Below are 169164 nucleotides of genomic sequence, written 5' to 3' on the forward strand. Positions count from 1 at the left end.
GTTTTGCCAGAATTATTTTTGAAGGTTGAGATAAAAAACAGAATAAAGGGTTAAGGAACGATTAATTATTAATCAGTTTTGAACAAAAGATAGATCTACCCTATAGTGAGTTTTTATTGCCACCGCAAACGTGCCAATTCATCGTGACGAGCCATAAGCTCTTTAAGCTTCAATCCAAAATTCATTCCTGCGAAGAGTAATTCTTTCCCGCATAAGAGACAAGCCAGTGGATCGACTTTAAAGACATGTCGATACATGTTTCGAAAGGTGATTTTTTTAGCGGATTTTTTATCCTACACGAGTTTCGCAATCTCCAAAAAAGAAGTATAAATTTAAAAACAAGAAAAAATCAGGGTGTTCATATTTTGTCGGGTTATCCATGTATTAAAGATATCTATAAAACATTCTTACAAGTAAGCAGTTTAAGATACTCTGGTTTAGCGTTATCAGAAGTAAGCCCATCGCCTTTATCTCATGACACTGTTAGCCGATGGCTAAAAAGTAGATGTTTTAGACCTAAAGACCTATGGCGATTAGTTGAACCTTCTATACATGAGTTTCGCACAGTCATATAAAGTTCTAGAAATGGCTTAAAATCAATGGTTAATCTGTAAGTTACTAAAACACATAAATTTTATTAAATTACAATAACTTGTATTTAATTTATAAGGTTTTGTCTATTTATATATCATGCTGAATTAAACTTAAAAATAGCGCGTTTTTTTATTGGTGCGAAACTCGTGCTATAGACAAAAAAAGCCCTTGCGTACTAATTGCCGATGATACATTGATTGCCAAAACACGTAGTAAAAAAATAGAGATGGTCCATTATCAATATTCAGGTAATGAACATGAGGTTATTGCTGGCATAGGTTTAGTTAATTTGCTTTGGCATGATCTGACGAAGGTTGAATCAATTCCTATCAATTATCGTATTTATGATAAAGATTCTGATGGAAAAACAAAAAACACGCACTTTTCCGAAATGCTCACTCTTGCTAAAAAAAGAGGGATCATGCCAGAAGCCGTAGTGATGGATGCTTGGTATTCTAGCCTGGATAACCTGAAATCAATTCGCTCTCATGGTTGGATCTGGGTAACCACGCTGAGGAAAAATAGGATTGTTAACCATAACAAACAACTGAACAAGTTAGACATCTCAGAAGAAGGAACGTCAATACACTTGCGAGGATATGGTTGGGTAACCGTTTTCAAATTTACAGCCAAAAACGGCCGTATTGATTACATAGTAACAAACAAAGAGAATCCCACCCGTCAATACCTCAAATCTATCATGGATGCCCGTTGGTCTGTTGAAGTTTATCATCGAGAAGTCAAACAAAACTGTGGTATTGAACGCTGTCAGGCTCGCACGAGGCGAGCGCAAAGAAATCATATTTTTCTCGCTATTTCTGCGTGGTTTGAACAACATAAACGTCGTATATCTGAAAAAATAACCCTTTATCAACAAAATTGGGACGTAATCAAAAGTGCTATTACTGAGCAAATCCGTGGTTTTATTAGCGTACCCAAATTAGTTTTGTGCGAAACTCGTGAACCATAAAAAAAAGAGAGGTGAAACTCTCTTTTTTTTGCCTATTTTTACTTGTTTAGGAAAAGGTGCGGTCAAAGGTGCGGTACTTTATTTATAAAAATCATGAAGTTAAATTAAAAACGCACAAACGCACCTAAAAAAACACCATATACGTAAGAAAAAAAAACAGAAAATGAAACGAACAAAAAATAAACAAAAAAAACATCGTATATATATTTTTTTTTAGGTGCGTTTGTGCGTTTTTATATATAAATATCTATAAGTATATAAAAATAAAATAAAAAAAGATAAAAAAAACGCACCTTTGACCGCACCTTTTTAAAAAAACGCACCAATAGATGAAATATTAAGGAAACAAAGCAGCGGTCAAGGGAGCGTGGAATACCGGAGGGAGCGGAGCGACTGAGGATATGCCGCGAAAGCCCTTGACGGCTGCGGAGTGACCCTAGCCTTGGCTTGGGGGTTAGGGAGCTGTCGCTTGCGACTGCGTGCCTGACCCTCGAGCCATCGGCGGCAAGAGCGGAGTTTGAGGCAGCGCCTCAAGGTGTTGATTTTGAAGTTGGTTTTGATTTTTATTTTTTTACTTCAATTTTTCTATTTTTCGATCAGATTGGAAAGTTTGTCAGAGGTTACCTCAAAAATACCATCTAAAAAGCCCTGTAATCCATCCTAAACTATTATTTTTAAAAATAGGCACAAAGGTAGCGCTTTTTAATTTCATGGCCTTAAAATGGCTTATATTGCGTTTTTGCTATTTGATGATTTGGAGTGGATTTAGAAGTTGGTTTTAAGGTGATTAATAAATTTCATAAAGTGATTTTTTCAATGTTAATTCATGTGAAGGTTAATGTTGAGTTCAAACGCCTGACAAAGGCTTATAGGTGTTATATTTATGGTATAGTTCGTTAAGTAAATAAATTAGATGTATAGAGATATTGAATGACTGAACAAAAACGCCCTATTTTGATAATCAAAGGTAAACGAGGTTCAAAGGTTTCAACGCTTGAATCGGCGGTTAAACCTACTTTAAAACCAAACAATAAGGCTTTTGTTACGCCTAAAACTGACAAAAAACAGAAGGCTGAAAAAACACCTAAACCACCAAAGGTTAAACAGGAGCCAACAAAGCCAATTACCAAGGAAGAAAAGGCTGCCAGACACGCAGCTAAACTTAAAGCTGCTGTTGATATATTAGTAATTTTGTTCCCTAAAGTTTTTAATCTTGAATCACCAAAACCGCTAAAGGTGGGGATAGGTAAAGGTATTAGAAAAATGATATCTGAAAAGGGGCTAGATATTCCAAATAGTCAGATAAGTGCGGGTTTGATGGCTTATACTCAAACTGAGGCTTATCAGAAATCTTTAGTTGAATTTGGTTCTCGTTTTAATCTAGATGGTTTGGTTGATGGAGAGGTTACCGATAAGCAAAGAGAAAGAGCCAAGAAAAAACTTGATGAATTACAGGCTTCAAAGTAATTGATATGCCTATTTTATTTTTATTTTTCGCGGTGATAAAAATTTAATTAAGTGAGGATTTCTTAAAGTAATACTGGTAACTATTAAGTGCCTCTTACTACATTTAAAAAATATAGGTACAAAAATAAAGCTGTACCTATAAATTAGATATCGAAAGTTAAAAAATCAGGAGGTGACTGACAATATCTATTTTAAATTTAAGAATAGCCGATTATTTATTTGTACTTATATCATCTTTAATGCAATAGGCACTTCCATCAAGATATTTCAAAGCATTATTCTCTAGATTATTTTTAAATTCTTTTACTGCAAACTGACACGCCTCTTCTGTTTTAAATTTTTGAGAATGAATACTGGCAAAGTTATTTGTTGAGTAGGGAGTTGAAAACATAGTAAGAATTAATATCCAGATATTATTCTCCTCTATTTATAATAATGACTATTTATATTTAAAATAGAAATATGAAGGTATTAAAATACGATACTTCAATATTTTCTCTGGTGTTGGAACTTAATATTTAATTATTATCTGAATATCTTTAATTTAACTTAAGTATAAAAAATAAAATCAATAAAAAACCCCTATTATTAGGGGTAATTAAATAGGTGTAATTTTCATGAAAAATTTATAAAATAAAAAAGGTTGAAAGAAATGTTTATAAATTAAAATATAAAACTATGAGATAAGTTGTACCCCTTTACGAATAAAGTTAGAAGGAATATATGCATCAAGACCTTTATGTTTACAGTATTCAATAAGTTGAGCATTGCTATTAACATCAGCTTTTCTATAGATACTCTTTATGTGTGAATCTATCGTTGAAGGGCAAATATCTAGTCTTTTAGCTATTTCTTTAGCCGTGAGCCGTTGTTGTGCCCAGAAAATAACTTCAAGTTCTCTTTTTGTAAAAGTATCATTAGGCGCATCAAATTGAATTTTTTTTCTGTTTAATCGGTTCATGTAATGCAGCAATGTAGGAGTCTCGATAGCTCTTCCATGACAAACAAGACCAATTATTTGATTTTTATTATCATAAAGAGGGCTTTTATTGCAAAGATGGGGGACCTTATTATTACTCTTTCCATAATAATGAATTTCTATGGCTGATAACATTTTGTTTTTTTCAATAACATTTTTATCATGCTCAACAAGCTCAGGCCAAAGCTCTTGACTTGATTCTAATGGAACTTCGTTATCTAACCTACCCTCCATACTAAATCCACTAGGTACATTAAAATAACTTAATGCAGCATTATTCATGTAAATATATCGTGATTCAGTATCCTTTATGAACCAATGTTCTTCGCTATGTTCCATAAAAGATATAAGCGATTGAGGCGATGATGAATATTGTTTAATGCTATTTTGGATGTTAGTCATAATATTGATTCTCCATTTCACTTATTTTAACTTAAGAATAGTTAATTAAATAAGGATAACACCCCTAAAATTTAGGTGTATTTGTCAGAATTTTCTCACTAATATTAAATTTTCAAATGTTTTCGTATTCTCAATAAAAATAAGTTTTCTGATACAACCATATAACCAAGGATGAAGAAAAATGATAAAAAGAAAAATATCGGAGGATACTTACTCTCTTGATAGAGTTCCAAAGGAAGCAAGAGTTAGTTTAGTTAATGTAACTTTGGTGCGTATGGGAATGGCAACAGCTTTATCACAGTTTATGTTAGGTGCCACTTTAGGTCATGGAATGACATTTTGGAACGCTCTACTTGCAACATGTTTAGGCAGTTTACTTTTGGAATTTGTTGCCCTTGGCCTTGGTCTTGCAGGGATGAAAGAAGGAGTATCAATTAGTCTTCTTGCAAGATGGACTGGATTTGGGCGTTTAGGGTCAGCATTAATCGGGTTGGCAATAGCCATTAGTCTTCTTGGCTGGTTTGGCGTGCAAAATTCAGTTCTTGCGGAAGGACTATCTTACTCATTAGATTACAAAATTAACTTTGTATGGATAGCTGCTTTTTCAGGGATACTCTTAACAGTATTAGTGGCTTTCGGTTTTCGGGCATTGAGTTGGACTGCAAAAATTTCAGTTCCTTTGTTTTGTCTGGTTGTCGGATGGATTATTTTTTACTTATTTAAAGATGGAAGCTATTTAGATTTAATGAATTCTTCACCAAAAGGTAATCTACTGACACTTGGAGAAGGAACCACTATCATATCAGGAGTAGTTATTATTGGCGCATTAATTACGCCCGATATAAGCAGATACTGTAAAAATAATAATCATGTGTTTTGGATGATAACATTATCAGTTATTGTTGGTGAATTTATTATTAATGCTATTGCCATATTAATGGCGCATGCATTAGAGGCAGCTGATATTGTAACTATAATGACACATAGCGCTGGATGGATAGGGCTATTATCGGTAATATTATCCGCAATAAAAGTAAATGATATTAATTTATATTCTTCATCACTTGGATTATCTAATACAATAAAAATAATTAGCAATAAAAAAACAAATTACGTTTTTTTGACAGTATCTTTAGGAATAATAGGAACATTATTGTCGGTATTTGGTATTTTAAACTATTTCGTTGATTTCCTTTCCATGCTTGGCGTTATTTTCCCACCTATCGCTGGAGTGATGCTGGTTGATTACTACATTCTGAAAACAAGCAGAAAAATATTAGACGAAACTAGAGAAGAAGGTTTACTCCCTGACGATTCCTCTACGCCACTCATTGGCTGGTCTGCTATTTTTGCTTGTATTGTTGGTACACTTGTAGGCGTATACTTCAACTTCGGCATTCCTTCTTTGAATTCTATTCTTGTGGCTGGAGTGGCTTATTGGCTTTTGATGAAAATGAAAATTTATATAGAAATTTAAATACGATTTCATTTATGAATTAAATAAAAAACCAGCCATGAAGAAGATGGTTTGAATTTCCCTGGTGCTAGCATGATGGGGAGGAAATTTTATAATTTAAAATTTGCAGCATTACGTATTGAGTGATTGATACTAATCAGTAGTTATATTTTTTGTACTCTCTATTATGGAGATAGATATTCTTGTCTTAGTGTGTTAAGGCTCAAAGAATATTGAGCCTTTGAAGTGATTTACTCGTTAATTTTTTCGATACTCAACCTTGCATTTTTCTAGAGCAAAAATAAACAAACGTACTTGAAACATCGCAAGCAAGTTATTGAGTGAGTAAAAATCCAACTTAATTTTTATATCTTCCAAGGTTTGTTTTATTGCTGGATAGCTAACAGAACGTAGATGAGCAATTTTCCCTTGAGATAATCCAAGACAAAACAGTATTGTCGTTTCAAATTGTGCTGGCGTTAGCTCTGGAAACACGTCATGTAATTCAGTAATGTTGGTTAAATTGAACATTTTCATGCTATTTCCTCCATCACTGGCTTACGTCTAGCCCATATAAGCCGATCTTCTTTGAATAGCACGTTGAATATACGACGGTCATTACGGGTGAATGAGACTTTGCTAGAAGGTGTGTTGGAGTTTCTAGGAATGATCCAGTAGGTATCAATGAGTTTAGAGCAAGGTTTGGTAATAGCCATAGTTTTGGCCTCTTGTACAAGTTATAAAACCTCACCAATCCGAGATCAAACGGGGTGGTGAGACGTAACAAGGTTGATCTACCGGCGTACAAGAAACCAGCGAGCCTTACGGCTCCCTCATTACGTCCCACCATTATCAGGATGTAATTTAGGTTTTCAGACATAAAAAAACCGCATTAAGCGGTAGTCCGCTTGTACATTTAGGAGATCAAACCCGATGCTAGATTTTTCTAGCTAATTGCTACTATAACTAATGTTCTAATTCATAATCAATATGTTTTTAGTGGTTAAATTTTATTTTTGAAGTTTATCAAGTTCATCATCAGATAAACCCGTAGAAAGTTTTACTATGTTAAGATCTACGCCATTAGCTAAAAATTGTTTAGCTAACTCAATCTTTGTTTTTTGTATACCTTTTTGTAATCCCTCTTGGATCCCTTCCTGTCTACCTTCTTGTCTTAATGTTTGAGCAATGGTCATAAGTGCTCCTTCGTGTTTCTCTGATTGTCTGGCTATCTCTGTGATAAATTCCATTGGTTTTTGAGCATTCCCTTCTTGAATGAGATAATTAAACATAGTGATAACTTGATTATCGGTATAATAATTATACGACAACAGTTTAACAATGCTATCCAGTAGCTCGGTCATATCCCGTCTTCGAATGTGTTTTTGGAGTAACTCAAGCAACGCTATTCGCCTATGCTGCATAATATCACCATCATCAAGTGTGGTGACATCCGCTAACTTAAAGGGATTGGTGTAGATATGCTCTGCCAGTTTTCTGTTATGAAAACAGTCCAGCCAATTCGTGCTATAGGGGTGAGGGCTTTGCTCACCACAATAAAACAGGATAGGGAAAACTAACGGTAATTGCTTATTTCCCTGTTCTAAATGTTTCTGCATGGCAGCAAGACTATAGCGCATGAGTCGCCATGCAATGAGCTTATCAGGGGTGGATTGGTGTTCAATCAAAACATAGATATATCCGCTTCCCTTTGAGGTATTGACTGATTTGAGGTATTGACTGAATAGAGAATATCACTCTGGTAATTTTTCATCTCACTATCGATAAATGAGCCAGATTCCACCTTAAGCGAATCCAAGTCACACAAGGCTTTAATATCATCCGGTAGCCAGATATCGAAGAAATCTTTTGCCGTCTCTTTCTCACTTAAAAACTGCTTGAATACGGCATCGTGTGGGGTTGGGGTAAATTTTTTAGTCATTAAGATTAATGCCTTGTGTTACCTAACAGTGTGGTATTTAACAAGTTATCACAATTGCGTAAAATTTTATTGTTAAGGTAATTATTTCTTCTTCCAGATTTCTTTAACGTAAAAACTATATGAAATTGCTGTATTCAATGCGCTGTCGTCATTTGCAGCGCATTTTTACTTTTACCCATTGCGACTAGTATCATAAATCAAATTTAAGCGCCCTAGAACGCGCTGTGCGGCGTTTTTGTCATTTCAGTCATAATTTTGTATTAACTCAATATCCAAATCGCTTGTAGAGGCTGACATTGAGTTTTGAGCTTGACACAAGTATCAGGTACGCACTGGTAACTGCGTACCAACCATGCGTACTTCGTTGCGTACCAAATATTAGAACTTAGCAAAACTCTACATGAACATTAGGTTTTATAAGGCTCTATTCTTAGTTTTGCCTATAATTTTTTCCTCGCGTAGTGACCCCAATAAAATCTTCGCTGTCATTATAAAAATTGCATTCCTAACGTGCCCGAAAAGTACGTTAAGAGATAACAGGCATAAAATTTCTTACGATGTCCGAAAAATATTTTAAATATGAGGTTTTGTGAGGTTCTAATGACAACTTTTGACAATCTCTTAATTTTAAATGTGGGGTTTTGATGGGTTACAATGACAACTTTTGACAAGTTATTTTTATATTGAGTGTCTGGTTTTGTAACGTTTTGATTGCTCAATTTTCAAGAAAGCTAATAAAAAATATTTAATACCAAAACTGAAGTTTTCTAAAGTCGTTGCCTTACCATCTTACCTTACTCAGTGATGATAGAAAAACCTGCAATGTGTTTAAATTCTTTTTTCAACCTTAACATTTGCTAACAAGTGTTAGATGTTATCAATGATATTTAGATATAGCTTGGCGGTATTAGCATTAATATTTTTGCCGCCCACTCTACAATATCGCCTGATATAAGTTGGGGTCAGTTCATTTAGCGTTAAACCTAAGTTAGCTTTATTTTTAGCCCATTCATGGATTGTTTTTAGGGTAGGGGCTCTGGCTGAGCGCTTCTCAATAATAGCGTTAACGTTTTCTAATTTAGCCATGAGTTCTTCACTAGGAATATAGTTTTTTCTTGTTCCGGTAGTGGTTTTAATTTTTTCTGTTTTTTCTGAGAGTTCAATGGCTGCATAATGCTTGACGGCTTCTGAGATGCTGTCTTTTGAGTAACATAATATTCTTGTTGTCATACTGTCATAAGTTTCAGAACTGGTGTCTTTTTCACGCTCCCATACCATTTTTGTATAAATTGCTCTGAGCGATTTTATTTCGATATCACCGGATTCAAGCAGTTTTTAAGTGAGAAAGAGACGGCAAAAGATTTCTTCGATATCTGGCTACCGGATGATATTAAAGCCTTGTGTGACTTGGATTCGCTTAAGGTGGAATCTGGCTCATTTATCGATAGTGAGATGAAAAATTACCAGAGTGATATTCTCTATTCAGTCAATACCTCAAAGGGAAGCGGATATATCTATGTTTTGATTGAACACCAATCCACCCCTGATAAGCTCATTGCATGGCGACTCATGCGCTATAGTCTTGCTGCCATGCAGAAACATTTAGAACAGGGAAATAAGCAATTACCGTTAGTTTTCCCTATCCTGTTTTATTGTGGTGAGCAAAGCCCTCACCCCTATAGCACGAATTGGCTGGACTGTTTTCATAACAGAAAACTGGCAGAGCATATCTACACCAATCCCTTTAAGTTAGCGGATGTCACCACACTTGATGATGGTGATATTATGCAGCATAGGCGAATAGCGTTGCTTGAGTTACTCCAAAAACACATTCGAAGACGGGATATGACCGAGCTACTGGATAGCATTGTTAAACTGTTGTCGTATAATTATTATACCGATAATCAAGTTATCACTATGTTTAATTATCTCATTCAAGAAGGGAATGCTCAAAAACCAATGGAATTTATCACAGAGATAGCCAGACAATCAGAGAAACACGAAGGAGCACTTATGACCATTGCTCAAACATTAAGACAAGAAGGTAGACAGGAAGGGATCCAAGAGGGATTACAAAAAGGTATACAAAAAACAAAGATTGAGTTAGCTAAACAATTTTTAGCTAATGGCGTAGATCTTAACATAGTAAAACTTTCTACGGGTTTATCTGATGATGAACTTGATAAACTTCAAAAATAAAATTTAACCACTAAAAACATATTGATTATGAATTAGAACATTAGTTATAGTAGCAATTAGCTAGAAAAATCTAGCATCGGGTTTGATCTCCTAAATGTACAAGCGGACTACCGCTTAATGCGGTTTTTTTATGTCTGAAAACCTAAATTACATCCTGATAATGGTGGGACGTAATGAGGGAGCCGTAAGGCTCGCTGGTTTCTTGTACGCCGGTAGATCAACCTTGTTACGTCTCACCACCCCGTTTGATCTCGGATTGGTGAGGTTTTATAACTTGTACAAGAGGCCAAAACTATGGCTATTACCAAACCTTGCTCTAAACTCATTGATACCTACTGGATCATTCCTAGAAACTCCAACACACCTTCTAGCAAAGTCTCATTCACCCGTAATGACCGTCGTATATTCAACGTGCTATTCAAAGAAGATCGGCTTATATGGGCTAGACGTAAGCCAGTGATGGAGGAAATAGCATGAAAATGTTCAATTTAACCAACATTACTGAATTACATGACGTGTTTCCAGAGCTAACGCCAGCACAATTTGAAACGACAATACTGTTTTGTCTTGGATTATCTCAAGGGAAAATTGCTCATCTACGTTCTGTTAGCTATCCAGCAATAAAACAAACCTTGGAAGATATAAAAATTAAGTTGGATTTTTACTCACTCAATAACTTGCTTGCGATGTTTCAAGTACGTTTGTTTATTTTTGCTCTAGAAAAATGCAAGGTTGAGTATCGAAAAAATTAACGAGTAAATCACTTCAAAGGCTCAATATTCTTTGAGCCTTAACACACTAAGACAAGAATATCTATCTCCATAATAGAGAGTACAAAAAATATAACTACTGATTAGTATCAATCACTCAATACGTAATGCTGCAAATTTTAAATTATAAAATTTCCTCCCCATCATGCTAGCACCAGGGAAATTCAAACCATCTTCTTCATGGCTGGTTTTTTATTTAATTCATAAATGAAATCGTATTTAAATTTCTATATAAATTTTCATTTTCATCAAAAGCCAATAAGCCACTCCAGCCACAAGAATAGAATTCAAAGAAGGAATGCCGAAGTTGAAGTATACGCCTACAAGTGTACCAACAATACAAGCAAAAATAGCAGACCAGCCAATGAGTGGCGTAGAGGAATCGTCAGGGAGTAAACCTTCTTCTCTAGTTTCGTCTAATATTTTTCTGCTTGTTTTCAGAATGTAGTAATCAACCAGCATCACTCCAGCGATAGGTGGGAAAATAACGCCAAGCATGGAAAGGAAATCAACGAAATAGTTTAAAATACCAAATACCGACAATAATGTTCCTATTATTCCTAAAGATACTGTCAAAAAAACGTAATTTGTTTTTTTATTGCTAATTATTTTTATTGTATTAGATAATCCAAGTGATGAAGAATATAAATTAATATCATTTACTTTTATTGCGGATAATATTACCGATAATAGCCCTATCCATCCAGCGCTATGTGTCATTATAGTTACAATATCAGCTGCCTCTAATGCATGCGCCATTAATATGGCAATAGCATTAATAATAAATTCACCAACAATAACTGATAATGTTATCATCCAAAACACATGATTATTATTTTTACAGTATCTGCTTATATCGGGCGTAATTAATGCGCCAATAATAACTACTCCTGATATGATAGTGGTTCCTTCTCCAAGTGTCAGTAGATTACCTTTTGGTGAAGAATTCATTAAATCTAAATAGCTTCCATCTTTAAATAAGTAAAAAATAATCCATCCGACAACCAGACAAAACAAAGGAACTGAAATTTTTGCAGTCCAACTCAATGCCCGAAAACCGAAAGCCACTAATACTGTTAAGAGTATCCCTGAAAAAGCAGCTATCCATACAAAGTTAATTTTGTAATCTAATGAGTAAGATAGTCCTTCCGCAAGAACTGAATTTTGCACGCCAAACCAGCCAAGAAGACTAATGGCTATTGCCAACCCGATTAATGCTGACCCTAAACGCCCAAATCCAGTCCATCTTGCAAGAAGACTAATTGATACTCCTTCTTTCATCCCTGCAAGACCAAGGCCAAGGGCAACAAATTCCAAAAGTAAACTGCCTAAACATGTTGCAAGTAGAGCGTTCCAAAATGTCATTCCATGACCTAAAGTGGCACCTAACATAACCTGAGTTCGGGATAAGCATTATCAATTATACTTGAAGATACGTACCTGCAACAGGTATCTTTGGTTTAGATGGCATTAAACAATATGCAACCAGTCCGCCTAATAAATTCACTACAAAGTTAGCCGGAGAGCGATGTCGCGTATGCTCTATTTGACAAAGATTTTTTAACTCATCAAATACCGTTTCAATGACAGAACGATGACGCAAGATGGCTTTGTCGAAACAAGTCTGTTTAATAGGCTTCATTTTCTTCTTGATATTCGTTATAAGGCTAATTCCCATCGTTTTGAGTTGCTGTTTCAGTGAAGCCGATAAATACCCTTTATCTGCGTACAAACAACCAGAAAGATCCTTTGTCAGCTCAGGCAATGGTTTCCGATCATCGGTGTTTCCTGGTGTGAGTCGAAAACTGAGTATTTCCCCCAAATGATTGATAATTACATGAAGCTTGAAACCAAAGAACCAACCTGTTGAATTTTTTCCCCGTTCAGCTATCCCATTGAAGACTTTATGTCTGCGGATCCGTAAGTTATCACACACCGCTATCGGAGTAGAATCGGCAACCGATAGCCCCGTGCATTTTCCCTTAATTGACTCAAACAGTGCCGTTAACGCTAAGGCACTACGCGGAAGTAACTCTACACAGCGTGAATAGGATGGCAAGTTAGGAAATTCCTTCCGGAGATATAAGCGGACATAATAGAGATAAAATACCTTGAATTGCCTGAATCGGAGTTGATGAAACAACACAACCAGTGTCATCATTTCCGCCAACGAAAGCTGAGTAGACCGTCTACGACGCTTAGTACCGTTAGTCAGCAAATATTCATGCATTTTTGGCTCGAAGTCTTTGCAAAAATCATCCATCAGGCAATAAAGTTCAGTAAGATTTTCCATAATTGTTTAACAATGCTCTACTCTTTAACCAGACTGTTAGAGTATTTTAACAAAACAGGCTCATTCAACTATTTGAATATCAAGACTTTCTCTTTATTTCTTATCCCGAACTCAGGTTAACATAAACTGTGATAAAGCTGTTGCCATTCCCATACGCACCAAAGTTACATTAACTAAACTAACTCTTGCTTCCTTTGGAACTCTATCAAGAGAGTAAGTATCCTCCGATATTTTTCTTTTTATCATTTTTCTTCATCCTTGGTTATATGGTTGTATCAGAAAACTTATTTTTATTGAGAATACGAAAACATTTGAAAATTTAATATTAGTGAGAAAATTCTGACAAATACACCTAAATTTTAGGGGTGTTATCCTTATTTAATTAACTATTCTTAAGTTAAAATAAGTGAAATGGAGAATCAATATTATGACTAACATCCAAAATAGCATTAAACAATATTCATCATCGCCTCAATCGCTTATATCTTTTATGGAACATAGCGAAGAACATTGGTTCATAAAGGATACTGAATCACGATATATTTAACCTGAGTTCGGGATAAGCATTATCAATTATACTTGAAGATACGTACCTGCAACAGGTATCTTTGGTTTAGATGGCATTAAACAATATGCAACCAGTCCGCCTAATAAATTCACTACAAAGTTAGCCGGAGAGCGATGTCGCGTATGCTCTATTTGACAAAGATTTTTTAACTCATCAAATACCGTTTCAATGACAGAACGATGACGCAAGATGGCTTTGTCGAAACAAGTCTGTTTAATAGGCTTCATTTTCTTCTTGATATTCGTTATAAGGCTAATTCCCATCGTTTTGAGTTGCTGTTTCAGTGAAGCCGATAAATACCCTTTATCTGCGTACAAACAACCAGAAAGATCCTTTGTCAGCTCAGGCAATGGTTTCCGATCATCGGTGTTTCCTGGTGTGAGTCGAAAACTGAGTATTTCCCCCAAATGATTGATAATTACATGAAGCTTGAAACCAAAGAACCAACCTGTTGAATTTTTTCCCCGTTCAGCTATCCCATTGAAGACTTTATGTCTGCGGATCCGTAAGTTATCACACACCGCTATCGGAGTAGAATCGGCAACCGATAGCCCCGTGCATTTTCCCTTAATTGACTCAAACAGTGCCGTTAACGCTAAGGCACTACGCGGAAGTAACTCTACACAGCGTGAATAGGATGGCAAGTTAGGAAATTCCTTCCGGAGATATAAGCGGACATAATAGAGATAAAATACCTTGAATTGCCTGAATCGGAGTTGATGAAACAACACAACCAGTGTCATCATTTCCGCCAACGAAAGCTGAGTAGACCGTCTACGACGCTTAGTACCGTTAGTCAGCAAATATTCATGCATTTTTGGCTCGAAGTCTTTGCAAAAATCATCCATCAGGCAATAAAGTTCAGTAAGATTTTCCATAATTGTTTAACAATGCTCTACTCTTTAACCAGACTGTTAGAGTATTTTAACAAAACAGGCTCATTCAACTATTTGAATATCAAGACTTTCTCTTTATTTCTTATCCCGAACTCAGGTTATTTACATGAATAATGCTGCATTAAGTTATTTTAATGTACCTAGTGGATTTAGTATGGAGGGTAGGTTAGATAACGAAGTTCCATTAGAATCAAGTCAAGAGCTTTGGCCTGAGCTTGTTGAGCATGATAAAAATGTTATTGAAAAAAACAAAATGTTATCAGCCATAGAAATTCATTATTATGGAAAGAGTAATAATAAGGTCCCCCATCTTTGCAATAAAAGCCCTCTTTATGATAATAAAAATCAAATAATTGGTCTTGTTTGTCATGGAAGAGCTATCGAGACTCCTACATTGCTGCATTACATGAACCGATTAAACAGAAAAAAAATTCAATTTGATGCGCCTAATGATACTTTTACAAAAAGAGAACTTGAAGTTATTTTCTGGGCACAACAACGGCTCACGGCTAAAGAAATAGCTAAAAGACTAGATATTTGCCCTTCAACGATAGATTCACACATAAAGAGTATCTATAGAAAAGCTGATGTTAATAGCAATGCTCAACTTATTGAATACTGTAAACATAAAGGTCTTGATGCATATATTCCTTCTAACTTTATTCGTAAAGGGGTACAACTTATCTCATAGTTTTATATTTTAATTTATAAACATTTCTTTCAACCTTTTTTATTTTATAAATTTTTCATGAAAATTACACCTATTTAATTACCCCTAATAATAGGGGTTTTTTATTGATTTTATTTTTTATACTTAAGTTAAATTAAAGATATTCAGATAATAATTAAATATTAAGTTCCAACACCAGAGAAAATATTGAAGTATCGTATTTTAATACCTTCATATTTCTATTTTAAATATAAATAGTCATTATTATAAATAGAGGAGAATAATATCTGGATATTAATTCTTACTATGTTTTCAACTCCCTACTCAACAAATAACTTTGCCAGTATTCATTCTCAAAAATTTAAAACAGAAGAGGCGTGTCAGTTTGCAGTAAAAGAATTTAAAAATAATCTAGAGAATAATGCTTTGAAATATCTTGATGGAAGTGCCTATTGCATTAAAGATGATATAAGTACAAATAAATAATCGGCTATTCTTAAATTTAAAATAGATATTGTCAGTCACCTCCTGATTTTTTAACTTTCGATATCTAATTTATAGGTACAGCTTTATTTTTGTACCTATATTTTTTAAATGTAGTAAGAGGCACTTAATAGTTACCAGTATTACTTTAAGAAATCCTCACTTAATTAAATTTTTATCACCGCGAAAAATAAAAATAAAATAGGCATATCAATTACTTTGAAGCCTGTAATTCATCAAGTTTTTTCTTGGCTCTTTCTCTTTGCTTATCGGTAACCTCTCCATCAACCAAACCATCTAGATTAAAACGAGAACCAAATTCAACTAAAGATTTCTGATAAGCCTCAGTTTGAGTATAAGCCATCAAACCCGCACTTATCTGACTATTTGGAATATCTAGCCCCTTTTCAGATATCATTTTTCTAATACCTTTACCTATCCCCACCTTTAGCGGTTTTGGTGATTCAAGATTAAAAACTTTAGGGAACAAAATTACTAATATATCAACAGCAGCTTTAAGTTTAGCTGCGTGTCTGGCAGCCTTTTCTTCCTTGGTAATTGGCTTTGTTGGCTCCTGTTTAACCTTTGGTGGTTTAGGTGTTTTTTCAGCCTTCTGTTTTTTGTCAGTTTTAGGCGTAACAAAAGCCTTATTGTTTGGTTTTAAAGTAGGTTTAACCGCCGATTCAAGCGTTGAAACCTTTGAACCTCGTTTACCTTTGATTATCAAAATAGGGCGTTTTTGTTCAGTCATTCAATATCTCTATACATCTAATTTATTTACTTAACGAACTATACCATAAATATAACACCTATAAGCCTTTGTCAGGCGTTTGAACTCAACATTAACCTTCACATGAATTAACATTGAAAAAATCACTTTATGAAATTTATTAATCACCTTAAAACCAACTTCTAAATCCACTCCAAATCATCAAATAGCAAAAACGCAATATAAGCCATTTTAAGGCCATGAAATTAAAAAGCGCTACCTTTGTGCCTATTTTTAAAAATAATAGTTTAGGATGGATTACAGGGCTTTTTAGATGGTATTTTTGAGGTAACCTCTGACAAACTTTCCAATCTGATCGAAAAATAGAAAAATTGAAGTAAAAAAATAAAAATCAAAACCAACTTCAAAATCAACACCTTGAGGCGCTGCCTCAAACTCCGCTCTTGCCGCCGATGGCTCGAGGGTCAGGCACGCAGTCGCAAGCGACAGCTCCCTAACCCCCAAGCCAAGGCTAGGGTCACTCCGCAGCCGTCAAGGGCTTTCGCGGCATATCCTCAGTCGCTCCGCTCCCTCCGGTATTCCACGCTCCCTTGACCGCTGCTTTGTTTCCTTAATATTTCATCTATTGGTGCGTTTTTTTAAAAAGGTGCGGTCAAAGGTGCGTTTTTTTTATCTTTTTTTATTTTATTTTTATATACTTATAGATATTTATATATAAAAACGCACAAACGCACCTAAAAAAAAATATATATACGATGTTTTTTTTGTTTATTTTTTGTTCGTTTCATTTTCTGTTTTTTTTTCTTACGTATATGGTGTTTTTTTAGGTGCGTTTGTGCGTTTTTAATTTAACTTCATGATTTTTATAAATAAAGTACCGCACCTTTGACCGCACCTTTTCCTAAACAAGTAAAAATAGGCAAAAAAAAGAGAGTTTCACCTCTCTTTTTTTTATGGTTATGAGTATTTTTTATAGCTATAAGAATTCAATCATTTTTTTAGAATGTTCTGTTGGATAAATTTTGCTTTTCGGTTTTGCCCATCAATAAAAATAGTTTTTGGCACTGATTCTCCTACTCTTGAACTATGTTGTTTCCAATTTTGAGAAGGTGTACCAGCTAATGCTTTACTCATCGCTTCGCTGCTATTAGCTATGTAGATCCCCTCTCCTACACAGCCATATAGAGATACTGTACCGTCTTGGTAGATTATCCCTAGCTTTCTAAGCGCCTTTTCAACCTCTATCTTTCCTCTTAATGCTGCTCTTTCAAGTTGTTCTTGGCCTATTTTTCCACCGCCTGAATGCTCGTAACCTACAATCCTAGCCAACTCCTCAATATTTTTTTGTTGTAGCATCTCTATCCCTTCGCCTACGGTGACATTGCTACGGCTATCTCTGAATGTTAGCTTTACCGCGCTCATTTTAGTCCAGCACATATCCCATCCAGTGGCGTTTGTGTCTCTGTTTTCTTCTACAACCTCTGTTAACTTCAACTTTTCCACATAGGCTTTAGCGGTTGCTAAGTCTATAGGTTTGTTCTGAGCTAGAGTGGCGAATCCAGCCAACAATGAACCGTATTGTTTTCCGTCTCTTGAGTGGCCTAAGTGATCTCCTGCTACTTCAACGAAAACCGCCAGGTTTTTTTCAAGGGTGGGAAGTCTTGAGATAATGAGATTATTTAATTGAGTAGAAAAGTCTTCTCTTTCTAGCTTCAAATAGGCTTTTTTGATAAAATTAAATGTATCTTTGGAGTCGGCAGTTTGAGGTTTTTTTACTATTTCCAGTATAGATATACGGCTTTGATCTGCTAATTCCAATTCTCTAGGATTGATAGACGCAAAACAGAACATGCTTCGATTGCGATAATACATTGATGTTCCGCTTACTGTACCTTTGATGGCTGTAGCTTCATCATCACTTGAGGAGTTTCTAGCTAAGGTTAAAATTGCGTCTATCCGTGAACAGTCTTTGTTAGTGTTAGGTTCTGCTTCATCAAGAACAAAGCAACTGTCTTGAACAGTATATTTATGGAGCAACGTTATGATACGACTCATCCCATTCTTGGTTCTTTCTGAGAATCGCATTCAGGATAGTCAGCAGTTTGCGCATACAGGCAACCAGCGCCACTTTTTTGGCTTTTCCTGCTGCAACCAGCCGTGTGTAAAATGCTTTTATCACCGGATTGAAACGAGTTGCAACCAGTGCAGCCATGTACAAAGAGGTTCGAACTCCGGCCCTACCGCCAAAAATGGTTCGTCGGCCACGCATGGTTCCCGAGTCTCTATTAACAGGAGCTACCCCAACCAGTGCACTGATCTCCCTGCGCGAGAGTTTCCCTAACTCAGGGACTTCTGCCAGCAATGTAGCAGCAGTCATCATACCAATGCCTTTGATAGTACTTAGCCGCTCTGCAAGCTCGTTGAAATGATCCGTAATATGCTTATGCATATCCTCGTCAATCCGTTTAAGTTCATTTTCTAGTGCATTGATGATGTTACTGATGCTTTTTCTGTTTTGCGGGTGAGATGGATGCATCCGGTTTCTTTCAGCTACAAGCATTGCAATCAGCTGGCGTCTGCGCACCACCATAGCAGCAAGAATCTGACGCTCTGCATCGGGAATAGCCTGGATAAAACGTGACCGCTCAGGATGGCGGTTAATGACATCAGCCATCTGAGCTAAAACTCTGGCATCTATTCTATCAGTCTTTGCCAGATAGCCCATGGATCGAGCAAAGTCTCTGGCTTGCCTGGGATTGATAACGGCAACATCAAAACCTTCAGCCTGAAGAGCGCATGCAATCGCTGCCTCGAGACCACCTGTAGCTTCCATCAGAATCAAGGCTATGTTGTTCTTTTTCAGTTGATAAATGATGGTATCGAACCCGTCAGGGTTATTGCTGACTCTGAACTGCTCAATGTTATTGGTGCCTGCAATATCCAATGAAGCTTTAGAAACATCAATTCCTACACAAATTGGATTTAGCTGACTCATATTACCCATCCTTGCAAATACGTTATGAATTACGGACAACTGTTCGGGTTTCAGATGAGTGGCTAAGTGTATGCATCATTCGCTTTGCTACGGGCTATAAACCCCAGGGACAATCGGATTACATACACCTTGCCAAATCTAATCGCTATTATTATAACCAAATTTCAAGATACAAGGGACTGGAATGGGACATTGTTGAAATCAATAATGACTTTCCGAATAATCTCTTTGAGCCTAATATGGACAAAGCAGCCTTTAGAGATGAAATCAATTTGCTGTATGTCTCAGCGACCCGAGCGAAGAAGACACTTATCATCAATAAACTGTTGGTAAATATTCTTGCCAAAGTTGCTGAGAATGAAAAAACGGCACAGGCCTGATTCATGAATACCTCTAGAAGAGCCTGTAATCGATTTTTAGCCATTTTCTTGTGATTAGCTATTAAAATAAACCAGTAACAATAAATAAACGCACCTGATAAGATAGGGTGCGTTTTTGTATGGCTGGATTATGATGTTTGATAGGTAATGAATAAATAGCGTATTTAATATAGCGGGTTTGTTTGCCATAATTCAATCTGACGCGAGCAATTATTAAAGATATCGGATGAGTAAAAAATTCACACCAACGCCACACGACAGTGTATTCAAGCAGTTTTTAAGTGAAAAAGAGACGGCTAAAGACTTCTTTGATGTCTGGCTACCGGATGAGATTAAAGCCCTGTGTGACTTAGATAGCCTCAAAGTGGAATCTGGCTCATTTGTCGATAGTGAGATGAAAAATTACCAGAGTGATATCCTGTATTCAGTCAGCACCTCAAAGGGAAGTGGCTATATCTATGTTTTAATTGAAGCACAATCCACTCCAGATAAACTCATTGCATGGCGATTGATGCGTTATAGTATGGCAGCGATGCAGAAAGTGCGACAGGAAGTTGTCTGACATATTGTTTTGACAAAGGAATGGACAAAACCAGTCATCCCATTGACTGTAACCTACCGTGACAGGCGTGGCGGGCAACTGCGGGGTCTGAAGCTCACGGGACAATGAAACCTTGCGTTGTAAAACGCGATAACGAAACCGTGAGGGAATAGTTATTACCTGCAAGCATCATGCGGATGAGGTGCTAGGTTTATCGGTATGGTTAACGTATGTGAACTGTTAATAAAGACCGTGATCGCTAACAGGCCAAAGATGCTGATAGGCCTGAACCAAAAGGTATGAGGTAGGTTATCTGTGGTTTTTGTGCGGATACATGGGCAATAACCCTCCGGTCGAGAGATAGAACCTAACCCGATAGTTTGTATGTCAGGTGAAACCTGGTAAGCCCGTACCGCCGCCGTAAGGCTAGAGATATCGTAAGATAGATTGATAACGGTGCGGGTAAAGGATGATGAAAAAAGCGAATGCCGGCCTGTAATGGGACGGATAGAGGTTCAAACTTTGCCTTACCACGAAAGTGAGCAGACTTTCATCGGGTCTTTAATCGTGAGAAGACGAGTAAAACTTTCAAGAGGAGGAAAGCAAGTTGAGTGCAGCCAACATGTGTGCATCTGCATCCTTCCACCCAACAAGCTGGCATTCTATTAACTGGAAAACCAGTCATGTACGGGTGCGAAAGTTACAAGTACGTATTGCGAAAGCAGCGAAGAACGAGCAATGGCGCAGAGTAAAAGCGTTGCAACGTTTATTAACACGGTCATTCACCGCTAAAGTGATGGCGATAAAACGTGTGACCGACAATACAGGCAAGAAAACGCCTGGTGTCGATGGTGTTATGTGGAATACACCCGAAAAGAAGTGGAACGCAATAGGGGCTATGAAACGTACAGGGTATAGACCAAAACCTTTACGCCGAATATATATCCCGAAAGCAAACGGAAAACTGCGACCTCTTGGTATACCGACCATGCTTGACAGAGCGATGCAAGCGCTACATTTGCTAGCCCTAGAGCCTGTATCGGAAATCACAGCGGATAAGAACAGTTACGGATTCCGGTCACTTAGAAGTACCGCTGATGCGATAGAGCAAATATTTTGTAATTGTGCAAAATCTAAATCAGCAAAATGGGTGTTAGAAGCGGATATTGCAGGATGCTTTGATAACATTAGTCATGATTTCTTAATCAACACAATTCCTATGGATAAAGTGATATTAAGTAAGTGGCTAAAATCAGGTTTATTAGATCGTGGAGCCTTTTACACCACCAATGGTGGGACACCGCAAGGCGGTATTATTTCCCCAACATTGGCTAATATGGCACTGGATGGTCTTGAAGCTGAACTCCGACAAGTATTTGGATATTCAGGTACGGCTAAAGGTAATAAGCATAAAGTCCATTATGTGCGATATGCGGATGATTTTGTGATAACAGGTATCTCACATGAACTCCTTAAATCAAGGGTCAAACCACTGGTTGAAGGATTTATGGCAAAAAGAGGCTTGCGTCTATCACAAGAAAAAACGAGAATTATCCATATTAGTGAAGGGTTTAATTTCTTAGGACAGAATGTTAGATCTTTTAACGGAAAATTTTTAATATCACCCGCAAAAAAAAATCTCACAAACTTTTTGAAGAAAATTAGAACCACGATAAAGCAGGAAAGGTCAAGCAGCGCATGGAAACTGATAACTAAACTCAACCCGATAATTAGAGGGTGGGTAAATTACCACCGACATGTTGTTGCGAAAAAAAAAGCCTTTTCTAAAATCGATCATCTGATTTGGCAAGTTTTGTGGAAATGGTGTTTAAGACGTCACCCAAAGAAAGGTAAGTATTGGGTAAGAAAAAAATACTTTACCGTTCAAGGGAATAATCAATGGGTGTTTAGTGGAAAAGCGCCGGAAGGCAAGAATTTTACACTGTACAAAGCATCTTCCACACCTATAAAGCGCCATATAAAAATCAGAAGTGAAGCCTGCCCATTCGATAAAAAATGGGAAATGTATTTCGAAAAAAGGCTAGAAAATACCTGGAAACAAAAAACCGTAGGAAGTAAGAAAGTAAGAGTACTATGGATAAGACAAGATAAACGCTGTTTATGCTGCAACCAATTAATTACTCAAGAAACTGGCTGGAACATACACCATAAAGTCGAAAGAGTGAAAGGAGGCGGAAATGAACTGGGTAATCTTGAACTCTTACATCCTAATTGCCATCGCCAAAAACATAGTCGGGCTGCTGGTTGCGATCATACTGTATCGTGACTTATAAAGGCTTGAGCGGTATGCGGGGAAACTTGCACGTACCGTTCTTAGGGGGCGGCGTGACAGAGATGTCACGTTGCTACCCGACCATTTAGAACAGGGAAATAAGCAATTACCGCTCGTTTTCCCAATACTCTTTTATTGCGGTGAACAAAGCCCTCACCCCTATAGCACGAATTGGTTGGACTGTTTTTATGACAAAAAACTCGCCGAGAGTATCTATACGCAACCGTTTAAGTTAGCTGATGTCACCACGCTTGATGATGGTGAGATTATGCAGCACAAGCGAATGGCTCTATTAACTTTGATACAGAAGCACATCCGCAGACGGGATATGACAGAATTACTGGATAGTATTGTTAAACTGTTGTCGTATAATTATTATACCGATAATCAGGTTATTACACTGTTTAACTATCTCATCCAAGAAGGTAATGCTAAAAAACCCATGGAATTTATCACCGAGATAGCCAAACAAGCAGAGAAACACGAAGGAGCACTTATGACTATTGCTCAAGCATTAAAACAAGAAGGATTACAAGAAGGATTACAAAGAGGAAAGCTGGAAGGCTACCAATTAGGCAAAAATGATGGCGTTCAAGAAGGTAAACTTGAAGGCGAAAAACAGGCTTCGATGAAGATAGCGGGCCAAATGCTAGAAAGTGGTATGGATAGGCAATCTGTGATGAAATTTACGGGCTTGACTGATACTGAAATGAGCACCCTGTTTAAAGATTAAATGATGACGGAACGAAAGAAATTAACCCTCAATCGCCCTAGAAAGGCTTCACCAGAAGAACAGACCTCAAGTGCCCCTGTTCACGGTAAAAAAGTATGGGTGAATGCTGCGCCCAAAAAACGGGCAAAAAAACCGAAACCCCAAAAGGTAGCAAAACAACAGCCCAAGAAGCTGGTTGAAAAACTTAAACAGGCAGTGAAGGTTAAAATTCCAAAACCACCGACACCGCCCAAAAAGCGATTGCCGTTAGATGAGGCTATTTCACAAATCAGCACGTTTTGGCCTTATCTTTTCCCTGAAGGCAAGTTATGCCCAATGAAAATTGGCATCCAGCAGGATATGTGGCAAGAGGTGAAGGAAAAGGACTTACCAATAGCCAGAAGGCGTTTGAGAGCCTGTTTAGGGAGTATTGGTCATCATACTGATTATCGCGCACTTATCCAGTTAGGCGCGTTTCGTTATGACAAAGACGGTCAGATAGTCGGAGAGGTTACCCAAGCTGATGTTGAGGATAATCTGCAACGTTTAGCACGGCGAAATAAATCCAACCCATAACCATAATGAAAATTCTTAAATTTTCTTCATATATCACCTATTTTTGTTTTAGGATTTCTTATTGTCTCTTTAATGTCAATAAGTGAGAATTAAAAATAACAATTAGTTAAATATTAGATAATATATTTACATTAATCTCTTATTTATATTATTATGAGAATATAAGATTTTTTTTTAATAAATTAATTTAAATAAGTGAGATTTATTATGCTCAGTATAATGTGCGATGATGGTTCTACCTGTGTGAAATTAGCCTGGCTAGAAAATGGGAATATTAAAACCCATATTTCACCTAATGCTTTTAGAGAAGGATGGAAATAAGAGGCGTTTAAAAAAGGGTATGCCAACAACAACCAGCCCAGACTAACTTAAAGCTACTTTTTCATCAAAACACCTAAGCTTAGGTTAAAAATTGATAAACAGTTCCATTTGAGAAGTGCAGTGAAAAAACCTTTTTTCAAAATAAAGCACTCCTTTCCTTGAGATGCATCACTTATTTAATGTCTAAAAATTTCAAAACTTTTTTAACAAAAAATTAACCTATTTTGGGGTAGAATAACGCGGTGAAAAAAAATGATTTTTCCATTTTTTATAGTATAAAATTACTTATTACAGGTGATAAAAATGCCGGGGACTCTGTCTCCTGAACATCCCCGATAAAATAGATAAAAAAATGGTACCGATGACCAATAAAACTAAACAGCTGTCCTCAATCTTATCACTGAACGAGAGACTGTTATTCGATAATGCTACTCTAACAACACCACTGTCACCCACCTACAAACGGCATTGTCGCCTTGACCCTTACTCCCTGCACAATATTATTCCGCTAATAACTGTTATCGGCGCAGATATGATCGGAATGGGATACCGTGTATAAGCACTGGTGAAATTCAATTTAAATTGTAATAGTAGATAACCAGGAAAACGTTATGACAACCCTGTTGAAACCCTCAATTATTCGACCTGAACACAAAGTGACACAAAACGAGATGATCCAAGCGCTGCAAACCTTGTTTCCTGAACACCCTGATTGGAAACAAGCGAAAGCCATGATCCAAAATAGTCAAGTACAACAACGTTACATTGTCCGCCCCCTGGCAGAATGTGTTGTCAACTCTGGATTTGAGTCAAGGAGTTTAATCTATAGCAAAGAGGCCCAACGCTTGGGTATCATCGCCGCCCGCGATGCATTGGAATTTGCTGAAGTTCGAGCAGAAGATATAGATATGATCATTGTTGTCTCATGTACCGGCTTTATGATGCCCTCATTGACCGCCTTTTTAATCAACGCTCTTCCATTTTCCCCAAAAACCAAACAGCTGCCAATCTCCCAGCTGGGATGTGTTGCGGGGGCCTCAGCTATCAATCGAGCATTCGAATACTGCACAGCTTTTCCTGATGCAAATGTGCTAATTGTAAGCTGCGAATTCTCCTCTCTGTGTTTTCAGCCCACAGCAAACACACTATCAGACATAATCAGCTCGGCACTATTCGGTGATACGGTTGCTGCCTGTGTGATGCGAGGTAAAGACAGCAATTTAGGCGGTTATCGGATCACGAATAGCGAATCCTTCATCCTGAAGAATAGCGAAAATTACATCAAGTACGACATAAAGGACACGGGATTTCAATTTTCTCTTAATAAGAAAGTGATTGGTACCATCGAAAAAGTGGCTCCAGTAATGAAATCTTTTGTTGATCAATTCAGTAAACAGACCATTGATAACTTGGATTTTTATATATTTCACACGGGAGGTCGCCGAATTCTTGACGAGCTGGTGAACCATCTCGGCCTGCATAGGGAAGCCGTGGCTTTAAGCAGACAAAGTTTGCAAGAGTGCGGGAACATAGCGAGTGTTGCCGTGTTTGATGTTCTAGCACGAGTGTTTAACAATGGTGGCCTCGCGAAAGGCAGCGAGGGAATGCTGGCTGCCTTTGGACCAGGATTTACCAGCGAAATGAATACAGGAGTGTGGACCCTCTAACTATCTCTGTTTAACATCTACACGAGTTTCGCACAAAACTAATTTGGGTACGCTAATAAAACACGGATTTGCTCAGTAATAGCACTTTTGATTACGTCCCAATTTTGTTGATAAAGGGTTATTTTTTCAGATATACGACGTTTATGTTGTTCAAACCACGCAGAAATAGCGAGAAAAATATGATTTCTTTGCGCTCGGCTCGTGCGAGCCTGACAGCGTTCAATACCACAGTTTTGTTTAACTTCTCGATGATAAACTTCAACAGACCAACGGGCATCCATGATAGATTTGACGTATTGACGGGTGGGATTCTCTTTGTTTGTTACTATGTAATCAATACGGCCGTTTTTGGCTGTAAATTTGAAAACGGTTACCCAACCATATCCTCGCAAGTGTATTGACGTTCCTTCTTCTGAGATGTCTAACTTGTTCAGTTGTTTGTTATGGTTAACAATCCTATTTTTCCTCAGCGTGGTTACCCAGGTCCAACCATGAGAGCGAATTGATTTCAGGTTATCCAGGCTAGAATACCAAGCATCCATCACTACCGCTTCTGGCATGATCCCTCTTTTTTTAGCAAGAGTGAGCATTTCGGAAAAGTGCGTGTTTTTTGTTTTTCCATCAGAATCTTTATCATAAATACGATAATCGATAGGAATTGATTCAACCTTCGTCAGATCATGCCAAAGCAAATTAACTAAACCTATGCCAGCAATAACATCATGTTCATTACCTGAATATTGATAATGGACCATCTCTATTTTTTTACTACGTGTTTTGGCAATCAATGTATCATCGGCAATTAGTACGCAAGGGCTTTTTTTGTCTATAGAAGGTTCAACTAATCGCCATAGGTCTTTAGGTCTAAAACATCTACTTTTTAGCCATCGGCTAACAGTGTCATGAGATAAAGGCGATGGGCTTACTTCTGATAACGCTAAACCAGAGTATCTTAAACTGCTTACTTGTAAGAATGTTTTATAGATATCTTTAATAAATGGATAACCCGACAAAATATGAACACCCTGATTTTTTCTTGTTTTTAAATTTATACTTCTTTTTTGGAGATTGCGAAACTCGTGATCTATTATGATCGTATAGGAGTAAGAGCATGCAAAAACAAATATCCAAAAATAATTCTGAGCTTGACTCATCAGAGTTAAACGCGTCCGAGAAAATTATGTCAATGGTATTCGGGTTTATGGTGTCCCAGGCTATTTCCGTTATTGCCAGACTGGGTATTGCCGAATTACTGCAGGAGGGTTCCAGGAGTGCTGCGGATTTAGCAGAAGCGACCCACTCTCACCCCCATTCGCTCTATCGGGTAATGCGAGCATTGGCCAGTAAGGGTATTTTTCACGAACACGAAGATAAGACATTCAGCTTGACCCCCATGGGTAACCTTCTGAAGAAAAACCCGCTTGACGGAATCGGGGGCTTTTCTGCGTTCTTTTGTTCAGACTGGCATTGGCCAGTCTGGGGGAGTCTAGACTACAGCGTGCGTACCGGAAAGCCGGCGTTTGAAAAGGTCTACAACCAGCCGTTTTTTAGCTATCTGGAAGAATGCCCACGTGCATCACAGATATTCAATGAGGGAATGACCAGTTTTAGTGCCGCTACCGGTGCAGCTGTGCTTGATGCCTACGACTATTCCGGTATAAAGCGATTAATCGACGTGGGAGGCGGTCACGGCTATTTGCTCGCTTCAATTGTAAAACGCTATCCGGAAATAACAGGGATCTTGTTTGATGCCCCCTCAGTTATCAACGGTGCCCAGCCGATACTGAATGCTTGTAATGCGGATACCCAATTCGAGTTGGTGGGGGGAGATTTTTTTGAAAAAATTGATGCCAAAGGCGACGCCATTATCATGAAGCACGTTCTTCACGATTGGGATGAGGAGAGTTGTTTGAAGATCCTTCATAACTGCCACACTGCTCTACCTAAAAACGGTAAGTTATTGGTAGTCGAGATGGTTATTCCTGGGCCCAATCAACCGGCAATTGGAAAGTGGTTGGATCTTCAGATGCTACTCATGCTGCATAGCCATGAACGCACTGAAGAAGAGTATTCAACTCTGTTTGCCAAAGCCGGATTTAGGTTAACTCGTATTTTTCCCAGTATGTCGCCATTCAGTATAATCGAAGCGGTACGGATGTGAAAATATGCTGAAAAGATAATGCAGATGTATAAGACAAAGGAGATATCTACTATTATGAGCACGTTTGATAAATGTGATTTAAGGGGTTTTATCGGTAAACATCGCCTGCGCGGCCAGTGAATTACCCGCAGATTTCCCCAAAAATCTTATCTGATACGACAATGAAACGGGCAGCGGCGTTACCCGTTTTCCTTGTCTCAACAAACGGCCGTTTGTTGAGACATAAAAATCCCTTGCCAGAATCCCCTGTTCACTGTATCTTATACTCATCTCATAAAACAACATGCCATAAACGCATTTTTTTAAAGCTATCTGAGAAACTATGCCAAAACTAGTCGGTTATGTCAGGGTCAGTACGCGCGAGCAGGAAGTCTACCTTCAGATTGATGCGCTTGAACAAGCCGGCTGTACAAAAACCAATATTTTTACCGATAAAATATCCGGCGCTAAATCGGCGCGCTCCGGCCTAGATGGTTAGGAAATTGAATCGCTTTTAAAGTGAGGAGCAAAAGCCATCCCTTATTGCAAAAAGGAGAGGGAATCGATTTATTGTGTTTGGTGCCAGTTAACATTTCCTCAGAGAGTGTAATTTATAACCTGATTTTAGACACATTGATCCTGCGTTTAGCTGCGTAACCCTCGTTTTTTTTTCCATGTTATGCAGTCTTTCTGACAACAATTCCGTTGCTTTTTTACCCATTTGCGCACCGGTGAAAAGCAGCCTGTCGCCACACAGAATACATTTGTACGGATCAGTGCGCAGAAATCCTTTCATCAGCACAGAAAAACCGGGGTTCTCCGGTTTTTTACGTGCCGTCATCTCAAGTGCCTTATACACTTTCGGCAATAGTTTCCCCCGTTTACGATTCGACAAAAAACCATAGTAACGCACCATTTTAAAATGCCTGGACGGAATATGGCTGATATAGCGCCTAATCATCTCTTCCTGCGGCAGAGTCTGCTGCCGGTACTGCCCACAGTCCGGTGGTCATAGTAGTGATGGACAACGGCTCCCCCTCGGTAATGCCGCAGTTTTGACGCAGATACCGGTGGGCGTTTAAGGTAGCGGCCGAGGTACTTAACACTATGCCAGGCCCCTTTCGTTTTTTTAGCAAAGTGCACTTTCCAGTAACGTCCGTACTGCACCCTCAAGTAACGCCGCCAATGTTTTTTGTCACGGATATGGCCAAGACCGGGAAGACGGCCAGGATTAATCAGTTCATAACTGTGACGCAGTAGTCGGATGACAGCACCTCGCCAGATTTCTTCGACCGCCCTTTTTTTGAAGAACAGTGCTCGCCATACACCATGTTTACTATCCAAACCCCCTCGGGTGACGGAAACATGAACATGCGGATGTTGATTGAGTTGCCGGCCATAAGTGTGCAAGGCACAGAAAATACCAATTTCGATACCCTGTTCGCTCGCCCACTGCAGCATTGCTCGGGTAGCGGCTCGAAACAGGGTATTAAGTAACCTGAGTTCGGGATAAGCAGTAGTTATGGGAAAATAAAAATAGCTCACTTATTAATAAAAACCTTTTAAAATCAATAAAATGATAAAAAACGGAAAAATTTTTAATGATCGTAAGTTAAAAAAATAAGCTATTTTCTCTGCTAAAATCATGAAAAAGCCAAAATTAAGCACTACTTTATGTAATTATTTTAAGTTAACTAATTGAATATATAATGAAAAATTTTATATTCCTTATCCCGAACTCAGGTTACAATTAACAAAAAATGAGGAAGATCACTTATGGGCCAAGTTGCATTTGATACACAAGAGTTCGTCGAGACATTAGAGAACGCAGGCATTACGAAAGAACATGCTAGGGCTATCTCTCTTGCTGTACGGAAATCTCACGAGGTAGTCGATGTAGCAACGAAAGCTGATATCGTTGAGTTGAAACATGAAATTGCAGAAGTAAATCGGAATGTTGCAGATGTTCGCAAAGATTTATCTGTTGAAATTGCAGATGTACGCAAGGACATGGAGCATCGCTTTGAGAAAGTTGAAGCACAAATAACTGATGCAAGGAAGGAAGCCGCGGCTCGTGCTGATAAAACTGATGCAAAGATAGCCCTGTTGCACAAAGATATTGAAAGTATATCAAACAAACTAATCATTAAAATGGCTAGTATTATGGCTGCGATTGTCGGGCTTGCAACAGCTATCATTAAACTGGTTTAAATTGATTAATACTAAAACCGCCTGTAAGACTTTAACAGACTCTAACCAACAATCCTAACAAATCTAGGAGTGAGGCTGTGCATGATCATACAAAAAAAATAGGAAAACGCAATTTGAAGACATTACGTCCACAATTACATAAGCAACTAGAATTTTTTATTGCTGATGAGGTTGATATTTCTATCTTTAGGGATGAATTAGCAAGTATGGAGCATCCTTTTTTTGCTTTAAAAGGTGGTGATACGAAAGTTAGGGAATATAAAAATGGTAATATCACTGTCATTGCAAGATCATTAGCTGGTATAGGGTTAGCTACGATCTTTGATAAAGATATTTGGATATATGTTATCTCAAAACTACAAGAAGCAATTAATAATAACCAGCCTATTAGTCGTACAATTGCTTTTACTCCTTATGACTTTTTTATTACTACCAATAGAGCTAAAGGTGGCGTCGCATATAAAGAACTGGAGAAAGCCCTTGATAGATTAAAAGGGACAACGCTCAAAACTAATATTTTTTATTCCGAAGAGAAACAAGAAACGATTAGTTTCGGGTTAATTGATAGTTGGCGAATTCTGGAGGAACACAAAGGTAAACTTGAAATTGGGATGGTAGAAGTAACTTTACCAGACTGGCTTTATCAAGCAATAACAAAGACAAAAGTATTACAAATTAGTCCTGATTATTTCCGAATCCGGAAAGCTATTGATAGACGGCTTTATGAGATTGCTCGCAAGCATTGTGGTAGTCAGGCCGAATTTACAATTTGTTTAGAAAAATTGTATTCAAAAACAGGTAGTACGGCGGCATTATCTAAGTTCAAATTCAATATTAAGCAATTAGCTAAAACTAATGATCTTCCTGATTATGAAATTCTATTTGATTCAATGAAAAACAAAGTAACTTTCAAAAATCGTAAACAAAATACCCCTGAAGCCGAAGCATCGCGTAAGCAAGAAAAAGGGAAAAAAGAAGTTCATAAATTAAAGAAACGACTTTTCCAAAATAATTGATGGTCATTTAAGTATATATAACTGTATATACTTTATTTTTTGACACGAATCGTTTTTTTATATATAATGTATATATCTAAGTATATACATTAATGTTGGATTTTATATGAAAAATCCTTTTATTATTAGCTTTGCCAACAGTAAAGGTGGGGTAGGTAAGACAACTAGTTGTATAGCTGTTGGCTGTTGTCTAGCACAACAAGGGTATAAAACATTGCTTATTGATTTAGATCATCAAGGAAATCTTAGTGATGATTTAGGTAGAGGGGATGAAGATTATACGATTACAGATCTTTTTGAAAACCCTAAATTTGATATTAATAAAATAATATATTCAGCCCTTGATTCAAATGATGAAATAAAAAACTTATCTATTATTCCAGCGGATATAACATTAGCTGTTGAAGCTAGAAGTGCTGAAAGATTCAGGCATAGGTTAACTATTTTAGATGATGCACTTAAACGCTTGAATGCTAAATTTGATTTTATTTTGTTTGATTTGCGCCCTGCAATTGATTTAAGCATAGAAAATGCTCTTTTAATTACAGATTTAATTGTTATTCCTGTTGATATGGATCGAAGAGCTATTAAAGGCATTAATGATTTACTACAAGTAGCAAAAGAAGTAAAACGTCAAGAGAATATTGTATATACTCTTGTAAAGACAAAAGTAAACAAATCTCATTCTAAAATGCAAAAAGCTATAAATGAGTATGTCAAAAAGTTAGGCTATCATATAGCTACAACAGAAATAAGGGTTAGTGAGCTTTATAAGCAAGCTACAGAAAACCATAGACCCTCTCCTCTTTATGCTTTTAATGAAAGACCACATGAAGATTATTTATCATTGACAAATGAACTTATTAAAAGAGTTGAGGAGATTTCTTAAGTGAGTAGAAGTGATAGAATAACAAAAGGTGTAACGCGAGTTGTAGAAAAGAGAAATATTACAACTGGTAAGCAAATGAATTTGCGTATGACTAATTTAGATGAAGATGCACTTTCTATTATGATAGATAAAATACAAGAAATTGTGCCACAAAAAAATATATCAAAGTCACGAGTTTTACGTGCTGTTGGTTATTTAAATTATGATATGAATTTAGTTAAAAAATTAGCTAAATCAGTTATTAATAATACATAGTGTATATACTCTTATATATTCATTTTTATATACTTAAGTAAGCGGTACTTGAAGGGACTAACGATCCCGACAAGTACCTAATCCAAACCCTAAATGACCTAGGAGTCGGACTATGCGAAATAGTACGCATATTGCACGCATAATGAAAGTGTGCAACATATCAATCGAGCAGCTTTTGAGCTTTGCTCACACGTCAAAACACCTTACAACCCGTCAGCGTCAGTACCTTCGTAGTATCGGAGGTGCTGCATGAAACCTGAGATGATTAAACTTTCTTTGAGCGCAAATGTTCCTTGTGGGTTTAGCAATAGCAAGGGAAAAATTCAGACCGATGCCGAAATGACAGATTTACTTTTTAGGTTAATCCGTACTCCTGAAATGAAAACATTGATAGAAAAAGTACAAACTGAAAGATCCCCGTTTTTCGTAATATGCCATTTGCCATCTGATTACAACAAAGCGCACAAAGTTTGGCAATTCCATTTTTTACCCCTTTTTTGTAGTGAAAATGGCTACCTAGGCACTTTCTTCCACGCTCACGCGTTCCTGTTTTTGTCGCCGTTGGAGTATGTCGATGGCATGCAGCCTTATGCCGTAACCACAGAAAAACCTAACAAGCTGTTTACTGATAAAGAGTGGGAAGTTTTGTTTTTAGCGGTGCATCGCTTGAATAGCAAGGAAATCGCCAGACGGTTAAATATTGGGACGAGAACAACTGATAATCATTTGAACATTATCTATGAAAAAGCGGGCGTTCATTCAGCTTGCCAGTTAAGAGCATTGGGTAAAGCCAAAGGCTTAGAGCGCTATATTCCATTAGATTTTATTGAGAAATCTAAATCTATATCAACTGGCTGTTATTCAAAGGTTGGGAGAGATTATGATATTTACAGCTAATAATTTTTCATATTATTACCCCATATTTCCTGAACTAACGTCTTCTCAATTAAAGGTTTTTGTATTGTATAATAATATCCTTAAAGTTGATCAAATAGCTCTTGAGCTTGATATTAGCGTGAATACGGTGTGTGAGTATTTAAAACGGATAAAAGAGAAGTATCAGGTCAACTCAATGGTTGAATTAAAACTATTATTCCATAATAGAATGCAGTCATATATCCTATACAAGATTGAGAAAATTAGGTAGTAAAATTGATAACTATCCGCATATTAAAATATGCGGATAGTTTTTTGTTAATTAAATTTATAATTTTTGTTTTATTTTAATTAAAATCCAATAAGTCATTCCAGCTATCAGAATAGAGTTTAAAGACGGAATACCAAAATTAAATACTACTCCAACAACAGTACCTATAATACAGGCAATAATAGCCAACCAGCCAATGAGTGGCGTAGAGGCATCGTCAGGTAATAACCCTTTTTCTCTGGTTTCATCTAGTATTTTTCGACTCGTTTTCAAAATATAATAATCAACCAGCATCACGCCAGCGATGGGTGGGAAAATAACGCCAAGCATAGAGAGGAAATCAACGAAATGATTTAAAATGCCAGCCATTGATAACGCTGTACCAGCCAACCCAATACAAATCGTTAGTTTAAAATAGTCCCATTTTTTACCAGTAAAAACTTCTAGTGCGTTAGCTAATCCGAGTGATGATGTGTACAGGTTAATATCATTGACTTTAACAACAGACAAAATAACTGAAATTAATCCAATAATCCCAGCATTAACGGTAACAATATCGACTATATCAGCAGTATTTAATGCTTGAGCAATTAATATTGATATGGCATTTATAATAAATTCGCCGACAATAATACATAATGTTATCATCCAAAATAGATGGTTTTTATTTTTACAGTAACGGCTAATATCAGGCGTTGTTAATGCAGCTAAACTTTGACATCGATGGGAAAAAGTACGCTTTTGACAAGGGACATAATGCAATTCTTTCTACAACAAATATAGCATTTCAATACAGCGATCTTGATTTGTTGGCGATTCATAAAGCGTTATTAACATCTACTCTATCTCCACAGGAAATAGAAATAACTGTCACATTGCCTATTAATGAATTTTTTCATCAGGATGGGCAAAAGAACATGGCTAACATTGAACGAAAAAGAAATAATGTTTTAAGGAAAGTAAAAGTAAATAATAATCAATCATTTGAAATAAAAAGTGTTTTTGTAATGCCAGAGTCAGTTTCTGCCGTTGCAGAAGAATTGAAAAAAGATGATGTTTCTCCATTGGAAAAAAGCATCATCGTCGATCTGGGTGGCACTACTATGGATTGTGGTATCATAACAGGTGGTGAACTGGACGTATCTGAGGTTTATGGTAATCCTTCAATTGGTACTCGTAGTGTTGCTATTGCCATTATTAAAGCGATGGGTATCGCTGATAGTGATATTAATGAATATGAAGCTAATGCTATTTTAAGTTCTGAAGATAAGAGAAAAGAGATAAGTGCAATTATTAATAACCGTAGCATGATTGATCATGTCATGACCGAAATTAATAATGCGATTGAGAACTACGCTAAAAGTGTGATTAGTCAAATAGAACAACTTCAAAAAGTCAATCGCATTTATTTAGCGGGGGGTGGTGCTGAATTGATTGATAATTACGTAACTGCTCATTTTCGTAATAAAAAAGTTAGAAAATTGGATGATGCTCAACTTGCTCTCGTTAAAACACTCGTTTACGTATAAGGCAGATGTATGAAAGATAGACGAAAAATACAATCTTATCTGCGTCCTGACATATATCCTCAAGATGATGAGGCGTGTAATTTCATGGATAAATTACCATTAAAAATGCGAGGGGAATTTATTAGGCAAGCAGTGGTTTGTGGTGTTGCTTTAGCTGAAGTAGATACACGTTTACCCGCAATTATTTCTAGCCTTTATCGACAAGGAATAACAGGAAATGAACTTATCGCATTGATAAAACAGGTTACGGGTGTTTTTGAAAAGACTCCTAACGAAAAAAAGGAGCAAGAATTAACGCCCATTAAAGATAACCAGGTTGGTAATAATAAAATCATAGATAATTTAAAAGGCATGAAGTCTTAACAATAAGGATGTCGCCGCTAATGGCGGCTCCGCTTATGTTTCCCTACAGGGTGTTAAAAAGCACAGTGAAAAAAAGCGTATCGCTTAAATAGATTGAATTCCCGCACAGAAATCAGATTTATCAATCGAATTAATTTCAAATTTGAAGGATTTCCCTTACTGCCCGATGCCAGCTTGCCATACGCCCATTTTTAGGGGACGGTAAGCCTTCAAGTGGCTTTCGCGGCATATCCTCGCCACACGTGGCTCCGGTATTCCACGTTCCACTTGACCCCAAATGGTCAATGGCTTCGTGACATCGGGCAGTAAGGGAATGGTGACAAGGGGTCACCTCCTGCTGTCCCACTAAATAGGAGACACTGCAAATGTCCAGATTTATACAAGACGACAGCCTGAAAATTATGTCAACTTTTCCTGATAATGCAATCGATTTTATTCTCACCGATCCGCCTTATCTGGTTGATTACACGGATCGCTCAGGGCGTTCCATTGCCAACGATAACAATGACGAATGGCTAAAGCCTGCCTGTCAACAAATGTTTCGTGTGTTGAAACCCAACAGTCTGATGGTCAGTTTTTACGGCTGGAATCGGGTGGATAAATTTGTTGATGCCTGGAAAAAATCCGGCTTCCGAATTGTTGGTCATCTCGTTTTCAAGAAACGTTATGCATCAAAAACTGGGTTTTTAGAGCACAGCCACGAAAACGCTTATCTGCTGGCAAAAGGTCGTCCCGTGATGCCCGTTAAGCCAATGAGAGACGTACAGTCATGGCAATATACAGGTAATCTTTATCACCCAACTCAAAAGCCCATTAGTAGCTTACAACCGCTGATAGAGTCTTTTACGCAACCTAATGCTATTGTACTCGATCCGTTTGCGGGTTCTGGCTCTACCTGTATTGCTGCTGCGCTTTCAGGACGGCGTTATATTGGTATAGAGCTTCTTGCTGAATATCATGCTATTGGTCAACAACGTATTGCTGCTTTGCGTACTCGTCTTGTTGCTTAAAGAGAAAATAAAGGGCGGTCTATCCGCCCAGTTATTTTATTATTTATCTTTTCGTGGTTTATTTCTTTTAAAATCCGCAGTCACTTGGCGTAATTAATCGTTAAATGAATTCTGTTATGGTTTTATTTTTGTATTTTCAGCTATTTCTTTAAGTTTGGCGTAAATGTTAAATAATAAAATAATTAATTCACAAGAAACCCGCACACCAATAAGGCCAATAACCATTGTGCTTAATCCACCTATAAAACCTGAGAAAAAACCACCTAAATGACTACCAGTAAAAATAGCAGCAATGCCAGAAAATAAAACAGCAATTATTCCAAGCCAATAAAAAATTATTATAATCTTAGGGGTTATCATTTTATCTAAATTTAATAAAGATTTTAACATGGTTATTTCCTCTTTTTTATTTCTCTGAGTTGGTTAATAAATTTTGTTCTCATTCATTTTTCCAAATTTTATTTTCAGATAATGTTGGTAAATTTTATTTGCATAGTGGTAACGATTTTTAATTGATGTATTGGTATTTCTCATTCCCGCGTTATACATGCCAACAGCTAACCAATTTTTGCCGTAGAGAGCAAAGTTACGACTTAAAATCATGGCACCAATATGAATATTTAAACAAGGATGATTGATTAAGTCATTTTCAGATAATTTAGGATATTCTTTTTTTATGGCGTTAAAGGTTTTGCTATTAATTTTCATCACGTAGCTCTTTATTTAAAAAACATAACAATTCGGCATATTGTCGCCCCTATAGAGCAAAAGGATTTTTTAAGGATATCCCAATAATCATTTTCAATTTTACCTCCCTCAATCCGCTTTTTCTACCACTAACTTACACACCACGCGCAAAATAAATTTTTCCTAATTTTATATTTAAAATTCAGTTATTTATATAAATATAGACTGTTTTATGATCAATAAAAACGATAAGGAAAAAATATTTTTTAAATAAGTTATGACTATTTATGTTATAACTATATGTTATTTAATAAAAAAATACAAAAATAAAGTTTATATTAATTTTTTATTAAGTTTTAGATTAATTTATAAATAGTTTTAAAATGTGATATAAGTTAAAATATATTGCAATAAATAATTTTTAATTAATTTTAATATAGTTATAACTTAATTATATAATACAAAATTAAGTGTAAATTTAATTCATTTTTTTTGAGGTTTGAAATGAAAGGCGAAAAAAATCATCCTGTTCTGTTGAAGATTCCTTTTAGTATTATGGATTTTATCGATGAAATGGTCGATGAAAAATTAAAAGATGGTGAAAATAAATCTACGGCAAACCGGACGGCGGTTGCATTGGAAATACTAAAAATAGGGGTCAGAGTTTTAAAGAAAAAAAATGAACAAATGGGCAATAAGGATATTAGTTTAGATGAAAAACTCGCTTTAATCGCTGATGCCGTGCTTAAATCAGAATTGAAGTTAGATTCTATGTTTGAATTTGCTCATAAGCGCCCACAGGATATTGATGATAACATGATTAAAGCATTTGGTTATCAAGCTGTGAAAGAAAGAATTAACGAAGTGGATTACAAAGTTAGTCATTTTTTTAGACAAAAATAAAATAACGCTTTTTTATTAAAAAGCCCCTGAAATTAGGGGCTTTAAAAGTTATTTTTTGTGCTCAATCACTTCTGGCTGAGATTTCTGCCCAATAGTGATTTTTTGTGGTTTTTCTTCTTCCGGTATTTCGTAATTAAAGGTTAATGTTAGCAAACCATCGGCTAAGTTGGCATTTTGGATTCTGATGCGATGCTCAAGGTCGAAGCTCATCGAAAAGCCTTTTTTCTCAATACCTTTATGTAGCGATTTCTTTGTTTTGCTCTCATCGTTACCTTCTTCTTTCTCTGTTTGATTTTTTCCGCTGATGGTCAGCTTATTATTCAGCACCGATATATCTAATTCGTGTTGTTTATAACCCGCAACCGCTACTGAGAGTTCCAGATTTTCTTTATCTTTTTGGTATAAATTATAAGATGGAATGTCTGATAAAGGTTTTTCGCCGGTTATTCTGCTAAACAATTTATCCATTTGAGTAAATCTATCAGATAACAGGTTATCACTGAGCATTGGAATAAGAGAAAAAGAACGATAAGCCATATTGTCCTCCTTTTTGCGCTTATTAACGTTACTTTTTAAATAAGAACTCGCCTCTTTATTTTCAAGTGTCTAATAACTATTTTTTTACGAAAATAATTGTTGCATTAAATAAAAAAGTATGACTTGATTAAGTTCTTTATCGAGACTAACAATCTCTTTTTATTAGTAAAAAATTTTAAGTAACTCAAAATTTAGCAATATCATAATACCTCATTCATTAATGAGCTCCTTCTGATTAAATACCACTAGTAAAAATCATGTTAATTGTTAATCTTTGAGATTTTTGATTAATTAACAAAATTAAGGAAGTTATTATGTCAAACATCAATACAGGTATTGATAAGTGGTTTAACGCGGATAAAGGTTTTGGATTTATTTCACCTAAAAATGGCAGTCAGGATGTGTTTGTTCATTATTCTGCGATTCAGAGTAATGATTATAAAACGCTCTATGAAGGTCAGGAAGTGAATTTTTCTATCGAAAGCGGGTTATAAAGGACCTTCAGCAACTAATGTAATAGCGTTATCGTAGAATTGATTGATATCATCGCGTGGTCATCTTTGTACTACTCGATAATTTCATTTAGTTAGTAACAAATATCCGCTTGCCACTTTCACCTATCAGAATTCCGTTACCACCCTCAATATCAAAATAGTAAAGTAAGCCTTTATCTGTTAGTTTACGTTCTCGTAATCTTATTATTTTGACAACTTCTTCGTTGTAGGAAACGGACATACCAGGTTGGAGCTTTCGAAATGTTGTTCTGTGTTTGTTGGGTTGAATCATGATAATTTCCCCCTGATTGAGATGTAACCAAGAAAAACGAAAAAGCGATTTATTGTTGGGGTTCTAAATTAACCTGAGTTCGGGATAAGGAATATAAAGTTTTTCATTATATATTCAATTACTTAAATTAAAATTATTACATAAAACAGTGCTAAATTTTGGCTTTTTTCATGATTTTAGCAGAGAAAATAGCTTATTTTTTAACCTACAACTAACTAAAAATATTCCCTTTTTTTATCATTTTATTGATTTTAAAAGGTTTTTATTGATAAATGAGCTATTTTTATTTTCTCATAACTAACGCTTATCCTGAACTCAGGTTAAATTAGAACCCCTTATTATTTATTTTTTGGAGAGTTTTCCCTGATGTGAACACTATTTATAATAATTAACAATTCTAATTAATCACCTTGCTATAGGGGTATTTTTTACTACCTATTGGTTTGTTTATGTATTATCATGAGGAAAATCACTGGATTTAAATATGAAATTTAAAAAAAATTTGAATTATTATTACGACAAATTGCCAGCGAAAATTGATCCATACATTGATTATTTTTTAACTGAAATAATGTATTTATGTGAAATCTGATAATGTTAAATTTTATTGATGTTAAATACTCAGAAATATCTAACTGTCAATTAAATGATTTATTTTTCCTCAGGAAGAAATCATTCAAAGACAGGCTTAACTGGTTAGTTAAATGTAAAAATAATAAAGAATTTGATGAGTATGATAACAAAGACGCTAATTATATTTTAGGGTTCTATAAAGATAGAATTATCTGTGGGGTTAGACTTATTGATATGATGAATGCTAATATGATTGAAGGAGAATTTAATAAATATTTTAAAAAAATAGATTTACCTAATGGAAATTATATTGATGCCAGTAGATTATTTGTGGATAAAGACAGAACAAGGCAATATAAAATAAGTAAATACGCTATAAGCTCAATGCTTTTTTTGTCAATGATTTATTATACAAGAAGCTATGGTTATGATGGTTTGTGTGCAATCATTAGTCATCAGATGCTAATTATTTTTAAGCGCTCTGGATGGAATGTTTTTGTTATTAATAATGGCATTTCGGAAAAAAAAGAGATTATTTATTTAATTATTATGCCAATTGATTTAGGTAATACTATTTTTTTAAAGAAAAAAATTTTATCTGAATATAAATTTGATGATCGCTGGCCTTTAACATTTTATCCAGATGGCATGTGAATAATTTTTAATTCTGTGGCTAGCTTTATAGCATGTTTGGCATTATAAACTCCTAGTTTTTTAACTATATTGCTCATGTGAAATTTTATGGTTCCAGGTTTAATATCAAGTATCTTGGCAATATCTTGGTATGATCTCCCCATGCTAACCCAATATAAAATTTCATTTTCCCTACGAGAAAGCAATGAGTATTTAAATTGACTACGATTTTTTTCTATCTCTTTATAAAGAGATAGAAATTTTTGATGTGTTTTAATAAGTAATTGTTGTAATCTTTCTTTATTATCGTGTATGAGTTGTGTAATATTATTGTCTGATTTAGTATGAAATATAGATAATACTGCTAAATTATCATTGTAATCATGAAGTATGAATGTGTGCCCTTTTTTGATATTATATTTTTCTGATTTTTTGAAAATTTTTGGTAGTTTCATTTCTGAATATATCATGATTTTATCATCCCACTCGAAATCATCAACTCTTTCCATTGCATTTATAATTACAGGGTCGATAAGGTGGTAATTACCTTTTATATAAAATTCAAACCAATCAGTGTGGTTGTTAATTATGATTACATTCATTGGATTGGATTTATTCATAATTAAATAAGCATATTTAATATCGCCATATTTTTTAATTTCTTCTTCTAAAGAATTTTTAATCTTTTGATTTATTAGTTTATTTCCGAAAAATTTAGTTTTCATTTTTATCTCTTAATTAAGATTTTATGATTAGAGAAGATTATTTTAATCTCCATATTCCTTTTCTTTAATTTTTGAGTTTTTCTCTTCTTCATGATGATATGAAATATTTATTTCATCATTTTCTTTTTCCAGTTTTTGAGGTTCTTCTTCGAGTTGAAGATCCGGTATTTTCTCATCATCATGCAGTAGTGCCGATTCTAGTGTTATGTCCAACTTCTCATTAATTTTTTCTATTTCTCTATCTTGCGGTAAACTTTCAGGGATTTCATTTCTAGGGACGTTATCCAGTTCAATCACAATCGAATGGTCTTTTTTATCATTTTTTAAGGCTTCATCAAATTGTGATAGTGAATAGAGGTTAACGCTGTTCTCATCATTGCCTTTGTTCAGTACAATATAGACGCCATCGGATGCGCCTTTGTAAGTGGCTTCTTCAATGTTTGTGTTCCCTGTATAAACGCCCACCGGAATATGAAGATTTCCCCGCTGGATGCCGTGTTCGTTGGTGACGGGTAATAACAATTCAGGTCGGTCATGATGGGAAAATCTGGCCACTTCAAGTAGTGATGGTTCTATCTTTTGTGCCAGTTTTGTGTTACCAATTTCTTTGCTGTTATCCCAAATTCTGATTTCATTTCTAGCCAGTTGGTCTTCCTGTTTATTCAGGATGTCATGCGCGGTTAATCTGTCACCGGAATTTTTTGTCAGGTTTTTCATCCAAGCATTGCCATCTGATAAATAAAGCTGAACGTGTTCTTTTGCACGGGATAATTCCACATAGGTATTATCCATTGCCGCGAGGGTATGCGCGCCTTCATAGACGATAACATAGGAATAAGAAGCGCCTTGTGAAGCATAGCTTGTGATGGCATAGGTGTAATCCAGATGTCTGTCGGCATATTCTTTTGTGGGTTGATAGGTGACGAGCTTGCCGTTTAACTCAATATGGAGCTTATCGTCCTCAATCCGCTTTATCATGCCCCTGTCGTTATTGGCAATATTGCGGTCTTTATCGGTTGTGGTGAGCCGGATTTTTTCACCTTCTGAGACCTCAATGGTTTTGTCTTCAAAAAGTGCGACGACGGCAGGATTTACTTCAAGCGGTGACAGGTATTTCTCCTGATTATTTTCCCGATTTACCAGACTAACAATGCCTTCTTTTGAAACTCCTGTTATTTCAAAATAATGTTGATTGATTTTTGCGATGTGACCCAACTGGTTTTGCCAAAACTGGCTATCTTTTAAATCTGCTTCCTGATGGTTGATACGTTGTAAAACAGGAATACGGACTGATTTACCCAGCATCTGTTGACTTTGCATCACCGCATGAATGTTTTCATTTAACTGATTTCGAGCTGCATTCAATGGTGTGATAATCACCGTGTTATCACGCGCTTCTTTCGTTCTACCTACATAGTCATCAATCACCATTTTTATCATTTGATTGTCGTTTTCCTGTGGTTTACCTGATGAAGCGCCCTTCATGATTGCGCTTTCGGGAATAAAAGCACCATTATCCCTTGCTACTCGGTCAGGAGAAACCTGGCAAATAATATCGAGTGATTTTTTGGTGTTTCCGGCAATTATTGCTTCAATAGCCGGTTTTAATTCAGGTGTCTGTCTGACGATTTCCTCCATCACCACTTTATCGGCGGCACTTCGTTGCCAGGCGAGGGCAAAAGGGGCGCCCCGTTCGAAGGCTTTTAGCTGTTTTGCATCCCCTGAGAGGACGACTCTCCCTGCATTATCCGTGATGTTAAGTAGTAATTCTGCCAGGGTTTTATTGCCAATCATCGAGCTTTCATCAATCACAAACAGGGTATTTTTATACGATGTTTTGAGGTTGCTCTGGTGCTTTTCCATTAGAAAGCTGGCGATAGTTTGGGATTTTATGCCCGCTGCATGTAATTCATTGACGGCTTTATGGGTGGGTGCGAGGCCGACGATATTCACATCGGGTCGGTTATCGTTAAGGGCTTGAGCCACTGTTTTAAACTGGGTGGTTTTCCCGACACCCGCATAGCCTTGTATCATTATCGTCTGGTCTTTTGAGGTTAAAACGAGTATGGCGGCTTTTTGTTGGCCTTGGGTTAATCCGGTAAAATGCAGTTTTTCGTTATTTTGGATTAACGGCAGTTGACTGTTTTTACCTTGTAAAATCTGCGTGAGGATTTTGACCTCATTATCAAAATCTTCTTTGCGAATAAAGCGACCATAAAACTCGTGCGTTGTTTCATCCACGCATTTCACTTCACCTTTTTTGAGGCGCTGTTTAAAAGCGTTAATGCAATCATTAAACGAAAAATTACTGGATTTTGCTGCATCGGTAATCACATCGAGGCTATTAAAAACCATACTTGATTTTGTCCGCCGGTCAATGGCGATGTTTAGCTGTTTTTGGATATCAGGGGTGACATTATGTTTAGCAACATCGGCGGCTTTTAAGAATGATTCATCACCTTGCTGGATATCAGAAAGCACAGTGGTGCTAATTTCAGTTTGTTGTAACCGTTTTTGGATACTATCCCTATCCAACCCGGTAAGCCCGATAATGTTTTTTCCGCTGTGCCTTATCTGATTGATGGTTGAATTATTAACCTCTTTTTCGTTAAACACCGCAATCACGGTTTGATTTTTATTGAGACTGTTTCCAAATGCTTCACAGTAGTGGTATTCCAGTTTGCAATCGGCTTTTGGGGTAAATGACGCTTTTTTACCGTGCTCATCTTCCATGATGATTTTATCGGTAAATAAAAAATTGCCTTTTTTTAACTCCGTCACCGTAAAGGTTTTGCCTGCCTGGATATTTTGGCCAAATACGCCGGTTGCTTTGACGCTATCGCCTTCTCGCAGTTCCATCTCTTGCACCTTAAAGAGATGGTAGTGACTATCTATTTTATTTATTGAAAGGGCAGACGTGTTACCTGCATTATCCTGTAATAGAAGTTTATTACTTTGTTTGCTAATACTTTTTATCTGATACTGCTGCCGTTCATTTTCTGTTGTGCGCTCAAGTATCATGCCGATGTTATAGGTGTTACGCTGATTGCGGTTAGCGGCATCTAAAAATATCGATTTTTTGGTGGTCACTACCATCTTATTTTCAGACAGCAATCCTTTTTTGATTAAAATATCACGGGTTTTGGCTGTTAACGCTTCTTTTGTTGGGGTATTTCCTGCCTGAATGATGACCTCTTTATTTAAAGCATAAAAGTTAGCAAAATGATTAGCGGCGGTCTGTATTCTGCTGGCTTTGTCCTGTTCAGGGATAAAATAGAGATGTTTATCGGCATTGGATTCATAGGCATTAATCGGTTCAGCGCCGAGTGCGCGAGCGATTTCACTGGTCAGTCCTTTATTTTTACGGCTGGCACTATCCAATGCAATAATCGTGTCGCCCTCAGCATAAGAACGACTAAGTAATGCCGCGACTTTGTTAAGGGGGAGATGTTCAGACTGGTAAATCCCGATTAATTGCCGTTTGTGGTTATTTTTCTGGTTATCATTTAAATAATCATCAATGCTGATGGTTTTTACTTTCTTATTGACCTGTTCCTGTAATTTATTGCTGATTTTTTTATTTGGCGTAATGATAACGGTATTTAATTTATTTTCTTTGGCAAGGACATGGATTTCGTCTATTACCTGAATTTCATGGGCAAACCCGCCTTTAAGATTAACCAGATTAAACTGGACATTGTTTAGCGTGATATTTTTGGCTAATGCGCTTTCTTGTTTTGTTGTCAATTCATGTTTACTGTACCGCAACTGATGAATGAGTGTGCTAACCTCATTTTCCTGTTTAAGATGGGTTTGGGTGGTCAAAAGCGTGCTTTCTGAATTAAGTGGTACGAGATTCCCTTGTTTAATCGCCTGGTTAATTTCCTTGCGTAATGTTTCTAATGCTTTTGTCTGGCAAGGGATGCGATTAATAACATGCATTAATAATGCATCATAGGAAAATCGGGTGTTTTTGTCCGATAGTACCTTAATGGATTGTGAGATGGCATTTTTAAGGTCGATTTCAGGTGTTGATGGGGTGACGGTTTCTGCTTTTTTCACGTTATCCGCCGAATAACCGGTTTTCGCCAGCGTTTCTTGCCATTCTTTATGCAGTGTTTCGACATTGGTAAAAGTTTTTGCCTTACGGGTTGCTAACACGGCAGCACTTTTTTGTTTAGCAGAAGCGGTTTCGCCTACCGCCTCAACAACCTCTTTGCGTCTGGATGAAAACGGTTCGGTGGGTACGCCTTCTATTTCCCATAACCCATTTTTACCCGTTGAAACAAAAGAAAATCCCTGCTTTTGCAAACTTTCTTTTAAGTGCTGGCGATAAATAGACCCAAAGGTGATCTGTAAATCGCGGATAATTTCGTTAAAGCCATTGCGATTGATGGTATCCGATGACAGCGTTTTCCAGCCCCTTTTATCTGACCATGTGGCATTAATTAATAAGGCATGCGTGTGTAAATTAGGATCGAGATTGCGGTTAGTCGTGTGAAGGAAAAGGGCAGCAATCGTATTGCCGGTGATTTCCGTTTGCGTGACCCCTTTTGTCATTGAACGGGTTGAGGCTACGCTTTCAATCTCTTTGAGTGCTGACACTACCGCCTGTTTATGTGCATCTAACACCGCGGTATTGCCTTCAACCAAAGCTAATACCGACACACTTTTAGGGGCAGAAAATGTTAAGTCATAGCCTGGTCGATGTTTATTTTTTCCATTAACATTAAAACTTAAATCGGTGCCGTCCGGTAATTTTCCTTCCAGCACCTGCTCAAAGGTATTTCTATCCACCGCGCCGGTTAATCCTAACCGTTCAGCGCCTTTACCAAACCACCAAGTCCCTTCTTCACCGACGAAGTAATAGTTATCCTTTTCTTCATAATAGTTGGCACTGGCAGAAGCACCTCCACTGGTGAGATTTTTAACCGAGAGCATAGGCTAAATCTCCTTTTCTGTGCTTTTTTCATGTTTTAGGTTGTTGTTTGTCTCTTGTACTGGGTTATCCAAGTTGTTCTCTTCTGCTTCTAATACCGGTTTGCCGGTTTTTGCGGTGCCATAATAATTAACCGGCTCAACATAATGGGTCTGTTCAGCGGGAGGTATTTCCATCGTCTGCGGGTTGTTGGTCTGGTTTTGATTATTTTGGTCTGATTGCGTGCGTCGACCGGTGACCAATTTGTCCACTTTATTTTCAATCCCCGATTTATTTAGTTTCTGCTCAATCTGATTATCAAAAATGGCTGAAACATCGCGCTCAATTTTCCCTGCGGCAATCGTTTTATATGTTTTATGTTCCAAGGTAAGTTTGACAATAGGTACATTCCCGCGGAGCGAGACAAAGCACTCCAAATCATCCAGATTCTGAATATCGGAAAAACTGACAATTTTTTCGCGGGTATCTTCTTTGGAAAAGTTCACCCCATCCCGAATAGTATCCACACCGTAGCTATACTGGTCACGGAATTTCAGTAAACGGGTCTCACCCAACTCTTTTTGTACCCACTCGGCGACACTGCCACTGGGGGCACGGAAATACAAGGTGGTATTCGACAAATCCCAGATATTGCGAGCGTCATGAGCGCCATAGTTCGCTTCCAGTTGCGAAAAGTTTTGAATACCGATAAGGGTTGCCCCACCAAATTTACGGGCTTCGGAGAGATAATCGCTAATGACCGGCAGCTTATGAAGACTGGGTAACTCATCTAACACTGTCCAGATACGACTTTCCCTGCTGGGTGTTAACGCCAGTACCGATTGCATGGTGATATTAAGCCAGGTGCTGATTAACGGCTTTAAGGCAGTATGTAAGCGACCATCGCTGGAGATAAAAATCCAGGCATCTTCATCGGCATTTTGCACCCATTCCCGAATGGAGAAAGGCGGCTTGCCTTCTTTTTCCAATCCCTGACAGTAGCGTAAGGCTTTGACATAAGCACTTAACACGGTACGAATGGTCATGGCGGTTTTTTCTATACTGCCATCAACCAGATTAGCGGCATCGGTGCCCTGCACAAAATCATGCAACTCGGCCAGCGAAATCGACAATAACCTCTGCAATAATTTTTTAATCGAACGGTCAGGATGTGAGCGCATATACTCAGCGGTCGCCACAAACAAAAGACGAGCAGACATCAGCCAGAACGGGTCACCACTTTTGGCATCGGGGAATAAGGGCAGCGCAAACGTTTCAAAATCAGCACGGTCTTGGCATTCGCGCCATAAATCCCAGTTCGGGCAGCGTGCTTCCATTGGGTTTAAGATAATATCTTTGCCTTCGCGATAAAAAAGCGGGATAAAGTTATTGCCTTTATCGTAGATAATAGCTCTTTTCCCCTGTTGTCTTACCTGACTCAACAGGTCATTTATGACGGTGCTTTTTCCTGTTCCCACCGTGCCATGCAGCCCAATATTTTGTTGTTCGCTGTTTTCAACCAGGTGCAAATCCCCAACCTTAAGCGATGAGAGTTTACTGTTGGCTTTTAAGAAGCGGTTAATCTCTTTTACCGAACTGGCCAGATAGCGACCGCCAATAATCTCATTTTTTCTCTGCTGTGCACCTTTTTTACCTAACCACCAGAACACCGCCACAATCAAGCCAACAAAGGTAAAGGAGGCGACTCCCCACGCCCAAAATGCCGCGTCTTTCAAGAAGACATAGCAATGAATAAAATACCTGTCGATACGAACCTCGCGGGCGGTTTTTTCAAATTCAACCACCTGACCGGTTCGGGGGTTTAACCAGTGAAAGGTGAAAGTGCCGCCTTCGCGGGTGCCAATTGCTTCCTGTAGCGGGATGACCAGTGTATCCATCGCCCAGTACGCTAATCCGTGTATCATCTTCTCAAGCGGGATTTGAAAGGCAATGGTGGCAAAAAAGACAAGAATGGTAGCCAGAATTACCCAGAACGCCACGATATTGGCTATCTGCATAAACATGGCCACCATATATTTGATTACCTGACCGCCCTGGGTCATGTTTCTGGCATCAAGACTCATAATCAAACATTCCTTTACGAGAGAAGCCCAATTCGTTATCGAAAAGCGTGAAATTAACTGGGCTTTATTTTGTGAGAAATTAAAGAATATTGGCGATGCTGTTGGCTAACTGGTTTTCGAGTTCCGGTTTCGCTTCTTTAAATTTCAGATTGACCTTGTTGGCATTAGACACAATGCGCGTCTGGTATTTATGACGGTTGGTGGTTTCGGTGCTGGTTTGAAGTTTAGCGCCTGAGGTGCCCTGTTTTAAGCGCGCAGTATCATTTACCGTCACATTAACGCCTTTGCTTAAGGCGCTAATTTGCAAGTCGGTTATCATCGTATAATTCACATCCTCTACCATCGCATCGACCGCGGCGCCAACCAGCCCTGCGGCTAATCCAACGCCTAATGCGCCGCCGGTGGAATCGATGTTATAAGCCATGGCACTTGCGCCCACTGCTGCGCCAAGGGCAGCGCCTTCATAACCTTGCGATAAAAAGCGTTGGGCATCTCTTAAGTCCATCTTATCGGCCTTTAACACGTTGGCCTGTATCCAGTAATAGGCGGCATTGGGGTTATTCACCACGGTATAGCCTTTCGCTTCCACCGCTTTTCTAATCAAGCTCGCCAAATCCGACATATCTTTGTCAGAGGTGTTTTTAATTTGCAAGTAAACGGTTTTCTGAGAAGCCGGATCTAACCAAATCGTTTCACTCATTTGGGTTTTTACTTCGAGGTTGCGTTTTTTCACTGCTGTGCTGACTGCACTACAGCCGGTAAGGGCTAGTGAAGTCGAGATGAAACTGACCAAAATTAAATGCTTAAAAGGATGTGCCATTTTTAAAAACTCCTTGAATTAAGGTATAAGAAGTCACTTGAACATTAAATTGAACAAGTGAAATGAAGTTATTTGGTTTTTAGATAAAACGATTAATCATCGCTGACGCCGTAGGGATTACCACCTGCATCAAGACCACCACACATAGGAAGTCCTGTAGCGGGGTTATAATCTAGGTCTTCATTCAATATATTGTGTGAGTTATTATTAGCATTGAATTTGATAAAAAAAACAGCCATAACTAATAAAATAAAACAGAAGGTAATAGATAAAACATAGAGCTCATCGGTCACCGAATCAGTACTCTGTGGTGTTATATTTAGGTGTTCCTTTAAGAATATCAGCATTATTCCAAAACAAAATATTCCAACCACCCCCTTTTTTATTACTTTGTTATAGGTTTTCCAGTTTTTTGCAGTAAAACAAAGAAAACCACAAACTGTTATGATTGACATACTAATCATAGAAAATGTCTGTTTAAAGAAAAACAAACATAATGATTCAAGCGTTACTATCATGATGATAAAGGTTAAAAATTTCATTTGCCCCCCTTCTCTTCATATCTATTAATATTAGCCGATTTTTCCTTATTTATCGCCTTTTCATTGGCAATTATTTTATCCTGAGTCGGTGCCACGTGGTGCCCAAAATCGGTTTTTTCTGCTCTCATCGCTTTCGCATATTCACCGGTATTGGCCTCGGCAGATTCAAGTAGGCTGACCTTATTGCTTTCACCGGTTTCAGGATTAACAATGGTCTGGTGTTGCCGGATTTGGCCTTTGTTGGCTTGCTTTTCCAATTGTGCGTCATTTTGATTAAAGCCAGCTGGATTATATTGGCTGGCATCATGAGGTACCTGCATACCCTGATAATGACTGGCCACCACTGCTTGATTGGCAAAGTGATTATGCCGAATATCATCGGCTATCCGATCACTGAACTCGCTCACCAGCGCTTCACGCTGCGCCCTGATCGCAGGTGTTCCGGAATCAGTTAACACATGACTTGCTTCGGCTTCACCTAAACGCGAATACGCAAACAGGGTAAACTCCTGCTCCAGGCGATGTGAAGCACTTAGGCGTTGGGTTTCGGTTAAATTGGCTTGTTCAGAGATCGTTTGTTCTTTGGTTTGACTTGCGGTAAATCCGGCGAAGTTTTCGCTGGTATTTTGCAGTGAGGCTCGTAAATCTCTCACTAAAGATCGTGTTTCCGCGTTGGAAATCCGGCTAACCTCATTATCGGTCATGTTTCTTATGAACGATGCGGATTGACTGGCAGAAAAATCCCTTGCTACCTGCAGATCTTCTGATGTTTTATTGCTTTTTGATGCAGATTCTGTGTTCTTGTCTGTCCATGTATGTCTATAAGAGGCTTCTCCTTTCCCTGATAAAGCACCTTTACTACCACTAAGACTGCCTGATATACCCAAAGAAACATTATCTATTCTGTCCGTGGAAGTTGTATCTTCTCTTGATGTACTGTTATTTGATGAAAGAGAAGATTTTGCCTGTTGGGATTGTCTCTGAATATCCTCTATCGCTTGACGCTGTTCACCGGTTAACCCGCTTTCAAATGACCCTTGCTTGTTAAACTGGTTACTTAACGCGGTCGAGATATTGTAGGTATCCGAAATCGCACTTTTTAAGCCCTGATGGTAGCTTTCGGTCTCGCGGTGTTGACTACTTAACGCTTTACTGAAGCTGGTATCGAGCATCGAACTGGTGTCTAAACTAAACGGCAATTTCGAGATGGCTTGGGTGGTATCGACAATATGCTGACCACTTTGAGTGGTGCTAATCACCGCCCCGTTATCGATTTGCTGACTGGAGAGTCCCGCTTTGAAACTCCGATTTAAATCGGTCTTAAAGCCATTGATATTCTCCACCTGCATATTGGCCATGTTGTAATTGCCGCTCGCCACCGCTGACGCATCGGCGGTCGTTGCCCCTGCCAGGGCATTACCCAGATAGGAGCCGGCACTGGCAATCTGTTGTCCGAGGGCGGTGAAGAGCTTAAAACTTAAAAACGGAATCGACATCATCATCCAGCCGGCAATACCCGCCGTCGTGCTGCCGGTCTGGGTGAGTCTGTCCAGATTGGAAAATGTCACGCTCTCCCCATTCAAGGTGGTCGCCATCATAAAATTATAAATATGATTAAAGATAGCAAACATCACTGGCCACAACATCAGGCTACCCATGATATTCAGGTAATTAATGATGACCTTGTACGTAATTTCTCTGACAAAGAGCGCTAACGCCATAATCGGAAAGAGCGAAATACATAAAAGCATCAACACGGTATTCAGTTGCGGTAGCATTTCACTGGCTAGATGATAACTGGCCTGATGGGATAAGCGCATTTTGGCCAGCGATTGCTCGGTGGTAATGAGATTTAACCCTGCGGGGTCATTCATGGCTGCGGCGTAGGCGTTAAAGCCTTTTCTTAAGCCCGCTATCATGATGTTCTGTTTTAAAATATCGGCGGCAGATTGGCTGGCTTTCATAAAGTAGTTGTAGCTGCCTTCGAGCATATGTGGTAATACCACTGACGCATCGTGGCGACCTGGAAAGAGCTTTCGTGCATAAAACATCAGTGTGCTGCCGGAGCCTGTGGTATCCAGATTAAGCAGCGCTTTAAGTTTCACGGTGGCTTGCTGGCAGGTCATAAACTGACTGCGTGCGCCTTCAGTATTTTCAGACCCCCACCCCTGATAATAAATGCCTCTTAAGGGACTGGGTTTGGAGAAAATCAGGCTGTAGATATCACGGGTATTGAGTAGCTGGCTTAAGCTGTATTTGTGGTTAAGCTGAATATCGGGTATCACACAGTTTTTGACGTATTCACTGAAATTAGCGTTAATCTCAGGACTGTGGCTGTGAAAAGTCAGGGATTCCTGCATCAGTTTTTGCCCAAACATTAAGCCCGTTTTGCTGTAGGCAACACTGTCGGGGAGATGGAAAAAGTCATCATAAAATGTCGCTACTGAATGGCCGATACCGGTGAGCAACCAAAGTGGGGTGGCTAATCCTACTGGCACATTATCCACCCGATTGATTTTGTCTGGCCTTGTCAGGTCGTTGACCACCACCGTGACTTTCGGTGTAAGCAATAATGCCGTCACACAAACGAAGGTGAATCCCCAGGCAAAAAGCCCTTTTAAGTCATGGGTTTTAACGTACGTCATGACGCAGGTTAAAATGCCGAGCGTTTCGGCCAGATAAAGCAGCCCACCCCAGGTGCGGTGATTAACCATCGCCGCCACCGCATTTAAGGTTTGGGTCACCATATCACCCCCGCTGATAAACCAGGTATCTAACACCATCTTTATCCTCCAAACTGATAGTTGCTCATCAATCGGTCAGACAACCCTGATGAGAGTTGCTGGCGCAAATAGTGCAAATTGCGCTCAAGCTCCAGCAGATGACTTTGATTAATGCGCATTTTGGTTAAGCGCAGCGCCATTTTCTCGCGCACGGTTTTAAGGCTGTTTTGAAACTGTTTGTTTTCTTCTTCGGTATTCAGACTCCCTGCGCCTGCCACCTCCACTAAATCAATCAGGCCGTCGATATAGCTCACCACCATATCGCTGGCGATGTATTCAGCCAGCGATGTGACTATCGATTCATCGAGACTGAGTGAGGCGCTGTCAATCACATAGCGCAGGATTTGGACGCGGGTACTGCCAATCAAGGCCGTCTCCTTGTCGGTTAATGCCGCATCGGTGGTGGATTTTTTAAACAGGCTTGACAACAACTTTTGGATTTGTGCTATCATGCCATGGCTGGCGGTCACTGTGATTTTGCTCTTCGTGGGCTTCAAGCATTGCGTGACATCGTCACAACGATACACCTCCGTTGTGCCACCTTTTAAAATTGCGTCCATCACACTGTCACTTGCCCCTAGCCCTGGCAATATCGATAACTCTCCGAGATTGCCATAAATCACGGTGCCGACCAGCGACATCATCAGCTCCTTTAATTCCCTGTCACTACTTATAAACTGATTAATTTTCTCAAAGGCACTCCAGGTTAAGTTGCGATTGCGCGGTATCCGCTTTTTCTCTTCGTCATTGGCATGGTTAAACACCTTACTGGTTTCATTGCCCACGCCACAGCCCTGACGGGACGCTGCCCAATCAGCAAAAACGCTGTGGTTACCCGCGATATCCTGACAAATATGTTGGGTGTTGGCCTGATTTTTTGGCCCCAGTCCACCGATAATCCCTTGTGCCGCCTGACAGGTGGAGATATTGGTATTGTTAATATCGGTCGCCAGCTTCTGTAGATAGTCCTTAACCGCTTTCACTTGCGGTAGTGCGGTTTCCAATGCTAGGTCAAAGGCGTAACCGGCGGCATTACTTAAAATCTGTTTGGCCATCACTTTTATCTGGTCGGAGTTAATAAAGCTAAATGATCCCAGATAGGCATCAATGCCACCGCAACCGGATTTCACTTCGGGTAAGGTGACCGAGATAAGCTGGATTTGCCTGACGGGATTACGCAGAAACAGCGACCCACCCGTGAGATAACCGGCAGCCTGTCCCTGCCAGGCCGCCGCTTGCGTGACATTCCCGCCACTGCCGCTGTCGAGTTGTTGGAAAAACTTGTTTAAATCTTCATTGATACCGGCATGCGTTGTGGCAGCAAACAGCATTAGGGCGATGAGGTTATTGCGTTTTTTCATTGCAATACCCCCAGTTTTTCAGCCAGTAGAAAAGACTGTTCCAGTCGGTTAACGAAGGCCGTTGCACTCAACATGCCTTGCGAAACCGGAATGGCGACCAGTGTTTGGGTGTTAACAATGAAATTCGTTGGGGTCACCTGCGGTAATTCAGGGAAAAACTCACCAATCACATCAGGGGTTACCGGTAATACGTTGGTAAAGGTGCTATCGCCCAGCCCGTCAAAACTGTACACAAAGATTGGAATGCCCAGTTGCTGCACGGTGGCATGCAGGATGGGATTAAACTGCTGACAATACTGACAATCGGATTTCATAAAATGCACGATTTGCCAATGGGTGATGTTAAGTGCCTGACCGGTCGATAAGTGAAAAGACTGGGGCTTCGCTTTGGGCACTGTGCGCGGTTGCGTTGGGGTATCTCCTGCCGCTGTCTTGTGTTTTTCGAGTGCAGCGATTTTGTCAATCACATCCGCGTTAGCGGGGATGACGAAAAGCAGTATAAAAAAAGCAAATAGTGTTTTCATCGTTAATCCCTCGGCGCAAAATCAGTGACGCGATTGAGCAGCCGCTTGGCTAAATCATCCTGGCTGATAAAGCCATAGGCCAGTGGATGGTAGCTGCCCGTGCTCGGGTCAACCAAAAAGAGTGCAGGGAAATAGCGAATCTGCATTTTTGCCGCCTGTCCTCGGTCTTTCTGGCTGTTGGGTAATTCAGGGTTGATGACGCCATCGACACTAATTGGCATCACCGCCATCTGGTATTGCTGGGCAAATTCCCGCACCACCTGGGCGAGCTTGTTGTCTAGGGGCGCATTCCCGCGATAGAAGAAAAAGACCCCATAACGTTCATTGACGGCTTTGATGGCAGCAGTTTGTGCTTTACGCTCGTTCGCGTAAGACAGGGTTGCCGTGGCGTTATAATGGGAATGCCGGTTGTTGTAATCGAGTTCCGGTTTGAGCAATAGTACCTTCTGCCAGGTAGCTGAAAACTGGCTGGCGTTATCCGACCAGTAGTTTTGAAATGCCATCCAGCACGCCAATTTTTCCGGCGATTTCGGGTCGAGCACCGCAGCATTGCGTAATTCATCGCCCAGGGCTTTAATTTTTTGCATGGTTTCCACGGCTGACAGTGTTTTTTGCGGTGATGACGGTGCTTCCAGCGTTTCCTGTTGCGGTGCCGGTTCGTTATACCAATGCCAACCGACCGCAGGGGAATAGTGATAGCCATCGTCCGGCTTTGCGGTAACCATCGCCGATACCAGCACGCCACTTAACAAAAGGCGTTTCATGATTTGCGCCCCCGTAATTCGTTTTTAATCTGCTGACTGATTTTTTCAGTGAGCTTCTGACTATCAGGTAGTTTCGTTTGGCTATTGAGTTCGTCATAAAATTCGGTGAAATCCAGCGCATCAAATTTCACCCGCTGCAATTCGTCAATCGTCAGTCCGCGACAGTCGGGATGTTTAGCACTGCCAAACCCCATGCCCAGTTGACCATCTCGACCTTGGGCTTGCACAATCTGCGCGAGCTTACTGTCAAACACGCAATAGCTGTGCTTTTTGCGTAAACACACACCTAACACGTCTTCGGCGCAAAATTCCCCCACATCGACCACCAACCCTTTTTCTTTGGCTTTACCAATCGCTTTTTCTTCACTGTCACAACTGGCCAGCCCAATATCCTGTCCCCAACCGCTGCTTTTACAGCAATTGCTAAAACCAATCGCCGTTTTACGGCACGCCATCGGTTTACCGGTAAAGGCACTGATATTTTTGCCATCTCCACTGATATCTTTACCGGCTTTAGCGAGTGCGGCTAATTGTGATACTGCTTCGCCAAAGTCATTGTTTTTACCCGAAGCAATGGCGGCACACTTGCCGTCTGAGCAGTAGAATTTACCGCCACAGAGAAACCCTTCCCCCTGCGTGGTTTGCTGGCACTGGAAATTGACCGATTCTTTAACGCATAAATTGCCGATTTTCTGCAAACACTGGCGTGTCCCTTCACTGCAATTTGGGTCTTTTTCCCAACGACCACAGGTATTGTCATCGTTTTCAGAGACCACCCACTGTTCGGATTCTTGCCAGCAAGGGAGTGTGACAGGATAACGTTTGCCGTCTTTAACGACATAACGAGTTTCTCCTTTTTGACTGCCCCCCGCTTTGGTTTTGACCGCGTTGGCCTTATCAACGGGGCAGTTCGCTGTCCAAACGACTTTTGGATGCCAGATTGTTTCATTGACTTTTACGGTAAAGTGCAACGTTAATTTGGCGGGGCTATTAAAGCGATATCTTTTGGCGCTATCTCGATCGTTGTGTGAGAATCGGATGGGTCGACTTTGACTGAATGTTCGGTCAGTTATATTCAGTTCTCCACTCAGCGTCTGTCTTGAACCTATCCAATAAAAGAAATCACCGCCAAGCCCTGAAACTTCCACACCGCCATAGCAACGATGGCAACCTGGGTGAGCATAAGTTACTTTTTCTATCGTGCCATCCACATCTGGCGTGATAACCGCAACAATCTGCCTTCCTTCCTTATGGAAAGGCAGGTTTTGTAATTGATAAACGCGGGTGACGGTTTTGGTTTGGGTTTCACTTGTCCATTCAACGCTTGCTGTGTTGGTACAGGTACTGACTATCGTTTTTCCCCGCTCGCAAACATGCGCTTTAAAGCTTGACTGGCTAATACTTTTTTTGCTGCACTTATCAAAACTTCCTGCCGTAATGCCTTCGGCATTTTCCTGAATGGTTTGGCTGTTTTTTACCATATCCGATTGCCAGTCGATTTTATCCTTGGGATTGTTGATATAGGTTTCACGGGCGAGCTTGCCTAACTCACTGTCATTTAGGGACTGATTGGCGGCATTGCCTATTTTTGATGCATCTTGATAAAAATCCGCCTCATTGGGGCTAGCGGTAAAATTAGGCAGTTCTTTTTGCGGCTGAAAATCCTTTAGCGCAGATTCTGTCTGCTTTTGCGTTTGTTCAGCGAGGTCATAACCTTCTTTCGCGGCATTATCCATATCGTTGGCAAAAGCCGATATCGCAAACATAAAGAGTGGCACGGTCAGTATTTTATTCATCACGGCACGCTCCATGACGACTGATTTGCGTTAATCCTTCCTCCAGCGCCAATGACCCATACACGACATCAAATGTCTTGCCACAGCGTTTAACCAGTGCAGGAACCTGGGTAATGCCATAATAGTCAAAGCGCAGCGGGTCAATCTGGATACCCGCTACCTGATATTTTTGCATCAGATTGAGCAAGTAACGGGCGGTTTTTTCCATGCTGTTGTCAATCAGTCCATTAAAATAGACTGGAATTACTTTTGTCTGTGCTGATTTTAATAGCGGCACTAACGTTTTTTCGGGGATGCTGGATGATAAAAAATAGGCGGTTTCTTGCTGTACACTTGCTAACGGCGCGCCCTCTTCTGCCTGTGTGGTGGCTGAAGGGAGTAAAATTAATAGAAATAGTAATGGTAGTTTCCGCATCGTTATCCTCCTAAAGCACCACACAGTTGCGTTTTTTCCACACTAGATAGCCGTAATTCTTTTTGGTGTTGGGCATTTCTTTACCCGTTTGCCAGCGAATAATACTGCGACCGGTCGGATGGCACTGATTGGCATCCGGCACGGGATTGACCATCTGATAGCGATAACGGCTTTTCGGCATAATGACGGTCGGGTATTCCTGACATACCGCCTTGTTTTCGCCAATCGTGTCCCAAATCATGCCTTGGCGATGTAATTTAAAATTCATCCGCTCAGTGAGTAATAACGCACTATTAATGCCACTGCTTTCGGAATAAACCGTCCCCGTGAATGGATACATCGAGCCGTGAGAACCCGCGCACCAAAAGAGCGCATCGAGTGGCAAACGGGCTTCACTGGCAATCGCATCGGCGGCACAGGCTAACTGCGCGATGCTATTGCCAAATAGCAGCGCCTCTGGATTAGTAAAGAGTGCTAGATTGTCGTCCATCCACATCGGGTCAAGTTCAGAGAGATAACCAATGTCATATTCCCCGCCTTGCATACAGCCAATGGTGGTCAAGATATTAAGCCAGCTAATCAGCGGATATTTATACCAGTGAACGTGGTACATCCCGCCTGGATTTTCATTCGCGCCTTTGGTGCCTTTTCCCATGCCAATTTGTCCTATCGGAATGGTGAAACCGCCCATATTGACCATGCACATCGGCGCGCGGGTAACATCGGTCATGGCAAACGGCTCCCAGAAACCTATCGCAAGACCAATGCGCTGAAATAACGGGGGGGGCGCTGGGCATAACTGAATCGGGGAAGAGGGATTACGCGTATCCGGCAGGCTACTGTTATTTAAACTGATATCACCAAGGCTAATTGGAAACAAACAGCGCCAGCAGATATCGGTAATGGGATTGACCCAGCGACCCTCACACAATGACGCTTTTGCCGACAGCATCGGAGTTAGTAGCAAAAAAGCGAACAATACGTGCAAGCGTCGCGTTTTCATTATGCACCTCGCTTCGCTTTTTGGACGGCAGCTAATAACGTTTTTTCATCGACCACACCGGTTAACATTGTGGTGCTGTTCACGTCTGGATTTTTGGTGGCAGTAACAATGAAAGCGGGTGTGGTTTTAATATTTAACTCTTCCAGGAAGTATTTGGTTTGCTTGGCTATCTTGTCGCTCGTGACATCCCATCCCAAAAGTTCCTCTTTCGTGCCAGCAAACGCAATTCCTACGCCAAACATCGCATCCTTTACGGATTGCCCCTTAAATAGCTGGCTAAAATAGTGCATAAAGGCCTTCTCTCCCTGTAATATCCAGACCTTTTTTTCAGCCTGCGCCGCTAATTGGGCATTCGGTAATTCACCTTGCGTATTTCGAAATATCACGCGAATATCGGGGTGGTTTTTTGCCAGCGTTAACAACATCGGTGCCATTTTTTTACAGTCGGCACACGCATAATCATAAGCCGCGACAAGCGTGACGCTTCCTTTTGCATTAATGACCGGATGCATGCCACCAAAATTTGTGCTGATATTTTCAATGGCGCTTTTTTGGATTTCTTCCGCGTTCAGCACTTTACAATCTGCTAATTCAATAATCGTGACGCCCTCGGTACGTTTTGGTGTACAGCGTGTTGTTTCGGCTAATACCGCAGCCGGCAACAGTAATGCGCTCATGAATAAACCCACTGTGATACGACTTTTCATAAACTCACCTGTTTTTGTATTCTGATTTCAGTGCCTTTTTTCAAGCTCATCAACCGATTGAATAATTCATCACCAATGTCGGCATCCGTTTTTGTTTCATCAAAAACGTAAACTTTGTCGTCAGGCAAAAATTCAGCGGCTACTTGATGACTGAATTCAATTAAAACGTCAAAATGTTCAATTTCTGGGTCTGAGTGATCGAATAAACAAATACACATATCAGGAATACCGACATTCATCATCGCTCTCAGCTCTTCCCCTATTTCCTGTTCAAGCGTCCCACTGGCAGGATAAAGATAAATACAGTGGTGATAGGGTTTTTCGGGACTGACTTCTAAATCTTCAAACTGACTCATTTTAACGCCACCTCAGTTATCCGTAGTAAGGGTTGATTCGGCATTTCATCCACGACACTGGGTAATCGCTCAATGCCAAACCGGTTCACTAAAACGCCACCTTGGTCAAAGTAAATACGCTGATTTAAGGTCTCGGCCGTTGTTTTTATATTCTCGTTCACTAAAATGATTTTTTTGATGGCGGTCGTCGGTTTTTGCGCGGCGATCCAGGCCAGCTGTTTTTCGTCATCACCATCGATGAAATAAAGTGTTTCATTAAAGGGGGTAATATCAAACGGATTCACCTTCTGCCCTTTGCGCGCAAAGACGGTACCATTGTGGTCACGAATATCTTTGGTGACCGTAAAGCTGGGGTCAAACGTCCGCGTGGTATTTTTCACCGCTTTGGTGAGTCCCTGTACCGGTTCAGGACGCTCGGCATTTTTTGTTACCCGGTCACGCCATTCCTGGTGAATTTTCTCCTCATTGCCTAAAAAGGCACTCTCCACCTGCCCCTCAATTACCGTCAGCAGGTTTTGTTCCGCTATCTCCCACACGTCACCAAACGTGCCGATTTCAGTTGCCAAACTTCCTGCACTGAAATTCATCAAAATACCGATGCAAGGCAGCCACTTATTCATGGTTTTTCATCGCCTCGGCAATTTGTTGCTGGATATCAGCCGTTTTATCTACTGCCCCTGCCATCACCGCACCACTCACTAATATTAACGTGTTACCTTTCGCGTTTTTTTCTAAAACAGCCTTCAGGCTGTTGTTGTATTTCGCAATGAGTTGGTCTTTTTGCGCCTCCGTTAAGTCCAGTTTGCTCACTTGCACTAAAAAGCGGTCAGTGGTTTTTTTCATATCAAAGGTGACAATGTTCGTCCGAGGAAAGAACCCGTGTTGTGCGGAAATCATCAGCAGAGCACTTAATAAGCTGCCGGTGATAAAATTGATGATGGCGGTCGTTTTCATGCGTTATGCCTTTTTGACAGGCTTTTTCAGGGCAAGTATGTTAGTCGTCACGCCCAATATGGCAAACAAACCTGAAGACACTAATGCCGCCTGCCCTAAAGAAAGGAAAAATATCAGCGGCGAGGGCAGATTCGCGTTAACGGCGAACAGCTGAATTTGACTGACATCCAGCCCGAGATTGCGAGCAGTGAATGCCACCATCAGCAAAATTATCGCTTTTAAATAGGCGTTTGGCTTTAACACGGCGTTGACCCATCGAGGTTTGGTTGTTTTTTGGCTGAAATACTCAACGATTGCCAAACCCAAACAAAAAATCCCTAAAATCCAGAGTATTTTTTGCATTTATTTTCTCCAATTCTGTATCTTTACAATCCCACCCCATGAGGCAAGTAAGAAATTGCCTCAAGCTTGTCACCGATCATGCAAAACTGATCCACTTTGCCAATTTAAGAGACTCAATCCTCAAAAAAAATGTTCAGAGGAATCCTCTCCCTTTTATGGTTTTACTTGCTTTAATTTCGCCAATAACGCGGGGTCTTTCTGTTGCGCCATTTCAAAAATAATGTCATTGATATTTGCCCCTTCCTTTAGGCGTTTCTCCCGATAGGTGAAGTCATCACCTCGAGAGGAAAAAAGCTCATTACTTAACGGGTCGAGCATCAATCGGTGAAAGCTGCTATAACCGCCCACACTTAAATGCACGGCGCTAAATCCGGCACGGCTGGCTGGGGGGAACTTTTGAATTAATGCCCATTCCATCTCGTTAAAGGCGGAAGGTTCTTCTTTTTGAAAAGAATTAAAGGCTTTTGCATCCTGCATCAGCGTAAATTTAAAACTGCTATTGTCATAAGCGGCCAATGCTGCCGTACTTAAATTTTTATCACGGATGCTTTGTGTTACGGTGCCAAAGGAGCCATTATGCCGACGGGCAGTACGGTAACCTTCTTCGATGAAATCGCGGACTTTAGGGCTTTTGGCATCCAGCAGTTTCCAGCCTTCATCAATGATGTTCATCTTGCGTAAACTGCGTGGCGTGTTGTACATCAGGTTTTCTGACCAGAGCATTAGCGTAAATAAAACTGCCATTAACAAATCCCGATTGGCTTTTAAGCCACCGAGTTCGGTGACCACAAAGCGCATATCGGGCTTTAAGGTCGGCTCGCTGCTGTTAAAATATTTGCCATATATCCCTTGTATCTTGAAATTTGGTTATAATAATAGCGATTAGATTTGGCAAGGTGTATGTAATCCGATTGTCCCTTGTATCTTGAAATTTGGTTATAATAATAGCGATTAGATTTGGCAAGGTGTATGTAATCCGATTGTCCCTGGGGTTTATAGCCCGTAGCAAAGCGAATGATGCATACACTTAGCCACTCATCTGAAACCCGAACAGTTGTCCGTAATTCATAACGTATTTGCAAGGATGGGTAATATGAGTCAGCTAAATCCAATTTGTGTAGGAATTGATGTTTCTAAAGCTTCATTGGATATTGCAGGCACCAATAACATTGAGCAGTTCAGAGTCAGCAATAACCCTGACGGGTTCGATACCATCATTTATCAACTGAAAAAGAACAACATAGCCTTGATTCTGATGGAAGCTACAGGTGGTCTCGAGGCAGCGATTGCATGCGCTCTTCAGGCTGAAGGTTTTGATGTTGCCGTTATCAATCCCAGGCAAGCCAGAGACTTTGCTCGATCCATGGGCTATCTGGCAAAGACTGATAGAATAGATGCCAGAGTTTTAGCTCAGATGGCTGATGTCATTAACCGCCATCCTGAGCGGTCACGTTTTATCCAGGCTATTCCTGATGCAGAGCGTCAGATTCTTGCTGCTATGGTGGTGCGCAGACGCCAGCTGATTGCAATGCTTGTAGCTGAAAGAAACCGGATGCATCCATCTCACCCGCAAAACAGAAAAAGCATCAGTAACATCATCAATGCACTAGAAAATGAACTTAAACGGATTGACGAGGATATGCATAAGCATATTACGGATCATTTCAACGAGCTTGCAGAGCGGCTAAGTACTATCAAAGGCATTGGTATGATGACTGCTGCTACATTGCTGGCAGAAGTCCCTGAGTTAGGGAAACTCTCGCGCAGGGAGATCAGTGCACTGGTTGGGGTAGCTCCTGTTAATAGAGACTCGGGAACCATGCGTGGCCGACGAACCATTTTTGGCGGTCGGGCCGGAGTTCGAACCTCTTTGTACATGGCTGCACTGGTTGCAACTCGTTTCAATCCGGTGATAAAAGCATTTTACACACGGCTGGTTGCAGCAGGAAAAGCCAAAAAAGTGGCGCTGGTTGCCTGTATGCGCAAACTGCTGACTATCCTGAATGCGATTCTCAGAAAGAACCAAGAATGGGATGAGTCGTATCATAACGTTGCTCCATAAATATACTGTTCAAGACAGTTGCTTTGGTGGTGTATTTGTTTAGCAGTACCAGAATTTCATCAATGCGACCGGTGATGCGGCTAGCTTCCTGGATTTTACCGCGATGTTTTTTTAGATAGTTAACGACATCATCGATACGCATATCCTGTTTTTTGTCAGGCCAGGATTCCGTAATCGCTTCCAGTATCAGTGATTCATGCACTTCATCCATCAAGCCATTAGGACTGGCCAGAATGCATAACTGGTCACGAATGCGCTCAGCGCTCAAGGTGATATCGGTAATGTTGGCAAACGGATTAAAGCGCAAGGTTTCCCCGTTAATGTAGGTGCCACCCACACTCTGGCAAAAGGCTTTGTAGCTATCCCCGATATCAAAGATGGACAGATAACCCCCACTATCCAAAACCTGTCTGGCAATCGTTTGTGCCAACACCGATTTCCCCGCGCCGGAGGTGCCGGATTCAAACCAGTTAAAATTCGTGTTAGGGAGACTTGCGTCAAAAATATCGAGAAACGCCAGTTGATGGCGGTAACTCGGGAAGACTATCCCTGCCTGACTGAGCTTGTTATCGGCGATAATCGGCATGAGATTGACCGCCTGAAAAGACTCCGCACGCTGTATGGCCCCGGTTTTTAAAAAGTCTTTCCAGAGCTTCGGATTATCGCCAACCGCAAAAGGTAGATGACCCAGGAAATTGCGCATCTGCATTAAATCGGCTCTGACCATATTAAGCCCTTGCATAGAAAATGCTTTTTTGGTGCGCTCCGCTTCTTTAGCCGCTTCCTCTTCATCATCACGACAAAAGAGCGTAACCCCGAAGTAATAACCGGACAGTGACGTCGCGGTGGACAGCAAGCCTTCGCGCAAACTCTTCCATTCCGCGTGCTGGCGTTTGGTTGAGGGGATATATTTGGCATAAGACGAGGAGACTTTCCGCTCCAAATCCAGAAACTGCTTATTGGCTTCACCCTGACTACGGGACTGGTCTTCGGTTTGTATGATAAAACTCATCACAAATGGGCAACGGATGCCGTTTTGCGGATTGAGCAGGTTAGAAATGATGTTGCCGTTTTGCCAGAGATAGTGCTCTCTGGGATTACTGTCGAGATTAAAATGCATGGCACGGGTCGAAAATAGTTCATCTTCTTCATTGCGTCCGGTAATTTCCACATACCCCGGTTTAAACCAGTAGCAGGTATTGTTTTGCACAATCTGCTGATTAATGTCTTTGTCTTCTATCCATTCTGATGAGTACGGTTTTAATCTTTCTGTGTCGGGGTTAATCATTTCGCGCATCATTTGCAAAAAGCGGGTAATTGATGCATTGTCCGCATGAATATCCGAGGCATTGAGTGCGCTTAACAGATTACGGCGGATTTCACGTATTTTGATGATTTCACTTTCCGTTATCCGCTTGCACGGCTGGCAGAAAGCAAAAAACAGATGATAGTCTCTCAGCGTCAGTGGTAAATTTTGGGGATTGGCAAACTGATGACGCGCGGCATCCAGATAAAAACCCTGCGTAATCTGATTGCACTCATCGGCACGATTGCCATGCCAGCTAAAATCACGCAATCCGGTGGTTAATTTCTCATACACCGTTTGACTGGACAGTAAAATCACCTGCAGCGGAATATCACGCGGTAAATTATTCTTAACCAGTTCTTCCAGTGATTCCACCAGTTTTTCATTGGCACCGATTAAGGGTTGCGCTTCCAACAAAAAGCCCAGTGAATGCTGATTAATAAACAGCTGATGGTCGCCGTCATAATCCCGATAGGGCAACAAGTCACGTAAATGCGGATAATCCATCGACTCGAGCTTTTTCGCTGTTTCACGGGTGGTGTCTTTTTCCATCAAGGCGTTGCCTACCAGTTCAATGATTTTAAGTGGATTGACGTGTTTTAACATCACAGCTTCTCCACATTTGCCCAGCTGGACGGGGTGGTCACGAAATAAACCACTTCGCCGGTATGAACGACTTCATCCGGTGAAACATAAGGCGCAATCCACGCGCGCGTGATGCGCTCAGACTGTCGAGACGGGGCGCTGATTTCACCCAGACAAGGACTTGCCGGACAGACGGCACTGGATTGTGCGGTAACGTTATTCGTTAACCAGCGTGAAGAAAGATTTTTAGCGGGTGACCGTAATGGGTTGTTTATGTTCTGAGGTCGCTCAGTTAACAATGTTACCGCTGTTTGCATCGGGTTTAACTGAATCAAACGGTAAGCCGATAGGTTAAATCCTTTAGCGGACTTAACGACCTCGACTTTATGTTGGGCGGTTGAATGACTGGCTGTATCCGTCATCTCATCGGCTTCACTCATCCAGTAACCGGAGTCTTTAGCAGGTTTGCCAAATTCAAACTCACTATTCATACCCGCGCAACCGGAGAGCAACACAATGCTAGTAATAATCCATACCCGACAATTCAACATTATGTTGACTCCTTATTGTTAGAGTTTTTCCGGAAAATCCCAATTGCCAACCTCAAAAAACAAAGTATTAAGGTGATAGCTAGGGACAGACGAAAAACGGAGGCAAGCAGCTCGGCAACGTTATTAAACGTTAAGTACATCGCATCCGGTTCAATTGGATAACTGATTGCCAGATTTCCACTTAACGCAAAAGCGACCGTGAACCAAATAAACGTTATGGGAAAATAAAGACAGAGATTGGTTATCAGTTGTAAGCCATGTATTGTTATTTTTTTAACGATTGACGCCTTTTGTTTAATCGGCAACATCGCGGTGTTTTTTGCCCTCACTACATTAAGGGATGGATGTTTGATGATGGGCTTCTGCACTAACGTATTCATCACTTTATTCCTCTTTGGTTAATGGCGTACGGGCGGCATTTCGACAAAAAAGACGGATAGCAAACTGCAAAACGCAAAGTATCAGCGTGATACAAAGCGACAAGCGAAAAACCGGTTCAAGCAGTTGCCAGCCCGCATCCATTACCTGGCTCACTTTGCTAAATTTAAATCCCTCATCCGTGGATAAATGACCCGCAGAAAAAAACATCATCGTTAACCAGAAAAAGATAACCGGTAAGTAAAAAAAGCCGTTTTTAATCAGTTTTAACGTGTGTTCAGCGCCTTGATGGATGGCGACGAGGATGTTTGTTGCAAATCGACTCATGGCTTCACGCCTCCGTTATTTGACGGTGGTTTTGTGGGGGTGACAAAATCCGATAAATCCATTGATGCCGCACTGCCTAACTGATTGAGCAACTCCGGAGGCAGATTGGTTTTTACGCTGTTGGTGACGTTTTTCGCCAGTTGGGTGGGTAATTCACTGGCCTTCTTCGCTGCCAGGTCTTCAATAAATTCAGCTTTAAATCCTTTTTGGAAAACCACTTCGACACGATTCGCAGCGCCTATCGGGATAACCGGATGATATTGCTCCGCACGCTCAATGTAATAATCCGCCAATTTATTGGCTGCGGTTGATGCCCCACTGCCTAACGCTTGTCTGGCGACTTCCTGAGTTGTAGCCTGATGGGTTGCCCCCATGCCGACGGTGGTATTGCCAATTTGCGAGAAGGCGTTACCCAAACCGCCTAATGCGCCTGCGCCAAAGGCCAGTCCGAGCATCGCGCCATTGCGCATCACCGGTATCCCTTTAATGCCGTTTTTGCCATAAAAACCCACATGTCCTTCAACCACCTGGTCAATATGTTTGTTGTTGATGACACACGACAGACGCTCGAGTCTCACCTCTGCCCGTTCGCTGGAAATTTCACCCCAGGCTGACGCGGTGACAAAGCAGTGGGTTAATTTATCCAGTTTTTGATTACCAGGCAGGTGGGCAAGGCCGGTTAATTTAAACTGCATGGCGACTTTTTTAGTTTCGCCTTTAACAGACGCATTGGCATCCGCCCCTTCCAGTACAATGGCGGTTGAAAACGTCCCCGAGGGGACATAAAAACCGGATGAGGCCGCGTTTTCTTTTTTTGGATAACTAAAACGGCTGCTTTCAAGTTGGCCTTTCGGTGGCAGGATAGCGATTTGCGAGGAATACGCTGTTTGACTTGCCCTTGGTGTTGGCCGGCTTTCCATCGCTTTTTGATTACTCTGAATTTCAGCTTGAAGCTGACCCACATTGGCCTTTAACTGGCTATTTTCGTTTTTAACCGCATCAAAATCGCGCTTGATGCCCTGAATTTCTTTTAGCAGCATGTCCATTGCCTGCCGGTTTTCTTTTTCGCTTAGCTGCGCATCAGTAACCACATTGCCTTGCACCTTATTGTCAAAGGTATTGGTGATGGCGCCGGTTAAATCCGGCTCTTGAGTGGTGGCATTACCTGATTGTACGGTGCTGTCAGCGGCGGTTAATTCAACGCCTGAGGCTTGCCTGTTTATCCACCAAAGCAGCGTGAAAATCGCCACCACACCGAGGCCAATTGCACTGAATACCACCTGTTGATTTTTGCGGATAAAATGATTGATGTTCATTCCGGTTTCTCCTTAATCAGAAGAAACAGCGTGACCTGCTCATGCGGTCGTAAGGTGTTAACGGTCGGATTAAACGCAATAGCCATCGTTTGGGGTACCCAGAAGACCCGCTCATTTAACTGAATGGGCTGGGTTGTTTTATTCTCAATGTTCACCCGTAATAGACGTATATTTTTGCCCTGAAAACTGACACCGTTCCGAAAACGGAAGCTGTTTAACGCAGCGTCTTGCCAATTGACATTTACGCGACCATTTTTAACAAAACCGGTGGGGATGTTGTCGTTCATCGCTGCCATGAAAGTCCGCGTGATAAACTGACTGTAAGAATCACTGGTTTTTTCCCAATCCTCGGCACTTGCGTCAGCTTTCGCCTCGGTATTCATCACACTGATATTGATGCCCTGGGATTTTTTAGCAGGAATCGCATTGACCGTAAAACCAAACCCCTTTTCGGTTTCGATGTAGAGCGAAAATGGTGTTGTTTCCTCGGTGGTGAAAATCAATGCCCCGCTGTCAGTGGCTTTTTTATCGGCGAGCTTGCCGGCGGCGCTATTGGCTTCCACAATCCGGTCGTTCATCACCGCAATCACATTCGGTTCACGATTACTCACCATTAGGCGCACCACGCTGTGGGGGGGAACGGTCAGGGTTTCTGCCCAAACGGATGTGGAAATCAAAATAAAACTTAGGCAAAAAAGCAGTTTGTTCATACCGGCAACTCCACAAAATCCGTCAGTTTCAATGCCCCGTCGCGGGTCTCGAGGCGCAAGCGATAGTGCTTCTCGACCGGCTCCACCGCTTTAATGCCGTAGAAAAAGTGCAATTCGCCGGTAATATCCACCACACCGCTATCGGGACTCACCTTGACCTCCTTCAGATAAAAGGTAGAGCTGGCTTCATTGATAGCCATCCGCTGACGCTCCTGCGCTAACACTTCAATCAGTTTTTCGCGTAAATGCGTATCACTGTAGGTCAGCAACAAATCATGACTGTCTTTGATGGTTTGCGCCGAAACGTTAAGACGCAGATTCAACAGACTTAAGGCCATCAGGCGAAGATACCGCGCATCACCGCGCGTGCCGTAAAAACTAAAGCCTTCATGGTCAACCATCGGGGTCACAATCGTTTGATGATTGTTAAGAAGCTGAGAAGTCAATTCCCTGTTTTGCATCAGTAGCCGATAACAAACTCCCAGACTTAAAATGGTTATCACCACACAGGTCACGACCCCGATGGCTAATTGCTTTTGTGATGATTTTCGCAGTTGATAATCCATGCACGCGCCTCACGCTATCCAGTACCGTTTGAAACTTTCGGGTAATACGGTGATAAAAAAACGCATAATGGAAGTCGGTAGACACCAGTACGCCAGCCCCAACAGATAACTTGACCCTTTGCCCTGCTTAAGCCTGCGAAGCCCAACAAAGGCCACGGCTAATGCCGGCGCAAATATCCACATATTGACGAAAATCGCACAGACAATAAGGGGCAAATAAACCACCCCCTCATCCATCGTCAGCCCACAGAAACGACGCTGATGGGTGAGCGTGGTCGGAAACTGATAGCGAGAAGCAGCATTCATTTAAATCAACCCGAAGACCACGTTAACAAACACAATCACGGCAGCAATCCCACCAAAGACCGCTAGATTCTTGGTTTTTACATAAGCAAAAATCGCTGCCAAAATTTCCAGTACGTACAAAATCCAGACAACCGTTGAGCCTTTACCGAAGGTGCTTTTCACCACCTCCTTGCCACCACTGAATAAATCCCCCGTTGTCGGTGGATCTGCATAGACCTGCATGGCAGGAACAAACATTAACAATCCCAAAAACGTCAGAGTGAATAATGATTTCTGTTGCTTTAACACCTTACGGATAGCTACCGCACCCACAGTGAAAGGGTTTTTTAGGCATGAAGTGACCTTGCCGTTCATTTAAGTCTCCTTAAAACGGTTAATGATTAAATTGAGTAAAAACTGAGCGTTGTGCTGTGCTAACCCTTAGTAACGGTTGGAATTTAGGTAATTGCAAATGTATGAAGAAAACATTTGGTTGATGAAAACCTAGTAAAACCAACATTAATTTCCTTCATCACCTCCTCATTCATGATTTACGTGTTAGAATTATGATTATTTATTACAAATAAAGTCTATTAAAAATCCTTTTTAGATTATATATTATCAGGTAATTTAAATTATGCAAAATAAAAATAGTAAAATATCAAAAGAGGATGATTTGTTAATAAAGACGATTGCCAAAAACTTAACCAGATTGATGAATGAGAAAAATATTGAATCTCAACAGTTAAGTGATATAACAGGCTTAGGTATAGCAACGGTTAATTCTTTAAAACGTGGCGTGGGGAATCCAACACTTACCACATTGGAAGTGCTAGCTAAATTTTTTAACACCAGTGTTAGTGAGCTTATAGAGAAAAAAGAGAAAGGGGTTTTATCAAAAGTCATTGTTGAACCTATGCCTTTAATATCCCTATCTCGTATTGATGATTACATCGATAATCAGTTATTTGAAGACACATTCATTGCTGAAATAGGAAATTATTCATCTTCATCACTGTTTGCTATCAAAATCGATAATGATACTTTAAATCCTCATATTCCAATAGGAACTATCTGCATAGTATCAAAGGAAGCAAAAATTAAAGATGGGGATATAACGCTTGTTAAAATTAATCATCATACTCCTTTCTTCAGGAGGGTTTATATTGAATCAAAATATTTAGCTTTTTCTCCTATCATGATAGAATCAAACCCTACTGTTTATGAAAATTATGAGTTATTAGGTGTGGTTATCAAAAAAATAAGAAGCTTCTAATGATGAAAAAAACGATTTACCTTAAAAATATTTTTTCTTTTTTAAAAAAATCATACAATCCTCGTTATCAATTTGAATTAGTTGATAAAAAAAGGAAAGAAAGTCAATTTTTATATATATTTAAATGTTACGGAAGCCATGAATGCATTGAATTAAATTACGACGAGATCATAAACAATGAATGTTTCTTAACGCTTATTCATCCTAAAGAACTCATTTTTATGGAAAAAGAAAATTACTCGTTGCGATTAGAAAATAAAAAATTATTTATTTATTCAGAAAACGGAAACAATGAGTATGAAATAAAGAATAAATATAGCAAGCATACTTATACTGGTAATTATATTTTAAAAAATATCGATTACTTTCCTGATCTTAATATAAGAGATGCAACTTTAATCGCATATAATACAGGTCTTAATGAAGGAAGGAGCTTGTCAAAAAAAATAAACGAAGAAGTTAAGCTTCACAATAAACCAAAGAACAAAAATATCGAAAATAATATTATTAATTTCAATCGATTAAAACATGATAGTTTTAGCTGAATAACTTTCTTTGAAAAAAGAAAATTTACGGTAGCCACTTATATTCTCTATACTTGGTGTTTTTGTTCCTTTCTTCCACTGAAAACAAATAGCAGGACAAACCTCCAAAGTGAAGTTATTATATTTTAGCTTATAATTTCCATGTGCATGTCCACACATAATGAGCTTTATTTTATTTTCTCCAGCAATAAATCTCAGCAATTGATTATTATTTAACAACATACAATCATCAATAAGTGGAGTTCCAAGTTTCAAACAATGATGATGCATCACTAATGCTATATTATTTTCTTTACTTTCGCTTATTTTCTTCTTCAACAAGCTAAATTCATTATCTGATATAAAACCGCTATCTTTTCCATATTCAACAGTGTCTACTGATATAAAATCCCAATAAGGTATAGATAGATTTTCTACTGGATTATGGATATTAAAAATCAAGTCTAAATTAGACTTATAATCATGATTACCATGAATGTAATGAATTGGCTTATTAAGCCTCATTAGCATTTCATTTGCTAATTGATAAGATTCTATTGTTTCATCCTGAGAAATATCACCAGTCAAAATAATTGCATCATAATCACCTTCATTACTCAGAAGGTGATCAATAATTTTATTAAGTGAATCGTAAGTGACAATACCAAATAATTTTTGGCTTCTATCAGAAAATAAATGTAAATCAGTCAGTTGTATTATTTTCATTTTTACTGTTTTGTTTAAAAACTTTAAATGGATTATAACTAATATTGTAATCAAAGGTATCTATATTCTCTATTTTTTTCACCTCTTTCGCTAAAATAATACCTACTGGTAGTAATATTGTAGACATGATTACCTTGTAGCTCCATGTTGTTGAAATAATATTAATTAACTCTAAAAAAGAGTACTTTGAAGACAAACTAATAGGGTAAGCAGTTATTAAAAGAACCCCTTGCGCAATCATGGCTGATAACATGTATCTAATTAAAAATAATCTTCCTTTGAAATAAATTTTCAATCTACTAATAATATAACCATTGCAGAAATAAGAAGCGGGAACAGAAATCCAAGTACCCAGCATAACACGCCAGAACTCACCAAAAAGTGACTGATAGGTTTCTGATATATGATTATTATCGGCTTGATAGATTGAACATATATTAACCTGAGTTCGGGATAAGGAATGTAAATTTTTTCATTATATATTCAATTACTTAAATTAAAATTATTACATAAAACAGTGCTAAATTTTGGCTTTTTTCATGATTTTAGCAGAAAAAATAGCTTATTTTTTAACCTACAACCAACTAAAAATATTCCCTTTTTTTATCATTTTATTGATTTTAAAAGGTTTTTATTGATAAATCAGCTATTTTTATTTTCTCATAACTAACGCTTATCCCGAACTCAGGTTATATTAACCAAAATAACGAAGAGACTTTGGCAAAGTACAATAATCCAAACTATTCTCGTTCCTAGCTTATAACCATAAACTTCGGTTGTGATAGCCGAAAGCAAATAACAAAGAGAAAAAATTATCCCACTTGCCGTTATTTTCACAGAATAAAAATCAAACGTCTTATACACAAGTGTGTCACAGGTAATCATAATGGTTACCGTTAACCCTACAAATAACTCGTACAATTTAAAGTCATTTTTTAAAATTAATTTATTCATATCAAACCTTATTTACATTAACTATCTTACTTAATATAAAAAAATATTTAATACTGTAGGTTAAAAAGCAAAAATGCGAACTTTTCGAGTAGAGTTATTAGCTACACCATAAAAAAAACCAGCTAACGAAAGCTGGCTCCCCTGATATAGGCCGAAATTTAAACAATTTAAATAAAATATTCATATTATGAACCCCTCATATTACTGAAATATAATAATAGCCATACCCCCTAAAATAGAGGGTATAATTGATGATGATTTTTTGTTTATTTCGACGATTTCTTCAAAATGCAATTTTTCAAACAAAATAAAACTAACCGTACCTGAAAAATTGAAAGTAATTGATTCAATGAATAAATCCCCATCCTTTTTTTTATATCGTCAAGAGTTTCTTTAACAACTGAATAGGATACCGAACGTAACATTCCAATCTCTTTTTTAGTAATACCCATAGAGTAAAGCATTCCAGTTTCAAACTGTGCCTGAGTTAATTCAGGAAACACATCTCTAAAATCAGAAAGCTGATTCAAATCAAATTCTCTCATGTCCTCCCCCCAACTCTCTTGAGAATTCTGGCACGCTGGCGAAGGGTTAAATTGCGGGATTTTTCAACAAACTGCTTAATTGTGTAATTCGGTGCTTCACAGACAAGCACACGGAAGGTAGACTTTTTCATAGCCTTACTCCTATCTACGGTAGGTTTATGGTCAGCTGGCTGTTTGGGTTGCCTCCCGTTCAGTCAGCGCAAAAATTATTCTTGGTTAATTTTTACTTTATCTAATATACCATTTCTGCTGTAAACTGATGTCCATTCAATCGACTGAACTCTTGTCCAATCAACTTTCACAGCATATTTCTTGTTTACTCTAAATTCACCTCGGCTAATTCGTTCTATTAAGCCAGCAGAAATCAAAAAATTAATATTATTATTGAAAGTTTGTAACTTAAGATCGTTTTCCTTCAAAAAAGCAGCTTTAGTTTTCGAACCGTAAGCAACAACATTTTCATAGTTCATGTTTAATAACATGAAGTTGAAAATTTTATATTGAGTGACATTTATCCCTTTAACACGACAGAGATCACGTATATAAACCTTAACAAATTCAGGTTCTGTTAAAATCTCTCCAGTTAGATGATCTATATACGTTGAAGCCATTAAACTCTCCATTAAATACCGATTTATAAGTATCATAGTAATAAAATAGAAATTTGTAAATACTTTTTTTTAAGCATTAAAGATACCTTTTAATTTACAAAATACTGCTTAACGGTAACTTAAATACTTATCAACGGTAATGTAAATACCCAGCACAATGATTTTAAATACCGTTTAGCGGTATTAATATTGGCTTTAAGCCTTGAAAACACTAAACCCGCTGTTCATTATCTTCAAATCTTTCAATAAGCAGTTTCAGACAACTCCATAGCCACAGATTAATTTCCACTTCCTCGTCGCCGCTGTTCGTTGCTAGCAAGCGAAAGTCAGAAAACAGAATCAAAAAAACAATCCAAAAAATCCTTAAAATTAAAACGTGCACCGCTCGCCAAAGCCAAGTGACCGAGCAACGCGAGGGAACGGGCGAGGAAGCGGAAGATAACCGGAAGTTACAGGGAGCTAGGTCACTCGAAAATAACAGAGATTTCCCAATAGGTTTTACCAGCACTCACCCAGTGAAGCACCTCGTTTTCACGCTTGGTTAATCTTCTAAATAATTTCATTTCGGTGTTCATGCTGCACCTCCAACAGGCTGAATAGCTTTAACACACGAACGAGGAAGCAAATTCACAGGAATATAGCGCTCAAAGCCTTTGGATTTTCCAAATGCCCTTAACTGGCAAGCTGAATGAACGCCCGCTTTTTCATAGATAATGTTCAAATGATTATCAGTTGTTCTCGTCCCAATATTTAACCGTCTGGCGATTTCCTTGCTATTCAAGCGATGCAACGCTAAAAACAAAACTTCCCACTCTTTATCAGTAAACAGCTTGTTAGGTTTTTCTGTGGTTACGGCATAAGGCTGCATGCCATCGACATACTCCAACGGCGACAAAAACAGGAACGCGTGAGCGTGGAAGAAAGTGCCTAGGTAGCCATTTTCACTACAAAAAAGGGGTAAAAAATGGAATTGCCAAACTTTGTGCGCTTTGTTGTAATCAGATGGCAAATGGCATATTACGAAAAACGGGGATCTTTCAGTTTGTACTTTTTCTATCAATGTTTTCATTTCAGGAGTACGGATTAACTTAAAAAGTAAATCTGTCATTTTGGCATCAGTCTGAATTTTTCCCTCACTATTGCTAAAACCACAGGGAACATTAGCGCTCAAAGAAAGTTTAATCATCTCAGGTTTCATGCAGCACCTCCAATACTACGAAGGTACTGACGCTGACGGGTTGTAAGGTGTTTTGACGTGTGAGCAAAGCTCAAAAGCTGCTCGATTGATATGTTGCACACTTTCATTATGCGTGCAATATGCGTACTATTTCGCATAGTCCGACTCCTACTTGCTTTAGGTTTTGGATTAGCTCTGCGTTAGTGTTGTCTCACTGGCGTAGAGCGGTTATTAATTATCGGATTTTATTTTTTTATCCATTCTCTGATAAATTCCAATATTACTTCTTTCATTGTTACACCCTCAGAAACACAACGTAATTTAAATTCTGTGTGAATGTTTTCAGGAATATTCATTATAAATTTTTTCGATGGAATGTTCGGCTCGCAAATTTCAGCTATAACTTTATCTTTATTTCTATGGCTCTTACTTAATCTCATATTGGACATTTAAGCACCTCTAAAATTTCTTTGGTCAGCAAATCTATTTCGCCTCTAGCTTTTGTATCTTTACTGTCATAAATTGTTGACCCTTCATTATTAAGTGAACGTATGTAAGATTGTCTTTGAGATATTTGTGTTTTAAAAGCTTCGATACCAGATTCTGATATCCCATCTTTTAATATAGAAGTCATTACAGCGCTAGATATTGTTTTGTTAATAACCCATCTAGCAATAACTTTATTGGGTTGTGTATCATTTCTTGCTTCTATAGCTTCAACCAATGACCCACTAGCTCGAAAGTCTAAAGCAGAAGGTGTAATAGGCATTATTACAAGGTTACTCATGAATACGGCAGCCGAGGAGATACTGTTTAATGATCCTGCTCCATCTATGATTATAAAATCATAAGAATCAAAGTTTTTTTTAACTTTATAAACTTCTTTTTCTGAGTCCGCTTCTGCTAAATCAAACGGCATTTTTTTGTGATAAAAATCACTTAAACTAGACTGTGGATCTGTATCAATTGCTATAACTGTTAAACCTTTATTACCAAGAGCCGTTGCTACATTCAGTGTCAATGTTGTTTTTCCTACTCCACCCTTACCATTAAGAAAAGAAACTATCTTGGCCATTTAAAACCTCATATAAATTAATAAGGCATATCAATACATATTACCATACATACATATTACCATATATACCTTATTTCTTTAAAATTTTATTTTTGATCTTAAAAATCTCTTTTTTACCTTTCTCTTGTTTACGCGAAGCTTCTGCTTGAGGAGTATTTTGATTGCGATTTTTGAATGTAACTTTGTCTGTAGTCGGATCAAACAGAATTTCATAATCAGGAAGATCATTAACTTGAGTAAGTCGTTTTATATCAAATCTAAACTTCCTTAGCTCTCTCGAAGAACCACTCTTTCGATGAAGCTTATCAAGACAAATAGTAAATTCATGCTGATTGCCACAGTGTTTACGGGCTATTTCATATAAACGCCTATCAATAGCTTTCCGGATCCGGAAATAATCAGGGCTAATTTGTAATACCTTAGTTTTTGTGATTGCTTGAAATAACCAATCAGGTAAGGTTACTTCAACCATACCTATTTCTAACTTTCCTTTTTGTTCTTCTAGAATCCGCCAACTATCAATCAATCCAAAACTAATCGTTTCTTGTTTCTCTTCGGAATAAAAAATATTAGTTTTGAGCGTTGTCCCTTTTAATCTATCAAGGGCTTTCTCCAGTTCTTTATATGCGACGCCACCTTTAGCTCTATTGGTAGTAATAAAAAAGTCATAAGGAGTAAAAGCAATTGTACGACTAATCGGCTGATTGCTATTAATGGCCTCTTGCAATTTTGAAATAGCATAAATCCAAATATCTTTATCAAAAACATTAGCAATTCCATAAGCATTAGGAGTAACTGTTACAGTTACATTACCATTTTTATATTCCCTGACTCTCGTATCCCCACCTTTTAATGCAAAAAATGGATGCTCCATACTTGCTAGCTCATCCCGAAAACTAGAAATGTCCACATCATCAGCAATAAAAAATTCCAATTCGTTTTTACGAGGGCGTAAAGTCTTCAAATTGCGTTTTCCTATTTTCTTTGTATGATCAACCACAGTCTCTCTCCTAGATTCATTAGGATTGTTGATTAGAGCCGTTTAAATATTCGCGTATTTAAACGGCTTGCATTTTTCGTTATTTACGGACGCTACATTATATCGTTATTCATGGACATGTGCAAATTACAAACAAAAAATTTGTGAATAACTTATATTTCAACTCGTTATTTACGGACAAACTATCGTTATTTACGGACAAACTTATTTTTTTATATTTATTAATCAATAAGTTAGCAATGATTTTTTTCCTTTAACTCTTTTAACTTATACATAACTAAATATAACTACGCGCGCGAGGCTTGCCTGTGGATAACTTTTCTTCTAACAAAACCCTAAACCGAAAAATATGTTACTACTGAGTGACCGTATTTCTTTTTGACTAATGTGACATTACGCTTCCTCGTCTGCTCACTCGCTATGCTCGGTCACAGACTTGCGGCGAGCGTAGGCGTTTTAATTAAAAAAATTTTTTTGAATTAATTAACCTGAAACATTGCACTATTTAGTTGCTACAGCTAGCATCACTAGGATTAACGTATCCATGAATTCAGGCACACCATGAACAAAACAGAAGTCATTAATCAAATTGCTGAAAAAGCCGACTTAACCAAAAAAGATTCCGAGAAGGCACTGAACGCATTCATTGAAACCATGACAGAAACGCTAAAGGCTGGAGATGAAGTACAACTCGTTGGCTTTGGTAGCTTTCAAGTTAAGCAAAGAGCAGCAAGGGAAGGACGCAATCCACAAACAGGCAAGGTTATTCAAATTGCTGCTACCAACGTCCCCAGTTTTAAAGCGGGTAAAACGTTGAAAGAAGCGGTCAAATAACTGACCGAAAAAGATGTACGAATTAAAAGACCTGTACGAAACGTAATTTAACCTATTTTTGTACAGGTATATTGTAGGGTGTCCGAAACCGAACGATTCTGAACAGAAAAAATAACCTATCACAAACTAAAAATCGTTAAATCTAATCATTTTTGAAAATCAAAACAGAAATACCAGTCATAACCTATCACTAAAACGCGCTGTAATCGATTCTGAGCGATTTTCTCGATAAAAACGTAAATTCGTACAGCCGAAAATTTATCGTCGCTCACAATACGTTCTCTGTCGCTTTAACTTTAGCATTAACCTGAGTTCGGGATAAGCGTTAGTTATGAGAAAATAAAAATAGCTCATTTATCAATAAAAACCTTTTAAAATCAATAAAATGATAAAAAAGGGAATATTTTTAGTTGGTTGTAGGTTAAAAAATAAGCTATTTTCTCTGCTAAAATCATGAAAAAAGCCAAAACTTAGCACTGTTTTATGTAAAAATTTTAATTTAAGTAATTGAATATATAATGAAAAACTTTATATTCCTTATCCCGAACTCAGGTTAGCATTAAAGTCAAACGCAATATCAAAAACGCCCTAGATTTCCCTAAAACACCTATTCAATCAATTTCTGGTAAACTCATAGCATTGAGTAATACTGGAGAAAATTTTGATAAATCCAACGCCAGAACAACAAGCCGTTATTGACTGGCAGGGCGATAAGCTCGTTGTTAATGCTTTTGCCGGAACAGGAAAAACCTCAACCTTAGTGAAATATGCCGAAAATCATCCCGAACTCCGGATGCTCTACATTGCGTTTAATCGCTCAGTGAGGGAAGAGGCAGATGAGAAATTTCCCGCTAATGTGCTTTGCAAAACATCCCATCAACAGATTTATCGTTTTCGAGGCGCGGTCGATGCATTAAATGCGCCTTCGCTTAGTAATGCTGACCGTCTCTGGTTAACTCACAGCTTTCGCTTTGGTGCCTGTATTGCCGATATGGCGAATGCATTACTGGCCATGAACGGTGAAACGCATCAAGTGGTTGGCAGAGGGGAAAAAGATGACATTCTCTTTGATATTCCTAAGCAAGGTTTTCCTCACCGAGCCATCCTCAGTCGAACGGTAGCAGGGGTGATTGGTTCAGCGCTGGAAGCGAGTAGCAAAAAAGCGACTATCTACTGGGTCAACGGGATAGGTGCTTATCGTATCGATGAATTAATTAACCTTCACGAACGGTAGATACTGAAGAGGAAGCCAGTATTACCGTTACCACTGCCCACCGAGCAAGCAACTGTCTTGAACAGTATATTTATGGAGCAACGTTATGATACGACTCATCCCATTCTTGGTTCTTTCTGAGAATCGCATTCAGGATAGTCAGCAGTTTGCGCATACAGGCAACCAGCGCCACTTTTTTGGCTTTTCCTGCTGCAACCAGCCGTGTGTAAAATGCTTTTATCACCGGATTGAAACGAGTTGCAACCAGTGCAGCCATGTACAAAGAGGTTCGAACTCCGGCCCGACCGCCAAAAATGGTTCGTCGGCCACGCATGGTTCCCGAGTCTCTATTAACAGGAGCTACCCCAACCAGTGCACTGATCTCCCTGCGCGAGAGTTTCCCTAACTCAGGGACTTCTGCCAGCAATGTAGCAGCAGTCATCATACCAATGCCTTTGATAGTACTTAGCCGCTCTGCAAGCTCGTTGAAATGATCCGTAATATGCTTATGCATATCCTCGTCAATCCGTTTAAGTTCATTTTCTAGTGCATTGATGATGTTACTGATGCTTTTTCTGTTTTGCGGGTGAGATGGATGCATCCGGTTTCTTTCAGCTACAAGCATTGCAATCAGCTGGCGTCTGCGCACCACCATAGCAGCAAGAATCTGACGCTCTGCATCAGGAATAGCCTGGATAAAACGTGACCGCTCAGGATGGCGGTTAATGACATCAGCCATCTGAGCTAAAACTCTGGCATCTATTCTATCAGTCTTTGCCAGATAGCCCATGGATCGAGCAAAGTCTCTGGCTTGCCTGGGATTGATAACGGCAACATCAAAACCTTCAGCCTGAAGAGCGCATGCAATCGCTGCCTCGAGACCACCTGTAGCTTCCATCAGAATCAAGGCTATGTTGTTCTTTTTCAGTTGATAAATGATGGTATCGAACCCGTCAGGGTTATTGCTGACTCTGAACTGCTCAATGTTATTGGTGCCTGCAATATCCAATGAAGCTTTAGAAACATCAATTCCTACACAAATTGGATTTAGCTGACTCATATTACCTATCCTTGCAAATACGTTATGAATTACGGACAACTGTTCGGGTTTCAGATGAGTGGCTAAGTGTATGCATCATTCGCTTTGCTACGGGCTATAAACCCCAGGGACAATCGGATTACATACACCTTGCCAAATCTAATCGCTATTATTATAACCAAATTTCAAGATACAAGGGACTCACCTTCTGCCCTTTGCGCGCAAAAACCGTGCCGTTGTGGTCACGAATATCTTTGGTGACCGTAAAACTGGGGTCAAACGTCCGCGTGGTATTTTTCACCGCTTTGGTCAATCCCTGTACCGGCTCAGGTCGCTCAGCATTTTTTGTTACCCGCTCACGCCATTCCTGGTGAATTTTTTCCTCATTGCCTAAAAAAGCACTTTCGACCTGCCCTTCAATCGCCGTCAGCAAATTTTGTTCGGCTATCTCCCACACATCGCCAAACGTGCCAATTTCAGTAGCCAGACTTCCCGCACTAAAGCTCATCAACATACCGATGCAAGGCAGCCATTTATTCATGGTTTTTCATCGCCTCGGCAATCTGTTGCTGGATATCAGCCGTTTTATCCACTGCCCCTGCCATCACTGCACTATTGACCAGTATCACGGTGTTACTTTTACTGTTTTTTTCTAGCACCCGCTTTAAGGTAGTGTTATATCGTTCTATCAGCTGGTCTTTTTTCTCATCTGACAAGTCCAGTTTGCTCACCTGCACCAAAAAGCGATCGGTGGTCTTTTTCATATCAAACGTGACAATGTTCGTCGGCGGAAAAAGCCAGTGGTGTACGGAAACAATCAGCAGCGCACTTAATAAACTTCCTATGATGAAATTAATGATGATGGTCTTTTTCATGCGGTCAGGCCTTGGTGACTGGCTTTTTTAGGGTAGACAGGTTAGTCACTACGCCTAATAGGGCAAGTAAACCTGAAGACATTAATGCCGCTTGCCCTAAAGAAAGGAAAAATATCAGCGGCGAGGGCAGATTCGCGTTAACGGCGAACAGCTGAATTTGACTGACATCTAGTCCGAGATTGCGAGCAGTGAATCCCACCATCAGCAAAATTATCGCTGACCAATACAGCATTTCCACCATCCACTTTAAATAGGCGTTTGGCTTTAACACGGCGTTGACCCATCGAGGCTGGGTTGTTTTTTGGCTGAAATACTCAACGATTGCCAAACCCAAACAAAAAATCCCTAAAATCCAGAGTGTCTGGGTCATCCCCCAAAAAAGCGCCAGGATTTCAAGGTTAGGGTTTTGTTTTATTAGTTGGGTGACGGCGTTGAACGATATCCCGCCTGCCCCTACCCCAACGGTATAAAAACAAGACACCAACAGAATGAAAAACGACGCAAAAGTGAACGTGATTGCTTTCCTTATTGCCTGCGTTTTCGTTAATCCTGTGAGTAATGCCACTATTTTTTGCATTTATTGTCTCCAAAAAAGTTAATTGCAAGGTCTTCCTTTTCTGTATCTTTACAATCCCACCCCATGAGGCAAGTAAGAAATTGCCTCAAGCTGATTTAATCACGACATGAAAAGGCCAGTCATCATGGCAAGGATTGACGCACTATTAAGCACAATTTGCCTTTTCCTCGTTTTGGTGATGAACTGAAAAAGACTGCACATCAATGCAATCACAATCAGGAACGTCACTACCATAGTGTTCAATTCACACCTCCTTTTCTCACGGTTTCACCTGCTTTAATTTCGCCAATAACGCAGGGTCTTTCTTTTGCACCATTTCAAAAATAATGTCACGAGTTTCGCACAGGCATATAAAATTCTAGAAATGGCTTAAAAGCAATGATCAATCTGCAAGTTACTAAAACACATGAATTTTCTTAAATTACAATAAGTTGTATTTGATTTATAAGGTTTTATCTATTTATATATTATGCTGAATTAAACTTAAAAATAGAGCGTTTTTTTATTGGTGCGAAACTCGTGAATGTCATTGATGTTCGTGCCTTCTTTTAGGCGTTTCTCCCGATAGGTGAAGTCGTCACCTCGGGAAGAGAAAAGCTCATTACTTAACGGGTCTAGCATCAATCGGTGAAAACTGCTGTAACCGCCGACGCTCAAATGCACCGCACTAAATCCGGCACGGCTGGCAGGTGGAAACTTTTGAATTAACGCCCACTCCATCTCGTTAAAGGTGGAAGGCTCTTCTTTCTGAAAGGTGGTAAAGGCTTTGACGTCTTGCATCAGCGTGAATTTAAAACTGCTGTTGTCATAAGCGGCCAGCGCTGCCGTGCTTAAATTTTTATCGCGGATGCTTTGTGTCACGGTGCCAAAGGAGCCATTATGCCGACGGGCGGTACGGTAACCTTCTTCGATGAAATCGCGGACTTTAGGACTTTTGGCATCCAGCAGTTTCCAGCCTTCATCAATGATGTTCATCTTGCGTAAGCTACGCGGCGTGTTGTACATCAGGTTTTCTGACCAGAGCATGAGCGTAAATAACACCGCCATTAACAAATCGCGATTGGCTTTCAAGCCGCCCAGTTCGGTGACCACAAAGCGCATATCGGGCTTTAAGGTCGGCTCACTGCTGTTAAAGTATTTACCGTATATCCCTTGTATCTTGAAATTTGGTTATAATAATAGCGATTAGATTTGGCAAGGTGTATGTAATCCGATTGTCCCTGGGGTTTATAGCCCGTAGCAAAGCGAATGATGCATACACTTAGCCACTCATCTGAAACCCGAACAGTTGTCCGTAATTCATAACGTATTTGCAAGGATGGGTAATATGAGTCAGCTAAATCCAATTTGTGTAGGAATTGATGTTTCTAAAGCTTCATTGGATATTGCAGGCACCAATAACATTGAGCAGTTCAGAGTCAGCAATAACCCTGACGGGTTCGATACCATCATTTATCAACTGAAAAAGAACAACATAGCCTTGATTCTGATGGAAGCTACAGGTGGTCTCGAGGCAGCGATTGCATGCGCTCTTCAGGCTGAAGGTTTTGATGTTGCCGTTATCAATCCCAGGCAAGCCAGAGACTTTGCTCGATCCATGGGCTATCTGGCAAAGACTGATAGAATAGATGCCAGAGTTTTAGCTCAGATGGCTGATGTCATTAACCGCCATCCTGAGCGGTCACGTTTTATCCAGGCTATTCCCGATGCAGAGCGTCAGATTCTTGCTGCTATGGTGGTGCGCAGACGCCAGCTGATTGCAATGCTTGTAGCTGAAAGAAACCGGATGCATCCATCTCACCCGCAAAACAGAAAAAGCATCAGTAACATCATCAATGCACTAGAAAATGAACTTAAACGGATTGACGAGGATATGCATAAGCATATTACGGATCATTTCAACGAGCTTGCAGAGCGGCTAAGTACTATCAAAGGCATTGGTATGATGACTGCTGCTACATTGCTGGCAGAAGTCCCTGAGTTAGGGAAACTCTCGCGCAGGGAGATCAGTGCACTGGTTGGGGTAGCTCCTGTTAATAGAGACTCGGGAACCATGCGTGGCCGACGAACCATTTTTGGCGGTCGGGCCGGAGTTCGAACCTCTTTGTACATGGCTGCACTGGTTGCAACTCGTTTCAATCCGGTGATAAAAGCATTTTACACACGGCTGGTTGCAGCAGGAAAAGCCAAAAAAGTGGCGCTGGTTGCCTGTATGCGCAAACTGCTGACTATCCTGAATGCGATTCTCAGAAAGAACCAAGAATGGGATGAGTCGTATCATAACGTTGCTCCATAAATATACTGTTCAAGACAGTTGCTTGCTCACTTCCTCAAAATCATCAACATCAATCACATAGATTGTTGATGAATTTTTTGGCACAAAATAAAAATTAACGGGAGAAAGGGAAATCTCATTAGGATTATTGTAACTCACTTCACCGACTTCCGGAAATGTTGATAATCCCTTATCAATACAGTAATCAGCGGCTTCATCGTAAGTATCAAAAAATTGTGAAGAATGCTGATTCTTAACATCAAATACTAAAAACGGTTTAGCTACAAAGACATGGTCTTTGCGTTTGATGTTTAACTTTTTCAAACTGCGGTTTTTACTCATACGATATTTTCAATGGTGTTAATGTCTAAAGAGGGAGCCAACTATCATCTTCCCAAATTTTCTCTATCGCTTTCATTACTTGTTTTTTTCTTCACCTTTAACTCCAGATATATTTATCCCCTGAGATGAGCTTTTTCTAACCCTCAATATCATATCAGAATAACGAATACCTATTTTTTTTATAATTTCTTTTTCCAGCGCTGACATCGAACCCTTTGGCATTCCCTGGATGTCTCTTTCTGTGAATTTAACACGAGTTTCGCACCAATAAAAAAACGCTCTATTTTTAAGTTTAATTCAGCATAATATATAAATAGATAAAACCTTATAAATCAAATGCAACTTATTGTAATTTAAGAAAATTCATGTGTTTTAGTAACTTGCAGATTGCTCATTGCTTTTAAGCCATTTCTAGAATTTTATATGCCTGTGCGAAACTCGTGTTTAATATCAATATTTAACATAACACCCTCAATGCTGTTTGTTTATACAGTATAGATAAATCGTAATGCTTGTCAAAATTTCCTTTAAAGCGATAAAAAAAATAAGTGCATGGATTTGCATAAAAGTGCACAAATTTGCACAAGTTTTTACCCACCTAAAATCACCGAAAATGCCAGTACTGGCCTACTTTGAACGGCATTGTGCAACTGCATAAAAAACGCCACTTTTGGTGGGCAGGCGCGGCGGGGCATCTACTGCAATTTTTGGGGTAAAATCAGATTTTTTCTATCTGAAAACACCCGAAAAATCGATTACAGGGAATTTTAGAGAAATCTGAAAATTTTTTGATATTGCAGTTCATATCTAGTTCAGAAATCAATTTTAAGCCTCCTAAAACGCTCTGTACGGCGTTTTTGGGATTTAACTCATAAAACGTATTGCCAATAATTTTGCGTGGCGTGGAATCGCTTATAGTGGTTTTTTGATGCCGTTAGGCACGTAAAGCGATATTCAATAACCTGAGTTCGGGATAAGCATTATCAATTATACTTGAAGATACGTACCTGCAACAGGTATCTTTGGTTTAGATGGCATTAAACAATATGCAACCAGTCCGCCTAATAAATTCACTACAAAGTTAGCCGGAGAGCGATGTCGCGTATGCTCTATTTGACAAAGATTTTTTAACTCATCAAATACCGTTTCAATGACAGAACGATGACGCAAGATGGCTTTGTCGAAACAAGTCTGTTTAATAGGCTTCATTTTCTTCTTGATATTCGTTATAAGGCTAATTCCCATCGTTTTGAGTTGCTGTTTCAGTGAAGCCGATAAATACCCTTTATCTGCGTACAAACAACCAGAAAGATCCTTTGTCAGCTCAGGCAATGGTTTCCGATCATCGGTGTTTCCTGGTGTGAGTCGAAAACTGAGTATTTCCCCCAAATGATTGATAATTACATGAAGCTTGAAACCAAAGAACCAACCTGTTGAATTTTTTCCCCGTTCAGCTATCCCATTGAAGACTTTATGTCTGCGGATCCGTAAGTTATCACACACCGCTATCGGAGTAGAATCGGCAACCGATAGCCCCGTGCATTTTCCCTTAATTGACTCAAACAGTGCCGTTAACGCTAAGGCACTACGCGGAAGTAACTCTACACAGCGTGAATAGGATGGCAAGTTAGGAAATTCCTTCCGGAGATATAAGCGGACATAATAGAGATAAAATACCTTGAATTGCCTGAATCGGAGTTGATGAAACAACACAACCAGTGTCATCATTTCCGCCAACGAAAGCTGAGTAGACCGTCTACGACGCTTAGTACCGTTAGTCAGCAAATATTCATGCATTTTTGGCTCGAAGTCTTTGCAAAAATCATCCATCAGGCAATAAAGTTCAGTAAGATTTTCCATAATTGTTTAACAATGCTCTACTCTTTAACCAGACTGTTAGAGTATTTTAACAAAACAGGCTCATTCAACTATTTGAATATCAAGACTTTCTCTTTATTTCTTATCCCGAACTCAGGTTCAATAGTGATAGAGAATGCCAATAGTTTAATCACGGAAGCCCGGGAAGCGGTGAGAAACGAATATATTATATGGAATACTGCGTTAGCGTTCTTGCTAAGCTGTGAACGAAGCGAACTAAAGACACCGGATTAACAGCGATGATGATGTTAATTGTCGAAGATGAGGTATTGAAGCATAGTTGTTGATAATTATTATCAATTGTAATACTATATGTTATCTTATTACATAAAGAGTTTTACTCATTGTTTCTAGCCAACACCAGCCTATTGGCTATTTTTTTGCCTGAATTTTTAATTAATAGCTTCTTTCAAAGTTTTACCCGCTTTAAAACTTGGGACGTTGGTAGCAGCAATTTTAAGTGCCTCGCCCGTTTTTGGGTTTCGTCCATCTCTAGCTGCTCTTGGCCTAACTTGAAAGCTACCAAAGCCAATCAGCTGTACGTCACTGCCGGATTTCAAAGATTCTGTCACCGTTTCGATGAAAGCGTTCAGTGCCTTCTCTGAATCTTCACGAGTTTCTCACCAATAAAAAAACGCTCTATTTTTAAGTTTAATTCAGCATAATATATAAATAGATAAAACCTTATAAATCAAATACAACTTATTGTAATTTAAGAAAATTCATGTGTTTTAGTAACTTGCAGATTGATCATTGCTTTTAAGCCATTTCTAGAATTTTATATGCCTGTGCGAAACTCGTGAGAATGTTTTATAGATATCTTTAATACATGGATAACCCGACAAAATATGAACACCCTGATTTTTTCTTGTTTTTAAATTTATACTTCTTTTTTGGAGATTGCGAAACTCGTGTAACTATTACATCAAACGCGCTGGACAATATCACCCGATTATCCCTATCGGCGCAGGCAATGAAGTGACGGTGGTTTTCTAGGAAGGGTTTCAGCTAAAAATCATTGAAGAAATGCAAGCAGAAGCAGGTAACAGGGAAAGGACGGATAAACGGACTGTGCCCCAAGGCAGTAACTTAAACGGGTTTAATACCGACAACATGCTTAGTCAGCTAGGGGAATTCGACCCACGTCAGTTTATTAATCAACACCAGGAAAAAGGCGTCTCACCATGAAATCAAACACAGTGTCAACGATCACCGAAAACTGATCCACTTTTTAGCTAAATACGATCAATCAAAATTGATCCACTGTTTTACTCGGTTATTGCTCCTGATCGCCGCTTATCTTTCAATCGATAGCTTTCACCGCTCAATTGCAGTACATGCGAATGATGAAGTAAACGATCAAGCATAGCGGCGGTTAATGTTGCGTCATCAGCAAAAGCACCAGGCCATTGTCCAAATGATAAGTTACTCGTCAATATGACACTGCCTGCTCATAACGCTTGGCAATCACATTGAAAAATAGGTTTGCTTCCTCTCGCCCAAATGGCAGGTATCCAATCTCATCTATGATCAACAACTTCGGGGCCATTACCGAACGTGATAGATACACGAGTTTCGCACCGGCATATAAAATTCTAGAAATGGCTTCAGAACAATAATTAATCTGTAACTTGCTAAGACGTATAAATTTACTTAAATTACAATAAGTTATTTTTAATTTATGAGATTTTTTCTATTTATATATTATGCTGAATTAAACTTAAAAATAGAGCGTTTTTTTATTGGTGCGAAACTCGTGAGATATTGTTTGAGCTTATTTTGTCGTTTAGCAGTTGAGAGTTGCAACATCAGTTCAGCCGCTGTTGTAAAGCGAGTTTTCTTCCTGGCCTGTACTGCTTTTAATCCTAATCCAATAGCTAAATGCGTTTTGCCTACACCGCTTGGGCCAAGCAACACGACATTTTCATTACGTTCAATAAAAGTTAATGCACTTAATTCTTGTATTTGTTGCTTAGGAACACCCGTTGCAAACTTAAAATCGAACGAACTAAGTTCTTTGTGCGTTGGGAATCCTGCCATCCGACTAAAGAGATGGAGAGTTCGTTCATCTCGTTGTTGTTGCTCACATTTTAATAGGGACAATAAAAACTCTCCGTAGCTTTTGTCTTGGGCAATGCACTGTTGGGCAAGTGATGACCAATGAGTCGGAACAGAATTTAATTTCAATGACTCACACAGGTGTTCAATTTGTTCATGCAATAACATGTTCACCTCCCAGCAATGCTTCATATACGCTGATTGAGTGTTGCAAATTGACAGATTCAAGCGGCGGTACGATACGGATATTAAGCGCATTAGTCTGCGGGATAGATTGGCAAATCCTTGTTGGCAAAGGAAGAAGATACTTAATTTCCTTAGCTAATCTATCTGCTGGCTTCTCTAACGTTGTTCCGTGAATCCGCTGATGAGCGACTTGTTGTAACCAGGGCCCCACTTTTGCATTGGCTATCTCCATGTCCAGTTCAAGATTATGAGCACGAAGGTCGTTATTTAATGGTACGATAAAGCTGTTTTTTAAGTAGTGGTTAAAGCGCTCTACTTTCCCTTTTGTTTTTGCCCTGTAGGGCTTACAAGCACTCAATTTAAATCCGTAATCTTTCGACATCTGAAGCATTTCGACATTTAATTATGTTCACCTTCTGCATAAGCATCCCGTTCGATGATGAGAGCTTTTGCGTTATCACACCATACTTCCTGTGGTACACCACCAAAATAGTCGAAAGCGTCTTTTAAACCTTGTTGCCAGGATTCTGCTCGCTCATTATCAAAGAATTTTACATAACTCGCAGGCGAGTAGCCGAGCGTTGCAACAAACGCTTTTAGGGGTTGTTTTCCTCGCCGGATGGTGGTGAAGTCGATTTGCATTTGTTGACCTGGCTGTGTTTCAAAACGGACGACAGCTTCGGGAACGATGCTTGGTTTAAATTGACAAACAAATCGGCGTAATTGAGCAATACCGCCTTGATAACCTCTTTCAACTACCTCATCAAATAAGACTGTTGCAGGGATCCAATCAGGTTTAGCCAATTCAATTCGCTGAAGCAAATAAGGTTTAAAGGGTGCCAGTTTACTCGGTTGTTTACTTTTTTTAGCATAAGTTGGCATTCCCTGCTGTTGTAAATGATGTTTTACGGTGTTACGGGAAATGCCCAATTCACGGGCAATTTTTCGAAGGCTTTGTCCTTGTGCAACGCGAACATGAATATCCACAAATATCTCCTTGGTTAACATAAATTACCCGTACAAAAATGTACGAATAATACCAAGTGGATCAGTTTTAGATGATCGTTAGTGGATCAGTTTTGCATGATCGCTGACATCGGTAAGACCCACCTTGCTACTGCCATCAGCTATAGGGCTGCGATGCAGGGATTAAGCATCCGTTTTCTAACTGCGGCGGACATGATGTTGCAGCTGCTTACCTCTCATCGACAAGGTGACCTTAAAGGATATCTTACCCGAGTTATCAGTAAACCTAGACTATTGATTATCGATGAAGTTGGCTATTTACCTTTTGGCAAGGAAGAAGCAAACCTGTTCTTCCAGGTGGTGGCAAAGCGATATGAAGCGGGTAGTGTGCTCTTAACTAGTAATCTGTCTTTTGCTCAGTGGTCAAGTACATTTGGTGACGATGAGACGCTAACAGCGGCTATGCTGGATAGATTGCTGCACCATGCTCATATTGTACAGATTAGTGGACAAAGTTATAAATTTTTAGACAGGGAAAAATATCTGCTCTAAAATGTCTATTAAATCGTTTCATAAAAATAAAAGACATTCTGTGTCTTTAAATCGATTAAGGAGACATTTAATGCGGCTTTTTGGCTATGCCAGAGTTTCAATCAGTCAACAATCGCTCGATATTCAAGTTAAAGCGCTTAAACAAGCCGGTGTAAGAGCAAATCGAATTTTTACTGATAAGGTCTCAGGCAGCCATACTAATCGGGATGGACTCAATCTATTGAGTTTGAAGGTCGAAGAGGGCGATATTATTTTGATTAAAAAACTGGATCGCCTGGGCCGTGATACCGCTGATATGATCCAATTGATAAAAGAGTTTGACCAAGAAGGGGTGGCGATACGATTTTTAGATGATGGTATCAGCACCGAAGGTACGATGGGCAAAATGATAGTCACCATCTTATCAGCAGTTGCTCAGGCAGAACGCCAACGTATTTTAGAACGAACAAACGAAGGCCGCCTGGAAGCGAAATTAAAAGGCGTTCAATTTGGACGTAAGCGCAGTGTTGATCGAGAAAAAATTAAACAACTATGCTCCCAGGGAATAGGAGCGACAGCAATTGCCCGTCAATTAAAGATTGCGCGCTCAACAGTTTATAAAGCACTTAATGATTAATATTTAATTTAAATAACCCATAACACAAATTTTATTAATTTTTTGGCACTGTTGGTTAAATTGTCAGAGAAGATTATCAGTGACCCGATCTTTGCAACAGTGCCTTTTTGTCTTAGTCTTTGATAGCTACTTCTTTCAGAGTCTGACTAGGTCTATCTAGTAGCTCCCAAAGATCAGTATAGAAAAAATGGTCAATTGTTTTTATATGCTGTGAAAGTAATGGATCACTGACCATATTTGGACGAATATCGCAGTAATAAACTCCGTCTAATGGGTTTAATTTGACTGTGTATGCTTTGAAATGCCCTGGTAAAAACGTACCATTGACTCCATACTTATTTTTGTGCTTTGTCTTTTTTCGCTGTACATCATTCAAGAAAATAGCGATATGAGGTAGAGCAGTATCAGTGAGACGGTTATAAAGAAATTTATCCATGAAAATCTTATCAATTCGGTCTTTACTGGACGTTTTTACCGAGCCAATAATTTTTAACTCATTATCTTTATTCAACAGCAAATCATGCTGATAGCTGGATTTGAAAAGCTCAATATCATCACTATCTTTTACTGGAACTTGCATCGTTCCAGATACTTAGCAAGCGAATAAGTCGCTCAAATAAATCACCATTCACCTTTCTAGCTTGGTTTGATTTCCCTGCAGGAAAGCATCGAGCGCGGCACCAATGGATTGTTGAATAGTGTAGATAGTGCGAATCAAATTTTCACGCAGGTCGTCGGATGGCATTTGACCATCTCGCCATTGCCTAAAAGCCATGCGGAACTGATTTTCAGCTTTGGCGAAACCTTCAGCATCATACATCAAGCTAGAATTCAGTTGCCGAGTGATATTGAAACTTCCATCTTCTCGGTACTGGAAAAATTGATAGTGGACTTCGTTTTGCGACACTATCCGCGCTTGCAATCCTGTATCAACGAATTCTAAGTAACTGGTACAAAAATCAATATATTGCTCGATGGTGTGAAATCGTTCTTTATTTATTACGTGACTTACTAAATCAGAAAGACTCATCGGATAGATTCCCTTTGTTTTGCTATTTTTTGGTCGTGCGCTATCCATTCATATTTTGTCATACGTCGAACACTTTTAAGCCTGTCTATAGCCCACTGATTATATTGTGGATCGAGATCACAAGCCATCCACTTACGGTTAAGCTGCTCGGCAACAACAGAGGTTGTACCAGATCCGGAAAATGGGTCTATAACTAGATCGCCCTCATTCGAGGATGCTAGAACAAACTTACGCACCAATTCTTCAGGCTTTTGTGTTGGATGAGGTGTTTTTTCGCCCATCCCATTGCAGGTGGTCGGAATATCTATCACGTCCTTTGGCTTTGCCCCTCTTGGGTGAGGAGTCGAATTGTCTCGTGATTTATTTGTACTCTTGCCATAAGCGCTTGTCTCCGCCTGCGGGTGAGATGGATATTTCAGTGTGTGTGCACCGTAAGGTATTCTTACATCGTCAATATTGATTTTTGATGCATCAGACTTACGAAAGTGAATTATGCTTTCATGTGAACGTCCCTAATCACTTCCTAAATTGGCTTTATTTTTGTAGTGCCAAATAAGCCATCTACAATGCTTGAAATACTTTGATGCCGGGTGCTTCAAATCAGCAAGGATTTCCGAAAAACCACATACATACAAAGACCCTGTAGGTTTCAAGACTCGTGATGATTGCTTGATCCATTTGATAGATCATTCAATGTATTTTTCTTGGCTATCGAAATTGTCCCAATTGGCTTTTTTTATATTATATGGTGGATCAGCAAAAACTAGGTCGACACTCGCATCATCAAGAGACTCAAGCCAGTCAAATGAATTACCTTGATATAAGCGCCCATTAAGATTTTCATACTGTAGTTGGAAACCTTGTTTTACAGGTTCAAAAAAGGACATAGCTTCATGTTTCTTAGCCTCCAACGAAGACATATTTAGAACTAGGTTTTCCTTAACAGTTGGAAATAAAACCTGTTTATTTTTACTCATTTTGCACACTCTCACTTCCTCAATGACTGGTCTTTGACATCCTCCCCGTCCTAAAGGCCGAGGATTTCTACTACATTCAGACTTCAGTCTGAATCATTTCAGTGGGTTTCTGCTTCAACGAGCCGCATGACTAACACACGAATTTGCTTTGTGATAAGTGGTTTTCTTTCACTATATAACCACAGGAGGCACATCGCTGACTTGTATATGCAGGTGGATAAACTTGACCACTACGCCATAGCTGCTTGTATTCAAGCTGACGCCGCATTTCGTACCAGCGCTGTCGAGTATCGAGCGATTTACCCCTGATTTTGCGCGTAGATTGCGTCCATGTTGTTCCGCCGTACCTTTCGCCGATTTCGACATTTTGCTGACCTTCAAATCCTCAATGATTATCATCGCCTGGTTTTTGCTGATTTCCGTTGTAGTTTTATGGAGGTAATCTTTACGAATATTGGCTATGTGAGAATACAAGCACTGTATTTTACGTTTTTGCTTTTTCCAATTTACGCTAAATTTTATTTTACGGCTTAACTGGCGCTGAAGCTTCGCCATCTTACGCCGATTGGCTTTAAAACTTGTTAACAGGTTTATAATTGTACCATCAGAGAACGTAGCACGCTATGGCGTGAGCGGCACAGCTACGCTACTTCGGAGCTGTTCATGGGGTGTTTTGACTTAAAGAACGGTTTGTACGACTCATTGCTTCAATCCCTTGTATCCCAATGGCTTAAGACGAAATATTGATTTTATTATTACTATGAATCTCTGCGTAATTTATTTAATTTTAGTAACTTTTATTTTTGTTAAAATTCATGATCTAAATGAGATTATTGTATATCTATTAAGGGGGTAGCGATACGATTTTTAGATGATGGTATCAACATCGAAGGTACCATGGGCAAAATGATAGTCACTATCTTATCAGCAATTGCTCAAGCCGAACGTGAACATATTCTAGAGCGTACAAACGAAAGTTTATTGGAAGCGAAAGTAAATAATATTTAGTTTTTGGGCATAAGCACAGTGTTTATAAGAAGAAATAAGACAACTGTGTTCTTATGGAATGGGGGTAAGAGTAATTGTCGGTCAATTAAAGATTTCGAATTCAACAGTTTATAAAGTGTTTTATAATTTAATTTTAGCTTAAAAACTGAAAAAATAAGATACGACAAATTCTTTTTAATATCTAGAGCAACCCTATTTTATGTACTTTATTTAATATTGCTTTTTAATAAAAAACTTTAATTAAAGTAATCCAAAACGGCCAATTTTGGGAGTGCTGGTGAATAAGGTAATCATAAAATTTCACTTTTAAATCTGTACATTGTAAGGCAAAGTCATCTTTACCCTCTGGTTTATAGTAAGCAAGTAGAGGGGAATCTAGAACCAAAAAGCCAGGATGTGGTAATTCATTTTCCTGACAAAATTCAAGTAGTGCTATACTGACCGCTGCATGACTAATGGCCCGTAGCCCCTTACCTTGGTTTCCTCTAGGTTTTCCATCAATCACAAAATCAGAATCCTTTTTTTCATAATACACATGGCAATCACCGGGAAAATCCCAAGCTTTAAGAATAGAGGATATTTTTAACGAAAGTTTATGAGTTATAGAGTTGGACATATCTACTAGTGAATTTTTGTTCTCTTTTTTTATGGGTACATTTCTCTGTAATGTGGTTTTTTTACTTTCTAGTCGATCCAATTGTGAGAACAAATCGACGGACTTTTGAACTTCTGCACGTTTGTCAATTAATTCAGTATAAGAGCTTCTATAACCATCAATTTTAGGAGCAATAATTTCACGAATATTTTTATCTAAATTCTGGTAAATTGTTTCAGAATTTCTGTAATGGATTTTAAGTCCGTCTGCTTCATTGAGAAGATCAGAGATAGTACCATTTAGCTCTATCAAAAGTTGCTCAATTTTTTCTATTTCAGCTGTTGCTGAAGTGACGATTGAATCTACATCCCCGTTACATGTTTGTTCTGAATTTTGGTGAGCTGGATTTGCTCCACAATGCGGACAAGGCATCACATCGATATATTTGAAAATAATTCCACTTTCCTGGATGGATTTCAGGCGATCAATATCTACAACATAATGTTTACGTAAAAGAGTAAATCTGGCAAGTAATTCAGATATTTGATCAAGACGTTCTTGAATTCTATTTTGTTCTTCAAAAGCTTGTTTTCTTTGTTGCAGTAGTAGATCCAGTTGCTGTTGTGCACAGATAAGAGTTTGGCGTTGATGCTCAATTGAATCTTCAAGATAGGTAGATTGAGAGGTTAATTCCTTACGATCTTTAGCCATATTTTCAATAAACAGTTCTGCTAGTAATTCATCAATCAGCTCAATTTGAGCTGTATTGTTAGAACTTTTTTCATTCACTACGTTGACCGCAGAATCATCAATACCCGTCAGTAAAAGTTTTATGGTTGCCAACTCAGAGGTTTTTGTAGTGTATTGTCCACTACAAAAAGGTGAGTCTTTTTTTTGAATTTCGTTTTCTTGGATCAGAATAAATCGTGCCAGGTTACGAAAACTAAGTCTTATACACGAGTTTCGCAATCTCCAAAAAAGAAGTATAAATCACGAGTTTCGCACAGGCCTATAAAATTCTAGAAATGGCTTAAAAGTAATGATTAATCTGCAAGTTACTGAAATGCATAAATTTACTTAATTTACAATAAGTTATATTTAATTTATAAGGTTTTATCTATTTATATATTATGCTGAATTAAACTTAAAAATAGAGCGTTTTTTTATTGGTGCGAAACTCGTGTAAATTTAAAAACAAGAAAAAATCAGGGTGTTCATATTTTGTCGGGTTATCCATGTATTAAAGATATCTATAAAACATTCTTACAAGTAAGCAGTTTAAGATACTCTGGTTTAGCGTTATCAGAAGTAAGCCCATCGCCTTTATCTCATGACACTGTTAGCCGATGGCTAAAAAGTAGATGTTTTAGACCTAAAGACCTATGGCGATTAGTTGAACCTTCTATAGACAAAAAAAGCCCTTGCGTACTAATTGCCGATGATACATTGATTGCCAAAACACGTAGTAAAAAAATAGAGATGGTCCATTATCAATATTCAGGTAATGAACATGATGTTATTGCTGGCATAGGTTTAGTTAATTTGCTTTAGCATGATCTGACGAAGGTTGAATCAATTCCTATCAATTATCGTATTTATGATAAAGATTCTGATGGAAAAACAAAAAACACGCACTTTTCCGAAATGCTCACTCTTGCTAAAAAAAGAGGGATCATGCCAGAAGCGGTAGTGATGGATGCTTGGTATTCTAGCCTGGATAACCTGAAATCAATTCGCTCTCATGGTTGGATCTGGGTAACCACGCTGAGGAAAAATAGGATTGTTAACCATAACAAACAACTGAACAAGTTAGACATCTCAGAAGAAGGAACGTCAATACACTTGCGAGGATATGGTTGGGTAACCGTTTTCAAATTTACAGCCAAAAACGGCCGTATTGATTACATAGTAACAAACAAAGAGAATCCCACCCGTCAATACGTCCAATCTATCATGGATGCCCGTTGGTCTGTTGAAGTTTATCATCGAGAAGTTAAACAAAACTGTGGTATTGAACGCTGTCAGGCTCGCACGAGCCGAGCGCAAAGAAATCATATTTTTCTCGCTATTTCTGCGTGGTTTGAACAACATAAACGTCGTATATCTGAAAAAATAACCCTTTATCAACAAAATTGGGACGTAATCAAAAGTGCTATTACTGAGCAAATCCGTGTTTTATTAGCGTACCCAAATTAGTTTTGTGCGAACCTCGTGTTATAGTCTGCGGTTTAGTACTATTTTTCAAAATTTTCTTATTAGGTAGTCCTATTTGTTCAAGTAAAAAACCAGATAAAGCGTTCTCTTTACCTTTGACATACTTTTCGTTAAGAACGATGTTTTCAGAGCGGGGATCATCTAAATCAATTAACTTGAAATTTCCACCATTAATTGAGGGATGAAGGCGCCAATTTTTTTCATTGCTAGAAACCAGATCGAGTTCTATTTCGCCATACTCTTTCAGTTCTGTAATGTTCCGGATCTTCGAACCGCCTAGCATGAAATTAATGGATTCCGCGAGGAATGATTTACCAGTATCAGAAGCGCCACAAATTACATTAATTCCAGAGCGAAAAGACAAAGTAGTTTCTTTTCCTGTTCCCCTAAACAATATTTTACGAAGCTGTAAATAGTTATTACCCATGATTATTCTCCAGATGATTGAATAATCTGGAATTGACTTGACCATTGTTGAAACAAGCGATGTGTAATATTTCGTAATTCCTGTGTTGACAAGTCTTTAAATTGCTTAATCGCCCATTCCGCACATACTTTCAGTCTACATGAATATTCAGTTGTAAGAGAAGCTATAAAAGGTGCTGCAATTTCTCCGGCTAGATAGCTAAATCCATCGTTAGCTGTGATTCTTTGGAGCCTGTACATAAATTTGTGTAATTGCCTGATTTTGATATGTTCAATCCAGCATCAAATGAAGGTTAATTTATGGACGAAAAACAATTGCAGGCTCTGGCTAATAAATTGGCCAAAAATCTCAAAACCCCTGACGATCTCAGCCAGTTCGATCGTCTGCTGAAGAAAATCAGCGTTGAGGCGGCTCTCAACGCCGAAATGTCCCACCATCTGGGCTACAAAATCAGCCCAAACCGGGTGCCAACTCCCGCAACGGCTATTCCACAAAGATCGTTACCACCGGCGATGGTCCTCTGGAACTACGCCCTCCGCGCGATCGTGACGGTTCTTTCGAACCGCAACTGGTGAAGAAAAACCAGACCCGGATCTCCGGGATGGATAACCAGATTTTATCGTTGTACGCCAAAGGGATGACCACCCGCGAGATAGCGGCTGCGTTCAAAGAACTGTATGACGCGGATGTCTCACCGGCGCTGGTCTCGAAGGTCACCGATTCCGTGATGGAGCAGGTTACCGAATGGCAAAATCGCCCACTGGATGCAGTCTATCCTATTGTTTATCTTGACTGTATCGTCCTGAAGGTCCGGCAGGACAGTCGCGTCATCAATAAATCCGTGTTTCTGGCCCTGGGTATCAACATCGAAGGTCAGAAAGAACTGTTGGGTATGTGGCTGGCCGAAAACGAGGGCGCGAAGTTCTGGCTCAGTGTGCTGACAGAACTAAAAAACCGTGGTCTGAACGATATCCTCATCGCCTGTGTCGACGGTCTGAAAGGCTTTCCGGACGCCATCAACAGAAGCAGGCCAGCAGGCGCTGGAAGCGTTCGCCAGCGCATGGGACAGCCGCTACCCGCAGATAAGCCGGAGCTGGCAGACAAACTGGGCCAACCTGGCGACGTTCTTCGCTTACCCGGCAGACATCCGCAAGGTGATCTACACAACGAATGCCATAGAGTCGCTGAACAGCGTGATCCGGCATGCCATCAAAAAGCGTAAGGTGTTCCCGACGGATGACGCAGTGAAAAAGGTGGTGTGGCTGGCAATCCAGGCGGCGTCACAGAAATGGACAATGCCGCTGAGGGACTGGCGTATGGCGATGAACCGCTTTATTATCGAGTTCGGTGACCGCCTGGACGGTCACTACTGAGAAAAGGCATTTACACAGAATCGTGTACAGGGTCGTGACCTTCAGGTCTGACGCAGGCGATTATAGAAGCGGGAAAAATAAATAAAACGTTGTATTTACTTAACTATACACGAGTTTCGCAATCTCCAAAAAAGAAGTATAAATTTAAAAACAAGAAAAAATCAGGGTGTTCATATTTTGTCGGGTTATCCATGTATTAAAGATATCTATAAAACATTCTTACAAGTAAGCAGTTTAAGATACTCTGGTTTAGCGTTATCAGAAGTAAGCCCATCGCCTTTATCTCATGACACTGTTAGCCGATGGCTAAAAAGTAGATGTTTTAGACCTAAAGACCTATGGCGATTAGTTGAACCTTCTATAGACAAAAAAAGCCCTTGCGTACTAATTGCCGATGATACATTGATTGCCAAAACACGTAGTAAAAAAATAGAGATGGTCCATTATCAATATTCAGGTAATGAACATGATGTTATTGCTGGCATAGGTTTAGTTAATTTGCTTTGGCATGATCTGACGAAGGTTGAATCAATTCCTATCAATTATCGTATTTATGATAAAGATTCTGATGGAAAAACAAAAAACACGCACTTTTCCGAAATGCTCACTCTTGCTAAAAAAAGAGGGATCATGCCAGAAGCCGTAGTGATGGATGCTTGGTATTCTAGCCTGGATAACCTGAAATCAATTCGCTCTCATGGTTGGATCTGGGTAACCCCGCTGAGGAAAAATAGGATTGTTAACCATAACAAACAACTGAACAAGTTAGACATCTCAGAAGAAGGAATGTCAATACACTTGCGAGGATATGGTTGGGTAACCGTTTTCAAATTTACAGCCAAAAACGGCCGTATTGATTACATAGTAACAAACAAAGAGAATCCCACCCGTCAATACGTCAAATCTATCATGGATGCCCGTTGGTCTGTTGAAGTTTATCATCGAGAAGTTAAACAAAACTGTGGTATTGAACGCTGTCAGGCTCGCACGAGCCGAGCGCAAAGAAATCATATTTTTCTCGCTATTTCTGCGTGGTTTGAACAACATAAACGTCGTATATCTGAAAAAATAACCCTTTATCAACAAAATTGGGACGTAATCAAAAGTGCTATTACTGAGCAAATCCGTGTTTTATTAGCGTACCCAAATTAGTTTTGTGCGAAACTCGTGCTATATTGATGATGAAGATTATCGCCGCCGTATTCTGACTCAACTCAACAGGGGAGAAAGCCGACACGCCGTCGCCAGAGCCATCTGTCATGGACAAAAAGGTGAAATCAGAAAACGCTATCAGGACGGGCAGGAGGATCAGCTGGGTGCGCTGGGGTTGGTGACCAATGCAGTTGTTCTCTGGAATACCATCTACATGCAAGCTGCGCTAGATCATTTGCGCAATGAAGGTAAAACCATCAATGAAGAGGAAGAAGCCAGACTTTCGCCACTGAGACATGCGCATATAAACATGCTGGGGCACTACACATTCATGCTTGTAGAGCAGGTAACAAAAGGTCAACTTAGACCACTGAAGCAAGCGGAAGAAACGGATGAATGGCCGCTGTGACGGTCATATTTGTGTGGGGCCATAATTCGCAATTGTATAAAAAATGTACTTAACGTACGTTTTCGTACGATTGGGCTTCAGACCCCTTATATGGCTTGTAAAATATCCTCACGTCTGTGAAAACTAACATTATCTATAAAGAGCACCGATTTTTGTGGAAGGACAGATATGAAGCATTGCGTAATTCATGAATAAAACACATTATTACATATTGAGTTAATCAAGTATAAATTACTGAGAAAAATTATGGATAATATTTTTAATAAAAAGAGTAACTCCAATGATGAAATTGATAAATTTCTTAATTCAAATATGCGGGGAAGTGGATTAATTAAAAATGGGAAAAAATCTTTTAGTGTTGATACAGCTGCGGAATACCTTAAAGCTGATAATCACACCGCCTGGGAGAGTCAGCATAAAAGTACCCAACCTTTAGTAATCAACTATTCTTTTCCTAATTTTGGCGGAGACAAAACATTTACCCCATTACAAAAAAAACAAGCAGAAGAAAGTTTACAATCATGGGAAGATGTAGCTAATATTAAATTTAATAAAGTTGATTCTGTTGATGAATCTGATATTACTTTTTCTAATCAGTATTCAGGACGAAGTTATGATGCAATAACTAACTATAGATATAGAGATAATTATACTCATTCTGATATTTTAGTTAATCTTAATGGTGATTCTCATAATCCCGCAATTGGAAATTATCCTCGACAAGCCATAGTCCATGAATTAGGGCACGCATTAGGTCTTAGACATCCTGGCGACTATAATAGCTATTACAGTTATGATTCACAAGCCGAGTATGCTGAAGGTTCAAAACAATATACCGTTATGAGTTATTTTGATGCATCCGAGACTGGGGCTAATCATGGCGGTCTGTATAGTGCTGCACCTCTTCTTGATGACATTGCATCTGCACAAAAAACTCATGGAGCAAATACTAAAACTAGAATTGATGACTCTATTTATGGATTTAACTCAAATACAAACAGAAAATTTTATACAATAACAGAAAAAGAACAAAAAAATATTTTCTGCATATGGGATGCTGGGGGCGATGATACATTAGATTTGTCGGGCTATGATGATGACCAACGTATTAATTTGAATGAAAACTCATTTTCTGATGTAGGTGGATTAACATCAAATATTAGCATAGCTAAAGGAACAGTTATTGAGAATGTAATTAGCGGATCAGGAAACGATTTAATCGTAGGCAATAAAGAAGATAATATTATAAAAGGGGGGAGGGGTAACGATGTTATTTATGGTGGCGAAGGACAAGACCAATTATGGGTCAGACATAATCATAACAAGATAATAGCTAACAAAAATACTCAAGACATAAAAAAAGTATATGAAGAAATAAATAGTAATTCAATATTAGATTTTGAAGATATCGATTCTCCTGAGAAAAAACAGTTAAACCAGAGTTCTTTACAGAAAATAAGTGGAAAAAATATTAAAAATCAAGTCATTAATTTAGAGGGAAAATATGAAAAAAATGAAGCAGAAAATAGCAAATTAGAATATGAGAATCGCACGAAAGAATATAATGCAGCTATGAATGAATATGTTGCAAATAATATTATGACAGTAGAAGATAAAAGCAGTAATGAACAATTTATCAAAGGTATGAAATTAACTTATTTCCTCGATGAAAAATTGGAAAATGTATCTGAAAAGCAGAAAATTATAAAAGAATCTATTGAAAAGTACGCAAAAGTTACCGATATTACTTTTGAACTAGTTGATAATCCATCAAAGGCAAAGATAATTTTTGGTTCTTATAATTATAATACTGATAACGAAAAACGAGATGGACAGCACTTCATTAATATTCGTGATGACAACTCGACAAGTATTATGCATCAGTTAGGTCACGTAATGGGACTGAATGATCTGGTTGTACCTTCAAACAGAACTGATGTATATAAATACACTATTATGTCGCCTTTAAGTTCTAAATATGAACAAGAACTACAAGATGCTGATCTCCTCGCTTTAAAAACACTGTATGATTCTAACATTAGTAAACAAGACCTTAATGTAGAAGAACAAGTCAAAAAGGTCACTGAAGAAAACGATTATAATTTAGAGTATGACAATAGTGTGAAAAAATATAATGCGGCTATGAATGAATATGTTGCAAATAATATTACAACAACCTCTTATAAAATGGGTGAAGATATATTTGTTAGAGGTATGAAATTAACTTATTTCCTCGATGAAAAATTGGAAAATGTATCTGAAAAGCAGAAAATTATAAAAGAATCTATTGAAAAGTACGCAAAAGTTACCGATATTACTTTTGAACTAGTTGATAATCCATCAAAGGCAAAGATAATTTTTGGTTCTTATAATTATAATACTGATAACGAAAAACGAGATGGACAGCACTTCATTAATATTCGTGATGACAACTCGACAAGTATTACGCATCAGTTAGGTCACGTAATGGGACTAAATGATCTGGTTGTGCCTTCAAACAGAACTGATGTACATAAATACACTATTATGTCGCCTTTAAGTTCTAAATATGAACAAGAACTACAAGATGCTGATCTCCTCGCTTTACAAAGTCTATATGGTTCTAAAATACATAAGCCAGATAAAGAAGAACAATCCAGAGTAGTAATAGTTGAAGAAAAAAAGGATATTTTTAGTCATGAAAATACTATAGAAGTAGATCCTTTTGATTTAGAGTTTTCCGAATATATAGCGGAAAAGATAACCAAAGAAATGAGTCAAATAAATAATAAACCAGTTAAATTGAAATATTTAATTGACGAAAAAATCGGCAGTATATCTGAAAAACAAGAAAAAATAATAAAAGAAGCTATAAAGGAATGCAGGCAAGTTGTGAATGTTACCCTTGAGCTTGTTAACAACTCCTCAGAGGCGAAAATAGTTTTCGTCTCTGACGACCATTATATTGAACACGAATACCATGATGGTAAATATTTTCTTAATATTAATGACAACGGTTTGAAAAAAATCATGCATCAATTTGGTCATATTTTACAATTAGCGGATCTAAAGATGTCTCACGAGATAAACGATATACATAAATATACTATCATGTCTCCTTCTAGTTCTGAACATCCACAAAAATTACAAATTGCGGATGGCATTGCTTTACAAAAATTATATGGCTCTAAAAATGAGCAAAACATAAATGTGGAAGAACAGTTTAAAGTGTTTGACAGTATTGAAGAACCAAAAATCAATATTACTAGTGTAGAACAAGATTTATCAAATGACCTTCTTGAGATTTACGGTCCCAATAATAATTCGATGGAAACTAATCATTGCATACAAAATAACCCTTGGATGCAAAATATTACTTGTATTAATCCATGTGTTCCAATTCGACCATGTATTCCAACTAACGTTACAAATCCCATTTATCCTGATACTTCAAATGATTTAGAAAAACCTATTTATCCTGATACTTCAGATGATTTAGAAAAACCTATTTATCCTCGTAATTCAACCCCTTCTGAAGAATCAAATACTTTTGTGTTTAAGAGCATTAAAGATTCAGAATATGGTAAAGCTGATAAAATTATGGATTTCAAGACAGGATTTGACAAAATTGATATCTCATTGATTAATCAAGAGTTATCTAATGAAAAAATTCATTTTGTAGATGTTTTTCGACATAATTCAGGAGAAGCTATTTTGAAATATGATGAAAAAAACAATATAAGTGACTTCTTATTAAAAAAAGATATAGACGATACTCCCGACTTTGAACTTCAAATTGCAGGACAAGTTAGTCAATCAGATTTCTTAAGTGCATAAAATTTAAAGAAAGCATATTTGTAGTAGTTCAGACTAGATCTGACAGTTACAGATTATTTATACAGTATCTGTCAGGCTAAATGTGATTTAAATCTTTTTCTCTCTAAAATTGTTTTCCTTCGTATAAAGTTGCCATTGATTAGGTAAGCAGGCCGCAAGTGCCCACTTCCTCAAGAACTGTAGTGGTCAACTAAATTTGGCCACTACAATCTGGAAATGGTGGCTAATGGATTACGAGCCAAGGGGTATACCGTCGATGATGAGTTATTACAACATCTGTCGCGGCTAGGCTGGGCACATTAACCTCACAGGGGATTACCTGTGGCGCAATAGTGTCAAGATCGGTGCAGGTAAGTTCAGGCCGCTACGACCACTACAACTAGCTTAGCGTGCTTTATGTTCCGTTTTCTGAGGAGACCCCGGCTTAATAATATTTGTTGATTTTATGTTAAATTACTTTTCAAATTCTTAGACGTCAAGTGGAACGTGGAATACCGGAGCCACATGTGGCGAGGATATGCCTAGAAAGCCACTTGAAGGCTTGCCGTCCCAGCAAAATTGGCGTATGGCAAGCTGGCATCGGGCGGTGAGGTAGTCCTTCAAAAAACTTAATGAAATTGATAAATCTTATTTCTGTGCGGAATTCAATCTATTTGGCCCAGTGGAAGCGAAGCTACAATTTGAGGCCATTTGATTTTTAAACAAATTTCTCGCATGAAAAAATCACCCGCTCATCTCCCAAAACCTATCTCAATACTGATATTATACATCCATATAAAACAGTCCAAGGGGATAGTTGGTGTCTTCATACTATGATCAAACCATTCGAGATTTTTGGACACTCACTGCGGAAGAAAGCACATTATTGCCTGGCATGACAGATAAAGGTCGTTTGGGTTTTGCCACACAACTTAAATTCATTGATATTCATGGACGTTTCCCTGAACACCACAATGAGATTGATCCACAGGCCGTTCAATGGTTAGCAACACAGATAAAAGTTACACCTGACTACTGGTTTCGTATTATTTTCACGGTCGTCAGAGCAGGCGACATAGACGCACTATCCGTGTTTTTTTGAGATTTCACCCTATAACAGCGGTTGATCTTAAACGGTTGGCTACATGGTTAACTGATGATGTATTGCCTTTTGATCCGCAGGCACGTCATGGTCGCGAGCTTGCTTTTGATTGGTGTGCAACTCAGCGAATGGGACCCCCGGCAAGCGCTCATCTTGATGTAAATGTCAATGCCAACTGAATTCTGATCCACTTTGCTAAAGTAAAACTGATCCACCCCCTTTAATTTACTCGTTAAGTTCCGGTTTCAATTTTTTATGTAGCTGACCGCTTTTTAGCTTGTCTTTTAACCGATAACTTTGTCCACTAATCTGTACAATATGTGCATGGTGCAGCAATCTATCCAGCATAGCCGCTGTTAGCGTCTCATCGTCACCAAATGTACTTGACCACTGAGCAAAAGACAGATTACTAGTTAAGAGCACACTACCCGCTTCATATCGCTTTGCCACCACCTGGAAGAACAGGTTTGCTTCTTCCTTGCCAAAAGGTAAATAGCCAACTTCATCGATAATCAATAGTCTAGGTTTACTGATAACTCGGGTAAGATATCCTTTAAGGTCACCTTGTCGATGAGAGCTAAGCAGCTGCAACATCATGTCCGCCGCAGTTAGAAAACGGATGCTTAATCCCTGCATCGCAGCCCTATAGCTGATGGCAGTAGCAAGGTGGGTCTTACCGACACCAGACGGACCTAGGCAACACGATATTCTCCTGGCGCTCAATAAAAGCCAGTCCAGCCAGTTCCTGTATTTGGTTACGGGGAACACCGCTGGCATATTTGTAATCAAACTGCTCCAACGTCTTTATCACTGGCAGCCCAGATAAACGGAGTATTGTTTGACGCCGACGTTCAGTAAGTCCTTCATACTGGAGTCGAAAAACAGACTCTAGAAAGTCAGCGAGTGTGCCGTTCTTGTCGACAGTTCCTTGCGCTACAGCTGGCCACTCTGTGCTTAGTCTGTCCAGTTTAAGCTGCTGGCAGAATTTTTCGATGCGTTCATACTGAAGACTCATATCGGCATCTCCAGAATCGACTGATAGACGGACAAAGGATGTTGTAGGCTCTCGATAGGAATGGGGCGAGTCTGATGTATCGGTAAAGGAAATGCTTGCATGACTTTCGGCAGCGGCAACAGTGCCAAGGGTTCTTGTAGCATGCGCTCTTCTGTGTCGTTCGGGATGTGCTTGAAATGTTTCCCTCGCTCATCCGCCCAACGTTTGAATTCATCGGCTTCATAAACCACATCAACAAAAATACTGGAGACCTGACCCGATTGACAGGCACATTTGATAACGCCGTCCACCATCGGCATGTAGACGGCTTTTTTCACAAACTGATTATTCACTTTGGTACTGCGAACAACCAAGGCTGCTTCTCTCCCGTCAGGCATCAGTCCGTCTTTGGCGCAGCGGGTTAAGGCGAGCACCAGCGATTGCTTGTCGGCTTTTTGCAACTCCGCATTTTCAATCAACGCGGTAGCTGCGGTTCGGGTGAACTGCTCAGGGGTAACCTGAGCAGGTAACAGGGCGGCGATTCCTTACTGCATAATGACCGATTGTAGATTTGTATAGACGTTATTCATCGTTTGTAATTCGGTATTCATGACACACCCCCTTCCAACATCAACGCTTCTCTGCGTTTTCTGTCCGCCTGTTTTGCCCAGAAAGGACGGGATATTTTGACTATTGGGTAGGTTTCTATGACACTTTCTAGCATATCAATCACCCGATTTACTTCGTATACGCCCTGTTCGCTATCTTCGTCGTCTGGCTCACAAAGTATCACCGGAAAACGCCCACAAACTGTTTTTTTCCAATCGCGCAGAAAGTGAAAGTCATCGCTTGACCAAAAACCCAATAGGCAACCAGACGGTAAAATTCCGCCTGTATGTGATAGCTATATTTGTTAACGGAATTGCCAAAATCAAAAACATCTTCTGTTGTTTTCACATCCAACAAGGAGGGTTTGTCGGAATATATGCCGAAAAAATCAGGGCGGATTTTCAAGAGTGTTCCCTTTTCCGTACGATAGAAAATTGAAACCTCTGGTTCGCCGTTTTCAAGCAACTCCTCAACCATGGGGTAAGCCAGTGCAGAATCTCGCATCATTTCAACTTGCTCAAAGTCGTCTTTTTTGAGCACGATTTGATTTTTGGCCACGGCTTGCGCCTCAAAATCCGCCAATGTTTGCCTGCCGTCCTTTGCTCTCAAATCAACATCTGGCGCACAAGTGTACTGTTCACCGAAGCGCTCCGGCTCAAGAATAGCGGCATGTACAGCCGTACCAATCACAAATGCACCGTTTTTAGTCTCTTTGTAGGGAGCGTCCTTGTTTGAATTTACGACAGCTATTGTTTTTGCCTTTTGAACCAATCGTATTTGCGTACTCGAATAGCCGTTTGCCGCATGATAGGTGCCGTTTGACAGACGGCGAACAATCAAGCTCTCTGTTGATTTTAATGCATCAATACAGCCGTTCAACATCTCAAGCGTGATACCTTCACCGCTCATGATTTTCCCGTTAACGGGTGGGAAAGCAGAGAAGATAGAGTTATTGTCAATGTTTTTGATGACTGAGCCCATTAGCTCTTTTTCTTCTGTGCAATTATTAATCAATTCTTCAAGTGCGACATTCGTCACGCTTTTTTCGACTTCTCCCACGTTTTCCACAGGGATAACGACAGATTCAGTGGATAACTCTGTTGATTGCGTTAATAACTGATTATCTTTTCCACAATCAAAAAGTTGAATCGCTATTCCCTTGATTTCGCTTAAAGAGATGGTTTTGTATGTTTCCTCAATTTTTGAGGTTACCGCGTCACGTAATTCAGTATATTTCTCAAAAATCTCAGGCTCTTCTGACGGATTGGCTAGCAAATCATCCGCGTCTCGAATCTCGCCTTCGTCGTATTCTTCCTGAACACCAAAAATCGTTAGCAAAGCGCAGAACTGGTCTATTTCCTGTTCTTCGGTAATATCCGTCTGTTTTTCGGTATGAGCGAGATATTCATCAACACTGATTTCTTCCAATCGCGGCGATTTGTAAAAACAGCAATTTGCGCCGTCAGTTTTAAATATATGCCCAGAAGCCTTTTTTTTAGCGGCAATTTTTGTCTCAGACGCAAGATAGATGAAATTTGTTGTCTTGCCCTTCTCGTGGTCAACGGTTGTGATGATGGTTGCCTTGAAGTATTTCATTATTTCGCCCCCTCTATGCGGTTATTCGCCTGTTGTTCCAATCTCCGTAAAATGCTGCCTCTGGCTTTGGGTAATGCCTGTTCTCGCTGCTCATCAAAGCAGTGACAGCAAGCACTCGAACACGCTTTCATCGTTGAGGGTTTGTAAAAAAGCAGCTTGAATTGTTTACGGTTAATTTTTTCAACAAACTCAGTACACGCTTCTTCAAGATAAACGCAGGAGCGGTTATCCAGTCTTGCACGCCAGAAAAAACTCACGAGATTTAAGGAAAGTTTGCCACAGTGACAACAGGTGAAACGCACATCAGGGCGCCCCTGAAAGGTTCGCCGAAATCCATTGAGGGTATAGGTATATTTCATGCTGCACCTCCAACGCTTTTGCTAAATTCCAACTCAACACTGGCTCTTATCGCCTGTTTTGCGCTGCATACATCCAGCTTACGTACCACGTTGCCCATGTGGAATTTGACCGTGCCTTCCTTGATTCCCAATATTACTGAGATTTCCCAATACGTTTTGCCCGCACTCACCCAATGAAGTACCTCGTTTTCACGCTTGGTTAATCTTCTGAATAATTTCAAATCAGAGTTCATACCCCACCTCCAACTCTATTCAGAATTCGTGCACGCTGACGTAGGGTTAAATTGCGGGATTTTTCAACAAACTGCTTAATTGTGTAATTCGGTGCTTCACAGACAAGCACACGGAAGGTAGACTTTTTCATAGCCTTACTCCTAGTATCGTAGGTTTAGGGTTAGCTCTGCGTTAGTGCTGGAACACTGGCGTAGAGCGCTGTATTTATTTGCTGACTGCTATCTTTTTTGCTTTTTCAATAAAACTTGGACTGTAAATAATATTCAATTCATCAATTAAGGATAAGAAAACTGAGGCTTCAGATGACGAACTCTCATTTGCTTCTATTTTTTCAGATAAATAATCAACAAACTTATAACGTTCATCAATTTTATTTTCTATTACATCAGAAGCTTTGTTAACTGACTGTGTAAAACAAGCCATCTTAAAAGTTAATTTATCTTCTGGTTGATAACTTCTGCCCTTTTTGCTAATAATAAATCCATATCTAAAACCTTCTTTTACTTTCCAAACTCCATTAGAGTTTTTTACTATATTTTTTATAGGCTTAATTAATACGGTATTTTTGAATACATCAAATCTTTTGAACTTCCTAAAGTCTGTACCTAACATAAAGCAAAGTTCGCTTAAGGAAGTGGAATAATCTATAGTCTTAAATCTACTGATAAGTTCTAAAATCCTTTTTTCGTAGCCACCTTTAAAAGACAACAACAATTTAAGATCTATTTCACCAAATCCTTTAGAATAATCAAGCATGTAATGAGCAGCTTCTTCTGTCACAGAAAGTCTTAAAACTCCATTTTTAAACTCTGCATAACTGCATAATGATACTTTTTCAAATGATTGAATTTCATCATTTTTAATCTCAGAAAATCGTCCCATAACTGAACTAGTTGCATCATCAAGGGTTTTATATAAACCCTGTCTAGTCATAGAGAAATGCTCACATAACTCGTTTGTATGAAAAATGAATGAAGTTGGTATTTTTTCATTAGCTTTTGTGAACTTTATTTTATCTGCTTCTTTTTTTAATCCTAAAATCATAAGACTAAGTAAATCTTGCTCTCTTGGTGAAAGACTCATTCTTGCTGAAATAAAGTGATGCGATTTTTTTATGGATGTCATTCATCCCACCCTAATAATAACAACATAACATCTATTATAAAATAAAAAGGTGGCATGTCAAGGTGGCTAATATAGCTTTTAAATTCATTTTTAATTGCTCTAGAATATGAAAAAGTAAGATACAGCCTGTGTAACCTGCAGAGACTAGTTGACTATGTTGATATTAGTAAAAACTAGGTGGGGTATCAGTAAACTTTAAGGTGTGATATTAGCAAAAACTAGGTGGTATTTGTTGCTCTAACGTTCTGTTTAAAATAAAAAATGTCCCACCCCTTTACCTTCTTTTGACCTTTACCTAAAAATATACCTTTATTTACCGCAATTCACCTGTGGATAAATTTGTTTCTAACAAAAACCCTGAATCGAAAAATATGTTACTACAGAGTGACCAAATTTCTTTTTGACTACAGATGACATTCCGCTTCCTCGTCTGCTCATTCGCTCCGCTCGGTCACAGACTGTGGCGAGCGGCGGGATTTTAATAAAAAAGATTTTTTTGAGTTAATTAACCCGAAACATTGCACTATTCAGTTGCTCCAGCTAGCATCACTAGGATTAACGTATCCATTAATTCAGGCACACCATGAACAAAACAGAACTCATCAATCAAATTGCTGAAAAAGCCGACTTAACCAAAAAAGATTCAGAGAAGGTGCTGAATGCTTTCATTGAAACCGTGACAGAAGCGCTAAAGGCTGGAAATGACGTACAACTTATTGGCTTTGGTAGCTTTCAAGTTAAGCATCGAGCAGCTAGAGATGGACGCAATCCAAAAACGGGCGAGACACTTAAAATTGCTGCTGCAAACGTACCGAGTTTTAAAGCGGGTCAAAGACTCAAAGAGGCAGTGAAGTAATTCATGACCTACGACGCAAAGTCAATTCGCATTCTACGTGAAGACGAAATCAAACAGTTTGACTGGCATTGGGCTGAGGAATTAGCCCACGAACACATTTTGCCCCTAGATTGGGTCAAACGCGGATTTGAAGGGTCAAGGCGACTCGGTATTGAACCAGAATTCTTCGTCAGCAAATATCTCCTCAAACAAGACCTACCCAAAAATGACGAATTCGAACAAGTCTTCATTGAAGTGCTAAAGGAAGACAGAAAGAAGAGTCAAAATACCTTTTAAAAGCTCCTGTAATCAATTTATGAGCAACTTTCTCGATAAAAACGTAATTCGTACAGCCAAAAATTTATCGCCGCTCATAATGAGTTTGATGAATTTTTTAGTTTTCAGATTTCAGAAAAGAAAAAAGCCAACCCCGAAAGTTGGCAAAAAGATGTAATCATGTTTGAGCTAAAAATCCTAACTACTCGTTTAGTGTGGCGCTTAATCTGAAAATTTCAAATCGTCACTAATTACCAAAAATATTTTTGGCGTTTTTTCGGGTTTCAAATGCCCTCAAATCGTCGATTGAATTCAATGGCTCCAATTCAACATACTCATCATTAAAATCAGACATTTTGTTTTTTAACACGGTTTCCATCACTGTCGTGATTTCTTCTAGTGTGGTTTTATCTGTCAAAAGCTCGCTGAGCATATAAATCACGAGTTTCGCACCAATAAAAAAACGCTCTATTTTTAAGTTTAATTCAGCATAATATATAAATAGAAAAAATCTCATAAATTAAAAATAACTTATTGTAATTTAAGTAAATTTATACGTCTTAGCAAGTTACAGATTAATTATTGTTCTGAAGCCATTTCTAGAATTTTATATGCCCGTGCGAAACTCGTGTAAATTAATCTAGGCTCTTGTTTGAACAGTGCCACACCGGATAAAAATGCTCCAGGCATAAACTTACCTCTCTCTCCCTGAGGCATTTTTTCCAATACTTCACCTACGTACTTGTCAGCGCTATGTCTATCAGGATTGATATAAAATTGAATTTTTCTACGTGTGTCCATATCGATTTCACCCTATAGAAAACATGCCATTAACCAAGTCAAACTGAGGATTTTCGCTTTTAAAAAACCTGTCTTCCCTCGTTACACAGAGGGATTTAATTGCATCAGCGATAATTTCTGCACCTCCACCTATCACCATCACATGGGTATACCCACTGAATGTATTGACAGCGTCCAGTACACGATTAATCAGTCGATGTCTTGATTCCTTGAGTGCAGCAAGAACCTGATTTATTTGGCTTGCATCGTTGATACGGCGTTTTAGATAATTCATATCGTGACTGTTGATGATAATATCATCCGCCAAATAGTTGCTACCATTGGTTTTTGCCAAACTAAGTGCTTCTTTGACAGATTGCGTAATCATTGATACACCTAGATGAGAGTTTCCGTATATTTTTGATACACCCCTCATTTTTCCCATCACTTGAGCTATATCCAGCGTTGTGCCACCTAAATCCACAATCAAAAGCGAGTCTAGGTCATCAAGCTCTTTTGCTATTGAAAAACCAGCAGGGATTGATTCCGGCATTACTTCAACATTTATGATGTTAAAAGCTCGTCCACCTTTAACTTCAACCGATTTTTTAAAATTGTCTTTTTTTCTCTGTATGTTTGCAAAATTCGGCTGATTTTTGGTATCGAAATATTCAGCAATCGGCAAAGAGACGATGATTTCCACATCTTGAGGTGTTAATTTTGACTGGAGTAAGGCATGATGCACTGCAATCACATTCACATCGCTATACTGATAACCCACATTGGTTGTCGTAACGGCAATAGGACTTATCGCATCGAAAGAGTACATTTCGCCATTGATGGTGTAATTTGAACTATTGCTGTCACCAAAAGAAACTGACCAATCACGCTTAAAGCTATTTGGGCTAATGAAGTGCTTCTGAATTCCTTCCTCACTCCATGATAATTTGATATTTGTCGAACCATCATCGATATATATTTTCATGAGTCACCTTTGAGAAAAATAAGAGATAATTAAAGTCTTAAACTGAGAATTATATAGTAGATTAAGGTTTAAAATTACCTTTTTTCTCAAATTAATCTCAATATAATCTCTTAAATGATAACTTTAAGAGAAAACATGAATTTATTCCGGTAAGTTGAGATAAATATGAGAACTTGTTGAGATATTCTATTTAATAGCGAAAAAAACGCCAGATATCCAATACCCGGCGTACAGAGCTAGAAGAGATTCAAAAGATTAATATCAGCAATTTAATTTAAGTATAGCGCAGCTTAAACTGCATCAACACCCAATAAGCCACTCCAGCCGCAAGAATAGAATTCAAAGAAGGGATGCCGAATGTGAAGAATACGCCGACAAGTGTACCTACAATACAGGCAAAAATAGCAGACCAGCCAATGAGTGGCGTAGCTGAGTCATCCGGCAATAATCCTTTCTCTCTCGTTTCGTCTAGAATTTTTCTGCTCGTTTTCAGAATGTAGTAATCAACCAGCATTACGCCAGCGATAGGAGGGAAAATGACGCCAAGCAGCAATAGAAATGAAACTAAATGTTCTAAAATACCCAATGATGCCAACAACGTTCCGAATAACCCCAAAGAAACAGTTATTGCTGCATAATTAAATTTTCGATTTGAGAGAGTTTCTAAAAATCCTAAAATATGAAGAGATGAAGAATAAAGATTTATGTCGTTAACCTTTATTGCAGACAAAATAATGGTAAGAATGCCAATAAACCCCGCACTATGTAACATTATTTTCACTACATCATCAGTACCTACTGCATGAACAACTAATATAGCAATACCATTAATAAAAAATTCACCGATAATAATAGAACTGAATATCATCCAAAAAACATGTTTACCATTTTTACAATAGCGACTTATATCGGGCGTTAATAAAGCGAAAATAATAAATAATCCGGCAACCATTGTAGCGCCATCACCAACAGAGAGTAATTCACCATTATGATGTGAAAAACTAAAACTATTAATTGGTTTTAAAAATATTTCATTTAAACTAACAAATAGTATTACCATCAAAAATAAAGGCACTGCTACCTTAGCTGTAATACTTAATGCTTTAAATCCAAACGCAACAAGTAAAGAAAAACAGAAACCAGTAATAACGGTAATCCAAATCACATTAACATTTGGAATAATTGTATTAACGAAACCTTGAGAAATAAGGGAAACATTAATACCAAACCACCCTAAAAGACTTACAGAAATAACAACACCTATTAACATTGACCCTATTTTTCCAAACCCACAAAATTTTGCTAAAATACTAGTGGATACCCCTTCTTTCATGCCAGCATAACCCAAACCAAAACTAACAAAAGTCAAAGCTAAACTACCTAAAAAAGTAGCTATCATTGCTTCAATAAATGTCATTCTATGTCCTAATGTCGCTCCCAACATGAATTGAGCTAAGGAAGTAGCCATACCCATACGGACGACTGTCACGTTAAATAAACTAGTTTTCTTTTCTTTTGGTAATCGTCTAAATGCGTATTCATCTTTGGAAACATTCATAAATTTCCCTTCATTTATATCCATTGTAAGTTTACTATTAAGTTATCTAATTAATTTTAAAATTAGAAGGTAAAAAACATGAACAATAGTCGAGACAAGATACAATCATATGTGTCATCACCTCAATCATTAATATCCTTTATCAGGAAAAGTTCAGACCATTGGCTTATAAAAGACCTAGAAGCTAGATATATTTTTGTAAATGACCCTGCATTTGAATTTTTCAGATTTCCTAAAAAATTCAATCCGGAAGGAAAATCTGATAAAGAAGTTCCAACTGAGATATGTGAAGAACTCTGGCCAGAGTTTATTAAAACTGATCAAAAAGCAATTAAAGAAAATAAAAAAGTAACTTCTATAGCAATTCATCATTACGGAAAAGGAAATACAGGTGTTCTAGTTCCGCATTATTTGGAAAGAACACCGCTTTACGACGGAGAAAATAAATTAATTGGTATTGTCAGTCATGGTAGGCGTATTGATGCACCAGCATTATTATTTTATATAAATAAACTTAATAGAAAGACGATACAAATCGATGCCCCTAATGACATTTTCACCAAAAGAGAATTGGAAGTTATATTTTGGGCTCAGCAAAGACTGAGTGCTAAGGAAATTGCCAGAAGGTTAGATATTGCTACACAAACGGTGGTAATGCATTTTAAGCATATCTATAAAAAAGCAGATGTTCATAGTGTTATTCAACTGAATGAATATTGTAAACATACAGGACTTGATAGATATATTCCTGCTAATTTTATTCGCAAAGGTGTACAGCTTATAGCTTAAATTTATACCCATAAAATATGGTATATACTATTAGATGTATTTATCTATACTTAAGTCATATTAAGAATAATTAAAATAAAAATTTCATTTCAACACCAGAGAAATACTTAAATAGTAATTAAATTACCTACCCATTATTTATTTCATAGTAATAAATATAGAAAAATAAGAAGTTGCGTTTTTTTATTTGAATTTTTATAAGTATAAGTGGTTTATATTGCTATCTATAATTTTTAATTTTTTTATTTGATGTTTTTTATTTTACAGTGAAATTTCTTACAGAAGATACTTTAGATTATTTTAAATAAAAATAACGTGAATTTTATAATGAAAAACCCCGAATAAATGGGGCTTTGAGAGTTAGTTTTGGCTGGCAAACTGGCCAATATCAGGGAAATACAATAATAACTATATTTGTTTGAAATTTTGTTTTTAATAGTCCAACTCGCAATTGGACATCATGCCAACACCAGGTAAACCCAAAAGGGAATATGTAGCATCGGCAAAGCATATTCCCTTTTTTTCAATAAAGCAAAAAATTTCTGATATTTCTATTTTTTCATTCGAAAACAAGGGGAAATACTCATGATTCAGCCAAAAAAATACAGAACAACCTTTCGACATTTAAAGGCTGGCATGTCGGTTTTTCACAACGACGAAACGTTAAAAATCGTGAAATTGAGAAAGCACGAAATGACCGAAAAAGGGTTGATGTACCACTTTGATGTCATCGGTGGCAACGGCGTTTTGATAGGAGAAAGCGGCACCCGAATATACGCGCCAAAAAATTGCTAAATTAGCGAAAAATTCAACTCATCCCACCAAAAAATACGATTATTTTTTGAGTCGCAACCTATTGATTTTGATCGTTTTATTTTTTATCTAAATTATTGACTTTGATCAACTATTTGACATAGTGAAATTTCTGGTTACAATTTAAAAGTCGATTTTTAGCTGTTTTTTGTACGGCTTTCGCTCTTTATAAAATTTGGTTTTCTTCCAGTGTGTCTGGAAGACAGAACACAGAAGTTTGAGTGTTCTGTTTTGATGTTTTTTACTTCTGTGCTATGCGTGGATAACTCATACAAAAAGTATCAACACAAGACATTTGAGGAGGAACCATTTTGAAAAAGCAGAGCAAAACAGTAGAAATTATTTTTTTGCAGAAAAAAAGTAATGCGAAATCTAGAGACTATGAACGTTTTGGAGAGATTTTAAAGAGAAAAGACGCTGAACGTGAATTTAACCAAAAGCTCAAAAAAGCCTTTTGGCGACACGAAAATCCACGCCAGCAGTTACGGGATTTTCAACGAAAGATAGTAGTTTACGCCACTCTGTTCATGAATCACCGAAAAAAAACAGCAAAAACAAAAAATCATCGAACAGAAAGCGCATATTGACGTGCTCTTTTTAAATTAAAGCCTTTCTTTGTCATTTTTTCAACCACATCAGGGAAATCACACGTGAAATGACCGTCAATTAATTTGATGGCGAACTTCTTTTTGAAAAAATTTTGGAGGATAGCGATAGTGAGTATGCTGCTAATGGTAGAAGCCATGAATACCCAAGTAGGAAATCCCGCTCGAAAACTCGTTTTACTTAAACTTGCTGACCACGCTAATGATGAAGGTATCTGTTGGCCTTCGTATGAATCTATTGCCAAGCAGTGTGAAATTTCAAAAAGAACCGTCATTCGGCATATTACCGAACTGGAAAAACAAGGACTCGTTCAGGTTTTTCAAAGAGAGCGAAATGGGCATCACCATAATCAATCAAACAAGTATGTTTTGCGATTAAATAATAGCCAATCTTTGGCACCTAATCCAGAAACGAAAAAACTAAAAAATGATGGTGACAATTTGGCAAGTGATGGTAACAAAAACGACAACCTCATGGTGACACAGTGTCACCCGAATCTGTCATATAGAACCAGTCATAAAATAGAACCTAATAATATTAGTGACCAACGCCCAAAATTTTTTCAGCCTCCAAGTCAAAACATTTGGCAAGATTATCTTGAGCATCGAAAAAACAAAAAAGCCAAACTGACCGAAACGGCACTTAACCGACTTGTGCAAAAAATTAATGCCGCCAACAAATTGGGCTATGCAACCGATGACATACTGGCTGAATGTATGCTCAGAAACTGGCAAGGCTTTGAGGTTTCTTGGCTTGAGCAGAAAAACTATCAGCGAAACAGTCTCATCAATGAAATAGCTACTCGTCCCAGCAATCCTGAGGGGTTTGTGGTTATCAACGGTTAATTTTTTTGGAACAAAACTATGGATATTATTCAACGGCTACAAAAAATCATGCCCGAAAATATCAAGCCAATTGCGTGTAGTTGGGAAGAACATTTAGCCAAAATGCAAAAAATATCCGAGGAAGCCAGCTTGCAAGATACCATTTTTCGCAAGCAACATCGGATAGAAAACCTATTTGGTCGCTCGGGTATTGCTCCACTGCATGCACATTGCCGATTTGAAAACTATCGCATTTTCAACGTGGGTCAGAAAAATGCGTTGAATCAATCTGTCGCATTTGCAAAGAGTTTTGGTACAGGATTTGGCGGATTTGTTTTCAGTGGTGGGTGCGGAACGGGCAAAAATCATCTTGCGGCATCGATAGGGTATTATCTCATGAGCAAAGGTCGTTCCGTATTGTGTATCACTGTAGCCGATTTGATGATGCGCTTTCGGGCAACCTACGAAAAAAACACAAAAGTGACCGAACAACAACTACTCGATGAACTTTGCAAAGTTGATTTGTTGATTCTAGACGAGATAGGTACACGAGTTTCGCACCAATAAAAAAACGCTCTATTTTTAAGTTTAATTCAGCATAATATATAAATAGATAAAACCTTATAAATCAAATACAACTTATTGTAATTTAAGAAAATTCATGTATTTTAGTAACTTGCAGATTGATCATTGCTTTTAAGCCATTTCTAGAATTTTATATGCCTGTGCGAAACTCGTGAGGTATTCAGTATCAGCATAGCGAAAACACGAAGATTATTGTAAATCAACTGGTTGATAGGCGAACTTCCCACAAAAAAACGCTTGGCATGCTCACGAATCTGAGCAGTGAACAAATTCGACAAGTCTTGGGCGATAGAGTTATCGACAGAATGATGATGAGCAATGGGATTTGGCTCAATTTCAACTGGTCAAGCTACCGCCGGAAAATTCAATAACAAACACGAGGTCAAACATGAATAAAAAACCTTATTTTTTCAATCCAAACTTAAGCAGTGAAGAGCTTGAGGATTGGTTGGCTGAGCAAAAAACCGCCTTATCGCATTACAATAATTTAAAACGAGAAAAAGCTGCCTTGAGCAAGCAGCTATCAGAGGTAGAAAGGATGTTGGAGAGTGCTAATAATTTCTTTACATCAGATAAACTGAGTTTTCCTTGGGATCCCAGTCCGCTTCTAAAAGCGAATAAGCCATAATCGGATTTTCAGGAATTTCAAACTGTTCGATAAATGACTTTGCGTCTTCTGGCAGTTTGTCAATTTGGAGTTCTTCATCAATAACAAATAAGCTATCCGCAAGTGATAAGCTACGTATTTCTGCGGGTTTCCAACGGGTTTGGATAAAAATCATGTGGTTAAGCGCTTCTTTACCAATTAAAGGCTGAAATATAGTTGAGTATTTCTTCCGGTGCTCATAAAGAATTATTTCGAGAATAAATAGTCGATTGGTACAAATTTTCATAAAGATATCTTGAGGGCTTCCAGGATAACACGAGTTTCGCAATCTCCAAAAAAGAAGTATAAATTTAAAAACAAGAAAAAATCAGGGTGTTCATATTTTGTCGGGTTATCCATGTATTAAAGATATCTATAAAACATTCTTACAAGTAAGCAGTTTAAGATACTCTGGTTTAGCGTTATCAGAAGTAAGCCCATCGCCTTTATCTCATGACACTGTTAGCCGATGGCTAAAAAGTAGATGTTTTAGACCTAAAGACCTATGGCGATTAGTTGAACCTTCTATAGACAAAAAAAGCCCTTGCGTACTAATTGCCGATGATACATTGATTGCCAAAACACGTAGTAAAAAAATAGAGATGGTCCATTATCAATATTCAGGTAATGAACATGATGTTATTGCTGGCATAGGTTTAGTTAATTTGCTTTGGCATGATCTGACGAAGGTTGAATCAATTCCTATCAATTATCTTATTTATGATAAAGATTCTGATGGAAAAACAAAAAACACGCACTTTTCCGAAATGCTCACTCTTGCTAAAAAAAGAGGGATCATGCCAGAAGTCGTAGTGATGGATGCTTGGTATTCTAGCCTGGATAACCTGAAATCAATTCGCTCTCATGGTTGGATCTGGGTAACCACGCTGAGGAAAAATAGGATTGTTAACCATAACAAACAACTGAACAAGTTAGACATCTCAGAAGAAGGAACGTCAATACACTTGCGAGGATATGGTTGGGTAACCGTTTTCAAATTTACAGCCAAAAACGGCCGTATTGATTACATAGTAACAAACAAAGAGAATCCCACCCGTCAATACCTCAAATCTATCATGGATGCCCGTTGGTCTGTTGAAGTTTATCATCGAGAAGTTAAACAAAACTGTGGTATTGAACGCTGTCAGGCTCGCACGAGCCGAGCGCAAAGAAATCATATTTTTCTCGCTATTTCTGCGTGGTTTGAACAACATAAACGTCGTATATCTGAAAAAATAACCCTTTATCAACAAAATTGGGACGTAATCAAAAGTGCTATTACTGAGCAAATCCGTGTTTTATTAGCGTACCCAAATTAGTTTTGTGCGAAACTCGTGGATAATAAAATGGTTCGAAAAAGTGGAGCCCGCTATTTTTGAGGTGGTGACACATTTGGTCAAAGAACGGTGCGAAAAAGCGGAGGTCATCGAAGCAGCAAGAACGACCGCCGAGGCGATAGTTGAAGGGATGACGTCTATTTTTCGTCGTTAAGAGTATTGAGGAAGTTACAAGAATTATTACTCATTTTTTCAAGACAGATTTTGTAAGTTTCTTCAAATTTCAAAATCTCATTAATATATTCTTCCGGCGTAAATTCTTTATCGCTGCGTTTTAAATATTCAACAGCCAAAGCACGAGCGTCGTATGGATAAAATCCGATTTTTTCATATTTTTTAGACATAAAAAATTCCTTATAAGTTGAAGAGTGATAAGGATACCACCGAGCCTGACGTGGTGAAAAGACAGGCGTTTTTAAACAAAAATTCACACCTCACCACCTCAAAATCTCACCGGAAGTAAGAAATCTTTGTCGACATAAGGTTAAATAGTTTTTGGTTTGATCCTTATTTGATATTGTTAAATCGATAAAAATTAACGATTCAAATAAGGAAAATACAATGAGTAAGAAAAGTACAAATTTAGGTGACAGCATGCCTACTAGTCTTGCAAGAGAGATATATGAGAAGGCAAAACAAATTTCACAAAATAAACAAGAAAAGCAATCCACGTATTCCGGTGGAGGAAACCGTAAAAAGCAGTGAGGAACTATGAATCGGGAACAATTGTTGTATCAAATTTATTATTCATATCAATTAAACAGTATGTTTAGTGTTTTACTTGGACGAGTCGATAAATTTTTATCATTTTTGCTGCTTCTGCTCAGTTCATCTGTCATTGGTAATTTAGGAAATCATATTTTTGTGGGTATTTGTATTGCTGTTATTACCGCCGTCAGAATGGCATTTTCATTTGAAAAAATAGCAGAGTCAGCCAGAAAGCAAGCGGTCAATTATCTTAATCTCTATACATCCCAAGCATTGACCGCCCCTGAATCCCAGCTAACAGAAGATTTGATGTGTATCCAAAAAGAAGACCCTAATATCTGACTCTCTTTGAGTAACGTAGCAGACCTTCGAACAAGGCAAATACTGGGTGAGCCTGTCAAAAACGAGCTTAGCAATTGGGAAAAATTAATGGCGTTTTTGTCGGGTCATTTGCAGTAAATAAAAACTCAACTTTCACTACCTCCCAAAAACCTCACCGGAAAAAATCACATGATGGAAAAGTATTCCAGCCCCTTGTCGTACCTATGGGCTGGGGCGACAACCGCTATTGGCATTCTCACGCTTGAGCAGTGGGTAGCCGTAGTGGGTATTGTCTGCACGATAGGGACATTTTTTGTTAATTGGTATTACCGCAAAAAGGAATTTGAACTCAAGGAACATCACCATGAAGATACCGAAAAAAATATTGATGGCAACGGGCGGTAGTGCGTTGTTTTTAGCCTCAGCGATGATAACGCATTTTGAGGGATTGAAATTTAAACCCTATTTCGATGGGGGCGGTATTCTCTCTGTTTGCTACGGGCACACAGGCAGCGATATTGAACGTAACCTGACGTACACGGAAGAAGATTGTGATAAGTGGCTTAATGACGATTTAAACACAGTTAAACGCTATGTTGACCCGCTGGTTAAGGTCAATATCAATACACTGACTCAAGCAGCGCTTTACTCATTTGCTTACAACGTGGGCGTGGGGAATTTTGCGAAATCCACATTACTCAAAAAGCTCAACGCCAATGACCGAAAGGGCGTTTGTGATGAGATGAAAAGGTGGGTTTATGTAAAAGGCGAAGTTTGGAAAGGACTAATGACCCGTCGAGAGATAGAGAGCCTAATATGTTATGGCGACCTTACATATTTATCGTAGTGATTATTGCAGGATTAATCTTATGTGCATCTTGGTTGTTGACATCCTTAAACGAAGTCAGGGCATTGAATAAAAAACTCACCGTTGACCTCAATAAACAGATAGCCATCACCACTAATGCTTTTCAGTCAATGAGGGTAATCAATGATATTGCACGAATTAATAGTTGAAACCCGCCAACGTAAAGTGGTTGACTCTGAGGCAACACAAGCAGCAATTAAAACGCATGTCGTCAATCAGGATTGCGCCAATCGCATTATCCCTCATGGTGCTGTTGTCGAGTTGCAGCAGCACACGAGCCGAATACGTTCAGACACCTCGCATTCCGATACCCTCTCACCTACTCGCTGACTGCTTACCGCCAGCAATCACGAGTATGATGACATGGCGTGATAGTCTGATACTCAATGAGCAGTTACTGACAGTGATTCACGAGTTTCGCACCAATAAAAAAACGCTCTATTTTTAAGTTTAATTCAGCATAATATATAAATAGAAAAAATCTCATAAATTAAAAATAACTTATTGTAATTTAATTAAATTTATACGTCTTAGCAAGTTACAGATTAATTATTGTTCTGAAGCCATTTCTAGAATTTTATATGCCCGTGCGAAACTCGTGTCATTAAGAAAACACCGGACGGCGAAACGACCACGATAGAAGAAGGATTGCCTAGCCACAATGATATTGCCGTTTACAAAAAAATGGGGGTAAGCGAAGTCTTCTTTGACGAAGAAAAGCAGCAACAAAAAGAATATTTAAGATCGATACTTGAGCGCAAAAAAGCGGGTGAAATGACTTCACTGGAAGCAGCGCAATTTATGGAGATAGAAGGTATACCCGTCCCTAACACGCTATTGCTAGAAATTAAACAAGCATCGGGACTTGATGAATCACAAGATATTTTCCCTTCTGTTATTCAAGTCATCGGCGGAAAATTCAAAAATGATGAAAGTAGCAACCGTTAAAGTTCCTCCAAAACTTGTTAAGGTTTTTAACCGTTGTGCCCGTTATCGCTGTGGTTACGGTGGGCGCGGAAGTGGCAAAACACGCCCCTTTGCGTTGATGTTGGCGGTTAACGCTTTCAATGCCGCAAGGATCGGTAAAAAAGGCGTGATACTTTGCGCCCGTGAATTCATGAACTCACTTGAAGACTCCAGTATGCAGGAAGTCAAACAGGCAATACAAAGCGTCAACTGGCTCAATGCCTTTTTTGATATTGGTGAAAGATATATTCGTACCAAAGACAAGTGGGTTTTTTTTGTATTTTGTGGATTAAGGCATAACTTGGATAGCCTAAAATCAAAATCCTCAATTTTGTTCTGCTGGATAGATGAGGCTGAAAACGTACCAGAGTATGCATGGCAAAAATTAATTCCCACGGTACGAGAAGAAGGCTCTGAAATTTGGGTGACGTGGAATCCAGAGCGAAAAGGGAGCGCAACCGATGTTCGCTTTAGACAAAAAAAGCCAAGTAACTGTATTTCGGTTGAACTTAACTACAATGACAACCCGTGGTTTCCTGATGTTTTGGAGGAAGACCGGAAAAACGACCGGATCAGGCTTGATGCCCATACCTATGCGTGGATTTGGGAAGGGGATTATTTGGAAAATGCCAATAAGCAAGTATTGAACGGTAAATATGATGTTGTTGAGTTTGATGATGATCTCTGGAAAAAAGCAGACAGACTTTTGTTTGGCGCCGATTTTGGATTTTCAAATGACCCTAGCACCCTGATCCGTAGTTTCATCCTTGGTGACTGTCTGTACGTCGAATACGAAGCCTACAAAGTAGGTGTGGAATTGGACGCACTACCTCATTTCTATCAAGCAATACTGGAAGCAAAACGTTGGCCAATTAAAGCAGACCAGAGACTATTAGCTACTTAAAACGACAGGGCTTTAATATTGCTCCGGCATCAAAATGGAATGGTAGCGTAGAAGATGGTATAGCGCACCTTCGAGGCTTCAAAAAAATCATTATTCACCCACGTTGCAGACATACGATTGATGAGGCGCGTTTGTACTCGTACAAAGTTGACCGCAATACGGGTGACGTGCTCCCTGTTATCGTTGATGCTCACAATCACTGTTGGGATGCAGTGCGTTATTCACTTGATGGATATATCAAAGGTTCAGTCTCTTTTTTGGATACATTGTAGCCGATTTTGTGTGTCATATTGGGGTATACCCTCAATGGATTTCGGCGAACCTTTCAGGGGCGCCCTGATGTGCGTTTCACCTGTTGTCACTGTGGCAAACTTTCCTTAAATCTCGTGAGTTTTTTCTGGCGTGCAAGACTGGATAACCGCTCCTGCGTTTATCTTGAAGAAGCGTGTACTGAGTTTGTTGAAAAAATTAACCGTAAACAATTCAAGCTGCTTTTTTACAAACCCTCAACGATGAAAGCGTGTTCGAGTGCTTGCTGTCACTGCTTTGATGAGCAGCGAGAACAGGCATTACCCAAAGCCAGAGGCAGCATTTTACGGAGATTGGAACAACAGGCGAATAACCGCATAGAGGGGGCGAAATAATGAAATACTTCAAGGCAACCATCATCACAACCGTTGACCACGAGAAGGGCAAGACAACAAATTTCATCTATCTTGCGTCTGAGACAAAAATTGCCGCTAAAAAAAAGGCTTCTGGGCATATATTTAAAACTGACGGCGCAAATTGCTGTTTTTACAAATCGCCGCGATTGGAAGAAATCAGTGTTGATGAATATCTCGCTCATACCGAAAAACAGACGGATATTACCGAAGAACAGGAAATAGACCAGTTCTGCGCTTTGCTAACGATTTTTGGTGTTCAGGAAGAATACGACGAAGGCGAGATTCGAGACGCGGATGATTTGCTAGCCAATCCGTCAGAAGAGCCTGAGATTTTTGAGAAATATACTGAATTACGTGACGCGGTAACCTCAAAAATTGAGGAAACATACAAAACCATCTCTTTAAGCGAAATCAAGGGAATAGCGATTCAACTTTTTGATTGTGGAAAAGATAATCAGTTATTAACGCAATCAACAGAGTTATCCACTGAATCTGTCGTTATCCCTGTGGAAAACGTGGGAGAAGTCGAAAAAAGCGTGACGAATGTCGCACTTGAAGAATTGATTAATAATTGCACAGAAGAAAAAGAGCTAATGGGCTCAGTCATCAAAAACATTGACAATAACTCTATCTTCTCTGCTTTCCCACCCGTTAACGGGAAAATCATGAGCGGTGAAGGTATCACGCTTGAGATGTTGAACGGCTGTATTGATGCATTAAAATCAACAGAGAGCTTGATTGTTCGCCGTCTGTCAAACGGCACCTATCATGCGGCAAACGGCTATTCGAGTACGCAAATACGATTGGTTCAAAAGGCAAAAACAATAGCTGTCGTAAATTCAAACAAGGACGCTCCCTACAAAGAGACTAAAAACGGTGCATTTGTGATTGGTACGGCTGTACATGCCGCTATTCTTGAGCCGGAGCGCTTCGGTGAACAGTACACTTGTGCGCCAGATGTTGATTTGAGAGCAAAGGACGGCAGGCAAACATTGGCGGATTTTGAGGCGCAAGCCGTGGCCAAAAATCAAATCGTGCTCAAAAAAGACGACTTTGAGCAAGTTGAAATGATGCGAGATTCTGCACTGGCTTACCCCATGGTTGAGGAGTTGCTTGAAAACGGCGAACCAGAGGTTTCAATTTTCTATCGTACGGAAAAGGGAACACTCTTGAAAATCCGCCCTGATTTTTTCGGCATATATTCCGACAAACCCTCCTTGTTGGATGTGAAAACAACAGAAGATGTTTTTGATTTTGGCAATTCCGTTAACAAATATAGCTATCACATACAGGCGGAATTTTACCGTCTGGTTGCCTATTGGGTTTTTGGTCAAGCGATGACTTTCACTTTCTGCGCGATTGGAAAAAAACAGTTTGTGGGCGTTTTCCGGTGATACTTTGTGAGCCAGACGACGAAGATAGCGAACAGGGCGTATACGAAGTAAATCGGGTGATTGATATGCTAGAAAGTGTCATAGAAACCTACCCAATAGTCAAAATATCCCGTCCTTTCTGGGCAAAACAGGCGGACAGAAAACGCAGAGAAGCGTTGATGTTGGAAGGGGGTGTGTCATGAATACCGAATTACAAACGATGAATAACGTCTATACAAATCTACAATCGGTCATTATGCAGTAAGGAATCGCCGCCCTGTTACCTGCTCAGGTTACCCCTGAGCAGTTCACCCGAACCGCAGCTACCGCGTTGATTGAAAATGCGGAGTTGCAAAAAGCCGACAAGCAATCGCTGGTGCTCGCCTTAACCCGCTGCGCCAAAGACGGACTGATGCCTGACGGGAGAGAAGCAGCCTTGGTTGTTCGCAGTACCAAAGTGAATAATCAGTTTGTGAAAAAAGCCGTCTACATGCCGATGGTGGACGGCGTTATCAAATGTGCCTGTCAATCGGGTCAGGTCTCCAGTATTTTTGTTGATGTGGTTTATGAAGCCGATGAATTCAAACGTTGGGCGGATGAGCGAGGGAAACATTTCAAGCACATCTCGAACGACACAGAAGAGCGCGGTGAAATTCGACTGGTTTATGCTGTTGCTAAACTGAAAAATGGCGAATTTTTAATGGAAGTGATGAGTCGGGCTGACGTGGAAAAGATACGGGATACGGTACAAAGCGCAAAATACGATTCTAGCCCGTGGGTGAAGTGGTTTGACAGAATGGCACTCAAAACAGTGATTCATCGCCTTGCTAGACGGCTTCCTTGCGCCTCTGAGCTATTTTCGATGTTTGAGATATACAGAAGATGCAAATTTAACGGAAAAACCGCTCAAAATGGCTCCTGCTTCGTTTAAACGGCTATCACTGAGGGATGTCATCCGTGAACGCAATGAAAAAATGCGTGAAAAAGCAGAAACAGTGACAACGTCACCACCAGAAAAACAACCAGCAACCCATCCAAAACTGGAAGCGGCATTAATCGCCCTCGACGATGCCACCGACGAAAAAAGCCTTGCTGAAATCGTTGAGCATTGTACCCTATTGTCCGCCGAGTTGTCTGAGGATGAAAAAATACAACTCCGTGAAAAGATTAAGGCTAGCAAAAAGCGGTTAATGCCACCCAATAAAGATAGCGAAGTGTGGATGGCAAGACTGGTGAACGGCACAGGCGATGCTTGGCGATTTCGAAACGGTGAAATCGTTCACGGTTTTTTTGAGGCTGAGAAAAAAGCTAAAGAGATAGGCGCGGTGCTTGAAAAGCAGAAACAATACCGATTTAGTCCGAGTCATTAAAAAAATGCCCCGATGTAAATAGGGGCGCGTATGTTAACGTTGGGTTATAAATGAGTATCACATTTAATATAATTTACTTATTTCTAATAACTCAATACCTTATTAACAATTATTGAAGATATCGGATGAGTAAAAAATTTACCCCAACGCCCCATGATGCCATATTCAAGCAATTTTTAAGTGAAAAAGAGACGGCAAAAGATTTCTTTGACATCTGGCTACCGGATGAGATTAAAGCCTTGTGTGATTTGGATAGCCTAAAAGTGGAATCAGGCTCATTCGTCGATAGTGAAATGAAAAACTATCAGAGCGATATTCTCTATTCTGTCAAAACAGAAAAGGGAAGCGGTTATTTCTATCTGCTGATTGAACACCAGTCAACGCCTGATAAATTGATGGCTTGGCGACTCATGCGTTACTGTATGGCTGCCATGCAGAAGCATCTGGAAGCGGGACACAAAGAGCTGCCACTCGTTTTCCCCATCCTGTTTTATTGTGGTGAAAAAAGCCCACACCCATACAGTACTGACTGGCTTGATTGCTTTAGTGGGCGAGATATTGCAGAAGAAATATATACCAAACCGTTTAAGCTGGTTGATGTCACCACGCTTGATGATGGTGACATCATGCAACACAAGCGAATAGCGTTGCTTGAGTTACTTCAAAAGCACATTCGAAGACGGGATATGACCGAGCTACTGGATAGTATTGTTAAACTGTTGTCGTATAATTATTATACCGATAATCAGGTTATCACGATGTTTAACTATCTCATCCAAGAAGGTAACACCACAAAGCCAATGGAATTTATCAATGAGATAGCGAAACAATCAGAAAAACACGAGGGGGCATTTATGACTATTGCTCAACAGATTGAAGAAATTGGAATCAAGAAAGGCATACAACAAGGGAAAATTGAGGGCATCCAAGAGGGCGAAAAACAGGCTTCAATGAAGATAGCGCGCCAAATGCTAGAAAGTGGTATGGACAGACAATCTGTGATGAAATTTACGGGGTTAACTGATGCCGAAATGAGTAACCTGTTTAAAGATTAAATTATGACGAAACGCCAGAAATTAAGCCTCAATCGCCCTAGAAAGGCTTCACAAGAAGAGCAGCCCCAAAGTAACCCTGTTTACGGTAAAAAGGTCTGGGTGAATGCTACGCCTAAAAAACATGCAAAAAAGCCTCATCCTCCGAAAGTAGCAAAACAGCAGCCCAAGAAATCGGTTGTTAAACCTAAACAGGCAGTGAAGGTTAAAATCCCAAAACCACCCACACCGCCTAAAAAGCGATTGCTGTTAGATGAGGCAATTTCCCAGATAAGCACCTTTTGGCCTTATCTTTTTCCCGATGGCAAGTTGTGCCCAATGAAAATTGGCATCCAGCAGGATATGTGGCAAGAGGTGAAGGAAAGAAGTTTCCCAATAACGAGAAGGCGGTTGAGAGCCTGTTTAGGCAGTATTGGTTATCATGCTGATTATCGCGCCCTTATCCAGTTAGGCGCGTTTCGTTATGATAAAGATGGTCAGATAGTTGGCGAGGTCATCCAAGCCGATGTTGACGATAATCTGCAACGTTTGGCGCACCGAAATCGATAATGTTGCTTATTTCCGGTTTTTTCGGCCAATCAATATCCGGTGCTGTCGAAATATCCTTACGATGAAGGTTTAACCTATAGAGTTTCCAATTCCTGAGTTGTTTGATTTCGTCCGCTGTTGCCAAATCCAAATCAACCGCATCTTGCAACGGCTGTATAATCTCTGATGCTCTATTAATGCGAGATTGTTTTTCATACCCCGCATTCTGGAGAGCGTCTTGTTTCTGAGCTTCTTTATCGGTGATCCACTTTTCTCCGTCCCAATAATCAAAAGGCGTTTTTGGCGCTAAAAAAGTGAAACCCGTTTTTATTTCGCCTGGGTAATCAATAGTGTATTGATAGCGATCATCAGTTTTGTATACTGTTTTTCCTCTATGATCTGGCACATATAACCAACTTTTGTGATCTTCACTACGAATAAGCGCATATTCGTCATTATCTGGTATCACAGGTGTATCTAGGGCATAGCCGTAACCCGGCCTTGTATTCTGACTGACGTACCTATACCTTGCTCCAAAGTATTCTCTCGTCGAATCAGCCAAATATTCATAAACCAACATATATCCATCCGATATAGCAAAACCGCTTTCGCCAAGTTTCGTAATCGAACTTTCAGTAATGTCATTCTTATTTGTTATTTCTAAGCTGTATTTCATTATGCTGCACTCACGATGTATAAAAACGCGATATTTCGCGGTCGGTTTTCATTTGCGGTAGGAACAACTCTTGAAGCATCAAAAGAAGAAATTGACCCCCAATTATCACGATTGCCTTGTGCGACTTGCACGTTGTAGTTCCCGTCTACTTTAAAGGCGCCATCCGCTGCAATAGGCGGAATCGCCTCGCCTTGTCGAACATACCCAATACGCCCCTTGATATTGCGACTAGCATCACCTTGTTCGCTCAATACGGTTCTTCCTACGTCAACATCTTTTCTACCTGCGGAAAGTCCTCGAATAAATTCACCACGTAACTCAGGTAGTCTTCCTGATGGGTAAGCTAAAGCTAATTTTGGACATTTAACCTTATCAAAACCTGAGTTCGGGATAAGCATTATCAATTATACTTGAAGATACGTACCTGCAACAGGTATCTTTGGTTTAGATGGCATTAAACAATATGCAACCAGTCCGCCTAATAAATTCACTACAAAGTTAGCCGGAGAGCGATGTCGCGTATGCTCTATTTGACAAAGATTTTTTAACTCATCAAATACCGTTTCAATGACAGAACGATGACGCAAGATGGCTTTGTCGAAACAAGTCTGTTTAATAGGCTTCATTTTCTTCTTGATATTCGTTATAAGGCTAATTCCCATCGTTTTGAGTTGCTGTTTCAGTGAAGCCGATAAATACCCTTTATCTGCGTACAAACAACCAGAAAGATCCTTTGTCAGCTCAGGCAATGGTTTCCGATCATCGGTGTTTCCTGGTGTGAGTCGAAAACTGAGTATTTCCCCCAAATGATTGATAATTACATGAAGCTTGAAACCAAAGAACCAACCTGTTGAATTTTTTCCCCGTTCAGCTATCCCATTGAAGACTTTATGTCTGCGGATCCGTAAGTTATCACACACCGCTATCGGAGTAGAATCGGCAACCGATAGCCCCGTGCATTTTCCCTTAATTGACTCAAACAGTGCCGTTAACGCTAAGGCACTACGCGGAAGTAACTCTACACAGCGTGAATAGGATGGCAAGTTAGGAAATTCCTTCCGGAGATATAAGCGGACATAATAGAGATAAAATACCTTGAATTGCCTGAATCGGAGTTGATGAAACAACACAACCAGTGTCATCATTTCCGCCAACGAAAGCTGAGTAGACCGTCTACGACGCTTAGTACCGTTAGTCAGCAAATATTCATGCATTTTTGGCTCGAAGTCTTTGCAAAAATCATCCATCAGGCAATAAAGTTCAGTAAGATTTTCCATAATTGTTTAACAATGCTCTACTCTTTAACCAGACTGTTAGAGTATTTTAACAAAACAGGCTCATTCAACTATTTGAATATCAAGACTTTCTCTTTATTTCTTATCCCGAACTCAGGTTATCAAACGGTTGACCGTCACAAATTAAATAACCTTTTGGTGGTGCAGCTTGAGGCCAAGGAATAGGCGCGCCAACCGGATAATTATCGATTGCTTCAACATCGGAGGTTAATGCGAGCGTGCCTGATTTTGGAGGAAACAAAACCGTTGTTTTTGTGTTTGTATCGTGAACCTGGGTTCTTTTGGAATTTCTGACATAAGCAAACTCAGCACCACTGGAACCGTTAGTGCCACCTAAATTGAAAATCGTATCACCCGTTGTCAACGATCACCGAAAACTGATCCACTTTTTAGCTAAATCCGATCAATCAAAATTGATCCACTTTTACTCAGTCATTGCTCCTGAGCGCCGCTTATCTTTCAATCGATAGCTTTCACCGCTTAATTGCAGTACATGCGAATGATGAAGTAAACGATCAAGCATAGCGGCAGTTAATGTTGCGTCATCAGCAAAAGCATTTGGCCATTGCCCAAATGATAAGTTACTCGTCAATATGACACTGCCATACTCATAACGCTTGACAATCACATTGAAAAACAGGTTTGCTTCTTCTCGCCCAAACGGCAGGTATCCAATCTCATCGATAATCAACAATTTCGGGGCCATCACCGAACGTGATAGATATTGTTTGAGCTTATTTTGTCGTTTGGCAGTTGAGAGTTGCAACATCAGTTCAGCTGCCGTGGTAAAGCGGGTTTTCTTCTTGGCCTGTACTGCTTTTAATCCTAACCCAATAGCTAAATGCGTTTTGCCTACACCGCTTGGGCCAAGCAACACGACATTTTCATTACGTTCAATAAACGTTAATGCGCTTAATTCCTGTATGTCACGAGTTTCGCACAAAACTAATTTGGGTACGCTAATAAAACACGGATTTGCTCAGTAATAGCACTTTTGATTACGTCCCAATTTTGTTGATAAAGGGTTATTTTTTCAGATATACGACGTTTATGTTGTTCAAACCACGCAGAAATAGCGAGAAAAATATGATTTCTTTGCGCTCGGCTCGTGCGAGCCTGACAGCGTTCAATACCACAGTTTTGTTTAACTTCTCGATGATAAACTTCAACAGACCAACGGGCATCCATGATAGATTTGAGGTATTGACGGGTGTGATTCTCTTTGTTTGTTACTATGTAATCAATACGGCCGTTTTTGGCTGTAAATTTGAAAACGGTTACCCAACCATATCCTCGCAAGTGTATTGACGTTCCTTCTTCTGAGATGTCTAACTTGTTCAGTTGTTTGTTATGGTTAACAATCCTATTTTTCCTCAGCGTGGTTACCCAGATCCAACCATGAGAGCGAATTGATTTCAGGTTATCCAGGCTAGAATACCAAGCATCCATCACTACGGCTTCTGGCATGATCCCTCTTTTTTTAGCAAGAGTGAGCATTTCGGAAAAGTGCGTGTTTTTTGTTTTTCCATCAGAATCTTTATCATAAATCCGATAATTGATAGGAATTGATTCAACCTTCGTCAGATCATGCCAAAGCAAATTAACTAAACCTATGCCAGCAATAACCTCATGTTCATTACCTGAATATTGATAATGGACCATCTCTATTTTTTTACTACCACGAGTTTCGCACCAATAAAAAAACGCGCTATTTTTAAGTTTAATTCAGCATGATATATAAATAGACAAAACCTTATAAATTAAATACAAATTATTGTAATTTAATAAAATTTATGTGTTTTAGTAACTTACAGATTAACCATTGCTTTTAAGCCATTTCTAGAACTTTATATGCCTGTGCGAAACTCGTGACTACGTGTTTTGGCAATCAATGTATCATCGGCAATTAGTACGCAAGGGCTTTTTTTGTCTATAGAAGGTTCAACTAATCGCCATAGGTCTTTAGGTCTAAAACATCTACTTTTTAGCCATCGGCTAACAGTGTCATGAGATAAAGGCGATGGGCTTACTTCTGATAATGCTAAACCAGAGTATCTTAAACTGCTTACTTGTAAGAATGTTTTATAGATATCTTTAATACATGGATAACCCGACAAAATATGAACACCCTGATTTTTTCTTGTTTTTAAATTTATACTTCTTTTTTGGAGATTGCGAAACTCGTGTATGTGTTGTTTGGGGATCCCCGTTGCAAACTTAAAATCGAACGTATTAAGTTCTTTATGTGCTGGGAATCCTGCCATCCGACTCAAAAGATTACGGGTTCGTTCATCTCGTTGTTGTTGCTCACATTTTAATAGGGACAGTAAAAACTCTCCGTAGCTTTTGTCTTGGGCAATGCATTGTTCGGCAAGTGATGACCAATGAGTCGGAATAGAATTTAATTTCAATGACTCACACAGGTGTTCAATTTGTTCATGCAATAACATGTTCACCTCCCAGCAATGCTTCGTATACGCTGATTGAGTGTTGCAAACTGACAGATTCAAGGGGCGGTACGATACGGATATTAAGCGTATCAGTCTGCGGGATAGATTGGCAAACCCTTGCTGGTAAGGGTAGAAGATACTTAACTTCCTTAGCTAGTCTATCTGCTGGCTTCTCTAACGTTGTTCCATGAATCCGCTGATGGGCAACGCGTTGTAACCAGGGCCCCACTCTTGCATTAGCTATCTCAATATCCAGTTCAAGATTATGAGCACGAAGGTCGGTATTTAATGGTACGATAAAGCTGTTTTTTAAATAGAGGTTAAAGCGCTCTACTTTCCCTTTAGTTTTTGCCCTGTAGGGCTTGCAAGCACACAATTTAAACCCGTAATCTTTCGACATGTAATTTATGTTCACATTCTGCATAAGCATCCCGTTCGATGATGAGGAATTTTGCGTTATCACACAATATTTCCTGTGGTACACCACCAAAATAGTCGAAAGCTTCTCGTAAACCTTGTTGCCAGGATTCTGCTCGTTCATTATCAAAGAACTTTACATAACTCGCACGCGAATAGCCTAGCGTTGCAACAAACGCTTTTAGTGATTTTTTACCTCGCCGGATGCTGGTGAAGTCGATTTGCATTTGTTGACCTGGCTGTGTTTCAAAACGGACGACAGCTTCGGGAACAATGCTTGGTTTAAATTGACAAACAAATCGGCGTAATTGAGCAATACCGCCTTGATAGCCGCTTTCAACTACTTCATCAAATAAGACTGTTGCAGGGATCCAATCAGGTTTAGCCAGTTCAATTCGCTGAAGCAAATAAGGTTTAAAGGGTGCTAATTTAGTCGGTTGTTGACTTCTTTTAGCATAAGTTGGCATTGTCTGTTGTTGTAAATGATGTTTTACGGTGTTACGGGATATGCCCAATTCACGGGCAATTTTTCGAAGGCTTTGTCCTTGTGCAAAGCGAACATGAATATCCACAAATATCTCCTTGGTTAACATAAATTATCCGTACAAAAATGTGCGAATAATACCAAGTGGATCAGTTTTAGATGATCGTTAGTGGATCAGTTTTGCATGATCGGTGACAACGTTGGTGATTCAACGTTAAGCCTGCCTACTTTTAGGGGCTCTTCTGAATTCTTTTTGGCATAATTGTCGTTAGAAGCTTTTTGGCTTAGCACGTCGGTTGTCGAATTACCCGTTGTTTGTTTTACAGCGGAACTGTTGAGCTTGGTATTGAGTCCTTGGGTTAATTCTGTTTTTGTAGCGTAGTCTCCGTTTGGCTGCTTGCTGTTTAATGCATCTGTCACCGATTTCTGGCTCATTACTTTATCAGTGGCGTTACCTGTTTGCTGCACGATATTTGCGGATAAAATAGCGTCTTTTAGCGACTGCCACTGGGTGGTATCGGTTAAGGGATTGCCGGCGTTGTTTTCGGTCTTTGAGAGATAGATATTACCGTCAGACAGGCATGCCGCCCCTTTGTTGTAAATCTGCTTTTCGGCATATTCAGCAATCCCGTTTTGGTAAAGGTGGGTCACAAGGGCGCTAACGGTAAATCCCACCGCATTAAAATCCTGCATGGTGGGCAATTCTGACACGGGCAAAATGCCCCATCCACGCTCAAAATCGGCATTGAGATTTTTCTCAAGATTGTCGGTGATTTCTTTCGAACCAAACGCGGTTCTTTCTTCCGTTTTGCTGCCCCCTGCAAACGGTTGAATATCAATATTCGGTCTGTCTATTTTCAAAGTTATCTCCTGTTATTCAAAAAAGTTTTCTTGGCAAAGTAACCAATGCTTGCTTCTGGGTTAACGTCAAAACGGCTGTACCACGAAATGGCATTTTGATGTCCCTTAAAGCCAAACGTGCCTTTCGGTTCCTGAGTTACATAATTAATTTGCACGCCCTGCGGACGGGGCAGTAAATCAAGCCGTAAGATGAATTCCAGCCACTCCCTATCGGCTCTTTGTGTAATAACGATGGTGAGGCTCATGTTCTGGCGGTCAATTAAATAGCCTTCGCCTTCTATGGCAAAATTGACCGCCTGTTGCAGTGATAACAGGCTCACATCACCGGTTTGGGTGGCGGTAGCAAGGGCGGTATTTTTGATGATTTTGAGCTTAATCAGGCTGCGATATTGCTTATCGGGTAATTTCAATGGCAAAAAATCCTGTGCAAATTTGGAGCGAAAGCCCCCTTGTTTTTTCCGCTCTTTTGACCAAACGGCAACGCTTTGGCGTGATTTTTAAAGCCAAAAAAGCCTTTGCGCTCACCACTGGGTTGAAAGCGACTGATTCCTACCCAACTGCCGATGATATCCAGCGGGTCACCTTGCGCCGTTTCGAGATTAAACGCTTCCCGAAAGGCATTAACGGTATCAAAACAATCCGCATACCCATTAAAAAGGGCGGAAATCTCCGCCCTTGCCTTGGGTTTGGTGTAATACTGCTTGATTAGCAGTTTTTGATATTCTTCTTTGAGACTCATGTGACTACCTCATTAACGATGATGTTGTCACTGACGATGTTGAATTTCTCATCAACATCGGCTTTTAAAATGGCACTCGTCCACGTGTTGCCGTCCTTTGATATTTGAAGGTCAGAGACATAGTAAGTACGTGCAATGCGGTTCAAAATGCAATAAAGCGCAGTCACTTTGATGTTTTCGCCAATGCGATAAGGGATTTAACCAGTTCGTCTTTAATCTCCTGTATCGGCACAGGCTCATTGGCTTTTTCACGCGTGGCGGTGAGCTTAATTGAAATTGTGGTGATTTTAGGACGGTCAAATCGGTATTCATGCACTACCTCAAAAAACGTGTCGTCTGCTTGGGCTATCTTGTCAATGTATTTTCCCGTGATAGTGCCTTTAAGTCCCGTCCCCCCTGTTTTGTTGCGGGCGATACAATCAATAATTGCCTGATTTTCACCCCCTTCTGCTATTACCCAAATCGAATGAGGCGGAATATTCAGCGCATCAGTCTCATTGGTGGTGTTTTCGTATACCACTGCATCATTAACGCCTTTAACCAGATTCAAACGGGCAGCCATACCGCCAATCGTGCTTTGGCTGGCATTCGCAAAGGTTTTTAACCGTCTCGCCGTAAATGACTATCACTTTCGTTTTCCTTACGTAACAGCCCGTTGATTCTGGCTAGATAATCAAGGTGGAGTCCTTCGGCTTGCTCCGGCTTCAAGTTCTCACGAGTTTCGCACCAATAAAAAAACGCTCTATTTTTAAGTTTAATTCAGCATAATATATAAATAGATAAAACCTTATAAATCAAATGCAACTTATTGTAATTTAAGAAAATTAATGTGTTTTAGTAACTTGCAGGTTGATCATTGCTTTTAAGCCATTTCTAGAATTTTATATGCCTGTGCGAAACTCGTGGTTCTGATAGAGCTTTTTGACCAATACCAAACATTCATGGGCAATTCGGTTATAAATAGCAATGCGCTGCCCGTCAGGCGTATCTTGTGAAAGATTAATATCACTGCCGTAAATTGTCTTAAACTCGGCAATGAATATTTCAATCAGTTCAGGTAATGTCGCAATCGTGATACCGTTTTCATCAAGTTTGATATTCACTGGCTGACCTCCTGATTAAGGGGGCGTGTTCGGTTAAAGACATCGGTATAATCCATCTCGATGTGTGCGGTGAAGTCCTTAACGGTGATATTGAGCTTATCGACACGCACGACGCCCTCCGTCCCTAATGCCACCTTGTAGATTTCACGGCGCAACGTTTCGCCCGTACCACGACTACCGAGTAGTTGCAGCCAGTCCATGCCAAATTCAACATCTAGCCACCAATCGGATTTGAAACACTGCAAACGGGTTTTGATATTCTGGTGAATTGCCTCGCTGTCAACGAGGTAATCATCAAGCGATTGACCAAATCGCCAATCGTTGTGCTCTGTCAACTGGCTGGTTTTCATAAAAATCACCTTCGGGTTATTTTGGTTTTCCGGTGCTGTCATTGCCTGTTTCTACGCCTTCGTGCGTATGGTTGCCGACATCGATATTGCCAACCGTTAACGATTGCTGTGCGGTGATTTGTGGAGCAGTGATAATGCCTTTCACCTCAAGGTTGCCGTCAATCGTGACGTTGAGTTTGACGTGAATATTGTGAGTAAAAATGTGGTCACCGACGGTGGTTGCCACCTTCGGTATCGAAAAGGCGCCGTCACGATTGCAAAGTCCAAAAAGGGCGACACAATCACTATAATCATGCAACCGATTTTCTGCTCCGCGCACGTTGTCGTTGCCTATCCACCAATTATCGATACAACTATCAAAGGTGAGCAAAATGCAGTAATCGCACACGGCGACCGGATAGGCGGTGTAGCTGCCGCCACCTTGTGACCAAGAGACAGGTACATTGGGGAAAACCGGAAATTCGATTGCGTGAATTTCATCGTTAATCACCACGTTTTTTTTAGTGACAGGCTGGCAATCTACCGTGGTTTGGTTCACCTTGACCACTTTGGCAATCAAGGCACAGCCCATCTCAGATTTGATATGATTGGCAATGGTTTTCATCAGTTCGATATTCACGCCTTACTCTCCTTCACCACCACGTAGTTTTTTTCCTGCTGGCATTTGCACGTCATCGTCCACTCGCCTGTGTCACTTTCGCCCGCGTAGTCAATCGCGCAAATGCGATAAACGCCGTTAAGATGCGGGGCAACCTTGCTGTCAATTGGCACCTGATAGCCAATTGAGACATTGGGATTGAGGACGCTTTTAAAGGTCAGTACGTTTTTATCGTCAAGCGTGGGCGTTTCCATCAATCCGGTATTCACACTGATTAACTCTGTTTTCCCATTTTGCACCTCGTTTCGTCTCAAAATATGCAACTGCCCGTTGTCGATAAAAAGCTGTTCTTTTTCATCTTTGAGCTTACGTAATTCATCAAACGAAAACCCCGTCATGATTTTGGGGCGAATCAACGGTGATTGCGTGGTGACTTTGCCTTTTTTCACGCCTGTCATGGTACTCACAGTAGCATCAACCGCCTCAGATTTTGACGTCACGGCTTTGCTGATGGTTGCCGTGCGAAAAGCAAACCCGCCGTCGGCAATTTCCAGCGTGGTGACAATCTCAGTGCCTTGCTTTGATAGTGTGACTTTACTGACGGAGCCAGAAAACAGCAGTTTCAAGTCCGTGGTCAGATAACCTATGGAAAGTTGAGCGGCAATATGCTGCTTGCGATATTGAAAATCAGCCAGCGAATGACGACGCGACGGCGACAAATTAAACAGTGAAATTTGCCCGATATTGGGGCGGTCACGGGTTAAATCCTTCGAAAACGAAAAAGTGATTTTAAACGGCGGGACTATCTTTATTGCCTTTTTCCCTTGACCTATTAACAACTCGAAATCACGAAAAAACGGCGTTTGACGGTTCAATAGACGGCCTCCTTCTCTTCTTCACCAACCAGCAGATAGAGCACTACCCTGCCACTGGCAAAATCATCCAGCAAGGAAGGCTCAATATCGCGATTATCACGGGCGACAGCCACTATCGTAAACGGCAATCGGCTATCGTGTAGCAGCGGTACGTTAAGCGAAACCGCCACCCCGTTAATTGCGATATTCCGATAAGTAATATCCATATTCCACGCTGAAATACTTGGATGAAACGTCAATGTCAGTTCAATATCGTCAATGTCGGTTAACAGCGTATGTGTTTGCACCGGATCGCTTGATAGGTTTTCAATCTGGCACGAGTTTCGCACAAAACTAATTTGGGTACGCTAATAAAACACGGATTTGCTCAGTAATAGCACTTTTGATTACATCCCAATTTTGTTGATAAAGGGTTATTTTTTCAGATATACGACGTTTATGTTGTTCAAACCACGCAGAAATAGCGAGAAAAATATGGTTTCTTTGCGCTCGGCTCGTGCGAGCCTGACAGCGTTCAATACCACAGTTTTGTTTAACTTCTCGATGATAAACTTCAACAGACCAACGGGCATCCATGATAGATTTGAGGTATTGACGGGTGGGATTCTCTTTGTTTGTTACTATGTAATCAATACGGCCGTTTTTGGCTGTAAATTTGAAAACGGTTACCCAACCATATCCTCGCAAGTGTATTGACGTTCCTTCTTCTGAGATGTCTAACTTGTTCAGTTGTTTGTTATGGTTAACAATCCTATTTTTCCTCAGCGTGGTTACCCAGATCCAACCATGAGAGCGAATTGATTTCAGGTTATCCAGGCTAGAATACCAAGCATCCATCACTACGGCTTCTGGCATGATCCCTCTTTTTTTAGCAAGAGTGAGCATTTCGGAAAAGTGCGTGTTTTTTGTTTTTCCATCAGAATCTTTATCATACACGAGTTTCGCACGGGCATATAAAATTCTAGAAATGGCTTCAAAACAATGATTAACCTGTAACTTACTAAGACGTATAAATTTACTTAAATTACAATAAGTTGTTTTTAATTTATGAGATTTTTTCTATTTATATATTATGCTGAATTAAACTTAAAAATAGAGCGTTTTTTTATTGGTGCAAAACTCGTGTTATTATAACTAATTGAAATAAAGGGGTTATTAATGAATTTAGATATTTGACCCTGTACACGATTCTGTGTAAATGCCTTTTCTCAGTAGTGACCGTCCAGGCGGTCACCGAACTCGATAATAAAGCGGCTCATCGCCATACGCCAGTCCCTAAGCGGCATTGTCCATTTCTGTGACGCCGCCTGGATTGCCAGCCACACCACCTTTTTCACTGCGTCATCCGTCGGGAACACCTTACGCTTTTTGATGGCATGCCGGATCACGCTGTTCAGCGACTCTATGGCATTCGTTGTGTAGATCACCTTGCGGATGTATGCCGGGTAAGCGAAGAACGTCGCCAGGTTGGCCCAGTTTGTCTGCCAGCTCCGGCTTATCTGCGGGTAGCGGCTGTCCCATGCGCTGGCGAACGCTTCCAGCGCCTGCTGGCCTGCTTCTGTTGATGGCGTCCGGAAAGCCTTTCAGACCGTCGACACAGGCGATGAGGATATCGTTCAGACCACGGTTTTTTAGTTCTGTCAGCACACTGAGCCAGAACTTCGCGCCCTCGTTTTCGGCCAGCCACATACCCAACAGTTCTTTCTGACCTTCGATGTTGATACCCAGGGCCAGAAACACGGATTTATTGATGACGCGACTGTCCTGCCGGACCTTCAGGACGATACAGTCAAGATAAACAATAGGATAGACTGCATCCAGTGGGCGATTTTGCCATTCGGTAACCTGCTCCATCACGGAATCGGTGACCTTCGAGACCAGCGCCGGTGAGACATCCGCGTCATACAGTTCTTTGAACGCAGCCGCTATCTCGCGGGTGGTCATCCCTTTGGCGTACAACGATAAAATCTGGTTATCCATCCCGGAGATCCGGGTCTGGTTTTTCTTCACCAGTTGCGGTTCGAAAGAACCGTCACGATCGCGCGGAGGGCGTAGTTCCAGAGGACCATCGCCGGTGGTAACGATCTTTGTGGAATAGCCGTTGCGGGAGTTGGCACCCGGTTTGGGCTGATTTTGTAGCCCAGATGGTGGGACATTTCGGCGTTGAGAGCCGCCTCAACGCTGATTTTCTTCAGCAGACGATCGAACTGGCTGAGATCGTCAGGGGTTTTGAGATTTTTGGCCAATTTATTAGCCAGAGCCTGCAATTGTTTTTCGTCCATAAATTAACCTTCATTTGATGCTGGATTGAACATATCAAAATCAGGCAATTACACAAATTTATGTACAGGCTCTACAGTCACGTATTCTGCTGATAGAACAAGCAGTAAGGTCATTGGTCTTACTGCCCTACATTTTCAAGTTAATTCTGCATCTACTGGAATACTGGATTGGTTGTTTTTAGTAAATTGATAAAACGGTCTCTTTTCTTTGACCATCAATTACTGTCTGGTCTATTGAACTCTGCAAGGGATAACTATAGCTAGTCCCATCCATATAAAAACAACGATACGTACCCGTTGTGACTTTATAGTCATAGTCGATGATTATAGATAAAATTTCATCTCCATTTTTGTCCTTAATATAGAAACTATTATCCTCAAAATATTTCACTCTGTTCAGAAAATTACCTTCCCATTTGGGATGGGCTAATTCACTAAGCCTTTTAAAAATATTTTCTACATCATCCGGTGTTGTTCCGATTGGAGGATGGCAAAGTTTATAAATGCATTCTTGTGCTTCAGCCTGATGTGTTGAACAAAAAAAATCCTTTATTTTCTCCCATAAACTCATGTGAGGAGGCGTATTTTTCTCTAAAATATCGTTAATTTTTTCATTACTGATGTAGGTGTGAAAATAACCTGAACCGATACTAATAGACATAATTAACTCCTTCTAAAAAATCAAAGTTAATAGGTTTATTCTTAAGTAAACCTTTTAAAGTGATAGTCTACAATATTTTAACTCGCTTTATTTGTTGAATATCTCACGAGATTTCAAACAAATTTGAAACCTCTTCCTCATTTTTATTGAAAAATAGCTAAGAAACATTCTTAGCCTATTAACAGTATAAACGCAGGTTCGCACAATGGCCTTATGTGTAAATGGCCGCCGTCTGCGAGGAGATATTTTCGCAGACGGCTATTCAACATAACGGCGTTGTATATTGTGCGAACCTTGATGGTATATTATGGAATATTAATCTAGGAATAATCATTTTATTGATTTGGTGTGAAATTAAAAAACAAACAAAATATCACTAAACGATTCGCTTGTCTTCGACCCTCAAACTACTCAGTCGCTTTATTTATCGTAAAAAGATGGCTTAGCAGGAGCGCTAACGCGGGGGTTCCTTGCTACCCGATAAGTCCCCCCTGGCTTCGGCGGTTTTGCAGTCGGTTATCTTTGTGATTTCAATCTGCCGCCTTCCATGTCCTGACGGACATTTTAAAAATATCTGCTATAATTTTAAGGCTGGATGCCCCAATATCTGACCTTGCCATATTTAGGGGAACACACATCCAGCATCTCCAAGCATAAAAAAAGCCCGCTAATAAACTAGCGGGTTTCCCTGATATTGGTGTGATGCGACTCTAAATCAGAAGTGGCGGTATTTCATAATTGATTTTAGAAGTTATGACCTAATACCCAGTCAATATAAAAAATGACAATCAAAGATTGTACCCTACAAAATGTAGGGTACTTTGCAGAGAAAAACGGCTATTTTCTATTTGGCAAGGTGCATTGATAAAACGCGAACAAAACCAAACGGATATGAAACGTCGAAATAAGGTTGCTCAAAGAATAAAACTGAAATTTATTCTTAGTGTCTTGTAACGTATCTCTTACCACCGGATAAGGCACATCACGCGCCCAAGCAATCTCTTTTTTGGTTAATCCTAAAGCATATAACAATGCCGTTTCAAACTGCACAGGGGTTAATTCAGGAAAAAGATTGCGTAACTCAGGATATTGAGTAGGATCGAACACAGTCATATAGACCTCCAACGTAGGTTTATGTGATAGCTGTATAGTCAGATAGACGTCTGGCTATGCAGCGCTAAAAAACAACTTAACGCATAACAAACAACATTTAACAACTGACTCCAACCATACCCCATCAGGCTGCGCCTGCTAGGGTATGGCCTTCCGTCAGTTAAACAACATTCAATACCCGTGCTCTAATCAGAATATACATTACCGTATTATCCTTCGTATCTGACCGAGCATCGAGCATCGAACAACCAACCTATCAACGGAATGGCAGAAATAAAAGGAACCGAAGAAGTAGAGTTAACCGCATTATGCTGGATTAATCCCCCAATCAACAACGTATCGCCATTTTTCAACTGAACCGTCGTATCAATTGAGCGTTGATTAAAAACAATATCCGTTGCATTGGAAATATTTGAAACACTGTCCGCTTTGGATTTCACCGTTAACATCACACTGTCACCGTTTAACACTACGGGTGTTACATCAAGCGAAATCCCTACATCACGTCGCTCAATGGTCTGAAAAGGATTTTTAACATCAACACCCTGACCAATAATTTTACCCGTCACAATCGGCACATTTTGACCGGATGAAATCAATCCGCGTTTACCGGATAACGTCAAAATACGCGGCACAGATAATAACTTACTGTGCTTATCACCCTGCACCGCCGTTAATGCCAAGCCTAAAACATTGCCTGAAAAAATGCCAAATGACCCACCGCTACTGGATAAAATATCGCCGAGCGTGGCCGTATTTACACCTCCTACCACCATTGACCCCGATTTTTTCCCTGCGCCAAAAGAAAAATCAAAATTACTGCCGTCAGTGGTTTCAAACATAATGCTTTCAATTAACACCTGCGTTCGTTGTATATCAATAGACGGCACAAAAGATTGTATCTGCTTATGATTCTCTGGCGTTGTCGTCACAATCAAACGATTATTGCCCTCATCAATCGCCACCTGTCCGCCTGAGTAAGGTGACGATTTCAAAAAGATATCAATAACAGAAAAAATATCTTTAACCAAAACATGATGAAACGAATAGGTTTGCGTTTTTTGCGTGAAAAAATGACCCCGTTGTGGCCTAGGATAATCCGGCAAATAATTCAGACTTGACCCTTCCGGTAATTGATTTTCTAACGCCTTATCCAAAGGTGAAATGACATGATTGCCTTGATGACTTTTGGCAATAATCACCGGATTGCCAGGACTGACTTCATAACCTCTAGACGCCATCACCGACACAAAGAAAGCAGGTAAATTTTCAGGCGAAATATCGGAATTATAAACGGTAATTTTTTCAGTAAAATCATTGGGTACAATCACCCCTTTACCCGTTTTTCTGGAATACCAATCCACAAATTCAGAGATTGGCACATTGGTCATGGCAATTTTTTCAGCAAACACATTTAATGAAAATATCAGGATAAAACTAACAAGACACCAACGCATTTTTTCCCCTCCCATATATTCTCATTTTACAGGCACTCATCACTTCAATATTGTAACCTTGTTGAATAAGCTCACCGGATTCAATCATTTCATTATCCATTAAAAATAAAATCCGCGTTTCATCACCTAATAATTTAAATGACACGAGTTTCGCACCAATAAAAAAACGCTCTATTTTTAAGTTTAATTCAGCATAATATATAAATAGAAAAAATCTCATAAATTAAAAATAACTTATTGTAATTTAAGTAAATTTATACGTCTTAGCAAGTTACAGATTAATTATTGTTCTGAAGCCATTTCTAGAATTTTATATGCCGGTGCGAAACTCGTGAATGATTTTATTTTTAATTTATTTATTTCTAATTGGTTAACGACCTGTGTTTCTAATATTTCTTTTTGAGGATGCTGAATAAAAAAATAACCTATAAAAATACCCAATAAACAGCCTAAAATTAATAATCTTAATTTTGAAAAGCGTTTTAAATAAAGACGAGTTAACCGCATAATTTTGCTTAACGTTAAGGGTTGTTGATAACGACCATAAATAGAATAAGGCGGTAAAAGACAATAAACGCCCTTATTATAAAAAGAAGAAAACTGTTGTTTGGTATCATAGGCATCATATAAATCAGTCCCACGATATATCCAACGTTCAACGACGGGCGATTAAATGTTATCGCCATATTTAACTATCCCTAAATGAATTTTTGGCGCGGATATTTTGGCTCCAAAAATAATACTCAATAATGAGCCAATCAATGGAATGGCAAAGCGGTCAAGCCGTCGGCAATAAACCACATGCTCTGCTAACGCTTCTCTGGCCTGTTTATCGACCAATGAAATATTTTGCACTAAAAAAATAATATCCCAGCCTAATTTACGCGCATGTAAAAACCAGTCTAAAACAGGCTGGCGGCTTTTATCATTCCAGCTTCGGGTATTTAACCAAGTGCCACATTCATCAAGCACTAATAACCCATTTAATTTTTCATCATACGTTTTATTACCACGACCAATAGCATTTAAATCAAATAAACACGAGTTTCGCACCAATAAAAAAACGCTCTATTTTTAAGTTTAATTCAGCATAATATGTAAATAGATAAAACCTTATAAATTAAATATAACTTATTGTAAATTAAGTAAATTTATGCATTTCAGTAACTTGCAGATTAATCATTACTTTTAAGCCATTTCTAGAATTTTATAGGCCTGTGCGAAACTCGTGCTGAATATTGATAATGGACCATCACTATTTTTTTACTACGTGTTTTGGCAATCAATGTATCATCGGCAATTAGTACGCAAGGGCTTTTTTTGTCTATAGAAGGTTCAACTAATCGCCATAGGTCTTTAGGTCTAAAACATCTACTTTTTAGCCATCGGCTAACAGTGTCATGAGATAAAGGCGATGGGCTTACTTCTGATAACGCTAAACCAGAGTATCTTAAACTGCTTACTTGTAAGAATGTTTTATAGATATCTTTAATACATGGATAACCCGACAAAATATGAACACCCTGATTTTTTCTTGTTTTTAAATTTATACTTCTTTTTTGGAGATTGCGAAACTCGTGTCTGGTACATACTGTTTAACCTCCAAACAAAGATTTCAGGGCGCTTTTTTGTGGCGTCTGAGCGCCTTTGTTTTTCGCCACACTCATTTGTGCTGCCCCTGTTTTGCTCATCCCTGTAGCGGATTTGTTGGCAACAGGGGTGATGTTCACCTGCTCAAAGGTGACAAAGCGCACTTACTTAAGCGTCAAGGTGAAAAGCAAAAAACTATCTTCATTGCTTTGCGAGGTGGCGAAACTTTCCAGCGCCATGTTATCGAGCACCTGATAACCCATATCGACTGTGATAAATTCCCTGCGCCGTGTTTTCGACCTGCGATTTTAAATCCAGAATTTGCTGCGCTTTGCTGTTCATTTCCGCAATTTTTTGCCTGACCGCCTGTGTCCGATTGCCTACATAGCTATCAATAAAACCAATTTGCCGATTGAAAGACTCAAAGACGGTATTTTCACTACTCAAACTTAAAAACGAATCGGAAATCACGCCGCCTATCGAAATTTGCACAGGGGTAGGGTTAATGTGATCGGCAATCACAACGCCTGTTTCCAGTGGGATATCGGTGACGGTAGCACTGCGTTGCGTGGTTTTATCCGTCCAGACATAAGCGGTGAATCCAGCGATGCCGATTTTTTGCGTGGGCGTATTGGAAATGTGATTTGAGATCACTTGAGAGAGAAAACTCAAAAGGCGCCTCCTCGTACCAACTGGTCTTGGCTCAGCATAGGGATATGGTTGTGAACCTCCCTGCCAATCTGTGGACCGATTGCCTTATTGCCGCTTGCCACATTCACATTGATGTTGTTGGTCTGTGAGGCAGCATTGCTGATAACTTTCTGGCTGTTTGTTGAGATGTGATTAATCGTCTGACTGGCTTGTTGCAGCCTGTTATTGGCGAATTCCACGTTTTTGGTGGCGTTGTCGAGTTCTTTATCGGAATCCGAGAAAATACTTTTGATGGCATTCCACGTACCCGTAAAGATTTTCTTCACGCCGTCCGCCACTTTTTTAAATTTGTCACTGATGATGTTACCGATATCACCAAAATTGCCGGAAAAAAGCGCTTTAACAATCTTAAGCGGTGCGGTGAATATCGTTTCAAGAATATCACCCACGGCGTGCAAGCTAGCGGTCATCTCCTCAGTAGTCTCAGCAATACCGCCCGTGAAAAGGTCTTTTACCCAATTCCACGCAGCCACAAACGGTGCTTTGATATCTTCCCACATCTTAATGAAACCTGAGTTCGGGATAAGAAATAAAGAGAAAGTCTTGATATTCAAATAGTTGAATGAGCCTGTTTTGTTAAAATACTCTAACAGTCTGGTTAAAGAGTAGAGCATTGTTAAACAATTATGGAAAATCTTACTGAACTTTATTGCCTGATGGATGATTTTTGCAAAGACTTCGAGCCAAAAATGCATGAATATTTGCTGACTAACGGTACTAAGCGTCGTAGACGGTCTACTCAGCTTTCGTTGGCGGAAATGATGACACTGGTTGTGTTGTTTCATCAACTCCGATTCAGGCAATTCAAGGTATTTTATCTCTATTATGTCCGCTTATATCTCCGGAAGGAATTTCCTAACTTGCCATCCTATTCACGCTGTGTAGAGTTACTTCCGCGTAGTGCCTTAGCGTTAACGGCACTGTTTGAGTCAATTAAGGGAAAATGCACGGGGCTATCGGTTGCCGATTCTACTCCGATAGCGGTGTGTGATAACTTACGGATCCGCAGACATAAAGTCTTCAATGGGATAGCTGAACGGGGAAAATATTCAACAGGTTGGTTCTTTGGTTTCAAGCTTCATGTAATTATCAATCATTTGGGGGAAATACTCAGTTTTCGACTCACACCAGGAAACACCGATGATCGGAAACCATTGCCTGAGCTGACAAAGGATCTTTCTGGTTGTTTGTACGCAGATAAAGGGTATTTATCGGCTTCACTGAAACAGCAACTCAAAACGATGGGAATTAGCCTTATAACGAATATCAAGAAGAAAATGAAGCCTATTAAACAGACTTGTTTCGACAAAGCCATCTTGCGTCATCGTTCTGTCATTGAAACGGTATTTGATGAGTTAAAAAATCTTTGTCAAATAGAGCATACGCGACATCGCTCTCCGGCTAACTTTGTAGTGAATTTATTAGGCGGACTGGTTGCATATTGTTTAATGCCATCTAAACCAAAGATACCTGTTGCAGGTACGTATCTTCAAGTATAATTGATAATGCTTATCCCGAACTCAGGTTAAATACCGCCAATTCTGATTTTGAGTCGCATCACACCAACATCAGGGAAACCCGCTTCTTCTTGGCGGGCTTTTTTTATGCTTGGAGAGGCTGGATGTGTGTTCCCCTAAATATGGCAAGGTTAGATATTGGGGCATCCAGCCTTAAAATTATAGCGGATATTTTTAAAATGTCCGTCAGGACATGGAAGGCGGCAGATTGAAATCACAAAGATAACCGAATGGAAAACCGCCGAAGCCAGGGGGGGACTTATCGGGTAGCAGAAAACCACGCGCTTGCCCATCCTGCCAAGCTATCTTTTTATGATAAATAAAGCGACTGAGTGGCTGAGGGTCGAAGACAAAAAGTCGTTTAGCTATTTTTAATATATTTTCTGATATATTCCGAAGTTGATGGATATTTTTCGCTATTTTGTAGTATATGATTATCTATTTCTTCTATTAAATTAAATTTTTCACTATATTTATTATTTACTATTTCATTTGTTCCGTTACTTAATGCTTTACTATTACTAATCATTTTGAGAACACGTGATATATTTTGCCAATTTTGAATTTTTAACTCATCTTGATTGGAAAGAATCTTATTGTTGCTATCGAGTTTTTTATCCATAACGTCAAACATATAACTTTCGTGAATATCTGTGTTTAATAAAATTCTTTGTAATTCTTGATCACTTTCAAGGAAAAAATGAATCATGGGAATTAAATCATCCATTCCAAAATTACGTGTTTCTATTTTATTTTCTATGTATTCTTTAAAAGAACGTGATGTTTTTTCTAGTTTTTTCTTTAATTCAAAGTTGTCTGGATTATTCAAATAGTTAGAGTTATTTTCTATCGTATAACGAATAGCTACTTCTTTGAGATTATCTAATATATTGATATTAAAATATTTTAATTCACTTATGATTTTGTAATGGGTATCTACTATTTTTTTATAGCTATCATGTTCTTTAATTTCTGAGAATTTTTTTTTGAAGTTTTCAAAATATTCTCTTTTACTAAGGTTAGCCAGTTCGATACGTGAATCAATAATTTCATCACCGTTTCTGTCTAACTTACTAATATATATATTATACTCACATTGATATATCTTATATTTTCTACAAGGAGAAAAATACATGTCTCTCTGATAATCTTTTTTTATATCACTAAAAGAAAGGTGCATCGCTTTAAATATAGAAAAGGCCATATTAAATAATTCTTTTTTTTCTTCTGCTCTTACTTCAAACAAAGACCTTTTTAATCCAAGGGTTATTATTTGATAGAAAAAGTTTTTTATATAGAGTAACTTACTATTTTTATCATTTTCTTTTAAATTAATAACGTTATTATTGATGAATATGTTGGTTGCATCATTTATTTTGATAGACATAGGTAGGCTCCTTATATTTTGAGTATTTCTGTAGGTTGATAGCTTAAAATTTAAGTATAATTTATTTCTTTATGCTATTCACTTCTCTATCACAATTCCTCAAAGAACGTTTAGCTTCCGTACCAATATAGACGATTCGAATTTGAAATCACTCATTTACCATTAAGGTTCGCACAATATACAACGCCGTTATGTTGAATAGCCGTCTGCGAAAATAGCTCCTCGCAGACGGCGGTCATTTACACATAACGCCATTGTGCGAACCTGCGGTTATTTACCTTTTGTATTTGATATCATTCTCATTTTTAGCGGATATTTTGCGCGATTGATTTGTTCATTTCTCCTAACATAGTTTGCATACTATTGAGTAAACTAACGGTAACATTGTAAGTTTGCATGACTTTTTGAATTTGTAATTGTGATTGAGAAACAAAATCAGAAGCTCTGTCTGATACGGTTTTGATTGCGGCTTTTACTGCCTGTAATTGACCTTGATCTAAAGCTTGACCTTTTGGCGCGTAATCGTTGATGTTTTTTCCGTCAACAGTGATATTATTTTTTTCCATAAATATTCTGACATCGTCAGGAATTTCTGCTTTTGCTTTATCGCCTTCCTTCGCTACCTTAGCGATGATTTCATCAACTCGATTAGCCATTTCTTGAGAATCTCTTGAAAAATCGACTCTTTTTCTCATTTCAAGATATTTTGCATTGGCTAAATCTGAGAGTAAGTTCATGAAAATATATAATATTTCTATACCTTGAGATAATATAGGATCTTCTTTATAGCCACGTGTAACACTATAGGATCCTGAAATAGCATTACTGCTGAATGAATCCACTGATGAAGTAATCATAATTTATCCTCTTAAATTTATGATGGTTCTTTTGTTTTTTTCATATCTTAAAAAATACATACAGTGAGTTTATTAACTTTAATTGTTAAAACGAATTTTAATGGCGAATGGCCGAATTTATTCGACTATGTAACTCAACTAAATCTTTCGTAAAAGCTCTCATTTGCTCAGAAACTTGCCGAATTTTGTCTGCTAAATCATTAGTATTTTTTGCGTAATTTTGCGAATTAGTTGTTTGAAGTTCTCCTGTCAATTTATCTAGTTCTGCTAATTTTGTGTCGTTAGCCGATTGTATTTGAGTAATGCCTTGTGTGCCGTGACCTAAACCTGTTCCAATCTGTCCTCCGACTGTTAAACTTGTTTGCATTGCCTGATTGGCTTTATCAACTGTATTTGCAGCTACCGCGGTGGAACGACCATATAATGCTCCAGCCCCTGTTCCAGCTAGGCCAATCCCGCCTGCAGCTATTTGTCCCCATGCTGCCCATTTTGCCGCAGAATTTGCGTTATCTATGCCTTCACGTTTTTTATCCATTGAAGCAACCTGGATATTCCATCCGAGTTCTTGTTGTTTCTGGTTAAATTCTTGCAAGGTATTACGGAGTTTTTTTAGCATTTCAGTTAGCATCATCATCAGTTCGTTGATTTGAGAAATGCTCTCCATACCATCACTATATGATGATGTATTATATTGAGTTACTGAATTTGTAGCCGGTAAAGTTGATTGAATATCATTCATCATTTTTTCCTTTTTCATAAGAAGCATTGAAGCAAAATATAGGATAATTTTGCGTATACATGGTTAACCTAAACTCCTTTATCTTCCAATATTCAAAAGCGATCAATCAGTTAAATACTGGAGTTGTTTGTTGTAAACATTCTTTATTAATCTAGATAGCCTGACTTGACGGTAAGCCCAAATAAGGGATTTTCGATTAACGGTATTAAACAGGGTATAACCGATGACGTCAGGGTTATTTTTTCTAAATTCAATTTCTAGTTCTTTTAGTTGTTTTTTTCTTTTCCATTTACATCAGCTATTTGTTAATTAAATGTTACATAATCAAGAGTACATGACTCTTAATTATGTACTAATTATGTACTCTTATGCGGAACCCGCATTATTTTACATATTTTATTATTTTTATTTAACATTTCTTCAGCTTGATTTATCAGACTCATACCTTTACTTATTTTTTTGATTACTTCTTGATCTTCTAATGGCAAGTTATTTATTACTTTTATTAAATAATTAGTGTCAGTTGATTTTTTATTATAGATAAGCTCATCAACTGAACAATTTAAAGCGGTGCTGATTGCGATAATTGACTGAATAGTTGGATTTTTTTGTTCATTTCTTTCTATCTTTGATAATTGAGAGAATGATATTTGTGTTTTTTCGGCTAACTCTTCTCTAGTCATTCCTAAAGCTTCTCTCCTTGTTCGTATATTATCACCTATAGCCATAAAAATTCTCTCTTGGGAGTCATTTATAGAAATAATAACTTATTTATGAATAGTAAGTTGACTATTTAAAGATATTTGACTATATATAATCACTATTAGTATTCATAGAGTGGTTATTATGATTGATCTTCTTGAGCTTCAGATTCCATTTAAAGATGAGTATGTGATGAGAACATCTCGTGATAGGGAGCATGGAGGAGGCTCTATCGATTTTATGCAGATTGCTAAATTAAGTGGGGTTCGGTTGTCTGCTCGTGATGTGGAATTTGAGATAAAAGGGGATTTATCTGTTCAGGGATTAACCCATCCTTTTGAATCATTACCAACCCATTTTGCCAGTCTGGGAATGAAGATTTATCAGGGAACCCATTTGATCTTCCCCCGTGTCAATCTTAAGGCTTCACCTGCCAAGCTCTTACAGGGGCATAATGTATTTGGTTCAACCAATATTGCATTATGTGGCTTGGAGTTAATGACTAATTTAGCGGTTTCCATGCCACATCTTTTTAATTTGTTAGATGTGGCAAATACTGAAGTTTCTGAACTTCATACAACGTTATCAGTGAGATTACCGACGGAAAGTATTTGTAAACAGGTCATTGCTTATTTTAAGAATATCAGTCATGGACAAACCAAAGCCACGAAATCAAACGATCATGAATCCACCGTTTATTTTAACCGTGGCTCTAAACTCAGGGAACTGTGCATTTATTACAAAGCGCTTGAACTGGCAAAACGTTTGGGTGAAATACAAAGAAAATTACGCGTTAATCCCAATGATGAGGTGTTGCTTAATCAGTTTGCCATTTTAAATGATAAACGCCTGACGGATTTTGCCAATAACCTGTTGAGGTTAGAAGGGCGATTGAAAAAACGGTTTTTAAAAGATAATCAGATTCCGGTTAATTTTTCGGCGCTTTGTCTTTATCAACAACACTATGAACGTGATGGGGCTAATTTAATTTACGATCTGTGGATGAAAAGTTTTGATGATTTGCTGACGGCACTGAGGGGAATGGAAATGAATATTTATGATGACGAACATATTTTTGAACAATTAAAATCTCATTATTACACGAGTTTCGCACAAAACTAATTTGGGTACGCTAATAAAACACGGATTTGCTCAGTAATAGCACTTTTGATTACGTCCCAATTTTGTTGATAAAGGGTTATTTTTTCAGATATACGACGTTTATGTTGTTCAAACCACGCAGAAATAGCGAGAAAAATATGATTTCTTTGCGCTCGGCTCGTGCGAGCCTGACAGCGTTCAATACCACAGTTTTGTTTAACTTCTCGATGATAAACTTCAACAGACCAACGGGCATCCATGATAGATTTGAGGTATTGACGGGTGTGATTCTCTTTGTTTGTTACTATGTAATCAATACGGCCGTTTTTGGCTGTAAATTTGAAAACGGTTACCCAACCATATCCTCGCAAGTGTATTGACGTTCCTTCTTCTGAGATGTCTAACTTGTTCAGTTGTTTGTTATGGTTAACAATCCTATTTTTCCTCAGCGTGGTTACCCAGATCCAACCATGAGAGCGAATTGATTTCAGGTTATCCAGGCTAGAATACCAAGCATCCATCACTACGGCTTCTGGCATGATCCCTCTTTTTTTAGCAAGAGTGAGCATTTCGGAAAAGTGCGTGTTTTTTGTTTTTCCATCAGAATCTTTATCATAAATCCGATAATTGATAGGAATTGATTCAACCTTCGTCAGATCATGCCAAAGCAAATTAACTAAACCTATGCCAGCAATAACCTCATGTTCATTACCTGAATATTGATAATGGACCATCTCTATTTTTTTACTACCACGAGTTTCGCACCAATAAAAAAACGCGCTATTTTTAAGTTTAATTCAGCATGATATATAAATAGACAAAACCTTATAAATTAAATACAAATTATTGTAATTTAATAAAATTTATGTGTTTTAGTAACTTACAGATTAACCATTGCTTTTAAGCCATTTCTAGAACTTTATATGCCTGTGCGAAACTCGTGACTACGTGTTTTGGCAATCAATGTATCATCGGCAATTAGTACGCAAGGGCTTTTTTTGTCTATAGAAGGTTCAACTAATCGCCATAGGTCTTTAGGTCTAAAACATCTACTTTTTAGCCATCGGCTAACAGTGTCATGAGATAAAGGCGATGGGCTTACTTCTGATAATGCTAAACCAGAGTATCTTAAACTGCTTACTTGTAAGAATGTTTTATAGATATCTTTAATACATGGATAACCCGACAAAATATGAACACCCTGATTTTTTCTTGTTTTTAAATTTATACTTCTTTTTTGGAGATTGCGAAACTCGTGTATTATTCTACTACGCCAAAAGGTAATATCTCCTATGCTAAAGCGCAACGGATATTTGGTTTTTATCGTCGTTTAGTTAATGAAGGTTATTTAAATGTTTTTAATTCTCTGGCAAGAAGAACATTTTATGATAATTTAACTTTATTAACGAATATTGGCCTCAGCAAATCACAATTACAAAATCTCACTGGCGACAAATCTAACGTCATTCCTTTTTATAAAGTTATCCATATCGATTTTTCTCAACAACGGCCTAACTGGTATGTCGAGCCAGTGAGTGTTTTTGAACGTCAAGATAATATTTATCCATTTAAACAAGTTGCAAACGCTTAAATCAACAAAGGTGAACCATTATGGCTGTATTGCCCTTATATCAAACGGTGATTAGTGAAAAAGTGACCCGTGTCAGTACGTCTAATGATGGACATGTTTATACCACTGTTATTTTACCCGCGCCTGACCCTTATTCTAAACCGCCTATAGTTAAAATTCGGTCTAAACGACGTGTGGGTGCGATTGATTCAGAAGTGAATGAACTGGTTTGCCGAATTTCCGGGTTTGAACGTTCGTTTAGATATCACGATAAGCAGACAGGGCAACCCTTAACGGGGCATAACGTTGAAATGTTTCTTGATTTAGTGGAATAGGTGATCGCTATGGCTACTCAGGAAAATAATATTGTCGGTGAGATTTGTTCGAAAGTCACAAATGACTGCCAGACAATGGCATTGACGATAAAAGAGTTGCCATATCAGGAACTCCTTAATATTGATTATTCAGTCGCGGCACAATTTTGGGGGATTCCTTTTACCTCGGTAATCGGACTTTGGTTATTTTCCAAAGGTCTTGGTGCAGTAATTAATATGTTTAAAGGTGTTTAATTATGTTGATTAAATTAGGTTTAAATACGTTTTTTAACAAACTTAATCTCCGCACTTTATATTTAAGTGTAGGTATTGGTTTATTCGGTGCTTTTAGTTCTGCAATGTCATTTGCCGAAGCAGCAACAGGGACAAGTACGGCTATTGATTACACGCAATTAACGAACTCCCTTAATTTTAATTCTGTCATGACGGGTATTTTAGCCGTTGCAGGCGGTCTTATTGCCGTTTATGCAGGCATGGCGGGTGTTAAGTGGGTTTTACGTATGGTACGGGGTGCGTAACAAGGAGAGGGGCAAATTAATGCCCCTTTTATACTAATGCTGACAATCGGATTTTATTTTCTGTGTTTTTTGTGGGGGCTGTTATGCGCCTGGGCAGTCATACAAGGGTTGGATTGATATTGTTGTTTTTAGCGTCTTATTCTTATGCTGAAACGTGGAAAACTGAGTATAAAGGTACGTTTGATCACTCTGTTATTTCTAAATCAAAAGATGTTAAGGGTGAAGACGGAACATTTAAACGTGTTGATTATATTGATTCAACTATGCAGCAGCAGGCTTGTAGTGAAGCTAAACAATCTGCTCATAATCTTTTTGATACTATGAAATCTACTTATGCTGAAATTTACCCTGCTTCACAATTTAAATTTGAGGTTAGCGAGTGTTTTTATGATGGTTCTCCGACTGAGAAAATTGTTAATTCTTACGGTGATAGTTTTTGGTTAAAAGCATCGGTTATCGGTGAGATTAAAAGGACTGTTTCTGGTACTGAAAATAATAATAAGGACTTACAAACGCTGGAAGAAGTTTGTATGAATAAAAGTTCGCTATCGGGTTCGTTTCATACAAAAAAAGTGGGTAGTAATTATTATGCTAATGTTGATGGTTGTGAATATATTGCTGATGATGATTTATTGCTTTGTAGTGAAAAGGAGGGCACTTGTCATGCTAAATGGAATCCAACAGGAAAAACGGTAGAAGATGGAAATGGCGAAGATGATGAAAAACAAAAAAGTGATAATAAAATTTCAGGTCAATTGCCAAGTGTCAATAAGGTTTTAGAATCATCTTCAAATTTTCCACCTATTCAGCGCGTTTATAATCCGGTTTCGGGTCAATCTGATTTTATTTCACCCAGTGAAAGAGAATGCGCTGATATTGTCTATCCGACGTATGAAAATGTGACGAGTTATGATGATTCGGGCAATCCTGTTGTTCGTAAAGAGCCAACCAAATATTATAATACCTTTAATTTTATGGGGAATAATTATCTTCAAAAATATGGCTGTTTATATGTACGCACATCAGAGGAATATAAGTCGAGTACATCTCGTGCAGTTTATGAGGCTTTTGATACAGGTAAATTAAATGACTGTACTTGGAAAAGTGGTTTTATGGAGGTTCATAATTGTTCTTATCGTGGGGAACGTCCAAAAATACAGACAGATTCAATTAAATCTTCGGGTAGTACGGGTATAAATGATGCAATTCCTTCTAATGAAGGCAACGCTAATAGTAAATCTAGCGCCAGTAGTTTAGGCAGTGCTGCTAATATTTTTCCTTCATCAGGAACCCGTCAATCGGGTGTCAGTTCATATTCGGGCGCTGCTTCAAATTTTGGGCAATCTTCTGGCTCAACAGGTAACGGGCAAGGAACCGATTTATCGCATCCTGATAATAATGAGCCGGATTTAGATTCACCGACGGTAGAATCAATATTATCGCCATTACAGCATCTTTTTCCATTTTTGGAAAATTTCAATTTGCCGGAACGGGCAGCGTCATGTCCAGTAGCGATTTTTGAGGTGTTTGAGCAGCGTTTTGTCATTGACGCTCATTGTACCTTGTTTGAAAGCATTCGTGGTTTGTTAACCCTGTTTTCAATGATTATTTGGTCATTTATGGGATTACGGATTGTATTGTCTTCTTAAGGGGATTAAGTGATGTATGCCTTGATTGTGTCCGCATTTAATTTTTTATTAGGGGTTTGTCTTTAGAACACTGACGATTAAATTTATTGTGTTTTCAGCGCTGTTTTTAGTGGTCACCGAATTTGTCCCTGTTTTATTAGCTTTACTACCCACGTCAACCAATTTACCGGAGTTGATTGGTCAACTTCCTGATAGTGTCTGGTATTTCATGAATCTGTTTGCGGTGATAACGGGGATGAAGATTGTGATTTCGGCTTATCTGACCCGTTTTATTGTGCGACGTATTCCGGTGATAGGGTGATGTATGGCAATTTCAGCTTATGTAGGTATCCCAAGAAGCGGTAAATCCTATGAAGTGGGTTGCCATGTTATTATTCCGGCTTTTATGAAAGGTCGCCGGATTGTCACGAATATCTATGGCATTTCAGCAGAAAAAATCAGGGTTTATTGTCTTGATAAAAAGAAAGCCGATGAGTATCAATTCGGTGAGATTATCTGCGTTGATAATGAACAGGTTAAAGAGGCTAATTTTTTTCCATCACGAGTTTCGCACAAAACTAATTTGGGTACGCTAATAAAACACGGATTTGCTCAGTAATAGCACTTTTGATTACGTCCCAATTTTGTTGATAAAGGGTTATTTTTTCAGATATACGACGTTTATGTTGTTCAAACCACGCAGAAATAGCGAGAAAAATATGATTTCTTTGCGCTCGGCTCGTGCGAGCCTGACAGCGTTTAATACCACAGTTTTGTTTAACTTCTCGATGATAAACTTCAACAGACCAACGGGCATCCATGATAGATTGGACGTATTGACGGGTGGGATTCTCTTTGTTTGTTACTATGTAATCAATACGGCCGTTTTTGGCTGTAAATTTGAAAACGGTTACCCAACCATATCCTCGCAAGTGTATTGACGTTCCTTCTTCTGAGATGTCTAACTTGTTCAGTTGTTTGTTATGGTTAACAATCCTATTTTTCCTCAGCGTGGTTACCCAGATCCAACCATGAGAGCGAATTGATTTCAGGTTATCCAGGCTAGAATACCAAGCATCCATCACTACGGCTTCTGGCATGATCCCTCTTTTTTTAGCAAGAGTGAGCATTTCGGAAAAGTGCGTGTTTTTTGTTTTTCCATCAGAATCTTTATCATAAATCCGATAATTGATAGGAATTGATTCAACCTTCGTCAGATCATGCCAAAGCAAATTAACTAAACCTATGCCAGCAATAACCTCATGTTCATTACCTGAATATTGATAATGGACCATCACTATTTTTTTACTACGTGTTTTGGCAATCAATGTATCATCGGCAATTAGTACGCAAGGGCTTTTTTTGTCTATAGAAGGTTCAACTAATCGCCATAGGTCTTTAGGTCTAAAACATCTACTTTTTAGCCATCGGCTAACAGTGTCATGAGATAAAGGCGATGGGCTTACTTCTGATAACGCTAAACCAGAGTATCTTAAACTGCTTACTTGTAAGAATGTTTTATAGATATCTTTAATACATGGATAACCCGACAAAATATGAACACCCTGATTTTTTCTTGTTTTTAAATTTACACGAGTTTCGCACGGGCATATAAAATTCTAGAAATGGCTTCAGAACAATAATTAATCTGTAACTTGCTAAGACGTATAAATTTACTTAAATTACAATAAGTTATTTTTAATTTATGAGCTTTTTTCTATTTATATATTATGCTGAATTAAACTTAAAAATAGAGCGTTTTTTTATTGGTGCGAAACTCGTGATTTATACTTCTTTTTTGGAGATTGCGAAACTCGTGTCCATTTAAAACAGAAACAGGTATAGCAGAAGACCCTTTTTGTCAGGCTGGCGATTTGATTTGCATTGATGAAGCGTGGCGCATTTGGGAAAACGACAGGATACCGCAACAACACCGCTCATTTATAGCTGAGCATGGTCATTTTGTGAATGAAGAAGGTATTACCTGTGATTTAGTGGTATTAAATCAATCGGTGGCCAATTTACCGCGTTTTATCAAAGATAGGATTGAGACGACTTACAGAATGACCAAACTGGTGGCGTTAGGGTTACGAAATCGCTATCGGGTCGATGTTTATTCAGGAATTAAACTGTTTAAAAACAACCGTACTTCATCTTATCAGTGAAGTTATGACAAGGCGATTTTTCCACTTTATCATTCTTATGAAGGGGGGCAAGGACAAGAGCAGGTGGTGGATAAGCGCCAGAGTATTTTTAATCAATCTAAATTCTGGTTATTAACATTAGGACTGTTGTTGCTGGTCATAGCCTCCGTTTATTTTCTTTATCAATTTTTTGGTGGTAACGGGATAACGCCCAAAAATCAGCCTGTCTCTGAATCAGTTGATAAATCAAAGACTACCCAAAAATCACATCAAAATCCGTCGCCACAAAATTTATCGGCTCAATGGCGTATTGCTGGCAAGATTAGTCAGCGAGGGCAAGCATGGGTGGTGTTACTTAATCAGCAGGGGCAAATTCGGCTTGAGCCGTTATCGCAGTTTCGTTTTTATGGTTTGCGGATGACGGGCAACATTGACGGTGACGTTGTCACAACCTATTCGGGAGGCATGAAATGAAAAGGGCATGGATAGGGGTGTTGTTAACGGTAAGTCCCTTGTTAATGGCTAAAGGCGTGATGATGGAACTGGATAATGTGCCCTTACCGCAAGCGTTGAATGTGATTTATCGACAGGTTTTTGAACGTCCGTTTATGTTATCGCCAGAATTAATCAATGACCCTCGTAAAGTGACTTTTCGTATTACGCCAGAAATTGATGAACGGGCTTTCATTAAGCGTTATTTGAATAATTTACAGATTGCCATTCATGAACGTAATGGGATTGATTATTTAGTTTCTTTTACGCCAAAAACACCCATAGTACTCAGGGAAACCTATGTCTATCAGCCCCGTTATCGCTCAGTAGAGTATTTATCGGATTTATTACGCAGCCAGTTTGACGGTAATTTTAATTCGCCTCGTAGTGGTATTTCAGTGGGGCAAACCGCACCAGAAAAAGCCGTGGCGGGGACGGCTTCGGATTTCCTGAACCGGACAGGCGATGTACTGGTTTATTATGGTACTAAAGCCGATATTGCCTGATTAAAAGTATTGTTACCTAAAATCGATACCGTGACGGATGAGGTTGTCGTTCCTGCCTATGTTTTTGAAGTGCAAACCGCTGAACGTAATGGGTCAGGTTTGGCATTGGCTGCCAAATTGGTTTCCGGTAAATTTAATGTTGGTATCGGTAAAGAGACAGGATTTGATAATTTTATTCGCTTTAATTTAGGTTCATTAGATGCGTTATATGAATTGTTCCGGACTGATAGCCGTTTTCATGTGGTGAGTTCGCCCAGACTACGGGTGAAAAATGGGGCGCAAGCATCATTTTCTGTCGGCTCTGATGTACCTGTGTTAGGTAAGGTAAGTTATGCCGATAATAAGCCTGTTCAGTCGATAGAATATCGTTCCAGTGGGGTTATCTTAAATGTAAGTCCGCAAATCCGGCAACAGGGTGTTGATTTAACCATTGACCAGCAATTATCAAATTTTGTCAAAACTGAGACGGGCGTGAATAACAGTCCAACCTTGATTAAACGTCAGGTCAATACGCAAGTGAGCGTTGCTGATGGTGATATTATCTTATTAGGTGGTTTGGCTGAAAATAAAGTGACCGAAGCCGATACCGGATTTTCATTTTTGCCGAAGGGCTGGTTTACGGGGGCGTCGGCAGAAAATAATAAAACCGATATCGTACCACAGCGTTAGCAAGGAACGCGGTCTGTCTGAAGAGGCGAACCGACGTAGCCGATAAGAGAATAAAATGTCGGTTTTGGTGTATTACATGTTGTTTGTTAAGCGTTAAGTTGTTTTTTAGCGCTGTATAGCCAGAATTCCGATCTGACTATACAGCTATCACATAAACCTAACTTGGAGGTCTATATGACTGTGTTCGATCCTACTCAATATCCGGAATTACGCAATCTTTTTCCTGAATTAACCCCAGTGCAGTTTGAAATGGCATTGTTATTTGCTTTTGGTATTCCGCAAAAGGAAATCTCCGTATTGCGTTCAGTAGCTTATAAAGTGGTGAGACAGACGATAACGGAAGCCAGAATGAAATTTGAGCCAGCGTCATTAACCGGATTATTAACGGTATTTCATGTTTGATTGATGTTATTTGCTTTGTATGATTGCCAGCAAGGTATTCGGAAGACATAAAAAAGGCGGTCAATATAGGTGCGTTAAACGCACCTAGGGTATTTTATTCGATGAGATAATATCAATGCGGTATTAGGTCATAACTTCTAAAATCAATTATGAAATACCGCCACTTCTGATTTTGAGTCGCATCACACCAACATCAGGGAAACCCGCTTCTTCATGGCGGGATTTTTTTATTTCTGCTTCCCCACAATTAAAAAATCCCAGAACAGGTATAGGTTATTATCAGTTGGTATATATACAATGGTGTTGCAGTACGTAAATCGGGGGTTGTGATTATACCGATCGTAAGTTTTGAGTATAATACCTGATATTAAATATCAATAAGTACAATTAAAATAAAAATTAACTTAAATTAATAGGAATATTATTTCATGAATAATATAAATGTTTTTTCACCTATTCCCTCATCAGAAAGACAAGATCTCAATATTATTAATAATGCTCCTGTTATTAAATCACCGTTACCGCAATCTCCTATACCGCATGAAATATTATTAAATATGGTAGGTGAGAAAAAAACCGGGAAAATCACCTATCAGCAGGCAGACGAGGCTTTAGGAAGGGTGTTAACTGTTTTCCACAACACAGAGAATCTGACTCTAAAAAATATCGAGAAAGTGTCAATTAACGATTTATTTTTACTCTCATCAACCCTTAGTTTAGAGATATTCGGTGATACGGCAAATTCAGTCGCTAAGGCCAGTAAATTGATGACGGATACTCAAGCGTTTTTACGTGATCAAAACGTTAAGGCGTTTCAAGAAGAATTGGTAAAAAAAATTGAGCAATCCGAAAAAAATAAATGGTTAGTTCTTTTCGATTGGGTAGTTGGTGTGGCTGAAATAGCTTATGGCGCGGTGTTGACTTTTCTTGGACAACCCGCAGGTCCAGTTTATATCGCCGCTGGTGTGGCAGGTATAGTCAAAGCTATTGCTGAAACAGCAATATATTTTGGTATAGGTGATAAAGAAATGTGGCAAAAAGTTGCTGATGCAGCATTTTACGTGCAAACAGTACTTGAAGTTGGTGCAGTTATTTTAGATGTTTGCAAAGCTGGAGCATTAGTAACGTTGGGTAGAGGGATCATGAAAGGAACACAAATTATTTTAACAGAGATGATCCCCCAATTAACTCAAGCAGTTTTAAAGAACTCAATAAAGGAAGGTTTTAAAGCAATGAAGGCACTCGCTGAGAAATTTTATGAGATGTTTGTTCGTGAAATAATGCCTTATATTACAAAACTTAAATCACCTAAAAACGCTATAGAAGCAGGTGCTACCATTTTGAATGACGTGACTAATGGTGGTCTAGCTATTGCTAAAGGGAGTATTTATTTAGATAAAGCTGGACTTCAAAAAGAGATTGAAGAGTTAATGCTTGAGCAGAATTTCTTTGAATTTTGTTTTGACTGGTATGATAAAATGAAAGAACAGCAACAAAAAACGCTTAAAAATCTTGTAGATAAGCAAGCCGATAGTTTGGAAGGCGCTAGTAAAAACATAAGTGAGACAGGGATGTTACAGGCACGTATTGCTAGCTCGATTGTTTAGTAATTTAGTTTTCTTAGTAACAAATATTTTTAAAATGTCCGTCAGGACATGGAAGGCGGCAGATTGAAATCGCAAAGATAACCGACTGCAAAACCGCCGAAGCCAGGGGGGACTTATCGGGTAGCAAGGAACCCCCGCGTTAGCGCTCCTGCTAAGCCATCTTTTTACGATAAATAAAGCGACTGAGTAGTTTGAGGGTCGAAGAAAAGCGAATCGTTTAGCGATATTTTGTTTGTTTTTTAATTTCACACCAAATCAATAAAATGATTATTCCTAGATTAATATTCCATAATATACCATTAAGGTTCGCACAAGAGCCTGTACATAAATTTGTGTAATTGCCTGATTTTGATATGTTCAATCCAGCATCAAATGAAGGTTAATTTATGGACGAAAAACAATTGCAGGCTCTGGCTAATAAATTGGCCAAAAATCTCAAAACCCCTGACGATCTCAGCCAGTTCGATCGTCTGCTGAAGAAAATCAGCGTTGAGGCGACTCTCAACGCCGAAATGTCCCACCATCTGGGCTACGATAAAAATCAGCCCAAACCGGGTGCCAACTCCCGCAACAGCTATTCCACAAAGACCGTTACCACCGGCGATGGTCCTCTGGAACTACGCACTCCGCGCGATCGTGACGGTTCCACGAGTTTCGCACAAAACTAATTTGGGTAAGCTAATAAAACACGGATTTGCTCAGTAATAGCACTTTTGATTACGTCCCAATTTTGTTGATAAAGGGTTATTTTTTCAGATATACGACGTTTATGTTGTTCAAACCACGCAGAAATAGCGAGAAAAATATGATTTCTTTGCGCTCGGCTCGTGCGAGCCTGACAGCGTTCAATACCACAGTTTTGTTTAACTTCTCGATGATAAACTTCAACAGACCAACGGGCATCCATGATAGATTTGAGGTATTGACGGGTGGGATTCTCTTTGTTTGTTACTATGTAATCAATACGGCCGTTTTTGGTTGTAAATTTGAAAACGGTTACCCAACCATATCCTCGCAAGTGTATTGACGTTCCTTCTTCTGAGATGTCTAACTTGTTCAGTTGTTTGTTATGGTTAACAATCCTATTTTTCCTCAGCGTGGTTACCCAGATCCAACCATGAGAGCGAATTGATTTCAGGTTATCCAGGCTAGAATACCAAGCATCCATCACTACCGCTTCTGGCATGATCCCTCTTTTTTTAGCAAGAGTGAGCATTTCGGAAAAGTGCGTGTTTTTTGTTTTTCCATCAGAATCTTTATCATAAATACGATAATTGATAGGAATTGATTCAACCTTCGTCAGATCATGCCAAAGCAAATTAACTAAACCTATGCCAGCAATAACCTCATGTTCATTACCTGAATATTGATAATGGACCATCTCTATTTTTTTACTACGTGTTTTGGCAATCAATGTATCATCGGCAATTAGTACGCAAGGGCTTTTTTTGTCTATAGAAGGTTCAACTAATCGCCATAGGTCTTTAGGTCTAAAACATCTACTTTTTAGCCATCGGCTAACAGTGTCATGAGATAAAGGCGATGGGCTTACTTCTGATAACGCTAAACCAGAGTATCTTAAACTGCTTACTTGTAAGAATGTTTTATAGATATCTTTAATACATGGATAACCCGACAAAATATGAACACCCTGATTTTTTCTTGTTTTTAAATTTATACTTCTTTTTTGGAGATTGCGAAACTCGTGTTAGAGAAAAATACGCCTCCTCACATGAGTTTATGGGAGAAAATAAAGGATTTTTTTGTTCAACACATCAGGCTGAAGCACAAGAATGCATTTATAAACTTTGCCATCCTCCAATCGGAACAACACCGGATGATGTAGAAAATATTTTTAAAAGGCTTAGTGAATTAGCCCATCCCAAATGGGAAGGTAATTTTCTGAACAGAGTGAAATATTTTGAGGATAATAGTTTCTATATTAAGGACAAAAATGGAGATGAAATTTTATCTATAATCATCGACTATGACTATAAAGTTACAACGGGTACGTATCGTTGTTTTTATATGGATGGGACTAGCTATAGTTATCCCTTGCAGAGTTCAATAGACCAAACAGTAATTGATGGTCAAAGAAAAGAGACCGTTTTATCAATTTACTAAAAACAACCAATCCAGTATTCCAGTAGATGCAGAATTAACTTGAAAATGTAGGGCAGTAAGACCAATGACCTTACTGCTTGTTCTATCAGCAGAATACGTGACTGTATCTTGAAGTATTTTGAGTATGGTTATAACTTTTGTTAGTTTGCGTCTTAAAATTTCCTATAATGTGCAACGTCGTTATGTTGATGTGATTGTCTGGGTATGTTTATTGATATTCTCATTTTTTATTTCCTACCTTACTGTTTTTCATTGTTAATTAAATGTTACATAATCAAGAGTACATGACTCTTAATTATGTACTAATTATGTACTCTTATGCGGAACCCGCATTATTTTACATATTTTATTATTTTTATTGACTTTTATTTAACATTTCTTCAGCTTGATTTATCAGACTCATACCTTTACTTATTTTTTTGATTACTTCTTGATCTTCTAATGGCAAGTTATTTATTACTTTTATTAAATAATTAGTGTCAGTTGATTTTTTATTATAGATAAGCTCATCAACTGAACAATTTAAAGCGGTGCTGATTGCGATAATTGACTGAATAGTTGGATTTTTTTGTTCATTTCTTTCTATCTTTGATAATTGAGAGAATGATATTTGTGTTTTTTCGGCTAACTCTTCTCTAGTCATTCCTAAAGCTTCTCTCCTTGTTCGTATATTATCACCTATAGCCATAAAAATTCTCTCTTGGGAGTCATTTATAGAAATAATAACTTATTTATGAATAGTAAGTTGACTATTTAAAGATATTTGACTATATATAATCACTATTAGTATTCATAGAGTGGTTATTATGATTGATCTTCTTGAGCTTCAGATTCCATTTAAAGATGAGTATGTGATGAGAACATCTCGTGATAGGGAGCATGGAGGAGGCTCTATCGATTTTATGCAGATTGCTAAATTAAGTGGGGTTCGGTTGTCTGCTCGTGATGTGGAATTTGAGATAAAAGGGGATTTATCTGTTCAGGGATTAACCCATCCTTTTGAATCATTACCAACCCATTTTGCCAGTCTGGGAATGAAGATTTATCAGGGAACCCATTTGATCTTCCCCCGTGTCAATCTTAAGGCTTCACCTGCCAAGCTCTTACAGGGGCATAATGTATTTGGTTCAACCAATATTGCATTATGTGGCTTGGAGTTAATGACTAATTTAGCGGTTTCCATGCCACATCTTTTTAATTTGTTAGATGTGGCAAATACTGAAGTTTCTGAACTTCATACAACGTTATCAGTGAGATTACCGACGGAAAGTATTTGTAAACAGGTCATTGCTTATTTTAAGAATATCAGTCATGGACAAACCAAAGCCACGAAATCAAACGATCATGAATCCACCGTTTATTTTAACCGTGGCTCTAAACTCAGGGAACTGTGCATTTATTACAAAGCGCTTGAACTGGCAAAACGTTTGGGTGAAATACAAAGAAAATTACGCGTTAATCCCAATGATGAGGTGTTGCTTAATCAGTTTGCCATTTTAAATGATAAACGCCTGACGGATTTTGCCAATAACCTGTTGAGGTTAGAAGGGCGATTGAAAAAACGGTTTTTAAAAGATAATCAGATTCCGGTTAATTTTTCGGCGCTTTGTCTTTATCAACAACACTATGAACGTGATGGGGCTAATTTAATTTACGATCTGTGGATGAAAAGTTTTGATGATTTGCTGACGGCACTGAGGGGAATGGAAATGAATATTTATGATGACGAACATATTTTTGAACAATTAAAATCTCATTATTATTCTACTACGCCAAAAGGTAATATCTCCTATGCTAAAGCGCAACGGATATTTGGTTTTTATCGTCGTTTAGTTAATGAAGGTTATTTAAATGTTTTTAATTCTCTGGCAAGAAGAACATTTTATGATAATTTAACTTTATTAACGAATATTGGCCTCAGCAAATCACAATTACAAAATCTCACTGGCGACAAATCTAACGTCATTCCTTTTTATAAAGTTATCCATATCGATTTTTCTCAACAACGGCCTAACTGGTATGTCGAGCCAGTGAGTGTTTTTGAACGTCAAGATAATATTTATCCATTTAAACAAGTTGCAAACGCTTAAATCAACAAAGGTGAACCATTATGGCTGTATTGCCCTTATATCAAACGGTGATTAGTGAAAAAGTGACCCGTGTCAGTACGTCTAATGATGGACATGTTTATACCACTGTTATTTTACCCGCGCCTGACCCTTATTCTAAACCGCCTATAGTTAAAATTCGGTCTAAACGACGTGTGGGTGCGATTGATTCAGAAGTGAATGAACTGGTTTGCCGAATTTCCGGGTTTGAACGTTCGTTTAGATATCACGATAAGCAGACAGGGCAACCCTTAACGGGGCATAACGTTGAAATGTTTCTTGATTTAGTGGAATAGGTGATCGCTATGGCTACTCAGGAAAATAATATTGTCGGTGAGATTTGTTCGAAAGTCACAAATGACTGCCAGACAATGGCATTGACGATAAAAGAGTTGCCATATCAGGAACTCCTTAATATTGATTATTCAGTCGCGGCACAATTTTGGGGGATTCCTTTTACCTCGGTAATCGGACTTTGGTTATTTTCCAAAGGTCTTGGTGCAGTAATTAATATGTTTAAAGGTGTTTAATTATGTTGATTAAATTAGGTTTAAATACGTTTTTTAACAAACTTAATCTCCGCACTTTATATTTAAGTGTAGGTATTGGTTTATTCGGTGCTTTTAGTTCTGCAATGTCATTTGCCGAAGCAGCAACAGGGACAAGTACGGCTATTGATTACACGCAATTAACGAACTCCCTTAATTTTAATTCTGTCATGACGGGTATTTTAGCCGTTGCAGGCGGTCTTATTGCCGTTTATGCAGGCATGGCGGGTGTTAAGTGGGTTTTACGTATGGTACGGGGTGCGTAACAAGGAGAGGGGCAAATTAATGCCCCTTTTATACTAATGCTGACAATCGGATTTTATTTTCTGTGTTTTTTGTGGGGGCTGTTATGCGCCTGGGCAGTCATACAAGGGAATCGCATTAAAAGCAAGACGTTGCCTTGCTCCAGCTTCGGTAGTACTCCCTTTTGCACTAATATAATTTCCTGATCCTAATGCGATACGAAAAGCGTCTAGAACGGTGTCAGATTTACCTGCTCCATGCTCACCTGTAACCCATATGTGAGATCGCCAATCTAGCAAACCACAAAACCTCGCTAAGACTATCCAGCCTAAGAATAATTGAGCGTGAGTGGGATCTTTCCAGTAAATACTATTGATTGCCTTGATGAACAGGTCTACGAGTTCTTCGCCAGCTAATTTCGTCGTTCGCTTAGGCTGTGCTGATTCACGCTGATAAATACCTTTCAGTGATGGATCTAACATTGATACTTTTTTGTCATTTGTTACATCGTAAAGCACGTTGCCTAGATGTTGTATGGTTCTATCGCCATCTCGCCAGAAGCCTAAGCCACGTATAGAATCTGATGAATAAACACCTGCCTTACTGCATTCTCTTATGATGTCATCGGCAGCCTTTGACCAGTCAGGCGTTTTTTTTGCATCTCCATTATCGTTGTATTGAGGGTAATTATTTCGCCACCACGATAAAGGGGCGAGTAACAGCAGATTTGACTCTTTTAAATCTCTCGCTTTAAACATTAATACTTGTAGTTGTTCTTTAGATATGAGATAGAGTGATCCAGCATTATAGCCAATGGCTCTAAACGGTTTTTCTTTTGATTTTTCTTTGTTTTTTCTTTGTTTTTTCTTGGTTTTGATTTCTCCTTTTCCAATTTAATAATGTTAGATGTGTTATCTAATGTCGCTCCGTTTTCTTCGATTGATTTTATAACTTCTGATTGTGTAGTGAGATCCATCTCTTACGCCTCCACTTTGAAGTATTGGCATATTTCAGCAGTCGGATACATTACTCTGCTTCGTCCGTTGTGTTGCATCAACACGCCTTGCGGAAAGTGAGGGTCAAATCTTTTTGCGTAATAGAACAATGCTTTTGATTTTCCTGAAAGTGTAATAGCTACATCAGTAGGGATCATTGAAGGTAGGGTAAATTGAGGAGTATCTTTATCGATAGATTTCATTGAAATCACCTTATTTTAAGTGACTTCTAGGAATCAAACGAGTAGTTGAATAAAACACTATAAACTTACGAAATATGACTATAGACAGCTATAGTCATCTATAGACAGCTATAAAATCTTGATCAAAATTCGTAAATTACGTATTCTATTAACTACAGGTTCGCCAAAACCTAGAAGTCAAAATTATTTAATCCCCGTTTTCCAACGGGTACAATAGAGCCACTTGTTACACGTTATCTGTTCGCAAAACTTCAAACGTGTTTAAGTGGTTTTTTTGTGCTCGTAATACGTTTAGCACATCATCAATACTACAGCACGAGTTTCGCACAGGCCTATAAAATTCTAGAAATGGCTTAAAAGTAATGATTAATCTGCAAGTTACTGAAATGCATAAATTCACTTAATTTACAATAAGTTATATTTAATTTATAAGGTTTTATCTATTTACATATTATGCTGAATTAAACTTAAAAATAGAGCGTTTTTTTATTGGTGCGAAACTCGTGTACAGTAAAAATAATGGAAATTACACCCTCAAAAACGCACAGGTAAACATATTTAACCTATGAGATAAGTGATTGTACAAGCATGAAGACAAGTGAGAAAATATGAGAACAAGAAATAAATTTTACCTTCTTAGGTAAACTTAATTTTTGTTAATGAATTCTGGCATATTTTGATAAAAAAGTTACTTTAAATAACATTTTAATTTTAATTCTATCTCTGTAATGAATTTCTAAATTTCGATTTATTAGTAAATTTTACATTTCAATTTTTAAATTTACCTCAATAAAAATAAAATGACTTTATATAATAAATTTTTAAAATATCTTTATTGTATATACTTATAATATCCATAAAACAGTGTATAGTTAACAAAAACTGGTTTTATACTAAATTTTAAGTTATTGATATAATTATTTTTATTTTTGTAATCCTCAAATGAAAAACAGGTATATTTTTGATGGTTAATAGCCATATTTAAATTTTTACCTCTACCTAAAAACTTCAATTTCCCTCCCATTAATGCCATTAAATGGCTACCTAGTCCTTTTTAATCACTTATTTTTTAAATATTAAAAATCATGAATTAAGAAATAACAGAAAATAACTTAAGTGAAATTTAAAATTATAAATAAATTAAACAAAAATTAAATGTACACATAGACTAAATAAAATAATAAAAAAATTTATACATAAAAAAATAACTGCACACGTATATAGTCTGATATAATATAACTATACACATAGACTTAT

General features: G+C 38.9%; 196 protein-coding genes and 34 pseudogenes. 96 read left to right on the top strand and 134 right to left on the bottom strand.

Features of this window, described 5'->3' with window-relative positions; translation table 11 throughout:
• Window positions 1-245: 245 nt before the first annotated feature.
• From V3224_RS23835 to V3224_RS23845, 3 genes and pseudogenes are all read left to right on the top strand, one after another.
• A complete protein-coding gene (locus tag V3224_RS23835; RefSeq protein WP_334473105.1) occupies window positions 246-575 on the top strand; it encodes a hypothetical protein in 330 nt (109 codons plus the stop codon).
• A 167-nt stretch (window positions 576-742) separates the two neighbouring features.
• A pseudogene (locus V3224_RS23840) lies at window positions 743-1538 on the top strand (IS701 family transposase); the annotation flags it as partial.
• A gap of 956 nt (window positions 1539-2494) precedes the next feature.
• Window positions 2495-3031 (top strand): ProQ/FINO family protein, encoded by a 537-nt coding sequence (locus V3224_RS23845; RefSeq protein ID WP_334473106.1) that lies wholly within the window; start codon window positions 2495-2497, stop codon window positions 3029-3031.
• A gap of 211 nt (window positions 3032-3242) precedes the next feature.
• Here the strand turns inward: V3224_RS23845 and V3224_RS23850 are convergent, their stop codons facing one another.
• Both V3224_RS23850 and V3224_RS23855 read right to left on the bottom strand, forming a co-directional pair.
• Window positions 3243-3422: a hypothetical protein gene (locus V3224_RS23850; RefSeq protein ID WP_334473107.1), complete on the bottom strand. Its 180-nt coding sequence runs from the start codon at window positions 3420-3422 to the stop codon at window positions 3243-3245.
• Between the two features lie 285 nt (window positions 3423-3707).
• Window positions 3708-4412 (bottom strand): helix-turn-helix transcriptional regulator, encoded by a 705-nt coding sequence (locus V3224_RS23855; RefSeq protein ID WP_334473108.1) that lies wholly within the window; start codon window positions 4410-4412, stop codon window positions 3708-3710.
• A gap of 181 nt (window positions 4413-4593) precedes the next feature.
• Between V3224_RS23855 and V3224_RS23860 the strand changes: the two genes are divergently transcribed.
• Complete coding sequence (locus V3224_RS23860; RefSeq protein ID WP_334473109.1) at window positions 4594-5889, top strand: purine-cytosine permease family protein; 1296 nt, start codon at window positions 4594-4596, stop codon at window positions 5887-5889.
• 237 nt (window positions 5890-6126) lie between these two features.
• Here the strand turns inward: V3224_RS23860 and V3224_RS23865 are convergent, their stop codons facing one another.
• From V3224_RS23865 to V3224_RS23880, 4 genes and pseudogenes are all read right to left on the bottom strand, one after another.
• On the bottom strand, window positions 6127-6405 hold the full coding sequence (locus tag V3224_RS23865) for a helix-turn-helix transcriptional regulator (protein ID WP_334473111.1): 279 nt from the start codon (window positions 6403-6405) through the stop codon (window positions 6127-6129).
• Window positions 6402-6584 carry a hypothetical protein gene (locus V3224_RS23870; protein WP_334473113.1) on the bottom strand — a complete coding sequence of 61 codons (183 nt, stop codon included), beginning with the start codon at window positions 6582-6584 and terminating at the stop codon, window positions 6402-6404. The genes V3224_RS23865 and V3224_RS23870 overlap by 4 nt, the downstream gene beginning before the upstream one ends.
• Before the next feature lie 294 nt (window positions 6585-6878).
• Window positions 6879-7810, bottom strand: a pseudogene (locus V3224_RS23875) (Rpn family recombination-promoting nuclease/putative transposase).
• Between the two features lie 867 nt (window positions 7811-8677).
• Window positions 8678-9088 (bottom strand): hypothetical protein, encoded by a 411-nt coding sequence (locus V3224_RS23880; RefSeq protein ID WP_334473115.1) that lies wholly within the window; start codon window positions 9086-9088, stop codon window positions 8678-8680.
• A gap of 6 nt (window positions 9089-9094) precedes the next feature.
• Between V3224_RS23880 and V3224_RS23885 the strand changes: the two genes are divergently transcribed.
• The 3 genes from V3224_RS23885 (at window position 9095) to V3224_RS23895 (ending at window position 10761) form a co-directional block, all read left to right on the top strand.
• Complete coding sequence (locus V3224_RS23885) at window positions 9095-10009, top strand: Rpn family recombination-promoting nuclease/putative transposase (protein ID WP_334473241.1); 915 nt, start codon at window positions 9095-9097, stop codon at window positions 10007-10009.
• A 294-nt stretch (window positions 10010-10303) separates the two neighbouring features.
• On the top strand, window positions 10304-10486 hold the full coding sequence (locus V3224_RS23890; protein WP_334473113.1) for a hypothetical protein: 183 nt from the start codon (window positions 10304-10306) through the stop codon (window positions 10484-10486).
• A complete protein-coding gene (locus V3224_RS23895; RefSeq protein ID WP_334473111.1) occupies window positions 10483-10761 on the top strand; it encodes a helix-turn-helix transcriptional regulator in 279 nt (92 codons plus the stop codon). The genes V3224_RS23890 and V3224_RS23895 overlap by 4 nt, the downstream gene beginning before the upstream one ends.
• A gap of 237 nt (window positions 10762-10998) precedes the next feature.
• Here the strand turns inward: V3224_RS23895 and V3224_RS23900 are convergent, their stop codons facing one another.
• The 4 genes from V3224_RS23900 to V3224_RS23915 all read right to left on the bottom strand — a co-directional run bounded on the left by V3224_RS23900 (window position 10999) and on the right by V3224_RS23915 (window position 14518).
• Entirely contained in the window at window positions 10999-12171 is a 1173-nt protein-coding gene (locus V3224_RS23900; RefSeq protein WP_334473117.1) for a purine-cytosine permease family protein, read from the bottom strand.
• A gap of 28 nt (window positions 12172-12199) precedes the next feature.
• Window positions 12200-13072: an IS982 family transposase gene (locus V3224_RS23905; RefSeq protein WP_334467716.1), complete on the bottom strand. Its 873-nt coding sequence runs from the start codon at window positions 13070-13072 to the stop codon at window positions 12200-12202.
• 111 nt (window positions 13073-13183) lie between these two features.
• Window positions 13184-13318 (bottom strand): hypothetical protein, encoded by a 135-nt coding sequence (locus tag V3224_RS23910; protein ID WP_334473119.1) that lies wholly within the window; start codon window positions 13316-13318, stop codon window positions 13184-13186.
• Between the two features lie 327 nt (window positions 13319-13645).
• On the bottom strand, window positions 13646-14518 hold the full coding sequence (locus tag V3224_RS23915; RefSeq protein ID WP_334467716.1) for an IS982 family transposase: 873 nt from the start codon (window positions 14516-14518) through the stop codon (window positions 13646-13648).
• A gap of 124 nt (window positions 14519-14642) precedes the next feature.
• Here V3224_RS23915 and V3224_RS23920 point away from each other — a divergent pair, with 124 nt between their 5' ends.
• Together V3224_RS23920 and V3224_RS23925 are read left to right on the top strand one after the other, a co-directional pair.
• Window positions 14643-15227, top strand: a complete 585-nt coding sequence (locus V3224_RS23920; RefSeq protein WP_334473120.1) for a LuxR C-terminal-related transcriptional regulator — start codon at window positions 14643-14645, stop codon at window positions 15225-15227.
• 285 nt (window positions 15228-15512) lie between these two features.
• Window positions 15513-15692: a hypothetical protein gene (locus V3224_RS23925; RefSeq protein ID WP_334473107.1), complete on the top strand. Its 180-nt coding sequence runs from the start codon at window positions 15513-15515 to the stop codon at window positions 15690-15692.
• A gap of 211 nt (window positions 15693-15903) precedes the next feature.
• On the opposite strand, the gene V3224_RS23930 is transcribed toward V3224_RS23925, so the two are convergent.
• The 3 genes from V3224_RS23930 to V3224_RS23940 form a co-directional block, all read right to left on the bottom strand.
• Window positions 15904-16440, bottom strand: a complete 537-nt coding sequence (locus V3224_RS23930) for a ProQ/FINO family protein (protein ID WP_334473106.1) — start codon at window positions 16438-16440, stop codon at window positions 15904-15906.
• 969 nt (window positions 16441-17409) lie between these two features.
• A complete protein-coding gene (locus V3224_RS23935) occupies window positions 17410-18474 on the bottom strand; it encodes a hypothetical protein (RefSeq protein WP_334473121.1) in 1065 nt (354 codons plus the stop codon).
• Window positions 18446-19414: an IS110 family transposase gene (locus V3224_RS23940; protein ID WP_032115191.1), complete on the bottom strand. Its 969-nt coding sequence runs from the start codon at window positions 19412-19414 to the stop codon at window positions 18446-18448. The genes V3224_RS23935 and V3224_RS23940 overlap by 29 nt, the downstream gene beginning before the upstream one ends.
• Between V3224_RS23940 and V3224_RS23945 the strand changes: the two genes are divergently transcribed.
• The 7 genes and pseudogenes from V3224_RS23945 (at window position 19396) to V3224_RS23975 (ending at window position 25904) form a co-directional block, all read left to right on the top strand.
• Entirely contained in the window at window positions 19396-19794 is a 399-nt protein-coding gene (locus V3224_RS23945; protein ID WP_334473122.1) for a 3'-5' exonuclease, read from the top strand. The two genes, V3224_RS23940 and V3224_RS23945, sit on opposite strands and share 19 nt — an antisense overlap.
• A gap of 226 nt (window positions 19795-20020) precedes the next feature.
• Complete coding sequence (locus V3224_RS23950; protein ID WP_334473123.1) at window positions 20021-20356, top strand: Rpn family recombination-promoting nuclease/putative transposase; 336 nt, start codon at window positions 20021-20023, stop codon at window positions 20354-20356.
• 601 nt (window positions 20357-20957) lie between these two features.
• Window positions 20958-22622, top strand: coding sequence for a group II intron reverse transcriptase/maturase (gene ltrA / locus V3224_RS23955; protein ID WP_334473236.1), 1665 nt, complete (start codon window positions 20958-20960; stop codon window positions 22620-22622).
• 76 nt (window positions 22623-22698) lie between these two features.
• Window positions 22699-23361 (top strand): Rpn family recombination-promoting nuclease/putative transposase, encoded by a 663-nt coding sequence (locus tag V3224_RS23960; RefSeq protein WP_334473125.1) that lies wholly within the window; start codon window positions 22699-22701, stop codon window positions 23359-23361.
• A 3-nt stretch (window positions 23362-23364) separates the two neighbouring features.
• Window positions 23365-23916 (top strand): ProQ/FINO family protein, encoded by a 552-nt coding sequence (locus tag V3224_RS23965; protein WP_334473127.1) that lies wholly within the window; start codon window positions 23365-23367, stop codon window positions 23914-23916.
• Between the two features lie 207 nt (window positions 23917-24123).
• Window positions 24124-24231: pseudogene (gene parM / locus V3224_RS23970) on the top strand (plasmid segregation protein ParM domain-containing protein); the annotation flags it as partial.
• 617 nt (window positions 24232-24848) lie between these two features.
• The gene (locus V3224_RS23975) at window positions 24849-25904 is read left to right on the top strand and encodes a type III polyketide synthase (protein ID WP_334473128.1); all 1056 of its coding nucleotides are present in this window, start codon (window positions 24849-24851) and stop codon (window positions 25902-25904) included.
• A 38-nt stretch (window positions 25905-25942) separates the two neighbouring features.
• Here V3224_RS23975 and V3224_RS23980 read toward each other — a convergent pair whose 3' ends face one another.
• Window positions 25943-26917, bottom strand: a complete 975-nt coding sequence (locus tag V3224_RS23980; protein WP_334470984.1) for an IS701 family transposase — start codon at window positions 26915-26917, stop codon at window positions 25943-25945.
• Between the two features lie 98 nt (window positions 26918-27015).
• On the opposite strand from V3224_RS23980, the gene V3224_RS23985 reads away from it, so the two are divergent.
• Window positions 27016-28065 carry a methyltransferase gene (locus V3224_RS23985; protein ID WP_334473129.1) on the top strand — a complete coding sequence of 350 codons (1050 nt, stop codon included), beginning with the start codon at window positions 27016-27018 and terminating at the stop codon, window positions 28063-28065.
• 78 nt (window positions 28066-28143) lie between these two features.
• On the opposite strand, the gene V3224_RS23990 is transcribed toward V3224_RS23985, so the two are convergent.
• A complete protein-coding gene (locus V3224_RS23990) occupies window positions 28144-28350 on the bottom strand; it encodes a hypothetical protein (protein ID WP_334473130.1) in 207 nt (68 codons plus the stop codon).
• A gap of 37 nt (window positions 28351-28387) precedes the next feature.
• Between V3224_RS23990 and V3224_RS23995 the strand changes: the two are divergent.
• Window positions 28388-28534 (top strand): annotated as a pseudogene (locus V3224_RS23995) (recombinase family protein); the annotation flags it as partial.
• Between the two features lie 96 nt (window positions 28535-28630).
• Here the strand turns inward: V3224_RS23995 and V3224_RS30295 are convergent.
• Window positions 28631-29541 (bottom strand): annotated as a pseudogene (locus tag V3224_RS30295) (IS91 family transposase); the annotation flags it as partial.
• A gap of 279 nt (window positions 29542-29820) precedes the next feature.
• On the opposite strand from V3224_RS30295, the gene V3224_RS24010 reads away from it, so the two are divergent.
• The 6 genes from V3224_RS24010 to V3224_RS30300 all read left to right on the top strand — a co-directional run bounded on the left by V3224_RS24010 (window position 29821) and on the right by V3224_RS30300 (window position 33562).
• Window positions 29821-30255 (top strand): hypothetical protein, encoded by a 435-nt coding sequence (locus V3224_RS24010; RefSeq protein WP_334473135.1) that lies wholly within the window; start codon window positions 29821-29823, stop codon window positions 30253-30255.
• 77 nt (window positions 30256-30332) lie between these two features.
• Window positions 30333-31271: a replication initiator protein A gene (locus tag V3224_RS24015; RefSeq protein WP_334473137.1), complete on the top strand. Its 939-nt coding sequence runs from the start codon at window positions 30333-30335 to the stop codon at window positions 31269-31271.
• Between the two features lie 106 nt (window positions 31272-31377).
• Entirely contained in the window at window positions 31378-32160 is a 783-nt protein-coding gene (locus V3224_RS24020) for a ParA family protein (protein WP_334473139.1), read from the top strand.
• Window positions 32161-32415 carry a hypothetical protein gene (locus V3224_RS24025; RefSeq protein ID WP_280632085.1) on the top strand — a complete coding sequence of 85 codons (255 nt, stop codon included), beginning with the start codon at window positions 32161-32163 and terminating at the stop codon, window positions 32413-32415. It begins immediately after the preceding gene.
• Between the two features lie 249 nt (window positions 32416-32664).
• Window positions 32665-33312 (top strand): helix-turn-helix transcriptional regulator, encoded by a 648-nt coding sequence (locus V3224_RS24030; RefSeq protein WP_334473141.1) that lies wholly within the window; start codon window positions 32665-32667, stop codon window positions 33310-33312.
• A complete protein-coding gene (locus V3224_RS30300) occupies window positions 33296-33562 on the top strand; it encodes a LuxR C-terminal-related transcriptional regulator (RefSeq protein WP_442890973.1) in 267 nt (88 codons plus the stop codon). Before V3224_RS24030 ends, V3224_RS30300 begins: the two co-directional genes overlap by 17 nt.
• Window positions 33563-33619: 57 nt before the next feature.
• On the opposite strand, the gene V3224_RS24035 is transcribed toward V3224_RS30300, so the two are convergent.
• Window positions 33620-34210 (bottom strand): cytosine permease, encoded by a 591-nt coding sequence (locus V3224_RS24035; RefSeq protein ID WP_334473142.1) that lies wholly within the window; start codon window positions 34208-34210, stop codon window positions 33620-33622.
• Window positions 34211-34263: 53 nt separating this feature from the next.
• On the opposite strand from V3224_RS24035, the gene parM (V3224_RS24040) reads away from it, so the two are divergent.
• The 3 genes from parM (V3224_RS24040) to V3224_RS24050 all read left to right on the top strand — a co-directional run bounded on the left by parM (V3224_RS24040) (window position 34264) and on the right by V3224_RS24050 (window position 36464).
• The gene (gene parM, locus V3224_RS24040; protein WP_334473143.1) at window positions 34264-35091 is read left to right on the top strand and encodes a plasmid segregation protein ParM domain-containing protein; all 828 of its coding nucleotides are present in this window, start codon (window positions 34264-34266) and stop codon (window positions 35089-35091) included.
• Window positions 35092-35100: 9 nt separating this feature from the next.
• Window positions 35101-35454, top strand: a complete 354-nt coding sequence (locus V3224_RS24045) for a plasmid partitioning/stability family protein (protein ID WP_334473144.1) — start codon at window positions 35101-35103, stop codon at window positions 35452-35454.
• Window positions 35455-35819: 365 nt separating this feature from the next.
• Complete coding sequence (locus tag V3224_RS24050) at window positions 35820-36464, top strand: DNA methyltransferase (RefSeq protein WP_334473145.1); 645 nt, start codon at window positions 35820-35822, stop codon at window positions 36462-36464.
• Window positions 36465-36578: 114 nt separating this feature from the next.
• On the opposite strand, the gene V3224_RS24055 is transcribed toward V3224_RS24050, so the two are convergent.
• Together V3224_RS24055 and V3224_RS24060 are read right to left on the bottom strand one after the other, a co-directional pair.
• Entirely contained in the window at window positions 36579-36854 is a 276-nt protein-coding gene (locus tag V3224_RS24055) for a DUF4282 domain-containing protein (protein ID WP_334473147.1), read from the bottom strand.
• A gap of 33 nt (window positions 36855-36887) precedes the next feature.
• Window positions 36888-37172, bottom strand: a complete 285-nt coding sequence (locus V3224_RS24060; RefSeq protein ID WP_334473149.1) for a lytic transglycosylase domain-containing protein — start codon at window positions 37170-37172, stop codon at window positions 36888-36890.
• Window positions 37173-37655: 483 nt separating this feature from the next.
• Between V3224_RS24060 and V3224_RS24065 the strand changes: the two genes are divergently transcribed.
• Window positions 37656-38054 (top strand): relaxosome protein TraM, encoded by a 399-nt coding sequence (locus V3224_RS24065; protein ID WP_334473150.1) that lies wholly within the window; start codon window positions 37656-37658, stop codon window positions 38052-38054.
• Window positions 38055-38102: 48 nt separating this feature from the next.
• Here V3224_RS24065 and V3224_RS24070 read toward each other — a convergent pair whose 3' ends face one another.
• Window positions 38103-38591, bottom strand: coding sequence for an Hsp20 family protein (locus V3224_RS24070; protein WP_334473152.1), 489 nt, complete (start codon window positions 38589-38591; stop codon window positions 38103-38105).
• 314 nt (window positions 38592-38905) lie between these two features.
• Here V3224_RS24070 and V3224_RS24075 point away from each other — a divergent pair.
• A pseudogene (locus V3224_RS24075) lies at window positions 38906-39122 on the top strand (cold shock domain-containing protein).
• 51 nt (window positions 39123-39173) lie between these two features.
• Here V3224_RS24075 and V3224_RS24080 read toward each other — a convergent pair.
• Window positions 39174-39377, bottom strand: a complete 204-nt coding sequence (locus tag V3224_RS24080; protein ID WP_334473154.1) for a hypothetical protein — start codon at window positions 39375-39377, stop codon at window positions 39174-39176.
• 594 nt (window positions 39378-39971) lie between these two features.
• Between V3224_RS24080 and V3224_RS24085 the strand changes: the two genes are divergently transcribed.
• The gene (locus V3224_RS24085; protein WP_334473155.1) at window positions 39972-40604 is read left to right on the top strand and encodes an acyl-homoserine-lactone synthase; all 633 of its coding nucleotides are present in this window, start codon (window positions 39972-39974) and stop codon (window positions 40602-40604) included.
• Here the strand turns inward: V3224_RS24085 and V3224_RS24090 are convergent.
• The 18 genes from V3224_RS24090 to V3224_RS24175 form a co-directional block, all read right to left on the bottom strand.
• A complete protein-coding gene (locus tag V3224_RS24090; RefSeq protein ID WP_334473156.1) occupies window positions 40586-41308 on the bottom strand; it encodes a helix-turn-helix transcriptional regulator in 723 nt (240 codons plus the stop codon). The two genes, V3224_RS24085 and V3224_RS24090, sit on opposite strands and share 19 nt — an antisense overlap.
• Before the next feature lie 42 nt (window positions 41309-41350).
• On the bottom strand, window positions 41351-46249 hold the full coding sequence (gene mobF, locus V3224_RS24095) for a MobF family relaxase (protein ID WP_334473157.1): 4899 nt from the start codon (window positions 46247-46249) through the stop codon (window positions 41351-41353).
• Between the two features lie 3 nt (window positions 46250-46252).
• A complete protein-coding gene (gene traD, locus V3224_RS24100; protein ID WP_334473158.1) occupies window positions 46253-48310 on the bottom strand; it encodes a type IV conjugative transfer system coupling protein TraD in 2058 nt (685 codons plus the stop codon).
• A 79-nt stretch (window positions 48311-48389) separates the two neighbouring features.
• Window positions 48390-49130: a complement resistance protein TraT gene (gene traT / locus V3224_RS24105; RefSeq protein WP_334473159.1), complete on the bottom strand. Its 741-nt coding sequence runs from the start codon at window positions 49128-49130 to the stop codon at window positions 48390-48392.
• 92 nt (window positions 49131-49222) lie between these two features.
• Window positions 49223-49672, bottom strand: a complete 450-nt coding sequence (locus V3224_RS24110) for a hypothetical protein (RefSeq protein WP_334473160.1) — start codon at window positions 49670-49672, stop codon at window positions 49223-49225.
• Entirely contained in the window at window positions 49669-52455 is a 2787-nt protein-coding gene (gene traG / locus V3224_RS24115; protein WP_334473161.1) for a conjugal transfer mating-pair stabilization protein TraG, read from the bottom strand. Before traG ends, V3224_RS24110 begins: the two co-directional genes overlap by 4 nt.
• Window positions 52456-52457: 2 nt before the next feature.
• Window positions 52458-53816 carry a conjugal transfer protein TraH gene (locus V3224_RS24120; protein ID WP_334473162.1) on the bottom strand — a complete coding sequence of 453 codons (1359 nt, stop codon included), beginning with the start codon at window positions 53814-53816 and terminating at the stop codon, window positions 52458-52460.
• The gene (gene traF / locus V3224_RS24125; protein WP_334473163.1) at window positions 53813-54340 is read right to left on the bottom strand and encodes a conjugal transfer protein TraF; all 528 of its coding nucleotides are present in this window, start codon (window positions 54338-54340) and stop codon (window positions 53813-53815) included. The genes V3224_RS24120 and traF (V3224_RS24125) overlap by 4 nt, the downstream gene beginning before the upstream one ends.
• Window positions 54341-54342: 2 nt before the next feature.
• Window positions 54343-55104 (bottom strand): type-F conjugative transfer system pilin assembly protein TraF, encoded by a 762-nt coding sequence (traF, locus tag V3224_RS24130; protein WP_334473164.1) that lies wholly within the window; start codon window positions 55102-55104, stop codon window positions 54343-54345.
• Window positions 55101-56900: a type-F conjugative transfer system mating-pair stabilization protein TraN gene (gene traN, locus V3224_RS24135; protein ID WP_334473165.1), complete on the bottom strand. Its 1800-nt coding sequence runs from the start codon at window positions 56898-56900 to the stop codon at window positions 55101-55103. The genes traF (V3224_RS24130) and traN overlap by 4 nt, the downstream gene beginning before the upstream one ends.
• The gene (gene trbC / locus V3224_RS24140) at window positions 56893-57315 is read right to left on the bottom strand and encodes a type-F conjugative transfer system pilin assembly protein TrbC (RefSeq protein WP_334473166.1); all 423 of its coding nucleotides are present in this window, start codon (window positions 57313-57315) and stop codon (window positions 56893-56895) included. Before trbC ends, traN begins: the two co-directional genes overlap by 8 nt.
• A 10-nt stretch (window positions 57316-57325) precedes the next feature.
• Window positions 57326-58318 (bottom strand): conjugal transfer pilus assembly protein TraU, encoded by a 993-nt coding sequence (traU, locus tag V3224_RS24145; protein ID WP_334473167.1) that lies wholly within the window; start codon window positions 58316-58318, stop codon window positions 57326-57328.
• Complete coding sequence (locus V3224_RS24150) at window positions 58318-59025, bottom strand: hypothetical protein (protein ID WP_334473169.1); 708 nt, start codon at window positions 59023-59025, stop codon at window positions 58318-58320. The genes traU and V3224_RS24150 overlap by 1 nt, the downstream gene beginning before the upstream one ends.
• Window positions 59022-59381, bottom strand: coding sequence for a hypothetical protein (locus tag V3224_RS24155; RefSeq protein ID WP_334473170.1), 360 nt, complete (start codon window positions 59379-59381; stop codon window positions 59022-59024). The genes V3224_RS24150 and V3224_RS24155 overlap by 4 nt, the downstream gene beginning before the upstream one ends.
• On the bottom strand, window positions 59378-60001 hold the full coding sequence (gene traW / locus V3224_RS24160; protein ID WP_334473172.1) for a type-F conjugative transfer system protein TraW: 624 nt from the start codon (window positions 59999-60001) through the stop codon (window positions 59378-59380). Before traW ends, V3224_RS24155 begins: the two co-directional genes overlap by 4 nt.
• Window positions 59994-60335, bottom strand: coding sequence for a TrbI F-type domain-containing protein (locus tag V3224_RS24165; protein ID WP_334473173.1), 342 nt, complete (start codon window positions 60333-60335; stop codon window positions 59994-59996). The genes traW and V3224_RS24165 overlap by 8 nt, the downstream gene beginning before the upstream one ends.
• A gap of 3 nt (window positions 60336-60338) precedes the next feature.
• The gene (locus V3224_RS24170) at window positions 60339-60677 is read right to left on the bottom strand and encodes a hypothetical protein (protein ID WP_334473175.1); all 339 of its coding nucleotides are present in this window, start codon (window positions 60675-60677) and stop codon (window positions 60339-60341) included.
• A gap of 153 nt (window positions 60678-60830) precedes the next feature.
• Window positions 60831-61532 (bottom strand): TraG/VirB4 family ATPase, encoded by a 702-nt coding sequence (locus V3224_RS24175; RefSeq protein ID WP_334473243.1) that lies wholly within the window; start codon window positions 61530-61532, stop codon window positions 60831-60833.
• Between the two features lie 238 nt (window positions 61533-61770).
• On the opposite strand from V3224_RS24175, the gene V3224_RS24180 reads away from it, so the two are divergent.
• Entirely contained in the window at window positions 61771-62739 is a 969-nt protein-coding gene (locus V3224_RS24180) for an IS110 family transposase (RefSeq protein WP_032115191.1), read from the top strand.
• Here the strand turns inward: V3224_RS24180 and V3224_RS24185 are convergent.
• Genes V3224_RS24185 through V3224_RS24225 form a run of 9 tightly spaced genes read right to left on the bottom strand, consistent with a single transcriptional unit; the run spans window position 62690 to window position 69138 of the window.
• A complete protein-coding gene (locus V3224_RS24185; protein ID WP_334473176.1) occupies window positions 62690-64651 on the bottom strand; it encodes a TraC family protein in 1962 nt (653 codons plus the stop codon). The two genes, V3224_RS24180 and V3224_RS24185, sit on opposite strands and share 50 nt — an antisense overlap.
• The gene (gene traV, locus V3224_RS24190; RefSeq protein ID WP_334473177.1) at window positions 64651-65181 is read right to left on the bottom strand and encodes a type IV conjugative transfer system lipoprotein TraV; all 531 of its coding nucleotides are present in this window, start codon (window positions 65179-65181) and stop codon (window positions 64651-64653) included. Before traV ends, V3224_RS24185 begins: the two co-directional genes overlap by 1 nt.
• Entirely contained in the window at window positions 65181-65561 is a 381-nt protein-coding gene (locus V3224_RS24195) for a hypothetical protein (protein WP_334473179.1), read from the bottom strand. The genes traV and V3224_RS24195 overlap by 1 nt, the downstream gene beginning before the upstream one ends.
• A 4-nt stretch (window positions 65562-65565) precedes the next feature.
• Window positions 65566-65886: a hypothetical protein gene (locus V3224_RS24200; RefSeq protein ID WP_334473181.1), complete on the bottom strand. Its 321-nt coding sequence runs from the start codon at window positions 65884-65886 to the stop codon at window positions 65566-65568.
• Window positions 65883-67202: a TrbI/VirB10 family protein gene (locus V3224_RS24205; RefSeq protein ID WP_334473182.1), complete on the bottom strand. Its 1320-nt coding sequence runs from the start codon at window positions 67200-67202 to the stop codon at window positions 65883-65885. The genes V3224_RS24200 and V3224_RS24205 overlap by 4 nt, the downstream gene beginning before the upstream one ends.
• Window positions 67199-67912, bottom strand: a complete 714-nt coding sequence (locus tag V3224_RS24210; protein ID WP_334473183.1) for a TraK domain-containing protein — start codon at window positions 67910-67912, stop codon at window positions 67199-67201. The genes V3224_RS24205 and V3224_RS24210 overlap by 4 nt, the downstream gene beginning before the upstream one ends.
• Window positions 67909-68478, bottom strand: a complete 570-nt coding sequence (gene traE / locus V3224_RS24215) for a type IV conjugative transfer system protein TraE (protein WP_334473184.1) — start codon at window positions 68476-68478, stop codon at window positions 67909-67911. Before traE ends, V3224_RS24210 begins: the two co-directional genes overlap by 4 nt.
• Window positions 68479-68487: 9 nt before the next feature.
• Window positions 68488-68784 (bottom strand): type IV conjugative transfer system protein TraL, encoded by a 297-nt coding sequence (gene traL, locus V3224_RS24220; protein ID WP_334473185.1) that lies wholly within the window; start codon window positions 68782-68784, stop codon window positions 68488-68490.
• Window positions 68785-69138 (bottom strand): type IV conjugative transfer system pilin TraA, encoded by a 354-nt coding sequence (locus V3224_RS24225; protein ID WP_334473186.1) that lies wholly within the window; start codon window positions 69136-69138, stop codon window positions 68785-68787.
• A gap of 262 nt (window positions 69139-69400) precedes the next feature.
• Here V3224_RS24225 and V3224_RS24230 point away from each other — a divergent pair, with 262 nt between their 5' ends.
• Together V3224_RS24230 and V3224_RS24235 are read left to right on the top strand one after the other, a co-directional pair.
• Window positions 69401-70039 (top strand): helix-turn-helix domain-containing protein, encoded by a 639-nt coding sequence (locus V3224_RS24230; RefSeq protein WP_334473187.1) that lies wholly within the window; start codon window positions 69401-69403, stop codon window positions 70037-70039.
• A complete protein-coding gene (locus tag V3224_RS24235) occupies window positions 70039-70584 on the top strand; it encodes a hypothetical protein (RefSeq protein ID WP_334473188.1) in 546 nt (181 codons plus the stop codon). The genes V3224_RS24230 and V3224_RS24235 overlap by 1 nt, the downstream gene beginning before the upstream one ends.
• Here the strand turns inward: V3224_RS24235 and V3224_RS24240 are convergent.
• The 10 genes from V3224_RS24240 to V3224_RS24280 all read right to left on the bottom strand — a co-directional run bounded on the left by V3224_RS24240 (window position 70561) and on the right by V3224_RS24280 (window position 76651).
• Window positions 70561-71289, bottom strand: coding sequence for a metallophosphoesterase (locus V3224_RS24240; protein ID WP_334473189.1), 729 nt, complete (start codon window positions 71287-71289; stop codon window positions 70561-70563). The two genes, V3224_RS24235 and V3224_RS24240, sit on opposite strands and share 24 nt — an antisense overlap.
• Window positions 71267-71725, bottom strand: coding sequence for a VUT family protein (locus tag V3224_RS24245; RefSeq protein ID WP_334473244.1), 459 nt, complete (start codon window positions 71723-71725; stop codon window positions 71267-71269). Before V3224_RS24245 ends, V3224_RS24240 begins: the two co-directional genes overlap by 23 nt.
• A 248-nt stretch (window positions 71726-71973) precedes the next feature.
• Window positions 71974-72243, bottom strand: a complete 270-nt coding sequence (locus tag V3224_RS24250; protein ID WP_334473191.1) for a VUT family protein — start codon at window positions 72241-72243, stop codon at window positions 71974-71976.
• Window positions 72244-72509: 266 nt separating this feature from the next.
• On the bottom strand, window positions 72510-72788 hold the full coding sequence (locus V3224_RS24255; protein WP_310512243.1) for a helix-turn-helix transcriptional regulator: 279 nt from the start codon (window positions 72786-72788) through the stop codon (window positions 72510-72512).
• 206 nt (window positions 72789-72994) lie between these two features.
• The gene (locus V3224_RS24260; RefSeq protein ID WP_334473193.1) at window positions 72995-73399 is read right to left on the bottom strand and encodes a replication/maintenance protein RepL; all 405 of its coding nucleotides are present in this window, start codon (window positions 73397-73399) and stop codon (window positions 72995-72997) included.
• Between the two features lie 464 nt (window positions 73400-73863).
• A complete protein-coding gene (locus V3224_RS24265; protein WP_334473195.1) occupies window positions 73864-73974 on the bottom strand; it encodes a LuxR C-terminal-related transcriptional regulator in 111 nt (36 codons plus the stop codon).
• A complete protein-coding gene (locus tag V3224_RS24270; protein ID WP_334473196.1) occupies window positions 73971-74597 on the bottom strand; it encodes a helix-turn-helix transcriptional regulator in 627 nt (208 codons plus the stop codon). Before V3224_RS24270 ends, V3224_RS24265 begins: the two co-directional genes overlap by 4 nt.
• 224 nt (window positions 74598-74821) lie before the next feature.
• The gene (locus V3224_RS30305; protein WP_442890989.1) at window positions 74822-75025 is read right to left on the bottom strand and encodes a plasmid partition protein ParG; all 204 of its coding nucleotides are present in this window, start codon (window positions 75023-75025) and stop codon (window positions 74822-74824) included.
• On the bottom strand, window positions 75013-75651 hold the full coding sequence (locus V3224_RS24275) for a ParA family protein (protein ID WP_334473197.1): 639 nt from the start codon (window positions 75649-75651) through the stop codon (window positions 75013-75015). The genes V3224_RS30305 and V3224_RS24275 overlap by 13 nt, the downstream gene beginning before the upstream one ends.
• A gap of 70 nt (window positions 75652-75721) precedes the next feature.
• The gene (locus tag V3224_RS24280; protein ID WP_334473198.1) at window positions 75722-76651 is read right to left on the bottom strand and encodes a replication initiator protein A; all 930 of its coding nucleotides are present in this window, start codon (window positions 76649-76651) and stop codon (window positions 75722-75724) included.
• A gap of 561 nt (window positions 76652-77212) precedes the next feature.
• Between V3224_RS24280 and V3224_RS24285 the strand changes: the two genes are divergently transcribed.
• Together V3224_RS24285 and V3224_RS24290 are read left to right on the top strand one after the other, a co-directional pair.
• Window positions 77213-77485, top strand: a complete 273-nt coding sequence (locus V3224_RS24285; protein ID WP_334473199.1) for an HU family DNA-binding protein — start codon at window positions 77213-77215, stop codon at window positions 77483-77485.
• Between the two features lie 658 nt (window positions 77486-78143).
• A pseudogene (locus tag V3224_RS24290) lies at window positions 78144-78710 on the top strand (hypothetical protein); the annotation flags it as partial.
• Window positions 78711-78789: 79 nt separating this feature from the next.
• Here the strand turns inward: V3224_RS24290 and V3224_RS24295 are convergent.
• The 5 genes from V3224_RS24295 to V3224_RS24315 form a co-directional block, all read right to left on the bottom strand.
• Window positions 78790-79758, bottom strand: coding sequence for an IS110 family transposase (locus tag V3224_RS24295; protein WP_032115191.1), 969 nt, complete (start codon window positions 79756-79758; stop codon window positions 78790-78792).
• A gap of 151 nt (window positions 79759-79909) precedes the next feature.
• Window positions 79910-80278, bottom strand: a complete 369-nt coding sequence (locus tag V3224_RS24300; RefSeq protein WP_334473200.1) for a hypothetical protein — start codon at window positions 80276-80278, stop codon at window positions 79910-79912.
• Complete coding sequence (locus tag V3224_RS24305) at window positions 80271-80612, bottom strand: TrbI F-type domain-containing protein (protein WP_334473202.1); 342 nt, start codon at window positions 80610-80612, stop codon at window positions 80271-80273. Before V3224_RS24305 ends, V3224_RS24300 begins: the two co-directional genes overlap by 8 nt.
• Before the next feature lie 4 nt (window positions 80613-80616).
• The gene (locus tag V3224_RS24310; RefSeq protein ID WP_334473203.1) at window positions 80617-81189 is read right to left on the bottom strand and encodes a hypothetical protein; all 573 of its coding nucleotides are present in this window, start codon (window positions 81187-81189) and stop codon (window positions 80617-80619) included.
• Window positions 81190-81672: 483 nt separating this feature from the next.
• Window positions 81673-82347: a TraG/VirB4 family ATPase gene (locus V3224_RS24315; RefSeq protein ID WP_334473246.1), complete on the bottom strand. Its 675-nt coding sequence runs from the start codon at window positions 82345-82347 to the stop codon at window positions 81673-81675.
• A gap of 169 nt (window positions 82348-82516) precedes the next feature.
• Between V3224_RS24315 and V3224_RS24320 the strand changes: the two genes are divergently transcribed.
• Window positions 82517-83485, top strand: coding sequence for an IS110 family transposase (locus V3224_RS24320; RefSeq protein ID WP_032115191.1), 969 nt, complete (start codon window positions 82517-82519; stop codon window positions 83483-83485).
• A 9-nt stretch (window positions 83486-83494) separates the two neighbouring features.
• On the opposite strand, the gene V3224_RS24325 is transcribed toward V3224_RS24320, so the two are convergent.
• The 4 genes and pseudogenes from V3224_RS24325 to V3224_RS24340 all read right to left on the bottom strand — a co-directional run.
• Complete coding sequence (locus V3224_RS24325) at window positions 83495-83806, bottom strand: hypothetical protein (protein WP_334473204.1); 312 nt, start codon at window positions 83804-83806, stop codon at window positions 83495-83497.
• A gap of 75 nt (window positions 83807-83881) precedes the next feature.
• Window positions 83882-84013, bottom strand: a complete 132-nt coding sequence (locus V3224_RS24330; RefSeq protein WP_334473205.1) for a DinI-like family protein — start codon at window positions 84011-84013, stop codon at window positions 83882-83884.
• Window positions 84014-84793: 780 nt separating this feature from the next.
• Window positions 84794-85666 (bottom strand): IS982 family transposase, encoded by an 873-nt coding sequence (locus tag V3224_RS24335; protein WP_334467716.1) that lies wholly within the window; start codon window positions 85664-85666, stop codon window positions 84794-84796.
• A gap of 410 nt (window positions 85667-86076) precedes the next feature.
• Window positions 86077-86289: pseudogene (locus tag V3224_RS24340) on the bottom strand (HU family DNA-binding protein); the annotation flags it as partial.
• 310 nt (window positions 86290-86599) lie between these two features.
• Here V3224_RS24340 and V3224_RS24345 point away from each other — a divergent pair.
• Window positions 86600-86872, top strand: a pseudogene (locus tag V3224_RS24345) (F-type conjugal transfer pilus assembly protein TraB); the annotation flags it as partial.
• Between the two features lie 80 nt (window positions 86873-86952).
• Here V3224_RS24345 and V3224_RS24350 read toward each other — a convergent pair.
• From V3224_RS24350 to istA (V3224_RS24360), 3 genes and pseudogenes are all read right to left on the bottom strand, one after another.
• Window positions 86953-87248 (bottom strand): annotated as a pseudogene (locus tag V3224_RS24350) (ATP-binding protein); the annotation flags it as partial.
• A 140-nt stretch (window positions 87249-87388) separates the two neighbouring features.
• Complete coding sequence (locus tag V3224_RS24355; RefSeq protein WP_334472293.1) at window positions 87389-87910, bottom strand: ATP-binding protein; 522 nt, start codon at window positions 87908-87910, stop codon at window positions 87389-87391.
• A pseudogene (gene istA, locus V3224_RS24360) lies at window positions 87897-88936 on the bottom strand (IS21 family transposase). Before istA (V3224_RS24360) ends, V3224_RS24355 begins: the two are co-directional and overlap by 14 nt.
• An 87-nt stretch (window positions 88937-89023) precedes the next feature.
• On the opposite strand from istA (V3224_RS24360), the pseudogene V3224_RS24365 reads away from it, so the two are divergent.
• Together V3224_RS24365 and V3224_RS24370 are read left to right on the top strand one after the other, a co-directional pair.
• Window positions 89024-89446 (top strand): annotated as a pseudogene (locus tag V3224_RS24365) (ATP-binding protein); the annotation flags it as partial.
• 70 nt (window positions 89447-89516) lie between these two features.
• The gene (locus V3224_RS24370; RefSeq protein WP_334472294.1) at window positions 89517-90062 is read left to right on the top strand and encodes a recombinase family protein; all 546 of its coding nucleotides are present in this window, start codon (window positions 89517-89519) and stop codon (window positions 90060-90062) included.
• 112 nt (window positions 90063-90174) lie between these two features.
• Here the strand turns inward: V3224_RS24370 and V3224_RS24375 are convergent, their stop codons facing one another.
• From V3224_RS24375 to V3224_RS24395, 5 genes and pseudogenes are all read right to left on the bottom strand, one after another.
• Window positions 90175-90642 carry a hypothetical protein gene (locus V3224_RS24375; protein WP_334472295.1) on the bottom strand — a complete coding sequence of 156 codons (468 nt, stop codon included), beginning with the start codon at window positions 90640-90642 and terminating at the stop codon, window positions 90175-90177.
• Window positions 90643-90690: 48 nt separating this feature from the next.
• Window positions 90691-90969: a hypothetical protein gene (locus V3224_RS24380; RefSeq protein WP_334472296.1), complete on the bottom strand. Its 279-nt coding sequence runs from the start codon at window positions 90967-90969 to the stop codon at window positions 90691-90693.
• A 119-nt stretch (window positions 90970-91088) separates the two neighbouring features.
• Window positions 91089-91589, bottom strand: a pseudogene (locus tag V3224_RS24385) (DNA-methyltransferase); the annotation flags it as partial.
• Between the two features lie 189 nt (window positions 91590-91778).
• Window positions 91779-92069: a hypothetical protein gene (locus V3224_RS24390; protein WP_334472297.1), complete on the bottom strand. Its 291-nt coding sequence runs from the start codon at window positions 92067-92069 to the stop codon at window positions 91779-91781.
• A gap of 133 nt (window positions 92070-92202) precedes the next feature.
• Window positions 92203-92687 (bottom strand): annotated as a pseudogene (locus V3224_RS24395) (RNA-guided endonuclease InsQ/TnpB family protein); the annotation flags it as partial.
• A 279-nt stretch (window positions 92688-92966) separates the two neighbouring features.
• Here V3224_RS24395 and V3224_RS24400 point away from each other — a divergent pair.
• Window positions 92967-93077: a recombinase family protein gene (locus tag V3224_RS24400; protein WP_442890724.1), complete on the top strand. Its 111-nt coding sequence runs from the start codon at window positions 92967-92969 to the stop codon at window positions 93075-93077.
• 34 nt (window positions 93078-93111) lie between these two features.
• Complete coding sequence (locus tag V3224_RS30310; protein WP_442890740.1) at window positions 93112-93219, top strand: hypothetical protein; 108 nt, start codon at window positions 93112-93114, stop codon at window positions 93217-93219.
• 81 nt (window positions 93220-93300) lie between these two features.
• Here the strand turns inward: V3224_RS30310 and V3224_RS24405 are convergent, their stop codons facing one another.
• On the bottom strand, window positions 93301-94641 hold the full coding sequence (locus V3224_RS24405; protein ID WP_334472298.1) for a hypothetical protein: 1341 nt from the start codon (window positions 94639-94641) through the stop codon (window positions 93301-93303).
• 252 nt (window positions 94642-94893) lie between these two features.
• Here V3224_RS24405 and V3224_RS30315 point away from each other — a divergent pair.
• Window positions 94894-95868: pseudogene (locus V3224_RS30315) on the top strand (IS701 family transposase).
• Here the strand turns inward: V3224_RS30315 and V3224_RS24420 are convergent.
• Together V3224_RS24420 and V3224_RS24425 are read right to left on the bottom strand one after the other, a co-directional pair.
• Window positions 95828-96313, bottom strand: a complete 486-nt coding sequence (locus V3224_RS24420) for an AAA family ATPase (RefSeq protein ID WP_334473208.1) — start codon at window positions 96311-96313, stop codon at window positions 95828-95830. The pseudogene V3224_RS30315 and the gene V3224_RS24420 sit on opposite strands and share 41 nt — an antisense overlap.
• Before the next feature lie 2 nt (window positions 96314-96315).
• A complete protein-coding gene (locus V3224_RS24425) occupies window positions 96316-96552 on the bottom strand; it encodes an ABC-three component system middle component 2 (RefSeq protein ID WP_334473209.1) in 237 nt (78 codons plus the stop codon).
• Between the two features lie 60 nt (window positions 96553-96612).
• On the opposite strand from V3224_RS24425, the gene V3224_RS30320 reads away from it, so the two are divergent.
• The 8 genes and pseudogenes from V3224_RS30320 to V3224_RS24455 all read left to right on the top strand — a co-directional run bounded on the left by V3224_RS30320 (window position 96613) and on the right by V3224_RS24455 (window position 104144).
• Complete coding sequence (locus V3224_RS30320) at window positions 96613-96888, top strand: hypothetical protein (protein WP_442890994.1); 276 nt, start codon at window positions 96613-96615, stop codon at window positions 96886-96888.
• A pseudogene (locus V3224_RS24430) lies at window positions 96834-97548 on the top strand (IS256 family transposase); the annotation flags it as partial. The gene V3224_RS30320 and the pseudogene V3224_RS24430, both read left to right, overlap by 55 nt.
• A gap of 9 nt (window positions 97549-97557) precedes the next feature.
• A complete protein-coding gene (locus tag V3224_RS30325) occupies window positions 97558-97686 on the top strand; it encodes a hypothetical protein (protein WP_442891007.1) in 129 nt (42 codons plus the stop codon).
• Between the two features lie 177 nt (window positions 97687-97863).
• Window positions 97864-98838 carry an IS701 family transposase gene (locus V3224_RS24435; RefSeq protein ID WP_334472299.1) on the top strand — a complete coding sequence of 325 codons (975 nt, stop codon included), beginning with the start codon at window positions 97864-97866 and terminating at the stop codon, window positions 98836-98838.
• A 19-nt stretch (window positions 98839-98857) separates the two neighbouring features.
• Window positions 98858-99247 (top strand): annotated as a pseudogene (locus V3224_RS24440) (Tn3 family transposase); the annotation flags it as partial.
• Window positions 99248-99493: 246 nt separating this feature from the next.
• Window positions 99494-103063 carry a M10 family metallopeptidase C-terminal domain-containing protein gene (locus tag V3224_RS24445; protein WP_334472300.1) on the top strand — a complete coding sequence of 1190 codons (3570 nt, stop codon included), beginning with the start codon at window positions 99494-99496 and terminating at the stop codon, window positions 103061-103063.
• 210 nt (window positions 103064-103273) lie between these two features.
• Window positions 103274-103451, top strand: a pseudogene (locus V3224_RS24450) (Tn3 family transposase); the annotation flags it as partial.
• A 411-nt stretch (window positions 103452-103862) separates the two neighbouring features.
• A complete protein-coding gene (locus V3224_RS24455; protein ID WP_334472301.1) occupies window positions 103863-104144 on the top strand; it encodes a DUF4158 domain-containing protein in 282 nt (93 codons plus the stop codon).
• 225 nt (window positions 104145-104369) lie between these two features.
• On the opposite strand, the pseudogene istB (V3224_RS24460) reads toward V3224_RS24455, so the two are convergent.
• The 7 genes and pseudogenes from istB (V3224_RS24460) to V3224_RS24490 all read right to left on the bottom strand — a co-directional run bounded on the left by istB (V3224_RS24460) (window position 104370) and on the right by V3224_RS24490 (window position 109061).
• A pseudogene (istB, locus tag V3224_RS24460) lies at window positions 104370-105159 on the bottom strand (IS21-like element helper ATPase IstB).
• The gene (locus V3224_RS24465; RefSeq protein WP_334472340.1) at window positions 105156-105680 is read right to left on the bottom strand and encodes a recombinase RecT; all 525 of its coding nucleotides are present in this window, start codon (window positions 105678-105680) and stop codon (window positions 105156-105158) included. The pseudogene istB (V3224_RS24460) and the gene V3224_RS24465 overlap by 4 nt, the downstream one beginning before the upstream one ends.
• Window positions 105681-105745: 65 nt before the next feature.
• Complete coding sequence (locus tag V3224_RS24470) at window positions 105746-105931, bottom strand: hypothetical protein (RefSeq protein WP_334472302.1); 186 nt, start codon at window positions 105929-105931, stop codon at window positions 105746-105748.
• Window positions 105928-107343 carry a PD-(D/E)XK nuclease-like domain-containing protein gene (locus V3224_RS24475; RefSeq protein WP_334472303.1) on the bottom strand — a complete coding sequence of 472 codons (1416 nt, stop codon included), beginning with the start codon at window positions 107341-107343 and terminating at the stop codon, window positions 105928-105930. Before V3224_RS24475 ends, V3224_RS24470 begins: the two co-directional genes overlap by 4 nt.
• Entirely contained in the window at window positions 107343-107702 is a 360-nt protein-coding gene (locus V3224_RS24480) for a hypothetical protein (RefSeq protein ID WP_334472304.1), read from the bottom strand. Before V3224_RS24480 ends, V3224_RS24475 begins: the two co-directional genes overlap by 1 nt.
• Window positions 107699-107896: pseudogene (locus tag V3224_RS24485) on the bottom strand (helix-turn-helix domain-containing protein); the annotation flags it as partial. The pseudogene V3224_RS24485 and the gene V3224_RS24480, both read right to left, overlap by 4 nt.
• Window positions 107897-108140: 244 nt before the next feature.
• A complete protein-coding gene (locus tag V3224_RS24490; RefSeq protein ID WP_334472305.1) occupies window positions 108141-109061 on the bottom strand; it encodes a replication initiation protein in 921 nt (306 codons plus the stop codon).
• A gap of 583 nt (window positions 109062-109644) precedes the next feature.
• Between V3224_RS24490 and V3224_RS24495 the strand changes: the two genes are divergently transcribed.
• Window positions 109645-109917 carry an HU family DNA-binding protein gene (locus V3224_RS24495; RefSeq protein ID WP_334472306.1) on the top strand — a complete coding sequence of 91 codons (273 nt, stop codon included), beginning with the start codon at window positions 109645-109647 and terminating at the stop codon, window positions 109915-109917.
• A 3-nt stretch (window positions 109918-109920) separates the two neighbouring features.
• Entirely contained in the window at window positions 109921-110193 is a 273-nt protein-coding gene (locus V3224_RS24500; RefSeq protein ID WP_334472307.1) for a hypothetical protein, read from the top strand.
• A gap of 226 nt (window positions 110194-110419) precedes the next feature.
• On the opposite strand, the gene V3224_RS24505 is transcribed toward V3224_RS24500, so the two are convergent.
• The 4 genes from V3224_RS24505 to V3224_RS24520 form a co-directional block, all read right to left on the bottom strand.
• Window positions 110420-110614, bottom strand: a complete 195-nt coding sequence (locus tag V3224_RS24505; RefSeq protein WP_334472308.1) for a hypothetical protein — start codon at window positions 110612-110614, stop codon at window positions 110420-110422.
• Between the two features lie 137 nt (window positions 110615-110751).
• Entirely contained in the window at window positions 110752-110973 is a 222-nt protein-coding gene (locus V3224_RS24510; RefSeq protein ID WP_334472309.1) for a plasmid partitioning/stability family protein, read from the bottom strand.
• 7 nt (window positions 110974-110980) lie between these two features.
• The gene (locus V3224_RS24515) at window positions 110981-111937 is read right to left on the bottom strand and encodes a plasmid segregation protein ParM (protein WP_334472310.1); all 957 of its coding nucleotides are present in this window, start codon (window positions 111935-111937) and stop codon (window positions 110981-110983) included.
• 274 nt (window positions 111938-112211) lie between these two features.
• On the bottom strand, window positions 112212-113519 hold the full coding sequence (locus V3224_RS24520) for a purine-cytosine permease family protein (RefSeq protein WP_334472311.1): 1308 nt from the start codon (window positions 113517-113519) through the stop codon (window positions 112212-112214).
• A gap of 54 nt (window positions 113520-113573) precedes the next feature.
• Between V3224_RS24520 and V3224_RS24525 the strand changes: the two genes are divergently transcribed.
• The 5 genes from V3224_RS24525 to V3224_RS24545 all read left to right on the top strand — a co-directional run bounded on the left by V3224_RS24525 (window position 113574) and on the right by V3224_RS24545 (window position 117094).
• On the top strand, window positions 113574-114284 hold the full coding sequence (locus V3224_RS24525; protein ID WP_334472312.1) for a LuxR C-terminal-related transcriptional regulator: 711 nt from the start codon (window positions 113574-113576) through the stop codon (window positions 114282-114284).
• 585 nt (window positions 114285-114869) lie between these two features.
• The gene (locus tag V3224_RS24530) at window positions 114870-115079 is read left to right on the top strand and encodes a hypothetical protein (protein ID WP_334472313.1); all 210 of its coding nucleotides are present in this window, start codon (window positions 114870-114872) and stop codon (window positions 115077-115079) included.
• A 329-nt stretch (window positions 115080-115408) separates the two neighbouring features.
• Entirely contained in the window at window positions 115409-115684 is a 276-nt protein-coding gene (locus V3224_RS24535; protein ID WP_334472314.1) for a hypothetical protein, read from the top strand.
• Between the two features lie 135 nt (window positions 115685-115819).
• Window positions 115820-116548 carry a helix-turn-helix domain-containing protein gene (locus V3224_RS24540; RefSeq protein WP_334472341.1) on the top strand — a complete coding sequence of 243 codons (729 nt, stop codon included), beginning with the start codon at window positions 115820-115822 and terminating at the stop codon, window positions 116546-116548.
• An 18-nt stretch (window positions 116549-116566) separates the two neighbouring features.
• Window positions 116567-117094 carry an ATP-binding protein gene (locus tag V3224_RS24545; protein ID WP_334472315.1) on the top strand — a complete coding sequence of 176 codons (528 nt, stop codon included), beginning with the start codon at window positions 116567-116569 and terminating at the stop codon, window positions 117092-117094.
• 581 nt (window positions 117095-117675) lie between these two features.
• Here the strand turns inward: V3224_RS24545 and V3224_RS24550 are convergent.
• A complete protein-coding gene (locus V3224_RS24550) occupies window positions 117676-118047 on the bottom strand; it encodes an ECs1072 family phage-associated protein (protein ID WP_334472316.1) in 372 nt (123 codons plus the stop codon).
• 55 nt (window positions 118048-118102) lie between these two features.
• Here V3224_RS24550 and V3224_RS24555 point away from each other — a divergent pair, with 55 nt between their 5' ends.
• Together V3224_RS24555 and V3224_RS24560 are read left to right on the top strand one after the other, a co-directional pair.
• Window positions 118103-119077: an IS701 family transposase gene (locus V3224_RS24555; RefSeq protein ID WP_334472317.1), complete on the top strand. Its 975-nt coding sequence runs from the start codon at window positions 118103-118105 to the stop codon at window positions 119075-119077.
• Between the two features lie 4 nt (window positions 119078-119081).
• A complete protein-coding gene (locus V3224_RS24560) occupies window positions 119082-119249 on the top strand; it encodes a hypothetical protein (RefSeq protein ID WP_334472318.1) in 168 nt (55 codons plus the stop codon).
• On the opposite strand, the gene V3224_RS24565 is transcribed toward V3224_RS24560, so the two are convergent.
• A complete protein-coding gene (locus V3224_RS24565; RefSeq protein WP_334472319.1) occupies window positions 119233-119439 on the bottom strand; it encodes a hypothetical protein in 207 nt (68 codons plus the stop codon). The two genes, V3224_RS24560 and V3224_RS24565, sit on opposite strands and share 17 nt — an antisense overlap.
• 217 nt (window positions 119440-119656) lie before the next feature.
• On the opposite strand from V3224_RS24565, the gene V3224_RS24570 reads away from it, so the two are divergent.
• From V3224_RS24570 to V3224_RS24640, 16 genes and pseudogenes are all read left to right on the top strand, one after another.
• Window positions 119657-119800, top strand: a complete 144-nt coding sequence (locus V3224_RS24570) for a hypothetical protein (RefSeq protein ID WP_334472320.1) — start codon at window positions 119657-119659, stop codon at window positions 119798-119800.
• 6 nt (window positions 119801-119806) lie between these two features.
• Window positions 119807-120145: a hypothetical protein gene (locus V3224_RS24575; protein ID WP_334472321.1), complete on the top strand. Its 339-nt coding sequence runs from the start codon at window positions 119807-119809 to the stop codon at window positions 120143-120145.
• A gap of 168 nt (window positions 120146-120313) precedes the next feature.
• Window positions 120314-120529, top strand: a complete 216-nt coding sequence (locus tag V3224_RS24580; protein WP_442890733.1) for a phage holin family protein — start codon at window positions 120314-120316, stop codon at window positions 120527-120529.
• Complete coding sequence (locus V3224_RS24585) at window positions 120489-120971, top strand: lysozyme (protein WP_334472322.1); 483 nt, start codon at window positions 120489-120491, stop codon at window positions 120969-120971. Before V3224_RS24580 ends, V3224_RS24585 begins: the two co-directional genes overlap by 41 nt.
• Window positions 120941-121141 carry a hypothetical protein gene (locus V3224_RS24590; RefSeq protein ID WP_334472323.1) on the top strand — a complete coding sequence of 67 codons (201 nt, stop codon included), beginning with the start codon at window positions 120941-120943 and terminating at the stop codon, window positions 121139-121141. The genes V3224_RS24585 and V3224_RS24590 overlap by 31 nt, the downstream gene beginning before the upstream one ends.
• Complete coding sequence (locus tag V3224_RS24595) at window positions 121116-121322, top strand: hypothetical protein (protein WP_334472324.1); 207 nt, start codon at window positions 121116-121118, stop codon at window positions 121320-121322. Before V3224_RS24590 ends, V3224_RS24595 begins: the two co-directional genes overlap by 26 nt.
• A complete protein-coding gene (gene lysC / locus V3224_RS30330) occupies window positions 121237-121440 on the top strand; it encodes an Rz1-like lysis system protein LysC (protein ID WP_442890743.1) in 204 nt (67 codons plus the stop codon). Before V3224_RS24595 ends, lysC begins: the two co-directional genes overlap by 86 nt.
• Window positions 121441-121640: 200 nt before the next feature.
• Entirely contained in the window at window positions 121641-121940 is a 300-nt protein-coding gene (locus V3224_RS24600; RefSeq protein WP_334472325.1) for a hypothetical protein, read from the top strand.
• A pseudogene (locus V3224_RS24605) lies at window positions 121918-123134 on the top strand (PBSX family phage terminase large subunit). Before V3224_RS24600 ends, V3224_RS24605 begins: the two are co-directional and overlap by 23 nt.
• A 69-nt stretch (window positions 123135-123203) precedes the next feature.
• On the top strand, window positions 123204-123506 hold the full coding sequence (locus V3224_RS24610) for a hypothetical protein (protein WP_334472326.1): 303 nt from the start codon (window positions 123204-123206) through the stop codon (window positions 123504-123506).
• The gene (locus V3224_RS24615; RefSeq protein ID WP_334472303.1) at window positions 123506-124921 is read left to right on the top strand and encodes a PD-(D/E)XK nuclease-like domain-containing protein; all 1416 of its coding nucleotides are present in this window, start codon (window positions 123506-123508) and stop codon (window positions 124919-124921) included. Before V3224_RS24610 ends, V3224_RS24615 begins: the two co-directional genes overlap by 1 nt.
• Window positions 124918-125103: a hypothetical protein gene (locus tag V3224_RS24620; protein WP_334472302.1), complete on the top strand. Its 186-nt coding sequence runs from the start codon at window positions 124918-124920 to the stop codon at window positions 125101-125103. The genes V3224_RS24615 and V3224_RS24620 overlap by 4 nt, the downstream gene beginning before the upstream one ends.
• A 74-nt stretch (window positions 125104-125177) precedes the next feature.
• The gene (locus V3224_RS24625) at window positions 125178-125831 is read left to right on the top strand and encodes a recombinase RecT (protein ID WP_334472343.1); all 654 of its coding nucleotides are present in this window, start codon (window positions 125178-125180) and stop codon (window positions 125829-125831) included.
• The gene (locus V3224_RS24630) at window positions 125812-126270 is read left to right on the top strand and encodes a hypothetical protein (RefSeq protein WP_334472327.1); all 459 of its coding nucleotides are present in this window, start codon (window positions 125812-125814) and stop codon (window positions 126268-126270) included. Before V3224_RS24625 ends, V3224_RS24630 begins: the two co-directional genes overlap by 20 nt.
• Before the next feature lie 125 nt (window positions 126271-126395).
• Window positions 126396-127325: an Rpn family recombination-promoting nuclease/putative transposase gene (locus V3224_RS24635; RefSeq protein ID WP_334472328.1), complete on the top strand. Its 930-nt coding sequence runs from the start codon at window positions 126396-126398 to the stop codon at window positions 127323-127325.
• A gap of 3 nt (window positions 127326-127328) precedes the next feature.
• Window positions 127329-127871, top strand: coding sequence for a ProQ/FINO family protein (locus V3224_RS24640; protein ID WP_334472329.1), 543 nt, complete (start codon window positions 127329-127331; stop codon window positions 127869-127871).
• On the opposite strand, the gene V3224_RS24645 is transcribed toward V3224_RS24640, so the two are convergent.
• From V3224_RS24645 to V3224_RS24785, 30 genes and pseudogenes are all read right to left on the bottom strand, one after another.
• Window positions 127816-128526, bottom strand: a complete 711-nt coding sequence (locus V3224_RS24645) for a tail fiber assembly protein (RefSeq protein WP_334472330.1) — start codon at window positions 128524-128526, stop codon at window positions 127816-127818. The genes V3224_RS24640 and V3224_RS24645 overlap by 56 nt on opposite strands.
• Entirely contained in the window at window positions 128526-128924 is a 399-nt protein-coding gene (locus V3224_RS24650; protein ID WP_334472331.1) for a phage tail protein, read from the bottom strand. The genes V3224_RS24645 and V3224_RS24650 overlap by 1 nt, the downstream gene beginning before the upstream one ends.
• A gap of 6 nt (window positions 128925-128930) precedes the next feature.
• The gene (locus V3224_RS24655; protein WP_334467716.1) at window positions 128931-129803 is read right to left on the bottom strand and encodes an IS982 family transposase; all 873 of its coding nucleotides are present in this window, start codon (window positions 129801-129803) and stop codon (window positions 128931-128933) included.
• Between the two features lie 100 nt (window positions 129804-129903).
• Window positions 129904-130185, bottom strand: coding sequence for a hypothetical protein (locus V3224_RS24660; protein ID WP_334472332.1), 282 nt, complete (start codon window positions 130183-130185; stop codon window positions 129904-129906).
• A gap of 60 nt (window positions 130186-130245) precedes the next feature.
• Window positions 130246-130746 (bottom strand): annotated as a pseudogene (gene istB, locus V3224_RS24665) (IS21-like element helper ATPase IstB); the annotation flags it as partial.
• A gap of 20 nt (window positions 130747-130766) precedes the next feature.
• A pseudogene (locus V3224_RS24670) lies at window positions 130767-131498 on the bottom strand (IS701 family transposase); the annotation flags it as partial.
• A 197-nt stretch (window positions 131499-131695) separates the two neighbouring features.
• Window positions 131696-131938, bottom strand: a pseudogene (locus V3224_RS30335) (IS701 family transposase); the annotation flags it as partial.
• A gap of 60 nt (window positions 131939-131998) precedes the next feature.
• Window positions 131999-132271: pseudogene (locus V3224_RS30340) on the bottom strand (ATP-binding protein); the annotation flags it as partial.
• A pseudogene (gene istA, locus V3224_RS24680) lies at window positions 132258-133281 on the bottom strand (IS21 family transposase). The pseudogenes istA (V3224_RS24680) and V3224_RS30340, both read right to left, overlap by 14 nt.
• Before the next feature lie 65 nt (window positions 133282-133346).
• A complete protein-coding gene (locus V3224_RS24685; RefSeq protein ID WP_334472335.1) occupies window positions 133347-134033 on the bottom strand; it encodes a hypothetical protein in 687 nt (228 codons plus the stop codon).
• Window positions 134034-134035: 2 nt separating this feature from the next.
• Window positions 134036-134443 carry a DUF2612 domain-containing protein gene (locus V3224_RS24690; RefSeq protein WP_334472336.1) on the bottom strand — a complete coding sequence of 136 codons (408 nt, stop codon included), beginning with the start codon at window positions 134441-134443 and terminating at the stop codon, window positions 134036-134038.
• Complete coding sequence (locus tag V3224_RS24695) at window positions 134440-134772, bottom strand: DUF2612 domain-containing protein (protein ID WP_334472337.1); 333 nt, start codon at window positions 134770-134772, stop codon at window positions 134440-134442. Before V3224_RS24695 ends, V3224_RS24690 begins: the two co-directional genes overlap by 4 nt.
• 163 nt (window positions 134773-134935) lie before the next feature.
• Window positions 134936-135334 (bottom strand): hypothetical protein, encoded by a 399-nt coding sequence (locus V3224_RS24700; protein WP_334472338.1) that lies wholly within the window; start codon window positions 135332-135334, stop codon window positions 134936-134938.
• A gap of 319 nt (window positions 135335-135653) precedes the next feature.
• On the bottom strand, window positions 135654-135875 hold the full coding sequence (locus tag V3224_RS24705) for a hypothetical protein (RefSeq protein WP_334472339.1): 222 nt from the start codon (window positions 135873-135875) through the stop codon (window positions 135654-135656).
• Window positions 135872-136267 (bottom strand): hypothetical protein, encoded by a 396-nt coding sequence (locus V3224_RS24710; RefSeq protein WP_334472432.1) that lies wholly within the window; start codon window positions 136265-136267, stop codon window positions 135872-135874. Before V3224_RS24710 ends, V3224_RS24705 begins: the two co-directional genes overlap by 4 nt.
• Window positions 136242-136844, bottom strand: coding sequence for a Gp138 family membrane-puncturing spike protein (locus tag V3224_RS24715; protein ID WP_334473210.1), 603 nt, complete (start codon window positions 136842-136844; stop codon window positions 136242-136244). Before V3224_RS24715 ends, V3224_RS24710 begins: the two co-directional genes overlap by 26 nt.
• On the bottom strand, window positions 136841-137698 hold the full coding sequence (locus V3224_RS24720) for a baseplate hub protein (protein ID WP_334473211.1): 858 nt from the start codon (window positions 137696-137698) through the stop codon (window positions 136841-136843). Before V3224_RS24720 ends, V3224_RS24715 begins: the two co-directional genes overlap by 4 nt.
• Window positions 137695-138027: a phage baseplate plug family protein gene (locus V3224_RS24725; RefSeq protein ID WP_334472435.1), complete on the bottom strand. Its 333-nt coding sequence runs from the start codon at window positions 138025-138027 to the stop codon at window positions 137695-137697. The genes V3224_RS24720 and V3224_RS24725 overlap by 4 nt, the downstream gene beginning before the upstream one ends.
• Before the next feature lie 4 nt (window positions 138028-138031).
• Window positions 138032-138634: pseudogene (locus V3224_RS24730) on the bottom strand (transposase); the annotation flags it as partial.
• Window positions 138635-138906: 272 nt separating this feature from the next.
• A pseudogene (locus V3224_RS24735) lies at window positions 138907-139980 on the bottom strand (IS256 family transposase).
• Window positions 139981-140158: 178 nt separating this feature from the next.
• Complete coding sequence (locus tag V3224_RS24740; RefSeq protein ID WP_334473214.1) at window positions 140159-140641, bottom strand: hypothetical protein; 483 nt, start codon at window positions 140639-140641, stop codon at window positions 140159-140161.
• 837 nt (window positions 140642-141478) lie between these two features.
• Entirely contained in the window at window positions 141479-141754 is a 276-nt protein-coding gene (locus V3224_RS24745) for a transcriptional regulator (RefSeq protein WP_334473215.1), read from the bottom strand.
• Window positions 141755-141963: 209 nt separating this feature from the next.
• Window positions 141964-143211 carry a secretin N-terminal domain-containing protein gene (locus tag V3224_RS24750; protein WP_334473216.1) on the bottom strand — a complete coding sequence of 416 codons (1248 nt, stop codon included), beginning with the start codon at window positions 143209-143211 and terminating at the stop codon, window positions 141964-141966.
• Window positions 143192-143356, bottom strand: a complete 165-nt coding sequence (locus tag V3224_RS24755; RefSeq protein ID WP_334473217.1) for a hypothetical protein — start codon at window positions 143354-143356, stop codon at window positions 143192-143194. The genes V3224_RS24750 and V3224_RS24755 overlap by 20 nt, the downstream gene beginning before the upstream one ends.
• A 137-nt stretch (window positions 143357-143493) precedes the next feature.
• Window positions 143494-143718 (bottom strand): hypothetical protein, encoded by a 225-nt coding sequence (locus V3224_RS24760; RefSeq protein ID WP_334473218.1) that lies wholly within the window; start codon window positions 143716-143718, stop codon window positions 143494-143496.
• Between the two features lie 162 nt (window positions 143719-143880).
• Window positions 143881-144264 carry a zonular occludens toxin domain-containing protein gene (locus V3224_RS24765; protein WP_334473219.1) on the bottom strand — a complete coding sequence of 128 codons (384 nt, stop codon included), beginning with the start codon at window positions 144262-144264 and terminating at the stop codon, window positions 143881-143883.
• A gap of 179 nt (window positions 144265-144443) precedes the next feature.
• Window positions 144444-144722 (bottom strand): annotated as a pseudogene (locus tag V3224_RS24770) (IS701 family transposase); the annotation flags it as partial.
• An 84-nt stretch (window positions 144723-144806) separates the two neighbouring features.
• A complete protein-coding gene (locus V3224_RS24775; RefSeq protein WP_334473221.1) occupies window positions 144807-144965 on the bottom strand; it encodes a hypothetical protein in 159 nt (52 codons plus the stop codon).
• A 76-nt stretch (window positions 144966-145041) separates the two neighbouring features.
• On the bottom strand, window positions 145042-145473 hold the full coding sequence (locus V3224_RS24780; protein WP_334472437.1) for a phage baseplate protein: 432 nt from the start codon (window positions 145471-145473) through the stop codon (window positions 145042-145044).
• Entirely contained in the window at window positions 145470-146066 is a 597-nt protein-coding gene (locus V3224_RS24785) for a hypothetical protein (RefSeq protein WP_334473222.1), read from the bottom strand. Before V3224_RS24785 ends, V3224_RS24780 begins: the two co-directional genes overlap by 4 nt.
• 72 nt (window positions 146067-146138) lie before the next feature.
• Here V3224_RS24785 and V3224_RS24790 point away from each other — a divergent pair, with 72 nt between their 5' ends.
• Entirely contained in the window at window positions 146139-147011 is an 873-nt protein-coding gene (locus V3224_RS24790; protein ID WP_334472834.1) for an IS982 family transposase, read from the top strand.
• Between the two features lie 379 nt (window positions 147012-147390).
• Here V3224_RS24790 and V3224_RS24795 read toward each other — a convergent pair whose 3' ends face one another.
• The 4 genes from V3224_RS24795 to V3224_RS24810 all read right to left on the bottom strand — a co-directional run bounded on the left by V3224_RS24795 (window position 147391) and on the right by V3224_RS24810 (window position 150740).
• Complete coding sequence (locus V3224_RS24795; RefSeq protein ID WP_334472833.1) at window positions 147391-148416, bottom strand: hypothetical protein; 1026 nt, start codon at window positions 148414-148416, stop codon at window positions 147391-147393.
• Between the two features lie 305 nt (window positions 148417-148721).
• A complete protein-coding gene (locus V3224_RS24800; protein WP_334472831.1) occupies window positions 148722-149273 on the bottom strand; it encodes a secretion protein EspA in 552 nt (183 codons plus the stop codon).
• A 97-nt stretch (window positions 149274-149370) separates the two neighbouring features.
• Entirely contained in the window at window positions 149371-150015 is a 645-nt protein-coding gene (locus V3224_RS24805) for a hypothetical protein (protein WP_334472829.1), read from the bottom strand.
• 353 nt (window positions 150016-150368) lie between these two features.
• The gene (locus V3224_RS24810; protein WP_334472827.1) at window positions 150369-150740 is read right to left on the bottom strand and encodes a helix-turn-helix domain-containing protein; all 372 of its coding nucleotides are present in this window, start codon (window positions 150738-150740) and stop codon (window positions 150369-150371) included.
• A 118-nt stretch (window positions 150741-150858) separates the two neighbouring features.
• On the opposite strand from V3224_RS24810, the gene V3224_RS24815 reads away from it, so the two are divergent.
• Window positions 150859-151836, top strand: coding sequence for a phage/plasmid replication protein, II/X family (locus V3224_RS24815; RefSeq protein ID WP_334472826.1), 978 nt, complete (start codon window positions 150859-150861; stop codon window positions 151834-151836).
• Here V3224_RS24815 and V3224_RS24820 read toward each other — a convergent pair.
• Together V3224_RS24820 and V3224_RS24825 are read right to left on the bottom strand one after the other, a co-directional pair.
• Window positions 151833-152564 (bottom strand): annotated as a pseudogene (locus tag V3224_RS24820) (IS701 family transposase); the annotation flags it as partial. The gene V3224_RS24815 and the pseudogene V3224_RS24820 overlap by 4 nt on opposite strands.
• 197 nt (window positions 152565-152761) lie before the next feature.
• Window positions 152762-153004, bottom strand: a pseudogene (locus V3224_RS24825) (IS701 family transposase); the annotation flags it as partial.
• Window positions 153005-153070: 66 nt separating this feature from the next.
• On the opposite strand from V3224_RS24825, the gene V3224_RS24830 reads away from it, so the two are divergent.
• The 7 genes and pseudogenes from V3224_RS24830 to V3224_RS24860 all read left to right on the top strand — a co-directional run.
• Window positions 153071-153406: a phage/plasmid replication protein, II/X family gene (locus tag V3224_RS24830; protein WP_334472824.1), complete on the top strand. Its 336-nt coding sequence runs from the start codon at window positions 153071-153073 to the stop codon at window positions 153404-153406.
• Window positions 153407-153426: 20 nt separating this feature from the next.
• Complete coding sequence (locus V3224_RS24835) at window positions 153427-153720, top strand: DNA-binding protein G5P (protein ID WP_334472805.1); 294 nt, start codon at window positions 153427-153429, stop codon at window positions 153718-153720.
• Window positions 153721-153729: 9 nt separating this feature from the next.
• Window positions 153730-153954, top strand: coding sequence for a hypothetical protein (locus V3224_RS24840; RefSeq protein WP_334472804.1), 225 nt, complete (start codon window positions 153730-153732; stop codon window positions 153952-153954).
• A 2-nt stretch (window positions 153955-153956) separates the two neighbouring features.
• Window positions 153957-154238, top strand: a complete 282-nt coding sequence (locus tag V3224_RS24845) for a major capsid protein (RefSeq protein ID WP_334472803.1) — start codon at window positions 153957-153959, stop codon at window positions 154236-154238.
• Window positions 154239-154321: 83 nt separating this feature from the next.
• Window positions 154322-155887 carry a hypothetical protein gene (locus V3224_RS24850; protein WP_334472823.1) on the top strand — a complete coding sequence of 522 codons (1566 nt, stop codon included), beginning with the start codon at window positions 154322-154324 and terminating at the stop codon, window positions 155885-155887.
• Window positions 155888-155899: 12 nt separating this feature from the next.
• Window positions 155900-156188, top strand: a pseudogene (locus V3224_RS24855) (DUF2523 family protein).
• Window positions 156189-156191: 3 nt separating this feature from the next.
• Window positions 156192-156425 (top strand): annotated as a pseudogene (locus tag V3224_RS24860) (zonular occludens toxin domain-containing protein); the annotation flags it as partial.
• Window positions 156426-156444: 19 nt separating this feature from the next.
• Here V3224_RS24860 and V3224_RS24865 read toward each other — a convergent pair.
• A complete protein-coding gene (locus V3224_RS24865; protein ID WP_334472822.1) occupies window positions 156445-157419 on the bottom strand; it encodes an IS701 family transposase in 975 nt (324 codons plus the stop codon).
• 252 nt (window positions 157420-157671) lie between these two features.
• On the opposite strand from V3224_RS24865, the gene V3224_RS24870 reads away from it, so the two are divergent.
• The 7 genes and pseudogenes from V3224_RS24870 to V3224_RS24900 form a co-directional block, all read left to right on the top strand.
• On the top strand, window positions 157672-158031 hold the full coding sequence (locus V3224_RS24870) for a zonular occludens toxin domain-containing protein (protein WP_334472821.1): 360 nt from the start codon (window positions 157672-157674) through the stop codon (window positions 158029-158031).
• Window positions 158032-158097: 66 nt separating this feature from the next.
• On the top strand, window positions 158098-158484 hold the full coding sequence (locus V3224_RS24875; RefSeq protein WP_334472820.1) for a hypothetical protein: 387 nt from the start codon (window positions 158098-158100) through the stop codon (window positions 158482-158484).
• On the top strand, window positions 158481-159008 hold the full coding sequence (locus V3224_RS24880) for a hypothetical protein (RefSeq protein WP_334472818.1): 528 nt from the start codon (window positions 158481-158483) through the stop codon (window positions 159006-159008). The genes V3224_RS24875 and V3224_RS24880 overlap by 4 nt, the downstream gene beginning before the upstream one ends.
• A 9-nt stretch (window positions 159009-159017) precedes the next feature.
• On the top strand, window positions 159018-159677 hold the full coding sequence (locus V3224_RS24885) for a type II secretion system protein GspD (RefSeq protein ID WP_334472817.1): 660 nt from the start codon (window positions 159018-159020) through the stop codon (window positions 159675-159677).
• 174 nt (window positions 159678-159851) lie between these two features.
• The gene (locus V3224_RS24890) at window positions 159852-160079 is read left to right on the top strand and encodes a transcriptional regulator (protein WP_334472815.1); all 228 of its coding nucleotides are present in this window, start codon (window positions 159852-159854) and stop codon (window positions 160077-160079) included.
• Between the two features lie 428 nt (window positions 160080-160507).
• Entirely contained in the window at window positions 160508-161686 is a 1179-nt protein-coding gene (sctE, locus tag V3224_RS24895; protein WP_334472814.1) for a type III secretion system translocon subunit SctE, read from the top strand.
• 386 nt (window positions 161687-162072) lie between these two features.
• Window positions 162073-162333 (top strand): annotated as a pseudogene (locus V3224_RS24900) (transposase); the annotation flags it as partial.
• A 17-nt stretch (window positions 162334-162350) separates the two neighbouring features.
• Here the strand turns inward: V3224_RS24900 and V3224_RS24905 are convergent.
• Window positions 162351-163325, bottom strand: a complete 975-nt coding sequence (locus tag V3224_RS24905; RefSeq protein ID WP_334472813.1) for an IS701 family transposase — start codon at window positions 163323-163325, stop codon at window positions 162351-162353.
• Between V3224_RS24905 and V3224_RS24910 the strand changes: the two genes are divergently transcribed.
• Window positions 163310-163810, top strand: coding sequence for a hypothetical protein (locus V3224_RS24910; RefSeq protein WP_334472811.1), 501 nt, complete (start codon window positions 163310-163312; stop codon window positions 163808-163810). The two genes, V3224_RS24905 and V3224_RS24910, sit on opposite strands and share 16 nt — an antisense overlap.
• 355 nt (window positions 163811-164165) lie before the next feature.
• Here V3224_RS24910 and V3224_RS24915 read toward each other — a convergent pair whose 3' ends face one another.
• Window positions 164166-164498: a helix-turn-helix domain-containing protein gene (locus tag V3224_RS24915; protein ID WP_334472809.1), complete on the bottom strand. Its 333-nt coding sequence runs from the start codon at window positions 164496-164498 to the stop codon at window positions 164166-164168.
• A 118-nt stretch (window positions 164499-164616) separates the two neighbouring features.
• Between V3224_RS24915 and V3224_RS24920 the strand changes: the two genes are divergently transcribed.
• Genes V3224_RS24920 through V3224_RS24935 form a run of 4 tightly spaced genes read left to right on the top strand, consistent with a single transcriptional unit; the run spans window position 164617 to window position 166732 of the window.
• The gene (locus V3224_RS24920; RefSeq protein WP_334472807.1) at window positions 164617-165900 is read left to right on the top strand and encodes a phage/plasmid replication protein, II/X family; all 1284 of its coding nucleotides are present in this window, start codon (window positions 164617-164619) and stop codon (window positions 165898-165900) included.
• A gap of 20 nt (window positions 165901-165920) precedes the next feature.
• Window positions 165921-166214, top strand: coding sequence for a DNA-binding protein G5P (locus V3224_RS24925; RefSeq protein WP_334472805.1), 294 nt, complete (start codon window positions 165921-165923; stop codon window positions 166212-166214).
• 9 nt (window positions 166215-166223) lie between these two features.
• Window positions 166224-166448 (top strand): hypothetical protein, encoded by a 225-nt coding sequence (locus V3224_RS24930; RefSeq protein WP_334472804.1) that lies wholly within the window; start codon window positions 166224-166226, stop codon window positions 166446-166448.
• 2 nt (window positions 166449-166450) lie between these two features.
• Complete coding sequence (locus tag V3224_RS24935; protein ID WP_334472803.1) at window positions 166451-166732, top strand: major capsid protein; 282 nt, start codon at window positions 166451-166453, stop codon at window positions 166730-166732.
• 81 nt (window positions 166733-166813) lie between these two features.
• Here the strand turns inward: V3224_RS24935 and V3224_RS24940 are convergent, their stop codons facing one another.
• The 4 genes from V3224_RS24940 to V3224_RS24955 all read right to left on the bottom strand — a co-directional run bounded on the left by V3224_RS24940 (window position 166814) and on the right by V3224_RS24955 (window position 168940).
• Window positions 166814-167467 (bottom strand): hypothetical protein, encoded by a 654-nt coding sequence (locus V3224_RS24940; RefSeq protein WP_334472801.1) that lies wholly within the window; start codon window positions 167465-167467, stop codon window positions 166814-166816.
• Complete coding sequence (locus V3224_RS24945; RefSeq protein WP_334472799.1) at window positions 167467-167685, bottom strand: hypothetical protein; 219 nt, start codon at window positions 167683-167685, stop codon at window positions 167467-167469. Before V3224_RS24945 ends, V3224_RS24940 begins: the two co-directional genes overlap by 1 nt.
• 3 nt (window positions 167686-167688) lie before the next feature.
• Complete coding sequence (locus V3224_RS24950; protein WP_334472797.1) at window positions 167689-167907, bottom strand: hypothetical protein; 219 nt, start codon at window positions 167905-167907, stop codon at window positions 167689-167691.
• Window positions 167908-168739: 832 nt separating this feature from the next.
• Window positions 168740-168940, bottom strand: coding sequence for a hypothetical protein (locus V3224_RS24955; protein WP_334472795.1), 201 nt, complete (start codon window positions 168938-168940; stop codon window positions 168740-168742).
• Window positions 168941-169164 lie beyond the last annotated feature (224 nt).

Source organism: Arsenophonus sp. PmNCSU2021_1 (assembly GCF_036919435.1).
Taxonomy (GTDB): Bacteria; Pseudomonadota; Gammaproteobacteria; order Enterobacterales; family Enterobacteriaceae; genus Arsenophonus; species Arsenophonus nilaparvatae.

Coding starts and splice junctions, on each gene's coding strand:
- V3224_RS23940 (WP_032115191.1), bottom strand. CDS start 19,414: ATGAGTCAGCTAAATCCAATTTGTGTAGGAATTGATGTTTCTAAAGCT.
- V3224_RS23910 (WP_334473119.1), bottom strand. CDS start 13,318: ATGATAAAAAGAAAAATATCGGAGGATACTTACTCTCTTGATAGAGTT.
- V3224_RS24815 (WP_334472826.1), top strand. CDS start 150,859: ATGATTGATCTTCTTGAGCTTCAGATTCCATTTAAAGATGAGTATGTG.
- traE (WP_334473184.1), bottom strand. CDS start 68,478: ATGGATTATCAACTGCGAAAATCATCACAAAAGCAATTAGCCATCGGG.
- V3224_RS24595 (WP_334472324.1), top strand. CDS start 121,116: ATGATATTGCACGAATTAATAGTTGAAACCCGCCAACGTAAAGTGGTT.
- V3224_RS24530 (WP_334472313.1), top strand. CDS start 114,870: ATGATTCAGCCAAAAAAATACAGAACAACCTTTCGACATTTAAAGGCT.
- V3224_RS24185 (WP_334473176.1), bottom strand. CDS start 64,651: ATGTTAAAACACGTCAATCCACTTAAAATCATTGAACTGGTAGGCAAC.
- V3224_RS24635 (WP_334472328.1), top strand. CDS start 126,396: ATGAGTAAAAAATTTACCCCAACGCCCCATGATGCCATATTCAAGCAA.
- V3224_RS23870 (WP_334473113.1), bottom strand. CDS start 6,584: ATGGCTATTACCAAACCTTGCTCTAAACTCATTGATACCTACTGGATC.
- V3224_RS24330 (WP_334473205.1), bottom strand. CDS start 84,013: ATGTCAGCGCTGGAAAAAGAAATTATAAAAAAAATAGGTATTCGTTAT.
- V3224_RS24845 (WP_334472803.1), top strand. CDS start 153,957: ATGTTGATTAAATTAGGTTTAAATACGTTTTTTAACAAACTTAATCTC.
- V3224_RS24010 (WP_334473135.1), top strand. CDS start 29,821: ATGGGCCAAGTTGCATTTGATACACAAGAGTTCGTCGAGACATTAGAG.
- V3224_RS24355 (WP_334472293.1), bottom strand. CDS start 87,910: ATGTTATTGCATGAACAAATTGAACACCTGTGTGAGTCATTGAAATTA.
- V3224_RS24800 (WP_334472831.1), bottom strand. CDS start 149,273: ATGATTACTTCATCAGTGGATTCATTCAGCAGTAATGCTATTTCAGGA.
- V3224_RS24515 (WP_334472310.1), bottom strand. CDS start 111,937: ATGAAAATATATATCGATGATGGTTCGACAAATATCAAATTATCATGG.
- traF (WP_334473163.1), bottom strand. CDS start 54,340: ATGAAAACACTATTTGCTTTTTTTATACTGCTTTTCGTCATCCCCGCT.
- V3224_RS24150 (WP_334473169.1), bottom strand. CDS start 59,025: ATGAAAAGTCGTATCACAGTGGGTTTATTCATGAGCGCATTACTGTTG.
- V3224_RS24925 (WP_334472805.1), top strand. CDS start 165,921: ATGGCTGTATTGCCCTTATATCAAACGGTGATTAGTGAAAAAGTGACC.
- V3224_RS24480 (WP_334472304.1), bottom strand. CDS start 107,702: ATGAAATATACCTATACCCTCAATGGATTTCGGCGAACCTTTCAGGGG.
- V3224_RS23845 (WP_334473106.1), top strand. CDS start 2,495: ATGACTGAACAAAAACGCCCTATTTTGATAATCAAAGGTAAACGAGGT.
- traN (WP_334473165.1), bottom strand. CDS start 56,900: ATGAATAAAATACTGACCGTGCCACTCTTTATGTTTGCGATATCGGCT.
- V3224_RS24640 (WP_334472329.1), top strand. CDS start 127,329: ATGACGAAACGCCAGAAATTAAGCCTCAATCGCCCTAGAAAGGCTTCA.
- V3224_RS24375 (WP_334472295.1), bottom strand. CDS start 90,642: ATGCAAGTTCCAGTAAAAGATAGTGATGATATTGAGCTTTTCAAATCC.
- V3224_RS24810 (WP_334472827.1), bottom strand. CDS start 150,740: ATGGCTATAGGTGATAATATACGAACAAGGAGAGAAGCTTTAGGAATG.
- trbC (WP_334473166.1), bottom strand. CDS start 57,315: ATGCGGAAACTACCATTACTATTTCTATTAATTTTACTCCCTTCAGCC.
- V3224_RS24540 (WP_334472341.1), top strand. CDS start 115,820: ATGCTGCTAATGGTAGAAGCCATGAATACCCAAGTAGGAAATCCCGCT.
- V3224_RS24930 (WP_334472804.1), top strand. CDS start 166,224: ATGGCTACTCAGGAAAATAATATTGTCGGTGAGATTTGTTCGAAAGTC.
- V3224_RS24840 (WP_334472804.1), top strand. CDS start 153,730: ATGGCTACTCAGGAAAATAATATTGTCGGTGAGATTTGTTCGAAAGTC.
- V3224_RS30305 (WP_442890989.1), bottom strand. CDS start 75,025: ATGTCCAATATGAGATTAAGTAAGAGCCATAGAAATAAAGATAAAGTT.
- V3224_RS24700 (WP_334472338.1), bottom strand. CDS start 135,334: ATGGCTGCCCGTTTGAATCTGGTTAAAGGCGTTAATGATGCAGTGGTA.
- V3224_RS24955 (WP_334472795.1), bottom strand. CDS start 168,940: ATGGCATTAATGGGAGGGAAATTGAAGTTTTTAGGTAGAGGTAAAAAT.
- V3224_RS24265 (WP_334473195.1), bottom strand. CDS start 73,974: ATGAACACCGAAATGAAATTATTTAGAAGATTAACCAAGCGTGAAAAC.
- V3224_RS24490 (WP_334472305.1), bottom strand. CDS start 109,061: ATGACATCCATAAAAAAATCGCATCACTTTATTTCAGCAAGAATGAGT.
- V3224_RS24740 (WP_334473214.1), bottom strand. CDS start 140,641: ATGTCTATTAGTATCGGTTCAGGTTATTTTCACACCTACATCAGTAAT.
- mobF (WP_334473157.1), bottom strand. CDS start 46,249: ATGCTCTCGGTTAAAAATCTCACCAGTGGAGGTGCTTCTGCCAGTGCC.
- V3224_RS24710 (WP_334472432.1), bottom strand. CDS start 136,267: ATGACAGCACCGGAAAACCAAAATAACCCGAAGGTGATTTTTATGAAA.
- V3224_RS24240 (WP_334473189.1), bottom strand. CDS start 71,289: ATGAAAATAATACAACTGACTGATTTACATTTATTTTCTGATAGAAGC.
- traW (WP_334473172.1), bottom strand. CDS start 60,001: ATGAATAAGTGGCTGCCTTGCATCGGTATTTTGATGAATTTCAGTGCA.
- V3224_RS24080 (WP_334473154.1), bottom strand. CDS start 39,377: ATGATTCAACCCAACAAACACAGAACAACATTTCGAAAGCTCCAACCT.
- V3224_RS23880 (WP_334473115.1), bottom strand. CDS start 9,088: ATGGTATGGGAGCGTGAAAAAGACACCAGTTCTGAAACTTATGACAGT.
- V3224_RS24790 (WP_334472834.1), top strand. CDS start 146,139: ATGGAAAATCTTACTGAACTTTATTGCCTGATGGATGATTTTTGCAAA.
- V3224_RS24085 (WP_334473155.1), top strand. CDS start 39,972: ATGTTAAATTTTATTGATGTTAAATACTCAGAAATATCTAACTGTCAA.
- V3224_RS24910 (WP_334472811.1), top strand. CDS start 163,310: ATGGATAACCCGACAAAATATGAACACCCTGATTTTTTCTTGTTTTTA.
- V3224_RS23890 (WP_334473113.1), top strand. CDS start 10,304: ATGGCTATTACCAAACCTTGCTCTAAACTCATTGATACCTACTGGATC.
- V3224_RS24055 (WP_334473147.1), bottom strand. CDS start 36,854: ATGTTAAAATCTTTATTAAATTTAGATAAAATGATAACCCCTAAGATT.
- V3224_RS24520 (WP_334472311.1), bottom strand. CDS start 113,519: ATGGATATAAATGAAGGGAAATTTATGAATGTTTCCAAAGATGAATAC.
- V3224_RS24110 (WP_334473160.1), bottom strand. CDS start 49,672: ATGAAATTTTTAACCTTTATCATCATGATAGTAACGCTTGAATCATTA.
- traT (WP_334473159.1), bottom strand. CDS start 49,130: ATGGCACATCCTTTTAAGCATTTAATTTTGGTCAGTTTCATCTCGACT.
- V3224_RS24165 (WP_334473173.1), bottom strand. CDS start 60,335: ATGAAAACGACCGCCATCATCAATTTTATCACCGGCAGCTTATTAAGT.
- V3224_RS24285 (WP_334473199.1), top strand. CDS start 77,213: ATGAACAAAACAGAAGTCATTAATCAAATTGCTGAAAAAGCCGACTTA.
- V3224_RS24425 (WP_334473209.1), bottom strand. CDS start 96,552: ATGTACAGGCTCCAAAGAATCACAGCTAACGATGGATTTAGCTATCTA.
- V3224_RS24195 (WP_334473179.1), bottom strand. CDS start 65,561: ATGAATACGTTAGTGCAGAAGCCCATCATCAAACATCCATCCCTTAAT.
- V3224_RS24050 (WP_334473145.1), top strand. CDS start 35,820: ATGTCCAGATTTATACAAGACGACAGCCTGAAAATTATGTCAACTTTT.
- V3224_RS23990 (WP_334473130.1), bottom strand. CDS start 28,350: ATGTTGTTTTATGAGATGAGTATAAGATACAGTGAACAGGGGATTCTG.
- traD (WP_334473158.1), bottom strand. CDS start 48,310: ATGAGTCTTGATGCCAGAAACATGACCCAGGGCGGTCAGGTAATCAAA.
- V3224_RS24400 (WP_442890724.1), top strand. CDS start 92,967: ATGGGCAAAATGATAGTCACTATCTTATCAGCAATTGCTCAAGCCGAA.
- V3224_RS24510 (WP_334472309.1), bottom strand. CDS start 110,973: ATGGACACACGTAGAAAAATTCAATTTTATATCAATCCTGATAGACAT.
- V3224_RS24255 (WP_310512243.1), bottom strand. CDS start 72,788: ATGAGAGAATTTGATTTGAATCAGCTTTCTGATTTTAGAGATGTGTTT.
- V3224_RS23950 (WP_334473123.1), top strand. CDS start 20,021: ATGAGTAAAAAATTCACACCAACGCCACACGACAGTGTATTCAAGCAG.
- V3224_RS24695 (WP_334472337.1), bottom strand. CDS start 134,772: ATGAGTCTCAAAGAAGAATATCAAAAACTGCTAATCAAGCAGTATTAC.
- V3224_RS24920 (WP_334472807.1), top strand. CDS start 164,617: ATGATTGATCTTCTTGAGCTTCAGATTCCATTTAAAGATGAGTATGTG.
- V3224_RS24890 (WP_334472815.1), top strand. CDS start 159,852: ATGACTGTGTTCGATCCTACTCAATATCCGGAATTACGCAATCTTTTT.
- V3224_RS24035 (WP_334473142.1), bottom strand. CDS start 34,210: ATGATAACATTATGTATTATTGTCGGCGAATTTATTATAAATGCCATA.
- V3224_RS24880 (WP_334472818.1), top strand. CDS start 158,481: ATGAAAAGGGCATGGATAGGGGTGTTGTTAACGGTAAGTCCCTTGTTA.
- V3224_RS24225 (WP_334473186.1), bottom strand. CDS start 69,138: ATGAACGGCAAGGTCACTTCATGCCTAAAAAACCCTTTCACTGTGGGT.
- V3224_RS24750 (WP_334473216.1), bottom strand. CDS start 143,211: ATGCGTTGGTGTCTTGTTAGTTTTATCCTGATATTTTCATTAAATGTG.
- V3224_RS24370 (WP_334472294.1), top strand. CDS start 89,517: ATGCGGCTTTTTGGCTATGCCAGAGTTTCAATCAGTCAACAATCGCTC.
- V3224_RS24170 (WP_334473175.1), bottom strand. CDS start 60,677: ATGCAAAAAATACTCTGGATTTTAGGGATTTTTTGTTTGGGTTTGGCA.
- V3224_RS24575 (WP_334472321.1), top strand. CDS start 119,807: ATGAATCGGGAACAATTGTTGTATCAAATTTATTATTCATATCAATTA.
- V3224_RS24590 (WP_334472323.1), top strand. CDS start 120,941: ATGTTATGGCGACCTTACATATTTATCGTAGTGATTATTGCAGGATTA.
- V3224_RS23850 (WP_334473107.1), bottom strand. CDS start 3,422: ATGTTTTCAACTCCCTACTCAACAAATAACTTTGCCAGTATTCATTCT.
- V3224_RS24390 (WP_334472297.1), bottom strand. CDS start 92,069: ATGAGTAAAAATAAACAGGTTTTATTTCCAACTGTTAAGGAAAACCTA.
- V3224_RS23855 (WP_334473108.1), bottom strand. CDS start 4,412: ATGACTAACATCCAAAATAGCATTAAACAATATTCATCATCGCCTCAA.
- V3224_RS23860 (WP_334473109.1), top strand. CDS start 4,594: ATGATAAAAAGAAAAATATCGGAGGATACTTACTCTCTTGATAGAGTT.
- traG (WP_334473161.1), bottom strand. CDS start 52,455: ATGGTGTTAGATACCTGGTTTATCAGCGGGGGTGATATGGTGACCCAA.
- V3224_RS24645 (WP_334472330.1), bottom strand. CDS start 128,526: ATGAAATACAGCTTAGAAATAACAAATAAGAATGACATTACTGAAAGT.
- V3224_RS24760 (WP_334473218.1), bottom strand. CDS start 143,718: ATGCGGTTAACTCGTCTTTATTTAAAACGCTTTTCAAAATTAAGATTA.
- V3224_RS24935 (WP_334472803.1), top strand. CDS start 166,451: ATGTTGATTAAATTAGGTTTAAATACGTTTTTTAACAAACTTAATCTC.
- V3224_RS24745 (WP_334473215.1), bottom strand. CDS start 141,754: ATGACTGTGTTCGATCCTACTCAATATCCTGAGTTACGCAATCTTTTT.
- V3224_RS24325 (WP_334473204.1), bottom strand. CDS start 83,806: ATGAGTAAAAACCGCAGTTTGAAAAAGTTAAACATCAAACGCAAAGAC.
- traL (WP_334473185.1), bottom strand. CDS start 68,784: ATGAATGCTGCTTCTCGCTATCAGTTTCCGACCACGCTCACCCATCAG.
- V3224_RS24500 (WP_334472307.1), top strand. CDS start 109,921: ATGACCTACGACGCAAAGTCAATTCGCATTCTACGTGAAGACGAAATC.
- V3224_RS24545 (WP_334472315.1), top strand. CDS start 116,567: ATGGATATTATTCAACGGCTACAAAAAATCATGCCCGAAAATATCAAG.
- V3224_RS23900 (WP_334473117.1), bottom strand. CDS start 12,171: ATGTTAGGTGCCACTTTAGGTCATGGAATGACATTTTGGAACGCTCTA.
- V3224_RS24475 (WP_334472303.1), bottom strand. CDS start 107,343: ATGAAATACTTCAAGGCAACCATCATCACAACCGTTGACCACGAGAAG.
- V3224_RS24445 (WP_334472300.1), top strand. CDS start 99,494: ATGGATAATATTTTTAATAAAAAGAGTAACTCCAATGATGAAATTGAT.
- V3224_RS24795 (WP_334472833.1), bottom strand. CDS start 148,416: ATGTCTATCAAAATAAATGATGCAACCAACATATTCATCAATAATAAC.
- sctE (WP_334472814.1), top strand. CDS start 160,508: ATGAATAATATAAATGTTTTTTCACCTATTCCCTCATCAGAAAGACAA.
- V3224_RS24950 (WP_334472797.1), bottom strand. CDS start 167,907: ATGAAATCTATCGATAAAGATACTCCTCAATTTACCCTACCTTCAATG.
- V3224_RS24235 (WP_334473188.1), top strand. CDS start 70,039: ATGATGAAAAAAACGATTTACCTTAAAAATATTTTTTCTTTTTTAAAA.
- V3224_RS24045 (WP_334473144.1), top strand. CDS start 35,101: ATGAAAGATAGACGAAAAATACAATCTTATCTGCGTCCTGACATATAT.
- V3224_RS23905 (WP_334467716.1), bottom strand. CDS start 13,072: ATGGAAAATCTTACTGAACTTTATTGCCTGATGGATGATTTTTGCAAA.
- V3224_RS24120 (WP_334473162.1), bottom strand. CDS start 53,816: ATGAAAAAACGCAATAACCTCATCGCCCTAATGCTGTTTGCTGCCACA.
- V3224_RS24210 (WP_334473183.1), bottom strand. CDS start 67,912: ATGAACAAACTGCTTTTTTGCCTAAGTTTTATTTTGATTTCCACATCC.
- V3224_RS24065 (WP_334473150.1), top strand. CDS start 37,656: ATGAAAGGCGAAAAAAATCATCCTGTTCTGTTGAAGATTCCTTTTAGT.
- V3224_RS24310 (WP_334473203.1), bottom strand. CDS start 81,189: ATGCAAAAAATAGTGGCATTACTCACAGGATTAACGAAAACGCAGGCA.
- V3224_RS24250 (WP_334473191.1), bottom strand. CDS start 72,243: ATGAATAAATTAATTTTAAAAAATGACTTTAAATTGTACGAGTTATTT.
- traV (WP_334473177.1), bottom strand. CDS start 65,181: ATGTTGAATTGTCGGGTATGGATTATTACTAGCATTGTGTTGCTCTCC.
- V3224_RS24850 (WP_334472823.1), top strand. CDS start 154,322: ATGCGCCTGGGCAGTCATACAAGGGTTGGATTGATATTGTTGTTTTTA.
- parM (WP_334473143.1), top strand. CDS start 34,264: ATGCAGCTAAACTTTGACATCGATGGGAAAAAGTACGCTTTTGACAAG.
- V3224_RS24295 (WP_032115191.1), bottom strand. CDS start 79,758: ATGAGTCAGCTAAATCCAATTTGTGTAGGAATTGATGTTTCTAAAGCT.
- V3224_RS24580 (WP_442890733.1), top strand. CDS start 120,314: ATGATGGAAAAGTATTCCAGCCCCTTGTCGTACCTATGGGCTGGGGCG.
- traF (WP_334473164.1), bottom strand. CDS start 55,104: ATGAAACGCCTTTTGTTAAGTGGCGTGCTGGTATCGGCGATGGTTACC.
- V3224_RS23985 (WP_334473129.1), top strand. CDS start 27,016: ATGCAAAAACAAATATCCAAAAATAATTCTGAGCTTGACTCATCAGAG.
- V3224_RS24805 (WP_334472829.1), bottom strand. CDS start 150,015: ATGATGAATGATATTCAATCAACTTTACCGGCTACAAATTCAGTAACT.
- V3224_RS24020 (WP_334473139.1), top strand. CDS start 31,378: ATGAAAAATCCTTTTATTATTAGCTTTGCCAACAGTAAAGGTGGGGTA.
- lysC (WP_442890743.1), top strand. CDS start 121,237: ATGGTGCTGTTGTCGAGTTGCAGCAGCACACGAGCCGAATACGTTCAG.
- V3224_RS24300 (WP_334473200.1), bottom strand. CDS start 80,278: ATGAATAAATGGCTGCCTTGCATCGGTATGTTGATGAGCTTTAGTGCG.
- V3224_RS24630 (WP_334472327.1), top strand. CDS start 125,812: ATGGCTCCTGCTTCGTTTAAACGGCTATCACTGAGGGATGTCATCCGT.
- V3224_RS23965 (WP_334473127.1), top strand. CDS start 23,365: ATGACGGAACGAAAGAAATTAACCCTCAATCGCCCTAGAAAGGCTTCA.
- V3224_RS23915 (WP_334467716.1), bottom strand. CDS start 14,518: ATGGAAAATCTTACTGAACTTTATTGCCTGATGGATGATTTTTGCAAA.
- V3224_RS30300 (WP_442890973.1), top strand. CDS start 33,296: ATGATATTTACAGCTAATAATTTTTCATATTATTACCCCATATTTCCT.
- V3224_RS24155 (WP_334473170.1), bottom strand. CDS start 59,381: ATGAGTCAGTTTGAAGATTTAGAAGTCAGTCCCGAAAAACCCTATCAC.
- V3224_RS24260 (WP_334473193.1), bottom strand. CDS start 73,399: ATGGCTTCAACGTATATAGATCATCTAACTGGAGAGATTTTAACAGAA.
- V3224_RS24200 (WP_334473181.1), bottom strand. CDS start 65,886: ATGAGTCGATTTGCAACAAACATCCTCGTCGCCATCCATCAAGGCGCT.
- V3224_RS23835 (WP_334473105.1), top strand. CDS start 246: ATGTCGATACATGTTTCGAAAGGTGATTTTTTTAGCGGATTTTTTATC.
- V3224_RS24655 (WP_334467716.1), bottom strand. CDS start 129,803: ATGGAAAATCTTACTGAACTTTATTGCCTGATGGATGATTTTTGCAAA.
- ltrA (WP_334473236.1), top strand. CDS start 20,958: ATGTGTGCATCTGCATCCTTCCACCCAACAAGCTGGCATTCTATTAAC.
- V3224_RS24305 (WP_334473202.1), bottom strand. CDS start 80,612: ATGAAAAAGACCATCATCATTAATTTCATCATAGGAAGTTTATTAAGT.
- V3224_RS24275 (WP_334473197.1), bottom strand. CDS start 75,651: ATGGCCAAGATAGTTTCTTTTCTTAATGGTAAGGGTGGAGTAGGAAAA.
- V3224_RS24945 (WP_334472799.1), bottom strand. CDS start 167,685: ATGGATCTCACTACACAATCAGAAGTTATAAAATCAATCGAAGAAAAC.
- V3224_RS23935 (WP_334473121.1), bottom strand. CDS start 18,474: ATGAGTCGTATCATAACGTTGCTCCATAAATATACTGTTCAAGACAGT.
- V3224_RS24270 (WP_334473196.1), bottom strand. CDS start 74,597: ATGAAACCTGAGATGATTAAACTTTCTTTGAGCGCTAATGTTCCCTGT.
- V3224_RS24335 (WP_334467716.1), bottom strand. CDS start 85,666: ATGGAAAATCTTACTGAACTTTATTGCCTGATGGATGATTTTTGCAAA.
- V3224_RS24570 (WP_334472320.1), top strand. CDS start 119,657: ATGAGTAAGAAAAGTACAAATTTAGGTGACAGCATGCCTACTAGTCTT.
- V3224_RS24650 (WP_334472331.1), bottom strand. CDS start 128,924: ATGCTTATCCCGAACTCAGGTTTTGATAAGGTTAAATGTCCAAAATTA.
- V3224_RS23975 (WP_334473128.1), top strand. CDS start 24,849: ATGACAACCCTGTTGAAACCCTCAATTATTCGACCTGAACACAAAGTG.
- V3224_RS24420 (WP_334473208.1), bottom strand. CDS start 96,313: ATGGGTAATAACTATTTACAGCTTCGTAAAATATTGTTTAGGGGAACA.
- V3224_RS24320 (WP_032115191.1), top strand. CDS start 82,517: ATGAGTCAGCTAAATCCAATTTGTGTAGGAATTGATGTTTCTAAAGCT.
- V3224_RS23925 (WP_334473107.1), top strand. CDS start 15,513: ATGTTTTCAACTCCCTACTCAACAAATAACTTTGCCAGTATTCATTCT.
- V3224_RS24615 (WP_334472303.1), top strand. CDS start 123,506: ATGAAATACTTCAAGGCAACCATCATCACAACCGTTGACCACGAGAAG.
- V3224_RS23865 (WP_334473111.1), bottom strand. CDS start 6,405: ATGAAAATGTTCAATTTAACCAACATTACTGAATTACATGACGTGTTT.
- V3224_RS24915 (WP_334472809.1), bottom strand. CDS start 164,498: ATGGCTATAGGTGATAATATACGAACAAGGAGAGAAGCTTTAGGAATG.
- V3224_RS24205 (WP_334473182.1), bottom strand. CDS start 67,202: ATGAACATCAATCATTTTATCCGCAAAAATCAACAGGTGGTATTCAGT.
- V3224_RS23920 (WP_334473120.1), top strand. CDS start 14,643: ATGAATAATGCTGCATTAAGTTATTTTAATGTACCTAGTGGATTTAGT.
- V3224_RS24565 (WP_334472319.1), bottom strand. CDS start 119,439: ATGTCTAAAAAATATGAAAAAATCGGATTTTATCCATACGACGCTCGT.
- V3224_RS24060 (WP_334473149.1), bottom strand. CDS start 37,172: ATGAAAATTAATAGCAAAACCTTTAACGCCATAAAAAAAGAATATCCT.
- V3224_RS24835 (WP_334472805.1), top strand. CDS start 153,427: ATGGCTGTATTGCCCTTATATCAAACGGTGATTAGTGAAAAAGTGACC.
- V3224_RS24940 (WP_334472801.1), bottom strand. CDS start 167,467: ATGTTTAAAGCGAGAGATTTAAAAGAGTCAAATCTGCTGTTACTCGCC.
- V3224_RS30320 (WP_442890994.1), top strand. CDS start 96,613: ATGGACGAAAAACAATTGCAGGCTCTGGCTAATAAATTGGCCAAAAAT.
- V3224_RS24030 (WP_334473141.1), top strand. CDS start 32,665: ATGAAACCTGAGATGATTAAACTTTCTTTGAGCGCAAATGTTCCTTGT.
- V3224_RS24495 (WP_334472306.1), top strand. CDS start 109,645: ATGAACAAAACAGAACTCATCAATCAAATTGCTGAAAAAGCCGACTTA.
- V3224_RS24180 (WP_032115191.1), top strand. CDS start 61,771: ATGAGTCAGCTAAATCCAATTTGTGTAGGAATTGATGTTTCTAAAGCT.
- V3224_RS24070 (WP_334473152.1), bottom strand. CDS start 38,591: ATGGCTTATCGTTCTTTTTCTCTTATTCCAATGCTCAGTGATAACCTG.
- V3224_RS24090 (WP_334473156.1), bottom strand. CDS start 41,308: ATGAAAACTAAATTTTTCGGAAATAAACTAATAAATCAAAAGATTAAA.
- V3224_RS23930 (WP_334473106.1), bottom strand. CDS start 16,440: ATGACTGAACAAAAACGCCCTATTTTGATAATCAAAGGTAAACGAGGT.
- V3224_RS24585 (WP_334472322.1), top strand. CDS start 120,489: ATGAAGATACCGAAAAAAATATTGATGGCAACGGGCGGTAGTGCGTTG.
- V3224_RS24525 (WP_334472312.1), top strand. CDS start 113,574: ATGAACAATAGTCGAGACAAGATACAATCATATGTGTCATCACCTCAA.
- traU (WP_334473167.1), bottom strand. CDS start 58,318: ATGAAAACGCGACGCTTGCACGTATTGTTCGCTTTTTTGCTACTAACT.
- V3224_RS24230 (WP_334473187.1), top strand. CDS start 69,401: ATGCAAAATAAAAATAGTAAAATATCAAAAGAGGATGATTTGTTAATA.
- V3224_RS23895 (WP_334473111.1), top strand. CDS start 10,483: ATGAAAATGTTCAATTTAACCAACATTACTGAATTACATGACGTGTTT.